Origin of the sequence: Bacillus sp. YC2 (assembly GCF_019891195.1) — a bacterium.
In the GTDB taxonomy this organism is placed as follows: Bacteria; Bacillota; Bacilli; order Bacillales; family Bacillaceae; genus Bacillus.
Genome location: NZ_JAHXDO010000003.1, coordinates 1 through 230686, shown reverse-complemented (window position 1 = coordinate 230686; position 230686 = coordinate 1). Strand labels below are relative to the sequence as shown.

Sequence of the window (230686 nt, the reverse complement as noted above, 5' to 3'; positions counted from 1 at the left end):
AAACGGCAAGATAAGATGAGAGGGCTTCATTCAGCAAATTCTTCAAGTTGCAGGCGGGAGATATGATACAGAGATTTTTTTGGGAATCAAAGCATTCTACGATGTTAAAGTCGTCTTCTGTTTTTCTGACGACCTCTCCAATGTTTATGTCTTCCGGCGCCATTCCTAATCGAATTCCGCCTCCCCGGCCGCGGATGGTTTCCACGTAACCGAGCTGGCCGAGACGATAAATCACTTTCATAAGATGATTTTTGGAAATTGAGTATGTTTCAGCAATTTGTTTTATGTTTGAAAGCTCTTCGGAATGTCTGGAAGCCAAAAAAATCAAAACTCTTAAAGAATAATCGGTGTAATTTGTTAATTTCATAGAATGACCTCGAAATAAGAGATTTTGCTTCTGTTACATTTTATCATATATGAATCTAAAATGAAAAAAAAGGAATTCCGGCTCCCATAAAAAAACGTGCGCCCGTGAGCACACGTTTTTTGGTTAAGACATTGGCGGTTTTTGATGATGATCTGATTGATGTTTTTCAATTTTGCGGTTCAATTTTGCTAAATAACGGGAAGCGAACTCTTTTCCTCCAAGTCCGAATGAAAGTCCGAACGCAAGAGCGAAACCGCCCAGGATGAGAATAAACGCCGAATTCACAATCGTGTCGGCGACCCCGAGCTGATCAAGCGCCATAAAGAAGGAAAGCGTTATAATGGTATATTTCGCAAGCGGCGCCAGAAAATTAAACTCTCTGCCTTTTATAATGCTTGCAAGCAGCCTTTTAACAAGCTGTCCGGCCAAAAGCCCGATCCCGACGATAAATACCGCTGCAAGGACATTAGGCAGGTAAGCGATAATGCCTGTTGCGATGACGACGAGAAATTCCAGATGAACGATTTGCAAAGCCTCCGCGGTAAAGAGAAGGATAATGATAATCTGCGCGATCACCCCGACAGCCTGAGAAAGCGAGAGCTTCGCCGAGTCCGCCGCTTCAAGTCCCATTTTCCCGAGAAGAGAGTTAAAGCCGGCGCGGTGCAAGAGCCCTGTTACGATACTGTTCACCCATTTTCCGATCCAGATGCCGGCGAGGATAAGAACAATGCCGATGATGATATTCGGAAGCATTGTAAAGACCGTATTCAGCATGGCAACGGCCGGTTCAGAAATTCCGGCGACATCGAGCCGGTCAAGCGCTGAAATGACAGCCGGGATTAAAATCAGCACGTATGCGATGGTTCCGATGATTGCTGAAAGGCTTGTATCCTTTAGGTAAATGGCAAGGCCCATTCGCGCGGCAAGTCTTTCAGTTCCGATGCTTGCAAGGAAATTTGTGATGATATCACGGACAAGCCGGGCAACCAGCCAGCCGATTAATACAATCAGGGCCGCGGCAAATAATTTAGGCAAGAAAGACAGTACGTTTTGAATCATGCTTGTAAACGGTTCTGATATCCCGCTGATTTGCAGAGCGGATAAGACACCTGGCAAAAAGACGAGCAATACGAGATAGAAAACGATTCGGGAGGCAGCCATAACCGATTGGCTGACACTTTTTTCTTCTGAAACTATGTTCCATTTTCTGAGCCGGCCGTTGTTGGCAAGCTTCATGCCCGCTTTTTTGACGAAATAGCTGAAAAGCGAAGCAGCCGCCCATCCCAATAAGAGAATCAAACCAGCTTTTAAAACGCTCGGCACAGCCGCCGTTATGGCTGAGAGCATGCTGACAAACGGAGAAGCCACTATTGTCAGGTGCAGAATATTAAAGAACAGAATAAAAACGATAATCAATGCGATAAAATAAATGACCTTGCTGATCACTTTTTCGGATGAATAGCGGGAAGGTTTTTTTTCCGCAAACAGCTTGTCATCGATTTTTGTTTTTTGCAGCCCCTTGTACACGGCTTTTTCAATGATTTTGGCAATGCCCCAGCCGATCAGCAGGACGAGAAGCGCAATGATTAAATTCGGCAATTTACTGAGATACGAAGTAAGCATGTCTGCTGTATTCAATAGAATCTCTCCTTTACTTTATGTGGTATGGTGTGTGTTTTACCCACTCACATATAAAGCAAACGGGGCGGATGTGCCGAAAGAATTTCAGATGGAAACCGGTCTATTATTTCATCTTTTGACAGGCGGGGTCATACATTATAAATAAGTCCAAGTAGGGGGGATTCGGTTGAACGCGGAGGAGAAAAAGGGTTTACAGCGGGCAATTGAGGAAATAACCGAGATTGCAAAGGGATTCGGCCTTGATTTCTACCCGATGAGATATGAAATTTGTCCGGCTGAGATTATTTATACATTCGGTGCGTACGGCATGCCGACGAGATTCAGCCATTGGAGCTTCGGCAAACAATTTCACAAGATGAAGCTTCACTATGATCTCGGTTTGAGTAAAATTTATGAGCTGGTCATTAATTCGGACCCTTGCTACGCTTTTTTGCTGGACAGCAATTCGCTGATCCAAAATAAATTAATTGTCGCCCACGTTCTGGCTCATTGTGATTTTTTCAAAAATAACTGCCGCTTTCAAAATACGAAGCAGGACATGGTCGAAAGCATGGCGGCGACGGCTGAACGGATTAAACATTATGAAAGAATTCACGGGATAAAAGAGGTGGAATCCTTTTTAGACGCCATCCTGGCGATTCAGGAGCATATCGATCCGTCCTTAGTCAGGCCGAAGCTGTTGTGGAGCGTCGATGATGATGAGGATGACGAGGAGGACGCCGTTTCCTCGCCGTACGATGATTTATGGGATATGGATAAGCCGAAGCAAATAAAAAAGAAAAAAGGGAAAAAGGCGTTTCCGCCCCGCCCGGAAAAGGATATTCTGCTTTTTATCGAAAAGCATTCGCGGGAACTTGAACCGTGGCAGCGTGATATTTTAACAATGATGAGAGAAGAAATGCTGTATTTCTGGCCGCAGCTGGAAACGAAAATCATGAACGAGGGCTGGGCCTCATATTGGCATCAGCGGATCATCCGGGAGCTTGAATTGACGTCAGATGAAGCAATCGAATTTGCGAAGCTGAATGCCGGCGTCGTTCAGCCGTCGAAAACGGGAATTAATCCGTATTATTTAGGACTTAAAATTTTTGAAGATATTGAGGAGCGGTATAACAAACCGACAGAAGAAATGAAAAAAGTGGGGGTAAAGCCCGGGTCCGGACGCGAGAAAATGTTTGAAGTCAGGGAAATCGAATCTGATATTTCGTTCATCCGTAATTACTTGACCAAAGACCTCGTGCTACGCGAGGACCTTTATTTATTCCAAAAACAGGGCCGGGACTATAAGATTATCGACAAAGAGTGGAAGGCTGTGCGCGACCAGCTCGTCAATATGCGGGTGAACGGAGGATTTCCGTACTTGACCGTCAATGACGGCGACTACTTGAAAAATAATGAGCTCTATATTAAGCATTGGTACGAAGGAATTGAGCTGGATCTGAAGTATTTGGAGAAGGTGCTGCCGTACCTGTATCAGCTGTGGGGAAGAAGCGTGCACATTGAATCCGTTCTTGAGGAAAAGGAAGTCATGTTCTCTTATGACGGAAAAGGAGTGCACCGCAGATATATGTAAAGAAGAAAGGATGCAGGGAAACCCGCATCCTTTTTTTTATTTGCCGTTTTTTAAGATGTTAAATATGTTTTTCGCCTGATCCGTGTTGTTCAGAAGGCCGGTAAATGCTTCTTTTCCGGGGCCGTATGCGTAAACGGGCACTTCTTCCCCGGTATGGTCGCCGCTTGTCCAGCCGCTGTTGGTTTTCGTATTAAAGAGCTTAATGATCGCTTTGTAGGCGCCTTTATCAGGGTCCTGCTTCGCCGCCGTTTCGATCTGCTTGATTTCATCCTTTGACCATTTCAGCTTGGTATACTTAGTGAGCACGGAAGAGACCGATTTTCCGGCTTTGATTTGATCAGCCATAAATGCCGGTGTCTTTTTCGCAGCCAAAATCGGTTCAACATGCCAATTTTTCTCGCCGTTCGCTCCAACGGTAAATCCGCCTGTCGTGTGGTCTGCCGTTGCGATGACAAGGGTGTGCTTGTCTTTTTTGGCAAACGCGATAGCTGCTTTATATGCTTTTTCGAAATCCTTCATTTCGCTCATCGCTCCGACAACATCATTGTCATGTCCGGCCCAGTCAATCTGGCTGCCTTCCACCATTAAGAAAAATCCTTTTTTGTTCGTGTTCAGCCTGTCGATAGCTGAATTTGTCATATCTTCTAATGAAGGCGTCTCGCTCGTGCGGTCTAAAGCTTTGTCGAGTCCGCCGTCGGCAAACAGGCCGAGAATCTTCTTATTGCGGTCTTTTTTCAGCTCTTGTTTTGAGGTGACATAGCTGAAACCCGCTTTTTTGAAGTCTTTTGTCACATTGCGGTCTTTCCGGATGAAATTTGTTTTTCCGCCGCCGAGCAATACATCCACTTTCGGTTTTCCGTTGATTCGATCATCAATATAACTGCTTGCGATTTCATTCATGTTTTTTCTTGATTTGTTATGGGCTCCGAATGCAGCCGGAGTGGCGTGGGCAATTTCTGACGTTGCCACAAGACCTGTGGATTTGCCCCGCTGTTTCGCTTCCTCAAGGACTGATTTGACGCGCTGTCCTTTTTTATTCATGCCGATGGCAGCGTTGTAGGTTTTCACGCCTGTGGCCATTGCCGTTCCGGCTGCCGCAGAATCGGTGATGTTGGAATCAGGATCGTCAGGATAAGTCATCATCATGCCGGTGAGATTTGGGTCGAATGCCGTCAGCTTCATACCGTCCGCCGGTTTGCCTTTGTTGATGACCGAACGGTAGGCGTTCATATATGGTGCGCCCATCCCGTCGCCGATCATGAAGATGACGTTTCTGATTTCGTTTGTGTCTTTTTGTTTTTTAGCAGCTGCCTGCTCTGAATGCTGAAACCCCGCTCCCGCAATCAGACCCGCTGTCAGCACAGACACGGCTGCCGCCGGCAAAAGCTTTGATTTAACCTGTTTAAATAGACTCATTCTCACTTGTCCTCCTTTAATCATGTTCTGCATGTTTTATGGTAGGGGATGTTTGTAAAGGGCGGCCGTCGATGCTGTAAATTTCAAGTGAAACATTTGTTAGAAATGTAAATCCCGGTGTGCTGTTATTTTTTCATGCAACAGCGGAAACCATTCATCTTTTATGAAAAAATGGCGGGATTTTTTTACAAGGATGAATCTGTTAATGGGAGTTCTTCTTTTTTCCAAAAAAAATAGACCGCAGGAAAAAAACATGACAAAACAGCTCGTATTTCGTCACGTTTGAAATCAAATTGAAATATTTAATACCCTTAAAAACTTTTTTTATAAACGAATTAGTAAGAAATTTGTCACGTGAAGTCAAGTCTATTTCTAGTGGAAATTGACCCTTATAATAGAAAACAGATAAAAACTTGAAAAAAGAGATTATAAAATAGATAGATGAATTTGGGGAGGAAAACATGAAAAAGCAACTTGTTACAGCAACAACAGCAGTGGTTCTGGGGTCTACTTTGTTTGCGGGAGCGGCGTCTGCACAAAGCATTAAGGTAAAAAAAGGCGATACATTATGGGGACTTTCACATCAATACGGAACGTCAATTAATACCATTAAATCAGAAAACAAACTAAAATCGGATATTATTTACATAGGACAAACGTTATCAATTAACGGTAAATCTTCTTCATCCGGCTCAAGTTCAAGCAGCAGTTCATCATCATCTACATATAAAGTAGTGAAAGGCGACAGTCTTTGGAAAATTTCGAATAAATACAGCATGACTGTAAATCAATTAAAAAGCTTAAACGGTTTAAAAACAGACCTTATCCGCATCGGACAGGTTCTTAAAGTAAAAGGGTCAAGCTCCGGTTCGTCAACGGTTTCACCGTCTAAACCATCTAAACCGTCTTCTTCATCAAACGGCAATACGGCTCAAACGAAGCTAAATGTCAACAAGCTGATTTCTGATGCGAAATCATTGATGGGAACGCCGTATGTATGGGGCGGAACAACGCCGTCCGGCTTTGACTGCAGCGGATTTATCTGGTACTTGCTCAACAAACAGACGAGTGTCGGAAGAACAAGCACTGCAGGATACTGGAGCTCAATGAAAAGCGTTTCAAGCCCGTCACCAGGTGACTTCGTCTTCTTTACAACATATCAGGCAGGCCCGTCTCACATGGGTGTCTACATTGGAAACAACAAGTTCATCCATGCCGGTTCTGACGGCGTTGCGACAAGCGATCTCAATAACAGCTATTGGAAGCCTCGCTACTTGGGCGCGAAAAGATTCTAACAGCTATGAAAACCCGTTCATCAGAACGGGTTTTTTTATTAGACGGCGTACGCCCTTATTGGTTTCTCTTAAAAGTGAAAATGCGATAAAAAGTCTAAAAAGGTTTTCTTTTTCTCATTTTCATGCAGGGCGATGGCGTATGCTCCGGCTCTCGGCATCTGGGCAAAGTTACATGGGATTTCAATCATCCTGCCTGCCGCGAGTTCAGCTTTTACTGTTGACAGCGGCAGGAACGAGACGCCCAGCCCTTCTTTGATAAATCGCTTTGTAATGTGCGTCTGCGTAACCTTCATCGTCCTGACAAAGGGGAACTGTATTCTGACCTGGCGGAGCAAATCATCCCAGTAATCGGGGTGGTTATGGGTGAGCAGCAGGTAGTGTCCGAGCAGATCTTTGACATCAGCCTCCTTCCCGGTTTTACGTTTTTGCTCAGGGGGCGCGACAAGCACAACGGGGTCATGATACAGAGAACGGCATGTGAGGGAGGCCGATTGCACCTTTAAACAGCTCAAGCCGATATCGGCTGAGCCTGTCTTGATTTGAGCTGCGATTTCCTCAGATTCGTAAATCGTTACGGTCATTTCGGTTTCTTCATTGGCGGCCGTATAACGCTTCATCACAGACGGTAGAATGGTGTCGGCGATAAGCGGCGACACAGCGAGCGTTAAGGTTTGCGAGTAGCCTTGACGCACCCTGTGCAGCTCTGCCATGCTGTTTTCATAATCCTCAAGCAGCCTCATGGCAAACGGTACATATGCCTTTCCTTCCTCTGTCAATTGTATTTTTCTGCCGCTTCGCTGAAACAGCTTGCAGCTGATTTCTTTCTCTAATAACTTAATGTGAACGGTGACGGTCGGCTGAGATAAAAAAAGCGTTTCCGCCGTTTTTCTGAAATTCTCATATTTCGCCGCGGTCACAAAGGTGTGAAGCCATTTGAAATCCATAAATGCTCTCCTCTGATTAAAAGTTTTAATTAATTCCCTTAAAAATATTCATTATTTTTTAAATATTATATCTACTATAATAACAGAAAGAGGATGAGGGGGAATCACATTGATACATCATGGATTAAAAGGGATTACTTGTGCAGAAACGGCAATCAGCCACATTGACGGAGAAAAGGGGCATTTAATATATCGCGGATTTGAGGCGAAGGATATTGCGCTGCAATCCAGCTTTGAAGAAGCAGCGTATCTCATTTTATATGGAACGCTTCCGGATGCGCGCGAATTACTGGACTTTCAGGAGAAGCTGACGGCAGAACGCACGCTGCCGAAGCGTATCATCGATTTACTGGAAACACTTCCGAACCATATGGACGATATGGCGGTGCTGAGGACTGCCATTTCAGCATTAGGCACAGATTCTTTTGCGTATCCGCCCCGGCCGGAAGAAGCCATCCGGCTGATTGCCGTCACACCGACAATCATCGCTTACAGAAACAGGCGGTTAAAAGGAGAAGAAGCGATAGCGCCGAACTCTCAATACGGACATGTAGAAAATTATTTATACATGCTGACTGGCAAACGGCCGGCAGAAGCACAGAAAAAGGCGCTTGAGACGTATATGATATTGGCGATGGAGCACGGCATGAATGCGTCTACTTTTTCAGCGAGAGTCACCGTCTCCACTGAATCCGACTTGGTATCTGCGGTAACTTCCGCGCTCGGCACGATGAAAGGGCCGCTGCACGGAGGAGCGCCTTCAGGTGTAACGAAAATGCTTGAGGATATCGGAGAAAAAGAGAATGCAGAAGCGTATTTGACAGCCAAGCTGGAGCGGGGGGAGCGTCTCATGGGCTTCGGCCACAGAGTATATAAAACAAAAGACCCGCGTGCGGAAGCGCTGCGCATAAAGGCTGAAGAGGTGGCTGGCAATGACAGATCGCTCGATTTGGCGCTGCATGTGGAACAGGAAGCCGTCCGCTTATTAGAAAAGTATAAGCCGGGCCGCAAACTGTACACCAATGTAGAATTTTACGCGGCTGCGGTGATGAAGGCGATTCGTTTTGACGATGCTTTGTTTACCCCGACGTTTTCGGCGAGCCGCATGGCCGGCTGGTGCGCCCATGTGCTTGAACAGGCCTCAAACAACATGATTTTCAGACCGTCTGCAAAATATACCGGTGCATTTCCCAAAGCGGCCCAGCAGCTGTAATCAGGGGCATATTTGTCTGTTTAACTCCGCACATGGCGTGGTATCGTTCATTAACACCATTTGCAGGAGAGTGAGAAAATGAATCCGATGGACAGACAAAAGGAAGGACAAAAACCGCAGGGACAGGACCGCCAGCCGGGCACTGAGTCGAAAATGGACCCGAAGCCGTTATTGGAGGACCAGGATTATAAAGGTTCCGGAAAATTAAAAGGCAAAGTCGCTCTTATCACAGGAGGAGACAGCGGCATCGGCGCAGCCGCCGCGATCGCTTATGCGAAAGAGGGAGCAAACCTTGCCATCCTGTATCTCGACGAGCATTCCGATGCCGAGAGAACGAAGAAGCGGGCAGAAAAAGAGCAGGCTGAGTGCCTGTTAATTCCGGGAGACGTCGGTGATGAGTCGCATTGCCAAAAGGCAGTCCGGCAAGTCATAGATCATTATGGGAAAATTGATATTTTAGTGAACAACGCGGCTGAACAGCACCCGCAAAACGGAATACTCGATATCACGACAGAGCAGCTGGAGAAGACGTTCCGGACGAACATGTTTTCAATGTTCCATATGACAAAAGCCGTATTGCCGCATTTGCAAAAAGGGAGCGCCATAATTAACACAACCTCTATTACCGCTTATCAAGGAGATACTTCATTGATAGATTATTCCTGTACGAAAGGCGGAATCGTTTCCTTTACGCGTTCTATGGCAATGTCTTTAGCTGATCAGGGAATCAGAGTGAACGCGGTGGCGCCGGGCCCGATCTGGACCGCGCTGATTCCGGCCACGTTTACAAAAGAAAAGGTGGAAAAGCACGGCTTGGACACGCCGATGGGAAGGCCGGGACAGCCTGCAGAACACGCGGGAGCATATGTACTCTTGGCCTCAGACGAATCCTCTTATATGACGGGGCAGACCATCCATGTCAACGGAGGACGGTTTATTTCAACTTGATTATCACTTGTAAGAAACATCCCGCATTCTCTCAGAGTGCGGGATGTTTTATTGTTTGAAAGGTAAGATACATATAATTTGGAAATTGATAATTGTCAGTTCATAATCTCCCTCCGTTTGACAAAAGCCCGTCAACCTTATGATCATGATATAGGGGTTTATTATGGTAATTTGACTGACGATGTATAAAATATAGAATTTTCAAAAAAGTTGTTTTCATTTTTTTATTTTTAGATATAATATGATGTAGGAGAAAGGGATGATGGGCAGCGATATTTTCAGCAAAAAATAAGAATTTAGTCATTATTAGCATTGTTATCTGAATATTCTAACTTATAAGATTTATATAATGGGAGTGAAGAAGATGAAGGGGAGCGTATTTAGAAAGAAAAGCATTCAGGACCTGCTTGCCGCAACGAGCGGGGAGAAGTCGCTGAAAAGGGAATTGGGCGCCTTTGATTTAACGCTGCTCGGAATAGGAGCCATCATCGGGACAGGAATATTTGTTTTAACGGGAACAGGCGCCGTGACGGCGGGGCCCGGGCTGACTGTTTCGTTTGTCGTGGCTGCCCTCGCATGTTTATTTGCGGCTCTGTCGTATGCTGAATTTGCTTCAAGCGTACCGGTTTCGGGTTCCGTTTACACATTTACGTATGCCACATTGGGCGAACTTCTCGCCTTTATTATCGGCTGGGATTTAATTTTGGAATATATGCTTGCCGTCAGTGCGGTTTCAGTCGGCTGGTCCGGTTATTTTCAATCATTTTTAGCGGGCTTCGGCATCCATCTGCCGGCCGCGTTAACCGCAGCCCCTGGGTCTGTTAAGGGTACGGTTACGTTTTTTAATCTTCCCGCCTTTGTCATCGTGCTTGCCATTACATTCCTTCTCTATTTAGGCATTAAGGAATCAAAACGGGTCAATAATATTATGGTTATTCTGAAAATTCTGGTTGTTCTGCTGTTTATTGCCGTGGCAGCTGTGTATGTCAAGCCGCATAACTGGCAGCCGTTTATGCCGATGGGATTTGGCGGAGTTTTCAGCGCAGCAGCGCTCGTCTTTTTCTCCTTCATCGGTTTTGATGCCGTGTCATCTGCTGCTGAGGAAACGAAAAACCCGGCAAAGGACTTGCCTAAAGGTATTATTTTTTCATTATTGGTCTGCACGGTTTTGTATGTGACGGTATCGGCGATTATGACCGGCGTTGTGCCGTTTGCACGATTTGAAGGCGTCGATCACCCTGTATCTCTTGTTCTGCAAATGGCCGGCCAAAACTGGGTGGCGGGCATTATTGATATCGGCGCCGTTTTAGGAATGACAACAGTCATGCTCGTCATGCTGTACGGCCAGACCAGGGTGATGTTCGCTATGTCCCGTGACGGGTTAGTGCCGGGGGCGCTTTCAAAAGTTCACGCTAAGCATAAAACGCCTCACGTGGTCACATGGGTTTTCGGCATCCTGTCCGCCTTACTCGGCTCACTCGTTCCGCTTGACGAACTTGCAAAGCTTGTGAACATCGGAACGCTCGCTGCGTTTGTCCTGATTTCCGTAGCGGTGATCGTGCTGAGAAAGAAACAGCCGGATCTGCCGAGAGCTTTTAAATGTCCGGGAGTTCCGTTTATTCCCGCATTGGCGATTCTGTTCTGCCTGTTTTTGATTCTGAATCTTGGCTGGACCACCATTTTTCGTTTCTTTATTTGGCTGATCATCGGCCTATTGATTTACTTCTTATATTCCAGAAAGCATTCCAAATTAAATGAGAAGCTATAACGGGAAGCGGCCCTTGCCGCTTTTTTTATTTTCAGAACAATAAAACATATCAAAATAGGCTTAAGTTATGGAAGCGAATAAGGGATAATAAAGGGCGGAAGGGAAGTGGAAAGTCGTGTCTGACCAAAAAAAGGTTCAATGGGCCTCAAAAATAGGATTTATTATGGCCGCTGCGGGTTCGGCCATCGGCCTTGGAGCCATTTGGAAGTTCCCTTACGTAGCGGGAACGAATGGAGGAGGCGCTTTTTTTCTCGTGTTTGTCCTCTTTACCGTTCTTCTCGGTTATCCGCTTCTGCTCGGTGAATTTATATTCGGAAGGCGGAGCCAGACAAATGCGATAGATGCCTACAAAAAAGCGGCGCCGAAATCGGTTTGGTATCTCACGGGTTATGTAGGTGTCGCGGCATGTTTTTTAGTCTTATCTTTTTACAGTGTCGTCGGCGGATGGATTTTGCTTTATGCGGTGAAAGCCGTTTCCGGTTCTTTATCTGGACTCACTCAGGAACAGTACGGTTCGATGTTTGGCGCAGTCATTGAAAATCCGCTTCAGACGCTCGCGGCGCAGCTGCTGTTTATGATCATGACGGTAGCTGTCGTCGCAAAAGGCGTCCAAAAAGGGATAGAGCGTGTCAGCGCGGTATTAATGCCGATTTTATTCGTTCTGTTTATTTTGCTTGTGCTGCGTTCGCTCACTCTTGATCATGCCATCGAAGGGGTTAAATTTTTATTGGTTCCCCATTTTGAAGACCTTACGCCGAAATCCATCTTATATGCATTGGGACAGGCGTTTTTTACATTAACACTCGGGGTGTCGGTCATGGTGACGTACAGCTCTTATCTGCCGAAAACACAAAATCTGCCCGGTTCGGCCGGTTCGATCGTTGTCATGAATGTACTCGTCACACTTTTTGCGGGACTGGCGATTTTTCCGGCGGTGTTTTCGTTTGGATTAAAGCCGGATGAAGGACCTACACTGCTGTTTACCGTGCTTCCGGCTGTATTTGATCAGCTGCCCTTCGGCACGCTGTTTTTCATCGGTTTTCTCGCGGTCTTTTTCTTTGCTGCACTGACCTCGGCTTTCTCTATGGTGGAAATTATCGTGGCGACAGTCGGGAAAGGCGATGAAACGAAAAGAAAGAAACTGTCTTGGACAAGCGGTCTGCTCATTTTTTTAGTCGGCATTCCGTCTTGCTTATCGTATGGTGTTCTTGCCGATGTACATGTTTTTGGCAAAACCTTTTTTGATCTGGCGGATTTCACCGTCAGTAATGTGCTTATTCCGCTGGGCGCTTTATTGATTTCAATCTTTATTCCGCTGAAAATACCGAAGCAGGCGCTTTTTGCCGAGATGAAAAGCGGGTCTTCCATCGGTTATGCTTTCTTTCAGCTCTGGTATTTCCTGCTGCGGTATCTCGTGCCGCTGGCTATCATAATCGTATTGTTAAATTTAATCGGAGTTCTTTCATTTTAGAAAAAACAGGCCCTTTCAGGGGGCCTGTTTTTTGATTATCAGCAAAAACGCCCAAGACGGGAAAGTCTTGGGCGCTGCTTTTTAAAAACCAAACTGTAAATTCGTATCCACCGCAACAATTGTATACACACAGACTATAACGAAAAGATTGAGGATGACACCGAGCAGGCCGGGACCCGTCCTGCCTTTTTTAATAAACAGCTCAATGATGCCAAACGGCACGGCCGCCATCGCAAACGGCAGCATCTGATAAGAATAAAAGGTCACATTGCTGATAATTGCCACATTCAGCAGCAGCAGGGACAAGATCGCGGTCCCGACTGATATCCAGCCGAAAACATTATGTTCTTTAAAGATTCTTACCAATTCCATAATTCCACCTCACCGATGTTTGCTGCTTTTACTGCTTTATTTTTCAGCAGACGTTCGATTTCTTTTGTCGGTCCCGTGATAACAGACCCGTATACATTCATTCCGTGCCGGTCTACATAATTGATTCTGTTGTCCAGGTTCATATCTTTACGTTTAGAAATGGCATGCACCCATTTTTTATGACGGGACATATATTCAAGTGCGTTGATAAATTGTTCGCGGTCAGTCTGTCCTTGCGTTTCAAAAGAGGAAAGCATTTTTGAATCTTTCCCGGGAAATCCTAACGGTTCGGCATAAGGACTGTCTTTCAGATTTTTTTCCGTTTCGACCGCATTCCATAAAAACTTCACATCATAGTTTTTAAATCGTGAATAGATTTCAGTTGATGGATAGGCGCGATCGTAAGAAAGATAAACCTCAGCAACGCTTCCTTCAGGCAATTTCTTTAAGGTTTGACCGGCTTTGTCTACCGTCCGCTCCTTTAATCCGGAGGGATGCGCAAAATAATGGTTTGCCTGGCTGGCATCTAAATCATAATAGTTGACGGCAGGCGGCTTGACCGTATCCAAAAACATCTCCACCCGTTCTCCGCCTACTGATTTTGTTTTTGTGCCGATCTGTTTTTGGAGCGGGAATTCTGTATTCATTCCAAACAGCTTTACCTGGCTTTTTAAGCCCGACGTATCAACGAGGACGTTCGGCATTGTGATCGCCACTGTCACTGCCGCGGTTTCCATTAATTGATTTCCGGTGCTTTCTTTTCCTCCGAGCCCGTAGTAGAGGTAGCTTCCCAATGTGCAAAGCGGCAGAATCATCAATGTAGAAATGACGGCGAGAACGGAAATCCGCAAATATGATTTGCGTTTTCCGTATGATAAAATGGCCCGCTGTTTTTCCGGGCTGATGCTGACGTCCCATTGCCGGTCGTCCTGCATTTCGCTTTCAATCAATTCCTGATAGACTTCAAGCTTTTCCAGCTCTTCTTCAAAGGCGGCCATCTCCCGGTCGCTCATTTCCCCATTTTTATATTGGTAAAATCGCTTCTTAAATTCTTCATTCATCATTAACACCTCTATTATAAAGTGCTTTCAGCCGCTGTCTGGCACGAAATAAAACACTTTTAAAATTAGCCTCTGAAATATTCATAATATGGGATGCTTCTTTGTAATTCAGTTCTTTTAAATAATACAGCGTTAAGGCCTCCCGATAATTGTCGGGGAGTTCGGACATATACCCTGTCAGCACTTCCTTGATTTCAATTTGATGAGCCGGGCTTTGAACAGCCGTCTGAAAAAGGCTCCCAATTAAGTCATCGGAAATGGTCACTTCCTTTTTATGTTTTCTGACATAATCTATAAACGCATTTCTCGCCACTTGAAAAAGCCATGGCTTTACTTTGCTGTGGTCATAGGAGTGAATGTGTATGTATGCCCTCATAAAGGTTTCCTGCAGCAAATCCTCAGCGAGATGCTTGTCTTTTGTCATGGAGAGCAGGAACCGGTAAACATCATTCATATACATTTGGTAAATTTCATCGATCGTCACTGCCTTTTCTCCCCTCTATGTTATACACGCATAAGAAAGGTTTAAAGTTGCACGTTCCATGCAAACGGCTTAATTTCATTTTCACCTAATCAAACACCATTTCTATATAGTACCCAAAATCCGTCACAAAAGATAGAGAATGATTAAGGAAAAATAAATTTATTAGTACCAGGTAATAAAAAATATTGTTATAATAGAGTCAGAATACATTTGATCATTACAACAAAGGAAGTGCGTTATGTATAATTTTTGTGCAAATGCCCTTAAAGGCATTCTCTCCCTGCGCGGAGGAATTAAAGTGTACAATAAAGAAAATCTTCCGTCTGATACAGGTTTCGTTATTGCGTGTACACACTCAGGCTGGGTGGATGTGATCACCCTTGGTGTCGGAATATTGCCTCATCAGATTCATTATATGGCAAAAAAAGAGCTGTTTCAGAAAAAGTGGATCGGAACGTTTTTAAAGAAAATTAATGCCTTTCCGGTTGACCGGGAGAATCCTGGGCCAAGCAGCATTAAGACGCCGATTAAGCTCTTAAAAGAAGGAAAGATAGTTGGCATTTTTCCGAGCGGAACGAGAACATCAGAAGACGTTCCGCTGAAAAGAGGGGCCGTGACCATTGCGCAAATGGGGAAAGCGCCGCTCGTTCCGGCAGCTTACAAAGGGCCTTCTGCAGGAAAAGAGCTGTTTAAAAAAGGGAAGATGAAGCTTATCATCGGGGAACCGCTTTTCCAAGAGGACTTCGCCGATCATGCGCCGAAGGAAAGGCTGGCAGCCATGACAGAAGAGCTGAACAGCAGAATAAAAGAGCTTGAGAAAAAACTTGAACAGATGTAACAGAATTAAAAAAGCTTGCCGTTCGCATAGACGGCAAGCTTTTTTTGTGAGGATTACGCCTCTTTTTGTTCGGCGGTTTCTAACAGTTCGTCAAACGCCAGCTTTTTTACTTCGATATAAGCGACATGGTGGCCGTCAATTTCATTAATAATAAATTCACAGCCTTCTTCAATAATGGAATCATGCTGCTGCACGTCGTATTTCTGGGTAAGGAACCAGCCGCCGATTGTATCGACCTCGTCATTTTCTAAATGAATGCCGAGCAAGTCGTTCACTTGGTCAATCAGGACTTTTCCATCAAGCATATAATGGCCGTCCCCGAGTTTGCGGATCTCGTTGATTTCATCGATATCAAATTCGTCCCGGATTTCTCCGACGATTTCTTCGATAATATCTTCAACGGTCACAAGCCCTGCGGTTCCGCCGTATTCGTCTGACAGAATCGCCATATGAACCCGTTCTTTCTGCATTTTTACAAGCAGGTCGTGAATAGGCGCAGATTCAATCACATGGATGATCGGATTTACAAAGGCGGTAATCGGCGAGTCAACTGATACTTCGCCGCTGATGCAGGCGGTCAGCACTTCCTTAATATTGATGACGCCGATAATATTGTCTTTGTCGCCCTCTTCGACAGGGTAGCGCGTATATTTTTCAATCTGAATGATATCCATCATTTCAGAGATTTTGATATCGTGCGGCAGACTGACGATTTCCGTTCTCGGAATCATAATTTCTTTAGCGAGTCTGTCGTCAAATTCAAAGATTTTATTCACATATTTAAATTCAGACTGGTTGATTTCCCCGCTTTTATAGCTTTCTGATAGTATGATGCGCAGCTCTTCTTCCGAATGGGCAAGCTCATTTTCAGAAACCGTCTCCAAACCGAACATCTTTGTCAAAAGACGGGCGGAGTTGTTCAAAAGCCAAATAAACGGGAACATGATGCGGTAAAACCAAATGAGCGGTTTCGAAAACAGCATCGAAACGGCTTCCGCTTTTTGGATGGCGACTGTTTTCGGCGCCAATTCCCCTACGACCACATGTAAAAATGTAATGATGGCGTAGGCCAGAATGAATGAAATAACATGCGATAGTGAGTTTGGTACGTTTAATTTTGTGAAAAGCGGATGAAGCATGCGTTCAATCGTTGATTCGCCTAAGACACCCAGACCAATCGAAGTCAATGTAATGCCGAGCTGGCACGCCGATAAGTACTCATCCAAATGCGTGGTCACTTTTTTTACACCGATTGCGGCTTTATTTCCTTCTGCTATAAGCTGGTCAACCCGTGAGCCTCTGATTCTGATTATCGCAAACTCAGATGCTACGAAAAATGCCGTCAGCGCGATTAAAACCGCGACTAAAATCAAATTCACAATGTCCAATTAGAACCTTCACTCCTTTTGGGAAAATGAAGGTAACACCTCCTGTTAATAAGATAATGGTTTAACTTAACAGCAGCATAAATGATTGAAGCACTGCAAGCTTTTCGGGAGTAAGCCTTTTTTTCAGCTGGGCACGCTCCTCGGGTTCAAGCTTTTCAAACCGATGCAAGATCCCGGAGATGTTTTGATTCATGTCATCAATTTCCGTTGCCAAATTTCCAATATCATCAGTCAAAGCTGAAGAGGGAAACTGGTTCTCCAGTTGATCTTTTATATCAGACAGGGCCAATCGCTGCTTTTTACAAGCGACAATAAACATTAGTCGTTTAAGTGCAAGTGTATCGTAGTAACGATAGTTCGAACAAGACCTGGCCGGCGTTAACAGACCAAGGTTTGTGTAGTAATCCACCGTACGCTTCGTTACTCCGGCAATAGCCGCTAATTCACTGATGCGATAAGTCTCAGCCCCATCTAAATCCCTCCCCAACCATCACGTTATAGTTATGAGAATAGTTTAATATATGAAGAGGAGTTGCACAAGTTTATTGTTTTCCAGTGCTGTTGCTTTAATTGGCAGTGAAGGCTTTAGGAAAAAGCGTTGACTGAATCATGCAAATCTTCCATAATCATTGTAAATAGAGAGCGGTTTGGCAAAGGAAGACGAGCAAACGCGCAGAAGGGACAGATGAAAGTGGCCGGTTTATCAAAAGAAGTTACAGAGAATTTACAGAAAGGATCATGGATTCGCAGGCTGTTTGATGAAGGCGCGCGGCTGAAGAAGGAATACGGCGCTGATAAGGTATTCGATTTTTCAATCGGAAATCCCGTCACCGAGCCGCCTGAGGCATTTAAAAAGGCGCTGCGTGAAACGGCTGAAGCGGGAAGGCACGGATACATACAAAATCAAGGGCTTCCGGAAGCGAGAGAAAAGGTAGCGCGCTTTTTATCAAAACGGTTTGAGGCAGACATTTCTTCCAAGCATGTCGTGATGACAGTCGGAGCCGGCGGGGCGCTGAATGTCGCGCTGAAGAGCATTTTGAATCCGGACGAAGAAGTGATACTGTTAGCGCCTTATTTTGCGGAATATAAAGCGTATGTTGAAAATTACCGCGGAAAACCCGTTATTTGCCCGCTTACTGACACATTTGAGATTGATATTGAAGCAGTAAGGAAAGCGATCACTCCCCAGACGAAGGGGTTGATCTTAAATACGCCGCACAACCCGACGGGGACGGTTTTAACCCAAAACAACATAAATGAATTGGGTTCCTTATTAAAAGAAGCGGAGGAGAAACACGGCAAAAGCATTTATATCCTGTTTGATGAACCGTACAGCCAGCTGATCTACGGGGAAGAGCAGGCGAATCCGTTCCAAGCGTATCACCGCGTCATTTTAGTCAGTTCTTTCAGTAAAGATCTCGGGATCGCGGGGGAGCGGCTTGGGTATATCGGTTTGGACGGCCAAATGCCTGAACGTGATCTTCTGACGGATGCTTTCGTTTATTGCAATCGGACGCTCGGATTTGTGAATGCGCCGGTCATGATGCAGCGCACCGTGGCTGAAATGGATGATCTGACGATAGACGCGGCCCCTTACCGGAAGCGGAGAGACCTTATCGTTGACATCCTGGCAGAAGCAGGTTTCGATTTTGAAATGCCGACGGGAGGCTTCTTCGTTTTTCCTAAATCACCGATTGAAGACGAGGTCGAATTTTGCATGCATGCCGCACAGAAATATAAATTATTAATCGTGCCGGGCAGCGGATTCGGAAGGAGCGGCTACTTCCGGTTATCTTTCAGCGTGTCTCTAGAACAAATCAAAAATTCGCGGGAGATTTTTGCCGCTTTGTATCAAGATTTCGTTTCATAGCTTCCAATATATAAAGATGGGAGAACAGTCTAATGTCTATGAGAAATGATGGGACGTCTGAAATAAAAATCACCGGAATCGGAGTATTAACGGCAGTCGGGCAAGGCAAGGACGCATTCCTTGAGGCTCTAATGGAGGGCCGTCACGCGTTTGATGTCATGAAGCGCCCGGGACGGCAGAAAGGCACTTCGTTTATCGGCGCGGAGCTGAAAGATTTGACGCCCCCTGAAGCGCTCTCCAAACGTTTGTACCGGAAAGCTTCATTGTCCGGAAAGGCCGCGCTTATCGCTTTAGATGAGGCATGGCAGGATGCTGCATTAGACGGAGTTGACCCGAGCCGCACCGGCTTAGTCATCGGCGGCTCCAATGTTCAGCAGCGTGAACTGGTGCAAGCCTTCGAAAAAAACAGCAAGTCGCCGCAATTTGTGAATCCGACGTACGGGCTCTCATTTATGGATAGTGATTTGTCCGGGCTCTGCACAGAGCAATTAGGGATAAAAGGGCCCGCCTTTACGGTAGGCGGCGCGTCTGCGAGCGGTCAGGCGGCCGTCATTCAGGCTGCCCAAGCGATCAATGGCGGCCTGTTTGACCGCTGCATTGTCATCGGGGCGTTAACAGACCTGTCGTATATGGAATGTCAGGCCCTTCGCTCATTAGGGGCTATGGGTTCTGACAAATATGCCGACTGCCCTGAGGCAGCCTGCCGCCCGTTTGACCGGCATACAGACGGTTTTATTTACGGGGAAGCATGCGGGGCGATTGTGCTGGAACGGGCTGTGTCCGCGGACAAGCGGGGCGCGCGCTCATGGGCCGGGCTGAAGGGTTGGGGCATGGCCTCTGACGGCAACCGCAATCCAAACCCTTCTATTGAAGGAGAAATGACTGTGATCCGCCAGGCGTTGGATCGGGCGGGGCTTTCGGCGGCAGAGATTGATTACATAAATCCACACGGCACCGGTTCGGTCATTGGTGATAAGACTGAATGCCGCGCACTTTCGGAGAGCGGTTTGTCACACGCGCGAATAAACGCTACAAAATCGATTACGGGACACGGCCTCAGCGCTGCCGGTACGGTGGAAGTCATTGCCTCACTTCTGCAAATGCGGGAATCCATGCTCCATCCTACACGGAACTTAACGGAGCCGATTGACGATACGTTTCATTGGGTGAAAGACAGGCCGAGCGCACATACCGTACACTGCGCATTAAGCTTAAGCATGGGGTTCGGTGGAATCAATACGGCGCTTTGTTTAGAAAATCATTTCCGAAGCAAGTAACAGCAGCCTTTCTGAAGGCTGTTTTTTACATGATAAATAAATCGAAAAATGAAAAAATAATTCTGGAATGAGTTGTGATACAATAAAATATACAAATTGTAATCATGCTTTGACTTAGGAGGTGGCAGGATGGGGCCCTCTGTATAGTCAATCACCCATTTCGTACCTCGAATTCAGGAAAAAATGATGAAGCCGGGAGGTGACGTCCTTATCCTTTCTAAAGGGATAAGGTGAAATGGACGACATTGACAGTTTGATTTTAATTGCTGTACTCATTGCTTTAACGGCATTTTTCGTCGCGAGTGAGTTTGCGATCGTCAGAGTAAGGAGATCCAGAATTGACCAGCTCATTTCAGAAGGGAACAGACGGGCGGTACTCGCAAAGCGTATCATTACGGACCTTGACGAATACTTATCGGCATCACAGCTTGGCATTACGCTGACATCCATCGGACTCGGCGTGCTGGGAGAACCTGCTTTTGAACGGATGCTTCATCCCTTGTTTGCGGGCATGGGGCTGCCGGATTCGGCTGAGCATGTCATTTCTTTTGCTGCGGCGTATGCATTGATTACGTTCTTACACGTCGTTATCGGCGAGCTTGCGCCTAAAACGGCTGCCATTCAAAAAGCGGAAAAACTGACTTTATGGATTGCCGGACCGCTTCGCTTGTTTTACTTGTTGATGTTTCCGTTTATTTGGGTGCTGAACGGCTCCGCCAGGCTTTTGACCGGGCTGTTCGGGTTAAAGCCGGCATCTGAGCATGAAGGCTCCCATTCAGAGGAAGAGCTGAGAATACTGCTGTCAGAAAGTTTGAAAAACGGAGAGATTAATCCGTCTGAATATACATTTGTGAATAAAATTTTTGAGTTTGATAACCGGATCGCAAAGGAGATCATGATCCCGAGAAAGGAAATGGCCGCTGTTTCAACTGATATGTCTATACCGGAAATGCTGGATATGATGCTGAAGGACAAATATACGCGCTGGCCTGTGACAGATGGGGACAAAGACAGCGTCATCGGTATGGTGAACACGAAGCATCTGTTTTCGGATCTGTTGTTTATGACAGAGGAAGAAAAAGCGGTTTTATCGATAACGCCGTATGTCAGGCCGGTCATTGAAGTGATTGAGACGATTCCCATTCACGACCTGCTGATCAAAATGCAGAGAGAACGGATTCATTTGGCGATTCTGTCTGACGAATACGGGGGAACGTCAGGCCTTGTCACAACCGAAGACATTCTTGAAGAAATCGTCGGTGACATCAGAGATGAATTTGATGAAGATGAACAGCCGCTGATTCAAAAGCTGTCCGAACACCATTACGTATTAGACGGAAAGGTTCGGATTGAGCAGGTGAACCACTTGCTCGGCGCCGCCATTCAGGAAGAAGTCGAAACAATCGGCGGGCTTGTGCTGAAAGAAAACATCGATATCACGGCGGGGGAGTCGATACACATCGGCCGGTACACTGCCCGGGTTTTGGAGATGGACGGCCGGTTTATCAAACAAATTGAATTGAAAGAAAAGACAGGCCGCTTGGGCGGGCTGGAGACAAAAAATCACCCGCTGCCTGTACCTGAGACGGTAATGCTTCAAAACGCAACCTTGAGCGAAAAATAAAGCTCAAGGTTTTTTTATACAGACATGATCATCCAGCCGGCCCAAAACGCCAAAAGGCTTCCGGCTGCCGACACGGCAATGTACAACAGACTCGCCTTTACGCGATTGTTCAGCAGCAGCTGCACGGCCTCAGTGCTGAAAGTGGAAAAGGTGGTAAACGCACCGAAAAAGCCTGTCGCAATGATGATGCTGGCTGAAGGGTTGTGCAATCCGATTCTGATAAACAGCCCGAGACCCAAGGCGCCCAGCAGATTGACTGCTGCCATTCCCATTGGAATCGGAAAGCCGCCGGATTTTGCTGTGACTGCTTTTCCCAGTAAAAAGCGAAAGACAGCCCCTATTCCTCCGGCGAGACACATGCAGAAAATCGTCATGACGTTTTATGCCCCCTTCCTGCTATGCGAAAAGCCAATTGCCGTCCGGCGGCGATGCCGGCGAATGCAAGCGCAAGGCCTGAAACCATTGTGACGGCAAAATAAAGAAAAGCATTCCGCGGAGACGATTGCATTAAAAAGACGGTCTCTTTTGAGAATGTTGACATCGTCGTAAATCCTCCGCAAAAACCGGTTCCTAAAAATGCAGATAAGAGAGGGCGCTTGGCCCGAATGATAAAATAACCTGTTATAAGTCCGAGTAAAAGGCTTCCCGCTGCGTTTTCAATCAAAGTAGCCGCCGGAAAGGCGCCGCTATGGATATGCACACTCATTTCAAAACGGAGCAGCGCCCCCAATGCGCCTCCGATAAAGATTGCGATGTATTGTTTCATATCAGCCACCCTTAGTAATGAAGTCCGGATAATCTGTTACAATGCCGTCAACTGCCATGTCTTGCAGCTTGGCGGCTGTCTTTTGGTTTCTTACCGTCCAGGCAAACACCTTCAGGCCGTTTTTGTGGGCGGTAGAAATCAAGAAACGATTAAGCCGGGTATATTTAATATTGACATAGTTTGCGACTGATTTGTAGGCGTCAAGCTGACTTCTTGAAAACATACCGAAGCTGGGCCGGGTAATAATTGCGGTCGGCACAGACGGGTACATGTCGTGAAAGGTCTGAATCGACTTGATGCTGAATGATTGAACGATATGGTGAATCGAAAAGGAAAACCGGCCTAACAGCTGGCCGACAGCTTTCTCAAGACCGACTTGGGAAGGATGGCCTTTCAATTCAATCAAAAGCCCGATTTTAGGATGATAGCGCTTCAGCACTTCTTCAAGCAAGGGTATCCGTTCACCTTTAAACTCAGGGCTGAACCAGCTTCCGGCGTCAAGGGCCTGCAGCTCCTTCAGCGTAAAATCTTTTACAAAGCCGGAACCGTCCGTCGTCCGGTCCACTTTGTCATCGTGGATAACGACAATATGTCCGTCTTTTGTGAGCTGGACGTCAAGCTCAATTAAATCAGCATTCATATCGGCCGCAATATCAAATGCAGCAAATGTATTTTCGGGCGCGTATCCTGATGCGCCGCGGTGGGCGATGGTATACAAGCTTGTCAGCTCCCCTCAAGGGCATTTCTGTTATTGTATCAAATTTCATATATGCACAGTGATGCAAACTGGTGAATGTGCAAAAAGTATTTTTTTGGAATAAAAACAGTACTTTCTTCTGTTTACAATAGATTGAGATCATTTATAATGGCACAAAGGAGGCGAGATCATGGGAAAAGGGAGATTGAAAGTGGAGGAAAGAATTAAGGCCGAAACCGATGCTGAAATGCAAAAAGCGACTCTCCTGAATCAGACACAAACGAAGAAGAAATAGGTGCCTGCCCCTGTTGTATCTGGCTGAAAATTGAACGATTATGCGAAAACTCCGGCTGTATTTCCCAGCCGGGGTTTTTGCGGTGCATCAGACATTAAAGAAAGATATTCGCCGAATACTTTAGTATAATATAGATTCGATCAGACAAAAGGAGCATTTGCCATGGCTAAACATTTTCAGAGCTTTTTTACTCTTGAACATATCTCACAAATCGGCATCAGCATAGGAATTTTACTGGCTTTTCTCATTCTCAGAAAGCTGTTTGTCAAATATTTCTTTCAACTGATTTATAAATTGGCAAACAAGCCGAAAACAGATATTTTCACACAAATCGCCGTGGCGTTTGACAAGCCCGCCAGGTGGTTTTTTGCGGCGTTGGGACTGTTTTTGGCGATTGAATATTCACCGTTTTTAGACGGACAGATGGACATTGTGAAAAAAATGTACCGTTCCCTTATCGTAGCGCTGCTCGCTTGGGGGCTGTGCAATTTGACATCAGCTTCTTCATTTTTGTTTCATAAAGTCAATAAGCGCTTTGAGCTTGATATGGACGACATTTTGGCGCCGTTTTTATCTAAGGTGCTTCGCTTTGTGATTTTAGCGCTCAGCGTCAGCGTGATTGCGCAGGAATTTAATTATGACGTCAACGGATTCGTGGCCGGACTGGGGCTTGGCGGATTGGCCTTTGCGCTTGCCGCTAAAGATACGATCAGCAATTTCTTCGGCGGCATCATCATTATTACAGAAAAGCCGTTTACGATCGGCGATTGGGTGGAGACCTCTACTGTGACCGGAGGCGTTGAAGATATCACCTTCAGAAGCACGAGATTCCGCACGGCGCAGGGAGCGCTCGTCACCGTTCCCAATTCAACGCTGTCCATGGAGGCCATCACAAACTGGACAAGAATGACAAAGCGTCAGGTTACGTTCTCCATCCGTGTCTCTTATGCGACGCCTATCGAAAATTTAGAACGGTGTATCATCAGGCTCAGAAAGATGCTGATTGAACATGAAGGCGTGCATGACGATACGATCATGGTCAATTTTGATATGTTTGCAGACAGCTATTACAATCTGTTTTTCAACTTCTACACGAAGACCATCGTTTGGGCGGAAAGTTTAGAAGTGCGTCAGGACATTAACAGCAGAATTATTGATATTTTTGCCGAGGAAGGCGTGGAATTCGCTTACCCGGGCCAAACGGTATTTGTAAAGCAGAAAAATCAGAATGACCCGTTTCAGGTAAATCAGCATTCCGGAGAAAAGGAACGGGCATAACAAGGCCCCCGTCCTGAAAGGTAATCTGCCTTTAGGGCGGGGTTTTTTTCATGATATGATAAAAGGAAAAGGCGGTGGCAGAGTGGAAGGGTTTTTGACATTGATCAATCAGGCAGAACGGATCGCGGTGCTGACCGGGGCCGGCATGAGCACGGAATCGGGCATTCCGGATTTTCGGTCGGCGGGCGGTATATGGACGGAAGACACGTCCAGAATGGAAGCAATGAGCCGGGAATACTTTGAACGCCATCCCCGCGAATTTTGGCCTAAATTCAAACAGCTTTTTCAAATGAAAATGAGCGGAAACTATGAACCGAATGCCGGTCACCTTTATTTGGCTGATCTTGAAAAGCGGGGGAAGCAGGTAGACATCTTTACGCAGAATATTGACGGGCTTCATAAGAAAGCGGGAAGCAGCAGTGTATATGAGCTTCACGGTTCGATTCAAACGGCTGTCTGTCCTGATTGCGGATCGCGTTACGGGCTTTCTCATTTACTGAAGGAGGACGTGCCGGAATGTACAGCGAAAAAGGCAGACGGAAAAGTATGCGGCACGGTGTTAAAAACGGATGTCGTTCTGTTCGGGGATCTCGTTCAGCATTTTGAGACCCTCTATGAAAAGCTTGATCAGGCGGATCTCCTGCTCGTTATCGGTACTTCGCTTGAGGTCGCGCCGGCCAGATTCGTGCCTGAGGATGCGAGCCGGATACCAGGATTGAAACAGGTGATCATTAATCTTGAGCCGACATATTGCGACCATTTATTTGACCTGGTGATACATCAGAAAATCGGTGAGTTTGCAAAACACATCAACTCCGCAACGTAGACGGAAAAAAGCCGGATCATCTATACGATCCGGCTTTTCTTATTCATGGACGGGAATCATTTGATCCGTCAGCACATCGAAGGAATAGCCCTTCGCTTTCAACTGTTGGATCAGGCTTGGCAGCGCATGAACCGTGGCCGGCAGATCATGCATTAAAATAACAAGAGGCCTGCTCGTATGGCTGCTTTCTAAATAAGCGAGCTGGTTCAGAACCTCAGGCACATATTGTGCGTTTTTGTACTTCCAATCCTCGCTGTCTATCGTCCAATCCCAGTATACGAATCCGCCTTTTTCGAGATTTTTTATCTGGGCATCTGTCAACGACGGCTTACTCCCGTAAGGCGTGCGGACGAGATCGGTTTTCACCCCTGTGATCGCTTGAAGCGTGGCGCGGCCCTGCTGCATTTCTTTCAGAGGCGATGTCGGGGTTTGGTAAAACAGTTTATTGTCGTGCGTGACGCCGTGCAGACCGAGCGCAATTCCTTCATGCTTCGCTCGCTGAACGGAATGTTTATATTCGTTCATCCGCGGTGCAAGCATAAAAAAAGTGGCTTTTGCGCCATGTGCCTTCAAAACATCCAATAATTTGTCAGTATAAGGAGAAGGCCCGTCATCAAAGGTTAAATACACCGTTTTTTTGCCTGTGTCCCGCTCTCCCTGTAAGTGCTTGATTAACACGCCGGGGGAATCGTTTTTCAGCCGCAGGCTTTGTTTTTCATCACGAAGCTGGCCGTTAGCCGTGACAGTGATCTGTTTATTCTTCGCGGCGGAAGTTGAATAGCCCAATATGACGATTAACAGAAGCAGTCCGCACAAAACTGCTAAACTCGTTAGTTTAAAAGCCAGTGAAAACAGAGAAGGGGAAGCACCTTCTTTTGTATTGCGCATAACAATCTCTCCAGTAGCATAAATTTCTGCATATTGCTGAAACAGCGGAGGCTTAAACAAGTGCCATAAGTTAACAGCATATGTATGTCGAGTCAAGTATACAGGAATAAAACTGGTAAGAACATAGAAAAATTGTCGAAATATAAGATTTTAAGAAAAAAATAAACTCCGCTCCCGGCTTGTTCAGTATGATAGAATAGTTGACAATAACAGCTGAGAATGTGCATCAGATTGATAACGTTTAGGAGGGGTTGTATGAAAGTACTTGTAAACGGCCTGTTAATTGATCGTGAGGAAGCCGCAGTTGATATTGAGGACCGCGGATACCAATTCGGTGACGGCGTGTACGAAGTGATCAGGGTGTATAACGGAGTCTTATTCGGACTGCATGAGCATATCGAGCGTCTTTTCAGAAGTGCTGCTGAAATCGGCATCACCCTGCCGTATAGCGCAGAAGACGCAAAGTGGGATCTGCAAAAACTCATTCAGGAAAACAAACTCACCGACGGCGGCGTTTACATTCAGACAACAAGAGGGAAGGCGCCGAGAAAGCATCAGTATGATAAGGGCTTAGAGCCGCAGACTACGGCGTACACCTTTTCCGTGAAAAAACCGGAAAATGAGCAGAAACAGGGAGCGGCGGCCATAACGGCAGAAGATAAGCGGTGGCTGAGATGTGATATTAAGAGTCTGAATTTACTGTATAATGTCATGGTCAAGCAGAAAGCCTATGAAGCGGGCGCTTATGAAGCAGTGCTCATAAGAGACGGGGCAGTCACAGAAGGAACCTCCTCCAACGTATACGCTGTCATAAACGGCGTCGTCCGCACCCATCCGGCCAATGAGCTGATTTTAAACGGCATCACCCGGATGAAAATTTTGGAGCTGATTAATCAAAACGGGATTCAGGTAAAAGAAACCCCGCTGACTGAAGAGGAACTCAGACAAGCGGATGAGATGTTTATCTCGTCAACAACTGCTGAATTAATTCCGATCGTGACCCTTGACGGGAAACCGGTCGGCAGCGGAGCGCCGGGACCTGTCGCCAGAAAGCTTCAGGAGGCTTTTCAGGCCAGCATTCAGCAGGAAATCGGGATTCGATCGTAAATGGACAAAAAGGCCGGAACACATATCCGGCCTTCTTTTTACTGGTCGATGCAAAGAGAATCTACATGCTGAACGAGCACGCGGGAAATCTTATCCTTCACAAGCCGCTCCGGCTCAAGCATGGCATGCAGCGCCAATCCGTCCGCAATGGCGTATAATTTCTCTGCTTCTGTTTCTTTATCAAGATGTGATTTCAAAAGCTTACTTTCGTCCAGCCAGTCAATCAGCTTGTAAATATAGCTGTATATGCCGTCGTGCTGGGCATTAAACTCCTCTCCCTTATGTCTGGCATAAGCTGTGAAAGCAAACCAGACTTCCATTTCGGCTAATGTTTCCTCATCTGTCGGAATAATTTCAAGCATCAGCTGTACCGCCTTTTCTTTCGGCGGCAGATCTTTCATGGCGACTTTCTGTATTCTGGCGGCTGCTTTTTCTTTTACGAGTGTCATCGCATATCCCAAAAGCTCGTCCTGGGTAGCAAAATAGTGCCTCAGTGCGCCTAATGAAAGGCCCGCTTCCTGGGCAATGTTCCTGACTGTCGCTCCTTCCATTCCCCGTTCTAAAATCATCCGCCATGTTGCTTCGGCTATTTGTTTTCTTCTTTGTTCATGATCAATTTTTTTAGGCATGGTTCTAGTGTATCAAGAAAAAAAACATCATGCAATTTTATAATACAATTGTATTAAATAAAAAAGGGTGTTACAATTCTTTTAGTAAAACAATTGTATGATGACGAGGGGGAAATATGTTTGAATGCTGTTGCTTGGATGATTGTAATTTGTGAGGCTGCTTTTTGGGCGGCTGTCATCAGCGGGTTGGCGGCGCGGTATCTATTCAGGCGTCAAAAGCTCGGAATGTTCTTTTTCGCTCTGATTCCTCTTTTGGATGCGGTGCTGTTTTTTGCAGCCGGAATTGATTTATATAACGGAGCAACCGCCACGATGGCGCATGCAATCGCCGCCATTTATATCGCGGTGTCAGTCGTTTTCGGAAAAAGTATGATTCAATGGGCGGATGAACGGTTTCGTTCTTATGTGTTAAAGGATGGATCAAAGCCTGTAAAGCGGTACGGATTGGACCACGCCAAACACTATGCAAAAGGGTGGGGGAAGCATGTTTTGTCGTTTGCGATTGGCGGCATTCTCTTAGCCGGAACGGTTTTTCTCATTCAAGACCCTTCACGCACCGAAGCGCTCAGCCAATTGTTAAAGGGCTGGTCTGTCGTGTTATGTATTGATTTTTTGATTATGGCCAGTTTTTTCGTCATGCCGAAAAAGAAAGGAAGCCGGGATATATAAAAAAGCTTGCAGGTGTGATGCCTGCAAGCCTTCAGTTATTGTTATTTCCATTCCGCAATCGTTTCAATCGGCAGACGGTAAGAGACATATCCGATCGAAAAAATCATGACAGGCACTCTAAGCCGAATGCTCCTGTGAATGTTTCTTTTTCATAGTCCCGATCGGATCATCACTTTACTATGAGAACCGGAATATCGGATTTCGACGACAGTTTTTCGCTGACGCTCCCAAATAATAGTTTTTTTAATCTGTTTTGATCCCTGCTTCCCATGACAATTAGATCTGCCGATATACGGTCGGCGTGTTCAATAATCGCATCAGCAGGATCTCCTTCTAAAATATCAATATCTCCGTCTATGTGGTTATCATTCAAAAGCATTCTTGCTTCCGCAATGACTTCTTCCGTACGGTCTTCATAAATCATCGGGGCAGGAACAGCTCTTTCCGTATTCAGCGGATCAGGAACGCTTGCAATCCCGCCGCCGATATACGCTGCCCCTGTTCCCGGCCTCGGCGGATCAATAATCGTCTGCGTCTCTTTCGCATTGTGAGAATGGACGACCGTTAATGCTGCGTGTAACGTTTTTGAAAGGTCAATGGCTTTTTGAAGCGCTTTCTTACTATCGTCACTTCCGTCAAAAGCTGCAATCAGCCGATCTGCGTGAAACATTGGCCTCATCCTTTCAGAAAAAAGGTTTTACAGGACATTACCCGGCCTTTAGAGTTGTAAAACCTGTATTGACAAAAAAAGGATTTGTTTATATGATGAAGGGAGAATATAGGAAAAAGGAGGTATGGATCATGTCATTATTTAATGTGTCAACTCAACCACAGCTAAATATCGGCGTGACCGCCATACTGTTCCCGTTTTGTAACCATTAGCTTAAAACAGTGCAGTCGCGCATAATCGGCGGGTCTGTACCTTATGAATGATAATAAGAGGCATGGAGCTGACGCTTCATGTCTTTTTTTATACAAAAAAATAAACGAAAGACAGGTGTGATGGATGTGAAGAAAATAGCAAAAGCAATCAGAAGCAGAGAAAACAATATGGATAAACTTGAAGGCGGCTGATGGCAGAAAGGAGCTGAACGTATTTGTTCACTGTATTAAAAAAGCTGGCATGGTTTTTCAAAGCCTACTGGCTGCGATATACCGTTGCGATTGTATTACTATTGTGTGTTAACGTCATAGAAATGTTCCCGCCTAAACTTCTCGGCAACGCGATAGACGATATGAAGGCGGGCGTGTTTACGAAAAATGGGATGCTGTTTTACATTGGTGTTTTTCTCGGTTTGACGGCTGTTGTCTATTTGATGTCTTATTTTTGGATGTATCAGCTTTTCGGCGGTGCGAACGTGATGGAGAAAATTCTCCGTTCGAAACTGATGGGCAGGCTTTTGCATATGTCTCCTCCGTTTTTTGAGAAATATAGAACGGGAGATTTAATGGCGAGAGGGACGAATGATTTGCAGGCTGTGAGTCTGACGACGGGTTTCGGCATTTTGACCCTGGTCGATTCCACAATGTATATGCTGACGATTTTTTTGACGATGGGATTTCTCATCAGCTGGAAGCTGACGTTTGCTGCTATTATCCCGCTGCCGTTTATGGCGGCTGCCATCAGTTTGTACGGAAAAAAGATTCATGAGCGGTTTACGGAAGCGCAAAATGCCTTCGGTTCATTAAACGACAGGGTGCTTGAGTCGGTTTCTGGCGTTCGGGTCATCCGCGCCTTTGTACAGGAAAAAAATGATGTCAGCCGATTCAGCGATATGACGGCGGACGTGTATGAAAAAAATATGAAAGTGGCATTTATTGATTCGCTGTTTGAGCCGACTGTGAAACTTCTCGTCGGTCTCAGCTATCTCATCGGACTCGGCTACGGCGCCTATCTTGTTTTTCAAAACCGGCTGACACTCGGAGAACTGGTATCGTTTAACGTGTACCTTGGAATGATGATCTGGCCGATGTTTGCGGTCGGGGAATTAATTAATGTGATGCAGCGCGGGAATGCCTCATTAGACCGTGTCAATGAGACGCTTTCTTATGAGCCTGATGTCAGGGAGCCGCTCAAGCCTGCTGCCATAAAAGACCCGGGACGCCTTATTTTTGATAATGTCACCTTTACGTATCCAAGCGGGACGCGTCCCGCTCTATCCGGCGTTTCTTTTTCTGCAGAAAAAGGGCAGACGCTCGGCATCGTCGGAAAAACGGGAAGCGGAAAAACGACAATCATAAAGCAGCTTCTGCGTGAATATCCGCCGGGAGAGGGTAAGCTCACTTTCACAGGCGTTCCGATCCAGCAAATTCCGCTCAGCCGGCTCCGCGGATGGCTCGGCTATGTGCCGCAGGATCACATTTTGTTTTCAAAAACGGTAAAAGAAAACCTGCTGTACGGCCGCCAAGACGCAAACGACGAAGAGATCCGCAGCGCCTTAAAGGAAGCGCATTTCGAAAATGATATCAGCATGCTTTCTCATGGACTGGAGACGCTCGTCGGAGAAAAGGGCGTCGCGCTGTCAGGCGGACAAAAGCAGCGCATCTCCATTGCGAGAGCGCTTTTGACCGACCCGGACATTCTCATATTGGATGATTCGCTTTCCGCTGTTGATGCAAAAACGGAAGCCTCCATCATTGACAATATCAGAGAAAAACGGCGGCACAAAACAACGATTATCACTACACACCGTCTCTCTGCAGTTGAGCATGCAGACCTTATCCTCGTCATGGACGAAGGACGGATATCTGAAAGAGGCACACATCAGGAGCTACTGGCGCAAAATGGCTGGTACCGGGAACAATTCGAGAGGCAGCAGCTGTCCTCTCTTGATGAAGGAGGGAACAGCGCATGAACACCGGAAAAAGACTGTGGAACTATGCGCTTTATTATAAAAAGCTGCTGATTTGGGCTGTGGTTTTGCTGATCATCGCGGTGAGTGCTGAGCTGACCGGCCCGTTTATCGGGAAAAAAATGATCGACGACCACATTCTCGGCGTTGAAAAAACATGGTATAAAGGCTCTTCGGAAGACCCGGACGCAGTTGGGTTTAAAGGTTCCTATTATGTCAGAGAGGACCGGATGAAGCCGGGCGCCGAAAAAACCGGTGAGGCGCATATTTACCAAGTCGGCACGGCTTACTATTTTGTAGACCGTCACGTCAGCTTTGACGGAAACAGGTCGGTGTCTGACGGGAAGCTGACGATGTCAAACGGAAAGGAAAGCAGGTCATATCCCGCTGTCATGTTATCCAAACAGGACATTTTTCAATTTTACCGCCCGGAAATCAAAGGGCTCATGACATTGATCGGTATTTACGTTGGATTGCTTATTTTTTCTGTGTGCTTTCATTACGGCCAGCATTACCTTCTCCAAATGGGCGCCAACCGGATTATACAGCGTATGAGGCAGGATGTGTTTTCTCATATACAAAAGATGCCGATCAGCTACTTCGATAATTTGCCCGCCGGGAAAGTTGTCGCGCGCATTACGAATGACACCGAGGCGGTCAGAGATTTATACGTGACGGTTCTGTCAACGTTTGTGACGAGCGGCGTCTATATGCTGGGTATTTTTACGGCGCTGTTTATGCTCGATGTCAGGCTTGCGGCATTATGTCTTTTGATCGTGCCGATTTTAATGGTCTGGTCTGTCTTTTACCGTAAATATGCATCCGTATTTAATCAGAAAATCCGTTCCATTAACAGTGACATCAATGCGAAAATGAACGAGTCGATTCAGGGGATGCCGATTATCCAGGCGTTCCGCCGTGAAAAGGAAACGTTGAAGGAATTTGAAGAGCTGAATGAAGCCCATTTCCGCTTTAAAAACAAAATGCTGTCATTAAATTCCCTCATGTCTCACAGCCTTGTGAATGTCATGCGCAACATTGCGTTTGTCGGGCTGATCTGGTACTTCGGAAGCGCGAGCCTGAACGCCTCAGGTATAATATCCATCGGGGTTCTGTATGCGTTTGTTGATTATCTGAACCGTTTGTTTCAGCCGGTCACAGGCATCGTCAACCAATTTTCAAAACTCGAATTAGCGCGGGTCTCAGCCGGCAGGGTATTTGAGCTTTTACAAGAGAAGGGAACGGAGACACAAGGAGCCCCGGCGAAAAGAAAGGCAGAGGGGACTGTGGAATTCCGGGATGTCTCATTTGCTTATCAGCAGGGAGATACAGTGCTGAATAATATCAGCTTTACGGCCGAAAAAGGAGAAACGATTGCGCTCGTCGGCCATACTGGCTCCGGCAAAAGCTCCATCCTGAATATTTTGTTCCGTTTTTACGATGCGCAAAAAGGAGATGTGCTGCTGGACGGAAAAAGCATTTACAGTATGTCGAGACAGGAGCTTAGGTCGCATATGGGCATTGTGCTCCAAGATCCGTATCTTTTCTCGGGGACGATCGGCTCCAATGTCAGCCTCAATGATGACAGCATTTCTTTGGAGCAAGCGGAGGAAGCTCTCCGCCAAGTCGGCGCCGGCGGCCTTCTTCAGTCCTTGCCGAAGGGCATCCGCGAGCCCGTCACGGAAAAAGGCGGAACGCTGTCCTCAGGCCAGCGCCAGCTTATTTCTTTTGCAAGGGCGCTCGCTTTTGATCCGGCCATTTTAATATTGGATGAAGCGACGGCGCACATTGATACGGAAACAGAAGCCGTCATTCAAAAGGCATTGAACGTGGTCAAACAAGGTCGCACGACGTTTGTCATTGCTCACAGGCTTTCAACGATCAGAAATGCCGATCAGATTCTGGTTTTGGAAAAAGGGCGCATCATTGAAAAAGGAAGCCACGATGAACTGATGGAGCAAAAGGGGCAGTACTATCAAATGTATGAACTGCAAAAAGGCACGGCGCAATCCGCAGTGTAGGAGGAAGGGCGAATCTCAGGGTTCGCCCTTTTTGTTGGGTTTTAATAGGCAAGTCCTACGCGCTTTCTGAAAAACTGCGGCGATACAAGTTCACGATAAAGAAAATGCGCCGTATCCCCGACTGTTATTTTAACGCCGCCTTCCGGAAGGACATCTTGTTCGAAGCGGTAGGTTCCGGCGGCGTCTCCGTCAGGAAGGTACGTGGGGCAAATGATCGTCCAGTCCAGATCCGAAGCCAGAAGCATCGTATACACGCCAGCATGCTCCTCAGCAGCTCTGGTTGTTTTTCGTTTAGATTCTATTGATTCAAAACGGTATTTATCAGGCTCCAGCCGAGATTGGAGAATGCCGGCGGTTCCGACAGTGAGCAGACGCTGAATTTGATTTTGTTTCATGCTCTTGATGATATTCCGCATAGCTTGTGACAGCGTGTCGTCTCCGTCCGTGCTGAGACAGCTGACGACTGTGTCTGCATTGGAGATGATCTGATTGACATCCTCCGGTTTTCGCGCATTTCCTTTGATGATATGATCTTCAGAAATGGGGAGCTTTGTGTTATCCGACCTGACGAAAGCGAATATCTCGATGTGTTTATGTTTACGCGCTTCTTCGATAAAAGCCTGTCCGACTCTTCCCGTCGCGCCGAATAAAGCAATTTTCATCTAAAAAACCTCCTCGCCGCTCATTATATCATTCAAAGCAGCGCGGAAAAGAAAACCTGCTGATAAATGCAAAATGGTGGGCAACATATTCATTGACCACGGAGACACTTACGAACTGAATCAGCTCCCAATTGACTGAGGCAATGAATGACACATGTTTTCCCTCCTTTTTTCCTAGGGTATGTGAATGAGGAAAAAAGGGTGCACCAGCATAAAAAGAAGGCGCGGTGTACGCGCCTTCTGTGAGCCATTTATTGAGTTATTGTACGCCTTGTCCGCCCATGCTTTGCTGTGCGAAAGATACTAAACGTTTTGTGATTTCTCCTCCGACAGAACCGTTCGCACGAGAAGTTGTTTCTCCGCCAAGGTTTACACCGAATTCAGAAGCAATTTCGTATTTCATTTGGTCGATTGCTTGAGCAGCGCCAGGTACTAATAATTGGTTTGAAGAGTTGTTTTGGTTTGCCATTTGTATGATCTCCTTTATATAAATAGTATGGTTGGGTTTTCTGGAGTTGCACCAGTTTATGGTTTTTGGTTGAAAAACCGCTGCCTGCTCGGCTTCACCCAATGCAGTGGCTGCTTTGTACTACGTATTATGCTGATTCGCGCGGCATCTCATGCGAAAAAAAGGGTGGTAAATAGCGGAAGAAAAAAAGCTCAGCCGTTTGCCGGCTAAGCTATAAGATCAGTCATATATGTGATAAAGCATCAGTTCGTGCAGCTCCTGGATGAGAGCCGGTTCTTCTTTACCCGGGTGAGTATCCCCCCATTCAATTTCTCCGGTCTTATGATAAATACCTTCGTAATGTGTGCCCTGGTAGTAAAACGAAATCCGCCATCCGGGCAGCTTCTCTTTTTTGAATAACGGTTTCCAGCTGAAGTGCGAAATCATGAGGTTCACGCTCCTTTATCGGAAATGTCTATCTCTTGTTTCATTGTAGCCCATATCGTTCAAGCCTGTCCTATTGGAATGTAAAAAAAGCCGTCCATCACCGCCAGAGTTTCTCCGGGGCGGTAATGGACCGTTCTGATAAATAAGACGCATATTCAAAATTTCTCCGTTTTGTCAGATAATCGACCGATTTCAGCTTCGGATGTGAAAAGATGCTGCGGCCCGGGCGGGAATTCGCTTCAAACATCCAGACCTTTCCGTCATGATCGATCCCGAGGTCAAAGCCGATTTCTCCGATAAATCCTTCAATATGTTCATTTAAAACACGGCTGACAGTTAAGGCGGCCTTCGAAAGCTTTCGGATGATGCCGATTCTTTCCTTTGGATCGCCGTATAATTCGCCTAACGTTTTCACTTCTCCTCCATTGGCAAGGTGGGTCGTGATGCTGTTTTTTCCTGAGATCTTTGCCGCGATGGCTGTTACCGTCCATTTCCCTTCGGCATTTTTATTCGTATGAACCCTGAAGTCCACGGGGCGTCCTTTCAGCCGGATCAGATTGATGCCTTGCTGGATTAAAAAAGCGGCGGGATCGTGGTTTTCTTCAAAAGCTTTCATGAAGGAGGACGCATCAGAATAGCGGGTTGCGGAAAAAGATTTTTCGTCATTCGTATGTTTTACGGTATAACCGGAATCTGTCTTTGTAAGCTGATAAATGCCGGCTCCGAGTGCGCCGTCAGCCGGTTTAATGTAGACGGTTTCGTACATGCCGCACAATGTGTCTATCGTTTCAGCATTGGGATGCAGGATGGATTGCGGCAAGAGTGAAGCGGTAAGGCTGTTTTTTTCAAGAAACTGATGAATGTCCCATTTGTTAAAAAATTGCGGATTAAACCACGGAATCTGATAATCATTCATCAGCCGCTGTTTTGTTTGCTGTAAAAGCGGCACCTCCTCGGTTTTCCTGCTCGGCAATCGGTCATACACCACATTCGGAAGAGGAACGGCTGCGCGTTCCCAGCCGTTTTCCTTATAAAGAAGCCCCTGAATGGTGCCCTCCTTCCAGTTCACTTGATGGGCGCCGAAAACAAAACAATAACCGCTCGTTTTCTCATGCAGGGAAAGCAGCTTTGAAAAAAAGAGAGAGCGGTCTTTTAACGGCCGCAAAGGCGATGAGGTGAATCCGGCTGTATATATGCCGATCAGCGGACCGATATGCACCGTCTGTTCGTGAATGAGAAGGTCGGCTCTGCTTTTGTGCGGTATCATCAGCTCTTCAAACAAATCTTCAGAAAGAAGCGCGCTTTTTTCAAGTGATTGCGTAAAGGAGACACGGCACTTAACCACCTTGGTTCCGAATGCGGCAGACAAAAGCCCTTCCCGTTTCATCGAGGAGGGGAGATACAGCGTATTTTTGCTTTTTTTATCTATGCCGACCATGATACCTTTACGATTCACGCGGAAGTACCCCTTTCTGGCTCTCCTGTGAGCGAAGATCGCGTATGCGTTTCAGCGGACTGGTAAAAAGCTCCTCTTTCAGCTCGGGAGATACGCTTAAAACCGCTTTCCGGCCCGGTTTTGAATTGACATCTAACAGCCAGATGCGCCCGTCTTTGGCATAACAAATATCAAGTCCAAGCTCAAACAGCGGCCCGAACCGTTCATCGAGAAAATAAGGGACGGATTGGGTGATAGAAAAAATATCATCTAATAAAACCGTCTGCTGCTTCTTCGGAATATCCTCAAACCACGCATCGAATTTAAGCGGTTCAGATCCTCCTGACAAATTGGATAAAAGCCCGTTCTGGTAACCTCTTCGCACCACTTTTCCTACCGTTTCCCAAGCCTCTGATTCACTTTTACGCATGAAAATCCGAATATCACACGGGTATCGTTCTTTATCTTGGATATTTAAATAAGCCTGAAGCAAATAGCGGTGCTGTAACACTTTTTTGCACCATGATTTAAAGGATACAAGGTTGGAAAAGGTTTTTGTTTGTTTGTTTTTTCCGATATGGTAAGTGGCTGAGATTGATTTTTTGCCTGATTCGAGCAGAATAATGCCTCTGCCGCCCGACCCGAAAGCGGGCTTGAGAATACACGCCTTTTCCTTCGTTAAGTATGATTGAATCTGTTCATAGCGGCTTACTTGAATGGTTTCTGGAATGTATGGGCTGATCAAGTGGTGCTGCTGCAATGCATCTGTTACCGTCCATTTATCTGGAAGCCCCCGGCCGATAAATTCTGTTTTCGGATATTTTTTAAGCCACTCTACAATCGGTTTCGCTTTTTGGGCGCCTGCGGCTTTGCCGTAAAAGCAGCGGTCATAAATATATTCAGGAATATCGATTTCCGATTCATTCCATTTGCCGCTTTTCGGATGATAAACAAGCGCTTTTACGCGTAACGTTTCAGGAGATATATCAAACGGTGTAAAACGGACAAAGCGCACATTATAATCAGGCGCCCTTTCTGCCAGTTCGCAGGCATAATCTGCTTCGTGCTGGCGGGATACGGACATAAAACCAAGTGTTGTCATGTTGTTACTCCCCCTTTATTCAAAAGCCGCTGACTAAAAGGCCCTTCCATACATTGAACATGCCAAGCGCCGCTTAAAAGATGTTCTACTGTAAAGAGTACGATACATTATCTTGCCTTATTCCTGATAAACAAGATCATTTCGGTTTCTTCATTTGCCCGTGCTCACGCAAGCCTCTATAATACGAATAGATATATCCTCAAGAAAAAAGAACATAAGATGAAGATGGAGGCAGATGAAAAGGAATGGGCATAGCAGGAACGTTTATATTTATGATCGTCATCGGAGCCGCGATCGGCGCGGTGACGAATCATTTTGCAATTCAAATGTTATTTCGTCCGTACCGGCCATATTATCTGTTCGGAAAACGGATTCCTTTTACACCGGGGCTGATTCCGAAAAGAAGGGATGAACTGGCGAAGCAGATGGGGCTGATGGTGACGAACCACCTTTTAACACCTGAGGGCATAAAAAAGCGGCTCATGTCAGACACCGTCAAAAAACAAGCGCTGCATTTCGCTGAACAATTCACACAAAAAATGGCCGCTTCCGGCATGACGGTTCACGAGGCCTTGGCCGCGATCGGCATAGAACATCCGCAAGAGGCGGCCGATACGTGGATCGGCCGGTTTACTGACGAGAAGCTTTCTGAACTTTACAGTAAATATGAGCACCGCGCCATTAAAGAATGGCTTCCGGATGATGTGCAGGATAAACTGGAAGAAAAAGTGCCGATGATCGCCGATTATATTTTGAAGCGGAGCAGCGATTATTTTGAAAGTGAAGAGGGAAAAGAAAGGCTCGGCAATATGATTGATGACTTTCTGAAAGCGCGGGGAATGCTCGGCAGCATGGTGCAGATGTTCCTCGGCAACTCAAGCCTTGCGGACCGTGTGCTGCCGGAGCTGTTAAAGTTTTTGCAGAATGATGAAACGAAAAAGCTTTTGTCCGATCTTCTTTCGCAAGAATGGAGCAAGCTCAAATCTTATACACTTTATGAGGCGGACGAAAAATGGAATGCGAAAGATCTGCTGTTCAGCTTGAAAAACCGGGCATTAACCGCATTCTCAACCGCACCGTTTTTTGAGCGTCCGATCGGCACTTTCATTACCCGTTATGAGCAGGATATTACAGGAACGTATGCGCCGAAACTGCTTGAAGCAGCGCTGGGCGGAATAGCGGCTCATTTGGAAGAGGTGCTGAAGCGGCTGCACTTGGAGGAAGTCGTAAAAGAGCAGGTTGACCAGTTTCCGGTTGAGCGCCTTGAGGAAATGGTGCTGTCCATTTCCAAAAAAGAATTTAAGATGATTACGTATTTAGGCGGTCTGCTCGGAGGGATTATCGGAGCGATACAGGCTTTGTTTGTCATCCTTTTTTAACGAAAACATACGCCGATAATGAAAGTCGCTTCGCAGTCTGTTATAGTGGAGTGGTATGTCTGAAAGGAAAGAAAGGAGCGGTTTAATATGGCAGTCAATTTTTATGACGCAGCATATGATCTTGAAAAAGCACTGCGGAACAGCGACGAATACAGCCGTCTGAAAGGGCTTTACGATCAAGTAAATGCTGATGACTCTGCAAAGCGCATGTTTGATAACTTCCGCAACGTGCAGCTGAATCTTCAGCAAAAGCAAATGTCAGGTGAAGAAATTACTCAGGAAGAGGTAGAGCAAGCGCAAAAAACAGTTGCTCTCGTGCAGCAGCATGAAACAATTTCTCAGCTGATGGAAGCAGAACAGCGCATGAGCATGCTGATCGGCGAATTAAACAAAATTATTATGAAACCTCTTGAAGAGCTTTACGGCAACCCGGAAAATTAATATGCCGAACCCCTCCTTTTGAAAAGGAGGGGTTTTTTATTCGGCGGAAAAATCAAGCGGCCTTTTTACCGTCCCGTTGATGATAATGGTGTGTTTTTGAAATATCATTAAGGTTATTCGCTGCGCTCTTTCTCACATATAATGATTCATTGTTTTAACGCAAGTTCCGGCCAGTCCTTTTGAAAAATGAACGCCAGACATTTGTCCCGGTCAAAAGCCGGGTACGCATTTTTTTGATATTCATCAGGTTTTGAATGAAGTCATCGTTATAAATGCCCTGACTTGTCTGTCACCGCTTTTTTCTTTATTGTATGTGAATATACGTTCCGTCCCGGCTTTTATATTACCTTCAGCACAGGGACCCCCTCTGATTTTTTTAGTTAAAAAAACCCTTGTCTTTTCACAATAAAATTGAGATAATAACTCTGAAAGCGCCTACACTTACAGAATATCAAAGGATACGGTCGCCTATACTGTCTGTTTTTATAGGGGTAGCAACAGAGAGTAAGTGAAACGAGCGCATCAACGGTCAAATAAGGGGTTCCTAATATATTTCGAAAATAGAAATACACATTGGGAGAAAGACAGCAAACGATCGTATCCCAAAAAAGACGACCATTCAAAGTCTGCTGAGGCAGGCTTTTTTGCTGCGGAGAAAAGGTTGTTCTAAACAGAGAGACAGGGTCATATCCTAATGACAAGTACAGTCATCAAGGAGGGGGACTTCTCTGTGTCAAAACAAATGCTGGCGTTAAATATAGATGGGGCGCTTCTTCGGTCTAACGGAAAGCTGCACCAGACGACAAAGGATGCCATCGAATACGTGAAGAAAAAAGGGATTTACGTCACGCTGGTGACAAACCGCCATTTTCGATCCGCTCAAAAGATAGCGAAAACGTTAAAGCTTGACGCAATGCTGATTACCCACAGCGGGGCGTATATCGCCGAAAAAATAGATGAACCGTTTTTGGAAAAGAAAATCTCAGAAGACCACACGTTTAATATTGTGCAGGTGCTGGAAAGCTACCAATGCAACATCCGGCTCCTTCATGAGAAATATTCCATCGGAAACAAGAAAAAAGTGAATTCAAACTTACTGGGGAAAACAATGATCCACCCGTCTGACCCGATTTTTTATCCGGTGCAGTTTGTCGAATCATTAAGTGATTTGCTGCTTGATGAACCCGTCTCGGCGCCCGTCATTGAAGTCTATGCCGAAAGCGGCCTGCAAACTGACATAACGGAAACGATTGTGAAAGCCTTCCCGTCCGTTGATGTGATCCGCATTAACGAGGAAAAGCTGAACATCGTGCCTAAAGGCGTGTCAAAGGAAAGCGGACTGGCGATTGTCGCCGCTGAGCTGGGGCTTTCGATGGAAGAGGTTGTCGCCATTGGCCATCAGGATGATGATCTGCCGATGATTGAGCTTGCCGGGCTCGGTGTAGCCATGGGAAATGCTTCCCATGAAGTAAAAAGAAAAGCGGACTGGGTGACAAGGTCAAATGACGAACAGGGCGTTGCCTATATGATCAAGGAATATTTCCGAATGCAGCAGCGAAAAGGATTTCTCGATAAGTTCCACATGAAACGCTTATAATAAAGAGCCGCAGACACGCAATCGCCGGTCTGCGGCTTTTTCGCGCGGATTGATTTTAGCCTGTTCTTTCTGTACACTAAAGAAAGTTTTGAATCTGAAAAATAAGGTGATCACATTGCAAATAAAAATAGACGGTATTACGGATGACAGGCTGCATCGTCCGCTGCAAAACATCGCGAATTTATTTTTTGAAGAGTGTGTTCTCGTATACGGCGAGACTGACGAACCTTGCGATCTCGTCATCTCTCTCAGCATTTCCCGGAGTGCGGACAGTGTTTCGGTATCAGGAGAAATAAAAGGCACAGCCGTCACGGAACACCACACGAAACAAGTTCTCGCCGGATGGAATGAAAAAGAAGTTTTTAAACAATTAAAAAACACGTTATCATACGTGTATTTAAATCTTCTTCAAGCCCATACAGGCATCACGCAAAAATGGGGAATCTTAACCGGAATCAGACCGACAAAGCTCCTTCATAAAAAACTCCAAAGCGGACAGACGAAGGAGCAAGCGCACGCCGAACTGAAAAAGGATTACTTAATTCATGATGAAAAAATCAATTTGATGCAGGAAATCATCGACCGCCAGCTCGCCGCGGTTCCCGATCTGTACCGGGTCAAAGATGAAGTGAGCATTTATATCGGAATTCCGTTTTGTCCGACGAAATGCGCCTACTGCACCTTCCCCGCTTATGCCATCCAAGGACAGGCCGGAAGAGTCGGCTCTTTTTTATGGGGGCTTCACTATGAGATGCAGAAGATCGGAGAATGGCTGAAGCTGCATGACATCAAGGTAACGACAATCTATTTCGGAGGCGGGACGCCGACGAGCATTACGGCCGAAGAAATGGATCTTTTATATGAAGAAATGGTCCGTTCCTTCCCGAATGTTGAAAACATCAGGGAAATCACGGTCGAGGCGGGGCGTCCTGATACGATAACGGAAGAAAAGCTGGCCGTTTTAAATAAGTATAAAATCGACAGAATCAGCATCAATCCGCAGTCGTACGAAAATGAAACACTGAAGGCGATCGGCAGGCATCACACAGTTGAAGAAACAATCGAAAAATATCATCTTTCCCGCAAGCACGGCATGAATAACATTAACATGGATTTAATTATCGGTTTGCCGGGAGAAGGCGCAGCCGAGTTCAGAAACAGCCTTGATGAAACGGAAAAGCTCATGCCTGAATCCCTGACCGTTCATACGCTTTCCTTTAAACGGGCTTCAGAAATGACGAGAAACAAGCATAAGTATAAGGTCGCTGACAGAGAAGAGGTGTCCCGTATGATGGACGACGCCGTCCGCTGGACAAAAGAGCACGGCTACACTCCGTACTACTTGTACCGTCAGAAAAACATACTCGGAAACCTTGAAAATGTCGGATATTCCATACCGGGACAGGAAAGCATTTATAACATTATGATTATGGAAGAAGTACAGACGATTATCGGTATCGGCTGCGGCGCCGCAAGCAAATTCATTCACCCTGAAACGGGGAACATCACGCATTTTGCGAACCCGAAAGATCCGAAATCATACAATGACCGATTCGAGCATTACACAGAAGAAAAAATAAAATATTTAGATGAAATGTTTGTAAAATCTGCTTTATAAACAGGAAGGCGGCACGCGATCAGCGTGCCGCTTTTTTATGTTTAGCCGGTCGTGAGAAAGGGAAAAGCAGATCAGACAGTTAATCGTAAGAGGTGTAAAACATGTATGATGTTATAGGAGTAGGAATCGGGCCGTTTAATTTAGGACTGGCAGCATTACTGGAGGACATTTCTGAAATAGACGCCCTTTTCTTTGATAAAAAGAAGGAATTTGCGTGGCATCCGGGTCTTTTAATTAAAGGAACGGATTTACAGGTGGCGTTTTTAGCGGATCTTGTTACACTGGCCGATCCGAGAAGCCGTTATACGTTCCTGAATTATCTGCATGAAAATGATCGGCTGTATCGTTTTTATACGTTTAATGAATTCGATATACCGAGACGCGAATTTAATGACTATTTAAGCTGGGCGGCTTCAGAAATCGAGTCGTGCCGTTTCGGCTCAGAGGTCGTTGACGTAAAGGACGCGGACGGATATTATCAAGTCAGCGTAAAAAATACTGAAAACGGAACCGTCACGGAGTATAAAGCGAAACATATCGTAATGGGCACGGGCACTGAGCCGCTTGTTCCGGTTGAGCTTGATGACGATGCGCGGCGGGACACGCTGGTAAGCCCGGAATATTTGTTTCGGAAAGATGAGCTCAGCGGCGCTGAATCAATTACAGTAGTCGGCTCGGGCCAAAGCGCGGCGGAGATATTTTCTGATTTATTGAATGATGAAAAGCACCGCAGCTGCCGGCTGCAGTGGGTGACACGGTCCGCCGGATTCCGTGAATTAGAAACCGCCAAGCTCGGCCAGGAAATGTTTACGCCGGATTACGTGGAATATTTCAATCGGCTTCCTTTCAAAGAACGGCTGAACACGCTCCCTGAGCTGAACGGGCTGCGCCACGGCATTGATTCCGACACGCTTGCGTCCATTTATGACGCCCTGTACCACAGGTCGATCAGCGGCGGCTCGCCTGACGTGTACATTCAGCCGATGGCGGAGCTCAAAGAGATTGAAAAACGTGACGGGCGATGCGTACTGAGCTTTCACCAATGGCAAATGAATGAATCCTTCCAAGTTGATTCAGAAAAAGTCATTTTGGCCACCGGCTTTAAGCCGCATATCCCGAAATGGTTTTCAGCTTTCTCTTCTAAAATTGAGTGGGAAGATGAGAAGCGGTTTAAAGTGACGGATGACTCCCGCCTTGTCTTTAAGGACGGCCGGACACATCATTTTTTCACATTAACGAATCTCGATCATTCTCACGGCACAGGCGCTACGAATTTAAAGCTCTCTGTTTACAGAAATCAAAGAATGATCAATACCATTATGGGAAAAGAGCATTTCTCTATTAAGAAAAAGACGGCTTTTCAGCAATTTCTTCCCGCTCAAAAAAACTGACCCCTTGTGAAAAGAGGTCAGTTTTTTTTATGATCCCGGCTGTTTTTTAGCAGCTGTCTTCCACTTGAATACTTTGTTCAATTGAAGGTATATCCGCTTCGATTCCTTTGTGAGCAAAGGGCCGAGAATCGCAAGAATCAAGACGTACAAAGCAGCGAACGGCTTTAGCGAGGCGGACAGTCCCCCGGCGATGCCGAGATTTGCGACGATGATTGAGAATTCACCGCGTGACACGATCGTCAGCCCGATATTGGATGATGCTTTATGGGAAAGCCCTGCCCGGCGGCCGGCAATCATACCGGCGATAAAGTTCCCGGCAATGGTGAGAAGGACGGCGCCTAAAGCAAGCCATACCGCATCCCCGAGTGAAAACGGGTCAATGCTCAGCCCGAAGCTGAAGAAAAACATGGCCCCGAAAAAGTCCCTGAACGGTACAACGAGGTGTTCAATTCTGTCAGAATGATCCGTTTCCGAAAACACAAGCCCGAGTAAGAGCGCGCCGATCGCTTCAGCGACGTGAATCGTCTCGGAAAAACCGGCGATGAAAAAGAGTGCGGCGAAAATCACGATGACAAACACTTCATTTGAACGGATATCAAGCAGCTTATTCAGAACAGGCGGCAGCTTTCTCGCGGCGATAAAAAACAGCAGCATATAGCCGAGGGCGATCACAATCGACAAGAGCGCGCTTCCGACGGAAGTTGCGTCTCCCAGCACAAGCCCGGAAACGACAGACAAGTATACCGCCAGAAAGATATCCTCAAACATAATAATGCCGAGAATCAATTCTGTTTCCGGATTCGCCGTGCGTTTTAAATCAACCAGCACCTTTGCGACAATAGCGCTCGATGAAATCGTGATGACACCGGCCAGCACAAGCACTTCCAAAAAGGAAAAACCGGTAATAAAGCCGTAAATCAGCCCTAAACTGAAATTTATTAATATATAAATTGTTCCGCCGACGGCTATCGACCGTCCGGATTTGACTAATTTTCCGACTGAGAATTCAAGCCCGAGGTAAAAGAGGAGAAACAGAACACCCATCCGTCCGAAAAACTCAATTACCTCTCCGCTTTCTATAAACCTTAAGTCGATGATTCCTGCTTGGGGCGCGTGCGGCCCGACAAGCATTCCTAAAATAATCAGAAAGGGAATGATCGAAAATTTGATTTTATTTGCGATGACACTCGCAATGGCGACAAGCACAAGCGCCGTTCCGACTTCAAATACAAGATGGTCCATATACCGATCACACTCCGTCTCTTGAAAGGAAGTCTTGAGTCAATTTCTTCAGGTGCTTTCTTTCGCCTGAGAGGACGAGTGTGTCGTTCGCTTCAAGGACGGAATCTGCGCCGGGGTTTAAAAACTTTTTCTGGTTGTGCTTAATGATGGCGATTACAGTCACATCATAGTTCTGGCGCACATCCAGTTCACCGAGCGTCCGCCCGACCGATTTAGCTCCTTTTTCGACTTTAAACCATTCGATAATAAGATCGCTGAACGCCATTTCGATCGATTCGAGCGCCTGCGGTTTGTACACCATCCCGCCGATAATAGCGGCAATCTGCCTCGCCTCGGCATCATCAAGGGAAATACTTGCGAGAAGCTCATCAGGATCCTGGTCATCAAATCGGTAAATTTCCCGTCTGCCGTCATCATGTATGATAATCGTCATTTTTTCCTGATTTCTCGTTTCGATTTCAAATTTTTTACCGATGCCGGGCAAATCGTTTTCTTTAATATTCATAAAAAATCCCTCCGGAATGTACTGTTTTTAGACTATAAATTCAGACTGGCACTGATCATCGGTTTGATGCCGGAGGTAATTGGACTGGTATTGTATCGGAATGGCGCATGTCCTTTCCAATGTGGATTCGATGAATTGATCAAGAGGTTTGACTGATAACAGGCCGATCATCCGGGATAACACGCTGTACCCCTTTGACAGGTCTTGCGGTGAAGTTTTCGCGTATGCAGGCGTTTTTGCCGACACCGTTTCCTGCGGGTACACCGAGATTTGGACGTGGCTGTCCGCTTCTGTCACAGTTTGGGAAAGCAAGACCACATCTGAAGAGGGGAACAGCACCATAAATATGCACAGCACGAAGCTGAGTATCACGTATTTCATTATTTCTGTCCCCCCTTTTTTCATGTATGTCAATTTCACTATATAAAAATGTATGATCGGTTTCAAATGATATGCATTTTTCAGTATCTATTGACCTTGAAAAATAAAGGAGATTGGCTTCGTCGGAAGGAATATATAAATTGAACAAAAAATGTAAGCGGATACAAGGGGGAATTGTAATGGAGTATATTCAATATGAAGAAAAGGGAAAGATTGCAGAAATTATACTGAACCGGCCTGACAGCTACAACGCGCTGAATGAACAAATGCTGCGGGAATTGGAAAACGCGTGTATCATGGCCGCTGAAAGTGACGCGCTTATCGTTTTACTGAGAGGGGAAGGCAGAGGCTTTTCCGCCGGCGGCGATATTCAAATGATGACGTCAGCTCATGATGCCGGGCAATATGAACGGCTGATGAAAATGATCGAATCGATTACGCTGACACTCTATGATATGAAAAAAATAGTGATAGCCGCCATTCACGGCGCCGCAGCTGGGCTTGGGCTGAGCTTTGCGCTGTGCGCTGATGTCGTGCTCGCTGAACAAAATGCCCGCCTCGCGATGAATTTTATCGGGATCGGACTTGTTCCTGATGGAGGCGGCCATTATTTATTAATGAGACGCGTCGGAGAAATGGAAGCGAAAAAGCTGATTTGGAGCGGTGAAAAACTGCCGGCCGAGGAGGCGGTGCGCAAGAAGCTGGCGGACGGGCTTTTCAGCGGTGATCCGAAAACGGGGGCGAAGCCTTACATCGACCGTTTGTTAAACGCGCCTTTATCGGCGATGATTGAAACAAAAGCCATTTATAACAGTCTTCATATGAACCGATTAAAAGACGTCCTTTCTCTTGAACGAAAGGCCCAGGAAAATATGAGAAAAACGGATGACCATAAAGAAGGCATCCGCGCGTTTTTAGAAAAACGAACTCCGCAATTTAACCGATAAAAAACAGAAGCCGGAAAGCTTCTGTCATCTGTGGAATAAAATCAGCTTTCCGGCCTCGTTTACTAGTCGATGCGTATGATTCTCCAGCTTTTTTTCCTTTAATAATGCTTCTCCGGCGGCCTTCGCCTTTTGCTCATTTTCAGCTTCAATCCGTTCATTGAGCAGCGTTTCCCCGGACGGATGGAATGCGGTTAATACATATTGCCCCATCTCGTCACCTCCTTTGTATGATCATATTCTGAAAAAAAATTCAAAATCCTCCATTAATTTTTACCCATTAATAGTATATAATGGGTCAGGGAAGGAGTTGGATCAGTGCTTACAATTGATCATGTTACGAAAAAATTCGGCAGCTTCACGGCTGTTGACGATTTGCATTTAGAAATACCTGAAAGAGAAATGTTCGGTCTGCTCGGTGCAAACGGAGCAGGGAAAACGACGACTTTTCGGATGATTTTAGGTCTGTTAAGCATCACTGACGGCGCGATCAGCTGGAAAGGCCGTCCCGTTGACTACTCAATCAGCGAAAAAATCGGCTACCTGCCTGAAGAACGCGGACTGTATCCGAAAATAAAGGTGAAGGACCAGCTTGTCTATCTTGCGAGATTAAAAGGCATGGGAAAAAAAGAAGCCGAAAAAGAACTTGTCACATGGCTTGAGAGGTTCGGCATCACAGAATACGAGAATAAGAAAGTCGAAGAGCTGTCAAAAGGCAATCAGCAAAAAATACAGTTCATTTCTGCCGTGCTTCATAAACCTGAACTGTTAATTCTCGATGAACCTTTCAGCGGACTTGACCCGGTCAATGTGGAGCTTTTAAAAGAAGCCGTTATTTCTATGAAAAACAGCGGTGTTTCCATCGTTTTTTCAAGTCACCGGATGGAGCATGTGGAGGAGCTTTGCGAAAATCTGTGCATTTTGCAGAAGGGGAAGCCGGTCGTTCAAGGGAACCTCAAAGAAATTAAACGATCCTTCGGCAAAAAAAATATCACGATTCATTCAGATGACGATCTCAGCTTTTTAAAAACGCATGAAGGCGTAGTCAAATGGAAGGAAACAAATGACGGGATCAGGCTGCAGATTGAAAACGAACCGGTTTCTCAAGATATTTTCTCAGCTTTGCAAGGGAAGGGATTTATTCGGAAGTTTGAACTGGAAGAGCCGTCACTTCATGATATTTTTATAGAAAAGGTGGGGGCTGTCTATGAATAAATTTTCCATCATGATGTTTCATACATACAAAAACAAAATCACGACAAAGTCATTTATTATCACAACGGCTATTACAGTATTAATGGTTTTATTTGTGACCAATCTGCAATCCATTATTTCCGTATTTCAACCGGGAGATGAAAAGCAGGAAATTGCAGTGATTGACGAAACGGGCGAGCTGTATCCGGTGTTTGCGAAACAGCTTCAAGCGGCGGATACCGATCATGAATTGCAAGTCCTGCACACGAAACAATCAAAGCAAGAGGCAGTGAAGAAGATCAAAGACGGGGCATGGGACGGGCTGTTTATCATCAAGCGAGATCAAAAGGGAACGATATCGGGAGCCTATCAGGCATTGACCATCTCTAATGAATCAGCGTACAAACTGCTCAAACAGGCGTTGACTCAGACAAAAACCGCTGTCGAAACGGCCAAACTCGGCGTCTCAGATGAAGCGGTCAGCAGTCTGTACACGCCTGCTGAAGTCAGCAAAAAGGCGCTGGAAAAAGGTGCGAAGTCTGAGGAAGAGCTCGGCCAGGTGATGGGCCTTGTATACATTATGCTGTTTGTCATCTATTTTGCCGTGATCTTGTACGCAAGCATGATTGCGATGGAGGTAGCGACGGAAAAATCCTCCAGGGTGATGGAAATTCTGATTTCAAGCATGCCGCCGATTCAGCAGATGTTTGCCAAACTGTTCGGCATCGCGCTTGTGGGAATCACCCAATTCGCTATTTTGCTGACAGCGGGTTATCTCTCGCTGACGCTGAATCATCAGAATCAAGCATCATCGCCTGTCAGCCAGTTTCTCAACTTTGCTGACGTTCCGGTCTCAACGGTCATATATGCTGTCATTTTCTTTTTGCTCGGCTATTTTCTTTATGCCACGCTTGCCGCGTTTCTCGGCAGCGTTGTCAGCCGGATAGAAGACGTGCAGCAGACTATTCAGCCGATGACCTTTTTAGTCGTAGCCGGCTTTATGATCGCGATGTTCGGTCTCGGCCGGCCTGATGCGGGTTTTATTACCGTCACATCGTACATTCCGTTTTTTACGCCGATGATTATGTTTTTACGCGTCGGCATGCTCGATATTCCGTTTTGGCAGGTTGCTGTCGGCATCGGTCTGACATTAGTCACCATTCTGATCCTGGCAGTTATCGGCGCAAGAATTTATAAAGGCGGCGTGTTGATCTACGGAAATGCCGGCGGCTTCAAAGCAATCAAACAAGCGCTTCGCATCTCCAAACAATAAGAGAAACAGCCTGGGGCATCCGGGCTGTTTTTTTTATAAGGCAGAACGTGCATTCGTACAAAAACGATGCTAAAATAAGGGTACTTCAACCTACAGAAAGGGGAGGGCGCGATGGCTGATTTGACGTTTATTCACGCCGCCGACCTGCATCTCGACAGCCCATTTTACGGCATCTCGCATCTGCCTGAACCGGTATATGCCCGCATTAAAGAAAGCACCTTTCACAGCGTCACCCGGCTTATAGACGATGCTCTCCGGGAAAAAGCAGATTTCGTGCTGCTTTCGGGGGATTTGTTTGACGAAGCCAACAGAAGCTTAAAAGCCCAGCTTTTTTTAAGAAAACAGTTTACAAGATTACAAGAGGCGGAAATCCAAGTGTTCGTCATTTTCGGAAACCATGACCACTTGGGCGGTGACTGGACACCGATTGAATGGCCCGAAAACGTACATATTTTCACATCAGATATACCTGAGGAAAAATCCTATTTTAAAAACGGAGAGCTTACGGCAAGCATATACGGATGCAGCTATCCGGAAAGAACCGTGACGGTCAATCAGGCCGCACGTTACCGAAAAGCAACCGGCGCACCCTTTCATATCGGCATGCTGCACGGCACGTTATCAGGAGCGGAGGGCCATGATCCGTACAGCCCGTTTACGAAAGAAGATCTCGAAAAAAGCGGCATGGATTACTGGGCGCTCGGACATATTCATAAGCGGCAGGTCCTTTCCTCCCGTCACCCGGCAGCCATCTATCCCGGCAATATTCAAGCCCGCCATTTGAAGGAAACAGGGCCTAAAGGATATTATCTCGTCCGGGTGACAAACGGAGACATTTCCTATGAGTTTAAACAAGCGCACGATATTTTGTGGGAAGAAATTGAGCTTGATATCTCAGGCGCTGAACAGATGACGTCTCTTATGAAAGCAGTGTCATCCGCGTTTGCCGGCTTGCGCGCGGCAGGCCGTCCGGCGTGTGTCAAGCTTGTGCTGTGCGGTGAATCGCCCCGTTTTTGGACAGAGGCGCCAATCGGCATCACAGAAGAGCTTCTTTCCGCCTTACAGGAAGAAGAGGCGGAAGAGGAATGTTTCGTCTGGCCGCTTGCGATTGAGGATCGGACAGATCAAAAAAACAGCGGTCAGCCGATTGACCCGTTTTTTGGAGGGCTGTTTCAAGACATCGAGCAGTGCGGGGACATGAACGAAGTGTTCGAAGCACTGGAGCGCCATCCCGTGTACCGGAGGCAGATGCCTTCCTTTGCAGATGAGGATATACGGGACATTAAGCAGCAGGCACAAACCGTGCTGAAACACCAGATGAAGGAGCTTGGAACATGAACATAACGGCGCTTCATATTTATCAGTACGGAAAGTTTTCCAATCAAACCTTTCAGCTGGCAGCACCTCCTGTACAAGTCATCTACGGACTAAACGAAGCCGGCAAAACGACAATGATGTCCTTTATCAAAAGCGTGCTGTTCGGTTTCCCGAAGTCAAAAAAATATGAACCGAAAAACGGCGGCGTCTACGGCGGCGTTGTGGAACTGAATCATGAAACATACGGTGCGCTGAAAATTGAACGGACAAAAGGCGCGGCTGAAAAAATCAGAGTCTACACGTCCGCAGGCGAGGTAAAGGACGGGGAATGGCTAAAACAGCTTCTTTCAAATACAGACCGGGCGTTATACGAAGCGATATATGCTTTTGATGTATTCGGGCTTCAGGAGATTCATGCCTTCAATCGTGACAAAATCGGCGAGTTTCTGCTGTTTTCCAGCTTATTCGGATCAGAGGCGGTATCAAAGCTTGATAGCAGGCTGGCTAAAGAGCTGGACCGAATTTATAAACCTAACGGGCGGAATCCCCGCTTAAACCAAGAGCTGGAAACATTAAAGCAGCTTGCCGCAAAGCTTAAACAGGCAGAATCAGCGGAAGCAGGTTATCACCGGCTCCTTGAGGAGAAAAACAATGCCGGCGCCCGTTTGCATGATGCAGCAGCAGAGCTGGCGGCGTTATCTGAAGAGATCAGAATGGTAGAAACGGCAATTGCAGTCAAGCCGCTTGAAGATCAAAAAACAGCGCTGGAGAGCGAGCTTGCCTCCTATCCTGAATCACTGAAGCTATTCCCCGGCGACGGGATGCATCAGCTTGAAAAATACGAATCGCATCTCCATCCGAAAGCGGCGCGGCTTGAAGCGCTTCGGGCAAAAGCGGCGGAAATCCGACGGCAGGCCGATCAGCTCGCTCCGGATGAAGACATGTTACAGAATGAGCGGATTTTACAGGAGCTGTCAAGTGAACAGCATATGTACCAATCCCGCGGCGAGCAGCTTGCCGCCATTCAAGCCCGGCTCCGGCAAACATCTGCCCGCGTTGCTTCAGGCTTACAGCAGCTCGGCAAACGGGAGGAAGAGGACATTCTTTCGTTAAACACCGCATACGAGTATGAATGGCAGCTGCAAGAGGCCTCACAAAACGCCGGACAAGCGAGAGACAGGAAATCACAGCTCGATGACATGTTCGAACAAGCACGGCTGGAGCTGGAGGAAGCCGAGCGAAAGCATGATATGACAGCGGCAAATATAGTTGATCCGGCTGTCAGAAAAGAAAAAGAAGCCGCTTTAGAAGCGTATAAGCAAACGGCAGATACAGAAGGGCATGAACTGCAGACTCAGCTTCAGCTGCTGGAAAAACAGCGGGCCAAACAAAAAAAACTGTTTCTCGGTGCGGGCATTCTGGTCATTGCCATTTTCATCATGTTAAAGGAATGGCTTCCCGCTGCCGTATGTCTCGGCGCTCTTTTGCTGTACTTCCTGTTAGGCAAACAAAAATCAGCGCCGCCAGAGAGAAACCAGACCGGCCTTCAAAAGCGGGAGCAGCTGATGTCAAAAGAAGCGGCTGACCTGCTGCAGGAAGAGCTTTGGCGTGACGATCAGCACAGACAGCAGCTGATCGCGGATCGCGCCGTGCTTGAGCAGAAAGAAGCCGCGTACGAAAGAATCATCCGCCAATATGAAGAATGGGAAGCCGAAATGGCGCCGTTCCAACAAAAAGCGGAGCGTTTTATGAAGGAGCTGGGATTTACAGGCGACCCGTCCTGCCTTCTTGACGTATATCATCTAATGAAAGACGTGAAGAACGAAATCCGGCGAAAGCACGAGCTGACCATTGAAGCGGGCAGGCTGCAAAAGCTTCAACGGGCGTTTGAAGAACGCGTCCGCAAGCTAAGCGAATCATTAAGCGGTCAAGAGCTGTCCGTAAAAGAAACATTGCATACTTTACTCGCACAGGGAGAACGGGCGCGCGAGGCTGCGAAACGCAAACAGGCGCTTGAAACGGATCTGCTGCATACAGAAGAGCAAATGCGTGAATTGAACGAAGAAATTCATTACTATGAGGAACAGGTAAAACAGCTTTTTAAGGCGGCGGGCGCAAAAAAACGTGAACAGTTTTGTGCGCTGGCCAAGCTGAATGAAAGCCGCCAAGAAACAGAACGCAAGCTTCATGAGATCAACACGCAATTGTCAGGCATAAGCGGTGCGGAATTAAAACCGCACCTGAGCCGCAATGTACCTGAGCTGGAAAGTATGCTCATTCGGAAACAGGAAGCGAAAGAAAAGCTTGAGGATAAAGCCGGACATCTCCGTGAGCAAATCGCTTTGCTCGCGGTTAAGCAGGAGCAGCTGGAGGCTTCAGGACTTGTATCCGACTTAAAGCAGCAGACGGAAATGCAAAGGGAGCGCGTCAAACACTCGGCTAAGGAGTGGGCTGCGCTGCAAACGATCCGGCATGTGATCAGGCAAAAAATAGAGCGGCATAAAAAAGTCACGCTTCCGCGGCTGTTAGAAACGGCGGGAACGTTATTCGAACCGCTTACCGGCGGCCGCTATGAGAGAATTTATTTCTCCGAGGCGGATGACTCCATTATGGTCATGCGGAAGGACGGAGCCGTCTTTTCTGCCGGAGAGCTGTCACAAGCAACGTGCGAGCAGCTTTATGCGGCCATCCGCTTTGCCCTTGCGGCAGAGCGGGACTCTGCCGTGTCACTTCCGTTTTTACTGGATGACAGTTTCGTCCATTTTGACAGACAGCGTCTGACGCGGCTGTTTGATGCGCTGGAGCATCTGACAGAAGGCGGGCGGCAGGTGCTTTATTTCACCTGCCATGAGCATGTCAGACAGTCGTTTCAAAGCGAAAATGTCATGCAGCTGCTGTCATAAAAGAGTTTATTTTCTAAAAAGAGGTATGTGCTATACTGGTATTATGTAAGATATGGAGGGAGCTTTAATAGAATGGCAAAAGGTATTATGCTGCACGAGGTTGGCGAGCAGGTCGAACAATATTTACTGATTAAATCCTCGACGAAAGGAATTGCGAGCAACGGAAAACCGTTTTTGACGTTAATGCTGCAAGACCAATCGGGGGATATCGAAGCGAAGCTGTGGGATGCCAAGCAAAGCGATGAAGTGACATATGCGCCGCAGACGATTGTGAAAGTGATCGGGGACGTTCATCATTACCGGGGGCGCAACCAGCTCAAGCTGAGAAACATCCGGCCCGCAGGTGAACATGAAAATGTCAGCATTGACGATTTTCTTGAAACAGCGCCGATGCCAAAAGATGAAATGATGGATCTCATCACTCAATATATTTTTGAAATGAAAAATTCGAACATCCAGCGGATTACAAGACATCTGGTGAAAAAATACGCCGCTGAGTTTATGGATTATCCGGCTGCTGCTAAAAATCACCATGAGTTCGTCTCAGGGCTTGCGTATCATGTCGTTTCCATGCTGAAGCTGGCTGAAGCGATTGCCGATTTATATCCGTCGCTTGACCGTGACCTATTGTATGCCGGCGTGATTCTGCATGATCTCGGCAAGGTAAAAGAGCTTTCAGGCCCTGTATCCACAACGTACACGGTGGAAGGGAATTTGCTCGGGCACATTTCAATCATGGTGACAGAGCTTTCAAAAGCTGCTGAAGAGCTTCAAATTGATGCTGAAGAGGTGTTAATCCTGAAGCATTTAATTTTGAGCCATCACGGAAAAGCGGAATGGGGGAGCCCGAAACCGCCGATGGTGAAAGAAGCGGAAATTCTGCATTACATTGACAACCTTGATGCGAAAATGATCATGATGGACAGAGCGCTTGAACGTGTCAAACCGGGCGAATATACAGAGCGCGTCTTTGCGCTTGAAAACCGCTCTTTCTACAAACCGACTTTTCATCAATAAGCAGAAAAAAGGACGGATCCCCGTGATCGGTCCTTTTTTTATATCAGTCTCACATAACTTGTCTTTCTCCCGCATAGCTTAGAGTAAAGACTCTACGTAAAAAGGGAGGAAAACGCCGTGTTATTTTTTCCATGGTGGGTGTACCTTTGCATTATCGGAATTATTTTCAGCGCCTATAAGCTTTTCGCCACAGCGAAAGAGGAGGAAAAGCTCGATCAGTCGTTTATTGAAAAGGAAGGGAGAATCTATATCGAACGGATGGAGCAAGAACGGGAGCGCCGTTTGGCAGCGCCTGAACATGATAACGGCGAAGCTGAAGAAAACTCCAATCATTCGATCGCATAAAAAAAACTGTGCGGCTCGCGAAGAGCCTGCACAGTTTTTTATTTAGAAGAGCTTGAGCTGCTTGTTGTATTAAATGTGTCTTTCAAGTCTTTATCTTCTACTTTTACGTCAGCTTTTTTCATGACTTTCTGAATCGCTGCTTGTACAGCTGTGTTGTCGTTTAATTTCTGATCAAGAACTTCTTGTTTCAGTTCTTTTTTCATGTCGTTATATTTGCCGCGTTCTTCTGTCTTTTTAATGATATGGTAGCCGAACTTCGTTTTTACAGGATCACTGACTTGTCCGACCTTCAGCTTGAATGCCTCGTCACTGAATGCTGAAACCATTGATTTTTTATCAAACCAGCCGAGATCGCCGCCGTTGCTTTTGGAGCTGTCAGTTGAGTATTCTTTCGCAAGCGTTTCAAACTTCTCGCCTTTTTTCAGCTTTTTCTCCACTTCGTCAGCCGTCTTTTTGTCAGCAACAAGGATGTGGCTTGCGCGGATTTTACCTTTTAAGCCGTCATAGTATTCTTTCGTGTCGGCATCTGTCACCGTGATGTTGTCTTTCGCCGCTTTTTGGGCGAGCAGTTCGTACTTCACCTGATCCTTCAGGTAGTCTTCGCCGTACTGTTGTTTCATGGCAGTATACTGGTCGCCGAGCTGTGTTTTATACTCATCCAGCTTGTTATTGATTTCTTTATCTGATACTTTGTATTTTTTTGCTAATACCTTTTCTTGTACGAGCTGTGTCAGGACGCTTGCTCCTGCTGTTTTTTTCATATTCGTGTAGAGCTCGCCTTTCGTTACATTGCCGGCATCCGTCTTGGCAATCACGTCATTGTCACCGCTGCTGCAAGCGCTGAGAGCCAGGACGCTTGTCGCCGTAATAGCTGCTATTGCGATTTTCTTCATTCCTTTAAACACTCCTAATCATTCCAAATTAAATTGCATATGCGTATCATAACATATTGTGGCTTTCTGTAAAAAGATTTTAAATAAAGGGCATTCGTCTAGTCAAACTTTTTCCTGATACATACAAATATATTGATCAAGAAAAGGAGGTAATGAACCATGAGCGGAGGATATTCAAACGGTTTTGCGCTGCTCGTTGTACTGTTCATTTTGCTTATTATCGTAGGTGCAGCGTACATTTATTAAGCGAGTCGGATCGCTTTTTCTAAAAGCGGTCCCTTTTCTATCCCAGGGCGCCTAATCGTTTCAGCAGTTCACTGCATATGATGTAATTGGAAAAATAAAACGTTTTGTAGGAGGTGCTTTTTTAGATGGGTGAAGTATTTGCAGGCGGTTTTGCATTGTTGGTCGTGCTATTCATCTTATTGATCATCATCGGCGCTTCTTGGCTGTACTAGGGCAAAAAAATATGGCTGTCCGCGTTATACGCCGGCAGCCATATTTTTTTGCCCATTTAGACAGTAAAGGAGATCTCGACAAAAGAAGAGATCAATAAAATTAAAATAGATACGTTAATAAAGCGGAATACCTTATCCTGCCGGTCTTCAGGAATCTCTCTGACAAGGCATAATGTATTTGTGAGCCTGTTTATGAAATAAAGGATAAACAAGGCAGCCACGATAAAATAGAATAAAATAATGGGAGATTCCCCCTCTCTCTGAACTGCTCCCATATTACATTACCAAATATTTATTGAAAAAGATAGAATGTAAGCTGAAAAATCAGCGGGACATCAAGACTCCGGCAATTTTTTTACTAAAATATCGAAACCGTCGGATTCCTGATCGATTAAGCATGATTTGGGCGCTTTCATCAAATGCAGCGCAAACAGAAGATCGGGCAGGCAGTAGCCTGCATGGATGCTTGAAATCATATAAAAATAATGGGCGTGGCTCGGAAACGCCAGCCCGGCATAAAATAACACCGGCGTGATCAATAAAAACGGGCTTACCGTTGAAATCAGCATGGTCGTTCTCGGTATCCGTTTCCATGTCGGCATCCGCAAAAAATCCATCTTCATTTCCTTTTTTCTTTTTTTGCAGATCATCGGCAGGACATGTATGACTTTATGTGAAAATAAAGTAACGACAAGCAAAACGCAAAAGAGAGGTACGTAACCGTCATTTAAACTGATATTCGGCCGCAAAAGCCCAAACGCTAAAAAGTTAGATATAAAAAACAGGATCATAAAACCTACAGCAGTTAATAGTAAACGAACCGCACCATAATCTTTGACCAGATTAATGGTTTTCCAGCAATTCATCAGAGTCATCCTTCCGTACAATGATGGAATACAATCTCAAAATAATTTACTCTCTTCGGGAGAAAAAATCAATCCTTTTTTAGAGAAAAAAATAAACCCTGTGAGGGAAGGAGAGAAGAGACCGGTGAAACATGGAAATGTACGGTTAAAGCTTTCTTCTCCATGCATTATCAGCTAAAATAAGATTAAAGATAGAAAGAAGTGAAACGGATGGATTCAATGGATCAGCGTATCGGGCGGTTAGAATATTACATACAATTGCTGGTGAAAACGGTAGATATGGATAAGTACCCTTTTTATGCGATGATGATTGAAAAAGGGCTGACCGAAGAGGAAGGGGAAGAGGTCGGGCGGATATGCCGCGAGTTAGAGGACGAGCTGAGGTCGCAAAAAGCGCAAGGTTTTGTGACATTCGATAAGCTCCTTGCGCTTTTTGCGGGACAGCTGAACGAAAAATTAGATGTCCATGAAACTATTTTTGCTCTGTACGAGCAGGGGCTTTATACTGCGCTGATGGAAGAATTTATTGAGATCATGAAGCATTTTGATTAACTGTTTATCGGTTCCAGTTCTTCTGCTGTTTCATGGACGGCCTGTTCGCCCGCTTTCTTCTTCAGCTTTCCGTCTTCACTTTCAAAATCATTGTTAATATTCGTCAGTGATTTTTCGAATATCTCCATAAAATCATCACCGTAAATGTGGCGGATGACACAAGTTAATTCCTCGACCTCCGGGAACTTCCCGAATAAGTGATAAAGAGGCTGAGAGCCTTTAAAAACTGCGTTTCTCGTCGGGTCAAACTCCTCAAGCAGACTTTCGAATACATTTACACCTTCTTCGGTTAACTGAATGTACGTGTTTCGTTTGTCATTCAGCCGTTTGGAAAACTTCAAATACCCGCGTTCTTCAAGTTTCTTCGAAAAATTAAATGCCGTTGATACGTGCATGACCCCGAATTTTGCGATTTCAGAAATCGATGCTCCCTTAAGCTGATAAGCAATCCATAAAATATGATGCTCATTGATATTAAGGTCATACGGTTTCAGCCAATTCTGCCAATCCTTTTCTATTGATTTCCAAAGGGCTTTTGACAGCTGCGCCATTTTTTGAGTGTAGATCAGTGCTTCTTTTAGATCGTAAGGCGGTTCAACACGATTCAATCCGATCACCTGCTTCTCATTTTCTTTTTCTCTATTATGCCAATAAAATAAAGATTAATAAAGATGAAAATTTAAGAATTTTATAATAAATTCTTGATCCGTTGCTGGCAAAGGCTTTAAGTACAAGAAAAAAGTGCGGGACGCAATGTGTCCGCACTTTTTTTGATTGGATAGGATATTAGTTTTGTAAGGTTTTCTCCAGCTGTCTGATTTTTTCTTCAATATCAGCGATTTCCTTTTGGAGATCCTGCTGGTGCGGCTTGATTTCCTCCTGCCACTTTTTGATGCTCGTCTGCAATTCTCCGCCTACGTCTTTAATGACTTCAGCGCTTTCTTTCGCCGTTTGGACAAGCTGGTCCTTCAGCGCTTTGCCGTCTGTTTTTAACCGTTTAATCGTGTCCTCAATGGAATTGCAATTTTCTTTAATTTTGCCCCGCAGCTCTTTCCCGGATGAAGGAGCCGAAAGTAAAACTGCCGCTCCTCCGATCAATCCGCCTACGAAAAGGCCTGTTAAAAGGGAACGTCCGTCAGCCATTTGAAATCACCCCGTTTTTTTTCTCACAAGCTTTTATCATTTTTGTTCAGAAGAATAAACTTCTATACATAGCTTGCTTTATTTTAGCATATTTTTTAAGGGAAAAGGAGGGAGAAGGTTGTCTGTCTTTATGATTGTTTTATCTTGTATGGCTCTTATTTTTGCGGCGGGCGCCGTTTATTACCTGAAATTGCTCGGCCAAGCCGCTTCTTATCCGCCGAAGCGGGTCGTCCGTCAAAAAGCCATTGTCTGCTCAACAGGAACCGCCCTCACATTGTTCCTTATTTTTTTCACAAAACTTCTGTTATGAAACATGCCGAAACACATTAAAAAACCTCTTCCGGAGCGGAAGAGGTTTAGGTATGCGATTATTTCGCCGTTTCCAGCATATTAGACCGTCTTAAGATTGTTTGCACAATCGGATGCATAATGATCATGGCAATGCCGTTCAGCGCTGCAGCCGGAAGGACGACCGCAAGTACAAGGGCTGTGAATCCGCCGGGCAGACCGACGATGAGCAGGGCCAATCCTAAAAAGATCATTCCTGAAATGAATGTGCCGATCACCGTAATCACCGCAGCCGAAGCTGTTTTAGCGCTCTTTTTGATCAGCAGCACCAGCGCGAGAAACAGAAACGCCGTCACCGGTTTTTCAATGATGTTCGGAAACTGGCCGCCCGGAAATGATGTCGTAAGCGCGGAAATGATTCCCGTCACAATCCCGATCATCAGTACGTTCTGCACCCGGGGGAATAACAGGATTCCCATAAACATCATCACAAGCATCATATCGGGTTTCATCCCGAATAATACAGGCGGCATGACGGAATGAAGCACCGCCCCGATTGCCGCAAACAGGGCCATAATGACTAATTCTTTTGTTTTCATACTATGCTCTCCTCTGCTAAGCTTTCTTGCCATCCAATAATATGCTCGTCATTTATTGCGATGGCCGGAAATATTGATATGCAAACAGTATATCAAAGGAACCGTTTTGATAGAAGAATTTTTATTCGTTTTCCTGCTGGAACTTTCTCATAAACTGATCCAGTTTTTCACAATCAGCCAGGCTGACTGCGTTGTAGATGGACGCTCTGCAGCCGCCGACAGAGCGGTGTCCGGCGAGTCCCGTCATTTTAGCGGCTTTCGCTTCTTCAACGAATTTTTTCGTAAGGCTGTCTTCGCGAAGCGTGAATGTCACGTTCATGTGAGATCGGCTGTCCTTTTCAGCATGGCCGGCATAAAAGCCGCCGCTTTTGTCAATCGCGCTGTAAATGATATCAGCCTTTTGCTGATTCCGTTGTTCAGCCGCTTCAACGCCCCCTTTTTCAGACAGCCATTCAAGGACGAGGCTCAGCATGTAAATCGCAAATGTCGGCGGCGTGTTATACAGCGAGTCTGCTTTTGTATGCGTAGAGTATTTCAGGATCTTAGGAACGTTTTCATTTTCTTTTTCAAGCCAAGCTTTCTTCATAATGACAACTGTGACACCGGACGGCCCGAGATTTTTCTGGGCTCCGCCGTAAATCACGTCAAACTTGGAGACGTCGATCTTTCTGCTCAGAATGTCGCTTGACATATCGGCCACGAGCGGAATCGGCGAATTCGGGAACTCCTTCCATTGCGTCCCGAAAATCGTGTTGTTGGACGTAATGTGCAAGTAGGCGCCGTCATTGATTCCGGTGAGGTCAGCTTCCGGGATATGGTTGTGGTTTAAATCTGCGCTCGTTGCTGTCACCGATGTTTGCCCGAACAGCTTCGCTTCGGCAAGGGCTTTTTCAGACCAAGCGCCTGTCACGATGAAATGAGCCGTTTTATCAGGTGTTAAGAAGTTCATCGGCAGCATTGAAAATTGAAGGCTTGCGCCGCCTTGGAGGAACAAAATGTCATAATCGTCCGGAATGCCCATCAGCTCTTTTAAAAGGCTTTTCGCTTTTTGATGCACCGCCTCATATTCGCTGCTTCGGTGAGACAGCTCCATGACGGACATGCCGCTTTCATTGAAGTTGACAAATTCTTTCTGTGCTTTTTGCAGCACACCTAAAGGAAGGGCTGCCGGTCCTGCGTTGAAATTAGTTGTACGTTCCATGATTTCGATCTCTCCCTGTTTCCGCTTTAGTTAAAAAATAATAAAATAATCCTATCACAATTTTTTGTATTTTTTGATATAAAAAATTAGAATTGTTTAAGTTTTTTATTTTTTCGGACGTAAAAAAACCTCATCATCAAGATGAGGCAAGGCGCTTTCTGACAGAGGACGCGATCGTTTGCAGGTCGTCAGGCGTATAGTCTTCGGTATGTGTCTTCCAGACGGCTCCGAAACCGTCGCCTTTTCCGTAACGCGGAATAATATGAATATGAAAATGGAATACCGATTGGCCGGCTTTTTCACCGTTATTATTAAGAATGTTCAGCCCGATCGGCTCAAATTCATCACGAATGGCGCGCGCGACTTTCGGCACAGCTTCAAAATATTCTTTAGAAAGCTCCGGTGTAAACTCGTACACGTTTTCAATATGTGTTTTCGGAATGACGAGGGTGTGGCCTTTCGTCACCTGGCTGATGTCAAGAAACGCAACGACGTGTTCATTTTCGTATACTTTTGAAGACGGAATGTCACCGGATATGATTTTACAGAAAATACAATCGTCCGCTTTATGCATGGATGGGTTCCTCCCTAAAATGAAATATATGTATAATCTCATCGTACCACAAAACCGCTGAAAACAGAAAACAGGATGAACGGCTGAGCGTTCATCCTGATTGCAGAAGTACAGGCTTTATCGCAGAAAATATATGCCTTTGGTAAGCACCTCATTTGTTTTTAAAATGAAGACTTATGGGTATGCTTATTGATTCCTGGGACAAACACCTCATTTGATTATTTCATCATTTCTGAAGAACATCATCAAAGCAGTGAGTGAAGAAATAGTAAGCATGGGACATGTTGATTTTCATCCAACTGTTCTAAGACGTCTTTAACAAACACCTCATTTTCAGTTGATTAAAGCTGTTTCCTTCTACACACATTATGATGTCCATATAAAGTATAGATATGTGCGCTTTTTTACATTAGAAAAAAGGGAATCGTTTCAAATCAGACTTTATTTTTGGTACTATGAAGAAAAACGAATCAGAAGGGGAGAAATTATGTCTCTGCTATCGGTAAAAGACTTAACCGGCGGTTACACGAGAAACCCGGTTTTAAAAAATGTTTCATTTACCCTGGAGCCGAACCAGATTGTCGGGTTAATCGGATTGAACGGTGCAGGCAAAAGCACGACGATCCGGCATATTATCGGTTTAATGGATCCGCATAAAGGCTCGATCGAGCTGAACGGAAAAACGTTTTCCGAAGATAAAGAAAGCTACCGTTCGCAATTTACATATATCCCTGAAACACCGGTGCTGTATGAAGAGCTGACGCTCAAGGAGCATTTGGAATTAACGGCCATGGCGTACGGCCTTTCAAAAGAAACGCTGGAAAAAAGGCTTCCCCCGCTTCTCAAAGAATTCAGAATGGAAAAAAGGCTGAAGTGGTTTCCGGCGCATTTTTCCAAAGGAATGAAGCAGAAAGTAATGATCATGTGCGCATTTCTCGCCGAGCCGTCGCTTTATATCATTGATGAGCCGTTTCTCGGGCTTGATCCGCTGGCGATTCATGCGTTATTGGAGCGGATGGACGCCGCGAAAAAGGCCGGAGCAAGCGTGCTGATGTCTACACATATTTTGGCAACGGCAGAACGATATTGTGACGCTTTCATCATTCTGCATAACGGCGAGGTGCGGGCGAGCGGAACGCTGCAGGAGCTGAGAGAGCAGTTCGGCATGAAAGACGCCGCACTTGATGATTTGTATGTTGAGCTGACGAAGGAAGACGCCGGCCATGAATAATATGTCTACTATTTGGCAGTCGCGGCTTGAAGAGCATATAAAGGAAACAAGGATGTACATGAAATATATGCTCAATGATCATCTCGTCATTGTACTGATCTTTTTCATTGCCGGCGCCGCGAGCTGGTACAGCAAGTGGGTAAAAGACATTCCTGCCCATTTCCCGTCATTTTGGGTGATGGCCGTGCTGTTTTCATTTGTCTTGACCGGCTCGTACGTACGGACACTATTAAAGGAAGCTGATCTCGTTTTTTTACTGCCCCTTGAACCGAAAATGGGGACTTATTTTAAGCAGTCGTTCAGGTACAGCTATCTGTCGCAACTTTTTCCGCTTATTGCTCTTTCACTTGTATGTATGCCTCTTTATTTCGCTGTCAGCCCCGGCGCGTCGCTAACGGCTTATGCGGCTGTTTTCATTCAAATGCTGGCGGTGAAAGCGTGGAATCAGGCGATGGAGTGGCGGATGACGTTTATGAATGACAGAAGCATGAAACTGATGGATGCAGTCATTCGTTTTATCTGCAATATGCTGCTTCTATACTTCATATTACAATCGTTTTATGGGTACGCGATTGCCGTATATGCCGTAATGGCGGGTCTATATGTGTATTTCACCTCGGCCGCAAAACATAAATCGTTAAAATGGGAAGCTCATATTGAATATGAATTGAGACGGAAACAGCGGTTTTACAGAATAGCCAATCTGTTTACAGATGTGCCTCATCTGAAAAAACAGGCGAAACGCAGAGCATATCTCGACTTTTTGCTCAGGATGATCCCGTTTGAACAGCGAAAAACGTTCTCCTACATGTATGCGCGGGCTTTTCTGCGCTCAAACGATTATTTAGGCATTCAAGTCAGGCTCACGGTGATCTTTATACTGATTATTATGCTCGTTTCTTCCAATCCGTGGATGACGGCTGCTTTGACGGTATTTACTATCTTTATCACCGGCATTCAGCTTCTGCCGCTTTTCGGGCACTTTCATCATCTCTCACTGCAGGAGCTGTATCCCGTAAGGCAAAACATTAAGCTGAAAAGCTTCTTTTCTTTAATGAAGACGGTATTAGCCGTGCAGGCGCTGCTGCTTTCTGCTGCATCAGGCTATGCGGCGGGCATGACCGGAGCGCTGTATGCCGCTGTCGGTTCAGCCGTTCTCATCTATGCGCTTTTGCCTTCATATATGGGCGGAAGGCTGAAAAAATACGGAAAGCTGTGATCAAGCCGGTTTTTGAGACAAACCTCAATGAAAGAAGGAGACGTAAATGACCGACGATCAGCTGCTGCAGGAAGCTTTGCAATGGAAAACGCGATTTTTGCGAAAGGATTCCATGTTTGAGCGGTTTTCTAAAGGGATGCAAGGGAAAATAAACGAGCGAATCCCGGAAAAGATTCATGCCGCGATTACAGAAAGCATTAAGAAAATGACGGAAGCGACGATGGCGGGATCAAATCTGATCAAGGCGAGGCGGGATACAAGCGGTATGTCTCTTCAGGAAAAAGATTCTCTCGCCAGACAAACGATCGCTTCTTATCAAAAGATCGCGGCTGCGGAAGGAATCGGCACGGGAGCCGGCGGCATCTTTTTAGGGATAGCTGATTTTCCGCTGCTGTTGTCCATTAAAATGAAATGTTTATTCGATCTATCTTCCATATATGGTTTCGATGTCGAAAAACGAGATGAAAGACTGTTTTTACTGTTCATTTTTCAGCTTGCTTTCTCCAGCGGCGAACAGCGGAAACGCGTGTTTTCAATTCTTGAAAATTGGGACTCAAAACAGCACGATATGGATTGGAGAGTGTTTCAGCAGGAATACCGGGACTATCTGGACGTCGTGAAATTGTTTCAGCTTTTGCCGGTCGTCGGAGCCGCAGTAGGCGGAGCGGCCAATTATAAGCTTTTGTCTCAGCTTGGCGAGACGGCGAGGCATGTTTTTCATTTAAGAATTGCAGCAGCCGGTACGTAAGGTACCGGCTGCTTTTTTATTATGCACGGGGATAACTCACAGCTGCGGCGGCGAGCACTTTGGCAGCCGTAAGCATCGCTTTTTCATTGAAATCAAATTTCGGGTGGTGGTGGGGATAAATGTGTTCCGCATTCTCAGGCGCGGCGCCTGTAAAAAAGAATGTGCCTTTTACGTTTTGCAGATAATAGGCAAAATCTTCACCAGCCATTTGCGGCTCCCCTTCAGCTACGTTTGTCACGCCTTCTGTTTCACTGGCGGCGGAGGCTGCGTGAGCCGTTTCCTCAGGGTGATTAACGACTGCCGGATAGCCGCGGTTAAAACGGTATTCATAAGAAGCGGAATGCATGGCGCAGATTCCTTTGACGACAGCTTCTATTTCTGTTTCAAGCAGATCGCGGACATCTTCATCAAACGATCGGACGGTGCCGGTTATCTCTGCCTGATCAGCAATTGCGTTGAATGGATTTTCAGCGACGAAAGATCCTGCTGAAATGACGGCCGCCTGCACCGGGTTTACCCGGCGGCTGACAATATGCTGAAGGGCAGTGACAATTTGCGAGCCGATTAAAATGGCGTCCTTCGTATCATGAGGGATCGCGCCGTGGCCGCCTTTTCCGAGCACTTTAATGGTGAATCTGTCAGCTGCGGCCATCACTGCGCCAGAGCGGCATAAAATCGTTCCGACAGGTTCAGTGGCCCATAAATGAGTGCCGAAAATAGCATCGACATTCTCCAGGCAGCCATCCTCAATCATCGGTTTCGCACCGCCCGGAGAAAATTCTTCGGCATGCTGGTGAATCATCACAAATGTCCCTTTCAGCTTATCCCGATTTTGATAAAGGACTTTTCCGACCGCAAGCAGAGCTGCCGTATGGCCGTCGTGGCCGCAGGCATGCATGACGCCGGGAACTTGTGACGCATAGGGCACGTCTTTTTCATCCTGGATAGGCAAAGCGTCAAAATCCGCACGCAGCGCAACAGCCGGTCCGGGTTCGCGGCCCTCGATATAAGCGACAACACCGTTTCCTCCCACATTCGTACGGACGGGGACGCCGAGCCTTTCGTAAAACGAGGCGATAAATGCCGGCGTTTTTTTCTCTTTAAAGGAAAGCTCGGGATTCATGTGAAGGTGCCGCCTCATCTCAACCATTTCCTCATATAACGCGTCAAGCTGTTCATGTAAGCTTTTTTGAAGTGTCGTCAAAAGCGATAGCCCCCTCGTCTGCTTTTCTCATGATTGTATAGAAAAAGTCAGAAGATTTCAATCATTCCGCTACGGCAAAATGATGATGGCGGCGATTGTGGTGACGATCAGACCGACGGTGACGGGGAGAAAGTTTTTCCTCGCCAGCTCAAAAGGGTCTACTTTACAAATCGCCGCAGCGGGGATAAGAGCCCATGGGACCAATGTTCCGCCTCCGACCCAGATCGCCGACAGCTGGCCCAGCGCCGTTAAAACCGCAGGATTGGTATGAAGTGCCGCCGAAAACAGCTTTGCCATCGACCCGGCAAGGGAAATGCCGGAAAACCCTGAGCCGTCAAGCCCTGTTATAGCTCCGACTGCCGTGAGGGCAATCCCGGCAAATTCCCCGGACATCGGGAAGGAGCGGGATAATGCCAAACCGAGATCGTTTACGATTCCCGCCGACGCCTGCGGGAGAGGGGTGTGCAGAATACTCTCAAAGCCAGCATCACCGAGATAAAAGAATGCCGCAATCGGGATCACGGGGCCGAAAACCTTAAAGCCGAATTGAAAACCGCCGATAAAATATCCAGTGATCTTTTCTAAATTTCTTTGTTTATAAACAATGAAATGGACGAAAAGGAGGATGCCGATTGCCGTTCCGCCGACTAATGCGGTGGCGTCATTTCCTTGAAGGCGATACACAAGCATGCAGACAATATCAGCAAGAAAAACAAGGGGAATCAAAAACGCGAAAAAAACCCTGAGTTTTTTCGGCAAATACAGACTTGTATCCTGAGAATCAGAATTGCTGAATGACAGGGAGGGCTGCGCTTTTTTTCGGTCGCGCATGACGATAAAAAAAGCGGTGATTGTCGTTGTCAGCCCCATGATCAAGACGAGCGGAATGCTTGCCCGCATGACATCGCCGACGGGAATTCCGGCGGCATCCGCCGTCAATTTCGGCGCCGCCTGAATAACGTAATCACCTGATAAAGCAAATCCGTGGCCGAACAGATTCATCGCCATCGCAGCGGCGATCGGCGAAAGGCCCGCACGGATCGCTGCAGGAAGCAAAACAGCGCCGATTAAAGCGATTCCGGGAGACGGCCAGAAAAAAAGGGAGATGACAAACATCAGGCAGCCGATCAACCAATATGCGACAGCCGGCCCCTTCATCAGCCGCGCAAATGGAGAAATCATCGCTTCATTAATACCCGTCTTGGTTAAAATGCCGCTCATCGACACAATAAAACAGATGATAAAAATGGTCGGCAGCAATTCCCCGGCGGCATACGTAAAGCTGTGAAATAAACTGCTGACCGAAGCGGAGAAAGAATGCGTCGTCCATAACGCAATCACAAAAATACCGGCCAGAGAGATAAAGGTTGTATCTTTTCTAAGCAGCATAAATACAATAATGGCTGCGATAAATGCTATATAAAGCAGATGAACCGAGAAGGCGCCGATCTCCAATTGAACCACCCCGTTTACAAATTGATTGCTACAGGTTATTCATAGGCGGGCGGATGGTGCAAAGGAGTATGAGGAAAAACAGGACATAAAAAAAGCCGGAAAGTCTCCGGCGGGTTAGTCTATTGCATAATAAGCGGTTACATAAGAAGGGCGTGAAAAAATGGACGTAGTGTCCATACCGGCTGATGTTCCGCGTTTTTTATGGGCTTCTTGATAGGAGCTTGACTCCTGCCAGTCCTGAAAGGCTTTTTCTTTTTCCCACAAGGTAAGGATGACATACGTATCGCCATCAAGCGGTCTTAACACGCGAATGGCTTCAAAGCCGGTTTCATTTTCGACTTTGCCGGCACGGTTTTTAAACCTGTTTTCAAACAGCGGTCTGCCTTCCTGAGTAACGGCGATATTGTTCAGCACCGCATAGCCCGGATGTTTGATTTCTCCGACGCTGTCAACGATTTCATATGAATGAGGCGCCTGAAAAACGGTTTCTCCGTTTGTCTCATGGATTAAAATCGCATTTTCTTCACCCTGCATCAGCACCATCTTCTCATCCGGATGTTTCTTTGCAATCGTCTTTAAAAAATCGGCTGTCCCATATGTAATATAAACTTTCATATCAGCCACCTCCTGCTTGCTAGTATATCAAAAGAGTGGTATAAGTTTCTATTGGCGACTCATTCTGACATAATTCAAAACAATATTTCCCATACTACAGGTTAAGAAAGGCGAGGTGACTCACGCTGAAAAAGAAAAAGAAACTCTTTATACCATTAGTAATTGCAGCTGCAACCGCTTTTCTCGCGTTAATCGGATATATTATCATTATTTTTCTCGGCCATTATGTCATCGACGAAAAAAAACTGATTCTTCATGCTTCATCAAAAATCGTGGACCAAAACGGCGATGAGATTGCGAGCCTTTATACGGAGAACCGTGAACCGGTATTGATTCGGGACGTTCCGATGGATGTCAGAGAAGCGTTTATCGCTGTTGAGGATAAACGGTTTTATGAACATCACGGCATTGATGTGAAGTCTGTCGGACGGGCGGTTTTCCGCGATATTTTAGCTGGCAGCAAGGTGGAAGGCGGGAGCACGATCACCCAGCAGCTGGCGAAAAATATCTTTCTGACAAATGATAAAACCTTTTTGCGAAAGACGAAAGAAGTCATTATCGCGATTAATCTTGAGCGCGATTACAGCAAGGACAAGCTGCTTGAAATGTATCTCAACCAGCTTTATTTCGGACACGGCGTCTACGGCATCCAAGCGGCGTCCCATTATTATTTCAATAAAGAGGTAAAAGATTTAACTGTTGCAGAAGGCGCGGTGCTGGCGGCAATTCCGAAGGGCCCTTCCCTGTATTCGCCGATTCAGCATCCTGACAAAAATAAAGAACGGCGCGACACGATTCTCGCGATGATGAACGATCAAGGCTATATCAGCGCAAAAGAGGCCGTCAGGGCCGAGGGGCAGACGTTGGGGCTGCACATCAAAAAAACATCTGAAACGCCTTGGTTTGACAGCTATATCGATCTCGTCATCAAGGAAGCGGAAAATCGATATTCGATGTCAGGCGAACAGCTGCTGCAAGGCGGTTATATGATTCAAACATCGCTTGATTCCAAGCTGCAAAAAACGGCCTATACGCTCATGAAGGAAAACGGCTATTTTCCGGGGACGGATCAATCAGCCGAAGGAAGCGCCGTCTTTATCGATAATAAGACAGGAGGCGTCAGGGCGGCGATCGGCGGACGGGATTATGTGACGAAGGGATATAACCGTGTGACGGCGCCGCGGCAGCCGGGTTCAACGTTTAAGCCGCTTGTGGTGTACGGACCGGCCATGCAGGAAAACAAATTTAAACCGTATTCCCTCCTTCAAGATAAACTGCAATCATATGACGGATACGAGCCGAAAAATTATGACGGGCAATATGCTGGCGAGGTAACAATGCAAGATGCGATTACATACAGCAAAAATGCGCCCGCTGTCTGGACATTGAAGGAAATCGGCGTGGAAACGGGGAAGTCGTATTTGGAGAAAAACGGGATGAACGTTCCTGACAACGGACTGGCGATCGCACTCGGCGGTCTGTCAAAAGGCGTCACTCCGCTTCAGCTTGCCGGAGCCTATCATACATTTGCGGCAAACGGCATCTATACGGCGCCGCATTTTATTGTGAAAATAACAGATGAAGACGGAGAAACCGCAGCTGAACATAAAGGCGGCAAAACGCGTGTGTTCAGCGGACAGACGGCTTGGAATATGACGAGGATGCTTCAGCAGGTCGTAAAAAAAGGCACCGCTTCACAAGGAAGCTATCAAGGCGATCTGGCGGGAAAAACCGGCACCACCTCATACACAGGCATCTCGGGTGCGACGAAGGACGCCTGGTTTGCGGGATACAGTCCGAGTCTTACGGGAGCTATATGGATGGGGTATGACAAAACGGATACGACCCATTACCTAAAAGGCGGAAGCCAGTATCCGGTCAGACTGTTTAAGGACATCATCACGAGAGCAGGCGAAAGCGGCGGGGCATTTAAAAAACCGGACAATGTAAAAGAGCTGGGCAGCCCGATCAAGCTGAAGCCTGTCGCATCCCTGTCAGCCCGCTATACATTTAAGGCAATGGGGCTGTTTACGGTCGCATTAAAATGGGATGCCCAAGAGGATGAGCGGGTTGTTTACCGAATATATGTGAAGAAAGACGGAAAAGACAAGCTTCTGGATTCCGTAAAAGGCAAAGGCAGCTTTGACATTCCGTATGCGAATCTGTTTTCGGGGGCTTCATACAAAGTGGTTCCTTATAATACACAGACGAAACAAGAAGGGAAGGGGACCGAATACGTTCAGCCGAAGCTCTTTTCTTCTTAAAGGCGAATTCGGCGATTTTTTGAACATTACGCCTCAATTCTATACCATTTTAAAAAAACAAGGTATAGTGTAATGGGCGAAGAACACGAACGTATGGTTGCAGGAGGAAAGGTGGAAATTCAGATGAGTAAACGAGAAGCGTTTAATGATACGTTTTTAAAAGCGGCACGGGGAGAAAAAGCGGGTCACGTCCCGGTTTGGTATATGAGGCAGGCGGGGCGCTCGCAGCCGGAATACCGCAAGCTGAAGGAAAAATACGGCTTAGTCGAAATCACGCATCAGCCTGAGCTGTGCGCTTATGTGACAAGGCTGCCGGTCGAGCAGTACGGAGTGGACGCTGCCATTTTATATAAAGACATTATGACGCCGCTCCCATATATCGGAGTGGACGTTGAAATTAAAAACGGAATCGGCCCGGTGATCGATCAACCGGTGCGTTCCATGGCGGATATTGAAAAGCTCGGCGAACTGAATCCTGAGCAGGATGTTCCTTACGTGCTTGAAACGATTCGACTACTCGTAAACGAACAGCTGAACGTTCCGCTCATCGGATTTTCGGGAGCGCCTTTTACGCTGGCCAGTTATATGATTGAAGGCGGCCCTTCAAAAAATTACAATAAAACGAAAGCGTTTATGCACAGTATGCCCCAAGCGTGGCAGATGCTGATGGATAAGCTCGCGGACATGATCATCGTGTACGCCAAAGCGCAAATCAAAGCGGGCGCCAAAGCCATTCAAATTTTCGATTCATGGGTCGGCGCGCTGAACCGCGAGGATTATCGTTTGTATATCAAGCCGGTGATGGACAGAATTTTCCGGGAGCTTGCCGGAGAAAATGTGCCGCTGATCATGTTCGGCGTAGGCGCCAGCCATCTCGCGCAGGATTGGCATGATCTTCCTCTTGACGTCGTCGGTCTAGATTGGAGACTCAGCATAGAAGAAGCCAGAAAACAAGGCATTACAAAAACGGTTCAGGGCAATCTTGATCCGTCGCTCCTTCTTGCGCCGTGGGAAGTCATCGAAGAAAAAGCGAAAGCGATTCTTGATCAAGGCATGAAAACGGACCGCTTTATTTTTAATTTAGGGCACGGCGTATTCCCTGATGTAAAACCGGAAACGCTGCAAAAGCTGACGGCGTTTGTACATGAATACTCCTCAGCCAAAAAAACGGAACAATCTTCCTGAGCAAATCGTTGGTTATAAGAAGGCTTTACTGTCAAAATCAATGATAGACCATCAAAAGAGGTGTTAACAATATGAGCAGCAAAAAGAAAATGGGGCTTCTTATCATGGCTTACGGAACGCCTTATAAAGAAGAAGACATAGAACGCTATTATACACATATCAGACGCGGCAGAAAGCCGGAACCGCACATGCTTCAAGATTTAAAGGACAGATATGAAGCGATCGGAGGGATTTCTCCGCTTGCGAAAATTACCCAAGAGCAGGCGGAAAAGCTCGAGCAGCGTTTAAATGAAATTCAGGATGACGTGACATTCAAAGCTTATATTGGCCTGAAGCATATTGAACCGTTTATCGAGGATGCGGTGGCGGACATGCACAAGGACGGCATTACAGAAGCCGTCAGCCTTGTGCTTGCTCCTCACTTTTCAACATTCAGCGTCCAGTCGTATAACAAGCGCGCGAAAGAAGAAGCAGATAAGCTCGGCGGCTTGACGATCAAGTCCGTTGAAAGCTGGTACGATGAGCCGAAATTCGTGGACTATTGGGTCAGCCAGGTAAAGAAAACGTACGAAGCAATGCCGAAAGCAGAACGCGATGAAGCTATGCTTATCGTCTCTGCGCACAGTCTCCCTGAAAAAATTAAGGAATACGGCGATCCGTATCCAGACCAGCTGCATGAGTCAGCAAAGCTGATTGCAGAAGGCGCCGGAATTGCCAAGTACGCCGTAGGCTGGCAAAGTGAAGGAAACACCCCTGATCCGTGGCTCGGGCCGGATGTGCAGGATTTGACGCGGGAATTGCATCAAGAGCATCCTTATAAAGCATTTGTATATGTGCCTGCAGGTTTTGTTGCCGATCATTTAGAAGTGCTTTACGATAATGATTATGAATGCAAAGCCGTTACGGATGAAGTCGGCGCAAGCTACTACCGTCCGGCCATGCCGAATGCACAGCCTGAATTTATCGACGCGCTTGCAACGGTCGTTCTGAAGAAGCTGGACAATTAGAATTAAACGGTAAAGAAGGCGATGAAAATGAGTGGCGATAAAAAACATCTGGTCATCATCGGCGGCGGCATCACGGGATTAGCCGCCGCCTTCTACATGGAAAAAGAAATCACGGAAAAAAACCTGCCGCTTGAAGTGACACTTATCGAAGCAAGCCCGAGAGTCGGCGGCAAAATTCAGACGGCTCATAAAGAAGGCTACATTATTGAACGTGGTCCGGATTCTTTTTTAGAAAGAAAAAAAAGCGCTCCGCAGCTCGTAAAGGACTTAGGTATTGATCATCTGCTCGTCAATAATGCGACCGGCCAGTCTTATGTGCTTGTCAATGAGACGCTTCACCCGATGCCCAAGGGCTCGGTGATGGGTATTCCGACAAAAATTGCCCCGTTCATCTCGACAGGTTTATTTTCTGTTCCCGGAAAAGCCCGGGCGGCGCTGGACTTTGTCCTGCCTGCAAGCAAGCAGAAGGAAGATCAGTCTTTAGGAGAATTCTTCCGCCGGCGCGTCGGAGACGAAGTCGTGGAGAATTTAATAGAGCCGCTTCTGTCGGGAATTTACGCCGGCGATATTGACAAGCTGAGCCTCATGTCAACATTTCCGCAATTCTATCAAACGGAGCAAAAGCACCGGAGCCTGATTCTCGGCATGAAAAAAACAAGGCCGCAAGCGTCAGGCCAGCAGCTGACAGCTAAAAAGCAAGGCCAGTTTTTAACGCTAACGACAGGGCTTCAGACCCTTGTTGAAGAGCTGGAGAAGCAGCTCAAGCTGACAAAGATGATCAAAGGAACAAAGGTGACTCATATCGGCCGTGAGGAAAAAGGGTATTCGGTTAAGCTTGATAACGGCGATGTGCTAAAGGCAGAGGGATGCATTGTAACAGCTCCGCATAAAGCCGCAGCCGGAATGCTTTCCGATCTTCCCGCCGTTTCATGTCTCAAAGACATGCATTCTACGTCAGTGGCCAATGTCGCCTTAGGTTTTCCGGCAGAATCCGTTAAGGTGGAGCATGAAGGAACGGGCTTCGTCATCTCCAGAAACAGCGACTTCTCCATTACGGCCTGCACGTGGACGAACAAAAAATGGCCGCACGCAGCGCCTGAGGGCAAAACCCTTCTCAGAGCGTACGTCGGTAAGGCCGGGGATGAATCAATCGTTGATCTTTCAGATAACGAGATCATTAAAATCGTAATGGAAGATTTAAAAAAAGTGATGAACATCACAGGTGAGCCGGAAATGACATGTGTGACCCGCTGGAACGAAAGTATGCCGCAATACCATGTCGGCCACAAAGAGCGCATTAAAGAGTTCAGAGATGCGCTGAAAGCTTCCTATCCGGGCGTATACGCAACCGGCGCTTCTTTTGAAGGCGTAGGGATTCCCGACTGTATCGACCAGGGAAAAGCGGCCGTATACGATTCACTGGCATATTTATTTGAATCCTATCAGCCTCCGTTATCTTAAACGGAGGTTTTTTTGTATGTTCCCATCTTTTGCAGGGAACACCAATAGTGAGAAAAAACATTTGAATCTTTTTCATGACTGTGATAAGTTAGCTTATGTACAAAATGACTAAAACGTTCAAACGGTCAATTTAACGAGGTGGGAAACATGTCCGTCGATCGGAAAAAGCTCATTCTGGAAGCGGCAACGAAGTCTTTTACACAATTCGGATATAAGGCAACGACAATGGATTTGGTGGCAAAGCTTGCAAATGTGGGGAAGGGAACCATCTACACGTTTTTCAAAAACAAAGAAGAACTGTTCGATGATATCTTTACCACTATTTTAAGAGAAATGAAGGAGCACGCAGACGAAGCGATGAAACCGGATCTTTCATTTCACGAAAACGTTCACCGGGCGCTGACGGCCATATTGGAATTCAGAAAAACACATCAGCTGACCATTAAAATTTTTCAAGAAAACGCTGAGATTGGTACAATAGCCGTTCAGGAAGTGATCGCGAAAATGGAGCGCGCCATCCTGGCATATATTAAAGATAAGATAGAAAGAGCCGTCGAAAACGGGAGCATTAAACCGTGTGATCCCGAGCTGACCGCCTTTGTGATGCTCAAACTCTACATCGCGCTTATTTTTGATTGGGAAAAAAACCATCCGCCCCTTGAAAAAGAGACGATTGCCGAATTGCTGGAAATGTACGTTGTTCAAGGATTATCTCAATAGATGATCCTTCACTTTTTAAGTGCCGTGACCGTTTTGTTAAATGAGTCAGTTTGCGGAAGGAGGCAGCAGGGATGAATACGATAAAAAACCAGTGGAAAGAAATTGTAACCAGCAAGAAACTGTTGATCCCCATTATTGCCATTTTATTTGTTCCGCTGATTTATAGCGGAGTGTTTTTAAAGGCGTACTGGGACCCGTACGGCACGGTGGATCAGCTGCCGGTTGTCGTTGTAAACCAGGATAAAGGGTCAAATTATGAAGGGAAACATCTTCAAATCGGCGATGACCTTATAAAAGAGTTAAAGAAAAATAAAAACTTTGATTGGCATTTTTCAAGCGATCTTGATCAATCGTTAAAGGACTTATTAAATGCTAAATATTATTTATTGGTCGAGATTCCCGAAGATTTTTCAAAAAACGCCAGCACCGTCATGGATAAAAATCCGAAGAAATTGGATTTGAAATATCATACGAATGCCGGTTCAAACTATGTCGGGGCAACAATCGGCGAAAAGGCGATCGACAAGCTGAAAGCCTCTGTTTCAAAAGAGGTGACAGAGCAATACGCCAAAGTGATTTTTGATAACTTTAAAGATATTGCCAAAGGTCTCGGCGATGCCAGCAGCGGCGCCAAAAAAATTGACGACGGCACGAAAAATGCGAAGAACGGCAGCGCCAAGCTGAAGGAAAATTTAGCGAAGCTGACTGAAAGCACCGCAACCATCAGTGATAAAACAGAACAGCTGGCTGCCGGAGCGGCGAAAGTGACAAGCGGAATTCAAACGCTTGACAGTTCTATCACAAAACTGCAAAGCGCAAGCGCCGAAATTCAAGATAAATCAGGGCAGATTGCTTCAGGCGGAGGCCAAGTGGCCAGCGGGCTGAAAACGAGTCTTGATGGACACAAGCAGCTGCAGCAGAAGCTTCCTGACTTAACGAACGGATTAAGCGTGTTAAACAGCAAGGCGCAAGAGGTGTCTCAAAAAGCAGCGGCATTTGAAGATGCCCTCAATTCTGTCAATCTTTCAGAAATGGAAAAAGCAGTCCAGAATCTAGAGCAGACAGAAAAAGAAATGCAGCAGTTTAAAAAGCAGCTTTCTGATTTGAAAAACAGCCTCGGCGCACGTGATGAGGCCGTGAAAAAGGTGATTCAGAACAGCGATTTCTTAACGGATGAACAAAAAACGAAACTCGTTCAGCTTCTGAATGAAAAGCTGCCTAAAGCTGACCTTCCTGATTTAGACCGGATCGTCAATCAGCTTCCGTCCGCTGACGATATTCAGCTTCCGGATATGTCAGCCATCAAGAGTGCTTTGGATGACGTAAAAGCGAAGGCGGAACAGCTAAAAGCGCTGCCGCAGTCTACGTCCAAACTGTATAACGGCGCAGCGGCGGTACAAAGCGCGATTGACCAGCTTACCGCAGGAACAGATAAATTGTACAACGGAGCTCAAACCGTTTTTGAAAGCCAAAACAAACTGACGGCAGGTATCGGCGAATATAACAGCAAATTCGCCCAGCTCAAATCAGGTTCAGGAGAGTTAGTGTCAGGGAGCGGCCAAGTATCCGGCGGCTTATCGAAGCTGTTAGACGCGCAAAACAAAATTCATGACGGATCATCCAAAATTGAACAAGGCCAAGAGTCTCTAGGCACCGGCTTAGGCAAGCTTTTGGACGGCACCGGTGAATTATCCAGCCAGCTTAAGGACGCTGCGGATCAAACCGGAGATGTTAAGGCAAATGACAAAAACTACAGCATGATCGCCGATCCGGTGAAAACGGACGACAATGCGATCCATTCTGTGCCTAACTACGGAACGGGGCTGACGCCTTATATTTTGTCTATGGGCTTGTATGTCGGCGGATTGATGCTGACGGTTGTATTCCCGCTGAAAGAAGCCTCAGGCCGTCCGAGAAACGGGTTTGAATGGTTCCTCAGCAAATTCAGCGTCATTCTGCTCGTCGGGCTTATTCAATCCGTTATCGTGGCGACGGTTCTCTTAAAAGGAATCGGACTTGATGTGGAAAGCACTTGGAGATTTTATCTCTTCACGATGATTACAAGCATTGCGTTCTTGTCCATGATTCAGCTTTTAGCGACAACGATGGGGAATCCGGGCCGCTTTATCGCTGTCATTATCCTGGTGCTCCAGCTTGGGGCAAGCGGCGGAACCTTCCCGCTTGAGCTGCTGCCGGGATTCTATCAAGTCATTCACGGCGCATTGCCGATGACTTACAGCATCAACGGCTTCCGGGCCGTCATCTCAAACGGCGATTACAGCTACATGTGGCAGCAGGCATTTATTCTGCTTGGCATCGCTGTTGTGATGATTCTGCTCACCATTGTGTACTTTATCGTGCAAAGCAGAAAAGAAGACGTGACGGAAGAACAGACAGCATAAGAAAAAGAGGCTTGAGCAAAACGCTCAAGCCTCTTTTTTATGTCCGGCCCTCAGTGCCGCCCAAAAGGCATTAAAACCCCCATCTCACCAACAGTCCGGTATATGTCAAGCCTCCGCCGTACCCGAATAATACCAATGTCTCACCTTCAGACAGTTTTCCTGCTTTTACGGCTTCATCCAGTGCAAGAATAATAGAAACAGAGGAAGTGTTTCCGTAATATTCGACGCTTGTCAGCATTCGGTCAGCCGGAAAGGGGATTTTTTCACATATGGATTCGATCATCCGCATGTTGGCGCTGTGCGGAACAAACCAATCCACATCTCCTTTTGAAAAACCGGCTTTTTCTAAGAGGGCGTGAAATTCTTCGGGCACGGTCCTCACCGCCCATTTATACACTTCACGTCCGTTTTGAACCATATGTCCGCCGTCTTTGAGCGGCTCGCCGTTCAAATCATTGCGCAGCCCCGCGCGATACAGGACATCCGCGCCGCTTCCTGCCGTTCCTTGTACGGCCGCCAAAAATCCCGGTGAGGACTCGTCCCGTTCAACAAGCAGGGCCCCGGCTCCATCTCCGAAAAGGACACAGGTTGTCCGGTCGGTATAATCCGCTACTTTGGATAATGTTTCACCGGCAATGACGATGATTTTTTGATGCGATCCGGCTGTAATTAATCCGTCAGCGAGCTGAAGCCCGTAAGTGAGTCCCGCACATGTTGCGTTAATATCGAGCGCCCCTGTGTGCGGCCAGCCGAAGTAAGCCTGTACGCGGGCTGCGGTGCTCGGAAACGCGTAGTCTGCCGTCGTTGTAGCGACAAGGATCATATCGACATCATCAAGAGTTCCGCTGTACCTTCCGGCAAGGTTTTTCACCGCTTCAATACATAAATCAGAGGTGAATTCATGCTCGCCGGCAATGCGCCTTTCTTTCATACCGGTGCGCTGAATGATCCATTCATCAGACGTATCCACGATACGTTCCAGATCTGCGTTTGTTAACCGGCGTTCCGGGACATATGTACCGATAGCTGTAATTCTTGATTTTGACATTACATCACTCCTTTACATCAGATTATAACATCAGGTATTAATACTTGATACTAATAAATAATAAAAAACCAAGCAGTCATAAATCCCTGCTTGGAGAACATGAGAAATTTATTTATAGAATATTTTGATGTGTGAATCTACCAATCTCGGCGGTGGTGACAGCAGCATGGTTGATGCTTTTTCTCTTTTTTCTTTTTTTTCTTTTTGCAATGATCTTCTTTTCTTTTTTTGCAGCAGCAGAAGAAGTCATCAAACCAGTCATTATCGAACCAATCGTCAAACCAGTCATCATCAAACCATTTCCGCTTATGTGATTTGCGGCAGCACATACATATCCCTCCTTTTCTCATGTTCTCTTCATCGTATGAAAAAAGAGGAGGAAAAGATTGGACGGGTTATGGATGAAAAGAGTATATTTTAAGAAGAATAAAAATAGATAGGAGGAATGACCTGTGGCAGCTGTACAAAAAACGATGGAACTGATTAAAGAGCTGGTATCAATTCCGAGTCCGACGGGCAATACATATGAGGTCATAGCATATGTAGAAAACCTTTTAAAGGGATGGGGCGTTCCGTCTTACAGAAACCGTAAAGGGGGTCTCTTTGTAACAATTCCCGGCCGGGATAGCAGCCGGCACAGATTGCTGACGGCGCATGTGGACACGCTCGGCGCAATGGTAAAGGAAATAAAAGCAGACGGCAGGCTGACAATAGATTTGATCGGCGGATTCCGCTACAACTCCATTGAAGGAGAATATTGTGAAATCGAAACGGCTTCAGGCAAAACATATACGGGGACCATTTTAATGCACCAGACATCCGTGCATGTCTATAAAGATGCGGGCAAGGCTGAACGGAATCAGGCCAATATGGAAGTCCGCCTTGATGAGCCTGTAAAGACGAAGCAAGAGACAGCGGATCTCGGCATCAGAGTCGGCGACTTTATCTCGTTTGACCCGCGCGTGCAGATTACGCCAAGCGGTTTTATCAAGTCCCGCCACCTTGATGATAAAGCCAGTGTGGCGCTGCTGCTTGAATTAATTCACCGTATCACAGCAGAAAAAATCGAGCTTCCGTATACGACGCATTTTCTGATTTCAAATAATGAAGAGATCGGATATGGAGGGAATTCCAACATTCCGCCTGAAACCGTTGAATATTTGGCGGTGGATATGGGGGCGATCGGAGACGGGCAGTCAACGGATGAATATACCGTTTCGATCTGCGTGAAGGATGCGAGCGGGCCGTACCATTATCAGCTCAGAAAACATCTGACTGAGCTGGCAGAACGGCACGGCATCGACTATCAGCTTGATATTTATCCGTATTACGGTTCTGACGCGTCAGCGGCCATCCGTTCGGGGCATGACATCGTTCACGGTCTGATCGGCCCGGGAATCGACGCTTCGCACGCCTATGAACGCACGCACGAATCATCGCTTCACAATACGGCGCAGCTGTTGTACCGCTACGTTCGGTCGCCGATGGTATGAAAAAAAGCCTGCCCGGATTTACTCCGTGCAGGCTTTTCGTTAACTGGAAATGGTCGTATTTTGTTCTGTTTTGGCAAGGCTCATGATTTCGGCGCCTTTAGCGGCGTCATATTGGCCTTCCCATTTTGACATCACAACAGATGCAAGCGCGTTTCCGGTCAGATTGACGACCGTACGGGCCATATCCATAATCCGGTCAACACCGGCGATGAATGCAAGGCCTTCTGCAGGAATGTTGAATGCGCCTAGTGTCGCAAGCAGGACGACGAAAGAAGTCCCTGGCACGGCAGCCATTCCTTTGGAAGTGACCATCAAGACAAGCACAAGGGTAATCTGCTGCCAAATGGACAAGTCAATGTGGTATACCTGAGCGAGGAATAATGCGGCGATAGATTGGTACAGCACAGATCCGTCTAAGTTAAAGGTATATCCGATCGGCACAACAAAGGAAACAATACCTTTCGGACATCCGATTTTCTCCATCTTCTCCATAACACGGGGAAGTACGGTTTCGGAGCTTGACGTAGTGAACGCCAATAAAATTTCATCCTTCATATAGGCGAGGAATTTGAAAATGTTTATACCGGCAAGCTTTCCGACGATTCCGAATACAACAATGAGAAAGAAAGCAAGGGCTACATACACTAAGCCGACCAGTTTACCGAGTGAAAGCAGGGAACCGAGGCCGAATTTGGAAACGGTAACACCAATCAATGCAAAAACACCAAACGGCGCGACTTTCATGACCAGGTTCACAACATGGAACATGGCATGCGAAACACCTTCAAAGAAGGCTAATACAGGCTTTCCTTTTTCTCCGATTGCCGAGATACCGAGTGCAAACAGCACGGTAAAGCAGATGATGGCAAGCAGATCTCCTTCGGCCAATGATTGGAAGAAGTTTGTTGGTACAATATGCAGAATTGTATCCGCGATGGATTTACTATTTTGTTCTTTTTCTGTTTCAACATATTGACTGATATCTGTTTTTTGAGCTTCATGTATATTAACGCCTGTTCCCGGATGAAAGAGATTGGCCAGGGCCAGTCCAAGAATGATGGCGAAAGTGGTAATGATCTCAAAATACAAAATCGTTTTGAAGCCTAATTTTCCGACCTGTTTTCCGCTTCCTGCGCCGGCAACGCCGATGATTAAGCTGGAGACGACGATTGGAATCACTATCATTTTGATTAAGCGTAAAAACAAATCGCCGACAGGCTGTAAATAAGTTGGAACAGCGGGATTGCCATACCAGATGACACCGACTACAACCCCTAGTATGAGTCCGACGAAAATTTGCGTCGCTAGTCCAAAGCGTAATTTTTTCATAGATTACCTCCCGAAGAAAAAAGTGCAATAAGTATCTAAAAAGATAGCTATTAGAACAAATTATAATAGAAAAGAAAACATTTCGTCTATAGTTAAATATAGTTTGAATATAATGAATAATGGAAATAATTCAGATGATTGCTAATAATGGTGAATGACGCCCTATTCAGAAAGTATGATAGCTGTGACAAAAAAAGGCACCGCACATGTTGGGAATGTGCGGTGCCTTTTTGTCACATATCCTTTATTTTCAAGCAGTCGTCACACACATTGCCGTAGCATTCATGCTGTTCAGCTATTTCTTTTCCGCATTCCGCGCACTTTTTACCGGGTAGATTTCTAAAAAATTCAGTTATTTTATCCAACATACCCATCCCTCTTTCGTTTTATTGTCTCTATATTGTATTATAACAGTTTTGGAAAATCAACGGCTGTTTTGACACAATGTTTAAAACATGCAATTTGAACGAAAAATAGGTATATTGGAGGAAAGGATCTATTCACAATAAACATTCGGAGGATAATATGAAAGTTACAGTTATTGGTTGTTACGGCGGCTTTCCGGCCGAAAATGAAGCAACGTCAGGTTATCTGTTTCAATCCGGCGGTTATTCTCTGCTTGTCGATTGCGGCAGCGCAGTATTATCAAAGCTGTTCGCCTATGTTCCGGCAGAAGAGCTTGACGCCGTCATTTTGTCACATTATCACCATGATCATATCGCTGATATCGGGCCGCTTCAGTTCGCGAAGCAAGTCGGCTCCTTTCTCGGAAAGGGAACGCAGGCGCTTCCTATTTACGGGCATGATGCTGATATAGAACAGTTTCAGCGTCTTACATATAAAACACATACAAAAGGAATTGCCTATCAGCCTGACCAGCCGCTTTCTGCCGGGCCGTTCACCATTACATTTTTAAAGACCGTTCACCCGGCCGCCTGTTATGCCATGCGGATTACTGACGGCTCCCATACCGTTGTGTACACGGCTGATTCAAGCTATCAGGACGCCTTCATCCCATTTGCTGAAAATGCTGACCTTTTAATTTGTGAGTGCAATTTTTATGCCCATCAAGACGGCACAAGCGCGGGTCATATGAACAGCATTGAAGCCGGACGCATCGCTGAAGAGGCCGGCGCTGGCGAGCTGATTCTCACGCATTTGCCGCACTTTGGCGAACATCACAAGCTGCGGGAAGAAGCAAAAACCGTGTTCGGCGGCGAAGTGAAAATCGCTTTTTCGGGGCTGAAGTGGGAGAAATAAAGGAGGAGCACCATGTTATTTATTGATAATCAAAACCATTATGACCCGAGGATCAACCTCGCGATAGAAGAATATTGCGTGAAATATCTCGACCCTGAACAGACGTACCTGCTGTTTTACGTCAATCAGCCGTCGATTATTATCGGAAAAAACCAAAATACGATAGAAGAAATTAATACGAAATACGTTGAGGATAACGGCATTGTCGTCGTCCGCCGGCTGTCCGGGGGCGGTGCGGTCTACCACGATCTCGGAAATCTCAATTTCAGCTTTATTACAAAGGATGACGGAGACAGCTTCCATAATTTTAAAAAATTCACCGAACCTGTTATTCAAGCACTGCGTCAGCTCGGGGTGGAAGCGGAATTAAGCGGAAGAAACGATATCATGGCAAACGGCAGAAAAATTTCAGGAAACGCCCAATTTTCGACGAAAGGACGGATTTTCAGCCATGGCACTTTGATGCTGGATTCCTCAATTGATCATGTTGTGTCAGCCCTGAAAGTGAAAAAAGACAAAATCGAATCAAAGGGCATCAAATCAATCAGAAGCCGTGTCGCCAATATCAGTGAATTTCTTGACGACAAAATGACCGCAAATGAATTCAAAAACCATTTGCTTCGCCATATATTCAACACGAATGATCTTGACGAGGTGCCTGAATATAAATTGACAGAGGAAGACTGGAAGGTCATCAGAAAGATTTCCGAGGAGCGCTATCAAAGCTGGGACTGGAACTTCGGCAGATCTCCCGCTTTTAACCTCCAGCATTCCAAGCGTTATCCGGTCGGTTCGATTGATCTCCGTCTGGAAGTGAAAAAAGGAATGATCCAGGACTGCAAAATTTTCGGCGATTTCTTCGGCGCAAAAGACGTAAGTGAGGTCGAACAAGCCTTGACCGGAAAGCAATATGACAGGACCGCCATTCGGGAAGCGTTAGCCGGGATCGATCTGAAACAGTATTTCGGCAATATTGATAAAGAAGATTTTCTTGAGCTGATTTATTAGAGCATTTGCCAAACACTTCATTTGAAAAGGCGTTCGCTTGTATGAAATGATAGGCACACAATGAAAATAGGGAGGGATTATGATGAAAGTATTTCTCATCGGTGCGAACGGACAGATCGGACAAAGACTGGTCGGGCTGGTTCAAAAAGACGGCAGACATACCGTCCGGGCAATGGTCAGAAATCAAGAGCAGAAAGAAGCGCTTCAAGCTGCCGGAACGGAGGCCGTCACTGCGAATTTAGAAGGAAGCACGGAGGATATCGCAAAAGCCGCACAGGGGTGTGACGCCGTTGTTTTTGCCGCGGGATCAGGAGGCAGCACGGGATATGATAAAACACTTTTAATTGATCTTGACGGAGCGGCAAAAGCCATAGAAGCGGCAAAGTCCGCCGGAATTGATCGGTTCGTAATGGTCAGCGCTCTTCAGGCCCATAACCGCGAGAATTGGAATGAATCTTTGAAGCCGTATTACGCTGCGAAGCATTATGCGGACAAAATCCTTGAAGCAAGCGGCCTGACGTATACGATTATCCGTCCCGGCGGGCTTTTGAATGATCCGGGCACGGGCATGGTTGCAGCAGCTGCCGATTTAGAAAGAGGGTCTATTTCAAGAGAAGATGTCGCACAAACAGTTCTTGCTTCTTTAGATGAAACGAATACACATGGCAAAGCGTTTGATCTGACGGCAGGCGGCACGCCGATAAGAGAAGCGCTGAAACAAGTGTAGTTTTCGGTTTTCCGGCACTCGGGGCTTTTTGCCCTTGAGTGTTTTTCTATATTTTTCTATAATGAAAGTGAACGTTTATTCCGCATTAATGAATGACTATTCATTCATTACATTTTTAAAGGGGTGGGAAAATGAATCTGGTTTCCAAATTGGAAGAAACGGCAGCACAGAAACCGGAAAAACCAGCTTGTCTGTTTCAAGATGAGTACATGACGTACGAGGAGCTGGCAGGTAAGATTGAAAAATTCGCAAACGGATTGGAGGACAGAGGACTGAAAAAAGGGGATCATCTTGCGCTGCTGCTCGGAAACACGCCTGATTTTGTCATTGCGTTTTTCGGCGCTTTAAAAGCGGGAGTTGTAGTTGTCCCGATCAACCCAACGTATACACCGACAGAAATCGGCTATATGCTGAACAACGGCGATGTCAAAGCGATAGCCGCTGTGGATCAATTGATTCCTGTATTTGAACGCCTGCACGGCTCGTTACCGCTTTTGGAGCATATGATCATAAGTCAAACGACAGAGAACGCTCCGGTGACAGAAGACCCTCAATTGCGCACAAAAATGATAACGTTTACACAAATGCTCCATCCTATGGAACGAGAAAGAAGCTATCCGACATTGTCCCAAGATGATACTGCCGTGATCTTATACACCTCGGGGACGACAGGTAAACCGAAAGGCGCTATGCTTACCCATCAAAATCTTTTTTCCAATGCAAATGATGTCGCCGGCTATTTAGGAATGAATGAGAAAGATAAAATCGTCGCGACATTGCCGATGTTTCACGTATTTTGTTTAACCGTTTGTATGAATGCACCCCTGATGAGCGGGGCGTGCGTGTTAATTGAGCCGCAATTCAGCCCGGCGTCTGTTTTTAAACTCATCAAGCGCCGGCAGGCAACGATTTTTGCGGGCGTTCCGACGATGTATAACTACTTATATCAGTACGAGCACGGCACGGCAGAGGATTTTGCTTCTGTGAGACTGTGCATTTCAGGCGGTGCGTCTATGCCGGTCGCTCTTTTGCAAGCTTTTGAACAAACCTTTAAAGTGAGCATTTTAGAGGGATACGGGCTTTCAGAAGCCTCTCCCGTCACTTGTTTTAATCCGTTCGACAGGGGCAGAAAACCAGGCTCGATCGGGACGAATATTTTACATGTGGAAAATAAAGTCGTCGATCCGCTCGGCCGCGAACTGCCGGATCACCAAGTGGGTGAATTGATCGTAAAGGGGCCTAATGTGATGAAGGGCTACTACAAAATGCCCGAGGAAACGAAGCATGCGTTAAAGGACGGATGGCTTTACACAGGTGATTTGGCGAAACGCGACGAGGATGGTTATTTTTATATTGTCGACCGAAAAAAAGATATGATCATTGTCGGCGGGTACAATGTTTATCCCCGTGAAGTGGAGGAAGTGCTTTACAGCCATGAAGAGGTGAAGGAAGCCGTTGTGATCGGCGCTCCGGACGCCAAAACGGGGGAGGCGGTGCATGCCTATATCGTGCCGGCGCACAGTTCGCTGACAGAGCAGGACATTTTTGATTACTGTGAAAAGCATCTCGCGAAATATAAACGCCCTGCGGCAGTTGTTTTTCTTGAAGAGATTCCTAAAAATGCGACCGGAAAGCTGCTGAGGCGTGCTGTTCGGGACATGCTTCCGAAATGAACCACGAAAAAGCGAAGCCAGAGGCTTCGCTTTTCAGGTGTATGCCGTCAGCTCTTCGATTCTTCTTTTATGATGCTTTGCAACAGCTTCGTATCATGGCGGTTCAGCCTGTAATACGTATCTTTATGCTTGTACATCATATGCTGTTCGCCGTCGAGCCACATGCTGAATGAATCAAAACGATCTTCATGGTATTTAATGGTTGCATCGTAATCAGGCGATACACTTTTGGCTTGTTTTACTTGTTTTCCTTGATTCAAGATGTCGAGCATATCCTTTACATTCTGTCTGTTTTTAATGTTCGTTTTTTCTTTTCCGTGCGCAGACAAAATAATAAGATCTGCGTTGCTTGAAGGGAACACATCGCCGGTACGGCTGTATACATAGAAAAAAGTAATGACCAATAGGGCGATCACTGCGATAGATGCGATTATTTTTTTCATATTCATCACTCCAGCCATTAGTCTTTCCCGCTTCCTGATGTTCCATTCTTCTCTGTTATGAAAAGATTAACATCGCCAGAGGGCTTGGTTCTAATTATTTGCATTTATGCTTACAATAGAAGTAAGTATTGAGGGTAAGGAGGGAGACTTCCATGCGCAAATGGATAGCGGCAGCGGGTCTTGCCTATGTGCTGTACGGTCTTTTTTTCTATTGGTATTTCTTTATGACAGGGGACTCTGCTGTTCCGGAGGCTGTAAAGGGAACGGAAGCGGATCCGGCGTCGTTTATGAGCCCGGGCAAATTGGCAGCCGCTGAGAACTTTTCAAACGTGAAGGATTTTTTATTTTTTATCGGAGTTCCTTTTGATTGGTTTTTATTTTTTCTGCTTCTTATTACAGGACTTGCAAAAAAAATAAAGCAATGGCTGGAAAAAGCCGTGCGTTTTCGGGTGCTGCAAATCGTAAGCTTTGTGTTTGTGCTTTCTCTTATTATCACGGCGGCTTCGCTTCCGTTAGAGTGGATCGGTTACCGTGTTTCGCTTGCTTACCATATTTCCACGCAAACAACCGCAAGCTGGGTGAGGGATCACGTCATTGATTTTTGGATCAATTTTCCGCTGGTTGCGCTGTGTGTGCTTGTGTTTTACTGGCTGATCACGAAGCATACAAAAAGATGGTGGTTTTACGCATGGTGTCTGACCGTGCCGTTTACCCTGTTTTTGTTTTTCTTGCAGCCGGTTGTCATTGATCCTTTGTATAATGACTTTTACCCGCTTAAGGACAAGGAGCTGGAAAGCAAAATTTTATCGCTTGCCGATAAGGCGGATATTCCGGCAAATCACGTTTACGAGGTGAATATGTCGGAGAAAACAAACGCGCTTAACGCGTATGTGACGGGTATTGGCACTAATAAGCGGATTGTTCTGTGGGATACGACCCTTCATAAATTGAAGGATCAGGAGATTCTGTTTATCATGGGGCATGAGATGGGGCACTATGTCATGAAGCATGTATACATCGGGCTTGCCGGTTACTTGCTGCTGTCATTGGCTGGTTTATATATCATTGACAAGCTTTTTAAATGGCTGTCTTTGTCCTTCGGCCGAATGTTTCACATCAAAGGTACGGGGGATTTGGCCGCTCTTCCGCTTTTACTGCTGATTATTTCAGTTCTCAGCTTTGCATCCGATCCTTTGACAAATGCCGTTTCCCGTTATCAGGAAAACGCCGCTGATCGTTACGGGATTGAGCTGACCGGTGACAGGGAAGCCGCCGTGCAGACGTTTCAGGATTTGGCCGTTAACGGACTGAGCCGCGTCAATCCGCCGCTTCTTGTTAAAGTATTCAAAGGCAGTCATCCGTCTATTATGGAACGGATTGAACATGCGGAGGAAGAAAAGTAATAAAAAAACCGGCGGGAGTCTTTCCCCGCCGGTTTTTTGTGTTTTATTGCGCAGCAGCTTGTACGTTGATCAGCCCTTTTCCGTAGTAGAAAGAGTCGCCAAGGTTTGTTGTTGTGCTTTCTAAACTGTTGCGGACTTGAGTGTTTGTCCAGTTCGGATGTTTAGAAAGAATCAAAGCGGCCGCTCCGGCAACGTGCGGAGATGCCATTGACGTACCGTTGTACTCGCCGTAGCTGTTGCCAGGAAGCGTGCTTTGGATATTTACGCCCGGTGCCATAACATCAAGCTCAGGTCCTACGCTTGAGAAAGATGCTCTTTGATTGCTGCTGTTAACAGCGCCTACTGCAATAACAGAAGGATATTTACCAGGGTAGCCCACAGTGCTTGAGCTGCCTGAAGTGCCTGAGTTTCCGGCTGCCGCAACGACAACAACGCCGGAAGCAACGGCTTTATCAACTGCCGCTTTTAAAGCTGCAGAACCAGAAGGTCCGCCGAGGCTCATGTTAATGACGTTCATTTTGTTTGCGATTGCCCACTCAATTCCGTTAATGATCCAGCTGTACTGTCCGGATCCGTCGGCGCCGAGAACTTTTACGGCGTAGAGAGATGCGCTTGGCGCAACGCCTAATACACCGATTGAGTTATTAAGAGCCGCCACCGTACCGGCAACGTGAGTTCCGTGAGAGTTGTTGTCTTGGAAAGGATTTGTTTCAGAAGGAACCATGCTCGCTCCGCCTGCAACCTTTAAGTCAGGATGAGAAGAATCGATACCGCTGTCGATAACCGCTACTTTTACATTTGAACCAGTGTAGCCTTGAGAGTGAAGAGCAGGGGCTTTAATTTGAGATACGCCGTAAGGAACGGACTGCGCGTAGGCTTTTGCTACGTGATCTTCTTCAACGTAAGCTACGCTCGGGTCTTTTTTCAGTTCTTTTACCGCTTTTTCATCTAATGTAGCTGAAGCTGCGTCTACATACTTGAATTGCTTTTGCACTTTGCCGCCTTTTTCAGAAATGACATCTTTTTTCTTTGCGGCGCTCATCGTGCTCATTGTCTGCTTAAATCCGACAATATATTTCTTTTCTCCTCCTGTTTTTCCTGCTGCCTGAACAGAAGATACGCTGCCAAACGCCATCGTAAAGATTAACGTTAAAGCAAACAACAAACTGATCCACAATTTTTTCCCTCTCACTCTTTATCCTCTCCCTTTTATAATTTACAGAATAATCAATAGACGCAGACTATTCTGTGGATTAATTGTATATTATGGAATAATATTTTAGTAGACCCAATTTTTTTGAGGAACATTTTTTCCTATTTGGGTATATCATCTCTCTTTATTTCAATAGGAACACGAAATATTTAAATTTTAATGGAAAAAACCGAGAGATGGACATGTGTAAATATGCATAGGCACATTCGTCATGCTGTTTGCTAGGAAAAATGATTCGCTTCCTTTTTGGGGGGCGATTTCTAAAACGGGAGAAATGTCATCTTTTGTTGAATAAGCCTAGCAGATAGAGAGGAAGGCGAGGCTCGGCAATAATCATAATGGAAAAGGCTGTAAAAGGTTTGCGAAGAGAAAATGTGAAACCATTTTATAAAAATAATGATAATGATTATCATTATTTTTATAGAGAGAATGGTATAATATGCGGAAAAAAGAATGAAGCGGGAGAGGCTGCGTATGAAAACAACAGTCAGTGTTCTAATGATTTCTATGTTCATCTTGCTGCTGTCTGCATGCTCGCTTGACGAACAAGATCATCAAGTCACGGTCAAGCATGATTTGGGGACCGCACATATGGCCGCACATCCAAAACGGGCAGTTGTACTGGAGATCGGCTTTATTGACGCGCTGCTTGACCTCGGCATAAAACCGGTCGGAGCGGCAGATGACAATAAACCGAAGCAGCTGATCAATCAAAACGTGCTGAAAAGAATGGACGGTTATACGTCCGTCGGCACCCGGTCACAGCCGAGTCTGGAAAAAATCGCCGCCTTAAAACCTGACTTAATCATTGCCGATATGAACCGGCACAAGGGAATGTACGATCAGCTGAAGCAAATTGCCCCGACAATTGCTTTGAAAAACGCCGATGCGGATTATCAGGATACGGTCGATGCCTCGCTTACGATTGCAAAAGCGGTCGGAAAAGAGGGCATCATGGAGAAAAAATTGTCGGTCCAAGAGGAAAAGCTGAGCGAAGTGAAAAGAAAACTGGACGCTGAAGGCCAATCCATTTTATTAATCGAAAACACAAATGACAGCATGACGGCGAAGGAGGACCAATTCTTCACGTCCCGGCTGATGACGCTCGCCGGTTATACGTATGCGATCGGCACAAGCAGCAAATCAAGCGGCGGAGCATCTGCCAATATAAAGCTGACGCCGGAGAAGCTTTTACAAATCAACCCCGATTACATCGTGCTTATTGGCGGAAAGCCAAATAAAGCGTTTGAAAAAAAATCGTTGTGGAAGCAGCTGTCCGCCGTTAAAAACGGGCACGTTTTTAACGCCGGCAGAAAGGATTGGTCGCTTCGCCGAAGTGTTGACGGAGCGGACGCCATTTTAGACGATCTCGAAAAAAATATGGTTCCGTCCAAATGAACAAAGCCCAAAACGGGAAGTTTTGGGCTTTTCGTTATTGCGCCGACAAATGGCTGCTTACATTGTAATCTTTGACGTGCCACTTATTTTCGATCCACTGGATATTGCTCAGGCACGCATTGACAAGCTTTGCGTTCTGTATGTCGATGTCTCCGCCTGAAATGGCTGACAAAAGGGCGTGGATGGCTGCGCCGTGGGCGACAATCAACACTTTTTTGTCGGGGAATTGCCGCTGCACCTTCACTAAACCGGCCATCATCCTGTCTGTCAGTTCCTCGTCGGTTTCCATGTTCGGGTAATTTTTATCGGGATAGCGTTTTGACCGTTCCGGTAAAGACATTCCCTCCGCATCACCATAGCTTCGTTCTTTGAAGTCTTCCATTTCGACAATCGGGAGGTTCAAAAAGCTGTTAATGATGTCGGCTGTTTTTCTGGCTCTTTTCATCGGGCTCGATACAATGACATCCCATGAAAAATCTTTCAAGTACTCTCCGGTTTCTTTTGCTTGGCGCTCTCCCGTCGCATTCAACGGAATATCCGTTTTGCCTTGCAGCTTTTTCTGGGCGTTCCAATCGGTCTCTCCATGTCTAACTAAACAAACGGCTGTCATAATGTCTCCCTTCCGATCTTTGTTTTTAATAGATATCATCTATTATACTGCCGTTATGTCAGCACTTCAAAGAGAATCGCCAGACCGATGCCGCCTCCGCTGCCGATCGCTGCTGCGGCATAGCGGGCGTCCGGCCTTCTCCCGGCTTCATAAAAAAGCCTGGTGACAAGCGCTGCTCCCGAAGCTCCGTACGGATGTCCGATTGACAGAGCGCCGCCCCGGACGTTTATTTTGGAATAAGGCACCTTGAGCTCCTGTGATGAAACGCATATTTTCACGGCAAACGCCTCGTTTATTTCATACATATCAATATCATCCGGTGACAGGCAGTGCTCGTTCAGCAGCTTTTTTATCGCGTAAACTGGTGCCGCTGAAGGGAAGTTCGGATGTACGCCGCTTACAGCGCTCCCGGCAAAGCGCAATCTCGGCTTTAAGCCGAGTGCCCGCGCCTTTTGTTCTTCCATAATGCAAAGTGCCGCGGCGCCGTCAGAAATCCCGCAGCTGTTGGCGGCGGTTACGGTGCCGCCGGGCTGAAACACGGGTTTGGCGCGGGAAATAAGAGTCTCCATGTTCCGTTTTTTTATCATGTTTTCGTCGACGGTGAATCCGTTATAGGGCAGGATCTCCTGATGGTACAAGCCGTCTTCCTGCGCTTTCAAACTTCGTTTATAGCTGAGGAGGGCATACGCATCCTGCATCTCTCTTGTCACCGAATAGGCTTCTGCCGTGTATTCGGCGGCTATCCCCATATCGGGGTCGCCGATATGCTCAGGAGAAAAACGCGCACGTGAAGAAAAAGGGGAGCGGCTGCTGCTTTCCGCTCCTCCCGCGATATACATGCTTCCCGCGCCAGCTTTCACAAAATTGCAGGCGATTCTCACCGCTTCGAGCCCTGAACCGCATTGTCTGTCAACGGTCGTCCCGGAAACGCTTAAAGGGAGCCCGGCTTTTAATGCTGACAGGCGGGCAAGATTCCCTCCGCGCCCCGTCGCGTTTCCGAAAAGGACTTCATCAATGTGAGCGGGTGCTGCTTGGCTGAGATGCCGGATCAGCGGCGCCGCTAAATCTTCAGGAAGACTGTCTTTCAGCAGACCGTTTTCCTGTGCGAAAATCGTTCGTTTTGCATCTGTGATTACAGCTTCCATTCCATCATATCCTTTGCCCATTGTGTAACGGCGGCACGGGCGATTTTACCGCCCGCCGTTTCCGGTATGTCTTCTGTAAACAGCCATCTTTTAGGAACTTTATATGCGGCCAGCTTTTCTCTGCATTGCTTTTTCAGTTCCTTTATACCGGCGTTTCCGTCAATCACCGCCACGGCGATTTCGCCCCAATAATCATCAGGCACGCCCGCGACAGCTGCCTTCCGCACTCCGGGGCAGGTATTCAGCACCCGTTCAATTTCTTCCGGAAATACATTCAGTCCGCCGTATACGATCATGCCGTTTTCTCTTCCTGCCACATAAAGAAACCCTTCCTCGTCGACATACCCCATGTCATCAACCGTCATCCATCCTGAATCATCAGGCTTGCGGCCGTTTATGTATCCTGAAAATTGCATGGGGCTGTTCACAAAAATCTTACCGGTTTCACCCGGCCGGCAGCACTCTCCGTCCGGCCGGCGGATTTCGATCCGGACATTTTGAAACGGACGGCCCGCGGCCTCAGGCTTTCGGACGCTGTCTTCAGGTGAAAGCAGCGCCACAAAACTCAGCTCTGACGTTCCGTAAAAATCATATAACAAAAGGCGCGGATAGCGGGCTGTCAGGGCTTGTTTAGCCGAAGCCGGCCAGTCTGCGCCCGAAGAAATCAGTTTGAGCGTTTTGTCGGGAAACGCCTCTATCAACAGCAAGGCGTCTGTCATCGTCGGCACGGTATAAAGAACGTCAGCTTGTGCCAGCCTGTCTTTTATCTCGGCCGGATTGAATTTTTTTTGAAGCATGACGGTTCCGCCGAGAAACAACGTACTGACTGCGCCGTACAAAAAGTGTGACGAACGAAGGGTACCCGGTATCAGCACTTGATCATGCGGGGAAATGTGAAAATCACGTTTCGTGCAAGAAAAGCTCTCCAGCCATGAACGGTGAGAGCGGGTGAAGGCCTTCGGTTTTCCTGCAGACCCGGAAGTAAAGCCCATATAAAAGACCTGTTCTCCGCTGACGGGAGGCACATAGGAAGCGGGTCCGTCATCAATCAAAGACTTACACTCTTCCCACAGCATAACAGGTGTCATGATGCCGGCCAGCCTGCCGTATAACGATGAGGATGTAATGACCAAATCCGGACTGCTTATGTACAGATGATCCTCGCACTCAGCGGCTGTCCAGCGCGGGTCAAACGGAATCGCCGTGCAGCCGGCATGCGCAGCTCCGGCAAACAGTTGTAAAAACGGAATCCCGTTCGGTAATAAAATCGCTATTTTTTCCGGTTTATATTCCAGGCTGCGGAGCCAGTTCGCCGTCTGATTCACAAGTCTGTTCCACTTTTGATATGTGAGCTCTTCTGTTTCTGTCTGAATCGCGATGTGTTCCGGCGCGCACCCGGCAATTGCTGAATAGGCGGATGTAATAAGCATATTCAGCTTCCTTTCGTGTAAAGCAGCTGCGACACTTGCAGCGTTTTTCTGATTCTGACGGCTGCAAACGAGGCCGCGGCGGCTTTCAGTAAATCTCCGGGCACATACACAAGACTGAGCTTGGCGGCTGTCCATATATCAATGTGCATCAATGCCGCCTGAAAGGGAACGCCGATCACATACAAAAGCAGCACGCCGAATAAAAACTGCCTGATAAACAAATTGGGAACGGAAACAGTGCGAAGCCTTTGAATGCTGATGCTGAGCAGCAAAGCCGCAAGCGAATATGATAAGAGATACCCTGCACTCGGTCCGAAAAATACACCGAATCCGCCTCTTCCGCCGGAGAGCAGGGGCGCTCCGAAGGCCACGAGCAGCAAAAACAGCAATTGGCTTAAAAAAGCGGCTTTCGGTTTTAATATGCTTCCCGATAAGAGCACGCCGACCGTCTGGAGTGTGATCGGAACGGGCGTAAAGGATAAGAAAAGAGGCGGGATCAATCCCAATACTCCCATAATGGCTGTAAACACAGCGATATGCATCATTTCTGTTAATTTCATCATTCTTTCCTCCAGCTATATAAAATATGTTTATACAATAAAGCGAGCTTGTTTATATGTCAACTTTATTTTATTATGAGTTAACATTAAAAAGACCAGCCTTGATAAAAAAGGCTGGTCTGTCTTTTTCTATTCTTCTGTAAGGATGACAAGTGAATCAACGGACGCTGCGACGTGGGATACAGCGCGGCTGACTTCTTGAAGGCCGCCGAGGAACGCCTGCAAATCAACGTCGATTTTGCCCGTCTGGTCTTTGCTTGTTTTCATGCTTTGGACAATATCGTCAAAGAGATGATTGATTTGTGTCATCTTTTCTTTCGTTTCGCTCACAAGCCCGTTCACATTTGTAAGATGTTTTGACACGATGTTAATTTGTGTATTGGTATTGTTCACAAGCTCAGATACGGTGGACACGGTTTTTTTCGTATCCTCCGACAGCTTCCGCACCTCTGTCGCGACAACGGCGAACCCTTTGCCGTGCTCACCGGCTCTGGCGGATTCGATGGAAGCATTTAAAGACAGAAGATTGGTTTGTTCAGCGATGCCTGTAACGATGCCGAAGATTTTTTCGATTTGCTGGGCGATGCCGTTCAGCTTATCCATTTCTTCTTCAATCTGCACGAGGCTTGAGTCGATTTTATTCATTTGTTTTTGCTGGTTTTCAAGCTCTTTTTTACCGCCGATTGATTTTTCCTCTACATGGACGGAAGTGACGGTGCCGGCTTTGGAGGCCTCGGATATGCCCTCGGATTTATCGACCAGCTCCTGAACGGCGCGGCTCGTTTCTGAAAACAAGTCAGCCAGCGAGCCTGACGTTTCCTGAATTTTTTGATGGAGGAGCGCTTTCTTTTCCTCTTGTTCGTCGCGCAAGCGGTTATATTCGGCCTGAAAGGCTTCAAGGACAAGCTGCTGTTCGAGATTCAGTATTTTCGTTGTCGCTTTTATGGCTTTTAGTAGCTCGTGCAAATCAGGAATCGATGCTTCATAAATGTTCATCATAGACAGAAGCAAATCCTGAAATGCCCCCATATACCACTTAGGCTCAAGGCCGATCCGCAAGTGGATGGAAGCGATCCGCTGCCTTTTTTCAATAAATTCATCATCAATGTTTCCGGCAAACATTTCATGGATGTGGCGTCTTAATGTTTGTTTCAGGCGGTCGACTGAGCTGTTGTCGTTAATAATCGTCATTAACGATTTCTCATGGTCTAAATTTTGATAGAACGAATCGACGATATGTGAAATATGCTCCTTAATTAACGGCTGAAGCTCTTCAAGCACATGCAGTTCTTCGTCACTCAGCCTGACCATTTTAAGCTGCTTTTTTACGTCTGCATATTGATTTGAAAGCCGGATGCGGTTTTTTGCTTCAGCACCCGCTTCTGAAAAATAAGCTGTTTCTTTTTTTCTGTCTTTTTTAAATAACAATGTAAGGTCCCCCAGATATCCTCTTTTTCTTTTTATCGGTTTGGAAGGAACTTGAATGAAGGAATCTTATTAAAATATTTTATATACAGAAAAAAATAAAACCATTCGGTACAGAATGGTTTTATCAATCTGGGCTGATCTTTTTCAACGGCTTTACAGCAGGGCCTTCGGCAACTTTGCCGTCAGGTGTGAATCGGGAGCCGTGGCAGGGGCAGTCCCATGTGCGTTCGCCGTCATTCCATTCAACTTCACAGCCTAAATGAGTGCACGTCGTGTCGACAAGGTGCAGGCAGCCTTGTTTATCTTTATAGGCTCCGGCCCGTTTGCCGTTTACCGTCACGATTTTTCCTTCTCCGGGTGCAAGTTCATCCGGTGAATCGTCAGGCTTTTCAAGCTTGCCCGCTATGAGGTGTTTGGCCACGTCTGTATTATAAGAAAACAGTTTCTTCAGCCCCGGATCAGGATGGAAGCGGGACGGCGTGAACAAAGAAGAAAACGGATTTTTTTTGTTTTCAATATGGTCAGCCAAAAGACTTGCCGCAAGCGCGGAGCTTGTCATGCCCCATTTTTTAAACCCGGTCGCGGTTAAAATATGTTCTTCATTACCTGAAATCGGCCCGATAAACGGAATTTTGTCGATAGTGACAAGGTCTTGGGCAGACCAATGATACGGGATGCTCTCAACTCCGATTGTGTCTTCTGCAAATTGCTTCAGCGCTTCATAGTGCTCGGACGGCGGTTTTCCCTGGCCTGTTTTATGGCTTTCGCCGCCGACGAGCACCAGCTTTTCACCGTTCACCGCCGTATAGCGCAGTGATCTGGCCGGCTTATCGATGCTGAGAAACATGCCCTCCGGGTACGGATGTTTCGGTTTTACCGCCAAGACGTATGATCTGCTGGCATACATTCTTGCAGCATACAGCCCGCCTCCGTCATAAAAGGGGAAGTGGGAAGAGCAGACTATATATTTGCACTTGATTCCGTGTCTGTTTTTCGTGACGACTTCCGGCTGCGGTTCTTTTTTAATATCTATCGCGGCCGTCTGTTCAAAAATCTGCGCACCGTTTTTGACCATCTCCTGAACGAGAGCCGAGACATATAAAAGCGGGTGAAATTGCGCCTGATTCTTCATCGCAAGGCCAAGTTTGCAATCGACGGGGACGGGAAGCTCTTTGACCAGCTCATGTTCAATGCCGAGCTTTGTGTATGCCTCCTGCTCGCTGCGGATTTTTTTGACGCCTGATTCCGTATTTGTATAAAGGCAGGCGTCTTGCGCGGTCAGCTCGCATGCAATGGAGTTGTCCTTTATGAGCTGTTTCATATAGTCCATTGCGTGAAGATGTGCCTCAAAATATAATCTCGCGCTGGTGAGGCCGAGCTGCTGAATGAGATCTGCGTAAATGAAATCATGCTGGGCGGTGATTTTGGCGGTGGTGCCCGCCGTTGTCCCGTTCAAAATCTGATCGGCTTCAATGACAGCGACACGGAAACCTCTTTTGGTCAGCTCATATGCCGTCGTAAGGCCCGTAATCCCTCCGCCGATGATCGCCACATCACACTCTGTATCTTCAGTTAAGGCCGGGAAGGAAGGAATGTCAGCCGACTTTCTCCAATAAGAAGCCGGTTCCTCGTTTGAAAAAGTAGTCAAGTCGGATTACCTCCTCTGTTGTATATTCTTAATTTTTCCATTATGCGTCTATTCATACATGAAACGACCGTATAAGATGCTCAAATTACTCATAATATAGTAATTAATGTAAAGGAGTGATCAGATTGGCGAATCAAAAAAAGAAAACTTTACCGCCGCAGCATCAAAACCGGCAGCCCGGATTTGAATATGTAATGGACCCCCGCCCGGTTTTTGATAAGCCGAAAGCAGCGAAAAAACTTGAAGGAAAAACGGCGATTATTACGGGAGGCGACAGCGGGATCGGGCGCGCCGTTTCCGTCTTATTTGCAAAAGAAGGCGCAAATGTGGTGATCGTATATTTTGATGAGCATCAGGATGCGGAAGAGACGAAGCAATATGTTGAAAAAGAAGGGGCAAAGTGCCTGCTCATAGCAGGCGATGTCGGAGATGAAGCCTTTTGCAATGATGTCATTCGTCAGGCAAGCCAAGCCTTTCCTTCCATTGACATCTTAGTCAACAATGCGGGAGAGCAGCACGTGCAGCCGGGCATTGAGAAAATCACAAGCCACCAGCTCATCAGAACGTTCCAAACGAATATTTTTTCAATGTTTTACTTAACAAAGGCCGTGCTGCCGCATCTGAAAAAAGGAAGTTCGATCATTAATACGGCTTCCATTACCGCTTATAAGGGCCATAAAACCTTAATTGACTATTCAGCAACAAAAGGGGCCATCGTTACATTTACGAGGTCACTTTCCCAATCATTGGTCAAACAGGGCATCCGTGTTAACGCGGTTGCTCCCGGCCCTATTTGGACGCCGCTTATTCCGGCGAGCTTTTCTGAGAAGGAAGTGGAAGTATTCGGTTCAGATGTACCGATGGAGCGCCCAGGCCAGCCGGTTGAATTAGCACCGAGTTATTTATACTTAGCAAGCGACGATTCGACATACGTCACAGGGCAGACCATTCACGTGAACGGCGGCACCATTGTGAACGGATAATCTAAAAAAGCCAATCCATATGGATTGGCTTATTCACTCTGTTTGAGTGCTGCATATTCTTTAGAAAGCGTAAGGAACGCTTCTTTATCTTTATCATCAAGCGCTTTATTGATTTGATCTGTCAGCATGGTGAGCCGACGCTTAAACAAGGATTCATCGAGCACCATTTGAATGTAAATATCGGCCATTGTCACATCGAATTCATTTGTTTTTTGCGTGTTGCGGGACTTCATGAGCTCAGTGTACGATTTTTTCTCTTTCATAAAGAATCCCCCCAATGCCTTTTTTATAGTATATGGATATCGATCGGAAAAATCAATTAATTTTTATAATTTTTAGACAACTAATACTTGAAAATATATCGACATATCCTGCAAAATGCCGAAAAAACGAAAAAATGCGAGGAATAATTGATGTGAAACTGACGAAAAAATGATATTTAAGTAGTAATTTATGACTAAAATATATCATTAAAAGATGATTTTGAGCTATTTTCAAAAAAAACCTGTCGTTTTCCGATTACAGATGATAGATTATTAGTATAAATTTTGAAAAAAAGGATTGGAGGCTGCACATCATGTGCCAGAAAACACACGCACCCTTAGAAAGCTATGAAGTAAACCGCTCAACAATCGCCGTCTTGCCGGAGGAAGTAGACGGAAGAATGGGCTCGAAAATCATTGAAAAAGACTGCGTTCTGTATGTCAGCATGAAGCCGATTCACATCATTGACAGAAGCTGCCGCTATTTCGGTTCCAGCTATGCGGGAAGAAAAGCGGGAACGTATGAAGCGATAAAAATTTCTCACAAACCGCCGATTATGGTGGACCCTTCAAATCACATCTTTTTATTCCCTACCCTTTCTTCAACAAGGCCCCAATGCGGCTGGATCTCCCACGTGCACGTCAAGGAATTCAAACCCACGGAATTTGACGACACGTCGGTCACTTTCTCAAATGGCAAAACGATGGAGCTTGAAGTGTCTTTTCATTCTTTCGAGAACCAAGTATACAGAACCGCCTATCTCAGAACCACCTTCCAAGACAGAATGGGCAGCCACATCCCAAAACGGCAGGAGTTCATGCTGTACCCGAAGGAAGAGAGGACGCGGATGATCTATGATTTTATTTTGCGGGAGCTGGGGGAGAGGTATTAGAGAAAGACGTGATGTAAAGGGACGGGCCCTTTCCTTTTGGGGAGGGCTTTTTTCTATCAGACATTTAGAGAAAGCAAGAATAAAACAGCAGCATATCAAAAGCGCCTCAACCGGCTTATATGTTAAAACGAAGTGGCGGGCTTACGAGGAGGTTCCGATATGGATCAAAATCGATTAAATCAATACAGTGAAGATATCATGCTGATCAATCTTCCGGAAGCATTTGATTTTAAAGCAAATCTTGGCTATTTCATGCGTGAAAAAAACGAGTGTATGTTTGAAATTGAAGAAGAAACGATCACACGGGTCATTGCCGTGGGAGACATTCGGTCGTTAGCGCACATCAGCGTAAATGATCAGCACCAGTTAGCCGTTCATTTTCTGGGCGGAACGGGACCGGAAGAAGAGCGGCAGCGTGATCTCATTGAGGCGTATATTAAAGAGTGGTTTGATCTCGAGAGCGATCTCACCCCTTTTTACGAAATGGCAAAAAACGATCCGCTGCTGAAGAAGCCGATTGAGGATTTCTATGGGCTGCGTAATGTGGGCATTCCTGATTTGTTTGAGGCTATGTGCTGGGGCGTCATCGGCCAGCAAATTAACTTAACATATGCATACACATTAAAAAGAAGATTTGTTGAAAAATTTGGTGAAGCAATAGAGTGGAATTCAAAAAAATACTGGATGTTTCCGACATTCGACAAGATCGCCAGACTCATGCCAGAAGACCTTGCCGATATGAAAATGACGGTAAAGAAAAGTGAATATATCATCGGCATCGCCCGGTTAATGGCCGAGGGGAAGTTATCTAAAGATAGATTACTGAATATGAAAGATTTCAAGCGCGCAGAAAAAAGTTTGATAAAGATCCGCGGCATTGGCCCATGGACGGCCAACTATGTATTAATGCGCTGTCTGCGTTTTCCGAATGCCTTTCCGATTGACGATGTCGGATTAATCAATTCGATTAAAACGCTGGCAGGGATGGACAGAAAACCTACAAAAGAAGAAATAACGGAGTATGCTTCTCAGTGGAGGAATTGGGAATCCTACGCGACATTTTATTTGTGGCGGGTGCTTTATTGAGTGACTGAAAAACCCTTTCTTTGAAGGGTTTTTTCAGCTGTTATCCTGTTGAATCGAACGGCCCGGATAGAATTTCTTTTGTTCATCTAGTTGGTTTTCTTTTGCGGTTATATGCAGAGGTTTGATTTTACATACGACGGTTTTGCTTCCTAAGGAAGAGCGATATTTTTCTACGTGTGTTTTTGAGAGAGGTGCCTGATAATAGTTCGGAACATATTTATCAAGCATCGCCTGCATAGCGGCTGCTGCTTCATCCAAATCAGTGACCATTTCAACAGTTCCCCCCGCAACAACACTCATATAAGCAGTATCTGTTTTCGCCGGAATGGGGCTGACCATCGTTCCGTAATGTTCGCTAACGGTAAAGCATGCTCTCGGATTTGAATGAATGATGTCGATTTTCCTCCCTTCAGACGCCCCGTGAAAATAGAAGCAGTTTTCCTTCCATATAAAATTTAAGGGGATCACATAAGGCGTTTCCTGATCAGCCAATCCGAGAAATCCGGTCTGGGCGTTTTTTAAAAAATCATGAATACGATCCTGATCCGTACATTCTTTTTGCGATGCCCGTACATATTGTTTCATTTTCGTCTCTCCTCATTATTAGGTTATAATGATTGTATAAAAACACTGTCCGATTCTAAAGAGACAATTTTGATAAAATGGATGGGGTCAGTTGGAGGTCATATGTTAGAGTTTACGCCTTTATTAATAAAGGAAAATAGTATTCCTATTTATGTGCAATTGTATCAATATATCAGACAAAAAATAGAAGAGGGCGACATTCCGGAAGGAGCGCTTCTGCCCTCCATCCGTTATTTATCGGGGCATTTACATATCAGTAAAAATACGGTCGAAAACGCGTATCAGCAATTGGCGGCAGAAGGATATGCGGAAAGTAAACCGAGAAGCGGGCTGGTTGTCATGCCCTTAGAGCAGCCTGTTGTCCTGCCTTCTTCCCGTAATATCAGGCAGAAACCGAAAGCAGCTGAGGATGAGAAAGAAAACATCATTTATGATTTCCGATACGGTGACATTGATGTGAAGTCATTTCCCATGCAGACGTGGAAGCGGTGTTTAAATCAAGCGCTGACCGATGAACCGGAACAGTTATTACTGTCCAATCATGGAAAAGGAGATATCGGCCTCAGAACAGAATTATCCGACCATTTATTTCAGGCGAGAGGGGTTCTGAGTTCGCCGGAGCAAATCATAATCTGTTCCGGCACACAGCAGGCTCTCAGTCTTATGATTCAATTGCTCTCTTTTGAAGATCGTTCCGTCGCCATGGAGAACCCGGGTTACGCGGGGGCTAGGTCTGTTTTTATCAATCATGGCTTGACCGTAAAGCCGATTCGCCTTGAACAGGATGGAATAGATATCGAACAGCTTAAGAGAATGAAAGCAAGAGCCGTCTATATTACGCCTTCTCATCAATTTCCGTACGGCATGGTGCTTCCGATTCAGAAGCGGTTATCGCTATTGGAATGGGCAAATCAGCATGACAGCTATATTATCGAGGATGACTATGACAGTGAATTTCGGTATCAAGGCCGTCCGATCCCTTCGTTAAAGGCTTTAGACGCAAAAGACAATGTCATTTACTTAGGGACCTTCTCCAAATCATTTTTGCCTGCCGCGCGGTTAAGCTATATTGTCCTGCCGCAAAAGCTGCTTGATGTGTACGATCATACATTCATCAATTACAGTCAATCCGCATCACCTATCATTCAAAAAGCATTATATTTATTTATGAAAGAAGGCTATTTTAAAAGCCACATTCGTAAAATGAGAAAAATTTATCAGAAAAAGCATCAAACATTGATTCAGGCATTACAAAAACAGATGGGCCGGCACATTGAAATCATCGGACAAAAAGCGGGGCTGCATTTGTTGGTAAACGTGAAGGACAGGTCTGCGCAGGAACTGGTGGATAAAGCACAAGCAGCCGGTGTCAGAGTGTATGACACATCACCATATTGGATAAACCCTAAGGAGCCTGAATCATCGATGGTCATCCTCGGCTTCGGCGGACTTTCAGAGGAAGAAATCGAAGAAGGAATCTGTCAGCTTCGGAAAGCATGGTTCCCGTTTGATACTACGTAAAAAAACAACCCTGATGAGGGTTGTTTTTCATTCGCTTGATTAAAAGTAATCTGAGAAATAAGGGGTTTGTGTTTCTAACAGGTCTTCAATTAATTCCAATGTGTCAAGGCTGCATTCCAGCCGGCCTATCCGGTGAAGATATTCAGGTTTCCGATAAGCAAATAATAATGCTGTCATCGTTTGTATATCCGCTTTCGCTGTTTCAGGATCACCGCCGCGCCTTAAAACTCCTTTTCCTTCAGGGGAGATCTCGACGGTAAAGACACCTTGATTCCATTCAAGCAGCGGATCGTCTAATGTAAACGACCATGACCGTTTCTCTTTCTGCGGTTTGAAAGGATACTGATTGATAAACTGTTCAATATCGACAATACGTGCCATAAAGTAAGGAGAAATCGTTTCCTTAATTTCAGCATCTTCCAACAAAAAGGCAATCGGTTCATTAGAAAAATTGTTACCCACCACTTTTGTGACCATAGAGAAGTGTGCAGATATAAAGTTCCACAAACCTCTTCGCGCCTCTTCATTCACATAAACCATTTCTTTAATATGAAAAATTTCATCCGCGATCCAATAAAGCACATACCCGTTCGCTTGTCTGGATTGGTCATAATAAACCGCAGCTGTGAGGTCATCTAAATCCCAACGCCAGTATTCATCCCAGGCTAAATCATTCCTGATCATTGCGGCATGGTTTTGGTGCGCGAAGCGGCTGTAGACTTCCTTGATCACATCATGATCCGGATTGACGCGTTCAACTTCTCCTAAAACGGTTCTCATTTTCGGAAGCTGAAAATCTTTCACTTCAAAGGTCATTTTATCGCTTATGATTTCCCAGCCTTTTCGTCTGTAGTAAGGAATTGAGTAAGGGAAGAGGTAGGAAACGGATTGTCCGCGCTTCCGCATATCGACTAAAGATTTATAAAGCAGTTTAGCCATTAATCCCATATTGGCGTATTCGGGATAAGTTCCGACTCCCGTCACGCCGCCCATTTCATACGTTTTATTAAAGATTCGCACTTGAAAAGGGTATACGGCCGCTTGTGAAACCAGTTTATCTTTATCAAACCATCCTAATACGTGTGCTTGTTCCAAAACAGGAAGTTTCGCAGACACAATTTCGGGTTCCTGCCAGCCCACTTCATGCAAATTACTGTTCGTTACTTGGAAAACATAACGCAACAGCTGGTTAAACTGTTTTAAATGTGTCGTTTCAACTTTCTTCAATTCAAGCCTTTTTTCTCTGCTCATTATGTTCGCTCCTACATCAATAGATCATCAGGGCAGTACACCGCCCAATAATGACTGAACGTCAATCATTTTTTGGGTGTATAATCGTATTTTAACAATATTTCTCTTATTTCATGCAAGTATTCAACGATGGGGCATAAGAACATGAAACCGATTTACATAAAGTGTACATGAAAATTTCCTGCATTGCCAATGATTCAGTGTGAAGCAATCATAATGAAACGCACGGCCATATAAAGCCGTGCGTTCAAACTGTTTATTTGACGACAGACATATTGACACTGTTTCCGGAAACTGTCACTTTGGCAAAGTCTTGTGTATCGATGACAGGTGTGACGGTTTTGTTGTCGACGGTAATGTTTGTAAATGATGTCGAGAAATTTGATTTGATAGCAGGGCGCTGATCTTCCGATGTCACCGCAACGGTTGCGAGCGCTTTCCATTTTGAGACGGCGCCGACGTTTGTTTGATTGATTTCTGAGATGATGCGGCCGCTGTATCCGTCATTGTTCGTGCCCCAGTATGTTGCACGGGTATTACCGTTAAGGTTTTTGTAGATTGTCAGTTGTACGGTGCTGCCGGGGCGGAAGCCTTTCGTATAAGTGAATTGGCTTTCTCCTTCAAGGTACCGGACCTCGCCCTGTCCTTTTGAACCGACTTTCATAATCGGTTTCCATACGTTATATTTCTCACTGTATTGAAGCCCGATATCGGCTTCTGTGCCTCCGGTAAAGCCGGAATAAATATAGGCTGTCCCATTTGACACCTGAATGGATGCCGGCAGCTGAATTTTCGTGACAAGAACTGACCCGGTGCTGTTCAGGTAGGCCCTTCCGCCGATTCCTTTACTGAGCTGAGTCGCCGCTTCCGCCGTTTTTGGGCTGATAAGCCCCGGAATATCTGCCGAACATGTGCCAAAAAGAACGGTTGTAGTGAGTACGCCCGCAAGCAGCCCTTTTTTGATCATCATTTTCTCCTCCTGCAATCATAGTTAGATAGCGCTATCATCATACATTATAAAAATATTCTGAAAAAAATTCCATATAAAAGGTGCCTAAGGAAATTGATTTGAATCTTTTTACCTATTTATCTTGTAAATGGTTATTATTTGAATTATGATATGTTCAGTAATACAACATTTTACATAACGGGGGATGACAGAGATGAAAAAAACGGCAGCCGTGCTTTTGTCTGCAGGTCTGGTGTTCAGCTGTTCTTACGGGGCGGGGCAGAAGGCAGAGGCGAAAACAAAGGTTAAAACGTATCAAAACTGCAAAGCGCTGAACAAGGTGTATAAAGGCGGAGTGGCCCGTACGTCTAAAGTGAAAAACAAGGGCGGAAAAACAAAGTACAAGCCGTACGTCTCAAAAACGCTTTACGATGCCAACCGAAAGCTTGATCGGGATAAAGATTATATCGCGTGTGAGAAATAAAAAAACAAGGCCCTTTATAAGAAGGGTCTTGTTTTTTTGAGATTACTCAACGGTCACCGCTGTTCCGTATCCGATTAATTCAGATGTGTTTTGCCCGGCGGTCAGTTCAAACCGCAGACCGACGATGGCATTGGCCCCGAGCTGCTCCGCCTCTCTGATTAAACGTTCCTTTACGGCCTTTTTTGAGTCCTCCAGCATCTCCGTATAGCTTTTTAATTCTCCGCCGACGACAGATTTTAAGCCTGCGAGCAGGTCTTTTCCGATATGGCGGGATTGGACGATGCTGCTTGTCACCAATCCTTTTACTTCTGTAATCTGTTTTGCGGCAATGGTTTCAGTCGTTGTCATAATCATACAGGGTTCCCCTTTCATGTCTCGTCATACCGCTATCTTACCATCTATGCGGCCCTTTCGGCTGTGTTGATTTGTTTTTTTCTGACAGCGGCGCTGACCGCAAACATAACTGCCGTATTCAAAACCAATGCAATAATGCCTGTATTCATATCTTTGACGGTCTGGGGGAGGAATGGGAAAAGCGTTCCGATGGTTGATTCGGTCAGCGTGATGAACGCAACCGTCCCGGCCCCTGCCAATATGCCGGCAAAAGCGCCTTGGCTCGTAACAAACCGCTGCTTTGGCAGGCTGAATACAAGCGCCGGGAAGAGCTGTGTGACAAGGCTGTATCCCATTAGAAGCAAGGTGACGATGGTGTTTCCGCCTTTCAGCGTAAAATAAACGGAAATCAGCGCAATCACGGGAACGGCGTATTTTGCCAATTGTGATACCGTTTTGTCGGATGTTTCGGGCGCAATGACTTTGTAAACATTTTTAGCGAACAGCGTGCTTGAGGCCATTAAAATCATCGAACCGGGTACAAGGGCCGTCAGGATTCCCGCCGCTCCGATCAATCCGACAAACCAAGGATCGAAGGTTTTCAGCGAAAGTTTTAATAAGGCGAGATCCGTATCTGCCCCTTTTAATCCGGGCACTTGGAGAATCGCCGCAAATCCGACAAAGATGACAAACAGCAGGACAAGCTGGTATAGAGGCATCATGATCGCGTTTTTGCGGAAAACCCGCGGATGCTCTGCTGCATATGAGGCTGCGAAGGTATGGGGCCACATGTAAAAGCCGAGGGCTGTCAGCAGGACGGTCGAGCTGAACCATGAAACGCTCTGGCCGGTTTCAGGAAGGGTGAGAAAACCCGGTTTTGCGGCTTCGATTTCTCTGAACATCTCTGAAAAGCCGCCATAGTAATGAATCGGCAAATAAATTCCTAAATATAACACGACGCCTAAAATCATGATATCTTTGACGACTGAGATCCAGGCAGATCCGTGAATACCTGAAATCATGACATACAGCGTGATGGATGCTGCTCCGATCCAGATTGCGGCGGTCGGCGAAATCAGCCCGTAGGATGTGGCTGAAACAATTAATCCGAGCCCTTTCAGCTGCAGGACGAGGTAGGGAATGAGGGCTATGATGCCCACGATTGACACAAGAATACCGAGGAGCGGACTTTTATATTTTGAAATGAAGAAATCAGATTGTGACATCAGTTTATGTTTTTTGGCATAGGTCCAGACTGCCGGCAAAAGCCAATACGACAAAATGTAAGCGAGGCAGCCGTAAGCGATGATATAAAAGGCGGGGCCTCCTTTTCCGTAAGCCCATCCGCTTCCGCCGAGAAACGTGAAGGTCGTGTAAATTTCTCCCGCCATTAATAAAAAGACAAACAGCGTGCCGAAGCCGCGGCCGCCGACCGTCCATTGTTCAAGGTCCATATCCTTGCCTTTTCGGGCGCGGATTCCAAGATATACACAAAATAAGAGCACGGCGGCCATCACGAAAAATGCTGCGCTCATTCCGTCTCACCCGCCTTGTTTTCCTTGTCCAGTTTGTAAACAGCCGCCATCAGCACAGAAGTCAGCACCGCCCATATGACAACATACGCGAGGATGAAAGGCATGCCGAAAAGATAAGGGGTCACCCGATTGGCAAATGGGATGCCGGCAAGAATTCCGAAAAAGGGCAGGGCAGCAAGAAAATGAATCAGTTTCATAACATTCCTCCTTTTAATAGAAAACAGCGTGTCCCGAATTATAAATAAAATCGTGTCGAATGTATAGTGTGAATAGTCTGAAATTTATCGAAGGGAAAGTAAAAGCAGTCCGTACTGCTTTTCAAGTTTTAGCGGCAAACAGATAAAACTCCACCAAGGCGGTTACCTGTTCCCGTATTCTCGGGTTGAAATAGCGACGTTTCTCTTCATAGCCGTTTACGGTGCAGACATAAAGAGTAAATGCTTCATCTCTTTCGGCCTCATGCATTTTAATTTTACGCTTTCTTAACTCTTTTCGAACATCAATCAAATCCTTTTGTGCTAATTTTAAAGAGCAGCTGATAAGCTGTTTATAGGGTTGTTTTAATTTGAACGGGCACGAGTCAAGCGTTTCAAGATCCCGGTTCAGGATGGTGACAGCCATGGGTAAAAACAGCCCCCGTTCGATGAGATCGCTGGTGCCGTTCTGAATGTTAGGCATAAAATACTCCTTCTTTCTTAAATGGGAACGTTTGTTCTCGTTTTTTATTCTATACTCGTTTACGCCATGTTTCAAGTCAGAAAATCTCGTAAACATTTTCGTTTTTTGGAGATAATGTGTAGAATAAGGGTAGACAAACTCGCGTCCGCCGCTTCGGTCAGAAAAGGGCTTTCGGTTTCATCCGCAGACATCAATCAGTAAGAAAGATGATGCTTTGGGTGGAGCGCCATGGATTCGGCCCGCTGTTTATTTTACTGTGCTTTCCCTTCACGCCTTCAGCCGCGGTGCATGTCGTTGCCGGCCTGTCACGGGTGGGTGCGCTGCAGTTTATCTCCGCCGCTGCCATGGGGAAATTGGTCATGATCTTTATGATCAGCTTTATCGGATATGATCTTCACGCGCTCATCACACAGCCCGTCCGGATGGTGATTGCGATCGCGGTGATCGCAGGGCTGTGGTATGCCGGAAAGCGTATCGAGCGGCGTTTACACACAAGAATCAGTCAGCATGAGAAAGACGGAGGGAGACAAGAATCTTGAAAAAACGGTTTTGGTTTATAGTCGGCGTGCTTATCGTTGTTTTGGCCATACAATTAAAAAATGCCATTTTTATTGATTATAAAGTCGAAGGAATCAGTATGAATCCGACCTTTAAACAAGGAAATGAGCTGATGGTCAACAAGTTTTCCCATCGTTACAAAACAATCCGCCGCTTCGATATTGTTTTGTTTAAAGGCCCGCATCACAAAGTGCTGATCAAACGTGTCATCGGTCTGCCCGGCGAGTCGATTGCATACAGGGACGATCAGCTGTATGTAAACGGAAAACGTGTGGCAGAGCCGTTTTTGAAACCATTGAAGTCATCGCTGTCTTCCGGGAGCCATGTGACCGGTGATTATACATTGAAGGAGACGACAGGTCAGAAAAAGATACCGAAGGGACAATATTTTGTCGTCGGTGACAACCGCATATACAGCCTCGACAGCCGCCATTTCGGCCCGATTAAGGATAAAAATATTGTCGGGGTCATTAATGAATCAGACGCCAAATGAAGGGCGTCTTTTTTCGGAAATGATTGCCAACGTGCAGAAAAAAGATTATAATCAAAATTGTTACGTGTGCAACAAAATTATACGCGTTTTATTTTTAAGATTTTTGTTACGTGAGTAACAAAATAGGAAGAGGAGCTGATAGTATGAATACACAGGCTGTCATTATCGGGGGAGGGCCGGTCGGGCTTATGCTTGCGTCAGAACTCACGCTTGCCGGGGTGAAAACGACTGTCATTGAACGTTTGAAGAAAACAGTGCCCTATTCAAAAGCGCTTGCCCTGCACCCGCGTACGCTGGAGCTTTTTGCGATGAGAGGCATATTGGAGCGCTTTTTGGATAAAGGAACGAAACAGTCTGCCGGTCATTTTTCTATGCTGGATGCCCGCCTGGACTTTTCTGTGCTGGATTCAAAGCAAAACTATTCATTGATGCTGCCTCAGGCAGATACAGAGCGGCTTTTGGAGGAGTATGCGATAGGCTTAGGCGCTGACATCATCCGCGGGGCTGAAGCGCTGGCTGTTACACAAACTGATGGCGGGGTGCAGACGGTATTCCGAGATGAAAACGGTATCCGCACGCTTCACAGCTTGTATGCCGTCGGCGCGGATGGAGCGGGGAGCATCGTCCGGAAACAGGCGGGCATTGCTTTTCCGGGCACCGATGCCACCATATTAGGAACTCTCGGCGATGCCGTGTTGAAGAATCCGCCTGAGTCAGCATTTTTTTCAGTGTGCGGCCAACAGGGGGCAGCTGTCATTGTTCCTCTGCCGGACGGTCTTTACCGTGTCATTATCGTCTCCCCGCACCTGCCGCAAAAACGGAAAGATGAACCGGTCACCGAAAATGAGCTGAAGGAAGACCTCCGCCGGATATGCGGAACGGATTTCGGTCTGAGTAATACTGTGTGGATGTCACGGTTTGGAAATGCGCAGCGGCAGGCCGAGCCGTACCGCTCCGGCCGGATTTTGGTGGCGGGGGATGCGGCGCACATTCATTTTCCCGCCGGCGGGCAAGGACTGAATGCAGGGCTTCAGGACGCGGTCAACCTGGGGTGGAAGCTGGCCGCGCAAATCAAAGGTGAAGCGCCGCCGCAGCTTTTGGACAGTTATCATGAGGAAAGGCACAGCGCGGGGAAAGATATTTTGCGCAATACGGAAGTGCAGACGAGACTGATCGATTTCACCGACTCAGGGCTAGCATTAAGGGACACGGTGTCAGCTTTATTGGCTTTTCCGGAATCCAATCGATATTTGGCAGGGAAAATATCTGCTCTTGATGTGCATTACGAACCGGATTCTGATATGCCGCCGCATGTCCTGAACGGAAAACGGCTGCCGGATATGGAACTTATTCTTCACGACGGCCGATCGGCCCGGCTGTATGATTTTCTTCGGAAGGGCGCATTTGTGCTGCTGTCATTAAGAGAAAGCATACCTGCCGATATTGATACGGGGAGAGTGATGGCTGTCCGGGCTTCTCTTTCTGAAACGCGCGGCGATTGGCATGACGTTCACACGGTGTTGATCCGGCCGGACGGCCATGTGGCTTGGGCAGCCGGCGGCTCAGACCGCCATGCGGAAGAAACCGTTATGGCGGGGATGGGGCGCTGGGGATTAAACTGATCACATTTCATGCGCCGATTCGATTGTTTCTTTCGTAACAAAACGATATAGTAAAAGAAACAATGAATACGGAAGGGTGACCCGCAGTTGGATCCAAGCCAGCTAGAACATGCAAAACACATGATTCTTGAACGATTAACAAATATCTTTCACGAGCAGGAGAGGTGTCAGGAGGACATCAGAATGTCTTTGGCCGGCCGGATGGACGAACTCCGTGAGGAAAACGGCAAAAAACTTCAGCTGACCCTGACGGAAATTCATATATTGTCTTGTATCGGAGATCATGAACCGATCAATGTCACTTCGATAGCGGAAAAAATGAAGACAACAAAACCGACTGTTTCCAGAAGCTGCGCAAAGTTTTTACAAGCCGGCTTTCTGCGCAGAACCCGGCTGAGCGACAATAAAAAGGAAGTCTATTTCCGCCTGACCCCTGCCGGGAAAGAGCTGCACGGCCTGCATCACGAATATCACGAAATCATTAAAGAGCGCCTGATGAAGCTTTTGGATCGCTATACAGATGAAGAGCTGTTATTTGCTGGACGGCTGTTCCGCGATCTTTCGGAAAACTGGCGGTTTGTCAATGCCGGGGGAAAGCTGTTTTCCGACTAAAAAAACACGCATCATATGTGCGTGTTTTTTGCTTGGCCCATTCCGTTACCAGATCAGGTTCTTCTTTCTATCCGGCCGCTGCTTCCGGCAGAACGGCCCTCTCGGGAAAGATGATGCAGCAGCCTGTAAAAGGGCGGAAGCATGGCGATGACAAGAATAACCCGGATGACCTGAACCGCGACGACGAAGGTCGAGTCCTCATGCAGAGTGATGGAGGTTGCCGCCATCTCGGCGATGCCGCCGGGGGCGAAGGCGAGAACGGATGTAATCATCGGAATGCCCGTCAGCTTAGAAACGATCACCGCGCTCAGAATCATGGCCGCGATTAATCCGACTGAGGAAATGAATCCGACGGTAAGCACCCTTGTGACACCTGTAAACATGCTTTTATACATTTTTGAGCCGATCGTGGCGCCGAGAAAAATCTGCGACAGCTGATTCGCTTCCGGCGGCCACCAGGCCAAAATGTCTTCTCCGGCCCAACCGGATACGCCGATTTGCGCAGCCGCAACGCCTATCATGCTGCCGAGCAGCCACGGAGCCGGAAATTTCAGCAGTTTGGCTCCTTTACTTGCCAGCCACGCGGCCAAAATAAACCCGGCCGTTAACAGGACGGGAATAAGTCCTGCATTTACGGCTCCCGATGTCATTGCTCCTGCGGCTTCCTGAGTGCCGCCGCTTTGTTTCGTAAATAAGAAAATGACCAGAAACGGAATTGTCATGACGACCAAGAGGACGCGGATCAGCTGGATAAGGCTTACGATGGCTGTGTTGGCGCCGACTTCCTGAGCGATGCCGGGCATGGCGGACAGACCGCCGGGGGCCGTGCCTACAAAGCTTGTCATCATGTCCGTCCGGCTGAAGCGCCAGAGCGCATATCCGGAAAACAGGGCCATGACAATGGAGAAAATCAGCATGATTCCCACCGGCAGCCAATGCTCCCGTAAGACGGAAAGTACGGACAAGTTCAATTTCTGGCCAAGCTCGATTCCGAGAATCATTTGTCCTAACGCGAGCCATCTGCGGTGAATGCCTCTTCTGTCGGACGCCATGAACAGCCAGCGCGGCCGCACGATGGAAAGGATGCAGCCCGCCATAAGCGTTCCGAGCATCCATGCGATAGACATACCTGTAAACGAAAGAAGAAACCCCCCTGCCGCACTTATGAGGATAAACCAGATATCCGTAAGGAGATGTTTGTCTTTCTTCACTAAAAAAACCTTCTTCCTAAAACGTTCCTATTTAATTGTTAAGCTCGTTAACTTACTATAACTATAGTATAAATTTTAAGATAAATAAATTATTAATTATTACTCGTCAGCCATTCGTTTTTCTTATCGTAAACAAAAAAAGCTCCCTGATCAGGAGCTTTTTCTGCTAGGCGCCATTTTGCGGCAGGCCTCAGCACATATAAAGCATGCTTTTGCGCATGCCTGGCAGTGGTCATGATCGTGCATCCGGCACTCTTTTGCGCACGCTTCGCACATTTCGGCGCAGAGCGCACAAATGTCGGCTGCAAACGGGCTTTCTGCTTCTATTGCTCTTACGGCAAACGCGCACATGTCCGCGCATTCTCTGTCAAGCCGGATGCACTCGCTTAATTCATGATGGTTCTGTTCTGACAGACACTGATTAAAACATCTGTTGCAAGCCTCCATACAGCTGATGCATGCCTCAAGACAGGCTTGCGAATTTTGCAATTGTACCATTTGGATAACCTCCCCGAATGTGTCAGGATGGTTATCCTTTTCCCGGCGAATTTGAAGTCAAACCCGCCGGGTGGTGGTGGTGGCAGGGGAGGTGTATCATATCATATAAAAACCAGACGGCATGACGCTGTTCGTCTTGAGCCGTGCGAGCAAATAATTGCTTCGCCTCAAGGTTTGAGGATCTGTCGGCTGCGTGCAGATAAAAATCAGCCGTTCTTTGTTCGTCGAAGAAAGCCGCTTTCAGCCCGTCTTTATATGAACGCGGACAATGCTCTGTTTGTTTGGGCGTCAAGTGTTTACCGGTAATCGATGCATACAGTGAAGAAAAGGCGTGAAGATGGCGCACTTCTTCCTCTCTGATGTGTTCGATTTGTTTTCTGATTTCTGCGGTCGGCGCTTTCTCGGCCAGAATCGAATAGCAAATAACGGCGCTGTATTCTCCGTTAATTGATTTTACAAGGTCTTTTATGAGAACAGAGTCGTCTCTGTATACGGCTGTGCAAGGAAAGTAATTGTCGTACATGGGCTCACCCCCGTTTTTTATACAGTATACGATCACGTGCCGTGACATGTGCGGATATCATCGCTTATTCTTGATCGAGGGGTGATGCAATATGGTCATCGTACGTATCGATGAACAGGCGGCCATTGCTTCCCCGGACAGCGTATACGACGTCGCTCACCTTAAGCTGCCTCTTGTTCAGCTCTTCTCTCAGCCATGTTTCCGACACGTGGTTTTCTTTCAGGTTCTTGGTGACCAGTTTTCCGTCCATGACAAGCTCTACCGCAAAGTTTTTTTCCTGTTTGGCGGAAATGCCGAGATCTTGTCTTGTGACGGCCGCATATTCCGGTTTTTTTTCAACAGACATGCCTCCGTTCGTTTCGATTATGGCGGTTTGGACTTGAGAAACGTCAAATATATCTTTTTCACGCAGCTGCTGGTTTAGGTAGTCGATGGTATAACGCATTGTTTTCATGTTGTTTTCGAGTATTTTGCCGTTTTGAATAACAATGGTCGGTTTTCCTGCGAAGAAGCCTCTGACGGTTCTGTTTTTCATAGAAAAATATGCGACGCCGTAAATGATCATCACAAAGATGGTATAAGCAATGACAGTATAATGAATCGGCAGCTTTGTATTAAACGATAAATTTGCCGTAATGGCGCCGAGCGAGATGGCTGCAATGAAATCAAAAAGTGTCATTTGTGAAATGGTTTGTTTTCCGAGTAAACGGGCGCCGATAAAAAGAATACTGAAGGAAAGGGCGGTTCGTATAATGACTTCGGGATATTCTGACATATGTATAATCCTTTTTCTTTTTATGTTGGACAAACATCGGCTTTTTTAAAACAAGCATCCCGTTTTTACCAGCAGATCAGATTGGTCATTTTCGTCAACTTTCGATAAAATGTAGAGAGATAAAAAGAGAGGGGTCTTCTAATTTGGGTGTTGAGTTTTTAGTAGGCAGATCCGGGAGTGGGAAAACGAGGCTGATTATCGACAGCATTCAAGATGAACTGCGCCGGGAGCCGTTCGGGAAGCCGATCATTTTTCTAGTCCCGGATCAAATGACGTTTTTAATGGAATATGAGCTTGCTAAAACGCCTGATATCGGCGGTATGATACGCGCTCAAGTTTTCAGCTTTTCACGTTTGGCATGGCGTGTGCTTCAGCGTACCGGGGGAATGAACCGCCCGTTTGTGACGACGACGGGCGTGCAAATGCTTTTGAGAAAGCTGATTGAAGAATATAAGCACGATTTCAAAGTGTATCAAAAGGCAAGTGATAAAAGCGGGTTCACTGAGCAGGTGGAACGGATGCTGACTGAGTTTAAACGCTACTGTCTTGAGCCTGCCGATATCCGCCGAATGGCAGAGAGCGGAACGTCGTCTGAATATCGCGGAGAGCGGATGCTGGCTGAAAAGCTGCATGACTTAGGGATCTTATATCAGCAGATGGAAAGAAGTCTTGACGGCCAATATTTGCATTCAGAGGATTATTTGACGCTGCTCGCTCAGCAGATCCCTTTAGCGGATGATCTAAAAGGCGCCCGTGTTTATGTGGACGGCTTTTACCAATTTACGCCGCAGGAATTCAGAGTGCTGGAACAGCTGATCACGCAGGCTGATCATGTGACATTTTCATTGACGGCGGACAAGCCTTCTGCAGAACGCGTGCCTGATGAGCTGGATTTGTTCAGAATGACGGGCAGCACATATTATAAGCTTTACCAGACGGCAAAGGAACTGAACGCTGATATTTCCTGCAAAGAACTGCATGGCACAAAAAGGCATAAGCATGCGCCTGAGCTTGCCCACGCCGAAGCGCAATATGACGTGCGTCCGGCTCGTCCGTTTGTAAACGGGCAGGAGGCTTTTACCGTCATGCAAGCGCAAAACAGAAGAGCGGAGCTGGAGGGTATTGCCCGGGAAATTCATTCGCTTGTCAGGGACAGAGGGTATCGGTACAGAGATATGGCCATTCTCATCCGTCAGCCGGAAGATTATAAAGATATGCTGAAAGAAGTGTTCGAAGATTACGAGCTTCCTTATTTTATTGACGGAAAAGCTTCTATGCAGCATCACCCGCTCATTGAGTTTATCCGCTCCAGCTTGGATGTGGTGAAGGGAAATTGGAGATACGAAGCGGTGTTTCGCTGCGCGAAAACCGAACTGCTATTCCCTCTCGATCAGCCGGAGCAGAAGATGAGAGAGCAAGTCGACCAGCTAGAAAACTATTGTATCGCCTATGGAATAAAGGGCGAGCGCTGGACGAACGGAGAGCGTTTTACCTACAGGCGCTTCGTATCGCTGGATGAGGAGTTTGCGCAAACGGATCAAGAAATTGAGACCGAGAATATGCTGAACGAAACGAAGGAATGGATTGCCGCGCCGCTTTTTCAGCTCCAAAAACGGCTGAAAAAAGCAAAAACGGTACAAAGCATGGCGGAAGCTCTGTATCTCTATTTGGAGGAAACCGATGTTCCGTTAAAACTCGACCGCAAACGGCAGCGGGCGGAAGAGGCCGGAAACATCATTGAAGCGCAGCAGCACAGTCAGGCATGGGATGCCGTCATTCAGCTTCTCGAGGAGTTTGCCGGCATGATGGGTGAAGATGAAATGTCTTTGGCGCTGTTTCAGCAAATGCTTGAGACGGGAGCGGAATCGCTCAATTTTTCTTTGATTCCCCCTGCGCTCGACCAAGTGTTTGTAGGCAATATGGATTTGTCAAGAATTTACGGTGCGTCCTGCACTTTTGTCATCGGAGCGAACGACGGCGTCCTTCCCGCGCGGCCGGATGAAAGCGGAGTTTTGTCTGATGACGACCGGGAGTGGCTGAAAACGATCGGTGTGGAGCTGTCTTCCGCGGGCCGCGAGCGTATCCTTGATGAGCACTTTCTGATCTATATGGCGCTTTCAAGCCCTTCTGACCGTCTTTACGTGTCATACCCGATTGCGGACGCGGAAGGAAAGACGCTCCTGCCGTCAATCGTGGTGAACAGGCTCGGCGATCTTTTCCCGGAACATCAGGAAAAGCTGTTAGCGGGTGATCCCGAGCAGGTGAGTGAAGAGGAGCAGCTTCATTACCTTGTCAATAAAAAGGTGGCGCGAACATATACAGCAAGCCAGCTCAGATTATGGTCAAGAGAGTATGAGATCAGTGACGTATGGTGGAGCGCATACAATGTGCTGATAAACGGGCCTGACAACCGGAGCGCAAAAAAGCTGTTCTCCAGCCTGTTTTTCCGCAATGACGCCAAACGGCTTGAACGGCCCGTTTCGCGCCAGCTTTACGGAGAGCATATTAAAGGAAGCGTATCACGGATGGAAGCATTTAACGCCTGCCAGTTTTCCCATTTTGCATCCCACGGGCTGCAATTAAAGGAGCGGCAGTTTTTCAAGCTGGAAGCGCCGGATATTGGACAGCTGTTTCATTCCAGCCTGAAGCTGATTTCAGACCGTCTGCGCGAACAACATCTGGATTGGCGCGACTTAACGAAGGATCAGTGCCGGAATTTCTCCTATGACGCGGTAGAACGGCTTGCGCCGAAGCTGCAAAAAGAGATTTTGCTCAGTTCAAACAGGCATTTTTATGTGAAAGAAAAACTGCAGAAAATCGTCACACGCGTTTCAGGCATATTAAGTGAACATGCGAAGGCGAGCGGCTTCGTGCCGATCGGGCTTGAGCTCGGTTTTGGAGGGAACGGCCCGCTGCCTCCGCTCACCTTCACTTTGAAAAACGGATGTACGATGGAACTTGTCGGACGGATTGACCGCGTCGATAAAGCGGAAAGCTCAAAAGGCCTTCTGCTGAGAATCGTTGATTATAAATCGAGCGACAAAGGCCTTGATTTGGCGGAAGTGTATTACGGGCTCGCTCTGCAAATGCTCACCTATCTTGATTTGTCGATCACACATTCGGCCGATTGGCTCGGTATGAAGGCGATGCCGGCCGGAGTGCTGTATTTTCATATCCATGATCCGATGATTCAAGCGAATCTGCCGCTCGGACTTGATGAAATCGAGCAAGAAATATTTAAGAAATTTAAAATGAAAGGCCTTTTGCTCGGTGATCAGGAGGCGATCCGCCTGATGGACACGACATTGGAGGAAGGGCGATCGAATATTGTCAATGCCGGTTTGAAAAAGGACGGTTCTTTAAGATCTGATTCCGCGGCAGTCGGGGAACGGGATTTTCATCTGCTGACAGAACATGTGAGGCGGACATTTCAGCAGGCGGGCGAGGCGATTACAGACGGACTTGTGTCCATCACCCCGTATAAGCTGAAGGATAAGACCCCTTGTACTTTCTGCGCGTTTAAATCCGTGTGCCAGTTTGATGAATCACTGGAGGAAAACGAATACCGCAGCCTGAAAGCGGAAAAAGACGGCACCATACTCGATTGGCTGAAAAAGGAGGCGGATGATGATGCACATTCCTAAACCGCAAGACAGCATATGGACGATGGACCAATGGAACGCCATCGTTTCTTCCGGCCGCGATATCCTTGTTGCAGCCGCCGCCGGATCAGGCAAAACCGCTGTGCTTGTAGAACGGATGATCAGAAAAATAACGGCTGAAGATGATCCGATTGATGTAGACCGCCTTCTTGTGGTGACATTTACAAACGCATCCGCGGCGGAGATGAAGCACCGGATCGCCGAAGCATTGGACAAAGAGCTGGCCAAGCGGCCCGGATCTCTGCATATCAGACGGCAGCTGTCCCTTTTAAATAAGGCCAGTATCTCGACGCTGCATTCCTTCTGTCTGCAGGTACTGAGAAAATATTACTATATGATCGATCTTGACCCCGGTTTTCGGATGGCTGACCAGACTGAAGGCGAACTGCTCGGAGACGAAGTGCTTGATGAACTGTTTGAGGACGAATATGCAAAGGGAGACCAGGCATTTTTTGATCTTGTCGACAGATATACGACAGACCGCCATGATTTGGACCTTCAAGCTCTCGTCAAGCGGGTGTACGAATATTCCCGTTCGCACCCTGACCCGGAAGCATGGCTGAAAAGCTTTGTTCATCTGTACGATGTGACTGAAGGAAGCCGGATTGAAGAGCTGCCGTTTTATGCGTATGTGAGCGAGGATGCCGCAATGGCGCTGGACGGGGCAAAGCAAAAGCTCGAGCGGGCGCTTGAGCTTACAAAAGCGCCCGGCGGACCCGCGCCGCGCGCTGACAATTTTCTCGATGATCTGGCGCAGATAGAGGAGCTGATCAGCTCCCGGCATGACTTTACGGAGCTGTATAAACGGGTTCCCGCTGTTACATTTAAGCGCGCAAAGGCAGTCAAAGGAGACGAATTTGACAAGGCGCTTTTAGAGGAAGCGACTGATTTGCGAAACAGCGCAAAAAAGCTGATTGAAAAATTAAAAACCGACTATTTTACTAGAAGCCCAGAGGAGCATATAAAGAGTTTACAAGACATGAAACCGGTTATTGAAACTCTCGTTCAGCTCGTGATTTCATACGGAAAACGATTCGAAGCGGCAAAACAAGAGAAATCGATCATTGATTTTTCGGATTTGGAACATTATTGCCTGGCCATTTTATCTGATGTGAATGAAAAAGGGGAACGGGTGGCAAGTGAAGCCGCCGCATATTACCAAGAGCAGTTTCATGAAGTGCTTGTTGATGAATATCAAGATACCAATCTTGTGCAGGAATCGATTTTGCAGCTTGTCAAAAGCGGGCCTGAAGAGTCGGGAAACCTGTTTATGGTAGGGGATGTGAAGCAATCAATCTACCGTTTCAGACTGGCTGAGCCGCTCCTGTTCCTCGGAAAATATAAACGGTTTACGGAGCATGGGGAAGGCGCGGGACTGAAAATTGATCTTAACCAAAATTTCCGGAGCAGATCCGATATTTTGGACAGCACCAATTTCTTGTTTAAGCAGCTGATGGGCGGCAAAATCGGCGAGGTGGATTACGATGAGCAGGCGGAACTGAAGCTTGGGGCATCGTATCCGCAGAATGAAGAGACAAAAACAGAGCTGCTGCTGATTGACAGCGCTGATGATTCAGAAAGTGCCGAGGGCGCCGAAGATTTTGAAACGGTGCAGCTTGAAGCGAAAGCAATGGCGAAGGAGATTCGCCGGCTCGTCTCATCACCGTTTAAGGTATATGACGGAAAAACAAAAACACACCGAAACATCCAATACCGGGATATTGTCATCTTGCTGCGTTCCATGCCGTGGGCCCCGCAAATCATGGAGGAGCTGAAAAACCAAGGCATTCCGGTTTACGCCAATTTGACGACAGGTTATTTTGAAGCCGTTGAGGTGGCGTCTGCGCTTTCTGTCTTAAAGGTGATTGATAATCCGTATCAGGATATTCCGCTCGCTTCCGTGCTGCGCTCGCCTATCGTCGGCTGTGATGAAAACGAGCTTGCGCTGATTCGTCTGGAACATAAAAAAGCACCGTATTATGAAGCGATGAAGGCATATTTGGCAAGCGGAGACCGACACGATGAGCTGTATCAAAAACTGAGAAAATTTGCTTCCGACCTGCAAAAATGGCGGTCATTTTCTACAAATCACTCAGTGTCCGAGCTTATTTGGGAAGTGTACCGCGACACAGGATACTTTGATTATGTCGGCGGCATGCCGGGCGGAAAGCAGCGCCAGGCCAATTTACGTGTCTTGTATGACCGGGCGCGTTCTTATGAAGCGACGGCATTCCGCGGTTTATTCCGCTTTCTGCGCTTTATTGAACGTATGCAGGAGCGCGGGGATGATCTGGGGACGGCGCGCTCGCTCAGCGAGCAGGAGGATGTCGTTCGGCTGATGACGATCCACAGCAGCAAAGGGCTTGAATTCCCTGTCGTCTTCGCTGCGGGACTCGGCAGAAACTTTAATATGATGGATCTCAACAAATCATACTTGCTTGATAAAGAGCTTGGCTTCGGTACGAAATATATTCACCCGGAGCTGAGGATCAGCTATCCGACGCTTCCGCTGATTGCGATGAAGAAAAAAATGCGCAGAGAGCTGTTATCAGAAGAGCTGCGCGTTCTGTATGTGGCGCTGACGAGAGCGAAGGAAAAGCTGTTTCTCGTCGGTTCCTGCAAAAATCGTGAAAAACAGCTGGCAAAATGGCAAGGCCAAGCTGCTCAAACGGACTGGCTTCTTCCTGAATTTGACCGTTATCAGGCGGCATCCTATTTGGACTTTATCGGCCCGGCGCTCATTCGCCACCGTGATATGGAGTCGTTTAGAGCGCCGGGGCTTGCGGCTTCGGGGGACATTGCGCAAGATTCGTCACGTTTTCTCATTCGCATGCTTCAGAAAAGTGAATTGCTTGATGATGATATCGAAGAACGTGCGGAAGAAAAAAGCGCGCGTCTGGAAGCGATCAAACAAGGGGAGCCTGTCTCAGGTTCGTTTTCATTTGCTGAACAGGCGCACTGCTTACTTGAATGGGAGTACCCGTATCAAAAGCTGACAGCCATCCGGACGAAGCAGTCTGTTTCTGAATTGAAGCGAAAGCAAGAATACGAGGATGAATACAGCGGCCGCTCCCTTATAAAACCGTCCGGAGACAGTTTGTTATACAGGCGCCCGGGCTTTATGATGAAAAAAGGGCTGACCGCCGCCGAAAAAGGAACGGCGATGCATACGGTGATGCAGCACATTCCGATGACGCATGTGCCGACTGCTGAAGAAGCGGAGCGTACGGTCCGATCGCTTTATGAAAAGGAATTACTGACAGAAGAGCAGCGCGCCGCGATTGAAATAGAAGAAATCGTTCATTTCTTCCATACCGATGTCGGGGCAGATCTTCTCCGGGCGAAACGAATTGACCGCGAAGTGCCGTTCAGTATGGCGCTCCCGGCAAATGAGGTTTATTCCGATGCTGAAACAGCGGGAGAACCGCTCTTGGTGCAGGGAATTATTGATTGTCTGTACGAAACGGCTGACGGCCTGTATTTGCTTGACTATAAAACAGACCGGATTGAAGGAAAGTTCCGCAGCGGATTTGAAGGCGCCGCTCCGATTCTTAAACAAAGATATGAAACACAAATCGAACTTTATACAAAAGCGGTTGAACAAATTACAAAAACAAAAGTGAAAGGGCGTGCGCTCTATTTCTTCGATGGAGGCCGCGTGCTCACGCTGTAATAAGATCCGAAGCTCCTTATAGGAGCGGATCTTTTTTTCTATTTAAAAAGTGAGGTGATACATTTGCGAATTTTACATACGGCCGACTGGCACCTCGGAAAAACGCTTGAAGGCAGAAGCCGTCTGAACGAGCAGGCCGAGGTATTGGAAGAACTGAATGCAATTGTAAAGGAAGAAAACATTGATGCGGTCATTATGGCGGGAGATGTATTTGACACGGTAAATCCGCCCGCGCTCGCCGAGCAATTGTATTACGAAAGCCTTTCCGCCCTTTCTGACGGCGGAAAACGCCCGGTTGTCGTCATTGCCGGGAATCACGACAATCCTGACAGACTGGCGGCCGCTTCCCCATTAACAAATGAGCGGGGTATTCATTTAATCGGCTATCCGCGGACGGAACCTGTCCACATTGAAGTCCCTTCGGCCGGCGAGCTGTTAGCCGTTGCTGCGCTCGCGTATCCGTCAGAAGCGAGATTAAACGAAGTGCTGTCTGATACGTTTGAGGAAAAGCTTCTCCGCGACCATTACGACGTGAAAATCAGACAGGCATTTTCGCACATGTGCGGATTGTGCCGGGAGGATGCCGTTAAAATCGCGGCAAGCCACATTTATGTCGCAGGCGGAAACCAAACCGATTCCGAGCGGCCGATTGAAGTCGGGGGCGCCTACACGGTTGCAGCGGAAAGCCTTCCTCATAATGCGGCATATGTGGCACTCGGCCATCTGCACCGTCCGCAAACGATCAAACGGGCCAAAACGGCTGCCCGCTATTCCGGATCTCCGCTGGCGTACAGCTTTTCAGAAGCCGGCTACGCCAAATCGGTGACGGTGGTAGAAGCCCGTCCCGGCGGTGAAGCGAAGTGGGAAGAGATTTTTTTATCCGCCGGGAAACCGCTTGTCAAGTGGAAGGCGGACGGGCTGAGCGATGTCCACGGCTGGCTGGATGAAGGGCGTGACCGGAACGCCTGGATCGATCTTGATATCCATCTGACTGATCAGCTTTCTCTTGAGGAGATTCACCGGCTGAGAAAGGCGCATCCGGGCTTTATCCATATCAGGCCGATTTTTGCGGAGAAGAAGGCGGACAGAGACCGGATTGAAGTGAAGCAGATGTCAATTGAGGATCGATTTAAGAAATTTTATGAAAAACAAACGGGCGGCGCCGTGCCTGATGATGAGATGGTCAAGCTGTTTTTAGAGCTTGCGTCGGCAGATGATGAGGAGGATGAGAAATGAAGCCGATCCTGTTAACGATAAAAGGGCTCCACAGCTTCAGAGAGGAGCAGACCATTGATTTTGCCGGACTGTCAGGCGCCGGGGTTTTCGGGATTTTCGGGCCGACGGGCAGCGGAAAATCCTCCATCCTTGACGCGATGACACTTGCGTTATACGGAAAGGTGGAGCGTGCCGCGAATAATACGCACGGCATCCTGAACCATGCGGAAGATCAGCTCGCCGTCTCCTTTACATTCGCGCTGCAAGCCAACCATCAGGTTTCCTACAAGGTGGAGCGCGTGTTTAAGAGAACGGATGAAACAAAGGTCAAAACAGCTCTCTGCCGTTTGATTGAAATAAAAGAAGAACAAACCGTGCTTGCCGATAAAGCAAATGAAGTGAATAAAAAAGTGGAGGAGCTTCTTGGGCTTACAATTGACGACTTTACAAGAGCCGTCGTTCTGCCTCAAGGGAAGTTTGCTGAATTCCTATCTCTAAAAGGGACAGAACGCAGGCACATGCTTCAGCGTCTCTTTAATCTGGAGCAGTATGGGGACAGGCTTGTCAAAAAATTGCGGCGGCGCGCGCAGGAAGCGGCCGCGAAAAAAAATGAAATGCTTGCGGAGCAGTCAGGCCTGGGCGATGCCGGAGAGGAAGCGCTGCAGCAGGCCGAGCAGCGATTTCAGGAGGCAAAGGAGCGCCTTGAAGCCGCGGAAAAGAAACGCGCACAAGCAAAAGAGCGCCATCTGGACCATCAGGAGATTTGGAACCTGCAAACAGAAAAAAAAGAATATGAACGGCAGCAAAGCGGACTTGATGAAAAACGGCCGCGCATCACTGCCTTAACAAACCGGCTTGCAGAAGCGGAAACTGCTGCGGCGTTAGAGCCGTACGCCGATCGTTACAGTGAAGCCATCCGTCAAAACGAACGGGCTATACGGGAGCACGAACTGGCCAAACAGCAATTAGCGGCAGAAACCGCTTTATTTGACCAAAAAAATGAAGCCTATGAAAAATGGCGGGCCTATAAAGCTGAACAGGAGCCGAAGCTGCTTAAGGAGCAGGAGCTTTACGCAAGGCTTTTAGAAACTGAGCAAAAGCTGACGGAGGCCAAAAAAGAAGCCGCAAAAACAAAAGCGGAGCGCGGTAAAAAAGAGGAAGAATATGAAGCGGCCTCAAAACAGCTGACCGCAGTTAAAGACCGTCTGACACGCGGGCAAGAACGGCAAAATGAGCTGAAAGAGAAGCTGAAAACAGTCCAGGTGACCGCAGATGAACGGAAACAATGCCAAACCGCGGCACAGATTGCGCTCGGCATTCAACAGACAAAAGAACAAATCACAAAAGAAAAGGCGAACCTTGAAAGGCAGACGAAAAGCTTAGAAAAACTGAATGACGAAAACAAGGCGCTCGCCGGTAAAGCAAAAACAGAAGAGGAAGACATCATCCGCGCCTATCAGACGGTTCAAGCCGTTTATCATATGGTATGTGAAACGGAAAAGTCAATGAAGACCGCATCCGAGCGGGCAAACGAGACGCAAACGGAACTCCGCATCCGGCGTGAGGAAGCGAGAACGGCTGCATTAACAAAAGAATTATCGGAAAAACTAATTGAAGGAAAACCTTGTCCCGTGTGCGGCTCAACTCATCATGACCGAACACAGTCCGCTCATGAAACCTACACGCTTGATACGGACTCAGAAGGACATTTACAGAGAATTGAGGCGCTGCTGGCTGAAGCGGCGTCCCTTTCTCAGGAAGTGCTGACGGCTAAGGTTACATTGGAAGAGCAGTCAGGGCGCTTCATCGAAGAATGTCCGTTTTTACAAACCGCCCAAGTGCCGGAGCTTGAAGCGGCTCCTTCCATTCACGGCCGCCCGCTCGATGAAGCGTTCAGCGCCGTCCGTTTAGAATGGAAACAAATGAAGCAGGATATGCTGTCTGTAAAAACAAAAGTCACAAGGCTGATCAGTGCATATCAAAACACCGTTAAACAGGCGGAACAGCTGAACGAACGGATTCGCTATGAAGAAAAAGAAGCGGAGCGCCTCCGAGAGTCGTTAGAGGAGCTTCAATCGTTGTCAGAAAGCCGGCTGAAGCAGTATAACGAAGCATGCGGGGATATGCCGCTGAACCGGATTGACAAGTGGCAGGCATCCATCGAAGAGAAGGATCAACAAGCCGAGGAATGCGAAAAGCGAATTGAACGCAGCATTGCATTTCTGAAAGAGCATGAAGAGGAAAAAGAACGGCTGCAGGAAAAATGTCATCAGCTTGAACGGGAGCGGCTGGAGCTTCACTATGCGTCAGAACGCATTCAACACGTAATCGACGGATATGAAAACGAGCTCGGACCGTCAGCTGAAGGAAAACCGATCACTATAAAGCTCGAAGCGGTGCAAAGCGAATTACAGCTGTTAAAAACGAAAGAGCAAACCCTTTTTGACGAACTGAAGCAAGCCCAGCAGTCTCTAAATGAAGCAAAAGGACGGGCAGCCGGCAGTGATATTTCGGTAAGGGATGCAAAAGCAGCACTTGAGAAAGCGGAAGAGGACTGGCGGGAACGCTCGAAAGACACCGTCTTTACAGAAGCAGCCGATGTCAAAAGAAGCCTGCTTCCAAAAGAGCAGTCAGAGCAGATAAAAAGAGAAATTGATGAATTTCAAGACCGTACAAAACAGCTCATTGCAAATATCCGCCGTGTCAGTGATAAATTAGCCGAACGGCAAGTGACTGAAGAAGAATGGGCGGAGACCGTTTCGCTGCTGCAGCAGGCGGAAGCGGAATTCGGTGCCGCGATGGAGGAAAAAGGGGCGCAGGCGAAAGCCTTTACGGTCATGAAAGAACAGCATAAACGCTTTACGGAAATCGAAGCTGAGCTGAAAAGCTGGCAGACTCATATTGACAGGCTTGATAAGCTTCAGTCCGTATGTAAAGGAAATACATTTGTCGAATTTTTAGCCGAAGAACAGCTGGAAAGCGTAGCACGTGATGCCTCTGCCCGGCTCGGAGCGCTGACACGGCAGCGCTATGCCATATTGGTCGATTCCGAAGGCGGATTCGTTATGCGCGACGATGCAAACGGGGGCGTCAAACGGCCCGTATCAAGCCTTTCAGGAGGGGAGACGTTCCTTACCTCGCTGTCGCTTGCGCTTGCATTGTCCGCTCAAATTCAGCTGCGGGGACAATATCCGCTGCAATTCTTTTTCTTAGACGAAGGTTTCGGCACCCTTGACCAGGGACTCTTGGACACCGTTGTCACCGCGCTTGAAAAGCTCCAATCAGACAATCTATCTGTCGGGGTGATCAGCCACGTGCAGGAGCTGAGGGCGCGGCTGCCAAAAAAACTCATCGTTCATCCGGCCGAGCCGAGCGGAAAAGGCACCCGTGTCACATTAGAGTTGATGTAGAAAGGGAGAAGGATGTTGGCGAAACCTGCCGGGGACACATGTGAATGATGCGGCCGCCATCATGTGCGGCTGACGGAGCACCGCCTGACACCTAAGGAAGAAGGCGGGACATTTCTTTCGACTGCGATGCTCTGCATCCCCTGCCATAAACAGATTCACGCGCTGTACACGAATCAGAAGCCGGCGTCAGGCTTTCCGGGATTGAAGAGCTGCGGCGCGATCCAAAACTCGCCCGATTTGTGAAACGGGTCAGAAAACAGCCGCCGGAAAAACTTGTGAAAACTAAAAATCAAATGAACGGAAAAAACATTGAAGACCAAAAAGCAGCCCTCTCCACAAAGAGCGGCTGCTTTTTATCCATTTCCAACCATATCCTGATCGCTGACATCGGGGTCTATATAGTTTGTCGCATTGACAATGTTGTTTAATAACAGGAAATCTCCGGTATTGCCTGCTCCCGAACCGAGCGCAGATTTAGAAGAGCTTTTTGGAGAAAGGTAAAAGGAATCACCAAAGTTTACGACTCCGCCCGATATGGAATTGATAGCTATAGGTCCGGTAATTGCTGGCATAAACGACACCCTTTATAGAAGTCTCACCGTCATTATATGTCATCTTTGGGATGATTGTGAGTTTGGCGAGCCAATCTGCCTAATATGCTTAAGTCTTGATTCCCCGAGCACAATTGTCGCTGAGCCGGTCTGAAACACAGAAGAGGACGATAGTCCCTGAACTTTGACGCTCCTGACCTGAATAGAGGGCATTTCGTGGCAGAAAGCGCTTTGGACGCCTGTTTCCGGAAGCGGCATCACGACCGGCTGCTGAAAGACTTGGTATTCTTTTTTGTGAAAAGAGCCCTCATCGTCTCTGTATGTGGCAATTGGACGCTGCACGGCGAGTACTTTCGTTTTCATATCAATTTCATTTGTGTCACCGGCTTGAAAAACACTTGCAATCCCGATTGAATTGACCTTTGCGGCCCTGAGGCGGGAAATTCGCTTTAACATTATTCAGGTGACAGCGGGACTACAGGCCCGATAATGAGAGATTCCGGCGGCGTGTCAAAAATCGAAGACAAATAGACTGAATCTGTATCACCGATCAATAATAGGGAGGAACTAGATACCCCGGTAGAATGGATGTCGCCGACTTCGATATGCCGGTTAATAACCGTAAAAATCATAATGGATCATCACCTTTCATCTCATCAGGTATGTGTTTAATAAAATGCTCGACGGCTCTGACGATATCCCGCTTGACGTGTTCAGCGATTTGCTCGGCATATTGCGCGGGCTGCATGTTTTCTTCTTTTTTTACATGCGACATGTAATATTGAATCCGGCTGTCCATCTGTTTTCTGATATCTTCTATAATGTGATATTTGTTTGTTTCGTCAAGCCTGCTTTCGTGCTGCTGTTCGAGCTGTTCTAACAGAAGGGGGATTTCTTCATTCAAATACATATCGACATTCTGGCGGATTTGCTGCATTTGCTGGCCCGCCTGTTCCTGCTGCATCATTCCGACCTGCGGAGCTGTCTGGCTGACCTCGAAATTTTGCACGGCGTCCGGATCAGTCGGATTCAATCCTATATTCAGCGTACCTTCGAGCCGTTCAATCTTTAGCTGGTCGAATTTATACTCCAGCCGCTCGATTGTTGTGGAGGGCCGCTGTTTCATCGTGGACATTTCATTTTGAAACTCTTTCAGCTGCCTTTCAAGCTCCTGAATTTGCAGTGCCTGCTGCTGGACGAAGGAATTTAAATTCTGCAGGTAGGATGAAACGGATTGGTCATACATTACATTCACCTCGCATGTGTTTTCCTTCTGAAATTACCGGCTTGAAGACCGAAGCGGCACAAATGCCGGCGAACCCGTACCCTCTGAAACGGTTACAGACTGCCCCGCACTGACGGCCGGCGCTGGTTCAGCATAACGTCCCGTATTATACAGGTTAGAAAGCGATTTAATAGAACCGGCGCTTCCAATTTGCAGAATGGAGGAGTTACTGACAGATTCAACACGCATATAATTGATTTGGATCGTTTGATTGACGTAAAAATTCATATTTGGACCTCCTTTATGCATTTCCTGCCATTGGCTGATCGATTACATCATTATCGTACACATTCGTTGTGTTTCTGTAATTCGTCAGTGTGAGATTGTCTCCGGTATTGAAGCTGCCCGCTCCGGCAAAAGTCTTAACCTCGCTTTTGGGAGAAATGGTGATGCAGTCGCCTATATGCACGACTCCGCTCGTGGCGACGACATTAATTTTAAACGCTCCGACAATTGCGGGCATACGAGCACATCCTTTTCGTGAAGGTTTTTGGAAAATTGCACACCAGGAGCATACTTGGGCTGCCTGCCTAGAATAGCTTATGACAAACGCACATTTTTGTGAGCGGAAAAAATCGGCGGGCACAAAAAACACCGGCGGCACACTGCCCCGGTGTGAAACAGCGCTTCACTTCGTTGCGCCGGACTTGTGCATTCACGATTAAACATGCTGCACAATTGTATGTGTTTGCTGTCTTTTAGAAACATATATCGTGTGTAAGAGAAACCATCTCTTTATCCATTATTCATGCAGCTTGTAAATAGACCGGGCTCTTTTGAGGAACCCGGATTGCGGGATCATGATGTCTGATGGTGCCGGGGCTTTGATCTGTGTATTTGTTTTCATAGGGCTGGCTCTTTCAAGGTTTTTTTGCTTGCAGGTGAATCAATTTGTCTGAACCGCGGGCCCCCGGGGTCTTTGGTTTGTTCACATCGGATGAGCCCAGACCGGCATCCGTTTAAGAGGATGTCCAGCTCTTGGCTGCACCGGATAGTCTCTGTCGCATTGATTCCGAATTTTTGTGCTGTTTCGAATAAGGTCAATCTCATTTCTTCAATTTTTCTGTTCATCGTGTGATCTCCAATTCTCGATTATTTTGGAAAACATAGGATGCCAATAGTATAACCCATTTTGTCCGCGAAGGTTTTATTTCGTCAATATGACTAAAAAAGTGACAATATTTGATACTCTTTTACTGTGATGAAAAAAGGATTTCCGGCCTCGGAGAAAGAATCAATAGAGGAACGGCAGATTTAAAAATGATGGGGGATTAACATGAAATTTGCGACAGGGGCACTGAACAACCGAAAGTTTGTCGGTCTGATCATTGATGATGACAAAATCTTAGATTTGCAAAAGGCTGAAAAAAGACTGTTTGAACTTGAGACGATTCCGGGTTCGCTGATGGAATGTATTGAAAAAGGAGATAAGTTTGCCGCGCACGCCCGGCAGCTTGCGGAATGGGCGAAAAAACCAAATGATGAGTCCGGGTCATTTATGTATCCGCTGTCTGACGTGAAGCTCTGTGCGCCTATCCCCAGACCTTCAAAGAATGTGATCTGCATTGGGAAAAATTATCGGGATCACGCCATTGAAATGGGAAGTGAAGCGGATATTCCAGAGCACCCCATGGTATTTACCAAGTCGCCGACAACCGTTATCGGACATGGCGATACAGTCAAAAGCCACGCCGGGGTAACGGAGCAGCTTGATTATGAGGGAGAGCTCGCGGTCGTCATTTCAAAAAACGGATCGCACATTTCCAAAGAAGAAGCGCACGATTATATATTCGGATACACCATTGTGAACGATATTACAGCGCGCGATCTGCAAAAAAAACATAAACAGTTTTTTATCGGCAAAAGCCTTGATACGACGTGTCCGATGGGACCGGTCATTGTACATAAGTCCGCGGTCAGCGATCCGCAAAGCCTGAAGGTCGAGACGCGGGTGAATGGGGAACTGCGCCAATCCGGTTCGGCAGGCGACATGATTTTTCCGATCGCGGAATTGATTGAGGCGCTTTCAAAAGGAATGACGCTTGAAGCCGGAGATATTATAGCGACGGGAACACCGTCGGGCGTCGGCAAAGGTTTTCAGCCGCCGAAATTTCTGAAACCGGGCGATCGCATTGACATTACGATTGAGCCGATCGGCACACTGTCGAATCAAATCGGATAATTGTGTGTCTTTCTGCGATTGATAATGCTTCCTTGCGGCTTGTTGTGGTACCATAAGTGAGGCAGATTGATCTGATAGGGGGAATTGAAAATTATGACACATTGGCATATTACATCATGGGTCATTGCGCTTATTCTGGTGTTTGTCAGCTACGGGCTGTACGGTTCCGGAAAAGCGAAGGGCGCTAAAATCACGCATATGATTCTGCGCTTATTCTATATTATTATTATTCTGACCGGCGCTGAGCTGTTTGTCCGTAATGCTAACTGGAACGGAGAATACGCCGGAAAAATGCTGCTCGGCATCATTACCATCTGCCTGATGGAAATGCTTCTGATCCGCAAGAAGAAAGGCAAATCGACTGCGGGCATGTGGATCGGTTTTATCATCGTTCTCGTCCTGACGGTTTTACTCGGCCTGCATTTGCCGATCGGCTTTCACTTATTTTAATCGATGATGTTGATGACCCGGATGTGAATTCCGGGTTTTTTATTTGCGCCTTCTTTTATCCGCAACAGTAACACGATTGAGTGCCGAAATGAGATGAAAGCGTAGTAATGGCGATGGGGTGTTCTCATCAATTTCCGAGTATTTTAACATCACCTTAAATCTTCCTTTACTGGGTATCTGTTTCTTTGGAATTGTGCTACTCTTCAAGAGAATCAAAAAGAATAGGGGGATTCCGAGATGAGACGAAAGAGATTCATATCGTTTGGGGCGGCCATTTTGACAGCGGCCCTTGTGCTGAGCCTCGCCGCTCCGTTTTCAGAAGTGTCTGCCGCAGAGCCGATCGAGCAAGCACAAGCCTTGGAAAACGGAAAGGCACAGTCCGGAGTGATTGATGAGCCGGAACAATCAGTTTGGTATAAAATAACGCCGAGTAAAGATGAAGTATCAAAAGATTCACATATGGCGTTAACCGTAAGCAGTCAATCCTTCTTAAATGTATCCGTCTACTCCAGCAAAGAGAAAGCCCTCAGCGACGACACGTTTGACATGTACCGTTCTTACACAGACCAAGAGAAAAGCGAAATCAACGTTCCGCATGCCTGGCAAGGCCCTTACTACATAAAAGTAGAGTACTTAGGGGAAGATTCTGAGGAAGAGGGCAGCATTCAAAACGAAAGCGCAGAAAAAGCAGCCTACACCATCAGCTATAAAGGCACAACGCTTCAGCCGGCAGATCTTGAACAAGAGGAATCCTGCCCTGTAGAAATGAGCGTCAGCCAGAAAAAAGCGGGAACCGGTATGTTAAAAGATCTGAGAACGATTCGTGATCAAGAGCTGAATCAAACAGCTTCAGGAAAAGAGCTGTCTAAGCTCTATTACAAAGCCGCCCCGTTTATCGCAGCAAAACTCGTTTTCAACAAAAAAGCTAGAACCGAAATCTATCAGGATCTTGTGACATTGAAGCCGCTGTTCAGCGACACGGCTGAAAACGGAAGCAATTCCTCATACACGGTGACTGACAAAGACCAAAAGGCGATTGAACGGTTATATGCCGCCGCATTGCAATCGGCACCTTCTTATTTAAAAAAAGAAATGAAACAGCAAGCAAATAAGCTTCATATCCACAGCTTAAAAGGCAAAACAGCCGGAGCGTTTTTAACAGAAAACAAGCTGGCTCCGGAAAGCAAAGTTCAGATGCAGAAAGTGATTTTTAAATTGAAAAATAATAAAAGCCTTGCCGCAGTCACTAAAGAAGCAGCGGGCTTCAAGGCAAGCGCGCAATCTAAAAAAGATATATCCCAAATCAAGCAGGCGAAGAAACTGTTTGACAACCTTTATTCCTTTGAAATGCCGAAAGATCAAAAACAAAACGGCACATACTCTATCAGCGCCAAACGGGTGAAGGACACGGCATCTTCACTGTCAAAACTGCCGGCTGTTGAATTTGCCGAACCTGTGCGTGAATACAAAAGCCAGTCGGCCGACATTCAGTATCCTTACCAATGGTCACTGAAAAACGGCGGCTCGGACGGGGGTATAAAAGGAGCGGATGTGAAATTTGACCAGGCGTCATCGCTGCTGTCAAAACGCAAGCTCAATGACACGCTCATCGCTGTCGTGGATACAGGAGTAGACAGCACACTTGCTGATCTGAAGGGAAAGGTAAGGACCGATTTAGGGCACGATTTTGTAAACAGAACAAACAGCGCGCTTGATGATCAAGGGCACGGCACACATGTTGCCGGGATTATTGCCGCGAAAAGCGATAACAGCTACTCTATGGCAGGGCTGAATGCTAAAGCCGGCATTATTCCCGTAAAAGTGCTGGATTCAACAGGTTCGGGAGATACAGAGCAAATCGCCCTTGGCATTAAATATGCGGCCGACAAGGGAGCGAAAGTCATTAACCTGAGTCTCGGCGGAGCATACAGCCGTGTGCTTGAATTTGCCCTGAAATATGCGGCATCAAAAAATGTCGTCATTGCCGCGGCAAGCGGAAATGAAGGCCAGAATGAGCTGTCCTATCCGGCTTCATCAAAATATGTCATCTCAGTCGGCGCAAGCAATCGGATGGATATGACGGCCGATTTCTCAAACTATGGAAAAGGGCTCGATTTGACAGCGCCCGGGTCTGATATTCCGAGTCTCGTGCCGAACGGAAATGTAACGTATATGAGCGGCACGTCAATGGCCGCGCCGCATGTGTCGGCTGCCGCAGGCTTGCTGCTGTCCCAAAATCCGAAGCTCAAGCCGAATGAAGTGGAAGCCAAATTAAAGCAGACCGCAGACGATATTTCGTTTAAAAGCGAGGACGGCCAAGAAGAAGAGCTGTATGATGACAATGGCGACCCGATTCCGATTCCTGTCATTCCGGGAGTTGACTGGCATTCCGGCCACGGCCGCCTGAATATCATGAAGGCAGTCAGCGCCGTTGATTTAGGCCTTGAAATCAACAAGCTTGAAAGCACACAGACAGCTGTCAGAGGAAAAGCGAAAGAGGGCACGGCCATTGAAGTCATGAACGGCAAGAAAAAACTCGGCAGCGCTAAAGCAGGTAAAGACGGCAAATTTAAAGTGAATATCCCGATGCAGAAAAAAGACACCGTTTTACAAGTGAAAGCTGCTAAAGATGACGCAAAAACATCTGTCACCATTGTCACAGCCAAAGGAACCCCATCCGCCACGCCAAAGGTCAGCAAAGTGACATCAAAAGATACGGCGGTTAAAGGAAAAGCAAACAGCCAAGCGAAAATCACCGTCAAAAATAAAGCGAAAAAAGTAATCGCGACGCAGAAAGCGGATCAAAAAGGCGCGTTTTCCGTCAAAATCAAAAAACAAAAAGCAGGCACCGTGCTTTATGTGACGGCTGCCGACACGGATAAACAAGAAAGCAAAGCAGTCAAAGTAACTGTCGGAAAATAAAAACAGGCGGCGCCTTTAAAGGGCGCCGCCTGTTTTACTTACGCTGTCCCGCCGTGTTTTGCTGTTGAATACATGATGGAGCGCCGCCCGTCCGACGCCGTCCATTCAAACCGATCGTTTTTCCCTGAGCTGCCGCGGTGATGCTGTAAGGCGCACTGGGCGTCATCTGCCGAAAAGTGGTAGAACGATACGCCTTCACCGGAGAACATCGCTTGGTTGTAGGAAAAAACACAATCATATACAGACAGGCCGAACCCGTGCAAATGCTTCAGAAACAAGAGAAACGTTTCATCATCAAGTGAGTCCAGCAAGTCCAAAAGCGGCCGTTTCACCGTCTTTTCATAACGGATCGTTTCCCCGCCCGAAAGGACAACCGTACCCCAGGAACCCACCTCGGCTGTATTGCCTTGAATCCGGGCCGGCTGCCATTTGCCGTCAAGTTTCATAAATACGGCAGCGTTTCCGAGGCTTTCAGCAAGCAGAATGTCTCCATCCCCGTTCTCAACAAGGCAGATGCCGTCCTCTATCATCAGCGTCCCGCGCTCCCATTTGTTCTTTTCTGAAAAAAGCTGTTTTCGTTTCATTTTTGCGCCGGTCTCCTTTGTTTTTTCTTCTCTTCCGTTCTTTCCATTTCAAGCTTGTCTCATACAACTCTTACTGGGACAAATCAACTATCTGTGTTTCTCTGCATAAACTGGGTAAAGTGCTGATAGAAACGAATTTGAAACCGACAGAAACGGGATTGGAGCTGATATCACATGTGTGGAATTACGGGTTGGGTCGATTTTAAAAAGCAGCTCGTCCAAGAGAAACATATTATGAACAAAATGACAGACACTCTTTCAAAACGAGGGCCTGATGATTCAAACGTTTGGGGAGAGCCCCATGTTTTATTCGGACATAAAAGACTTTCAGTCGTTGATATTGAAGGCGGGCGCCAGCCGATGGCCTGCACGCATCAAGGAGAAACGTACACGATCATTTATAATGGCGAGCTGTATAACACAGAAGATTTGCGGAAAGAGCTGCAGGCGCGTGGGCACCGGTTTGAACGGACATCTGATACAGAGGTGCTGCTGCATAGCTATATTGAGTGGCAGGAGGAGTGCGTTCACCGCTTGAACGGTATTTTCGCCTTCGCGGTTTGGGATGAAAAGCGGGAGCGGTTGTTTGCGGCAAGAGACCGGCTCGGCGTAAAACCGTTTTTTTATAAAGAACATGGGTCTTCTTTTCTGTTTGGCTCAGAGTTGAAAGCCATCCTCGCACATCCTGATGTGAAAGCCCGCACAGACAGTATCGGACTTGCCGAAGTGTTTGGCCTCGGTCCGTCCAGATCACCCGGCAGCGGCGTATTCAAAGGGATTAACGAGGTCCGCCCCGCCCACGCGCTCACCTTTTCAAAAGACGGTTTGTCCATATGGCGTTATTGGAATGTAAAAAGCGAACCGCATACAGACAGTTTTCATGATACGGCTGCTCACGTTCGGTACTTATTTCAAGATGCGGTCACGCGCCAGCTCGTTTCCGACGTGCCGGTTTGCACATTTTTATCAGGCGGGCTTGATTCAAGCGCCATCACCGCCATTGCCGCAGAACATTTTGAAAAAGAAGGAAGAGATCCGCTTCATACTTATTCGATCGATTACGAGGAGAACGACAGATTTTTTAAAGCGAGTGCTTTTCAGCCGAATGACGACGGCCCGTGGATCGATAAAATGATAGGCGCATTCGGCACACAGCACCATAAGTGCGTCATCACGCAAGATCAATTGGTAGAACATCTGGAGGAATCCGTTCTCGTCAGAGATCTTCCGGGCATGGCCGATGTTGATTCCTCGTTGCTGTGGTTTTGCCGCGAAATTAAAAAGGACTTCGTCGTCAGCCTTTCAGGAGAATGTGCCGATGAAATTTTCGGGGGATACCCGTGGTTTCACCATGCGGCAGCAGAAGAAGGGTTTCCTTGGATGAGGTCTACTGAGGAGAGGATCACCCTCTTAGATGAAAAATGGCAAAAACGGCTGCACTTAAGAGAGTACGTGAATGCAAGATATGAAGAAACAATCGCGGAAACACCGCTGCTAGACGGCGAGACGGGCGCCGATAAAGCGAGAAGACAGCTGTTTTACTTAAATATGCTGTGGTTTATGACAAATCTGCTTGACCGCAAAGACCGCATGAGCATGGGCGCCAGCCTTGAGGTGCGTGTGCCGTTTGCCGATCACAGGCTGGTGGAATACGTATGGAATATCCCGTGGGAAATGAAAATGCATGACAACCGGGAGAAAGGTATTTTACGAAAAGCGCTCGAAGGCCTGCTGCCGGACGATATTTTGTACCGCAAAAAAAGCCCGTATCCGAAAACCCATCACCCGAAATATACAAAAGGCGTCACAGAATGGCTGAAAACGATTTTACAAGAAAAAGATTCCGTGCTCCACACGCTGCTGGACAGAAAAAAATTAGAAATGCTGCTGGAAACAGAGGGGTCATCTTTTCAGGTTCCATGGTTCGGACAGCTGATGAAAGGCCCGCAGCTGATCGCCCACCTCGCCCAAATTCATACATGGTTTGAGGCGTACCGCATCGACATAGAAGAATAGCCGTGCCGCGACCGGTTTCCTTTAACGGATATCGGTCTTTTCATTGTGAAACATATGATAAACTAAACAGATAGAGGAGTGAGTGACATGACCGAATATGAAACGTGCGGACAAATCATTAAAAAGCATCTTCCCTTATGTGACAAAGCTTTTTCGTCTCTTCCGCTGAAAAACAGGCGGGCGGCATGGGCTGTGCTGGCTTTGTTTCATCAAGCCGAACAGCTCGATGACCTTCATGAGCTTGTCCTTTTTGAACAGGAAGCGGATGCCTTTCTCAACGGGACAAGCCCCGGCGGCTTTTTGTGGAAGGCGCTAGGCGATGCCCGCCGGCAATTTACATTAGAGGAAGAGCCGTTCTGTGAATTCATCGCAGGCCAAAGGCAAGATAGAGAGAAAGGAACATATGACGAGCTTGATGAGCTGCTCATGTACGTCTATCAGACGGGCGGCGCCATCGGTTTACTCATCCTGCCGATATGCGCGCGCAGAAATCAAGACAAGCTCCGCAACGCCGCCGTATCACTGGGAGTGGCCATTCAGCTGACACGCCTCCTCAGGGATATCGAAACGGATAAACGTCAAAAAAAGCGCTTGCCGCGGCAGGTGATGCAGCAGTTCGGCTATACGGAAGAAGAACTCAACAGCCGGACGGTCAACAAGGCTTTTATCAATGTGTGGGAGTATATCGCTTTTGAAGCGGAGGCGTATTATGAGGAAGCCGCAGAAGCGATGCCGCTGTTTCCGTTATATTCGCAATCAGCCATTTATGAATTGGCTTCACGTTATCAAACGCAATTGAAAGAGATCAGAGACCGGCTTTCTCAAGCATAAAAAACGCCCGGCTTCATTGCGAAGCTTCGGGCGTTTATGCGATTCCTTTTTGAATCCAAATCCGTGACCGCCATCTTCTGTACATTAAAATGCCTCTGACCCATTCATCCGCGATAAATGAAATCCACACGCCCATCAGCCCGAATCCGAAATAGATGCCGAACAGATATGCGAGAGGGAGGCCGATGCCCCACATGGAAATCATCGCCATATAAACGGGGAATTTCGCATCTCCGGCTGCCCGCAGCGAGTTGATGATGATGACATTAAATGAACGGCCGGGTTCAAGAATAATCGTCATGGCAATCAGCATGCTCGCCGTGGCGATAATGTCCGGGCTGTTTGTGAAGAGTCCGATCAGATCCTTTGAAAACAGCGTCATGACAAGGGATGTCAGCGCGGCAATGCCGAGCGCCCAATACAGGCTTTTCATACAGCGGTGATATGCGTCATCAAATTGTTTGGCGCCGATATACCTGCCGATTAAAATTTGTGTGCCTTGGCTGATCGCTGTCCCGAATAAAAGGATAAACATGGTGATGTTTTGCGTGTACACCTTTGTCGTCAGCGCCTGTGCACCCATGATGGCGATAAAATAAGTCACAACCATTTGCGAAATGTTGTAAGACAGCTGTTCGCCGGCAGACGGAATGCCGATTTTCAACAGCTTGCGCAAGTGCTCTTTATGGACGTGAAATACTTTCTTAAACGTTAAGCTGAGGCCGATGCGTTTTTTGACGATCATTATCATCGCAATTAATCCGATGACCCGCGCGATGGACGTAGACATCGCAACTCCTGCGACACCGAGAACCGGCAAGCCGAACGGTCCGAAAATGACAAGAAAGTTACCGGCGATATTTAATATATTCATTCCGATCGTGACAAACATCGTATCCTTCGTATAGCCGTAGCTTTTTAAGATGGCGCTGAACGTCATAATCAGCGCCTGGATAAATGAAAGGCCGCCGACCACCTGTAAAAAGACTTTAGCATCAGGCATCAGTCCATTTGAAAGGCCCATCACACGAAGCATCGGGACGGCCGCGAAAAAAACGGCGGCGCTGATCGCGAGGCTGATGACAAAGTTTGCCCCGATGGAAACGTATGCCACTTCCTGTGCTTCTTTTTTCTGCTTGGAGCCTAAAAATTGCGAAATAACAATTGTTGTGCCGGTTGCAATGAAGCTGAACATCACGATAATTAAATTTAAGATCTGATTGCTGACGCCCACAGCCGCCACACTGTTGTCGGAGTATTGGCTAAGCATAAGAGTGTCGGCGTTCCCCATAAACATATATAATGAAACCTCAATAAATATCGGCCAAGTAAGCGCAAATAATGAGAGTTTGTGATCAGCAGATTGTTTGAAGGCAGTTCGTTTTAAAATCGCTTGTTTCATTGTTTTACCCCTTTCATAACAAAATCAACGTTTTAAAGTGTACCGCCATTTTCTTATAATAAAAAGGGAGAGAAACGAAACTTCTTGCAAAAATCCGACTTAAAAAGGAGGGCCTTTAAAAAATGGCTTTTCTCGAGTTTACTGTCCCTCCATTCCCGGCGTTTATCGCCGCGGGAGAAGGAGTTTTCAAAAAAGGCGAAACACATGTGAGGCGGATTTTCTCCGTATTTGATCTGTTATATGTGACCAAGGGCGTCCTGTACATCACAGAAGACGGAAACTCTTTTTCAGTTGAAGCGGGGGAGTATATTCTGCTTTCTCCGGGTCTGGAGCATTATGGCACGAAAGGCAGCGAGGAGACGACCTGCTACTCGTGGCTTCATTTTGAGGGAGCGGCATATGACGTTACGGAAAAAGCCGGGAACAACTGGGCTGAACTGCGGCACAAAAAGGGCAGCTTTGAAGAGCCGGCCCGCTACCGTCTGGCATTGCCGCAAAAAGGAAAGGTGCGGCGCCCGCAGTTTATGGCGGGACAATTCGGCGTCCTCATTGATGACAGCGCCGAAAATTCCGATTTGCCGCTGAGAAAGCAGATTCTGTTTGAGGAACTGCTGCTTCATTTGCAAAAAGAAGCCTTTCAAATTCCGTCAGCGAAGGAAAGGGTCGCATGGGAGGCCGCACGCTACTTACAGGAGCATTTTCAAGAGAAAACGACCATCAAAGCGCTCTCCTCGGCGCTCCATTACAATCAAGACTATGTGACCCGCTGTATGCAGCAGGTGCTCGGTGTCACGCCCGGCCAATATACGAACAAAGTAAGAATGACGGAGGCGAAGCGCCTGTTATCCACAACCAATGACAAAATGGGGGTGATTGCCGACGCCATCGGCATGGAAGACCCAACGTATTTTTCTAAACTGTTTAAGCAGATCGAGGGCGTAACTCCGTTGGAATACCGCAAATTCGTAAGCCGCAAGATAGACTGAGCTTGGCGTATATGAGGAAATCAGAAAACAGATGAGGGATTTGTTGTATGAAAATCACAATCTATGATGTGGCGGATAAAGCGGGCGTCTCCATTACCACCGTCTCGCGGGTCATAAACAATACGGGGAGAATCAGTGACAAAACACGACAAAAGGTGCTCAGCGTGATGGAGGAGATGGATTACCTGCCGAACGTCCACGCTTCTGCTTTAACCGGCAAACGGACAAATATTATCGGCCTGATCACCCCGGATATTTCAAACCCGTTTTTTGGAGAATTGGCGAAAAGCATTGAAGACAGCGCGAGTCTGCTCGGATTTCATATTATGATTTGCAGCACTGATTATCATCCGGAAAAGGAAACAAAGTATTTTTCAATGCTGAAACAAAAAAAGGCGGACGGAATTATTATTGCGACAGGAATTGAACATGCCGACAGCATCAAGGCGCTGGACGATATCGTAAAATCCGGCATCCCGCTGGCGATGATTTCTCAGGACAGACCGCTCGTTCCGATGGACGTCGTCATTATTGACGACTTTCTCGGCGGCTATTCGGCAGCCAAGCATCTGCTTTCTTTGGGCCATAAGAAAATTGCCTGTATCACAGGCGACGGTTCGACGACAAGTGAAAAAGACAGGATGAAAGGCTTTCAGGAGGCAATGCGGGAAGCAGGAACGCATCTCGATGAATCGCTTATCATTCCAACGAGATACTCGCTTGAAAGCGGAAAAAAAGCTGCGGGTGCATTATTTGACCGAGACCTTCCGACGGCCGTGTTTGCGTTTAATGACGTCTTATCGTGTGCGGTGATTCAGGCTGCGCGTCTGCGGGGTATTCGGGTGCCGGAAGATTTATCCATCATCGGCTTTGATAATACCATTCTCGCTGAAATGGTCGATCCTCCGCTCACCACGATGGCCCAGCCCATTCATGAGATGGGGCGCCGCGTCGTTCAGCTGCTTATTGATGAAATTCAAGGAAAGAAAAAAACAAAAAGCAAAATCATCTTATCACCGGAACTCGTCGTCAGACAGTCCACCGCTCCGGCAAAAACGCGCCCGTAAGCTAAAGGGGCTCGTTTTTTTATCAAAAAGGGATTGTCAAAGGAGTGATAAGCATTGTAGAATGAAATCATCTTTTGAGAAAGCGCTTGCGCAAAATACTCCGAATAAGAAAAAGACCAAAAAGCATACACGAAAAATAAAGCGCTTTCAAATCGATATTACTTAAAAGAGAAACCGTTTGCTCCGTTTAATCATCTTCGGCGCAGGGTTCTCATAAAAAGGAGTGTTTTACATGACAAATCAAGTCAAGTGTGCGGTTTTGGGATTGGGAAGATTGGGATATTTTCATGCGCAGCATTTAATCAGCGAAGTGCAGGGCGCGCAGCTCACTGCGGTCTGTGACCCGATGAAGGGAAGAGCTGAAGAAGCTGCAAAGGAACTCGGGATCAGCAAATGGTCGGAAAATCCGTACGAATTGCTGGAAGATGACAGCATTGACGCGGTGATCATTGTCACTCCGACAAGCACACACGCAGAAATGATTATAAAAGCCGCTGAAAACGGCAAGCACATCTTCGTTGAAAAACCGCTGACCCTCAGCCTTGCTGAATCTAAAGAAGTCATGAAAAAGATAGAAGAAACAGGAGTCATCTGCCAGGTCGGCTTTATGAGGCGGTTTGATCCGGCGTACGCTGACGCGAAAAGACGAATCGATGCCGGGGAAATCGGCAAGCCTATTTATTATAAGGGCTTTACTAGAGATTACGGCTCACCGCCGGCGGAATTTATTAAGCATAGCGGCGGCCTTTTCATTGACTGCTCGATTCATGATTACGATATGGCCAGGTATCTCATGAATGCTGAAGTGACGTCTGTCAGCGGACACGGCCGGATTTTAAAGCATCCGTTCATGGAGGAGTGCGGAGATGTCGACCAGGCATTGACGTATCTTGAATTTGACTCGGGCGCTGCCGGAGATGTGGAGGCAAGCAGAAATTCCCCGTACGGCCATGACATCCGCGCAGAAATTATCGGCACAACGGGAACTATATTAGTGGGAACGCTGCGGAACCGGCATGTCACCGTTTTGACGGAGGCTGGCAGCAGCTATGACATTATTCCTGACTTTCAAACCCGCTTTAAAGACGCCTACCGTCTGGAGCTTGAGCATTTTACGGCATGTGTGCAAAAAGGGGAAACACCGATTGTCACAGAAGTCGATGCCGCAATTAATTTAGAAATCGGCATTGCCGCGACTGATTCCTTTAGAACAGGAAAGCCTGTGAAGCTTACGGCAGGCATCCGCTATGCCGGAATATAATTGTATCCGCTTCTCCGATGCGCAATCATATCTTTATGACTTCAAAAACAGTTAAAAGCAAGGGGCAGCTCAGCCCTTGCTTTTTTTGTATAAAAAATAAATATAGTCAGTCGGTACGCCTTTATGTCCCATTTGGTGAAGCATAGCGCTTATATTGCCGCGATGGTATGTGCCGTGGTTTACAACATGCCGGATGATATCGGCGTATGTCGTATGAAGTGTTCCGTAGTGCGGGTGAGAAATGGAGATCGAACTTTCCGTATCCTCCAGCCCCGTTAAAAATTTGCCGTATTCTTCATAAAGCGCCGTCATCTTATGTTCAATCGCATCGTGATCTCCGTGCAGCTCCTTAAATTGAGAGAGACTTGGAATGATGTGCTCGTACGTTTCACCATAAAGCGTTTTAAGCCAGAAATAGTCAGCCTGGCACATATGCAGCAGCACAGCATTGACGGACGGAAAAACACTTTCTGTTTCCTGATTCAGGCTTACAGCAGGCACGTTTTTCAGATGCTGAAATATTTGCTGATTGGCCCATACGTGATAGTCATAGAGCTTTTGAATTTGAGACATTCACATTCCCCCTTTTCCTTTCTGTAATTCAACGCTTATGGGGAAATCCCTTTTTAATGCATTCGCAGGCATACTTGGAGAAGGGTATTAAACTGCGGTCATTGTCCTGTAATAGGCATTAGACAATGGCCCCGAGCGCTCTCGCAAAAGTAATGGCGTGGGCGGGGGCTATGCGGCATCCTTTCAGCTTATCTAGCGAGACGTGCATATCCTCAAAGGTGCATGTGCTGATATCCATGTTGAAGAGAGAAGTGCCGATGAAGTTTGCGCCGTCCAAATGACATGCATCAAACTGTGTATGCTCAAGAGCGGCATCATTGCATTCACTTTCAGAAAGAGTGCATTGTTCAAAGCGTACATGTTTCATATTTGAATAGCTGAATGAACTGTAATTGGCATGGCAGTCTTCAAACCGCACATTACGCAAGGTGCAGTCGGCCAGATTCACTCCGAGCAATTTTGAGTTTTGAAAGACCGTTCTATGGATGATGCTCCCGCTGAAATCGGTGTTTGACAAATCGCATTTTTCAAACCGCACATCCGTACATTCCATATGTCTGAATGAGACGTCCGTAAAGATCATATTTCTGAAAATCACCTGCTCGGCACACAAGTGCTGCAGGTCATCTCCGCTGATTGAACCATTTTCAATCACCGCCTCCTTTATATGATCCTCCTTAAGCGCTTCACTAAAAGAAAGAAGCGGTAATTGCTCCGGAATTTTCGGTTTTTGTATCGTATTCATCGACTTACTCCCTTTACTAAAATAATAGCTGAAATCAGCGATTGAAACATATAGTGAATCGAAACGGTTTTTCTTATGATAATCAGAAAACATATACAGCACCGCCTGCAAAGCGTGCCTTACATCTTCGCCGATTTTCGAGTGTTTCGCTTATTGAAAGAGCGTAATGGAAAAGCGGAGCGGCGTCAACCGCAAGGGACTGAAAAAACGGATAGGGGGAATGACAGATGGGATGCTACGTTCAAACCGAAGAAAATGTGAGTTTATTTGTCGAGGATATCGGGCAGGGACAGCCGATTGTTTTTCTGCATGGCTGGCCGCTCTGCCACAACATGTTTGAATATCAGATGAATGAACTGCCGAAAAAAGGGTTCCGCTGCATCGGCATTGATTTCCGGGGCTACGGCCAATCTGACAAGCCGTTTGAAGGCTATGATTATGACACGATGGCTGATGATGTGAAGGCCGTCATCTACACGCTGGAGCTGAAGGATGCGGTGCTCGCCGGGTTTTCGATGGGCGGTGCCATCGCCATCCGTTACATGACAAGACACGGAGGGGCGGATATTAAAAAGCTGATTTTAATGTCGGCGGCAGCCCCGGCATTTACAAAACGGCCTGATTATCCGTACGGCTTTCGAAAAAAAGACGTTGATGATTTGATTGCCGATTTTAAAAAAGACCGGCCGAAAGCGCTCGCGGATTTCAGCCGTATTTTCTTTGCGAAAAGCAAAACGCCGGAGTTCAGGGAATGGTTCCAGAATCTCGGTTTAAGCGCCTCATCCTACGGCACCCTTCATTCCGCCGCCGCTTTGCGGGATGAGGATTTACGCAAGGAGCTGATGGATATTACAGTGCCGACACTGATTATGCACGGCGTGAAGGATAAGGTCTGTTCCGTTCATTTTGCGAAGGAGCTGAAGCGGCGGATTCAAAGTGCGAGCTTCATTCCTTTTGAAGAAAGCGGGCACGGTATCTTCTATGAAGAAAAAGACCGTCTCAATGAAGAAATCACCCGGTTTGCCAAAGAATAACGCGTTAAAAGCCCTGATAAGAAATATTCTCTTATCAGGGCTTTCGCTTGCTCGGCCGGAAAGTCAGGCAAGTTTTTTATACATGATCAGATGCGGCCCGATGCCCGGAATGTCAAAGGTTTCGCCGATGCTTTTCCAGCCGAGCTTTTCATAATACCCTTTCACATGATATCTGGCATTGCACCAGACAAGCGCCGCACCCATATCTGTCAGTGTCCGTTCTGCGTATGCAATTAATGTGCTTCCAGCTTTTTGTGTGCGGTATTCCGGGAGAGTCGCCATTCCGCGCAGCTGATAGGCGGGTGTTTCCTTTAATGTTTTTTGTTCTTGCGGATAGAAAGAGGCGATGCTGATCAGCGTCCCTTCGAAAAACGCCCCCAGATGAAAAGCGCCTGCCACGTTGTCCTGATCATATTTGCAATCCTCAATGGTCTGGTGAGGGCGCAGTATTTTATGTCTGATATTGTACGTATCTTCTGCGGTAATGAATTTTACTTCAAGCATGGCCATTCTCCTTTATCTGTCTCTTTTTCTTAATCGTACCATGAAAAGGCCGCCTGTCACATCAGGCGGCCTCATTTTTACCCGTATCAATTTAAATAGACATTTGTCCGCTTTTCATCCTTTTGCTTAATATAAGTGGCAAGCTCGGACGTCAAATCAGAACGGAGAAAAGGGGTGATTAAATAGATTCCGTTAAACAGCTCGCACGCCGTGTCAAGGAGGGACTTGGCAATGGCAAGGCCTTCGGTTTTCTGCTTCTGTTTATCCTCTCCGGCAAGCGCCATTTTTTCGCGGATGCCGTCTGACAGCTTAATACCGGGGATTTCATGATGGATGAACTCCGCGTTGCGGCTGCTTGTTAACGGCATTATCCCGATATATACCGGTGTTTGAAGATGCTTCGTTTCCTTATGAATGTCAATGAGCTGCTGCTCTGAGTAGACGGGCTGGGAAACGAAATAATCGGCGCCGCACTCGATCTTTTTCTCCAGCCTTTTGACTGCCTTGTCAAGATGGCGGACATTCGGATTAAACGCGCCTGCCACGGAAAAACTGGTTTTTTTACCGAGCGGTTTTCCCGATAAGGAGATGCCTTCGTTGAACTGTTTAATCAGTCTGATCAAGTCAAAAGACGTTAAATCATAAACAGAGGTGGCCCCCGGAAAGTCGCCGATTTTTGAGGGGTCGCCCGTGATGGCTAAAATATCGGTCAGTCCGAGGGTATCAAGCCCCATTAAATGCGACTGAAGACCGATGATATTCCGGTCTCTGCATGTGATATGGACGAGAGAACGAATATCAAGCCGCTCCTTTAATAAAGACCCGCAGGCGGCATTGCTGATCCGGGGCGTCGCGAGTGAATTGTCGGCGAGCGTCAGCGCCTCAATTCCGGTTTCCTTTAATTCAGCTGCCGCTTGCAGAAATTTGTCAAAATTCAATTTCTTTGGCGGGTCAAGCTCCACAATAATCGAACGTTTTTTCGCGGCTATTTCATTTAATCCCGGTTCGGCCCGTTCATCCCGGACAGTGATTACCTCTTCTTCCCGTCTGATTTTCACCTCTTTTTCCGTGACGGGAAGAAGCCCGCGGACCGCTTCCGCCATTGCCCGGATATGGTTTGGCGTCGTACCGCAGCAGCCGCCGATAATCCGCGCGCCCTGCTTGCGGAATTCAACGGCGCTCTCACGGAAATAAGTGTTGTCTGTTTCATAAACAAGCCGGCCTTCTTCAAGAGACGGAAGACTGCTGTTCGGGTAGACGGATAAATAAGCGTCGCGGAAAATCGGCACTTCGGTGAGCGCTTCAATCATGTGATACGGGCCGAGACGGCAGTTAATGCCCGTTATATCAGCGCCGATGTCAGCAATCGACCTGAGCGCTTCCCCAAGCGGCGTGCCGTCCTGAAGCACACCTTGCTCGTGCATCGATACATTGAGCATGATCGGGAGTTCCGTTTCCTTTCTCGCGATCTTTAATACTTCACGCGCCTCCTCTAAATCATAATAGGTTTCTAACAGAAGGCCGTCCGGCTCTTCGTGCAGTAAGAGATACAGCTGCTCCCGAAAGCTGCGTTTGATTTCTTCAAGGCTGTAGGCGTTTTTGTTAAAGGTGCGGATGCCGCCCATCGTTCCCAGCACATAGGCGCCGTCTGAGGAGGCACGCGCGATTTTGACCGCCTCCTGGTTAATTTTTTTCGTCTCATCTTCCAGTCCGTATCTTGACAGCTTAATGTAATTCGCCCCGTACGTGTTCGTTTGAATAATGTCTGCGCCTGCCTCCACGTAAGCCTTATGTATCCGTTTGATTTCCTCAGGCTTTGACACATTCAGCTCCTCAAAGCACCTGTCAATGCCATAGGAATAAAGCAGAGTTCCCATCGCTCCGTCGCCGATTAAAATCCGATGCTGCAAATCTTCTAATAGTCCCATTATTTGCCTCCCTTATTCACATTCAGCAAGGAAAAAAGAGAAATAAAAAAAGTCTTCTTAAGAAGAAGACTTTTTGATCATTTGTCTCTCTTCTTATCTTCCAAGCTGTTTTGTAAGCTTGCTGGATTTAGCACCTTGGTCATGGTTTTAATAAACCATTACACCGGTTGCTGAAGCGTCGTCGGGCCAGTCCCTCGGCTTCTCTTGATAAGAACGTTCATTTAATTGTCATGGGTTTCCAAATGTTAACTCCGAAAATCCCTTTCTCCAAATTTACCGAAAATAGAGACAATAATCAATAGGAATCACACAATTTATCTAAAATTAATAAATTGAACATCAATCGGCAGGTCTGCCCCGCGGACAGCTGATATAATCTGCTGCAAATCATCTTTGTTTTTTCCGGTCACGCGCACTTGGTCATCCTGTATTTGTGATTTTACCTTCAAGCCGGAGTTTTTGATCACGGCATTGATTTTTTTCGCGTTGTCTTTATCAATGCCCTGCACAAGCTTCGCGCGCTGGCGCACCGTGCCCCCTGAGGCATTTTCGATTTTGCCGTATTCGATGTTTTTCGTCGGAACCTCGCGTTTAATCAGCTTGCCGCTAAGCACGTCTTTAAGCTGGTTTAATTTAAATTCGTCATCAGAAATCAGCACAAGTTCTTCTTTTTCTAATGTCACGTCACTTTTAGACCCTTTAAAGTCATAGCGGGTGCCGATTTCCTTCAGCGTCATTTGAATCGCGTTTTGCACCTCGGGAAATTCAACTTTGGATACAATATCAAAAGAACTTTCTTTTGCCATATGAAAACCTCCTATAACATTTCACTTATGTGTTGATTATAGTAGAATAAGGAGAAATGTCCAACAGCATAAAGCATGAATTTGTGTTTGTTGGAAAAAATGAGAAAAACAACAGCCTATATGGGCGAAGGCAGGAAGGACGATAACATGAGACCAGGGCAGCAGCTCACGTTGAGTATAGATCACCAAACCGATTTCGGGTATTTTTTAACGGACGGCGAGGATACGGTTCTTTTACATAACAGCGAAATCACAGAGGACATTGAAGATAAAGACGAAGTGGAGGTGTTTATTTACGTCGACCCACAGGAAAGGCTCGCCGCGACGATGAAAAAGCCGCTTATCAGCTTTTATGACTACGGATGGGTGGAAGTGACGGATAAGGTGGAGGATATGGGCGTATTCGTCGACGTCGGCCTCTCAAAAGACGCGCTCGTAGCGACAGAGCATCTTCCTCCGTATGAATCCGTCTGGCCGCAAAAAGGCGACAGGCTGTATTGCATGCTGAAGGTGACAAACCGAGGACGCATGTTTGCCAAACCGGCGCCGGAGGACATCATCAGCGAATTATTTTCGGATGCAGACGAAGAGATGATGAATAAAGAACTGACAGGCACAGTGTACAGGCTGATCGCTTCCGGCTCGTTCATTATTACTGATGAAGGAATCCGCGGGTTTATTCATCCTTCTGAAAGAAAGGAAGAACCGAGACTCGGCAGCCGTGTGACGGGACGTGTCATTCAGGTGAAGGAAGACGGTTCAGTCAATATGTCGCTTCTCCCGAGAAAGCAGGACGCTCTTTCCGTTGACGCGGAAGAGATTCTGACATATTTAAGATCGAGAAACGGCGCCATGCCTTACGGAGACAAAAGCCATCCTGACGATATCCGCGAGCGGTTCAATTTAAGCAAAGCCGCCTTTAAACGGGCGCTCGGCCATCTGATGAAAAACGGCAAAGTTTATCAGGAGGACGGCTGGACGTACGAAAAACAATAAATTTTCTGCAAAAACACCGGTGGATACCACCGGTGTTTTTTATTTCCTCTAAAACCACAATATCCCTGATTATCTTTCTCCTCATGTTTGTTTTCGATAAAAATAAATATTTTATTGAAATAAAATATCCTGACATGCAGACCGATATATAGAAAAAACCGTAAAGGAGATTTTCAATGAAAAAACTCGTGATATTTGCGGCTGTTCTGCTGATCGCACTCGGAGCAGCCGGATGTGCAAACAGCCAAACAGACGAAACGGCCGGGCGCACGACGAAAAAAATCGGCATGATGCTGACGGACAATGGGCTTGGCGACCAGTCCTTTAATGATTCCGGTTTTCAAGGCTTAATGAAAGCAAGAGACGAGCTCGGCATCACATTTGACTACAGAGAAATAAAGGATACCGGTACATATGAAAAAGGACTGACCCAGCTTGTAAAAGAAGGAAATGATCTTGTTGTGGGGCTTGGCTACAGCATGCAGCCAGATTTAGAGAAGGTCGCCAAAAAATATCCGAACCAGCAGTTTGTGCTGATTGATTCAGTGTCCGAATTGAAAAATGTCACCTCCGTTACCTTTAAAGAGGATGAGGGAAGCTATTTAGCCGGAGCGCTGGCGGCCATGACAACAAAAAACGGCACGATCGGTTTTATCGGCGGCTCAGATGCCGACGTCATTAAACGGTTTAAAAAAGGTTATTTGGAAGGAGCGAAATCAATCAAACCAAATATCCATGTCCTGTCTGAAATCAGCGGATCATTTGATAATGACAAGCTTGGGCAGCAGATCGCCAAACGAATGATTGATCAAAAGGCCGATGTTCTGTTTGCGGCGGCCGGTTTTACGGGTGTAGGGGCGCTGAAGGAAGCTGAAGCCGAAAAGAAATACGCGATAGGTGCGGACAGCGACCAGTATTACACTGCTGAACACGCCGTTATCTCCTCTTTAGTGAAAAACGTCGACCATGTGATTTATGAGCTGGCCAAAGATTTAAAAGACGGAAAGCGAATCAAAAGCGGCCAAATCGTTTACGGATTAAAAGAAAATGGCATGGATTTAGCCCAGATCAGAATCGTGAAGAATTCAGATAAGCTGACAAAAAAAATCGCTGATATGAAAAGCAAGCTGATCGAAAAGGGAGGGGAATGAACGTGACATTACGGACCAGACTTCTCGTTAATGCGGCCGTGACAATGATATGCTTTGCCGCAGTCATCGGTTTTACGATTATAAACATGATGAAGATTCAAGCTTCAAATGAAGATGAGGTTGAAGCGCTGTTAAGCGTCCAAGCGGCAAAGGCAGAACTCAATACTTTGAAAGAAAGCATCACAAGCTATTCCTACACGCTCGCCGATGCTCAGAAAGAGAGCGTCCGCACCTATATGAAAAACAGCTCCAGCCGGCTGAACGCGCTTCAAAAATCAATGACTGACCCGGCGGGAAAAGCCGCCTATGACAAGCTCGCCAAAAAATATGAAACATGGCAGACGGAGGCGATTGCGGCCCTTAATACAAAGAGTCCGGCCGAAGCGACAAGGACAGCCGCCCGTATTAACGGCCTGCTGAATGACATTTACATGCTCAATCTCGAAAGCCGCAGCCGTTATGTACAGATGCAGAAACAAACGGCCGATCAAATTCAATTTATCGTATACAGCGCAGCGGCGTTAACGATCGTGCTCCTTACCGTCACCGTGCTGTCATCCATCAGGCTGACGAAGAAAATTGCCGGGCCGATCCGCCGGATGGCCGAAAACGCCCGGCAGATCGCAGGCGGAAATCTGGCCGTTGAAAAACTGGATTACAAAGGCAAAGACGAGCTGAAAGAGCTGAATGATTCATTCGGAATCATGACAGAACAGCTCCGCACCTTAATCAAGGCGATCGGAGAGGTCGGCCGCGAAGTGGAAACATTTGCAGAAGGCCTGACGAAAGAAAACCAGACACTCACGGAAATGGCCGAGCAGGTGTCCGTATCAACGGAAGAAATGGCAAAAGGCTCACAAACCATTTCAGAAGACTTGCAGCATGCGGTATTATTTATTGAAAAAATGGATGAGCACGCAAAAGCGAACGCTGAGCGCTCAAAACAGACGACGGCAAGCAGTGAGGACACCATTTCAGCGGTGGCTGCAGGCCGAAGCGCTTTAGCAGAAACAAAACAAGCGATTGACAAAAGCAATGAAACGTCAAAAGAAATCTCGAAAGCTGCAAAATTGTTCATAGAACACGCGGCGGGCATCAATATGATGGCACAAACCGTTTCCGAAATTGCGGGCCAGACGAATTTGCTTTCATTAAACGCCGCGATCGAGGCGGCAAGAGCCGGAGTAGCGGGGAAAGGGTTTGCCGTCGTAGCGGAGGAAATACGAAAGCTGGCAGACGGCTCAACAAAAGCGACCGTGCAGATTTTCGATATGGTGAAGCAAATTGAAGCCGGCATCATTTCTATAACAGACGCCGTCAGCACCGGCGCCGCTTTAGCTGACAGGCAGCAGGCGCTGATGGATAAAACATCCGGCTCCTTTGCGCACATCGAACAGAAAGCCGCACACATTAAGGCGGAGCTTTCTCACTTAGACGGGCAGATCCGCGAATCGAAACAGCTTGGTGAGCAAGTGCTGCAGCATGCCGAAAGCATCAGCGCCGTCGTGCAGGAAACAGCTGCCGGAAGCGAAGAGATTTCAGCTTCAGCCCTCGAGCAGCTGTCATCCTTTACAAACATGACAGAAAGCGTCAATGCCTTGCGCAGCCTGACAGAACGGTTAAATGATCAGGTCCGCCGTTTTACATTGTAACGGAATTCCGCTCAATCCCTGATTTTTTGCTGCCTGACATGATTAACTTCTGAGTGAAACACAGATACTGAATATCATGTGTTTACATTCAATCTTTTTCGTGAAAGGTGAAAAAAGAAGGGAGGAATAGGGATGAATGAACAAATCCCGCATGAAAAGGGTCTTGATAACAGTCTGGCTTTATTGCGCGATGGATATGTATTTGTGAAAAACAGAGCGGAGAAATACCGCTCGGATGTGTTTCGCGCCCGTTTATTGGGGAAGACATTCATTTGCATGAGCGGAGCGGAAGCCGCAAAGCTTTTTTATGACACAGAACGATTTCAGCGGCAGCATGCCCTTCCCAAGCGGGTGCAGAAAACGTTATTCGGCACAGGGGCAATTCAGGCAATGGACGGCGAACGGCATAAGCACCGGAAGCTTCTTTTTATGTCGCTGATGACGCCGCCCCGGCAAAAACAGCTTGCAGAAGCTGCGGCAAAACAGTGGAAAGCATCTGCGGAAAAATGGAAGGATAGCGACCAAATTGTCCTTTTTGATGAAGCGAAGCAAGTGCTGTGCCGGGCTGCCTGTGATTGGGCCGGCGTCCCGCTGAAAGACTCAGAAGTGAAGGAGCGGGCGGAGGATTTCAGCGCCATGGTAGACGCATTCGGCGCTGTCGGTCCGCGTCATTGGAAAGGCAGAAGGGCGAGGCCGAAAACGGAGAAATGGATAGCAGAGGTCATTGAGGATGTGCGGTCCGGCAAGCTGCAAACGCCGGAGGGCTCGGCCCTGTATGAAATGGCTTTTCATACAGAGCCGGACGGGAGCAGACTTGATTCTCACATGGCTGCCGTCGAGCTTATTAATGTTCTGCGCCCGATTGCCGCCATTTCTTACTTCATTACGTTTTCCGCCCTGGCATTGCATGAACACCCTGAATATCGGAATAAGCTCAAGTCGGGAGATGATCAGGATGCCGAAAGATTTGTACATGAAGTGCGGAGGTATTACCCGTTCGCCCCGTTTTTAGGAGCGGTCGTGAAAAAGGATTTCATGTGGAAGAACTGTGAGTTTAAAAAGGGCGCATCCGTCATGCTTGACCTATATGGGACAAACCATGATCCCCGGCTTTGGGAGAATCCGAATGAATTTCGTCCGGAACGCTTTCAAGGGCGGGAGGAAAATGAGTTTGATTTCATTCCTCAGGGCGGAGGCGATCCGGCTCACGGCCACCGCTGTCCGGGTGAGGGAATGACCGTGGAAGTGATGAAGGCTTCCCTTGCGTTTCTCGCTAATGAAATAGAGTACAATGTTCCGCCTCAAGATTTGAGCTTCAGTCTGTCCAGAATGCCGGCACTGCCAGAGAGCGGATTTGTGATAAGCCATGTAAGACGAAAATAGAACACAAAACAGCCCTCTTCCTGAAAAAAGAGGGCTGTTTTTGTGATCACAGATGATCGGGTTTTTTTGAATCTTGTTTTTTGCCTGCCTGGCGGTTTTTTTCGGCAAGCCGGTTCTTTTTCTGATTAAGGGCGTTATTGTCAAGCGGTTTTTTATCATCGTCTTTCATTCGGCAAAGCCTCCCTTCCTTTCCTCTTAGGATGCCCGGCCGCATTTGAAATTATGGCTTTAAGAAAAAAATCGCAAGCGTTCCCGGCCCGGAATGAGCGCCGATGGCTGACCCGATTGAATGAAGAATAACCTCTTTCGGCTGAAACGCTTCTTCGATCTGCTGTTTCATGCTGAGAGCGGTATCTTCATTATCGGCATAGCTGATTCCCACGGTTTGGCTCTCCCAATCTCCGCCTTCCTCTTTCATCATCTCAATAATCCGCTTAAACAGTTTCTTCTGCCCCCGCATTTTTTCGAGCGGAACAAGCTTGCCGTCTTCCACATGCAGAATCGGTTTAATATTCAGCAGCCCGCCGACAAAAGCGGACGTTTTGGAAATTCTGCCGCCCCTCGCAAGGTAGGCTACATCATCCACTGTAAAAATGTGCTTCATATGTGCGCAAAAGTTCTTTACAGACGTTTCGATTTCTTGTATTGTATTCCCGTTAACACAGAGTGTTTGAGCGTGCATAACCGCAAGGCCGCATCCTAATGAAGCGCACTGGGAATCGACGATCCGCAAGTCAAAATCGGGGAATTCCTCTTTTACTTCATTGGCGACCATCACAGCCGTCTGATAGGTGCCGGAAAGGCCTGAAGAAAAGGCGAGATAAAGCGCCGGCTCTCCCAGTTTTGCGTATTGCAAAAACACATTTTTAATAGTTTCCGGTGATGCCTGGGACGTTTTCGGAATTTTTCCATCATGCATTGCTTTAAATATATCATCCGCCTGAATGGTGACCGCGTCTTCATATTCTTTGCCGTCAAGTGACACATTAAGCGGAATAAACCCAATCTGGTTCGCCTCAAAATAAGAATTCGGCAAATCAGAGGCGCTGTCAGCAATAAGGTGAACTGTCATCATAATTCCCTTCTTTCCGGTATTCCTCAAAATATGAGAGATATGCCAACTATATCATATAAATTTGGCAAAATTGTGTTCAAATATTTGTTTTAAGGGAAAAGCTAATAATGAAAATGAGCGGAGGAGCAAGCTATGGTACTTGAACAATCAAAAAAATTAGCAATCGTCGTCATCGGCGCGTTTCTGAACGCGGCCGGGCTGAATTTATTTCTCATTCCGGCGAATGTGTATGCGAGCGGCTTTACCGGAGTCGCACAGCTGTTATCAAGCGTCGTTGACCAATACGCCCCCTTTTATATTTCGACAGGAGTGCTCTTGTTCCTCTTAAATATTCCGGTCGGCGTTTTAGGGTGGCTGAAGGTCGGAAAGTCATTCACGATTTACAGCGTGTTAAGCGTCGCGCTGACCACCGTCTTTATGGGGATTCTGCCCGAAAAAAGCCTGTCGCATGATATCCTTTTGAATGCGGTATTCGGAGGGGTGATATCTGCTGTAGGGATCGGGATTACGCTGAAATACGGCGCATCAACGGGCGGTCTCGATATTGTCGCGATGGTGCTTGCGAAATGGAAGGATAAACCGGTCGGCACGTATTTCTTCATCTTAAACGGGATTATCATTTTGACGGCAGGATTATTGCAAGGATGGGAGAAAGCATTATATACCCTTGTCACACTGTATGTCACAACAAGGGTGATTGACGCCATCCATACCCGCCACATGAAGCTGACCGCCATGATCGTCACGAAAAAAGCCGAAGAAATCAAAGAAGCGATTTACGGAAAAATGGTCCGCGGCATTACGACAGTGCCGGCAAAGGGCGCTTACACAAACGAACAGAAAGAAATGATGATCATCGTCATCACACGGTATGAACTGTACGACTTAGAGAAGATCGTAAAAGAAGTCGATCCGAAAGCCTTCACGAACATCGTCCAAACGACTGGGATTTTTGGTTTCTTCAGAAAAGACTGATAGGAGCGGATAGAATGAAATGGCTGTTTGGCCTGTTTTTCCCGGTCATCTTATTGATCGGGTGCAGCAGTCAATCCGGGCAGAAGGAGCCCTCTGAGGAGGTATCAGGAGAGATGAATGAACAGCAAGTTGAATTGGCCGTTAATCCTGTGCAGACTGATCACCAAATTGAGTTTCAAATGTCCTTAAAAAACAAAGGCGCAAATCCGATTGACTTTACATTCAGCTCAGGACAGAAGTTCGAATTGACCGTACATGATCGGCAGAACAAAGAGCTGTACCGTTATTCAAAAGACAGAATGTTTACTCAGGCGTTCCAGACCGTCACATTAATGCCGAATGAAACGTATGACTTTTCAGATGTATGGAAAAACGTACCCGGTCCGGGGACATATACGGTGACGGTGACATTTTTAGGAAAGTCCGATCAGATCGGAAAAAGACTGAAAACGGTAAAAACATTTGAAGTGAAATAAAAGAAAAGCGGCGGCTTGGTTGAAAACCAGCGCCGTTTTTTTGTTTAAAAGAAAAACCTGCGGAATCCCGCAGGTTATTGCAATTTCTCCAGCTGATCCTGAAATTGGTGCAGCTGCTGACGTTCTGCATCTGTCGAATTGGCGTACGCGGAAGATACGGCATTTTTAGCCCGTAAGACGGCTTTTTGCCGGTCGCCGTCTTCGGAACCGTTCGCAATCATGACAGCCTGCTGGACAAATGACTTTGCCTGAGAAAACAATTCGTTTCTCATTAATAATCGACCTGTCTTTCCGCTGTTTCTTTTGCGCCGTCATGCTGCGCATCCGCTAATGTAGACCGATATGGAAATCTTGCGTCATGTAGGCTGACAGAGTCCTTGCCTTGCTGAATAAACCGTTTTGATTTGTTTCGTTTACCCATTGCAATTTCCCCCTTCCATACTTTGACGAGATGAGTCGTCTCTTTTAGTATGGACGGGCTGCGGCGGGTTATAAGTGGGAAAAAATTAATATCGCTTCCTATAGTGAAAAATAGTCCTTCAAAAACCGGGCGATGCCGTCCGCTTCGTTTGTATCCGTGATGCGATCCGCCGCCTGTTTTGCTTCATCCGTTCCGTTTCCCATTGCCACGCCGCATCCGGCAAATCGGAGCATTTCCAGATCGTTATCTTCATCGCCGAATGCAATGATCCGCTCTCTCGGAACTTGATAATAGTCGCTGATTTTCTTCAGCCCGACTGCTTTGTTCATGCCGTGCTTAATAATTTCAATCACATGCCACGGAGCGGCCCATCTTCTGTGGTCAATCACTTCGGCGTGGACATCGGATAGATGTGCCCGTATGTCCGCAACATCCTCTTCCTTTGCGTGGATTAACACGGACGTCACATCCTCTTTTACAGTTTCGCGCAAATCACCGAACGTGACACGCGCCATGTTCATATGAAAGGCCTCGATTAAATGCTCATCATGGTAATGGAAATAAACGTCATCAATGACTTCTGCAAGCACGTTATGTATCTGATAAGTATCGGTGAGATCAGCGAGCTGCTTAACCACGTCAACAGATAAAGACGTGTGGTAGCGGCCCCATGAATCGTCTTTCGGATGATGGACAAATGCCCCGTTAAAATTGACAATCGGCGTTGTAAGCTCCAGCTCTTCGTAATACATCGAACTGGAACGGAACGGGCGCCCCGTTGAGATGCAAATATGGTGACCGGCCTCTTTGAGCAATCGGATCGTCCGGGCTGTTTCATGGGATATGGTTTTATCATCTTTTAGCAAGGTTCCGTCTAGGTCTAAGGCAATGATATAAGGTTTTGTCTCCATACATAACTCCTTCAATCATATATTTTGCTGCTTTTCTCTTATGTACAGTGTAGCTTTTTACCATCTTTATTGTCTACATGTTACACTTATGATTATGGTTATTCTAAGGAGGGAGTCATCGTGATTCAAATTGATCATCAAACCGTATCAGACATTCCGTTTTTACATATTGTAAAAGAAGAAAACCGAGACCGTGCCGTCCCTCTCGTTTTCTTTATTCACGGATTTACAAGCGCCAAGGAGCATAATCTTCATTTTGCCTACCTGCTTGCTGAAAAAGGGTTCAGGGCAGTGCTGCCGGAAGCCCTTTACCACGGGGAACGCGCTGAACAATTATCGGCAGAAGAGCTTTCTGTTCATTTTTGGGATATCGTCTTAAATGAAATCGGCGAGCTACGTGTGCTGAAGGAGGACTTTGAAGCGCGGGGTCTTATCGAGGAGGGGCGAATCGGGCTTGCGGGTACGTCGATGGGCGGCATTACGACACTAGGCGCCATGGCTGCGTATGATTGGGTCAAAGTCGGCGTCAGTCTGATGGGAAGCCCGAATTACACGGCGTTTTTTCAGCAGCAGATTGACCATGTACAACAGCAGGGAATGGACATTAACGTCAGCCAGGAGAAAGTCGATAAACTGTTTGAGCGCCTGAAAACGTTTGATCTCAGCCTGCAGCCTGAAAAATTACGCAATCGTCCGCTGTTATTTTGGCACGGGGTCAAAGACAAAGTCGTTCCGTATGCGCCGACCCGCGGCTTTTATGAAACAATCAAACCGCATTATAGCGAACGGCCTGAGCTTCTTCAATTTATTAAAGACGAGCGGGCGGATCATAAAGTGCCCAGACATGCCGTATTAGAAACCGTCGCATGGTTTCATAAGCATTTATAGAGCACAAAGGTGTTAAGATAAGCAGGTTTTGCGTTATACTGAGGAAAAAGGAGTGATGGAAACGTGGAGGAAGCATTAAAAGAAAACATCATGGGCGCCTTGGAGCAGGTCGTTGACCCTGAGCTCGGCGTCGATATCGTCAATCTCGGCCTTGTATATGACGTTGATATGGATGATGACGGCCTGACGCACGTCACAATGACATTGACATCAATGGGATGTCCGCTCGCCCCGATTATCGTCGATGAGGTGAAAAAAGCCCTCGCCGATATTCCGGACGTAAAAGAGACGGAAGTTCACATCGTGTGGAACCCGCCATGGACAAGGGATAAAATGTCACGTTACGCGAAAATTGCATTAGGCATTCAATAATAAGAAAGGCAGCCTGTTTCGGGCTGCCTTTTTTTCCAATATAGAAGGAGTGAGAGCCGTTGATGTATCTGTTAGCCGTTATTTGCCCGCCGCTTGCCGTACTGTTTTCCGGCCGGCCGATTCAAGCCGTATTAAACCTGATTCTGACCGCTTTCTTTTGGCTGCCGGGCGCCATTCATGCCTGCTTTGTCGTCGCGGACCGGCGCGCTGAAAAAAGAGCGAGGCGCTAAAAAAACCCGATTGCTCCATCATTCGGGTTTTTTTGCGGTTTCGGGATAAAAAGGAAAAAAGAGGGCGCGGGCGTGTTATAATAGACCGGCTGCATTCAGGGGGGACGCCATGAAGAAAAAAACACTTCTATTCACCCTATGTGCCGTCTGTATTTATACGGTGCTGTTCGCCTTTTCTGTTTACCACAAAGATAAAGAGCGGCAAAACGGAACCATGACGGATGTGAGCCGGCTGATGCCCGTAAAAATTAAGCAGACGGTCAAGGGAAAAGAAAAAGAGACGCTGATCGAAACGATAAACGAAGCAAAGCGCAAGCATCTGAAAATTTCAATCGCCGGCGCCCAGCATTCAATGGGCGGTCAGACCTATTATGAGGATGGCATTGTTCTCGATATGACGGGCTATAACAAAATACTCGGACTCGATCAGAAGAAAAAAATCATCACAGTGCAGGCGGGAGCGACATGGAATGATATTCAGCGCTATGTCAATCCGTACGGACTTGCGGTAAAGGTCATGCAATCACAAAATATCTTTACGGTCGGCGGTTCACTGAGCGCCAATGCCCACGGACGGGATATCCGGTACGGCTCGCTGATTGATACGGTCAAATCCTTTCATCTTTTGCAGGCAGACGGCAAAGTGATTACTGTTACACCGAAAGATGAGCTGTTTTCTGCCGTCATCGGAGGCTACGGGCTGTTCGGCGTCATTCTTGATGCCGATATTGAACTGACTGACGATGAGCTCTATCAAATGCAGACGAAGCGTATGAACGCTGATACATACAGTCAATATTTTATCAAAAACGTTCAGCACAACCCTGCGGTCCGCATGCATCTTGCCCGGATTGCAACCGGAGAAAAAGGCTTTTTGCACGATATGTATGTGACCAATTACACACTGGCCGAAAACCAGCAGGAATTAAACCAGTACGATGAACTGAAAGAAGACGAACATCCGTCGCTGACGAAGTTTGCGCTCGGTCTGTCCCGCCGGTATGACTGGGGGAGAAACTGGCTCTGGTCGGCACAGCAATCCTATTTTCTCAGTCAAAACGGCACGAAAATCACAAGAAACAACGTGATGCGGTCAGAGTCCAAATTTTTAGAATATGAAAACGGAGACAATACCGACGTGCTTCAAGAATACTTCGTGCCCGTCCGCGAATTTGCACCGTACATCGATGATTTGCGGCAGACATTGTCACATGAAGACCTGAATCTTGTGAACATTACGATCCGCTACGTGCAAAAGAATGAAAAAGCCGATCTGTCATACGCGAAGGATGACATGTTTTCGCTCGTCCTTTTAATTAATGAAGGATTTTCAAAAGCGGATCAGGCGGATACGGCGCGCATCATCAGAAAAATGACGGATACGGCATTGCAGCATCACGGCAGCTATTATCTTCCGTATATGCTGTATCAAACGAAAGAACAAATGCAGCGGGCCTATCCGAAAAGCGATACGTTCTTTCAGAAAAAACGGAAGTATGATCCGGACGATCTGTTTATGAATTACTTTTACCAGAGGTACAAAACATGAAACGCGATAATTTAAAATGGCTGATTCTTTCTCAAAGCAGCGTCTTTTTTGCCAGCAGCTTGATCTTTCCTTTCTACATTTTATTTATTAAAAACATCGGCTCCAGCTACACGCAATTCGGTCTGTCGTACGGCTTGTTCGGCTTAAGCGGGGCGCTGATCCATCCGCTGCTCGGCCGCCTGTCGGCAAAAGTGGAATCCCGGTACTTTCTCATGGCCAATTCATGGGGCATGGCGGTGCTTCTGCTTACGTTCCCGCACATTACCGACGTGTATCAAGTTTACATTGTTCAGGTTTTGCTGGGGCTGTTCGGAGCGATGCAAAAACACGGCGAAAAGATTTTGATCGCCGATTATACCGACAGCGGAGAACGAGGCAGAAAAATCGGCAGCTATCATTTCTGGACTGCCGTTTTTTCCGCGGCGGCCATCATCCTTGGCGGCTTTCTCGCTGATTTTTTTACGGTGCATATCATTTTTTACGCCAGCTCGATATTGTTTTTTATAAGCGGACTGATGATGAAAACAGGCTGATAGATTCAGTCTGTTTTTTTATTTTCTGCTGCTGTAATCGAGGCAGCGGCACCCTTTTCTGAAAATCCCTGCTGAGAGGGATTTTTTTATCCGGAAATATACTTGGAAAATGGATGAAAAAATATTAAATATACAATTGAATTAATTTTTATTCATGTTATAATGTTAAATAATTTCACAAAAACCAAGAAGGTGAACTCGTTGAAAATAGGAATAATAGGCGCAACTGGTTACGGAGGCGCCGAGCTTGTCAGGATTCTAAATCATCACCCTTATGCAGAAGAATGTATATTATATTCATCGAGCGGAGAAGGGAATGGATATACTGATTCATATCCGCATTTAAGGAATCTGACAAAACAATCACTCCAGCCCATTCATATAGAAACGATCCGAAAAGAAATAGATGTCATGTTCATGGCAGCGCCTCCCGGTGTTTCCGGCGAGTGGTCGCCGCAGCTTGCGGCAGCGGGAATCCCTGTCATTGACCTCTCAGGCGATTTAAGGATTCAAAACCCCGCCGTGTATGAAAAGTGGTATAAGCGGAAGGCCGCGCCGAAAGAAACGATCCAAAATGCGGTGTACGGCTTAGCCGAGCTTCAAAAAGAAGAGATTCAAACGGCAAAGCTGATCGCCAATCCGGGATGTTTTCCGACGGCCGTGCTGCTCGGACTCGCCCCGCTGGCGCAGAAAAAGCTTTTGCATGATTCATTTGTCATTATCGATGCGAAAACCGGAGTGTCCGGAGCCGGCCGAAAAGCGTCCATGGCCGCACATTATTCTGAGATGAATGATAATTTCAAGATTTATAAAGTCAATGAACACCAGCATACACCTGAAATTGAGCAGCAATTAACGGCATGGCAGCCGAGTTTGAAACCCGTTACTTTCTCAGCGCATCTGGCGCCGATGACAAGAGGAATTATGGCGACGATCTATACGGAAGTAACGTCAGACATGTCTTCCGCACAACTAAGAGAGCTGTATTCGGAATTTTACCAAGATTCATATTTTGTGAGAATCAGGCCGGAGGGTGAATACCCGGCGACAAAAGAAGTGTACGGCAGCAATTTTTGCGATATCGGTGTCACCATTGATGAAAGAACAAACCGGGTCACCATCGTTTCTGTCATAGATAACCTGATGAAAGGCGCCGCAGGCCAGGCGGTCCAAAATTTAAATATTATGAATGGCTGGAAGGAAGAAACAGGGCTTACGATGACGCCAGTCTATCCATAAAACAGGAGAGGAATTCTGAATATGATTCAACTGAGTCAGGAAATAACGAAAGTCAAAGGCGGCGTATCCTCGCCAAAAGGATTTGAAGCAAAAGGCGTTCACTGCGGATTGCGTTATTCAAAAAAAGACCTCGGCGCGATTATCAGCGAGACGCCGGCAGCAAGCGCCGCAGTTTATACGCAGAGCCATTTTCAGGCCGCTCCGCTTAAAGTGACGCAAGACAGCCTCAAAAAAGGAGCGGTGCTGCAGGCGGTTATCGTGAACAGCGCGATTGCCAACGCCTGCACCGGAGATCAAGGCTTACAAGACGCCTATCAAATGCGGGAAAGCTTCGCCGGGCTGCTCGGCATTGAACCGGAGCTTGTTGCCGTTTCATCGACGGGCGTCATCGGTGAGCTTTTAGACATGAAGAAAATCCAGACCGGCATTGAGCTTCTGAACGCAGCGCCTGCGGTGTCCGGCGCTTTTGAAGAAGCGATTTTGACGACGGATACGGTCATTAAACAGACGTGTTACGAGCTGATGATCGGGGGTCAAAAAATAACGATAGGCGGAGCTGCAAAAGGCTCGGGAATGATCCATCCCAACATGGCCACCATGCTCGGCTTTGTCACGACAGACGCGGCTGTGGAAGAACAGGCTCTGCAAAAAGCGCTGCGGGAGGTCACAGACGTTTCCTTTAATCAAATCACCGTTGACGGAGAAACATCGACGAATGACATGGTGCTTGTGATGGCAAACGGCTGTGCCGGAAATGAATGCTTAACGGAGCAGCATCCGGACTGGCCGGCTTTTAAAAAGGGCTTAAAGCTTGCCTGCGAAGACCTTGCCAAAGAGATTGCCAGAGACGGCGAGGGGGCGACAAAATTAATTGAAGCCCAAGTCGAGGGAGCGAAAAACAATCTGGAAGCAAACGTCATTGCCAAAAAAATCGTCGGCTCAAGCCTTGTTAAAACCGCCGTTTACGGCACCGACGCCAACTGGGGCCGCATTATCGGCGCAATCGGACACAGTGCAGCCAGCGTAACGGCCGAACGAGTGGAAGTATTTCTCGGAGGGCAGTGCCTGTTCAGAAACAACGAGCCTCAGCCGTTTTCAGAAACCGATGCGAAGGAATATTTAACCGGCGGCGAGATTGTGATCGCGGTCCGGCTGCATGAAGGCGACGGACGCGGCCGGGCATGGGGCTGTGATTTAACCTATGATTATATCAAAATCAATGCGAGCTATCGCACGTAATAAAGGGGAGCGGCATGAAGAAAACCATTGTTTTTAAATGCGGGGGAAGTGTCATTCGCGAGTTATCCGCCGCTTTTTTTCAAAATGTAAAAGAACTCATGCAAGCGGGCTGGAACATTGCCATCGTTCATGGAGGCGGCCCGGAAATAACAAATATGCTGAAGAGATTAAATATTGAAACAGAATTCGTCGGAGGCCAGAGGAAAACCACCAAACCGGTATTAGAAGTCGCAGAAATGGTGCTGTCAGGAACGGTCAATAAATTTTTTGTGGCGGAGCTTGCCAGAAACGGATTAAAAGCTGCGGGTATATCGGGAAAGGACGGCGGTCTTCTGAAGGCGTCCTACCTGGACCAGGACAAATACGGCGAAGTGGGCGAGATCACTAACACCGACCCGTCGATGATTCAAGCTTTAATGAAAGACGGCATCATCCCCGTCATCGCCCCGCTTTCTATGACGAATGAGTTTGAAACGCTGAACGTAAACGCAGATGTGGCGGCTTCAGCCGTAGCTGCGGCATTGAACGCCGATAAGCTCATGTTTGTCACCGATGTCGAAGGGATTAAAAACGGCCAAAACCGGCTCGATGTCCTGACGCCGCAAGAGGTTCAGTCACTCATTAATGAAGGAGTGATTTCAGGAGGCATGATTCCGAAGGTGAAATCGGCTTTATCAGCTTTGAACGAAGATGTGCCGGAAGTCATGATCGTAAATGGAAAAGGAGCGTTTTTTACAGACCGCACCTTCCAAGGGACAAAAATCGTCAAGGAAAAGGAGATTATGTCATGAGCAGCTTATTTCAAACCTACAGCCGCTGGCCTATCGATATTAAAAAAGCGAAAGGAACGATCGCGGAGGATCAAAACGGAAAAACGTATCTCGACTTTATCCAAGGTATCGCCGTTTCCAATCTCGGGCATTGCCATGAGGCAGTGACAGAAGCAGTCAAAGAACAGCTCGGCAGCGTCTGGCATGTTTCCAACCTATTTGATAATTCTCTTCAGGAAAAAGCCGCGGCGAAGCTTGCTGAGCACAGCGCGGGCGATCTTGTTTTCTTTTGCAACAGCGGGGCGGAAGCTAATGAAGGAGCAATTAAACTCGCACGAAAAGCAACGGGAAAAACAAAAATCGTCACATTCAATCAATCCTTCCACGGGCGTACTTATGCGGGAATGGCCGCTACAGGCCAAGACAAAATCAAAGCCGGCTTCGGCCCGATGCTCGAAGGCTTTCATTCTCTTCCGTTTAATGATCCGTCTGCATTCAGCACGCTGGAGGAGGAAGAGGATATTGCCGCCGTCATGCTTGAAATGGTGCAGGGAGAAGGCGGAGTCCATCCCGCAGACCCGGAATTCATCGCCGCTGTACAGATATTTTGCAATGAGAAAAAAGCGCTGCTCATCATAGACGAAATTCAAACCGGAATCGGCCGGACGGGCAAAGCATTCGGCTATGAGCATTTCAGCCTCAGCCCGGATATTATCACGGTTGCCAAAGGCTTAGGAAACGGCTTTCCGGTTGGAGCCGTCATCGGTAAAAAAAAGCTGGGAGAAGCCTTTACGCCGGGCTCTCACGGCACGACTTTCGGCGGAAACAAGCTTGCAATGGCAGCGGTGAATGCGACGCTCCAAACCGTTTTTCAGCCGGACTTTCTCCAAGAGGCGGCGGACAAAGGCCGTTTTCTTCAAGCACAGCTGAAAAGTGAGCTGACAGGTCCTTTTGTAAAACAGATTCGCGGAAAAGGATTATTAGTCGGAATTGAATGCGCCGGTCCTGTTTCCGGCATTATCGGAGATCTGCAGGAGCGCGGCCTTTTGGTGCTTCCGGCCGGCCCGAATGTCATCAGGCTTCTTCCTCCGCTTACGGTATCTAAAGAAGACATCACAACAGCCGTCAGCAAACTGAAAGAAGCGATCGAAGCGCATTCCGCGGTCAATCAATAATTTTTTTTAGTTATGATGGTATAAAAATTCATTTATTTAATTAATTATTCATCAAGAGGTGAGCTTTAGATGAAAGGGTATTTAGTATTGGAAGATGGAACTTCATTCAGCGGTGAACTTGACAAAGAAGCGAGCTGCACAGGCGAAGCCGTTTTTTTTACCGGGATGACGGGCTATCAGGAAGTGCTGACGGATCCGTCATATAAAGGGCAGATTATCGTCTTTACGTATCCGCTGATCGGAAATTACGGAATGAATGAGAAAGACCTTGAAAGCAAAATCCCCCAAGTGAAGGCCGCTGTCGTTTATGAAGCATGTGAACACTTTTCTCATCATGAAGCGGTATCAAGTGTAAGGGAGTATTTAAATAAGTGGAACATCCCGCTTCTGACTCAGGTTGATACGAGAGCCGTCGTTAAAAAAATCCGTTCCGGCGGCACGATGAACGCAGCCATTTCGACATCTGGAGCACTGCCTGCCTTGCCGCAGGAAGAAAATCCGGCACAAAAGGCGGCAGCAAAAGACATCACCGTCATGGGAGACGGGCAACAGCATATCGCGCTGATTGATTTCGGCTTTAAAAAATCTATCGCCTCATCACTCATGAAACGGGGCTGCAAGGTGACGGTCATTCCGTATCAGCAAATGAATGCTGTTTATGATATCAATCCTGACGGAATCGTACTTTCAAACGGGCCCGGAGATCCGAAGGCGATTGCGCCGCACATGAAACTGATTTTATCCATTATCAGTGATTTTCCGACGCTTGGCATTTGTCTCGGCCATCAGCTTATTGCCCTTGCTTTCGGAGGGAATACGTATAAGCTGCCGTTCGGACACAGGGGAGCCAACCACCCCGTCATTGACCGTAAAACGAAACGGGTGTTTATGACAAGCCAAAACCACAGTTATGTCGTAGACGAAGCATCAATTGACGAAAACGAGCTGTCCATCAGGTTTCATCATGTCAATGACACGTCAGTCGAAGGGCTCAGTCACAAACGCCTTCCTGTTTTAAGCGTTCAGTTCCACCCTGAAGCCCACCCCGGACCGGCTGAAAGTGAGTGGATATTTGATGAATATATAGAGAAAGTGATAACAGCAAGGAGAGAAATCGCTCATGCCTAAAGATACGACAATTTCCAGCATATTAGTCATCGGTTCTGGCCCGATTATCATCGGCCAGGCGGCAGAATTTGACTATTCAGGCACGCAGGGCTGCATGGCCCTGAAAGAAGAAGGATACCGCGTAATTCTGGTAAACAACAATCCCGCAACGATTATGACGGATGAGGCCTTTGCCGATGAAATATATTTTGAACCGCTCACAACCGCCAGTCTTGAGGTCATTATCGAAAAAGAAAAGCCAGACGGGCTGCTTGCTAATTTAGGAGGCCAAACCGCGTTAAATTTAGCCGTTAAGCTTGAAGAAGCAGGGGTGCTGAAAAAGCATCATGTGAAGCTTTTGGGCACATCGGTGGAAACCATTCAAAAAGGTGAGGACCGGGAACAGTTCCGCTCCTTGATGAACGAGCTTCACCAGCCCGTTCCGGACAGTGAAATCGTCGACAATGAAGAAGACGCTCTCCGTTTCGCAAAATCCATCGGATTCCCCGTCATCCTGAGGCCGGCTTACACATTAGGCGGAAAGGGCGGCGGAATCGCCCGGACGAAAGAGGCGTTTCAGAAGCTTATCAAGCAGGCGCTTTTAGCCAGCCCCATTCACCAATGCCTGATCGAAAAAAGCATCGCGGGCTTTAAGGAAATTGAATACGAGGTGATGCGCGACAGAAATCACACATGCATTACCGTCTGCAATATGGAAAACATTGATCCGGTCGGCGTGCATACTGGAGATTCCATCGTTGTCGCTCCGTCTCAAACCTTAACGGATCAAGAATATCAAATGCTGCGGTCGGCAAGTTTAGCGATTATTTCGGCGCTTGATGTGGTCGGAGGCTGCAACATTCAATTTGCGCTTGATCCTTTCAGCAAACAGTATTACGTGATCGAAGTGAATCCGCGGGTCAGCCGGTCATCCGCACTTGCTTCAAAAGCAACAGGCTATCCAATTGCCAAAATGGCGGCAAAGCTGGCCGTCGGCTATACGCTTGACGAACTGAAAAACCCGCTGACTGGCTCCACATACGCAAGCTTCGAACCGGCGCTTGATTATGTCATCGTGAAATTCCCGCGATGGCCGTTTGACAAATTTAAAAATGCTGACCGCACGCTCGGAACGAAAATGAAGGCAACAGGCGAGGTCATGGCTATTGAAAGGAATCTTGAGGCAGCCATTCAAAAAGCGGCGGCCTCGCTTGAATTAAAAACTATCGGCACCCGCCTGCCTGAGCTCGGCGGCTATACGCTGAAACGGCTGTGGGAATTAGCCGAGGTGCCGGATGACCGCCGATTTTTCGTCGTGATGGAGCTGTTGAGCCGCCGTGTGACTGTAGAAGACATCCATGCAAAAACAAAAATCGATCCGTTTTTTCTTCATGTGTTCCGTCATATCATCACATTGGAAAACAAGCTGATGGAAGAAGGGGAAAACCTGACGGCACCGCTTTTGAAACAAGCGAAGGTAAAGGGATTCACAGACGGGATGATCGCATCTCTCACAGGAAAAACGGAAGAAGCCGTCCGCGCTTTCAGAAAAGAAACAGGCATCAAGCCATCGTTTAAAATCGTGGACACGTGTGCAGCTGAATTTGACGCCAAAACGAACTATTTTTATTCCACGTATCTCGGAGAAAGTGACGGAGATATCAGCCGCAAAGAGAAAAAACGCGCGCTCATTATAGGATCAGGCCCGATCCGTATCGGGCAAGGCGTAGAATTTGATTACAGCGCCGTTCATGGTGTCTTAACCCTGCAAAAGCTCGGGTTTGAAACGATCATGATCAATAACAACCCGGAAACGGTGAGCACGGATTACGAAATTGCCGATCGGCTCTATTTCGAACCGCTGACGGCAGAACATATTTTAAATGTAGCGGAACATGAAAAAATCGATTTTGCCATCGTCCAGTTCGGGGGGCAAACCGCTATCAATGCCGCTGAATCGCTGGAAAAAGCGGGCATTCCGCTGCTCGGGACGTCATTTGAGACACTTGATGCGCTGGAGGACCGGGACCGCTTTTATAAGCTGCTGGATGAACTCGGCCTGAAGCATGCAAAAGGGGAAACGGCTTATTCTAAGGAAGAAGCCGTCCGAAAAGCAAGAGGCATCGGGTATCCGGTGCTGATCCGCCCTTCCTACGTCATTGGCGGTATGGGTATGATCATCATCGAATCAGAAACGGCTCTCTCCGCTCTTCTTGAAGAGGAAACAGGCATGCCGTACCCGATTCTTATCGATCAATATATTGAAGGAAAAGAAGTGGAGATCGATCTGATTTCTGACGGAAAAGAGGTCTTCATTCCGACGTATACTGAGCATATTGAACGTGCCGGCGTCCATTCGGGCGACAGCTTTGCGATCCTTCCGGGGCCGTCTGTCACTGCGGAACTTGAACAAGGCATGAAGAAAGCCGCAGAAAAAATAGCGGAAAAACTATCATTCAAAGGGATCATGAATATTCAATTTGTCATCGATAAAGGGGAGATTCTCGTTCTCGAAGTAAATCCGAGAGCAAGCCGCACGGTTCCCGTTATCTCTAAAGTGATGGGAGTGCCGATGATCCCGCTCGCCACCCGGCTGTTAGCGGGCGCATCCTTACAAGACGTGAACCCGGTCATTCAAAATCAGTACGGAACAGCAGTCAAATTCCCGGTGTTCTCATCCCACGCCATCCAAGATGTAGACGTAAAGCTCGGACCTGAAATGAAGTCGACTGGAGAAGGCATGTGTGTCGCATTTGACGCCGAAAGCGCCTTGAAAAAAATCTACGCGCATGTGTGGGAGAAAAAAGGAAGTATCTATTTAGAAGGCGGAGATGAAGAAACGGCACAACTGGCCGAAGCCGCGGGCTTTACAGTGTGCGAAAGCTCTTTTTCAGCCTGGGCAGACCGAAAGGATAAAGCGGTCCATATCAATTTCAATGACTCTGAAGAAGCCCGCAGTCAGCGGCTTGAAGCCATGACGCACGGCGTGACGGTCTTTACCGAACCGGAAACCGTAAAAGCGTTTTTAGCGAGCGGCTCTGGCAAGCCTGAGCCTGTTTCACTCAGAGATCTCTATCAAAAGGAAGTGGCGTCATGCACACAGTAAATGCTGAACATGCTTTAACCAATTTGTACGGAAAAGATTTTCTGACGTTAAAGGACCTCAGCGCGTCCGCCATCAATGCGCTTCTTGCGGAAGCCTCATCATTAAAACAAAATCCGATCCAGCCGATTTTCCAAGGGAAAACACTGGCGATGATTTTTGAAAAATCATCGACGCGGACGCGTGTGTCCTTTGAAGCGGGGATGGCGCAGCTTGGAGGGACAGCGCTGTTTCTGTCAAGCGGCGACTTGCAGCTGGGGCGCGGCGAGACGGTCGCGGATACGGCGAAGGTGCTGTCCGGATTTGTTGATGCCATCATGATCCGCACCTTTGAGCATGAAAAAGTGGAGGATCTTGCCGAGCACGCTGACATTCCCGTCATTAACGGGCTGACCGACCGGTACCATCCTTGCCAGGCGCTCGCGGACTTGTTAACGATTCAAGAAATAAAGGGGAAGCTGAAGGGCGTAAAAGTCGCTTATATCGGAGACGGAAACAATGTGGCGCATTCCCTTATGATCGGCTGCGCCAAAATGGGCTGTGATATTGCGATAGCATCACCGAAAGGCTATGAAGTTGAGGAAGAGGCGGTAAAGGCGGCGAAAGAGGCCGCGGCGCTGTCCGGGACAAAAATGACCCTTACCGAAAACCCTCAAGAAGCGGTGCAATGCGCTGATGTAATTTATTCCGATGTCTTCACAAGCATGGGGCAGGAAGAAGAGTCGCAGCAGCGGCTTACGGTTTTTGCGCCGTATCAAGTAAACGCGTCACTCGTCACCCTCGCAAAGCCGGACTATACATTTTTGCACTGCCTGCCCGCCCACCGAGAGGAAGAGGTAACGTCTGACATTATCGACGGCCCGCACTCTGCTGTGTTTCAACAGGCGGAAAACCGGCTCCACGCACAGAAGGCGCTGCTGAAAGCCCTTCTTTGCAAACAGCAATAACGAAGAAAGCCGCCGAATCGGCGGCTTTTTTATTGAACATATTATCCCGCATACAAGCGCATACTACATTAAAAAGAAAAAGGAGGAAATGACGTGGGACAGCAGCATCAATTCCGGCCCGGACAAAAAGCGCCGAATAACGGTGTGTACGTTGAAATCGGCGAGACGGGGAGTATGGTTAAAAATCCGCAAAAAATCAAGCTGACCGCAGGAGACATGTTTCCTGAAACCTCAAATCACAACAGGCTGTGGACGTACCAGAGAAAGCCGTGAACGAAAAAAACCTGCTGTCAGCAGGTTTTTTCATTTTATCAATTAATGCTGTCCGGCATCCTGTTTTACAGGCATGATTTCCGCAAGAACAAAGACAAGCACCGCAATGATGACGGCAATAACGGAAGATTGCTTAAAGCTGTATGCCGCACTGTTCATGGAAGCGACCAGATAACAGGCCATATGTGATAAAAGGAACGTCCAAATAAAAGCAATAATAAACCGCACGTTTCCACCTCGTCCTTCATTTTATTCTACGTTGTATCATACCATACATAAAGCCCGGGCGAAAGGCAATTTTCGCATCAAAATGAAGGTCTCCGGCATCGCCATTCACTCTGCTTTCTGCCTATTTAATGATAAAATAGAGTATCGGTATTTGGTATAATAGCCAAAACATAGGAGTAAATAGGGGTATACCTTATCCGTTTCATTTCTATTACATAAGATAGCGAGAGATTAGGAGTGAAAGGAGGCGGGAAGGTTGGGGATAACGGAAAGGTTTTTCCAATTGGGGTCTGAGCCGAACGTCATCCACCTTCCGTATCAGCCGAACGGCTTCGGCGTCTTTATCCTTGGTGACAGAACACACTATGTCAGCGGGGACTCCAGCTTTTGGCTCGAGCATTACGGAAGAAATCAGCTGTTAAACATGCTGAGGGAAAAAGGCTATACCATCTTCAACAGCAATTTGTACGGCCGGCACTGGGGAGCGGAAAAAGCGGTCGCCTACGCCAAGCAGCTGATCCACTATGTACTGAAACAAGAAATCCTCAATCCGAAAATTCATCTGTTGGCAGACGGCATGGGCGCCCTCTGCGCCGATCAATTGCTGCGTTTTTCCCCGGAACATATCCGTTCAGCCGCAATGCTGAATCCTTGTCTTGATCTTCAAGCTCATTTTGAATCTGAAAAAGAAAATAAATTTTTCTATAAACAATTTCTGAGGGAAGCTGCCGCAAGCTTCGGCATATCTGAAAAAGAAGCAAGCTCACGCCGCTATCAAACCATTTCAGGCTTCTCCACCCGCGTTCCGGTACATATTTGGCAAAGAATGACCGGAGCGCCGTATCCACCCCCCTTGCATGCGAACGCATATAAAGAAGCGTTGGAAAGGGCCGGAAGCAAAGCGGATATTACCTATCATTTATTTGAGCATCCCGCACGGATGTATGGCGCCATCTGTCAGTTTTTCCGCAGGCATGAAAAAGAACTGTAGTGAATAGAATACAACAGCCATCTCTTTTCAGAGGGCTGTTTGGCTTGTGCGCCAATGAAAAACCGGAAAGGCGGCAGATGAGATGAAGCAAGCGCTGATAATTGGAGCAGATGAATTTCTCGGCCTTTCATTATGCGAGCAGTTGATGGATGAAGGAACATACGTTGATGTCATTCTGGCTCAACCGGAAGATAAAACCCGGCAGCTGTATTTGGAAGAAAGATTAATGTGGCTCGGAAGAAACGAGCATTTTCAGAAAATAGATGAAATCGGCGAAAAGACATACGATCAGATCTGCATTCAATACGGAAGCGGATTTCTTCCTGAAGATAGGACGGAACCTCTGTATTGGATCATATACAGCGAGGATCTCGAAGCATGGGAAAAGAGCTGCCAGAGGGAAGCGGCCCGGGCCATCATCCTTCCGCCTTTGTACGGTCCGTGGAGGGAGCCGGAAGAAGACAGCGAAAACCGCTTTTTTTTAGATGACGCAGCCGCTCAGCTGAAAAACAAGCTGGAATCAGACAGCATAAAAGATGAAGATTCGGTTTTGACGCTGAAAATAGAAGAAAAAACGGAAAAATACGAAGCGGAAGAAAAAATTCAAGAGTGGAAAAGACAATTTTCATCAATATTCGACAAATTTTAAGAAAAACCTTCCATGTTATGTGCATTACCGCTACAATAAACGTATATCAAATATACATGTTATGGGTTTGAAAAGGGGTTGAACATGGCTTGATTACCAGGCTTGTCATGATCTTTTCTGTCCTCCTTTTAATGAGCGGATGCGCACAAACTCCGTTTAAAGGAAAAATTGAGAAGGTCGGAATGCTTTTTCCCGATACCATCAATGATCTGGTATGGGGCACAAAAGGTTACAAAGGTTTATTAGCGATACAATCTGAATTTAACGTAGACGTTTATTATAAAGAAAATATAAGATCTGACGAAGATATTTTAAAAGCGATAGAGGACTTTCATAAAAGAGGTGTCAATCTTTTATACGGACACGGAAAAGAATATGAGGAAATCTTTAATATGATCAGCAAGGACTATCCTGACATGGAATTCGTCATCTCCAACGGAACGGCTAAAGGCGACAATGTCACAAGCGTCCATCTCATGGGAGAAGCAATGGGCTTTTTCGGCGGAATGACCGCTGCCCACATGTCCAAAACCAATCAGGTCGGCGTTATAGCTTCATTTTTATGGCAGCCCGAAGTAGACGGCTTTATCAAAGGGGCAAAATATGAAAACCCCGACATCATCGTCAATACTGAATTTACAGACCACTGGGATAATGACAATGAAGCGCTGCACCTTTACGGGAAATTAAAGGATGAGGGCACGGATGTTGTGTATCCGGCCGGAGACGGGTATAATGTTCCTGTCATTCAGCAAATAAAAAAAGACGGACTGTACGCCATCGGCTATGTCGCTGATCAAGCTGATTTAGGCAAAAACACGGTGCTGACAAGCACGGTGCAAAATGTAGATAAAGCCTACACACTGATCGCAGAACAGTATAATAAAGGTGTCTTAAAGAGCGGAGACCATAGCTTCGATTTCAGAGACGGAGTCGTCGAAATGGGAACCTTCAGCCCTCTGGTGGACAAAGCTTTTCAGCAAAAGATAGCCGATCTTGTAAAAACGTATAATCAAACAAATGAACTGCCGTCAAATGAATAAGAGGTGGATACACATGCAGCATGAAAAATCGCTTGAATTTATGCAGATCGCAATGAAATATTTGCCGGAAGCGAAGGCGGAGCTTGAGAAATCAGGCATTGATCTGTCTATGGAAATGATCCAGCCGTTTATGAACCTGTTTACTTCAGTCATGGCGGAAGCTTATGAGCTTGGCAAATCCGATGCCGGGGAGCCGAATAAATAAAGAGAGCCACTTTTAATGGAAGTGGCTTTTCACATGATTTTTTTCTTTAAGGCGGACACCATCGGCGCGAGGTCTTTAAAGACTGGCTTTAATTGATCGAGGGAGTTCATAATGGCGCCGAGCTGATTCATCACATGATTGTAATCGATTGTCTCTTCGGGATCAGCTTCAGGCTCTTCTTTCTCTTCCTTTTGCTCCTCCCGATCTTCCCGGTCTTCACGGTCCTCAATATTGCCGAACATCATTTTCGTGAAAATGTCCATACTTAAGGCCTCCTTTCGTCTTTGAGGTATTCTATGAGAGAGAAGCGCGTCTAGTTTAGACGAATATATTGCCAACAGAAAAAAAATAGGGTAGAATTAGCACCTGATACTAATAATTGATCTTAATAATTAATTTTTAAATTCACTATATAAAGGAGTCTTCCGTATGAAAGCTGGAATACTTGGAGTCGGCCGCTACATTCCGGAAAAAGTGCTGACAAATCATGATCTTGAACAAATGGTAGAAACATCGGACGAATGGATTCGGACGAGAACAGGTATAGAAGAAAGAAGAATCGCTGCTGAAGACATGTATTCATCAGGCATGGCTGCTGAGGCTGCACAAAAGGCGCTTGACCAGGCGGGCGTATCGGCTGAGGATCTTGATATGATTCTCGTCGCAACCGTTACCCCTGACCAGTCATTCCCGACCGTTTCTTGTATGATTCAAGAAAAGCTGGGTGCCAAAAAAGCATGCGCAATGGACATCAGCGCCGCATGCGCAGGTTTTATGTATGGTATTGTGACTGCTAAACAATTTATTGAATCACAAACATACAAACATGTTCTTGTGGTCGGTGTGGAAAAACTCTCAAGCATTACAGACTGGGAAGACCGCAACACGGCCGTTCTGTTTGGGGACGGAGCGGGCGCGGCGGTCATCGGGCCTGTCAGCGACGACAGAGGCATTCTGTCATTTGAGCTTGGAGCAGACGGAACAGGCGGCCAGCACTTGTACTTAGATGAAAAAGGACATACAATCATGCATGGAAGAGAAGTATTCAAATTCGCCGTCCGCCAAATGGGTGAATCAAGTGTAAATGTCATTGAAAAAGCCGGCCTCTCCAAGGAGGACGTAGACTTTTTAATTCCCCATCAGGCAAATATCCGCATTATGGAAGCGGCGCGGGAACGTTTGGAGCTTCCGGTTGAAAAGATGTCTAAAACTGTCCATAAATACGGAAACACTTCTGCTGCATCTATTCCGATTTCATTAGTAGAGGAACTAGAAGCCGGAAAAATCAAAGACGGTGATGTCATCGTCATGGTTGGATTCGGCGGAGGATTAACATGGGGCGCCATCGCATTGCGCTGGGGACGATAGAAAAAAAGTGAGGTGCACACAAGATGAGTAAAAAAAGAGTAGTCGTTACAGGACTCGGAGCCCTGTCTCCGCTTGGCAACGACGCCGAAACAAGCTGGAAAAATGCAATCGGCGGCGTGTCCGGAATCGGTCCGATCACACGTGTGGAATCGGATGAATATCCGGCGAAAGTAGCCGCTGAACTGAAAGATTTCAACATTGAAAACTTTATGGATAAAAAAGAAGCGAGAAAAATGGACCGCTTCACACAATATGCAGTTGTGGCCGCGAAAATGGCGGTTGAAGATGCAGGTCTGAACATTACAGAAGACATTGCGCCAAGAGTCGGCGTTTGGGTGGGGTCCGGCATCGGCGGCCTTGAAACGCTTGAATCGCAATTTGAAATCTTCTTAACAAAAGGGCCGAGAAGGGTCAGCCCGTTTTTTGTTCCAATGATGATTCCGGATATGGCGACAGGCCAAATCTCGATCGCACTCGGAGCGAAAGGAGTCAACTCCTGTACGGTGACGGCATGCGCGACGGGAACGAACTCTATCGGAGACGCGTTTAAAGTCATCCAGCGCGGCGATGCTGATGCGATGATTACCGGCGGTACGGAAGCGCCGCTGACAAGAATGTCATTTGCGGGCTTCAGCGCCAACAAAGCGCTTTCTACAAATCCTGATCCGAAAACGGCAAGCCGCCCGTTTGATAAAAATCGTGACGGGTTTGTCATGGGGGAAGGCGCGGGAATCATTGTGCTTGAAGAGTTAGAGCATGCGCTTGCCCGCGGCGCGAAAATTTACGGAGAAATTGTCGGTTACGGTTCAACGGGTGATGCTTATCACATTACCGCGCCTGCCCAAGACGGTGAAGGCGGAGCCAGAGCAATGCAGGAAGCGATCAAGGATGCCGGCATCAAGCCGGAAGATATTGATTACATCAACGCTCATGGGACAAGCACGTACTACAATGATAAATACGAAACAATGGCTATTAAAACCGTTTTCGGCGATCATGCGTACAAGCTTGCAGTCAGCTCGACAAAATCAATGACGGGCCACCTGTTAGGAGCTGCCGGCGGTATCGAAGCGATTTTCTCCGTTATGGCGATTAAAGACGGAATCATTCCGCCGACGATCAATATTGAAACGCCTGATGAAGAATGTGATTTAGATTACGTACCGGATAAAGCGCGTCAGCAGGATGTAAACGTCGTCCTCAGCAACTCGCTCGGATTCGGCGGACATAATGCCACTTTGATCTTCAAAAAATATCAATAACACAGTCATTGGCCGGCTGCCCAAAAGGGTGGCCGGTTTTTTTTGCCTGCATATGATAAAAAGAGGAGGCGAACCAGCATGAGTGTCAAACAAACATACAAATGGATAAAAAATGCGGCATCTATAGATGAGTTAGCCGTACACATTTTACCGCTTTTTTCAGGAGCAAAACAGAAAGATTGGAAGCCGATACTCGGAACTCTCCAAAACCACGGGATGTTTCGCAACATGAAAGACGGATCATTTACAATCAATCAGCTGAAAGAAAAAGGATGTTTCAGCCATGTTCAAAAGGAAGAGAAGAATCTAAAGGAAAAGTGGAACGGGCCTGACGTGCCGATTATTGTTCTGCCTGTCGATGAACGAAATCGGAGACTTCGTTTGGAGTTCGGGTCAAAATCCGGCCTTGCCTTCCGGGATAAAATGTTCCTCTTCTTATCGTCAGATAGTTCTAATTCGGCTGTCTCCGCCATTATGACGCATGAATATAATCATGTCTGCCGGTTAGAACATGTGACAAAGGATGAAAATGATATCACATTACTTGATACAATCATGATGGAGGGACTGGCAGAATATGCTGTTTATGAGCGCTTCGGCTCAAGCCTTACGGCGGAGTGGACGTCCTACTATACGCCTGAGCAGCTGCAGTTTCTGTTTGAAAAAAGAATCAAGCCAAATCTCCGGTTAACAAGAGACAGCAGACAGTTTTCCCAGCTGTTATTCGGCAAAGGATACGTTCCCTCAATGCTTGGCTATGCCGTCGGATTCAATATAGTAAAAAAATATTTAACAGATAATAACAAAACAGTGGAGGAAGCGCTGTCCATCCCCTCGAAAACCTTTCTGGAAGCAACGCTTTAAAAGATTAAAAGAATGGAAATTATTTAAGGATATTACATTTATCCTAAAAAATTCTTGCTTTTGTAATAATGATGTAATAATATACAACTATAAAATTTTTCGACTATTCTATATTTTGTGATAGCGAAACGAATGTTTTCCTCTGATGCAGCGGAATGAGAAAGGGGAGTATCATGAGCACACTATTAGAAGTGAATAATTTAAAGACCTATTTTTTCAGAAAAAAGCAGCCGATTCCCGCAGTTGACGGTGTTGATTTTCACATTAACAAAGGTGAAACCGTCGCGCTTGTAGGAGAATCCGGCTCGGGCAAAAGCATCACCTCGCTTTCTATTATGGGACTTGTCCAAAGCTCGGGCGGGAAAATAATGGACGGCTCGATTAAGCTTGAAGGCAAGGACTTGGCCTCCTTTAACGAAAACGAATATTGCAAAATCCGCGGAAATGACGTCTCTATGATTTTTCAGGAACCCATGACTTCCCTCAATCCGGTGCTGACCATCGGTGAACAAATTACAGAAGTGCTTGAATACCATAAAAAAATGAGCAAAAAAGAAGCCTTGAAAAAGGCAGTGGAACTTCTGAAATTGGTCGGATTCTCCAGAGCCGAACAAATGTTAAAAGAATATCCGCACCGCTTATCAGGAGGAATGAGGCAGAGGGTCATGATCGCCATCGCGCTCAGCTGCAATCCGAAGCTCCTGATTGCCGATGAGCCGACGACGGCGCTTGATGTGACGATACAAGCCCAGGTGCTGGAGCTGATGAAAGACCTCTGCAAAAAATTCGATACTTCCATTTTGCTCATCACCCATGATTTAGGCGTCGTTTCAGAAGCGGCTGACAGGGTGATCGTCATGTACTGCGGACAAGTCGTAGAAAGCGCAACCGTCGATGAATTATTTTTAGAACCGCTTCATCCGTACACGGAAGGACTGTTAACCTCCATTCCGGTGATAGACGGAGAGATTGATACATTGAATGCGATCAAAGGAAGCGTGCCGACACCGGACAATTTGCCGGAAGGCTGCCGTTTTGCTCCAAGATGTTCAAAAGCGATGGATAAATGCCGGACGGGGCAGCCTTCGCTCATGACACATCAAAACGGCCGTTCTGTAAGATGTTTCTTATATGAGGAAGAGGGTGCCGATTCAAAATGACAGCTGCCAACCAAGAAACCATTTTAGAGCTGAAAGACGTAAAAAAATATTTTCCGATCCGCTCCGGTTTTTTTCAAAGAAAAGTCGGGGACGTAAAAGCTGTAGACGGTGTGTCCTTTTCACTGAAGCGCGGTGAAACGCTCGGGATCGTCGGAGAATCAGGCTGCGGCAAGTCAACTGCAGGCAGAACGATGATCCGCTTATACAAACCCACAGCCGGCCAGATTCTTTTTAAAGGCCGGGATATTTCCAACTTGTCTGAAGAAAAGCTCAGAAAAAGCGTCCGCAAAAATATTCAGATGGTATTCCAAGATCCCTTCGCATCACTCAATCCGAGAAAAACATTGCGTTCCATAATTAAAGAACCGTTTCATACTCACCATATGTACAGCCTTCGCGAACGAAACGAAAAAGTAGAAGAGCTGCTTGCGAAAGTCGGGCTTCATCCGAGCTTTGCGGGCCGCTATCCGCACGAGTTTTCCGGAGGCCAGCGCCAGCGGATCGGCATCGCAAGGGCGCTTACATTAAATCCGGAGCTGATCATTGCGGATGAGCCCGTTTCCGCTCTTGATGTCTCCATCCAAGCCCAAGTCATCAATTTAATGGAAGAACTGCAGGAAGAATTTAATCTGACATATCTCTTTATCTCTCACGATTTAAGTGTTGTCCGCCATATCAGCGACAGAGTCGGCGTCATGTATCTCGGAAAAATGATGGAGCTGACCGATAAGCACGAGCTTTACGACAACCCGCTTCACCCTTATACGCAAGCGCTTCTTTCTTCAGTGCCGGTCACGAGAAAAAAAGGAGCCGTCAAGCGGGACCGAATCATCCTGAAAGGAGAATTGCCAAGCCCGGCCAACCCGCCGAAAGGCTGTGTGTTCCACACAAGATGCCCGATGGCCAAACCGATTTGCAAAGAACAAATACCGGCATTCCAAGAAGCCGCTCCCGCTCATTTCGTCGCCTGCCATTTGTATGCCTGAAGTGACAAGCTTTGAGAGGGGGTATGCCGGATTACATAACGAACTTGCCGCATATATATCACAAAGGGGGAATTGATATGAAATTACGTAAATCTGCACTGATGATGCTAAGTGTTTTTATGGCGCTCGCCATCTTCCTGTCAGCCTGCTCCGGCTCAAAATCCACAAGCTCCGAATCCAAACCGGCAGGCAAACCGCAAAAAGGCGGAGATTTGGTTGTCGGGTCCATCGGGGAGCCTACACTCTTTAACTCGCTGTATTCCACAGATGATGCAAGTACTGAAGTTGAGAATATGCTTTACAGCTATTTAACGAAAACGGATGAAAAACTGAACGTGAAATTGTCGCTTGCTGAAAGCATTAAAGAATTAGACGGCGGGCTTGCGTACGATGTGAAGATTAAAAAAGGCGTTAAGTTTCACGACGGGAAAGAACTGACCGCAGATGACGTTGTATTTACGTACAGTGTCCCGTTAAGCAAAGATTACAAGGGAGAACGCGGATCAACTTATGAAATGCTGAAATCCGTAGAGAAAAAAGGCGATTACGAAGTATTGTTCAAGCTGAAATATAAAGACGGTAATTTCTATAACAATGCTTTAGACAGCACAGCCATTCTGCCGAAGCATATTCTCGGTAATGTTCCGGTTGCGGATTTGGAAGAAAACGAATTTAATAGAAAAAAACCAATCGGATCAGGCCCGTTCAAATTTAAAGAATGGAAACAGGGGCAATATATTAAACTCGAAGCGAATGATGATTATTTTGAAGGAAGACCATATTTAGATACGGTGACCTACAAAATTATCCCGGATGCAAATGCCGCGGTAGCTCAGCTCCAAGCTGGCGATATTAATTTCTTTAATGTGCCGGCCACTGACTATAAAACCGCTGAAAAATTTAATAACCTCAAAGTAGTCACTGATCTGGCATTAAGTTATGTATACATCGGCTGGAATGAGAAGAATGAATTATTTAAGGACAAAAAGGTCCGCCAGGCGCTCACAACCGCTCTTGACCGTGAGTCAATCGTCAACCAAGTATTAGATGGAGACGGCAAGGTAGCCTACATTCCGGAAAGTCCTTTATCTTGGAACTATCCTAAAGATATTGAAGTACCGAAATTCACGTATAACGAGAAAAAAGCAAAACAAATGCTTGCAGAAGCCGGATGGAAAGATACGAACGGTGACGGCATTTTAGATAAAGACGGAAAGAAATTCTCGTTTACGCTGAAAACGAACCAAGGAAACAAAGTCCGGGAAGACATCGCTGTAGTCGTTCAAGAACAGCTGAAGAAAATCGGTATTGAAGTGAAGACTCAGATTGTAGAATGGAGCGCCCTTGTTGAACAGATGAATCCTCCGAATTGGGATTTTGACGCGATGGTCATGGGCTGGAGTTTATCTACTTTCCCAGACCAATATGACATCTTCCACTCAAATCAGATTAAAAAGGGCTTAAACTATGTGTGGTATAAGAATGCTGAAGCGGATAAACTCATGAAGGATGCAAAATCGATCAGCGACAGAAAGCAGTATTCAAAAGAATACGAGCAAATCTATCAAAAAATCGCGGAAGATCAGCCGTATACGTTCTTGTATTACCCTAACAACCACATGGCAATGCCGGCAAACCTTGAGGGATACAAATACCATCCGAAACGTGATTTGTATAATATTCAAAAGTGGTGGCTTGCAAAATAATTTTCCCTTAGAGGGGAGGGAGAGCGTTTCCTCCCTCTTCTGTTTTTAATAAGGATAGTAAAGGGGACAAGAATATGGCTACATATATTATCAGAAGAACATTGATGTCCATTCCGATTTTATTGGGGATAACCATTTTATCTTTTATTATCATGAAAGCTGCGCCGGGAGATCCGATGACGTTAATGATGGACCCGAAAATCAGCCAGGCCGACAGAGAACAATTTATTGAAAAATACGGGTTAAATGATCCTCAGTATGTTCAATATTTAAAGTGGCTCGGCAATATGGTTCAGGGGGATTTCGGAACGTCAATTGTCAGAAAAGGAACACCTGTCTCAGAACTGATTATGGCCCGAATGCCCAATACGCTCATACTGATGCTCGTTTCAACGATTTTAGCTCTTATCATCTCTATCCCGTTTGGCGTCTTGTCCGCAAAACGACCCTATTCAAAACTAGACTATGGCATTACATTTACCTCATTTATAGGATTGGCCATTCCAAACTTTTGGTTTGGATTAATTTTAATCATGGTTCTATCTGTAAACCTCGGCTGGTTTCCTACCGGAGGTGTCGAGACGCTGAACACGGACTTCAATATTTTTGACCGTATCCATCATTTAATTTTGCCTGCATTTGTATTAGCGACGGCCGATATGGCCGGTCTGACAAGATACACGAGATCAAATATGCTGGACGTATTAAATCAGGATTATATCCGTACGGCAAGAGCGAAGGGGTTTAAAGAAAATCGTGTGTTATTTAAGCACGGCCTGAGGAATGCGTTATTGCCTGTTATTACAATCTTTGGACTGATGATCCCCTCATTTATCGGCGGATCTGTTGTCGTAGAACAAATATTCACATGGCCGGGGTTAGGAAAGCTGTTTGTCGATTCAGCGTTCCAGCGTGATTATCCGGTTATTATGGCGATGACCGTCATTTCAGCCGTCCTTGTGGTGATCGGCAACCTTGTCGCTGACATTTTATATGCAGTGGTTGATCCGAGAATTGAATATTAAAAGGGGGGAACGATGATGGCCGAATTAAACACACCTCCAGCACCGGAGGTCGGGCTGAAAGAAAATATTGCCGAAAAGCCGGAAACCATGACAAAGATCTTTTGGGAAAAGTTTTCGAAAAATAAACTGGCGGTTGCGGGTGCTATTATTCTGTTTGTAATTATTATGTCAGCGATTTTGGCGCCGGTGATTGCTCCTTATTCGCAAGAGCAGCAAAGTTTGCTTGATAAATTTAAAGCACCGGGGCTTGAGCATTTGATGGGAACGGATAAGTTTGGGCGTGACATTTTCAGCAGGATATTATATGGCGCGCGGATCTCTTTATTAGTCGGTTTTGCGTCTGTGGTCGGCTCCATTTTTATCGGAACCATCTTAGGCGCGTTAGCAGGCTATTTTAAAGGCATTGTGGATGCTGTTATTATGCGTTTAGTTGATATAGTGCTTTCAATACCTGATATTTTCTTATTGATTACGCTTGTTACCATATTTAGGCCGGGTGTGGACAAATTGATTTTAATCTTTTGTCTGACGGGGTGGACAACCACTGCGCGTTTGGTCAGGGGAGAATTTTTATCATTACGTTCAAGAGAATATGTCCTGGCTGCCAAAACAATCGGGACAAAAACGCATAAAATCATTTTTTCTCATATCCTTCCCAACGCGCTGGGACCGATCATTGTATCAGCAACTTTAAAAGTCGGCTCGGTTATTCTGGCTGAATCCGCGCTGAGCTATCTCGGTTTCGGAATACAGCCGCCCATTGCAAGCTGGGGAAATATGCTTCAAGATGCGCAAAACTTTACGATTATGATACAGGCATGGTGGTATCCATTGTTCCCTGGACTGTTCATTCTTCTTACCGTATTATGCTTCAACTTTGTCGGTGACGGGCTGCGCGATGCGCTCGATCCTAAGAATGTGAAATGATCTCCCGATTCACAACGGGAGATTTTTTTATTCTTTTGATCCTTGTATCATGTTTTGCAATGAAGGCTTCCGAGCACGCTGACCATTGAAGGAAAGGTGAAAAAGGCGAGTCTCTCAGGCTGAAGCGGAATTCTCATATCTAAATGGAATAATTTATCTTCCCCTTGCCTATACTGTGGACAACAGTTTTTATAAAGTGAGGGGTCGAATATGTTATTTCTTCATGATGTGTGGGTGAATTGGTTTGAAGGGGAAGAAAACGGCTACAATGTATGCCATTTTCACGAATGGCGGAAGGAAGACACGGTTGAGCTTTTGGATCAGACGCCATTGCTCAGGGTGCCGTCGGTGTTATTTCATTACATAGAAAACGATTTATCGGAGCTTCCGAAAGAGCTGCTTGATGAAGTTCACCAAAAATCATACGTGCGAAAAAACCATGAGCGGTCGAAGCTTGAATATTGTTTTGTCGTAACAGACGGAATCGGCATCATTGCCGTGGATACGATCGGGTATACCATTCCGGTCAGAAAGAGCCGCCTGATTCCGAGACAGGAGCAGCTTGTCTATGAAATGGTAAAGGATGTAGAACCCGAAACCTATCAATTTGAGCCGAAGCAATTGGAGTCTTCAAAGGAATATCACATTTTATCATTGGCGCCGGAGCACGTCAGAGGACTGACGAGAAAAGAGCGGCAGATCAAGCAGCTGATGTTTATGGCGCTTGATCAGCTGAAAGGGCTGAAAAACCGAGCGGAAATTGTGTATTGGTATACTGAGTGGAATCCGCATATGTATGAGCAGATCAAACGAATGAGCTTTGAGGAGATTTGGGACATGCTTTATAATGAAACGATTGAAGGCTGGTCAGACAAGCATCTCGCTTTCTGTGAAAACTTGATAAAAGGGCAGCCGTTTTTCGAGAAGCTTTGGGAGATGGAACAGGAATCAAAAGTGAATTAAAGAAAAAGAGGCAGGGATACCCCGCCTCTTTTTTATCGTCTTTTCCGTCCGAGCCCCATGGCGTTTTCCATCTTTTTCACCATTTTGCCGGCCGCCTTGTTGGCGCGCTCTGCACCTTCATCGAGAATCCGGTCCAATTCGTCACTTTCAATTAATTCGCGGTAGCGCTCTTGAATCGGCGTTAACGCATTGACCACCACTTCAGCTAAATCGCTCTTGAATTCGCCGTAGCCTTTGCCTTCATATTTAGCCTCTAATTCTTCGATCGATGCGCCTCCCAAAATCGAGTAGATGGTAAGCAGATTAGAGACACCCGGTTTGTTTTCTTTATCGTATTTTACAATTCCTTCAGAATCGGTTACGGCGCTCTTGATTTTCTTTTCGAGCAGCTTCGGCTCATCAAGCAGCGTGATAAATGCCTTTTGGTTCGAGTCTGACTTGCTCATTTTCTTCAGCGGGTCAGCCAGCGACATGATGCGCGCGCCCGCTTTAGGGATTTTGACCTCGGGGATCGTGAAAATATCATTGTATTTTTTGTTGAAACGTTCCGCCAGATTGCGGGTCAGCTCAAGGTGCTGTTTCTGGTCTTCTCCGACAGGGACAAGGTCAGTTCCGTACAGCAAAATATCTCCGGCCATAAGCGGCGGATATGTTAGCAGTCCGGAAACAACGGCTTCCTTGCCTTTAGACTTGTCCTTAAACTGCGTCATCCGCTCAAGTTCACCGATATATGCGACACATTGAAGCATCCAACCCGCTTGGGCGTGAGCGGGAACCTCTGATTGGATAAACAGTGTCGCTTTCTCGGGGTCAAGCCCGACCGCTACGTACAGCGCTGCAAGATTGCGGATGTTTTTCCGCAGCTCAAGCCGATCTTGAGGCACCGTAATCGCGTGCTGATCAACGATACAAAAGTAGCCGTTGTAATCATGCTGCAAATCGACAAATTGCTTCATTGCTCCGATGTAGTTTCCGAGCGTTACTGACCCGCTCGGCTGAATGCCTGAAAAAATTGTTTTCTTCATAATCCATACCTCGTTTCTAAAACATAATAAAAAAAGCCCATTCTTCCCGTAGAAAAAGGGACGAATGAACCGTGGTGCCACCCTGATTATTCCATAACAATGGAATCGCTCGAGACGTTGGTAACGGAGACTGCTCCGGCTGAGCCTACTTACGTTCGGTCAGCTGCTCAGAAGTCCATTCCACATTGCCCATTACCTGCTCACAGCACCGCAGGCTCTCTTCAAATGGGTTGAAATGTGTACTACTCTTCATCATAGCGAATCACAACAATTATGTTTGATTGATCCATTATAAATCAATTATAGACAAATGTCATCAGAAGAATACAAGATTTTTTCCAGTTCACTCACGGTTCGAAAAATCACGAAATTGTCTGGAAATGCCCAAATGATAACACATATCAACATTTCGTATAACGAATATTATATGTAAAAAGCAATATGAACTGGAAATTCTTTGTGGAAAATTTAGTTTAGTTATGCTTTAAACTATAGAAGGGTGTCACGTTTTTGGCAGAAAAACTGACCAAATTTAAATATTTTAAATTGAGAAAATAGTATTGCAATAAATTATTCATTTCATTATAATGAACTTGTTCACTCTATTGTTACAGCTTCTTTACATAAAATAATCAGAAAAGACGGAACACAATTAAAGTTTAGAAAAATATTAAGTTATTTTGTCTGATATTTCTGAGTATTTAGTAGTAAAGGCTGAAAAATTAATTAGGGGGTTAGTGCATGAAAAAGCGTTGGTCTATTGTGGGTTTAATGCTTATCTTCTCGCTCGTGTTAAGTGCATGCGGCGGATTCAGCGGCGGATCAGGCGGCGGTGGGAAGAATGACACCAAAGGGCAGACATCACTTCACATCAATATTAAAACAGAACCATTCTCTTTACATCCCGGTTTAGCTAACGATTCCGTTTCCGGCGGTGTCATCCGTCAGACCTTTGAAGGATTGACACGCGTCAACTCCAAAGGTGAGCCTGAAGAAGGAATGGCATCTAAGATCGAAACAAGCAAAGACGGAAAGACCTATACATTTACGATTCGTGACGGTGCAAAATGGTCAAACGGCGATCCCGTTACTGCGCAGGATTTTGAATATGCTTGGAAATGGGCGCTTGACCCGAACAACGAGTCACAATACGCATATCAGCTCTACTATATTAAAGGCGCTGAAGCTGCCAACACAGGAAAAGGTAAAATTGATGACGTAGGCGTAAAAGCCGTTAATGACAAAACATTAAAGGTTGAACTGAACAACCCGACACCTTACTTCCTGCAATTAACATCATTCTATACGTACATGCCGATTAACAAGAAAATTGCAGAAAAACATAAAAACTGGAATACGAACGCAGGCGAAAATTATGTGTCAAACGGCCCGTTCAAAATGACGGCTTGGAAACACAGCGGTTCTATCGACCTTGTAAAGAACGACGAATATTGGGATAAAGACTCTGTAAAACTGAAGAAAATCAACATGGTGATGATTAACAATAACAACACGGAACTTAAAAAATTCCAAGCAGGGGAACTTGATTGGGCGGGAATGCCGCTTGGACAGCTTCCGACAGAATCCCTGCCGACTTTGAAGAAAGACGGATCATTGAATGTTAAGCCTATTGCCGGCGTGTATTGGTACAAATTTAATACAGAAGCCAAACCGCTGAACAATGTCAACATTCGGAAAGCTCTTACTTATGCCCTCGACCGGGCGTCTATCGTGAAAAACGTGACTCAAGGCGAACAAATCCCGGCAATGGCAGCCGTGCCTCCGTCAATGAAGGGCTTCAAAGATAATACTAAAGGATATTTCAAAGACAATGATGTCAAAACAGCAAAAGAATTTCTTGATAAAGGCTTGAAGGAATTAGGCGTTAAGAAAGCATCTGACCTTCCGGCAATCAAATTATCTTTCAATACGGATGAGGCGCACGCTAAAATCGCGCAGGCCGTGCAGGAAATGTGGAAAAAGAACTTAGGTGTTAATGTTGAACTTGATAACTCCGAATGGAATGTTTACATCGACAAACTGCACAGCCAGGATTATCAAATCGGCCGTATGGGCTGGCTCGGCGATTTCAATGATCCGATCAACTTCCTTGAATTGTTCCGCGATAAAGAAGGCGGAAACAACGATACCGGTTGGGAAGACCCTGAGTTTAAAAAATTATTGAATCAATCTCAGCTTGAAACTGACCCGGATAAACGTATCGAAGAGCTGAAAAAAGCAGAGAAGATTTTCCTTGATGCAATGCCGGTCGCGCCAGTTTATTTCTATACAGATACATGGGTGCAGGATAAAAACCTTAAAAATGTCATTGTAACCGGAACAGGCGACGTCTACTTTAGAAATGCTTCTTTTGAATAGAAAGCGGCTCTAAAAACAAAAGACCCAAGGTATATGGGGAGGATGTCCCCATATACCTTTCTTACTGATTAAGTATAAAATTGTAAAAAACATGGAGGTGTTCACCTTGCTAAAATATATCGGTAAACGATTCATTTACATGATCATCACATTGTTTGTGATTGTCACCGCCACATTTTTCTTAATGCAGGCTGCACCGGGCGGACCGTTTTCAGGCGAAAGAAAGCTGCCGCCTGAAATTGAGGCAAACTTAAACGAGCACTACGGCCTGGACAAGCCTCTCGTTGTCCAATATGTCAGCTACTTAAAGTCTGTCGCGATGTGGGATTTCGGGCCTTCATTTAAATATAAAGGGCAAAGCGTAAATGATTTAATCAATTCAGGTTTCCCCGTTTCATTTACTCTCGGAGCAGAAGCTATTCTCCTCGCTTTAGCGTTTGGTGTTTTGTTTGGGGTGATTGCTGCCCTGTATCATAATAAATGGCAGGATTATACCGTTGCGATTTTAACGATCTTTGGAATATCAGTTCCGAGCTTTATATTGGCGACGATATTACAGTATATCTTCTCTATTAAATTGGAACTCTTCCCGGTCGCAGGGTGGGAATCCTGGGCATACACCTTTTTGCCCTCTATTGCGCTTGCTTCTATGCCGATGGCGTTTATTGCCAGGCTCTCCCGTTCAAGCATGATTGAAGTGTTAAACAGCGATTACATACGGACCGCAAAAGCAAAAGGGCTGTCACGTCCGTCCGTCACGGTGCGCCATGCGCTGCGAAACGCGTTATTGCCTGTTGTGACATATATGGGACCGATGGCGGCGTCCATTTTAACGGGAAGCTTTATCATAGAATCCATTTTCGGAATTCCCGGTTTAGGCGCGCATTTTGTCAACAGCATTACCAACCGTGATTATACGGTCATTATGGGAGTTACCGTGTTCTTCAGCGTTATCCTGCTTTTATGCGTATTAATTGTAGACGTGCTGTACGGATTGATTGATCCGAGAATCAAGCTTTCTAAAGCAAAGAAAGGAGCCTAGACCATGCAGAACATTCCTAAAAATATGTTTGAACCAGCTTCAGCTAATGCCAGTGATGCCGAAAAAATAAGTAAAAAAAGCCTTTCCCTGTGGAAAGACGCCATGCTTCGCTTTCGCAGCAACAAGCTTGCGATGGTCGGGCTTGTACTGATCGTTCTTATTATCCTTATGGCTATTTTTGCCCCTGTTTTTTCAAGATATGATTATGCAACTACGAATCTTTTAAATGCGGATAAAGCACCGTCTAAGGATCATTGGTTCGGTACAGATGACCTGGGAAGGGACATCTTCGTACGGACGTGGGTAGGTGCGCGGATTTCCATCTTTATCGGTGTAGCCGCTGCCGTGCTTGATTTATTAATCGGCGTCATCTGGGGCAGTATTTCCGGATTCCGCGGCGGCCGCACTGATGAAGTGATGATGCGTATCGCGGACATTCTTTGGGCAGTTCCTTCATTATTAATGGTTATCTTGCTGATGGTTGTTCTGCCGAAGGGCTTACTGACGATTATCGTTGCCATGACGATAACGGGCTGGATTAATATGGCGAGGATCGTTCGCGGTCAAGTGCTCCAATTGAAGAATCAGGAATATGTGCTTGCTTCCCAAACACTGGGTGCGAAAACGGGACGTCTTCTGTTTAAGCATATTGTTCCGAATGCCATGGGTTCTATCTTAGTCACGATGACACTGACGGTTCCGACCGCGATTTTCACAGAAGCATTTTTAAGTTATTTAGGGCTAGGCGTACCGGCGCCGCTTGCGAGCTGGGGAACGATGGCCTCAGACGGATTGCCTGCATTAACCTATTACCCTTGGCGTTTATTCTTCCCTGCCGGCTTTATCTGCCTTGCGATGTTTGGCTTTAATGTTGTCGGCGACGGATTAAGAGACGCGCTGGATCCTAAGTTACGCAAATAAGGAGTGATATGAGTGACACGCTTGCTAGAGGTAAAAGACTTAGCCATTTCATTTAAAACATACGGCGGAGAGGTACAGGCAATCCGCGGCGTGAATTTCCATTTGAATAAGGGAGAAACGCTCGCGATCGTGGGGGAATCCGGTTCCGGAAAAAGTGTGACGTCCCAAGCGATTATGAAGCTGATTCCAATGCCGCCCGGCTATTTTAAAAGAGGGCAGATTCTCTTTGACGGACGCGATATTGTACAGATGTCAGAAAAAGAGATGCAGTCCATCAGAGGAAAAGACATCGGGATGATTTTCCAAGATCCGATGACGTCTCTGAACCCCACAATGAAGGTCGGGAAACAAATTACGGAAGTGCTTTTTAAACACGAAAACATTTCAAAAGAAGCGGCACGCAAACGCGCGATTGAACTGCTTGATCTGGTGGGAATTCCGATGCCGGAAAAACGGGTCGGCCAATTCCCGCATGAATTCTCCGGCGGAATGAGGCAGAGGGTCGTCATCGCGATGGCGCTTGCGGCAAATCCGAAGCTGTTAATTGCTGATGAGCCGACAACCGCACTTGATGTAACGATTCAGGCTCAGATTCTTGAGCTGATGAAGGAATTGCAGAAAAAAATCGACACTTCCATTATTTTTATCACCCATGATCTGGGCGTTGTCGCTAACGTTGCCGACCGGGTCGCTGTCATGTACGCGGGCCAAGTCGTTGAGTCCGGCACGGTGGACGAAATCTTCTATGATCCGCGTCACCCGTATACGTGGGGGCTTTTAGCATCTATGCCGAGTCTTGAAAGCACTGACCAGGAAAAACTGACGGCCATCCCGGGAACACCGCCGGATCTGACGAATCCTCCAAAAGGAGATGCGTTTGCGCTTCGCAGCTCTTATGCGATGAAAATTGACTTTGAAGAGGAGCCGCCGATGTATAAAGTGTCTGACACGCATTTTGTGAAATCTTGGCTTCTGCATCCGGACGCGCCTAAGGCAGAGCCGCCTGAAGCGGTTAAGGCAAAAATGCGCAAATTGCCGAATACGTACCAGCAGCCGGTTTTAATGAAGGAAGGTGAAAAAAATGACTGAAAAGCTTCTCGAAATTAAACATTTAAAACAGCATTTTTTCACGCCGAAAGGAACCGTAAAAGCGGTAGATGACCTGTCATTTGATATTTATAAAGGCGAAACGCTCGGCCTCGTCGGGGAATCAGGCTGCGGAAAGTCGACGACAGGCCGGAGCATTATCCGTCTGTATGAAGCAACTGACGGCGAGGTGCTGTTTAACGGAGAAAATGTCCACGGCAAAAAATCCCGCAAAAAGCTGCTGGAGTTTAACCGGAGAATGCAGATGATTTTCCAAGATCCGTATGCATCTTTAAATCCGAGAATGACAGTTGCCGACATTATTGCAGAGGGGATTGATATCCACCGTCTCGCGAAAACGAAAAAGGAGCGCATGCAGCGGGTCCATGAACTGCTTGAAACGGTCGGTTTAAATAAGGAGCACGCCAACCGCTATCCGCATGAATTCTCTGGAGGGCAGCGTCAGCGGATCGGAATTGCCAGAGCGCTGGCGGTTGATCCGGAATTTATCATTGCGGACGAACCGATTTCCGCCCTTGACGTATCAATTCAGGCGCAGGTCGTCAATTTAATGAAGGAATTGCAAAAGGAAAAGGGGCTCACTTACCTGTTTATCGCCCATGATTTATCCATGGTCAAATACATCAGCGACCGTATCGGCGTCATGTATTTCGGAAAGCTGGTTGAGCTTGCGCCGGCGGATGAGCTTTACGAGAATCCGCTGCACCCGTATACAAAATCCCTGCTGTCCGCCATTCCGCTTCCTGACCCTGATTACGAAAGAAATCGGGTCCGGAAAAAATACGATCCGTCAATCCATCAGCTGAAAGACGGGGAAAAGATGGAGCTTCGCGAAGTCACACCGGGACATTTTGTCATGTGCACAGAAGCAGAATTTAAAACGTTTCGATAAAATGATTATCCTTCAAGACTTCAGTCTTGAAGGATTTTTTTATGGACTGTCCATGACCATGCATTTTTCCGGTTCATTGCCATACGATTTATTTAATGTGTTTAAGAAAAGAAATGAAACATTATTTAAAGCCGCGGCCGGACAAAAGTTGATATTGGCAGCCTTGCACATTAAAGCTTATCAAGCCTGCGCCCCGTTTCCTATAATGGAAAAAAGGAGGAGTTTAGCATGCGAATGATGACATACGCCATCGTCACAGGACTGTTTCTCAGTTTGATGGCTTATCCGGCGAAGGCCGCTGTAAAAGAAGAGCAGCCGGAATTGAAAGTAGCTCTTACAAAAAAAGAACTGCCGGAAGGGATGACAAGGTTCGCTTATCCCTCAGGGCTGCACTTTTCACATCCCGATAAGGTGCGGGGCATTTACGTAACCGGGCATTCTGCGGGCGGAAGCAAGTTTGATGAATTGACGGATTTTGTAGACAAAACAGAACTGAATACAATGGTCATTGATGTGAAAGACGATAACGGAAACCTTACGTTCCAGCCGGATAAGCAGTCTCCCTATTACAAGATCAGCAAACCGTACATCAAAGACCCAAAAACGATGATGAAAAAACTGGAGGAAAAACACATCTATCCGATCGCGCGGATTGTCGTTTTTAAAGACAGCGCGCTTGCGAAAGAAAAACCGGAGTGGTCCTTTAAAGAAAAAGACGGAAGCGTCTGGAAGAACGGACGAGGGGAATCATTTGTGAATCCGTTTATGAAAGAAGTATGGGATTACAATGTAAACATTGCAAAAGAAGCTGCAAAAATGGGCTTTAAAGAGATTCAGTTCGATTATGTCCGTTTCCCGGAAGGGTTTGAAAAACGCGATGATGAGCTGACATACGGCCATGGAGACTATGGAAAATCAGCTGACAGCAACGTGCAGAAACGTGTTCATGCCGTTACCGATTTTGTCAGTTATGCCAAGAAAAAATTAAAGCCGCACGGTGTTGATATGTCGGCGGATATTTTCGGCTATTCAGCGACATTGCCCGAAGCGCCGGGAATCGGACAGAATTTCAGCAAAATTTCTGAGCATGTCGATGTCATTTCATCCATGATTTATCCGAGCCATTGGACGAGCTATTTCGGCATTGATAAGCCCGACCTTGAACCGTACAAAGTCGTCAGGGAATATGCAAAGGTGGAGAACAAAAAACTTTCCAAACTGAAAAATCCGCCATCGTCACGCCCGTGGCTTCAGGACTTCACAGCCTCATACCTTGGAAGCGGCAACTACCAAGAGTACGGCAAAAGCCAGGTGGAAGACCAGATTAAAGCTTTACACGATGAAGGCATCGACGAATTTTTATTGTGGGATGCGGCCAATCATTATACGAAACATGTAGATTACACACCTTTTTAAAAAAAATGAAACCATGTCACAAAGTCAACCGTCTAAATAGATGTAAGATTGTTTAAACAATCGGAAATGGGGTATATCTAAAAGTGTGAAGACAACGAACCCATAAGGAGCAAATGAATGAACTGGTATGAAAAGCTGAGTGAATATTTTCCGATTGAAGAAATGAAATCAAAAGCGCATATGGAAGCTCTGTTAAAGGAGCAAAGCGATGTTTATCATAAAGAAGAGGGCCAACACTACGTGCTGATGTTTGCGGAATTTGACTCTTTTATCTTTATTGATTATCTGTTTGTGTCAAAGAAAGCCAGAGGGCAGGGTCTCGGACGCAAGCTGATCGGTAAGCTGAAAAAGAAAAACAAGCCGATTCTGCTTGAGGTGGAGCCTGTCGACGAGGATGACACGGACACACAGAAGCGTTTGCGTTTTTACCAAAGAGAGCATTTCAAGCATGCACAGTCAATCGGGTATCGGCGCCGGTCATTGGCTACGAATGAAGTGAATAAAATGGAGATTCTGTACTGGTCACCGAAAACAGAATCTGAAGAAGAAATGTTTGAAGCGATGAAACAGACATATGAAACCATTCACACTTATAAAGATGAAAAATGGTACGGAGAATCATACGAAAATACGGATGAAGTTCTCAAAGTCATTGATGAGAAAAAACAAAAAAACATTTTCGATAAGTTAAACTAATTGAGAATGTAAATAATCCCGCAAGCTGTAAATTTGCCGGATTGACACATTTTTTTCTCAGGAGACTGTTCATACTTACTTTTTTATAGTATAATACCTATAAAGATTCCTTTTTTAAAGTCATTTCAATTTGAGAATACAAACATGTTCATCCTACTAATTAGAGGAGTGAAGATTAATGGTTACATTATACACATCACCTAGCTGTACGTCATGCAGAAAAGCAAGAGCTTGGCTGGAAGAGCACGAGATTCCGTTTGAAGAGAGAAACATTTTCTCCGAGCCTTTATCAATTGATGAAATTAAGCAAATTCTGCGTATGACTGAAGACGGTACGGATGAAATTATCTCTACCCGTTCTAAAGTATTCCAGAAACTGAACGTAAACGTTGAATCAATGCCGCTTCAAGACCTGTACACTTTAATCAATGAGCATCCTGGATTGCTTCGCCGCCCGATCATCATTGATGAAAAACGTCTGCAAGTCGGCTATAATGAAGATGAAATCAGACGGTTCCTGCCAAGAAAAGTGCGTTCTTTCCAATTAAGAGAAGCACAGCGTCTGGCTAACTGATATAAGATCATAAAGCCCAAATCCTTCGCGGTTTGGGCTTTTTTATTACTTTTCAGTCTGTTCATAAATCATACTGGCGAGGATGACAAACACGACAGTCAAAATCGGCAGCATCATTTGAACCGTACCATGTTCTGCCATGAAAAAAGACAGCTGACTGTCTCTCGCGATCATTTCACCGCCCGTAAAAGCGAGCAGGCCGCTTCCGGCATAGATTAATAGCGGCACTTTGTCCATTGCAGCATGAACGAGCTTGCTGCCCCAGATGATAATCGGCACCGAGACGAACAGCCCGATGACAACAAGCGACAGCTCGCCGTGAGAAGCGCCCGCTACGGCAATCACATTGTCAAGCGACATAAAGAGGTCGGCCAGTACGATAGTGCGGATGGCTCTCCAAAGTGAGGAACTGCTTTTCACACGCTGTGCATCCTTCTTCTCAATAAGAAGCTGATAGCCGAGATACAATAAGAACACGCCGCCCACGCATTGTAAAAAAGGAATGTTCAGCAAATAGACGGCTGCGCTCGTCAGCCCTATTCTCATGGCAACGGCAATAAACGTTCCGAAAATAATCGCTTTCTGCCTTTGCTTATGCGGCAGGTTCCGGCATGCCATCGCAATGACGACAGCATTATCCCCGCCGAGGATTAAATCAATTCCGATAATGACAAGTAGAGACAGCAGGTAATCGTGCGGCATGAAACCACCTCGCTTTTTGTTCCGGTTGCTTGTACAGCTAATATATGAAGCAGGATGACAATTATGATGGGAACCGGGGGAAAGCCTGTTTTTCCGTGAGAAAATGCTTTTTTATTTCTTTTATAACTGATTTATCATAAAATAGAAATATAAAGAATTCGCGCTGTTTCCTATAAGGTTAAGATGTGGACGGAATGGGTAAAGTGTAGTAAAGTACTATTCATCGGGAGCTTAGATGTCCCTTCAACATCTTATAAAGAAGGGAAGGTTGGCAAATGGAAATAGAAAGAATTAACGAGCACACTGTAAAATTTTATATGTCATATGGTGATATTGAAGATCGCGGTTTTGACAGAGAAGAAATCTGGTACAATCGCGAACGCAGTGAAGAACTGTTCTGGGAAGTCATGGATGAAGTTCATGAGGAAGAGGAATTCGCTGTCGAGGGTCCGCTTTGGATTCAGGTTCAGGCATTGGACAAAGGACTGGAAATTATCGTGACAAAAGCCCAGCTTTCCAAAGATGGACAAAAACTCGAACTGCCGATCCCTGAAGATAAAAAACAAGAGCCGGCAGATGAAAATCTCGACGCCTTACTTGATGATTTCCAAAAAGAAGAGCAGGCTGACAGCCAGGAAGACAAGGAACAGAAGCTTCAGTTTACTTTGCGATTCGATGATTTTGAGGATATCATTTCGCTTTCTAAATTAAATCTTAACGGAATAAAAACGACACTTTACTCGTTTGAGAACCGATATTATTTATATGCAGACTTTAATGAGCAAACTGATGAAGAGGTTGAAAATCAGCTAAGCATCCTGTTAGAGTACGCGCATGAATCATCAGTCAGCATTCACCGCCTTGAAGAATACGGCAAATTGGTGATACCTGAGCATGCGTTATATACAATAAAAAAACACTTTGCATCATAACAAACCGATTTCTCTCAGCAGAAATCGGTTTTTTTTGTGCAGAAAAGGATTCTGAACGATCGAAAACGAAAAATCCGCCTTTTGCTGCAAACAGGATTATACCTTCTTTTTGCTGAATAACAGAAAGACGCAGAAAGGAGAAGATGGTAAATGTTCAGTGCCGTGACTGCCGAGGGCCAGCTGGTTCAGCTGGCTGGCAGCTATTCTAATCAAAAAGCAGCGGAGTTAAGACAAATCCGCTGGTACTGCCCTGTATGCGGGGGAGAGCTTGATGTGAAAGTGGGACCGCAAAAACTGCCGCACTTTGCCCATAAAAAAAGCAGGCTGTGTCCGGGAGAGCCGGAACCGGAAAGTGAATACCACCTGGAAGGAAAACGGCAGCTTTTTCTCTGGCTGAAAGCACAAGGACTTACCGCCAATTTGGAGCCGTATGTCAAATCAGCGGGACAGCGGCCGGATCTTACCGCTGAAAGCGGAGAAGACAGGCTGGCGTTTGAATTTCAATGTGCACATCTATCTGCGGAAACTTTGCACAGCCGTACAGAAGGCTTGAAAAAAGCCGGGTTCAGTCCGTTTTGGATCATCGGAGCAAAACGTTTAAAACGGCTGTCCGCACATTTTTTTCAACTCTCTGCTTTTCATTGGCAGTTTTTCGAAGTCAATTCATTTTCCGCTATTTTATTTTATTGCCCCGAGGTCCGCTCCTTTTACAAGCTGCATGCGATCATTCCGTTTTACACAGGCTATTCATATGCCGAAATGAAAATCATTCCTCTCCATAAAGCAAATCTGGCGGACATTTGTCTGCCGGAAAGCTCCCGAAATGTTAAGCTTTCCGCTTGGAAGCGGGCCGTTTCCGGTTTCCGCCGAAAAAACAGCCGGTTCTTATCAAAAGAAGCCCGTCTCATTCAGCGCCTTTTTTATGAAAGGCATCAAACCGCATTTTCTTTATTGCCGTCTGAGGTGTTTGTTCCAGTATCGGCCGGCTTTTTGTTTCAAAGCCCTGTTTTTGTATGGCAGGGGCACCTGTATTTGCGGTTTATGGAGCTTTCGGAAAAAGGAGCGCCGATCCGCTTAGCGGACATGGTCCGCTTCTGCCGCAGGAAAATCATTGATCGGGATATCAATCTGCGGTACGAATACAATAAAGAATTCATCATCCTGGCGATAAAACAATATGCCGATTTTTTATGTTTGCAGGATTTTTTAAGAGAAACTGAGAATGAAGTATATATGCTCACATCTCAAAAAAAGCACCCTCGAACAGCTGAGGAGCTGTATCGGCGGGACCGGCTGTTTTTTGGGGAATGAGAATGCGGCATTTAGCTCACCCTAACGTCAAGGTGGTGGCTGAATGTGAAGCGCACAAAAGCGTTTGGTTTTCGCTTTTTCACTGTATTTTTGGCATGCTCGCTCTTATGTGCCGCATATGATTTGACAAAAGGCAGTGAAAAAACGGAAGATAATCACAACACAAGTTTTTGGAGAAACAATCGTTTTTTCAATTGGCTTGAAGTAAAGAAAACGAGGGGGATCACCATGACTGAGGAAAAAAAAGCAAAACAGCTGCCTGACAGAAGCGAAGTAAAGGCAGAGGATACATGGAGACTAGAGGATATTTTTCCTAGTGATGAGGCCTGGAATAAAGAGTTTCAAGAGGTTAAAAAATTAATTCCGAATTTATCTTCCTTTAAAGGCACACTGGCTCATTCCGCCGATAATTTATACGCCGCTCTTACCGCTCAAGACGAGGTGACGAGCCGTTTAGGGAAACTGTATTCTTACGCGCATATGCGCTCAGACCAAGATACGGGCAATTCTTTCTATCAAGGGCTGAACGACAAAGCAGCAAGCCTGTATTCACAAGCTGCCAGCGCAGCTGCATATATAGAACCGGAAATTCTCTCCATTCAGGAGGACAAGCTGCAGCAGTTTATTTTAGAAAAAGAAGAGCTGAAGCTGTATTCCCATGCGATTGAAGAGATTACGAAACAGCGTCCGCACGTGTTAAGTGAAAAAGAAGAGGCGCTGCTAGCGGAAGCTTCAGAAGCGCTGTCGTCTCCTTCCAATACGTTCAGTGTTTTGAATAATGCTGACATTACGTTTCCGTCTATTAAAGATGAAAACGGAAAAGAAACGCAAATCACACACGGCAACTTTATTAATTTCTTAGAAAGCGGCAATCGGGCGGTTCGCAAAAACGCGTTTGAAGCTGTGTATAAAACATACGGGCAATTTAAAAACACGATGGCGACTACCCTTAGCGGCACTGTGAAAAAAGATAACTTCTACGCGCGTGTGAAAAAGTATAAATCAGCCCGGGAAGCCGCTTTGTCTGCTAACAGCATTCCAGAGGAAGTATATGATAATCTGGTGAAAACCATCAATAAGCATCTGCCGCTTTTACACCGCTACATCGACCTGAGAAAAAAGGTGCTTGAACTTGATGAAGTCCATATTTATGACTTGTACACACCGCTTGTAAAAGATGCGGGAATGAAGGTGACGTACGAGGAAGCAAAAGAGTACATGCTGAAAGGGCTTGCCCCGTTAGGCGAAGAATACGCGTCTATATTGAAAGAAGGCCTTGAAAATCGCTGGGTCGATGTGTACGAAAACAAAGGAAAACGAAGCGGCGCTTATTCGTCCGGTACATACGGCACGAACCCGTACATTTTGATGAACTGGCATGACAATGTCAACAACCTGTTTACGCTCGTTCACGAATTCGGGCATTCGGTGCACAGCTACTATACGAGAAAATATCAGCCGTACCCGTACGGTAACTACAGCATTTTCGTCGCTGAAGTAGCTTCTACGACAAATGAAGCGCTTCTCGGAGAATATATGCTGAACAGCTTAAAGGATGAAAAACAGCGACTGTACCTGCTCAACCACATGCTTGAAGGCTTCAGAGGCACGGTCTTCAGACAGACGATGTTTGCCGAATTCGAGCATTTGATTCATACGAAGGCGCAAGAAGGCGAGCCGTTAACGCCTGAATTGTTAAACACGCTTTATTATGATCTGAACAAAAAGTATTTTGGGGACAACATGGTCATTGATAAGGAAATCGGCTTGGAATGGTCAAGAATTCCTCATTTCTATTACAATTATTATGTATACCAATATGCGACAGGCTACAGTGCGGCGCAAGCGCTGAGCAGCCAGATCTTAAAAGAAGGCAAGCCTGCGGTTGAGCGTTATACGGAATTCCTAAAAGCCGGAAGCTCAGAATATCCGATTGATATACTGAAAAAAGCAGGAGTCGACATGACATCGCCAGAACCGATTGAAGCGGCCTGCAAAATGTTTGAAGAGAAACTGAATGAAATGGAAGAATTGCTTTCAAAAGTGAACCATTCCTGAATCAAGAAAGCCTGTGCAAAAAGTGCACAGGCTTTCTTAAAAACCTTTAAACGTTTTCCGGTGATTCAGCCGGTACAAAGTGAACAATATGGACAAAAACAGCAGGGGAGAGGTAATGTAAAGCGGCAGCATATGCATCATGGCTAATAAATTTAAAAAGAAGAAAAATATAATCATACCGATGGTTATCACGGTGCGGAGCATCCTTTTCCCTCCTCGTCCTTATTGATACATTCTATGAAAACAAGCGGTCAGTTATGTTTTGTGACAAAAATATGAACATTGATCGTATGGCTTGTCAAAGCTCGACATGATTTGATATGATAAGGATGTGAAATTGATCACAAACAAACATTACCCCTTTGTTTGACCGTGAAAAATTTCTCCCATCCCCTTTGTTGTCGTTAAGACATATGAAACCGCGCTTATCCCGGCGCGGTTTCTTTATTTGCAAAAAAAAAAGCCGGCTCCGTAAGGAATCAGCTTTTTTGCTATTTATCACAGCAGGTGACATCTTCCTGGCTGCCGGCTAATGACTTCCAAAACAGTCCGTGCTTTGCTTCAACTCTGGCGACCTTTTTGGCAAACGCCAGTTTTTTCATTTCTTTTTCAACTTCTTCAATACTTAAATCATAAACAAGTGCAATTTCCTTAGATGCGACAAACCTGAAATATTCAATAAAACACTCCAAGGGAGGCGTTTCAGAAGGTTTCGGTTTATCGCCAAGCATTTCAAATAAAATCTCTTCGTATACGTCATAAGAATAGTTGCCGGGCACTTTCAGCCCTTCATCTTCATGCTGAGTATTAAAAAACGTCAAGGTCGGGTTGACGGTGACATCCATTTCCGCCGCAATTTTCATATCGCATTGAAGCGCTTTTACCGCGCTTTGCGAATGGAGGTCCCGTTTGAACTCTTCTAAATCCAATTTCGTTTTTTTAGCTATATCCAAAAGCACGTCTTCATCGGTAATGTTTTGTTTAGACACAAACAGGCTTTCCTGCATATTGCGAAGGAACAGGATTCCCGCTTTTCTTCCCTGCAGCTCGGCCGCCTTTAAAGCAAGTGCGGCAAGGTAAGGCGATGAAAGGGGCTGATCCTGCTCGAGCCAAAGGTTTCCGTCACAGGACATTCCCGACCGGTTCGCGATTTTTTCCCATGCTTCGGCAAGAAGGTGTTTTTTCCGCTTTTGTTTATTCAGGGATGTAATGCTGGCGGAAACAATGATCCGCAGCGTGAAAAAACGTCCGTATCTGATTTTTAATTTTTTTATGGCGGGCTCCAGCGACCAGCATTCAGGACATAGAGGGTCGACAAACATGTAAATTTCCAAAGGTTTTTTAGGATGTCCGTGGCAATGGGCGAAGTATTGCTCATGTTGATAGTTTGTCAATATGATCGATCCTCCGCTTCTGCCTGATTTACCATATGTCTGGCCGTTAATTCCAGACGCCCGAACAGAAATTCACGAATGTCGCCCTCAAGCCCGACATGATCCATCGCGCCACTCATACAGCTGAGCCACGCATCAGCCCTCTCGTTTGTGATCGGAAAGGGGAGATGCCTTGCTCTGAGCATGGGGTGGCCGTGCTCTTCAGTATAAAGGGGAGGTCCGCCTAAATACTGGGTTAAGAATTGCTTTTGTTTTCTGGCCGTTTCTGTCAAATCGCTTGGAAATATTGGCTTCAGCAAGGGATGAGACGAGACACGCTCATAAAAAGTATCAACAAGTTGCGATAGAAGTTCCTCTCCAATCGCTTCATATGGTGCGTTAAACGATTGTCCCATGTTGACTACTCCTTTAATATGGCTAATAGGAATCATAATTCCCATTGCAAAATTATATTTCAGTTTTACTATCTTCATTTACTGTATATTTTAGCAATAACATTTTATTTCTACAAACAAAGTGCCTTTCTGTCAGGCGTTTGTATTACATATCATATCACATAGCATTCATTCATGTGTAAGATTTCACTCCGCAAAAAAACCAGAGGGCACTCGGGCCTCTCTGGTTTACGCGTAATACTGTCCGGTAATGTTCTTGACATATTGCTGTGTTTCCTTAAACGGAGGAATGCCCCCGTATTGATCAACGTTGCCGGGTCCTGCGTTGTAGGCGGCCAAAGCCAAGGAAACATCCCCGTCATACTTTGTGAGCATCTGCTTTAAGTATTTTGTGCCGCCGTCAGCATTTTGGACGGGATCGAGCGGGTTTGACACGCCGAGTGATTCTGCCGTAGACGGCATCAGCTGCATCAGCCCCATTGCTCCGGCGCCGCTGACGGCTTTCGGATTAAAGCCTGATTCCTGTTTAATGACGGCGCGGATCAGTTTTTCATCCACCCCGTATTTTTCAGCCGCTTTTTTAATAGCGCTGTCCACTGAAAAGCTCCCGGTGCTGCTGTCTGATGTCTGTGCTGCCTTTATGCTGGCAGCAGCTGTCTGGCTGCTCTGGACGGGACTGCCTGCTGTGAATTCAGATATCCTCGGTGAATAGGTGCTGCCCGCTGCCCGCACGCCGTTTAAAAGTGAGGAGGAGGACTGCTGTCCGCTGACCGTGTTTGTATACTGGCTGAGCAGGGAGCTGAAGCTTGAAAGCGGGCTTTCTGACGATTGTCCGCCTGCTGTGCCGCTTGTATTTGACATTGATTGCAGCGCCATCGACTGAAGCTGGAGGAGGGCCGCCCAATTCGTTATATTCACTGTGTCATTCCACCTTCTGTTTGTTTCTGTTCATAAAAACGCATAATTTTATTTTTAGTGATACGCTGAGGAATGCTGAATTGCTGAAGCAATTGTTCAAAAGCCCGTTTTCCTTCACCCCAGTCAGCTGCCTCAAATTCCAATTCAAAGTCTTCTTTATTTAAATATCGGCTGTGATCTAAAACTATTAAGCCTTTTTCTGTTTCTTTTTCCGCGCGTTTTGTCGTTAAAGTTCCGAAATAACAAATAAGGTCCGGATTGATGCCGAGGCCGGTCAGCTGCTCTTTTACAGGTCCCTCAGGAATCGTGAAGCCGTCCAGATCAGGTTCTGCAAGCTTCTGGTGTGTTTCCAAAAGTCCGACTGCCGCAGGCTCTTTTAACGTCAGAACGTAAGCGCCGTTTTTTTCGCGGATGCGGAGCGCCGATTTTTTTTGTTTCAGGGAAAAATCTTTTGTATCGAAATAATGATTCACCTGGTGCTTAAAATCGTTTTCCATCATGTGAAATGCGTCAGCCAGCATAAGAAATTCTGATTTTGTCAGGAGATTTTTGAATTCAATTTCTATTTCTTGGGTCATGTTTGTCTTCCTTTCAGGCAGAAAAATTGTATGATTCCCATTATCTCTTTAGAGGTTACGTTTATCAATATCGACCTTGATATGATAAAATAAATCCTGTACTTTGTTAAAAAAGGAGAACATTATGCAAAAGAGAATTGAAATCCAAAACGCATCATTATCAGAAGAGGGGCTCCGCCTCGAGTGCGGGGAAGACGTAAGCGGAGCAGGACGCAAAGCCTCAGGTCAAATGCTTGTTGATTCCGACCACTTTGCTTTTGTATACATACTTGAATCAGCGGACTCTTTTGAATATGTCATTATAAAAGAAAACGTATGGCCTTCCCTGAAAGAGGCCCGTGATCAAAGAAAGCCTGCAATACTTATGGCAGGGGATGAAACGGTTGAACTTTCAGGCCTGCATGAAGAGCTCGACTATCTTCTCGAAAATATTAAAGATAATGCAAATTACGGAGAAATGGAAGAAAAAGTGAAACGCGTATTTCTTTAGAAACAGGTTCGGAATTGGGGGATGTACGATGGATGACAAACAATGGGAGCAATTTTTAGCGCCGTACCGCCAGGCTGTGGATGAATTAAAAGTGAAGCTGAAAGGTGTCAGAACCCTTTATGAGTATGAAGATGACCATTCGCCGATTGAGTTTGTGACAGGCCGTGTGAAGCCGGTGGCAAGCATACTGGAAAAGGCGAGACGGAAAAGCATACCGCTGCATCAGATCGAAACGATGCAGGATATAGCAGGGCTCCGCATCATGTGCCAATTTGTCGATGATATCCAAAGTGTTAAGGATATGCTGTTTGCCAGAAAAGATTTTACTGTCGTTGACCAGCGCGATTACATCGCTGAACATAAAGAAAGCGGATACCGGTCTTATCACCTTGTCGTTTTATATCCTTTACAAACGACGTCCGGCGAAAAGCATATTCTCGTGGAAATACAGGTCCGGACGCTTGCCATGAACTTTTGGGCGACCATTGAACATTCACTGAATTACAAATACAGCGGTAACATTCCTGAAAAAGTAAAGCTGAGGCTGCAGCGTGCATCAGAAGCCGCATCCCGCCTGGATGAAGAAATGTCAGAAATACGCGGCGAAATTCAGGAAGCCCAAGCCGTGTTTTCACGTAAGAAAAAAGCGGGCGGCCATCAATAGGAAAGGGGGAGTTGTGGCATGAAATTTGCCGTATCTTCAAAAGGAGACGAGGTTTCAGATACACTCAAAAGCAAGATACAGACGTATTTACTCGATTTTGACATGACATTGGATGAAAAAGAGCCGGAAATCGTCATCTCTGTCGGCGGTGACGGAACACTCCTTTACGCATTTCACAGATACAGCGACCGTTTGGACAAAACAGCCTTTGTCGGGGTTCACACAGGCCATTTAGGCTTCTACGCCGATTGGGTTCCCCAAGAAATTGAAAAGCTTGTGCTGGCCATCGCCAAAACCCCGTATCATACTGTGGAATATCCTCTCCTAGAGGTGATCGTTACTTATCATGAGAACGAGCGTGAAGAACGATATTTGGCATTAAATGAATGCACGATCAAAAGTATAGAAGGCAGTCTTGTTGCTGACGTTGAAATTAAGGGGCAGCTGTTTGAAACGTTCAGGGGTGACGGGTTATGCCTGTCCACACCGTCGGGAAGCACAGCCTACAACAAAGCATTAGGCGGCGCGATCATTCATCCTTCCATCAGAGCGATTCAGCTTGCGGAGATGGCTTCAATTAATAACCGCGTCTTTCGGACTGTCGGCTCGCCGCTGCTTCTTCCAGATCATCATAACTGTGTCATCAAACCGAGAAATGACGTCGATTTTCAAGTGACGATAGATCATTTAACCTTGCTGCATAAGGACGTCAAGTCGATTCTATGCCGAGTGGCTGAAGAAAAAGTCAGATTTGCAAGATTCCGGCCTTTCCCGTTTTGGAAAAGAGTGCAGGATTCCTTTATCGGAAAAGGTGAATAGAAAGAGGAAACGGATTGGAAAACTTTTTTATCCAAAAGACCATTACAGCCGCAGAAGCCGGTATGACGGTAAAAGAATATACAGCGCAGCTTGGCATTTCAAAGCGGCTTCTGGCTGAAATTAAATTCGGCGGGGGAGATCTTCTGATTAACGGTGAACATGTGACCGTCCGCGCGGCTTTAGCTGACGGAGATGTGTTAAAGGTGGAGTTTCCAAAGGAACAAGTGAGTGAAACCCTGCTGCCTGAGCCTGTACCGCTTGATATTCTTTATGAAGATGAACATGTGCTTGTTGTCAATAAGCAGCCATATGTTTCCTCCATTCCTTCAAGGGAGCACCCGTCACAAAGCATCGCAAACGGAATCATTCACCATTACCGGCAAAACGGCGTACAGTCAACGGTTCATCTTGTCACCCGCCTTGACCGGGATACCTCGGGCGCCATGCTGATCGCGAAGCATCGTCTCGCCCATTCTCTTTTGTCGGCGGAACAGAAAAAAGGCAGCGTTAAAAGGCGCTATCTCGCTGTTGTACACGGCAGAATGATTCAGAAAGAAGGAACGGTTGACGCTCCCATCGGCAGAAAGCCGGACAGCATTATTGAACGGATGGTTACCCCGCAAGGCCAAGCAGCGATTACCCATTTTCACGCGGAAAAAGCGGGAGACACATGCACTTTGGCCGCTTTACAGCTGGAAACGGGCAGAACACATCAAATTCGGGTGCATATGAGCTATCTCGGCCATCCGTTAGTCGGCGATACGCTGTACGGCGGGGAAACTGAGGGAATGCCCCGGCAGGCCCTTCACAGTGAGCGGCTTTCATTTTTTCACCCAATGACAAGTGAACCGCTCGTGTTCCATGCCCCGATTCCGGATGACATGAAATCATTGATCGAACAGATATAAAGCTCGAAACTTTCGCTGTTTCGGGCTTTTTTGCGTGCTATTGGCCGGCATCTTCGCGAAACCGTGTAGCGTCATACGGCATCGAGCTTTTCACAGAAACTGTTTCATGCTCGGGAAAACGAAAGCCAGTCAGCTCATTTCCGAAGACGCAGCCTGTATCAATATTAATGGTACGATTGACGATCCGCGGTCTTTTTACAGGGGTATGGCCGTATACAACCCACGCCTTGCCGTGATAAGCGGCGGCCCAGTCTCTTCTGACAGGCCGGCCGTCGGGATGCGTTTCTCCTGTTATGTCGCCGTAGAGGACAAACTCCTTCACCCTCCGCGAGTGTTTGCCGATATCGTCAGCTTTTATGCCGGCATGGGCGACAACAAGCTCGCCGTTATGTAAAATGTCGTAAAGCGGCGCTTTTTCGTATAACCGGATAAATTGCCCTGAGACCTCCATTCTTTCAGCAGGCGAAAGCTCTTTAAGTTCTGCAGCAGTCGTTTCCAGTCCGTGCATAACTTTTACGGGATTCCCTTTTAAATAACGGTACAGCTTATTACAATGATTTCCCGGGACATAACGGACTGCCCCTTTTTCATATGCTTCTGCCACAAAACGCATCACTTCAACGGATTTTGGGCCTCTGTCTGTTAAATCTCCTGCAAATACAAGCGTTCTCTCTTCAGAATGGACGGGCGTGCCGCCTTTCATCTCATACCCCAGCTTTTGAATTAACGCGATCATTTCATCATAACACCCGTGTATATCGCTGATGACATCATAAGCCATGCGTATTAGCCTCCCTTTTTAGCTGATTTATTTATTATGGGGCAAATTCCTGTGCCTAATCATGCTGTTTTGGAGCAAATTAAAATAGAATTGAACAAATAAAGCCTTATTACTTTTTTTTTGCGTTCAGCCTTGTTAAAATCGCGTTATGTTTTTTTTGAATAAAGAAGGTTTTGTCCGTTTATACGGGCTTTAATAACCCTTGTTCTAAGGAGGTATTTACAAATGGAACACACATCAGTTGCATCTTTAGTCGTTGTCCTGATCGTCGCATTTTTGACGCCGCTCCTTTTACATCGGTTTAAGCTCAGCATTCCGGTCGTTGTCGCGGAAATCATCATGGGGCTTATCATCGGAAAAAGCGGCTTTAATCTTGTCGTTCAGGGGGATACGTGGCTGGAGACGCTGTCTGTTCTCGGCTTTATCTTTTTAATGTTTTTAAGCGGTTTGGAGATTGACTTTTCTTCGTTTGAAAAAGGGAAGAAAAAACAATTTCTCCAAAACGGCAGGGAAGCTCCCAACACATTTGCCGCAGCACTGATGATTTTTATCGGCATTTTTATCTTATCATTACTGCTGTCGTACGGCTTTGTCTTAGCCGGTTTTATCAAAAATGCCTTTTTAATGACGCTTATCATTTCGACGATATCGCTCGGAGTGGTCGTGCCGACTTTAAAGGAAGAGCGGATTATGAACTCAAATATCGGACAGATCATCCTGCTTGTCGCCGTTATTGCCGATTTGGCGACGATGATTCTTCTCGCCGTTTTTGCTTCTGTTTACGGAGAGGACAGCGGTAATATGTGGCTTCTCATGATTTTGTTTGCCGCGGGGGTCGTGCTGTACTTTTTCGGCCGTATCTTTAAGCACCGCTCGTTCGTTCAATCGATGTCAAAAGGAACGGTTCAGATTGGCACGAGAGCCATTTTCACGCTGATTATCGTGCTTGTTGCCCTATCAGAATCGCTCGGTGCAGAAAATATTCTCGGCGCGTTTTTAGCCGGCGTGCTTGTGTCGCTTCTGTCGCCGAATAAAGAAATGGTTGAACAGCTTGATTCGTTCGGTTACGGGTTTTTAATCCCGATCTTTTTTGTCATGGTCGGCGTGAAATTGGACATTTGGACGCTGTTCCAAGATCCGAAAACATTGATTATGATTCCGCTGCTTTTAATTGCGCTGTTTATCAGCAAGATCATTCCGGTGCTTTATTTGAAAAGGTGGTATGACAAGAGGACCGTGTTTGCCTCGGGTTTTCTGCTGACATCCACTCTGTCGCTTGTCATTGCGGCAGCTACGATCGGGCAGAGGCTGCATATCATCAGCGCCAATATGTCAGGGGCACTGACCTTGGTTGCCGTGATTGCCAGCATTATAACGCCGATCGGCTTTAAAAAATTATACAAACGGCAAGACACGCCGAAGGAAAAAAAACGCATTACATTTATCGGCGCCAACCAAATGACGCTCCCGGTCACGCTTGAACTTCCCGATGAGGAATATGAAGTGCGGATCGTCCATGTGTATCAGGAAAATGCCGAGGAAAAGCTTTCAGAATCCGTCTTTACGGTGGAAACGATCGCTGACTACAAACACAGCACGCTGGAGTCGCACGGCATCTTTAAGACCGATATTCTCGTGGTGGCGACGGGTAATGAAGATCTCAATGCGGAAATCGCATTATTTGCAAAAGAAAAAGGGACCGAGCGGGTCATCGCAAGCGTCGGGTCCGTTGAGCATGAAGCGAAGCTGAAGGAAGAGGGCATCAGCATCTTTTCAATCCTTCTGTCTACAAAAACGCTTTTGCGCGCATTAATTGAAGCTCCCGGCGTGATGAACCTGCTGACGAACCAAGAGTCTTCGCTTTATCAGATCAACATGGAAAATACCGCGTATAACGGCATTATTCTGCGTGAATTTCCGCTGATGGGCGATGTCATTTTCGTACGGGTTTTCAGAGGTGTGGACAGCATCGTTCCGCACGGAGACACACGGCTGAAAACAGGAGACCGCCTTATTGTCACAGGCTCGCGCAACTACGTGTCGGAGCTGAAAAAAACGCTTGAAGCTTGACCAAATTTTGATTCATGTTAAGATAGAAGGGCATAACAAGTAAATAATTAATCGTATGACCACTAGGGGTGTCCTTCATAAGGGCTGAGATAAAAGTGAGACTTTTAGACCCTCATAACTTGAACAGGTTCAGACCTGCGTAGGGAAGTGGAGCGGTATTTTTTTGGGTGTCTTTTATCCATGTAAATTCCAAACCACTTTTCCGATGCGGGAAAGTGGTTTTTTTATTTCTATCAAGGGGGAAAACATGATGAAATTTTCAGAGGAATGCAAGCGGGCCGCTGCTGAATGGTGGGACGGGAGCTTTGTTCATCCTTTTGTAACGGGAATCGGTGACGGAAGCCTGCCGATAGACCGCTTTACATATTATGTGCTGCAAGATTCCTATTATTTGACGCATTTTGCCAAGGTTCAGGCTTTCGGAGCGGCTTATGCCGAAGACTTGTTTACAACGGGCAGAATGGCAGGCCACGCGCAAGGCACATATGAAGCGGAAATGGCGCTGCACCGCGAATTTACGGAACTTTTAGGGATTACAGAAAAAGAGCGTGCGGAATTTAAACCGTCACCGACTGCTTACTCTTATACGTCCCACATGTACAGATCGGTGCTGAGCGGTCATTTTGCGGAAATATTAGCAGCTCTTTTGCCTTGCTATTGGCTTTATTATGAAGTCGGCGAACGGCTGAAGGAATGTAAACCGGGCCACCCGATTTATGAGAAATGGATCGGAACATACGGCGGCGACTGGTTTAGACAGCAGGTTGAGGAACAGGTCAGCCGTTTTGACGAGCTGGCTGAAAAAAGCACAGAGGAAATCCGCGCAAAGATGAAAGAGAATTTCGTCATTTCAAGTTATTATGAATATCAATTTTGGGGAATGGCCTATCAAAAAGAAGGCTGGTCCAAAAAGGCTCAGGAAGAGGTGGAGTCCTTTGGAGCTGCACGCGGTAACTGATAACCGAAAGCCCGTTGCACAGCTGGCGCAAGATATTATCTCGATTCATCGTCATGTGAGCTTTATTCATATCAGAGAGCGGGACAAATCAGCCGGTGATATCATGCATCTGCTGTCGCTTTTACAAAAAGGCGGCGTGGATAAGGAAAAACTGATCATCAATGACCGCACGGATATAGCGCTTTTTGCCAATATTCACCGAGTTCAGCTTCCGGCGCACAGCTTTTCCGTAAAGCAGGTAAGAGCGAGATTTCCGCATCTTCATATCGGCCGTTCCGTTCACTCGCTGAAAGAAGCCGTCCAAGCTGAAAAAGAGGATGCCGATTATGTGTTATTCGGCCATGTATTTGAAACCGATTGTAAAAAAGGACTTGAAGCAAGAGGCATAAATCTACTTTCAGACATGAAACGAAAGCTTTCCATTCCGGTGATCGCCATTGGCGGTATGACACTCGAGACAATCTGTCAGGCAAAACAGGCGGGGCCGGACGGAATTGCCGTCATGTCGGGAATTTTCTCAGCAGAGAATCCTGCGAAAGCGGCAGAACGTTATTCTCGCGAGGTAAGGGAGGACGGTTATGAAGAAGCACTATGATACAGCGGTTATCGGCGGCGGAATCATCGGAACGGCCATTGCTTATGAGCTGTCGAAGAATAAACAGAAAACCGTCTTGTTCGAAAGCGGGACAATCGGCAAAAGGACGACAAGCGCAGCGGCTGGAATGCTGGGCGCACATGCCGAATGCGAAAGTCGTGACGTGTTTTTTGATTTTGCCATGCACAGTCAGCGCCTGTATGAAACTGCCGAAAAAGAGCTGCAAGAAGCAGCGGGCATTGACATCAGGCGCCATAATGGCGGGATGCTGAAGCTGGCGTATTCAAAAGAAGATGTCACCCGTTTGCGGCAGATGGATGATTTACCTTCCGTCACATGGCTTTCTGCAAAAGAAGCGCTCGAAAAAGAGCCGTTTGCGTCAAAAGACATTCTCGGCGCAAGCCTGATAAAAGACGACGTCCATGTCGAGCCGTATTATGTCTGTAAAGCGTATGCCAAAGGCGCGAGGCGCTATGGAGCAGAATGTTATGAACATACACATGTTATTGAAATCAAACGGGATAAAGAAGCGTTCTGCATAAAAACATCGGCCGGAGCCGTATATGCTGATCAAGTCGCAGTCGCAAGCGGTGTATGGAGCGGACAGTTTTTTGCCCAGCTCGGCTTAGGACAGCCCTTTTTCCCTGTAAAAGGAGAATGTCTCTCTGTTTGGAACGATGAGATCCCGCTTACAAGAACGCTGTACCATGACCACTGTTATGTGGTTCCGAGAAAAAGCGGCCGGCTTGTGATCGGCGCAACCATGAAACCGGGCGACTGGAGTGATACACCGGACATCGGCGGGCTTGAAGCAGTCATCAAAAAAGCAAAATCAATGCTGCCTGCAATTGAACATATGAAGATAGATCAGTTTTGGGCGGGGCTCCGACCGGGAACAAAAGACGGAAAGCCGTTTATCGGCCGGCATCCGGAGGACAACGGCTTACTATTTGCTGCCGGCCATTTTCGAAACGGCATTCTTTTAGCCCCGGCAACGGCTGAAATGGTTCGGAATCTGGTCTTGAATCAAGAGGTCAAAACAGAGTGGCAAGAGGCGTTTCGAATTGATCGCAAGGAGGCGGTTCAGGTATGATCCTTCAGCTGAACGGAAAACAAATTGAATGGGATAAGGAAAAAGGCACGATTCAGGATTTGCTGGAATCCTATCAGCTTGATCAAAAAATTGTAGTTGTGGAGAGAAATAAAGAAATCATCGAAAAAAAGAATTATCGGAATGTGGGCTTGTGTGACCGCGATGTCATAGAGATTGTCCATTTCGTAGGAGGCGGATGAGTCATGTTAACAATAGGCGGAAAACAATTTAATTCAAGACTTCTGTTAGGAACGGGAAAATATCCGAGTTTCGACATCCAAAAAGAAGCGGTCGCCGTATCAGAATCGGATATTTTAACCTTTGCGGTGCGGCGAATGAACATATTTGAACCGTCTCAGCCGAATTTTCTTGAACAGCTTGATTTGTCCAAATACACGCTTCTTCCGAATACAGCCGGAGCCTCGACGGCTGAAGAAGCCGTCAGAATCGCAAAGCTTGCCAAAGCATCCGGGCTTTGCGACATGATAAAAGTAGAGGTGATCGGCTGCAGCCGGTCTCTTTTGCCGGACCCGGTCGAAACGTTAAAAGCCTCCGAACAGCTGCTTAAAGAGGGGTTTATCGTTCTTCCGTATACGTCTGATGATGTCGTGCTCGCAAGACGTCTTGAAGAGCTTGGCGTTCATGCCATTATGCCAGGCGCTTCGCCGATCGGCTCGGGCCAAGGTATTCTGAATCCTCTGAATCTGTCATTTATCATTGAGCAGGCAAAGGTGCCTGTCATTGTGGATGCCGGCGTCGGATCTTCAAAAGATGCAGCCTATGCGATGGAACTGGGAGCTGACGGTGTTTTATTAAATACAGCTGTGTCAGGCGCGGATGATCCGGTCAAAATGGCACAGGCGATGAAGCTTGCCGTTGAAGCGGGGCGCCTTTCTTATGAGGCGGGCAGGATTCCGGTGAAAGATTACGGCACGGCGAGCAGTCCGCGAGACGGTCTTCCTGTATGACGGACAGATATTCCAGACAGGAGCTGTTTCAGCCGATCGGTCCCGGCGGCCAGCAAAAGCTGAAGGCGTCTCATGCCGTCATTATCGGCGCCGGCGCGCTCGGGACGGCCGGTGCGGAGATGCTTGTCAGAGCAGGTGTTGGGAAAGTAACGATAGCTGACAGAGATTATGTTGAATGGAGCAATCTTCAGCGCCAGCAGCTCTATACTGAGGACGACGTCAGACGGGAAATGCCGAAGGCCGCAGCGGCTGAAAAACGGCTCCGTTCCATTAACAGCGATGTGGATGTGAAAGGCTTAGTCATGGATGTCACCGCAGAAAATGCGCCCCCGCTAATCAGTGATGCTTCAATCGTTGTCGACGCTACGGACAACTTTGAAACAAGGCTTATTGTCAATGACGCGGCTGTGCAGAAGGGAATTCCCTTTTTGTACGGTGCCTGTGTCGGCAGCTATGGGATTTCATTTACCGTTATTCCTGGGGTCACTCCATGCCTTCACTGTCTGCTTGAGACGCTGCCGTTAGGCGGTTTGACTTGCGATACGGCGGGAATCATCAGCCCTGCGGTATTACAGGTTGCCGTTTATCAGGCTGCCGATGCGCTGAAGCTATTGACAGGCGAACCTATTGAGCATGTACTCCGTTCTTTTGATTTGTGGAAAAATGAACGGTCAGAAGTGAATATTGCTAAGCTTAAAGCGGCCGAATGCCCAAGCTGCGGCACGAATAAATTTCCGTTTTTATCTTTTGAAAACCAAACAAAAGCCGCTGTACTGTGCGGCCGAAACACCGTACAGATCAGGACGGAGATGGCAGAACAGATTGAACTTACATCACTTGCCGGACAGCTCAGACAGGCGGGGCTTGAAGTATCGGCTAATCCGTATTTAATTTCCTGCCGCTCGGACAGTTTAAAGATGGTTCTGTTTCGTGACGGACGGGCTTTAATTCACGGCACGAGCGATATCAGCAGGGCGAAATCCTTTTATCATAAATGGATCGGATGACGCGAAAGGAGAGAAAACAGCATGAGCATTTGTAAAGCATTAACGATTGCCGGTTCTGATTCAGGCGGAGGCGCTGGTATTCAGGCGGATCTCAAAACGTTTCAGGAACTCGGCGTCTTCGGAATGTCAGCCATTACAGCGGTAACTGCGCAGAATACACTGGGTGTTCACGGCATCTACCCGCTCACGGCAGAAGCCCTCGGCAGCCAGATAGACGCGGTGGCGGAAGACTTGCGGCCGGACGCGTTAAAGACGGGGATGCTGTGGAGCGCTGAGATGATTACGGTGATTGCAGAAAAAATTGATCAGTTCGAGCTGGATCATGTAGTCGTAGACCCCGTTATGATTGCGAAAGGGGGCGCTTCCTTGCTGCGAGAAGAATCACAGGCTGCATTAAAGGAGCTGTTAATTCCGCGCAGCTATGTGATTACGCCGAATGTTCCTGAAGCCGAGGTGTTAACGGGAATGGAAATCCGTACGTTTGAGGATCGAAAAAAAGCGGCGGAACATCTATGTAAGCTTGGAGCAAAAAATGTCATTATAAAAGGCGGGCACCAGCCTGAACAGGGTAAAATCGTTGATTTATTATTTGACGGCTCGTCTTTTACCCAAATCGGCCACTCGTATATTGATACAAAACATACACACGGAACAGGCTGCACGTTTGCGGCAGCGCTGACAGCGGAGACGGCAAAAGGAGCAGAGATTCAAACGGCATTCGAGATTGCCGCCAATTTTGTCCGTGAAGCTGTGGAAAACACGCTCGGCATCGGTGCGGGACACGGCCCGACCAATCATTTTGCCTTTAAAAGAAACAGTTTGCAGACGAGATAAAAAAGGGACCGCTCATGGCTGCGGTCTCTTTCCTGTACTTTTATTCTGGACAAGGTTATGATATGATTGAAATTAAGATCAGGTACTAACACTATGTCTTTAAACTATTACAGGAGGCTTTATACATATGAATTTTTCTCTTGAAGGCCGCAACATCGTTGTGATGGGGGTTGCCAATAAACGCAGTATCGCTTGGGGAATCGCACGTTCGCTGCATGAAGCGGGAGCACGCCTCATTTTCACTTATGCCGGAGAGCGCTTGGAAAAATCAGTCCATGAGCTTGCAGCTACTTTAGAAAGAAATGATTCAGTCATTCTTCCGTGTGATGTGACTAACGATGCTGAGATTGAGACTTGCTTTGCAAGCATTAAAGAACAGGTCGGCGTCATCCACGGCATTGCGCATTGCATCGCGTTTGCAAACAAAGAAGAGCTTGTCGGCGAATACTTAAATACGAACCGTGAAGGTTTCTTGCTGGCGCATAACATCAGCTCTTATTCTCTGACAGCCGTCGCAAAAGCGGCCCGTCCGATGATGACAGAAGGCGGAAGCATCGTAACATTGACTTACCTCGGCGGTGAGCGCGTCGTTTCAAACTATAACGTTATGGGTGTTGCGAAAGCGTCTCTTGATGCGAGTGTAAAATATTTAGCTGCTGATTTAGGAAAAGAAAATATCCGTGTAAACAGCATTTCTGCCGGTCCGATCCGCACGCTGTCTGCAAAAGGCATCAGCGACTTTAACTCTATCCTGAAAGACATCGAGGAGCGCGCACCGCTTCGCCGTACAACAACGCCTGAGGAAGTTGGCGATACAGCCGCTTTCTTGTTCAGTGATTTATCAAGAGGCATCACGGGCGAAAATCTTCATGTTGATTCAGGTTTCCATATTACCGCACGTTAATTGACAAGCAGTCCCTCAGGGATTGCTTTTTTATTTCTTCTGATTTTTATCCTTCTGTCATATAGATAAAACATGACTGAATCGGAGGGATGAAGATGTCAAATAAAAACCGAAACGCGGATAAAAAACCGCTCATGTATATCGTTCAGCCGGATTATGTGGAAATGCAATCTTCCATGCAGGACATATTAATCAAAAAAAGGAAAACACCTGAGCCGCCGCAGGAAGAGCTTGTAAAACCGGAGCCTCCGGAGCACGCGGAAAAACAGGCGGATCAGCCTGCCGCCGCCTCGCCGGCCGAAGAAAAGGAGCATGACAAACAAACATTGCCGCCGCAGTCCCAGTCAGAGGAAGCAGCCTTGCATGAAGAACAGACTCAGGAGCAGGACGTTTCAGAGCCTGCGAAAGCCGAAAAGGAACCGGAAGCGGTTCACAATGCCGAGCCGGAAGAGAAAGTGCCGCCCAAACGTGTGAAAAAGCCGATGAGCAGAATGTCCATTATTGAAAAAATCGATTTCTTAACGAAGCTTCCCCACAATATGCCGCGTGCGCTCTGTCTGATTGAAGCGAATGGGAAAACCTACAGAGGCGTGATCGTCGGTAGAAAAAATGATGCGATTTACCTGCGGACAACAAGCAACGGAGCGCCGACAGAACTCGCAATAGAAGATATCACCTCGCTGCACCCGCTCGGATTTTAAGCATACAAAAAGCTGCCTGAACATCATTCGGCAGCTTATTTTTATGCTGTTTTTTCGCTTAGTAGTGTGTGCGGTTCAACAGTCTCGGATTCAAGCAATTGATCGCGCAGAAGCAATGAAGATCAACCTCCACACAATAGTTCGTTTTTTCTAATCGAAACACATCGCAGACAGAATCTTTTTCCGTAAAATCAAGAATGTGTTTATGCTCGTCAAACGCAATGAGCAGGCTTAACGTGGCGCAGCCGTCGCAGACTCTTTCAACTCTGAAGAAAACGGTATTGAAGCAAGGACCGTTTTCCAGCTCGCCGACATTTCCGTACGCGGTAAACGGTTTAGATTTAGAAGTGAAAAGCACAAACGGCACTGTATCGCCTAATGTATAAGCATGAGATAAAAGGTTAGAATAACAGCCTGCTGGGCAATCTTCTTCCACCGCATTTTGAAGGTCTTCAATATTTTCTACTGCTTCACGCACGCAGTTTGTTGTTTTCTGGCTCATGATATCCCTCCTGCCTTAACGTTTTAAATGAAACCGGCAACGAAATCGGAGAGTCAGCCGCCCGAAATCGGGCGGGCTGAATGATTGCATCTGTAATAGAAGGTTGGAAGGGGATTCTCCTTAGAAAAGATGCGAATCATTGACTATCCGTGATGCTTTTTCTCTTTGTGCGGCGCAGTTCGGTTAACAAGCTCCGGTGAAAGGCATTGAATGGCACAGAAGCAGCCTAAATCAACTTCAATGCAAAATTCTGTTTTTTCTAAACCGAAGAAATCAGGATCACAAGGATGGCAGACGCTGAGGGTGTCGCCATGCACATCTACTGGACGCAATACAGACAGCGTCGCACAGCAATCGCAAAGTCTTTCTACACGGAAGAAAATGGACTCAAAGCATTGGCTATCATCCGCAAATCCTCCGACGTTCCCGAATGTGGAGAACAATCCGCCTTTTTTATCAAATAAGAGAAACGGAATGGTATCTTTACCTGCAATCGTCGGGCTCAAAAGATTCGTATAGCAGCCGGTCGGGCACTGTTCTTCAACGGCCTCCTGCTCTGCTAAAATCTTTTCGACTGCATCGCATACACAGTTTTCATCTCGGCCATGGTGTTTTCCGCAGCTCATGGATTTCAGCTCCTTCTTTTAGGGTATTTGACTTTAGTCTTTAACAACATATGTACGTGAGACCCACTTGGTGTGGGTGAACGTCTATAAATCATCATATGCGGGGAAAATAAGAAAAAGCAGAGCGTTTTTTAGCTCTGCTTTTAGATTTAGAGGACAAGAGTGATGACTAAGATGGCAACCAGTGTATTTGTCGCTGTTGAGATCAATGTTGCGATATCGGCATCAACGGTTGTGACATTAACGCCGCGGGAGTTTTCGATGAGAAGTTTTTGGCGGTTGATTTGTTTGTTAGCTGTAAGCTGCAGTAAGTCTTGTGCGACTAGTTCAGCGATGACACCGTCAGCGATTGAAGTGAGAGTAGCCGTTACGACTGCCGCATTTAATGCTGTTACAACTGATGTGACTGCCTGAACGTCTGTGGATGTAACGTTGATGTCGCAAGAGTCCCGAATGATAATAGCCTCATCAGACACTTGTTTGTTGATATTTGCCTGAGCCAGGTCCTGATCGATGAAGGCATTATCGTTGTCGAAAAAACCGTTGCCGTTACAGCAAACATTACATCTTCTTTCTTCTCTTTCTTCTTTTTCTTCTCGCGGATGTTCGCTTTCAGGATCAAGTGCAACCCAAGAATATGGTCTGCTTTCCATATCTATTCCTCCTTTTCTTTTACTATTATTAAATGAGCCGGCCCCTTACTTTGACTCAGGCATATATCCTGATAAAAATCACCATTTTTTAGTTATTGACCGGGATTTTGGCGTCTTTGCCGGAGCTGTTCGATTAATTGTTCTCTGCGGGTTTTCGGATTTGGCTGCTGTTCCTGCGCTTTTTCCTGCTCTTTTTTCTGTTTCTGGCTTTCAAGGAAAGCTTCTGATTTCGCCTGCATGTCTTTGACTAATGCGATCAGCATTTCTTTTTCTTCATCAGGTATTTCTCGTAATTTATCCTTTGTCACGCCGTGTTTTTTGAAGACATTGCTGACAAGCACTTTTAAAAGCGGATCCACCTCTGGAAGATTTGCGAGTTCTTCTTTGAATTTTTCGTTATCTGACATTTGTTCTCACCTCAACTTTAAAATTTGTGAAAAGAAAGGGTTAAAGGATGCCTAGTTCAGTAAAAAGTATATTTAATAATTGAAGCAAAATTTGTACAAAGGCCATGATATCGTCTGCTGTCAGTGTGATTTTGACATTGCGGCTGTTAATGACTTGAATGACGGTCCTTTTTTTTATTTGGCAATCATCCAGGATCAGCAGTTCGGTTACCATTTGGTCGGCTGTATCTTCATTTGCGACCATGAGCTGTGTCGCGAGGATAATCGCCGCAGTAACTGAAGCTTGTATAGAAAGAGCGGCCGTTATATGTGTTGTATCCACTGTGATATTTTCGCAATCAATCACTTCGATCTCCTGTTCGAATTCGTTGGATAATTGTTCGAATATTTGCGGTTGCAGTGTTTCAACTTTTTCTTCAAACGACATAACCTTCACTCCTTTCTAATCCATACTTTATATAATGCAAATGAAACGCCGGGCGGAATAAGAAAAACAACTAAACCACACCCATTTTTTTACCGGATAAGATGCGATTCATGAGGATCAGGGTTTTCGCATATATGTAAAAGAGGTCATGTTTTGAAAAGGAGTGAATCAGTGGTTATCAATTGGCTTTCATTTTTTCTGCTTTCGTTCGCCGTTTTTCGGTTGGCAAGGCTTTTTGTTTTTGATACCATTATGGCGCCGCTCAGGAGCCTTTTTCATGAAGAAAAAACGGAGACTGCTTCTGACGGCTCAACAGAAACCTATATCGTTATCAAAGGAAAGGGTCTCAGGGCATTTATCGGTGAACTGCTCAGCTGCTACTGGTGTACGGGCGTATGGTGCGCCGCCTTTTTGATCATCGCGCAAATTGTGATTCCTCAAGCGGCGCAATGGCTGATTTTACTTTTGGCAATTGCCGGCGCAGCGGGAATTATTGAGGCGGCGGTTTCCCGTCTGCTTCCGGAATAAGGCGGTTCCACCAGCAACTTATCGCCGCTTTCGGCATAAACTAGCATATATGACATAAGGAAAGGAAGGATCATCATGAGTCAATCAAGCAAACCTTCCCAAAATTCTCCATACAAAACTTCTGAGCATCAGCCTTACGGAAAAAAAATTAAAAAGAAAGGCTGCGGATGCGGCCAAAAGAAAAAACCGAGACCTATGTAAAAAAACCGGAGATTCCGGTTTTTTTGTTTTTTCAGAACCCCCGTCTCTTTACCGCATAGACAATAGGAGGGGGGATCAATATGAACATTATTGAAATGTTTATAAACAGAAAATATCATCCGCATAATCAAAAACAAAGACTGCATGACAGTAATACCCTTTCTATTGAAAAGCAGCTGTCAGAATTTGATGAGGCGGGATTGCGCTTTGAAGAATGGATAGAAGTATTTGCATCCGAAACGGAAGCAAAGCTGAAGAAAAATGAGCATCTCCAATAAAATTCATGAAATCCGCACTGGCCCTATGCATTTATCCAAGCCAAACGAGTCAGCTCACATAGTGTATAGAGAGTAAAGGAGGTGCTTATATATGGGATTCGGATATGGCGGATTCGGCGGCTGCGGTGGTTATGGCGGCGGCTGCGGTTACGGCGGTTACGGCGGCGGCTATGTCGGAGGCGGATACGGCTCAACATTTGTTCTTGTAGTCGTATTGTTTATCCTTCTGATCATTGTCGGTGCGTCCTTTCTTTAATTAAGCATTAAGCAAGACCCAGGAAAAGCGCGGGGACATCAAGCCCCGTGCTTGCCTGATGCTTACGGGGTATGGAGCTGGGGAGTCCGGATTTTTTTCTTGTGTCCTCTGAGCACATGATCCGCCCTTTGTTCATACAATATCGTATTACTCCACAAAAGGAGGCAAAACATGGATAATCAATTTTTCAAAAATATTGAGAAGAAAACAGGCGTCAACATGAAGGATGTCATGAATCTCGCCGGAAGTTTGCAAAATGCCGATTTCAAAGATGAAAATACGGTGAGAGGCGTCATTCAGAAGGTGTCGCAGCTGGCAAACAAACGAGTTCCGAAAGAATTAGAAGACAAAATCGTTCAATCTATTACAAGCGGAAAAGAGAAGCTCGATTTTGGCACCATTTCTAAAATGCTGAACAATAAATAGGGTCAGCCGGCCTTGCTGTCTTTGCTGCGGTAGGCCTTTTTATTTGAAAAAAACCCGGCAGATTTCTGCCGGGCTGTTTATATTTTGAGTGCAGTCCGTCTGTTTGACTGAAGAAGAGGCTCAAGAAATCTTGAACTGCGGGCTGTTTTTCCCCGCCTGTTTGCCGGCCTTGATACATAAAGATGCTGCATGGCTCTTGTCATGGCCACGTACAGAAGCCTTCTCTCTTCTTCGAGCGGAGCGCCGTCTCCCTTTCTCGCTGTTTCGAGCGCAAAATCATGGGGGATCGAGCCGTCCGCCGCGCCTAAAATATAGACCGTATTGAATTCGAGCCCTTTAGAGCGGTGAATCGTCATCAGTTCGACGCCGTTTTCGTCCGTTTTTACATTTTCGGCGGCGCGCATATGATCGACATGGGCAAGAAAATCGGGAATGGTCTTAAACTTTTTGGCGGCAACCTTGACATCCCGAAGGTCATCAGAGCCTTTTTCAAGCTTGTTTCCTTCATTTCCCCGTTTTTTTATATACTCGGAAAAGCCCATTTTGCTTTCTGCAAAGGTAATGGCTTCAACAGGTTTCATCGTGCGGATGCTTGCGAAAAATGGCACGATTTGTTTTATTTTATTGAGCTGGAAAGGCTTCAGATCGGGAAGTTTTGTCAGCGCTTTTATCATGGTGCAGTCTTCTGTTATGGACAGAGCCTTTACTGTTTGTAAGGCAGACTGCTTCAAGAACAGGGCCGGCAGCAAATCCTTCACTGCATCCGGATCATCCTCATTTTGGCTCGCGTATAAGTAGGCGAGAATCTGCCGGACGATTCTTCGGCTGTAAAAGGTTTGCACGCCGCGGTCCGCATGATATGGAATGGATGATTGATGCAGCCTTTCGTATATGGCCCGTCCGGCGCTGTTCGTCCGGTAAAGAACGGCAAAATCATCAGGGCTGGCTCCGTTTTGGATTTTCTCTTTTATATCAGAAACGATCATTGTCGCCTCTTCTTCTTCATCGTAAGGATAAAAAATGACTGGCTCATGCAGGCCATCCCGGACGGCGGAAAGTGTTTTCGCATACCGTTTTTTATTTTTCTTTACGACAGTGTGAGCACTTGAGACAATCGGGTGCGTCGAGCGATAATTCGCTGTTAAGTATATCGTCTTTGCGGCGGGATAGTCTTTCTGAAAATCAAGAATAAATGACGGGCTGCTGCCGCGGAACGCATAGATGGATTGATCGTCATCCCCGACACAGCACAAGTTATCCTCGGGACTTGCGATCATTTGCATGATTTTATACTGCACCGGATTGATATCCTGAAACTCGTCAATCAAAATATGAGAAAATCTCGATTGATATTGCGCGAGTATATCAGGACGGCTTTGAAACAGCTCGTAACAGCCTTGAGCCATATCATCAAAGTCAAATTGATTTTTCTCTTGCTTCTGCCGCTCGTAACGCTCATAAAGTCTGTATACTTTTTTCTCCCATTCGTCCTCCAATGGAACTCGCTCATGAGACAGATACGTATTTTTCCAGCATCCGATAAGCTGCAGGGCTTGGTCAACAGGAAACTCTTTTTCATCCAAATCTTCTTCATAGAGCGCTTTTTTTAAATATTGCTCTTTCTGCCACTCCATTTTTAAGAGCTGGCTGCCATTCCATTTGGAAGAATCAAAGTGATATAGAATTTTATAAAAGAAGCTGTGGAATGTTCCGGTTACGAGACGGGCGACTTTGGCGGCGGAAAGTCCGTATTCATTGGACATCCGTTCCTTCATTTCAGCGACTGCTTTCGTCGTGAAGGTCACCAGCAGCATGTTTTCTGGTGAAATGCCAAGATGTTCAATCATATGGGCAGCGCGGGCGGTCAAAACCCTTGTTTTTCCGCTCCCGGCGCCTGCGAGCACAAGCAGCGGCCCGCCAGTTTCGGTGACAGCCTCCAGCTGTTCCCGGTTTAAGCCGATATCAGGAAACAAAGAAGTATCAGGTATTTCCGTTTTTACAGTAAATGGCGCGGCGGCCGTTATTTTTTGCGGTCTTTTCCATTCGGAGAGAACCGGCTTTCTGTCCGCTGAAATGGCTTTTCCTTTCGGCAGGCGGAACATGCCGGTTTCCTTATAATCTTCTTTTTCTGCCTCCGCCTGAGGGGCCATTTCCTCACAGGCTTTTTCACAGGCTGTGAAATCACCCTTTTGGCGATGGTAAAATTCCGGCGCTTCTAAAATCGTAAGCCGCATCATTACAGGTTTGTCACAATGTGCGCAAAATAAATGGCCTTTTTGCGCTTCTTCAAAAAGGAATTGGTAATGTTCTCTAGAATATGTATGTAAATGTATCGTTCGATGGTTCAGTCGGGCGCATTTCAAAAAGGGGTCCTCCCATTAAAAGGTGTTCATCCATTTGATAGACAAAGAATATCATATCAAAAGAACCGCGTTTCAAAAAGTAAGATTAAGGGAAATGAAGAGCAAAGGGGAGGGGTACATATGATTTATGCGGGACCGATCCAAAACCAGCAATATGCTCAGTACGCAAACCGGACAGCAGGATATAAACCAGACTACGCAGGCATTACAAAAGCGGCTGCTCTCGTCAATGACAGGGACTACAGAGAAGTGGAACGCCGCCGGGAAAACGCGGCAGCCGCTGAAAAGAAAGTAAACGAGGAAAAACGTAAGCGCTCTCTTCGTCACGTGATGGGAAGAGCGGGAAAAGGCCGATATATTAATCAATACGCTTAAAGCCCCGGATAAGAGCCGGGGTTTTATCGTTCAATGAAAAATTGCTCTTTTTCTTTCAAATATTAAGATTTAAAATAATGGAAGAAAGGTTCAAATAAGAAAGGAATGATCGTGTTGAAAAGATTCAGGTTTTTAGTGGTTGGGTTACTCGTGTTAAGCTTCTTTACAATCGGAGCGAGACCGACACACGCAGCAGAAAACTCCGTAAAAGATGTAACTCTCACACAGCTGGCGCCGCATGTATGGATGCATACAAGCACCGGGATAGTAGATGGAAGTCCTGTTCCGGCAAACGGTGTAGTCCTTGAAACGTCGAAAGGGTTAGTCATGATTGACACCCCTTGGGATGACAGCCTTACAGATCAATTGCTTCAGCGGTTAAAACAGCAATTTCCGGACAAACAGGTCACCGATGCGATTGTGACGCACGCCCATGACGATCGTATAGGGGGACTGAACACTCTTTACAAAAATAGAGTAAAGGTACACAGCACGAAGCTGACGGCCGACTTAGCAGAACAAAGGGGATTTGACCGGCCGCTCGGAGATTTAAAGAAGGTAACGAAGATGCGGTTTGGCGGTATTGATGTAGAAACGTATTATCCTGGAAAAGGACATACAAAAGATAATATCACCGTCTGGCTGCCGCAAGAGAAACTCTTATTTGGAGGATGTTTAATAAAGGCATTAGAGACACAGGAAATCGTACCGACCCCGGACTTCTATCCGGATCACTGGCCGCATGCGGTAGAAAACGTAATAAAAAGATATAACGATATAAACATTGTGGTTCCAGGCCATGGGAATCCGGGGGATGACCGTTTATTAACTCATACGCTGAGTTTGCTGGAAAATCAAAAATGATGAAGAAAAGCCGACACTTTATTACGTTAAGTGCCGGCTCATTTTTTATCTTTTATAGATTTTAAGAAAAGCTAAGATAGCAATAAGCAACGTTAATACTGCATATCCAACTGTCCACCAAAAATGTTCAGTAAATGCAGAATAATCGCCAATGATAACATCCTGTGCTAATTCAATTGCGTGAACAAAGGGTAAAGCATTGGCGATTTTTTTAAATGATTCACCGAGAAGATTTAAATCCATCCAGGCTCCGCCTAAAAATTGCACTAACGTGATATATATTGTCCCGATCCCTGAAATCTGTTTATCTGTAAAGATTGCCCCTAAGCATAACCCAAAGAATATGGACATGATGGCTATCGGCAATAATACAGCGATACTTATCAATAGATTTAACCATTCAACGGATAAACCTGCAGCCATCGCCGCTAAATAACAAATGACGATTTGTAAAATGGCTAATGGTATCATCGGCAGGGCATAACCAACAACATAATCGGTTATTTTCAATGGGGAAGCAAACAAACGGGTCAGAAGTGCAGTCTGTTTATCCTTTGCAATTAGTAATGCAGTGAACATCGTGAGAAAAGCAAAACTAAAGACAATCAGTCCGGGTGCCAAATGATTGACTTTAAAGGTATCAAGCGGCGCGTTTTTCTCAATGGTTGTAAAAACAAGTAATAAAATAACGGGTAATGCGATTCCCAGTATAATGGACAGGGGATCACGAAATATTTCCTTTCGATTGCGTATCGCAAAATTAAGCATAAATTCCGGCCTCCCCATCACAAATGGCTAAAAAGGCCTCTTCAAATGTTGCTGTATGTGTTTGCTGCTTCAGCTCCTCCGCCGTGCCAAGCGCTTTTAATGACCCTTTTTCTAAAATGCAAATACGGTCTGCCAGTGCTTCGGCTTCTTCCAAATAGTGTGTTGTTAAAATAATCGTCATGTTTCCTTTCAGCTTCTCAAGATTCTTCCATAATTCACGGCGCGAACGAACATCCAGCCCTAATGTCGGCTCATCTAAGAAATAGATTTGCGGATTCGTAATCATTCCCATCGCAATGCTTAACCGGCGCTGCATTCCGCCAGATAATGTTTTCGTCTTTGCTTTTTCCTTCTCCTTTAAATGGAACAATTCCAGCATGTCAGATGCCTTTATTTTCGCTTCTTTTTTTGACATCCCATAAATTCCTGCAATAAACTCCAAGTTTTCACGCACCGTTAAATTCGGGGCTATAGCAGTTTCCTGAGGCGACAAATTCATTTTAGGTTTCACTTTGTCCAGATCAGTCAAAATACTATGCCCGAGCACGAATGCATCTCCGCCATCAGGCGAAAGGAGTCCGCAGAGCATACTGATTAGTGTTGTTTTCCCGGCACCATTTTCACCTAACAAAGCAAAAAATTCTCCATTCTTAACTGAAAATTCAAGATGATCGACAGCCGTTACACCTTTATAATTTTTCGTTAATTTCTTCAGCTGAATGGCGGGCATTTACTCTTCCCCGCCTTCTTCATCTATGTTTTTTGCATTTAAAATATCATTAGCGAATTCGAAAAAGAGTTCTTGTTTTACAAGAGCAATACCCTGCTGGTCATCACCTAACATGAGCAGCGAGTCTCCTGGCTGAATATGAAAAACTTCTCTTGCTTCTTTTGGAATTACAATTTGCCCTTTCGTTCCAACTTTGACAGTTCCAAAGATATGCTTTCCTTTTGGGGCTACCATTTCATGTCCAGTAAGAATTGTATATTTTGTATGATTTGTATTACTGAACATACCAAACATACTCTTTTTTTGACACAAATTTCAAGCGTGAAACAAAAATTTTCCCAGGTATACAAAAACACTCCTGCCTCATCATCCGAGACAGGAGTGTTTTTTATTTTTTATTATCTTTTGCCATTTCCAAATGAGGAATGCCAGCGTCGAGAAATTCTTCCCCGGACGTGACACGGTATCCTTGTTTTTCGTAAAACGGCACCGCCCGGGTCTGTGCATTTAAGATAAAAGCAGAAGCGCCGCGCGCGGCTGCGGCTTTTTCAAGCGCCTGCATAATGATTGCGCCGACACCGAGAGAGCGGTGGCTCTTCATTACGCAGATGCGTTCTAATTTGGCATAGCTGTCTTTCAAGCGCCACCTGCCGGCTCCGACGGGCTGGCTTCCATCGTAAATGACGATATGTTCTGATTCGTCTTCTAAATGATCGATTTCTTCTTCTTCCGGTACTTGCTGTTCTTTAACAAAGACCTCTTTTCTGATGAAAAAAGCGTCGTTTATTTGTTTTTCAGTATGAGCGATGATGGCTTCCAAAACAGTTATTCTCCTCCGCCTAATAAAAATGTTTCATATACTGTCCATGAGCCGTTATCCAATTGATAGAGCAGATGGAAACGGTCAATGATTTCCTCGTGGGAAAGCTCCAGCATTTTCAGCTGGCCCAATACGTCAGAATGTTCATCTGACGAAAGCTTCTGGCCGACTGTCACATGCGGAACAAAGCTGTATTCCGGCTTGCCGGTTAATGCCCCTGAGTAGCATTTCTCACTCAGCGCTTTTAATTCATCCGTTGGCTCCGCTTTCATGTAGATGACATTATTGACGGGAGAAAACGAGCTGTATTTGGTGATTTTTAAAACGAGCGGATGTGACTCCTTTGCAATCTGTCTCAGCTGTGATACGACTTGCTCAATTTCCTGTTCAGCGGATTCAAACGGTTCTCTCAGCGTCAGATGCGGCGGAATCAGCGCGTAGCTCGGGTCATAGCGTTTCCGGTACGAATTTGCGAGATCCTGCAAGTTTTTTGATGGAAATAAAACGATACCGTATTTCATGAAAGTTCCCTCCTTGAATGAATGTAAAAGTGATTACAGCATTTTTTTCAGCGCCGGTGTGATGAGCGGCTGCCAGTAAGTCCATTTATGATCCCCGTCAAAGGTTTCATAATGGTATTCAGACTGTTTCGTTTCCAGCAGCCGTTTGAGCTCTTCGTTCGGCGCAGTAAAATCAACAATCTTGCCGTCCGTTGTATGGACGTCTGTTTCTTTTACTCCGATTTGGTGGTAAACGGAGATCTGCTTTATATCCTCCGACTCTCTGACGGCATCAATTACATGCTTGTCGACATACGGAGACTGCATGATGACGTTTCCAAACATGTTCGGATAATCAATCGCCGTCAAAAGCGAAACGGTTGCCCCGAGAGAATCCCCGATCATTGTGCGGCCGAAGCCGACTTGATAAGTTGGGTACTCTTCGTCGATAAAAGGGACAAGTTCATTTGCGATAAACCGTTTATAGGAGGCAAACTTGGAGCCTTCAGGATGGTACGTGTTTCTTCGCTCCTGAACATTTTTATAGGGAACACCGATAATGATGCAGCGGTCAATCTCCCCTTTGGACATGAGCTCTTCCGCCTGCCGGCCGATTCTCCCCAATCTGAAGTAATCATGGCCGTCTTGAGCGATGATCGTATGGTATTTGTACAGTGGGGAGTAAGTATGCGGCAGGTAGACCAAAACGGTCATTTCCTCTTCAAGCTCATGTGAAAAAAGTTTTTTCTCATGGATTACTCCGGTTTTCGGTGCCACATTGCATTCCTCCAGGGCGTCTCTAGTCTTGATTGTGTTTTTTTCCTATTGTACCATGAATTATTAGAAATTTCTTTCTTCAGATGTACTTCTTGCGAGAGTTTGGAATGAATAAAAAGTTGTTGAAATTCATTTAACAGTGAGTTAATATAGAACAATCAGAAAATACAAAACAATATTCTTATCACGAGAGGTGGAGGGACTGGCCCTTTGAAACCTCAGCAACCGGTTTGCTTTGCCGTCAGAAGGCAAAGTGCCAAGGTGCTAAATCCAGCAAGCGATTCACATGCTTGGAAGATAAGAGGAAGAGAAAAGCTCCTTCTTCTTATGAAGAAGGAGCTTTTTTATTTTGAAAAAAGGATGGTGCTTACTTATGACGCAGCATGTTGAAACAAAATTAGCCCAAATTGGAAATAGAAGTGAAGAAGCAACGGGAACTGTCAGTCCGCCGATTTATCTGTCCACCGCTTTCCGCCACAGAGGTATAGGAGAGTCTACCGGCTTTGATTATGTACGCACAAAAAACCCGACACGCCAGCTCGTGGAAGACGCCATTGCCAATTTAGAAAACGGGGCGAGAGGTTTTGCCTTCAGCTCGGGAATGGCAGCCATTCAAACCATCATGGCTTTATTCAAAAGCGGGGATGAACTGATCGTTTCTTCAGATTTATACGGAGGCACATACCGTTTGTTTGAAAATGAGTGGAGGAAGTACGGTGTAAGCTTCATTTATGATGATTTCAGCGATGAAGACTGTTTACGCTCAAAACTGACGGACAACACGAAAGCGGTATTTGTTGAAACGCCGACAAACCCGCTCATGCAGGAGACAGATATCGAAAAAATCGCCCAGATTACGAAAGAGGCGGGCTTGCTGCTGATCGTAGATAATACTTTTTATACCCCCGTTCTTCAGCGCCCGATCGAACTTGGCGCCGACATCGTCATTCACAGCGCCACAAAATATTTAGGGGGGCACAATGACTTGCTTGCTGGTCTTGTTGTCGTTAAGGATGAGGAGCTTGGCGAGATCATGTTTAATCATCAAAATGCCATCGGCGCCGTCCTCCCGCCGTTTGATTCGTGGCTTTTAATGAGAGGGATGAAAACACTCGGTCTCAGAATGCGCTGTCATGAAGAAAACGCCCGTGAGCTTGCGGTATTTTTAGAACAGGAAGAAGAAATCGCCGACGTGTTATATCCCGGAAAAGGCGGAATGCTGTCTTTCAGGCTGCAAAAAGAGGAATGGGTCAATCCGTTTTTAAAGGCGCTGAAAACGATCTGTTTCGCAGAAAGTCTCGGCGGGGTGGAAAGCTTTATTACATACCCCGCGACGCAGACGCACATGGACATTCCGGAAGACATCCGTATCGCAAACGGCGTCTGCAATCGCCTGCTGCGCTTTTCAGTCGGGATTGAACACGCAGAGGATTTAAAGCAGGACTTGAAGCAGGCGCTACGCCAAGTGAAAGAGGGGGCTGTGTCATATGAGTAATCAAAATTGGACGCTTGAAACCCAACTCGTGCACAATTCATTTAAAACAGACGGGGCCACGGGAGCCGTCAGCGTGCCGATCCAGCACGCCTCTACATTCCATCAGTCTTCATTTGAAGAATTCGGGGCATATGATTACAGCCGCTCCGGCACACCGACCAGAACGGCCCTTGAAGAGACAATTGCGAATCTTGAAGGCGGAACGAGAGGTTTTGCTTTCAGCTCGGGAATGGCTGCGATTTCTACGGCATTTTTACTTTTGTCCCAAGGCGACCACGTTCTCGTCACAGAGGATGTATACGGCGGAACCTTCCGCATGGTGACTGAGGTATTGTCCCGTTTCGGGATCGAGCACACCTTTGTCGATATGACGGACACGGAAGCGGTCGCCCGCGGCATCAGGCCGAATACAAAAGCCATCTATATGGAAACTCCTTCAAACCCGACGCTCGGCATCACGGATATCGAGGCAGTCGTCAAACTGGCCAAAGATCACGGCTGTCTGACATACCTGGATAACACGTTCATGACCCCGGCTTTACAACGCCCGCTTGATCTTGGCGTAGATATCGTGCTTCACAGCGCAACGAAATTTTTAAGCGGGCACAGCGACGTATTGTCAGGCCTCGCCGCTGTAAAAGATGAAGAGCTCGGCAATCAGCTTTATAAGCTGCAAAACTCGTTTGGCGCGGTGCTCGGCGTACAGGACTGCTGGCTTGTGCTGAGAGGCTTGAAAACATTGCAGGTCAGATTGGAAAAAGCGAGCCGGACCGCTGAGCGGCTGGCTGCATATTTTCACCGGCACCCTGCTGTCAAAAACGTTTACTATCCAGGGCTGGCCAGCCACCCGGGGGCTGAAACACATAAACGCCAAGCAAGCGGATCAGGCGCCGTTCTATCCTTTGAGCTGGAAAGCAAGGAAGCCGTCAAAAAGCTGGTGGAGAACGTATCGCTCCCGGTATTCGCCGTCAGCCTGGGCGCCGTCGAATCCATCCTCTCATACCCGGCGACAATGTCGCATGCCGCCATGCCGAAAACAGAAAGAGAAAAACGCGGCATCACAGACGGCCTGCTGCGCCTGAGCGTCGGAGTCGAAAACGCCGAAGACTTAGAGCGCGACTTCGAACAGGCGCTGAAACAAATTGCCCCCGCCGGTGTGCGGTAATCAGAGCGCTGCGCTTTGCGCGCAGCGCCTTTTTTATTTTTTATAAAAAAGTGTTGACGAATGGGGAAGCAGGTTATATAATTATAAATGTCAGAGAGACAACAACATACCCAGTAACACATACATATCATGATTCCGTAGCTCAGCTGGGAGAGCGCTACCTTGACAGGGTAGAGGTCGCTGGTTCGAGCCCAGTCGGAATCATAGCCGAAACCCTTGCTACGCAAGGGTTTTTTACTTTTCCTTTAATAAAGCCTGTTTATCAAATTCGCGAGTTGTTGGCGAACTTGGACCATTTTGCGGTGGGGGTTGTGTAATAATAGGGCTTACCTTTCTCGCTATGGAAAATATATTGGTGTTCGCGTACTGAACGAAGCGCCAGTTCTTCAATGGTGCTGACCGTGCCGAATGGCACGATTGTAAAATATCAGCTTGGCTCAACTGTCAACGGATGGGGCTATGTTGAGTACACCAATTCAAAAGGCCAAACATTCCACGGATATGTGAACGTCTCCTACATTAAGAGTGATAATGAGCTGAAAAGCGGCGGCAAGAAGAAAGTAACATCGTCAAAGCCTAAAACAACTCAAAAATCAAAATTCAGCCTGCCTACGGGTATTTTTAAAGTGGCAAGCCCGTTGACCCGAGGGGAGACCGTTAAACAGATTCAGACGGCGCTGGCGGCTCTTTATTACTACCTCGATAAGAGAGCAAAGAACTTCGGAATCGATAGCTATTATGGGCGGAAAACAGCTGATGCAGTAAGACGGTTTCAGCTGATGAACGGACTAACTTCTGATGGCATTTACGGAGAGAAAACGAAAGCAAAACTTGAAGCAAAATTGAAGTAATAAAAGAAGCCCTTCTTATAAGAGGGCTCTTTTTCTAACTATGTTGTTTTAGGTGTTTTTTAATTTGTTCAGTGACTTGCTTAAGCCATTCTAATGGAGTTATATCATCTTCAGGAAAGTATATACCATCCGCTGCTTCCTCTATAAATTCATTTTTGTCTTCTTCTGAATAATCACTATTTACAAACTCAGTTAGTGCTATTAAATCTCTTTCTTTTAGTTTTTGTGATGCTTCATTTAAATATTCATCAAGTGCATTTTCCGGAGACTCTATATCTTGGTGGAAATGTCCACCGAGAAATCTAAATACAGGATCAGAAACTTTAATTTCAATCATTATATATCACCTCGTTGGGTAGCCTGTTAGTATAAAGCTACCATCTTGATTTTTCTTTAATACTATTCTAGCATTAGTCATATCTTTAACTTCATTTGAACCTTTACGAACTCCTCTACCTATAACTTCTGTTCCTCTATAAGGTAACGGTAATGGATCATTAACATCACTTTTTAACCACTCTTCAATTTCCTTTTTATGTTTAGTTAAAGTTTCATTAGCGATTCTTTCTGCAGTTGGCCTATCAGTGAAACTAGAAGAGGCACGTATCTTCTTGTTTATCTGTAGCCTCTGTAATAACTCTTCATCAGTCTTACCAACATGTCTTTCTATAAGGTGTCCGCCTTTTGCTTCGTGAGCAGCTAATCCACCGCCAGGTGCGAGAGGGGTACTATCACCTTGTTTGACATTACCTATGGCCGTGTTGTTAGAAGTTTCAGATTTTCTGAGAACACTCTCTTTTTTATCTTCAATAATACTTTTCAACAAAGGAGTATTCTTCACATTGTGAGTATTTTCAATATCCTGTGCTATTCCGGCAAGCGCGGGTTCGTACTTGTTTTTCGAAAAGGAATTGATATAGTCTTTTCCTTTTTCAATCCCGGTTTTTACATGTTTTGCAGTCGTTTTTTCTCCGGCTTCCAAGACTTTATCCACTTTGGCGGCACCTGTTTTCGCAAGCTTGCTTGTTACTTTTACAGCTGAGCCGGACCCTTTTAGCCCAACAAGGCTGCCGATGGCGTAGGTGATATAATGTGATCTTGAATACGCATCCCCGTTAACCATTTTATCATTCCATGAATCCGACAGGTTTGTCCATATGATTTTTGCGTAGGAGGGCGTGTTCATTACGGCTGAAATGGTTTTGGCTGCCTTTTGTTCATCGGAGAGATGGTAAAAATCCCATGCGCCGACAGCTAAATCTTTGACGCCCGTTATTGTGTCTTTCCCGACATCATAAAGTCCGACGCCTATTCCTTTGACAATATCCCAAGCAGTTTCTCCGACTTCTTCGAGTTGTTTTGCTTGTTCAAGCTGAATGACATATTGCACCTGGGCAGGTTCAAGGTTTTCATATCCGATTTTCTTGGCGATTTCCAAATACTCATCCGGATCGGTCACACCATCGGCCAGCTTTTTCTTCAAATCTTTGATTTCCCGCTCTTTCGCTTCTTCCTTCTTAATCGTCAAATAAGCCTCTGAGTGCCTCGCAATCTCGCCTTTTTTCTTATGGATATCACTTTCCCGGTACGCCTTGGCGTTGTAGTTGATCGGGGTGGCGCTTTTTCCTTTGTCTGTTGCG

The 230686-nt window shown here is 46.5% G+C and carries 238 protein-coding genes, 1 tRNA gene, 5 pseudogenes, 3 riboswitches and 1 other annotated feature (1 of these 248 cut by a window edge); of the genes and pseudogenes, 140 read left to right on the top strand and 104 right to left on the bottom strand.

The window, feature by feature from the left end; all coding sequences use genetic code 11:
- Positions 1–367, bottom strand: partial view of a nitric oxide-sensing transcriptional repressor NsrR gene (gene nsrR / locus KY305_RS07860; protein ID WP_223062063.1) — the 5' portion only. 68 nt of this gene lie to the left of the window's left edge; the window shows 367 of its 435 coding nt (coding positions 1–367); it begins with the start codon at positions 365–367; its stop codon lies beyond the left edge, outside the window.
- Between the two features lie 123 nt (positions 368–490).
- Positions 491–2005, bottom strand: coding sequence for a mechanosensitive ion channel (locus KY305_RS07855; RefSeq protein WP_223062062.1), 1515 nt, complete (start codon positions 2003–2005; stop codon positions 491–493).
- Between the two features lie 169 nt (positions 2006–2174).
- Here KY305_RS07855 and KY305_RS07850 point away from each other — a divergent pair, with 169 nt between their 5' ends.
- Positions 2175–3581, top strand: coding sequence for a SpoVR family protein (locus KY305_RS07850; RefSeq protein WP_223062061.1), 1407 nt, complete (start codon positions 2175–2177; stop codon positions 3579–3581).
- A 36-nt stretch (positions 3582–3617) separates the two neighbouring features.
- Here KY305_RS07850 and KY305_RS07845 read toward each other — a convergent pair whose 3' ends face one another.
- Complete coding sequence (locus tag KY305_RS07845) at positions 3618–4997, bottom strand: alkaline phosphatase PhoA (RefSeq protein WP_223062060.1); 1380 nt, start codon at positions 4995–4997, stop codon at positions 3618–3620.
- A gap of 461 nt (positions 4998–5458) precedes the next feature.
- Here KY305_RS07845 and KY305_RS07840 point away from each other — a divergent pair, with 461 nt between their 5' ends.
- Positions 5459–6292 carry a C40 family peptidase gene (locus tag KY305_RS07840; RefSeq protein WP_223062059.1) on the top strand — a complete coding sequence of 278 codons (834 nt, stop codon included), beginning with the start codon at positions 5459–5461 and terminating at the stop codon, positions 6290–6292.
- Positions 6293–6360: 68 nt separating this feature from the next.
- Here the strand turns inward: KY305_RS07840 and KY305_RS07835 are convergent, their stop codons facing one another.
- On the bottom strand, positions 6361–7236 hold the full coding sequence (locus tag KY305_RS07835) for a transcriptional regulator CitR (RefSeq protein ID WP_223062058.1): 876 nt from the start codon (positions 7234–7236) through the stop codon (positions 6361–6363).
- A gap of 109 nt (positions 7237–7345) precedes the next feature.
- On the opposite strand from KY305_RS07835, the gene KY305_RS07830 reads away from it, so the two are divergent.
- The 4 genes from KY305_RS07830 (at position 7346) to KY305_RS07815 (ending at position 12636) form a co-directional block, all read left to right on the top strand.
- Complete coding sequence (locus tag KY305_RS07830) at positions 7346–8449, top strand: citrate synthase/methylcitrate synthase (protein WP_223062057.1); 1104 nt, start codon at positions 7346–7348, stop codon at positions 8447–8449.
- A 78-nt stretch (positions 8450–8527) separates the two neighbouring features.
- A complete protein-coding gene (locus KY305_RS07825; RefSeq protein WP_223062056.1) occupies positions 8528–9397 on the top strand; it encodes an SDR family oxidoreductase in 870 nt (289 codons plus the stop codon).
- A 364-nt stretch (positions 9398–9761) separates the two neighbouring features.
- Positions 9762–11165 carry a branched-chain amino acid transporter BcaP gene (bcaP, locus tag KY305_RS07820; protein WP_223062055.1) on the top strand — a complete coding sequence of 468 codons (1404 nt, stop codon included), beginning with the start codon at positions 9762–9764 and terminating at the stop codon, positions 11163–11165.
- Positions 11166–11280: 115 nt separating this feature from the next.
- Entirely contained in the window at positions 11281–12636 is a 1356-nt protein-coding gene (locus tag KY305_RS07815; protein ID WP_223062054.1) for a sodium-dependent transporter, read from the top strand.
- Between the two features lie 81 nt (positions 12637–12717).
- Here the strand turns inward: KY305_RS07815 and KY305_RS07810 are convergent, their stop codons facing one another.
- Genes KY305_RS07810 through sigM form a run of 3 tightly spaced genes read right to left on the bottom strand, consistent with a single transcriptional unit; the run spans position 12718 to position 14553 of the window.
- Entirely contained in the window at positions 12718–13008 is a 291-nt protein-coding gene (locus tag KY305_RS07810) for an anti-sigma-M factor (RefSeq protein WP_003155315.1), read from the bottom strand.
- A complete protein-coding gene (locus KY305_RS07805) occupies positions 12996–14069 on the bottom strand; it encodes an anti-sigma factor (protein WP_223062136.1) in 1074 nt (357 codons plus the stop codon). The genes KY305_RS07810 and KY305_RS07805 overlap by 13 nt, the downstream gene beginning before the upstream one ends.
- On the bottom strand, positions 14062–14553 hold the full coding sequence (sigM, locus tag KY305_RS07800) for an RNA polymerase sigma factor SigM (protein ID WP_003155312.1): 492 nt from the start codon (positions 14551–14553) through the stop codon (positions 14062–14064). Before sigM ends, KY305_RS07805 begins: the two co-directional genes overlap by 8 nt.
- A 238-nt stretch (positions 14554–14791) precedes the next feature.
- Between sigM and KY305_RS07795 the strand changes: the two genes are divergently transcribed.
- Positions 14792–15391 carry a lysophospholipid acyltransferase family protein gene (locus tag KY305_RS07795; protein ID WP_223062053.1) on the top strand — a complete coding sequence of 200 codons (600 nt, stop codon included), beginning with the start codon at positions 14792–14794 and terminating at the stop codon, positions 15389–15391.
- A gap of 53 nt (positions 15392–15444) precedes the next feature.
- Here the strand turns inward: KY305_RS07795 and KY305_RS07790 are convergent, their stop codons facing one another.
- Positions 15445–16779: a hemolysin family protein gene (locus KY305_RS07790; RefSeq protein WP_214800680.1), complete on the bottom strand. Its 1335-nt coding sequence runs from the start codon at positions 16777–16779 to the stop codon at positions 15445–15447.
- A 61-nt stretch (positions 16780–16840) separates the two neighbouring features.
- Positions 16841–17266: a Cu(I)-responsive transcriptional regulator gene (gene cueR / locus KY305_RS07785; protein WP_223062052.1), complete on the bottom strand. Its 426-nt coding sequence runs from the start codon at positions 17264–17266 to the stop codon at positions 16841–16843.
- A 198-nt stretch (positions 17267–17464) separates the two neighbouring features.
- Here cueR and KY305_RS07780 point away from each other — a divergent pair, with 198 nt between their 5' ends.
- From KY305_RS07780 to KY305_RS07770, 3 genes are all read left to right on the top strand, one after another.
- Positions 17465–18649, top strand: a complete 1185-nt coding sequence (locus tag KY305_RS07780) for a pyridoxal phosphate-dependent aminotransferase (protein ID WP_223062051.1) — start codon at positions 17465–17467, stop codon at positions 18647–18649.
- Positions 18650–18681: 32 nt separating this feature from the next.
- A complete protein-coding gene (locus KY305_RS07775; RefSeq protein WP_223062050.1) occupies positions 18682–19926 on the top strand; it encodes a beta-ketoacyl synthase N-terminal-like domain-containing protein in 1245 nt (414 codons plus the stop codon).
- A 235-nt stretch (positions 19927–20161) separates the two neighbouring features.
- Positions 20162–21550: a hemolysin family protein gene (locus tag KY305_RS07770; RefSeq protein WP_223062049.1), complete on the top strand. Its 1389-nt coding sequence runs from the start codon at positions 20162–20164 to the stop codon at positions 21548–21550.
- A 14-nt stretch (positions 21551–21564) separates the two neighbouring features.
- Here KY305_RS07770 and crcB read toward each other — a convergent pair whose 3' ends face one another.
- The 3 genes from crcB to KY305_RS07755 are packed head-to-tail and all read right to left on the bottom strand — an operon-like array spanning position 21565 to position 23034.
- The gene (crcB, locus tag KY305_RS07765) at positions 21565–21924 is read right to left on the bottom strand and encodes a fluoride efflux transporter CrcB (RefSeq protein ID WP_223062048.1); all 360 of its coding nucleotides are present in this window, start codon (positions 21922–21924) and stop codon (positions 21565–21567) included.
- Complete coding sequence (locus KY305_RS07760; protein WP_223062047.1) at positions 21921–22316, bottom strand: fluoride efflux transporter FluC; 396 nt, start codon at positions 22314–22316, stop codon at positions 21921–21923. Before KY305_RS07760 ends, crcB begins: the two co-directional genes overlap by 4 nt.
- Before the next feature lies 1 nt (position 22317).
- On the bottom strand, positions 22318–23034 hold the full coding sequence (locus tag KY305_RS07755; protein ID WP_214800687.1) for a glycerophosphodiester phosphodiesterase: 717 nt from the start codon (positions 23032–23034) through the stop codon (positions 22318–22320).
- 169 nt (positions 23035–23203) lie between these two features.
- Between KY305_RS07755 and KY305_RS07750 the strand changes: the two genes are divergently transcribed.
- The 3 genes from KY305_RS07750 to KY305_RS07740 all read left to right on the top strand — a co-directional run bounded on the left by KY305_RS07750 (position 23204) and on the right by KY305_RS07740 (position 25412).
- Entirely contained in the window at positions 23204–23308 is a 105-nt protein-coding gene (locus KY305_RS07750; protein WP_214800688.1) for a YhdX family protein, read from the top strand.
- A gap of 162 nt (positions 23309–23470) precedes the next feature.
- Positions 23471–24586, top strand: a complete 1116-nt coding sequence (locus KY305_RS07745; RefSeq protein ID WP_223062046.1) for a mechanosensitive ion channel family protein — start codon at positions 23471–23473, stop codon at positions 24584–24586.
- Between the two features lie 55 nt (positions 24587–24641).
- The gene (locus tag KY305_RS07740; protein WP_262417635.1) at positions 24642–25412 is read left to right on the top strand and encodes an NAD-dependent protein deacylase; all 771 of its coding nucleotides are present in this window, start codon (positions 24642–24644) and stop codon (positions 25410–25412) included.
- Positions 25413–25451: 39 nt separating this feature from the next.
- Here KY305_RS07740 and KY305_RS07735 read toward each other — a convergent pair whose 3' ends face one another.
- On the bottom strand, positions 25452–26300 hold the full coding sequence (locus tag KY305_RS07735; protein WP_223062044.1) for a polysaccharide deacetylase family protein: 849 nt from the start codon (positions 26298–26300) through the stop codon (positions 25452–25454).
- Between the two features lie 255 nt (positions 26301–26555).
- On the opposite strand from KY305_RS07735, the gene dat reads away from it, so the two are divergent.
- Positions 26556–27407, top strand: a complete 852-nt coding sequence (gene dat / locus KY305_RS07730) for a D-amino-acid transaminase (protein WP_223062043.1) — start codon at positions 26556–26558, stop codon at positions 27405–27407.
- A 38-nt stretch (positions 27408–27445) separates the two neighbouring features.
- Here the strand turns inward: dat and KY305_RS07725 are convergent, their stop codons facing one another.
- Complete coding sequence (locus tag KY305_RS07725) at positions 27446–28036, bottom strand: TetR/AcrR family transcriptional regulator (protein ID WP_223062042.1); 591 nt, start codon at positions 28034–28036, stop codon at positions 27446–27448.
- 120 nt (positions 28037–28156) lie between these two features.
- On the opposite strand from KY305_RS07725, the gene KY305_RS07720 reads away from it, so the two are divergent.
- Entirely contained in the window at positions 28157–28705 is a 549-nt protein-coding gene (locus KY305_RS07720) for a hypothetical protein (protein WP_223062041.1), read from the top strand.
- 169 nt (positions 28706–28874) lie between these two features.
- Here KY305_RS07720 and KY305_RS07715 read toward each other — a convergent pair whose 3' ends face one another.
- On the bottom strand, positions 28875–29375 hold the full coding sequence (locus tag KY305_RS07715; protein WP_223062040.1) for a universal stress protein: 501 nt from the start codon (positions 29373–29375) through the stop codon (positions 28875–28877).
- 427 nt (positions 29376–29802) lie between these two features.
- Between KY305_RS07715 and bmrC the strand changes: the two genes are divergently transcribed.
- Both bmrC and bmrD read left to right on the top strand, forming a co-directional pair.
- Positions 29803–31560: a multidrug ABC transporter ATP-binding protein BmrC gene (gene bmrC / locus KY305_RS07710; RefSeq protein WP_223062039.1), complete on the top strand. Its 1758-nt coding sequence runs from the start codon at positions 29803–29805 to the stop codon at positions 31558–31560.
- On the top strand, positions 31557–33578 hold the full coding sequence (gene bmrD / locus KY305_RS07705; protein WP_223062038.1) for a multidrug resistance ABC transporter ATP-binding protein/permease BmrD: 2022 nt from the start codon (positions 31557–31559) through the stop codon (positions 33576–33578). The genes bmrC and bmrD overlap by 4 nt, the downstream gene beginning before the upstream one ends.
- Before the next feature lie 41 nt (positions 33579–33619).
- Here bmrD and KY305_RS07700 read toward each other — a convergent pair whose 3' ends face one another.
- From KY305_RS07700 to KY305_RS07680, 6 genes are all read right to left on the bottom strand, one after another.
- Complete coding sequence (locus tag KY305_RS07700; protein WP_223062037.1) at positions 33620–34240, bottom strand: NAD(P)-dependent oxidoreductase; 621 nt, start codon at positions 34238–34240, stop codon at positions 33620–33622.
- A 28-nt stretch (positions 34241–34268) separates the two neighbouring features.
- Positions 34269–34394: a hypothetical protein gene (locus KY305_RS19940; protein ID WP_316252438.1), complete on the bottom strand. Its 126-nt coding sequence runs from the start codon at positions 34392–34394 to the stop codon at positions 34269–34271.
- Between the two features lie 105 nt (positions 34395–34499).
- Positions 34500–34709, bottom strand: coding sequence for an alpha/beta-type small acid-soluble spore protein (locus KY305_RS07695; protein ID WP_214800699.1), 210 nt, complete (start codon positions 34707–34709; stop codon positions 34500–34502).
- A gap of 219 nt (positions 34710–34928) precedes the next feature.
- Positions 34929–35144, bottom strand: a complete 216-nt coding sequence (locus tag KY305_RS07690; RefSeq protein ID WP_223062036.1) for a YheE family protein — start codon at positions 35142–35144, stop codon at positions 34929–34931.
- 88 nt (positions 35145–35232) lie between these two features.
- Complete coding sequence (locus KY305_RS07685; protein WP_223062035.1) at positions 35233–36591, bottom strand: YheC/YheD family endospore coat-associated protein; 1359 nt, start codon at positions 36589–36591, stop codon at positions 35233–35235.
- Complete coding sequence (locus tag KY305_RS07680; RefSeq protein WP_223062034.1) at positions 36581–37672, bottom strand: YheC/YheD family endospore coat-associated protein; 1092 nt, start codon at positions 37670–37672, stop codon at positions 36581–36583. The genes KY305_RS07685 and KY305_RS07680 overlap by 11 nt, the downstream gene beginning before the upstream one ends.
- Positions 37673–37917: 245 nt before the next feature.
- Between KY305_RS07680 and KY305_RS07675 the strand changes: the two genes are divergently transcribed.
- The 5 genes from KY305_RS07675 (at position 37918) to KY305_RS07655 (ending at position 44098) form a co-directional block, all read left to right on the top strand.
- Positions 37918–39051 carry a DUF445 domain-containing protein gene (locus KY305_RS07675; protein WP_223062033.1) on the top strand — a complete coding sequence of 378 codons (1134 nt, stop codon included), beginning with the start codon at positions 37918–37920 and terminating at the stop codon, positions 39049–39051.
- Between the two features lie 87 nt (positions 39052–39138).
- Entirely contained in the window at positions 39139–39492 is a 354-nt protein-coding gene (locus tag KY305_RS07670; RefSeq protein ID WP_214800703.1) for a YlbF/YmcA family competence regulator, read from the top strand.
- Positions 39493–40222: 730 nt separating this feature from the next.
- Positions 40223–41089 (top strand): Cof-type HAD-IIB family hydrolase, encoded by an 867-nt coding sequence (locus KY305_RS07665; protein WP_223062032.1) that lies wholly within the window; start codon positions 40223–40225, stop codon positions 41087–41089.
- 115 nt (positions 41090–41204) lie between these two features.
- Positions 41205–42707 (top strand): coproporphyrinogen III oxidase, encoded by a 1503-nt coding sequence (locus KY305_RS07660; RefSeq protein ID WP_223062031.1) that lies wholly within the window; start codon positions 41205–41207, stop codon positions 42705–42707.
- 101 nt (positions 42708–42808) lie between these two features.
- On the top strand, positions 42809–44098 hold the full coding sequence (locus KY305_RS07655) for a lysine N(6)-hydroxylase/L-ornithine N(5)-oxygenase family protein (RefSeq protein WP_223062030.1): 1290 nt from the start codon (positions 42809–42811) through the stop codon (positions 44096–44098).
- A 27-nt stretch (positions 44099–44125) separates the two neighbouring features.
- Here KY305_RS07655 and KY305_RS07650 read toward each other — a convergent pair whose 3' ends face one another.
- The 3 genes from KY305_RS07650 to KY305_RS07640 are packed head-to-tail and all read right to left on the bottom strand — an operon-like array spanning position 44126 to position 46226.
- Positions 44126–45340 carry a cation:proton antiporter gene (locus tag KY305_RS07650; protein ID WP_223062029.1) on the bottom strand — a complete coding sequence of 405 codons (1215 nt, stop codon included), beginning with the start codon at positions 45338–45340 and terminating at the stop codon, positions 44126–44128.
- A 7-nt stretch (positions 45341–45347) separates the two neighbouring features.
- Positions 45348–45845, bottom strand: coding sequence for a cation:proton antiporter regulatory subunit (locus tag KY305_RS07645; RefSeq protein WP_223062028.1), 498 nt, complete (start codon positions 45843–45845; stop codon positions 45348–45350).
- 27 nt (positions 45846–45872) lie between these two features.
- Positions 45873–46226, bottom strand: coding sequence for a hypothetical protein (locus KY305_RS07640; protein WP_223062027.1), 354 nt, complete (start codon positions 46224–46226; stop codon positions 45873–45875).
- Positions 46227–46405: 179 nt separating this feature from the next.
- On the opposite strand from KY305_RS07640, the gene KY305_RS07635 reads away from it, so the two are divergent.
- The gene (locus tag KY305_RS07635) at positions 46406–47173 is read left to right on the top strand and encodes an enoyl-CoA hydratase (RefSeq protein WP_223062026.1); all 768 of its coding nucleotides are present in this window, start codon (positions 46406–46408) and stop codon (positions 47171–47173) included.
- A 24-nt stretch (positions 47174–47197) separates the two neighbouring features.
- On the opposite strand, the gene KY305_RS07630 is transcribed toward KY305_RS07635, so the two are convergent.
- On the bottom strand, positions 47198–47383 hold the full coding sequence (locus tag KY305_RS07630) for a YhzD family protein (RefSeq protein ID WP_223062025.1): 186 nt from the start codon (positions 47381–47383) through the stop codon (positions 47198–47200).
- 105 nt (positions 47384–47488) lie between these two features.
- On the opposite strand from KY305_RS07630, the gene KY305_RS07625 reads away from it, so the two are divergent.
- The 6 genes from KY305_RS07625 (at position 47489) to KY305_RS07600 (ending at position 55219) form a co-directional block, all read left to right on the top strand.
- Positions 47489–48385, top strand: coding sequence for an ABC transporter ATP-binding protein (locus KY305_RS07625; RefSeq protein WP_223062024.1), 897 nt, complete (start codon positions 47489–47491; stop codon positions 48383–48385).
- On the top strand, positions 48378–49637 hold the full coding sequence (locus tag KY305_RS07620) for an ABC transporter permease (protein WP_223062023.1): 1260 nt from the start codon (positions 48378–48380) through the stop codon (positions 49635–49637). The genes KY305_RS07625 and KY305_RS07620 overlap by 8 nt, the downstream gene beginning before the upstream one ends.
- 111 nt (positions 49638–49748) lie before the next feature.
- The gene (locus KY305_RS07615) at positions 49749–50975 is read left to right on the top strand and encodes a metallophosphoesterase family protein (RefSeq protein WP_223062022.1); all 1227 of its coding nucleotides are present in this window, start codon (positions 49749–49751) and stop codon (positions 50973–50975) included.
- Positions 50972–53857, top strand: a complete 2886-nt coding sequence (locus KY305_RS07610; protein WP_223062021.1) for an ATP-binding protein — start codon at positions 50972–50974, stop codon at positions 53855–53857. Before KY305_RS07615 ends, KY305_RS07610 begins: the two co-directional genes overlap by 4 nt.
- A gap of 72 nt (positions 53858–53929) precedes the next feature.
- Entirely contained in the window at positions 53930–54874 is a 945-nt protein-coding gene (yhaM, locus tag KY305_RS07605) for a 3'-5' exoribonuclease YhaM (protein WP_223062020.1), read from the top strand.
- 117 nt (positions 54875–54991) lie between these two features.
- Entirely contained in the window at positions 54992–55219 is a 228-nt protein-coding gene (locus tag KY305_RS07600) for a sporulation YhaL family protein (protein ID WP_214800719.1), read from the top strand.
- A gap of 38 nt (positions 55220–55257) precedes the next feature.
- Here KY305_RS07600 and KY305_RS07595 read toward each other — a convergent pair whose 3' ends face one another.
- Positions 55258–56112: a peptidylprolyl isomerase gene (locus KY305_RS07595; RefSeq protein WP_223062019.1), complete on the bottom strand. Its 855-nt coding sequence runs from the start codon at positions 56110–56112 to the stop codon at positions 55258–55260.
- A 159-nt stretch (positions 56113–56271) separates the two neighbouring features.
- On the opposite strand from KY305_RS07595, the gene yhzE1 reads away from it, so the two are divergent.
- Together yhzE1 and yhzE2 are read left to right on the top strand one after the other, a co-directional pair.
- Complete coding sequence (yhzE1, locus tag KY305_RS07590) at positions 56272–56358, top strand: sporulation protein YhzE1 (RefSeq protein ID WP_003327753.1); 87 nt, start codon at positions 56272–56274, stop codon at positions 56356–56358.
- A gap of 125 nt (positions 56359–56483) precedes the next feature.
- Positions 56484–56570: a sporulation protein YhzE2 gene (yhzE2, locus tag KY305_RS07585; protein ID WP_003155248.1), complete on the top strand. Its 87-nt coding sequence runs from the start codon at positions 56484–56486 to the stop codon at positions 56568–56570.
- A gap of 56 nt (positions 56571–56626) precedes the next feature.
- On the opposite strand, the gene KY305_RS07580 is transcribed toward yhzE2, so the two are convergent.
- Together KY305_RS07580 and KY305_RS07575 are read right to left on the bottom strand one after the other, a co-directional pair.
- On the bottom strand, positions 56627–56845 hold the full coding sequence (locus tag KY305_RS07580; protein ID WP_003155245.1) for a hypothetical protein: 219 nt from the start codon (positions 56843–56845) through the stop codon (positions 56627–56629).
- 60 nt (positions 56846–56905) lie between these two features.
- Positions 56906–57436, bottom strand: a complete 531-nt coding sequence (locus tag KY305_RS07575; protein WP_223062018.1) for a DUF3267 domain-containing protein — start codon at positions 57434–57436, stop codon at positions 56906–56908.
- Between the two features lie 210 nt (positions 57437–57646).
- Between KY305_RS07575 and KY305_RS07570 the strand changes: the two genes are divergently transcribed.
- A complete protein-coding gene (locus KY305_RS07570; protein WP_061521442.1) occupies positions 57647–57988 on the top strand; it encodes a YhaI family protein in 342 nt (113 codons plus the stop codon).
- Here the strand turns inward: KY305_RS07570 and KY305_RS07565 are convergent.
- Together KY305_RS07565 and KY305_RS07560 are read right to left on the bottom strand one after the other, a co-directional pair.
- Entirely contained in the window at positions 57985–58596 is a 612-nt protein-coding gene (locus KY305_RS07565; RefSeq protein WP_223062017.1) for an HTH-type transcriptional regulator Hpr, read from the bottom strand. The genes KY305_RS07570 and KY305_RS07565 overlap by 4 nt on opposite strands.
- A gap of 178 nt (positions 58597–58774) precedes the next feature.
- Positions 58775–59131 carry a YtxH domain-containing protein gene (locus KY305_RS07560; RefSeq protein WP_223062016.1) on the bottom strand — a complete coding sequence of 119 codons (357 nt, stop codon included), beginning with the start codon at positions 59129–59131 and terminating at the stop codon, positions 58775–58777.
- Between the two features lie 118 nt (positions 59132–59249).
- On the opposite strand from KY305_RS07560, the gene yhzF reads away from it, so the two are divergent.
- The gene (yhzF, locus tag KY305_RS07555) at positions 59250–59441 is read left to right on the top strand and encodes a membrane protein YhzF (RefSeq protein ID WP_223062015.1); all 192 of its coding nucleotides are present in this window, start codon (positions 59250–59252) and stop codon (positions 59439–59441) included.
- A gap of 58 nt (positions 59442–59499) precedes the next feature.
- On the opposite strand, the gene KY305_RS07550 is transcribed toward yhzF, so the two are convergent.
- From KY305_RS07550 to KY305_RS07540, 3 genes are all read right to left on the bottom strand, one after another.
- Positions 59500–60018: a tryptophan transporter gene (locus KY305_RS07550; protein ID WP_223062014.1), complete on the bottom strand. Its 519-nt coding sequence runs from the start codon at positions 60016–60018 to the stop codon at positions 59500–59502.
- Positions 60019–60139: 121 nt separating this feature from the next.
- Positions 60140–61219: a 3-phosphoserine/phosphohydroxythreonine transaminase gene (gene serC, locus KY305_RS07545; RefSeq protein WP_223062013.1), complete on the bottom strand. Its 1080-nt coding sequence runs from the start codon at positions 61217–61219 to the stop codon at positions 60140–60142.
- Positions 61220–61355: 136 nt separating this feature from the next.
- The gene (locus KY305_RS07540) at positions 61356–61793 is read right to left on the bottom strand and encodes an HIT family protein (RefSeq protein WP_223062012.1); all 438 of its coding nucleotides are present in this window, start codon (positions 61791–61793) and stop codon (positions 61356–61358) included.
- Between the two features lie 487 nt (positions 61794–62280).
- Here KY305_RS07540 and ecsA point away from each other — a divergent pair, with 487 nt between their 5' ends.
- From ecsA to KY305_RS07525, 3 genes are read left to right on the top strand one after another with little or no spacing between them, the layout of a single operon-like run.
- On the top strand, positions 62281–63024 hold the full coding sequence (gene ecsA / locus KY305_RS07535; protein WP_223062011.1) for an ABC transporter ATP-binding protein EcsA: 744 nt from the start codon (positions 62281–62283) through the stop codon (positions 63022–63024).
- Positions 63017–64243, top strand: coding sequence for an ABC transporter permease (locus tag KY305_RS07530; RefSeq protein WP_223062010.1), 1227 nt, complete (start codon positions 63017–63019; stop codon positions 64241–64243). Before ecsA ends, KY305_RS07530 begins: the two co-directional genes overlap by 8 nt.
- Before the next feature lie 46 nt (positions 64244–64289).
- Positions 64290–64991: an EcsC family protein gene (locus tag KY305_RS07525; protein WP_223062009.1), complete on the top strand. Its 702-nt coding sequence runs from the start codon at positions 64290–64292 to the stop codon at positions 64989–64991.
- A 19-nt stretch (positions 64992–65010) separates the two neighbouring features.
- On the opposite strand, the gene KY305_RS07520 is transcribed toward KY305_RS07525, so the two are convergent.
- The 3 genes from KY305_RS07520 to hmoB form a co-directional block, all read right to left on the bottom strand.
- Complete coding sequence (locus KY305_RS07520; protein WP_223062135.1) at positions 65011–66141, bottom strand: M20 family metallopeptidase; 1131 nt, start codon at positions 66139–66141, stop codon at positions 65011–65013.
- Between the two features lie 123 nt (positions 66142–66264).
- Entirely contained in the window at positions 66265–67650 is a 1386-nt protein-coding gene (locus tag KY305_RS07515; RefSeq protein WP_223062008.1) for a hypothetical protein, read from the bottom strand.
- A gap of 114 nt (positions 67651–67764) precedes the next feature.
- Positions 67765–68265, bottom strand: a complete 501-nt coding sequence (gene hmoB, locus KY305_RS07510) for a heme-degrading oxygenase HmoB (protein WP_223062007.1) — start codon at positions 68263–68265, stop codon at positions 67765–67767.
- A gap of 125 nt (positions 68266–68390) precedes the next feature.
- Here hmoB and KY305_RS07505 point away from each other — a divergent pair, with 125 nt between their 5' ends.
- The 6 genes from KY305_RS07505 (at position 68391) to KY305_RS07480 (ending at position 77304) form a co-directional block, all read left to right on the top strand.
- On the top strand, positions 68391–70529 hold the full coding sequence (locus KY305_RS07505) for a transglycosylase domain-containing protein (RefSeq protein WP_223062134.1): 2139 nt from the start codon (positions 68391–68393) through the stop codon (positions 70527–70529).
- 123 nt (positions 70530–70652) lie between these two features.
- Positions 70653–71714 (top strand): uroporphyrinogen decarboxylase, encoded by a 1062-nt coding sequence (hemE, locus tag KY305_RS07500; RefSeq protein WP_223062006.1) that lies wholly within the window; start codon positions 70653–70655, stop codon positions 71712–71714.
- Positions 71715–71785: 71 nt separating this feature from the next.
- The gene (hemH, locus tag KY305_RS07495; protein ID WP_223062005.1) at positions 71786–72721 is read left to right on the top strand and encodes a ferrochelatase; all 936 of its coding nucleotides are present in this window, start codon (positions 71786–71788) and stop codon (positions 72719–72721) included.
- Between the two features lie 27 nt (positions 72722–72748).
- Positions 72749–74182 carry a protoporphyrinogen oxidase gene (gene hemY / locus KY305_RS07490; protein WP_223062004.1) on the top strand — a complete coding sequence of 478 codons (1434 nt, stop codon included), beginning with the start codon at positions 72749–72751 and terminating at the stop codon, positions 74180–74182.
- A gap of 147 nt (positions 74183–74329) precedes the next feature.
- Positions 74330–74902, top strand: a complete 573-nt coding sequence (locus KY305_RS07485; protein ID WP_214800756.1) for a TetR/AcrR family transcriptional regulator — start codon at positions 74330–74332, stop codon at positions 74900–74902.
- A gap of 71 nt (positions 74903–74973) precedes the next feature.
- The gene (locus tag KY305_RS07480; RefSeq protein WP_223062003.1) at positions 74974–77304 is read left to right on the top strand and encodes a YhgE/Pip domain-containing protein; all 2331 of its coding nucleotides are present in this window, start codon (positions 74974–74976) and stop codon (positions 77302–77304) included.
- Between the two features lie 70 nt (positions 77305–77374).
- Here KY305_RS07480 and KY305_RS07475 read toward each other — a convergent pair whose 3' ends face one another.
- Positions 77375–78352, bottom strand: a complete 978-nt coding sequence (locus tag KY305_RS07475; protein ID WP_223062002.1) for a ketoacyl-ACP synthase III — start codon at positions 78350–78352, stop codon at positions 77375–77377.
- A 112-nt stretch (positions 78353–78464) separates the two neighbouring features.
- Positions 78465–78644 (bottom strand): hypothetical protein, encoded by a 180-nt coding sequence (locus KY305_RS07470; RefSeq protein ID WP_223062001.1) that lies wholly within the window; start codon positions 78642–78644, stop codon positions 78465–78467.
- Positions 78645–78804: 160 nt separating this feature from the next.
- On the opposite strand from KY305_RS07470, the gene KY305_RS07465 reads away from it, so the two are divergent.
- Entirely contained in the window at positions 78805–79845 is a 1041-nt protein-coding gene (locus KY305_RS07465) for a M42 family metallopeptidase (RefSeq protein ID WP_223062000.1), read from the top strand.
- Between the two features lie 39 nt (positions 79846–79884).
- Here KY305_RS07465 and KY305_RS07460 read toward each other — a convergent pair whose 3' ends face one another.
- A complete protein-coding gene (locus KY305_RS07460; protein WP_223061999.1) occupies positions 79885–81174 on the bottom strand; it encodes a glutamate/proton symporter GltT in 1290 nt (429 codons plus the stop codon).
- A gap of 233 nt (positions 81175–81407) precedes the next feature.
- The gene (gene yhfH, locus KY305_RS07455) at positions 81408–81542 is read right to left on the bottom strand and encodes a protein YhfH (protein ID WP_016938325.1); all 135 of its coding nucleotides are present in this window, start codon (positions 81540–81542) and stop codon (positions 81408–81410) included.
- A gap of 157 nt (positions 81543–81699) precedes the next feature.
- Between yhfH and KY305_RS07450 the strand changes: the two genes are divergently transcribed.
- The 4 genes from KY305_RS07450 (at position 81700) to KY305_RS07435 (ending at position 85842) form a co-directional block, all read left to right on the top strand.
- On the top strand, positions 81700–82434 hold the full coding sequence (locus KY305_RS07450) for an MBL fold metallo-hydrolase (protein ID WP_223061998.1): 735 nt from the start codon (positions 81700–81702) through the stop codon (positions 82432–82434).
- A gap of 12 nt (positions 82435–82446) precedes the next feature.
- Entirely contained in the window at positions 82447–83442 is a 996-nt protein-coding gene (lplA, locus tag KY305_RS07445; protein WP_223061997.1) for a lipoate--protein ligase, read from the top strand.
- A gap of 82 nt (positions 83443–83524) precedes the next feature.
- Entirely contained in the window at positions 83525–84169 is a 645-nt protein-coding gene (locus KY305_RS07440; protein WP_223062133.1) for an SDR family oxidoreductase, read from the top strand.
- Positions 84170–84300: 131 nt separating this feature from the next.
- On the top strand, positions 84301–85842 hold the full coding sequence (locus KY305_RS07435) for a fatty acid--CoA ligase family protein (RefSeq protein ID WP_223061996.1): 1542 nt from the start codon (positions 84301–84303) through the stop codon (positions 85840–85842).
- Between the two features lie 47 nt (positions 85843–85889).
- Here KY305_RS07435 and KY305_RS07430 read toward each other — a convergent pair whose 3' ends face one another.
- Positions 85890–86285, bottom strand: a complete 396-nt coding sequence (locus KY305_RS07430) for a YhfM domain-containing protein (RefSeq protein WP_223061995.1) — start codon at positions 86283–86285, stop codon at positions 85890–85892.
- Positions 86286–86437: 152 nt separating this feature from the next.
- Here KY305_RS07430 and KY305_RS07425 point away from each other — a divergent pair, with 152 nt between their 5' ends.
- Positions 86438–87688 carry a M48 family metallopeptidase gene (locus tag KY305_RS07425; RefSeq protein WP_223061994.1) on the top strand — a complete coding sequence of 417 codons (1251 nt, stop codon included), beginning with the start codon at positions 86438–86440 and terminating at the stop codon, positions 87686–87688.
- 43 nt (positions 87689–87731) lie between these two features.
- Here KY305_RS07425 and KY305_RS07420 read toward each other — a convergent pair whose 3' ends face one another.
- Positions 87732–88880 (bottom strand): S8 family peptidase, encoded by a 1149-nt coding sequence (locus KY305_RS07420; RefSeq protein ID WP_223061993.1) that lies wholly within the window; start codon positions 88878–88880, stop codon positions 87732–87734.
- A 495-nt stretch (positions 88881–89375) separates the two neighbouring features.
- On the opposite strand from KY305_RS07420, the gene KY305_RS07415 reads away from it, so the two are divergent.
- On the top strand, positions 89376–90299 hold the full coding sequence (locus tag KY305_RS07415; RefSeq protein WP_223061992.1) for an ABC transporter substrate-binding protein: 924 nt from the start codon (positions 89376–89378) through the stop codon (positions 90297–90299).
- A gap of 34 nt (positions 90300–90333) precedes the next feature.
- On the opposite strand, the gene KY305_RS07410 is transcribed toward KY305_RS07415, so the two are convergent.
- The 7 genes and pseudogenes from KY305_RS07410 to KY305_RS07385 form a co-directional block, all read right to left on the bottom strand.
- A complete protein-coding gene (locus KY305_RS07410; RefSeq protein ID WP_223062132.1) occupies positions 90334–90909 on the bottom strand; it encodes a histidine phosphatase family protein in 576 nt (191 codons plus the stop codon).
- Between the two features lie 53 nt (positions 90910–90962).
- Positions 90963–92054 (bottom strand): acetyl-CoA C-acyltransferase, encoded by a 1092-nt coding sequence (locus tag KY305_RS07405; protein ID WP_223061991.1) that lies wholly within the window; start codon positions 92052–92054, stop codon positions 90963–90965.
- Positions 92042–93484, bottom strand: coding sequence for an acyl-CoA synthetase (locus KY305_RS07400; protein ID WP_223061990.1), 1443 nt, complete (start codon positions 93482–93484; stop codon positions 92042–92044). The genes KY305_RS07405 and KY305_RS07400 overlap by 13 nt, the downstream gene beginning before the upstream one ends.
- A 2-nt stretch (positions 93485–93486) precedes the next feature.
- Entirely contained in the window at positions 93487–94044 is a 558-nt protein-coding gene (locus KY305_RS07395) for a biotin transporter BioY (protein ID WP_223062131.1), read from the bottom strand.
- Between the two features lie 129 nt (positions 94045–94173).
- Positions 94174–94971 carry a methyl-accepting chemotaxis protein gene (locus KY305_RS20330; RefSeq protein WP_396021515.1) on the bottom strand — a complete coding sequence of 266 codons (798 nt, stop codon included), beginning with the start codon at positions 94969–94971 and terminating at the stop codon, positions 94174–94176.
- Between the two features lie 6 nt (positions 94972–94977).
- Positions 94978–95355: pseudogene (locus KY305_RS20325) on the bottom strand (protoglobin domain-containing protein); the annotation flags it as partial.
- 241 nt (positions 95356–95596) lie between these two features.
- Positions 95597–97120, bottom strand: a complete 1524-nt coding sequence (locus KY305_RS07385; RefSeq protein ID WP_223061988.1) for an FAD-dependent oxidoreductase — start codon at positions 97118–97120, stop codon at positions 95597–95599.
- A gap of 125 nt (positions 97121–97245) precedes the next feature.
- On the opposite strand from KY305_RS07385, the gene KY305_RS07380 reads away from it, so the two are divergent.
- The gene (locus tag KY305_RS07380) at positions 97246–98103 is read left to right on the top strand and encodes an SDR family oxidoreductase (RefSeq protein ID WP_214800793.1); all 858 of its coding nucleotides are present in this window, start codon (positions 97246–97248) and stop codon (positions 98101–98103) included.
- A gap of 29 nt (positions 98104–98132) precedes the next feature.
- Here KY305_RS07380 and KY305_RS07375 read toward each other — a convergent pair whose 3' ends face one another.
- Complete coding sequence (locus KY305_RS07375) at positions 98133–98366, bottom strand: IDEAL domain-containing protein (protein WP_223061987.1); 234 nt, start codon at positions 98364–98366, stop codon at positions 98133–98135.
- 314 nt (positions 98367–98680) lie between these two features.
- On the opposite strand from KY305_RS07375, the gene KY305_RS07370 reads away from it, so the two are divergent.
- Together KY305_RS07370 and KY305_RS07365 are read left to right on the top strand one after the other, a co-directional pair.
- A complete protein-coding gene (locus tag KY305_RS07370) occupies positions 98681–99259 on the top strand; it encodes a competence protein ComK (RefSeq protein ID WP_223061986.1) in 579 nt (192 codons plus the stop codon).
- A 159-nt stretch (positions 99260–99418) separates the two neighbouring features.
- Complete coding sequence (locus tag KY305_RS07365) at positions 99419–100345, top strand: DNA-3-methyladenine glycosylase family protein (protein ID WP_223061985.1); 927 nt, start codon at positions 99419–99421, stop codon at positions 100343–100345.
- Between the two features lie 33 nt (positions 100346–100378).
- Here KY305_RS07365 and KY305_RS07360 read toward each other — a convergent pair whose 3' ends face one another.
- Complete coding sequence (locus tag KY305_RS07360; protein WP_223061984.1) at positions 100379–100930, bottom strand: pyridoxamine 5'-phosphate oxidase family protein; 552 nt, start codon at positions 100928–100930, stop codon at positions 100379–100381.
- A gap of 102 nt (positions 100931–101032) precedes the next feature.
- On the opposite strand from KY305_RS07360, the gene pdxR reads away from it, so the two are divergent.
- Complete coding sequence (gene pdxR, locus KY305_RS07355) at positions 101033–102451, top strand: MocR-like pyridoxine biosynthesis transcription factor PdxR (RefSeq protein WP_223061983.1); 1419 nt, start codon at positions 101033–101035, stop codon at positions 102449–102451.
- Positions 102452–102490: 39 nt separating this feature from the next.
- Here the strand turns inward: pdxR and KY305_RS07350 are convergent, their stop codons facing one another.
- Positions 102491–103702, bottom strand: coding sequence for a GNAT family N-acetyltransferase (locus KY305_RS07350; RefSeq protein ID WP_223061982.1), 1212 nt, complete (start codon positions 103700–103702; stop codon positions 102491–102493).
- A 256-nt stretch (positions 103703–103958) separates the two neighbouring features.
- The gene (locus KY305_RS07345) at positions 103959–104669 is read right to left on the bottom strand and encodes a YrpD family protein (RefSeq protein WP_223062130.1); all 711 of its coding nucleotides are present in this window, start codon (positions 104667–104669) and stop codon (positions 103959–103961) included.
- Positions 104670–104865: 196 nt separating this feature from the next.
- Between KY305_RS07345 and KY305_RS07340 the strand changes: the two genes are divergently transcribed.
- Positions 104866–105135, top strand: a complete 270-nt coding sequence (locus tag KY305_RS07340; RefSeq protein WP_214800808.1) for an excalibur calcium-binding domain-containing protein — start codon at positions 104866–104868, stop codon at positions 105133–105135.
- 42 nt (positions 105136–105177) lie between these two features.
- Here the strand turns inward: KY305_RS07340 and KY305_RS07335 are convergent, their stop codons facing one another.
- From KY305_RS07335 to KY305_RS07320, 4 genes are all read right to left on the bottom strand, one after another.
- Positions 105178–105489 (bottom strand): YbjQ family protein, encoded by a 312-nt coding sequence (locus KY305_RS07335; RefSeq protein ID WP_214800810.1) that lies wholly within the window; start codon positions 105487–105489, stop codon positions 105178–105180.
- Between the two features lie 44 nt (positions 105490–105533).
- Complete coding sequence (locus tag KY305_RS07330; RefSeq protein ID WP_223061981.1) at positions 105534–107003, bottom strand: sodium:solute symporter family protein; 1470 nt, start codon at positions 107001–107003, stop codon at positions 105534–105536.
- Positions 107000–107200, bottom strand: coding sequence for a DUF3311 domain-containing protein (locus KY305_RS07325; RefSeq protein WP_214800814.1), 201 nt, complete (start codon positions 107198–107200; stop codon positions 107000–107002). Before KY305_RS07325 ends, KY305_RS07330 begins: the two co-directional genes overlap by 4 nt.
- Before the next feature lie 121 nt (positions 107201–107321).
- Entirely contained in the window at positions 107322–107681 is a 360-nt protein-coding gene (locus tag KY305_RS07320) for a YhjD family protein (RefSeq protein ID WP_223061980.1), read from the bottom strand.
- A 143-nt stretch (positions 107682–107824) separates the two neighbouring features.
- On the opposite strand from KY305_RS07320, the pseudogene KY305_RS07315 reads away from it, so the two are divergent.
- The 4 genes and pseudogenes from KY305_RS07315 to KY305_RS07300 form a co-directional block, all read left to right on the top strand.
- Positions 107825–108220: pseudogene (locus KY305_RS07315) on the top strand (TVP38/TMEM64 family protein); the annotation flags it as partial.
- Positions 108217–108732: a signal peptidase I gene (gene lepB, locus KY305_RS07310; RefSeq protein WP_223061979.1), complete on the top strand. Its 516-nt coding sequence runs from the start codon at positions 108217–108219 to the stop codon at positions 108730–108732. The pseudogene KY305_RS07315 and the gene lepB, both read left to right, overlap by 4 nt.
- Before the next feature lie 143 nt (positions 108733–108875).
- Complete coding sequence (locus tag KY305_RS07305; RefSeq protein WP_223061978.1) at positions 108876–110354, top strand: monooxygenase; 1479 nt, start codon at positions 108876–108878, stop codon at positions 110352–110354.
- Between the two features lie 120 nt (positions 110355–110474).
- Positions 110475–110966: a MarR family transcriptional regulator gene (locus KY305_RS07300; protein ID WP_396021514.1), complete on the top strand. Its 492-nt coding sequence runs from the start codon at positions 110475–110477 to the stop codon at positions 110964–110966.
- 53 nt (positions 110967–111019) lie between these two features.
- On the opposite strand, the gene KY305_RS07295 is transcribed toward KY305_RS07300, so the two are convergent.
- The 4 genes from KY305_RS07295 to KY305_RS07280 form a co-directional block, all read right to left on the bottom strand.
- Entirely contained in the window at positions 111020–112177 is a 1158-nt protein-coding gene (locus KY305_RS07295) for an AbrB family transcriptional regulator (protein ID WP_223061976.1), read from the bottom strand.
- 150 nt (positions 112178–112327) lie between these two features.
- On the bottom strand, positions 112328–112675 hold the full coding sequence (locus KY305_RS07290) for a four-helix bundle copper-binding protein (RefSeq protein WP_223061975.1): 348 nt from the start codon (positions 112673–112675) through the stop codon (positions 112328–112330).
- A 31-nt stretch (positions 112676–112706) separates the two neighbouring features.
- The gene (locus KY305_RS07285) at positions 112707–113198 is read right to left on the bottom strand and encodes a ferritin family protein (protein ID WP_223061974.1); all 492 of its coding nucleotides are present in this window, start codon (positions 113196–113198) and stop codon (positions 112707–112709) included.
- 64 nt (positions 113199–113262) lie between these two features.
- Positions 113263–113973 (bottom strand): DUF421 domain-containing protein, encoded by a 711-nt coding sequence (locus KY305_RS07280; protein WP_223061973.1) that lies wholly within the window; start codon positions 113971–113973, stop codon positions 113263–113265.
- A gap of 143 nt (positions 113974–114116) precedes the next feature.
- Between KY305_RS07280 and addB the strand changes: the two genes are divergently transcribed.
- The 5 genes and pseudogenes from addB to KY305_RS07255 all read left to right on the top strand — a co-directional run bounded on the left by addB (position 114117) and on the right by KY305_RS07255 (position 126246).
- Positions 114117–117617 (top strand): helicase-exonuclease AddAB subunit AddB, encoded by a 3501-nt coding sequence (gene addB / locus KY305_RS07275; protein WP_223061972.1) that lies wholly within the window; start codon positions 114117–114119, stop codon positions 117615–117617.
- The gene (gene addA / locus KY305_RS07270) at positions 117604–121308 is read left to right on the top strand and encodes a helicase-exonuclease AddAB subunit AddA (protein ID WP_223062129.1); all 3705 of its coding nucleotides are present in this window, start codon (positions 117604–117606) and stop codon (positions 121306–121308) included. The genes addB and addA overlap by 14 nt, the downstream gene beginning before the upstream one ends.
- A gap of 63 nt (positions 121309–121371) precedes the next feature.
- Positions 121372–122544 carry an exonuclease subunit SbcD gene (gene sbcD / locus KY305_RS07265; protein WP_223061971.1) on the top strand — a complete coding sequence of 391 codons (1173 nt, stop codon included), beginning with the start codon at positions 121372–121374 and terminating at the stop codon, positions 122542–122544.
- Positions 122541–125933, top strand: a complete 3393-nt coding sequence (sbcC, locus tag KY305_RS07260; RefSeq protein WP_223061970.1) for an exonuclease subunit SbcC — start codon at positions 122541–122543, stop codon at positions 125931–125933. The genes sbcD and sbcC overlap by 4 nt, the downstream gene beginning before the upstream one ends.
- A gap of 63 nt (positions 125934–125996) precedes the next feature.
- A pseudogene (locus KY305_RS07255) lies at positions 125997–126246 on the top strand (HNH endonuclease).
- A gap of 40 nt (positions 126247–126286) precedes the next feature.
- On the opposite strand, the gene KY305_RS07250 reads toward KY305_RS07255, so the two are convergent.
- The 7 genes and pseudogenes from KY305_RS07250 to KY305_RS07220 form a co-directional block, all read right to left on the bottom strand.
- Entirely contained in the window at positions 126287–126505 is a 219-nt protein-coding gene (locus tag KY305_RS07250; RefSeq protein WP_214800841.1) for a spore germination protein, read from the bottom strand.
- A gap of 39 nt (positions 126506–126544) precedes the next feature.
- The gene (locus tag KY305_RS07245) at positions 126545–126940 is read right to left on the bottom strand and encodes a spore germination protein GerPE (RefSeq protein WP_223061969.1); all 396 of its coding nucleotides are present in this window, start codon (positions 126938–126940) and stop codon (positions 126545–126547) included.
- Complete coding sequence (locus KY305_RS07240; protein ID WP_223061968.1) at positions 126940–127116, bottom strand: spore gernimation protein GerPD; 177 nt, start codon at positions 127114–127116, stop codon at positions 126940–126942. The genes KY305_RS07245 and KY305_RS07240 overlap by 1 nt, the downstream gene beginning before the upstream one ends.
- Positions 127113–127730: a spore germination protein GerPC gene (gerPC, locus tag KY305_RS07235; protein WP_223061967.1), complete on the bottom strand. Its 618-nt coding sequence runs from the start codon at positions 127728–127730 to the stop codon at positions 127113–127115. Before gerPC ends, KY305_RS07240 begins: the two co-directional genes overlap by 4 nt.
- Positions 127731–127763: 33 nt before the next feature.
- Positions 127764–127997 carry a spore germination protein GerPB gene (locus KY305_RS07230; protein ID WP_223061966.1) on the bottom strand — a complete coding sequence of 78 codons (234 nt, stop codon included), beginning with the start codon at positions 127995–127997 and terminating at the stop codon, positions 127764–127766.
- Between the two features lie 13 nt (positions 127998–128010).
- Positions 128011–128232 carry a spore germination protein gene (locus KY305_RS07225; RefSeq protein ID WP_223061965.1) on the bottom strand — a complete coding sequence of 74 codons (222 nt, stop codon included), beginning with the start codon at positions 128230–128232 and terminating at the stop codon, positions 128011–128013.
- Positions 128233–128726: 494 nt separating this feature from the next.
- Positions 128727–128840, bottom strand: a pseudogene (locus KY305_RS07220) (aspartyl-phosphate phosphatase Spo0E family protein); the annotation flags it as partial.
- A 205-nt stretch (positions 128841–129045) separates the two neighbouring features.
- Here KY305_RS07220 and KY305_RS07215 point away from each other — a divergent pair.
- From KY305_RS07215 to KY305_RS07205, 3 genes are all read left to right on the top strand, one after another.
- Positions 129046–129951: a fumarylacetoacetate hydrolase family protein gene (locus tag KY305_RS07215; RefSeq protein WP_223061964.1), complete on the top strand. Its 906-nt coding sequence runs from the start codon at positions 129046–129048 to the stop codon at positions 129949–129951.
- A gap of 93 nt (positions 129952–130044) precedes the next feature.
- The gene (locus KY305_RS07210; RefSeq protein WP_223061963.1) at positions 130045–130401 is read left to right on the top strand and encodes a YisL family protein; all 357 of its coding nucleotides are present in this window, start codon (positions 130045–130047) and stop codon (positions 130399–130401) included.
- Positions 130402–130638: 237 nt separating this feature from the next.
- A complete protein-coding gene (locus tag KY305_RS07205; protein WP_223061962.1) occupies positions 130639–133323 on the top strand; it encodes a peptidase S8 in 2685 nt (894 codons plus the stop codon).
- Between the two features lie 38 nt (positions 133324–133361).
- On the opposite strand, the gene KY305_RS07200 is transcribed toward KY305_RS07205, so the two are convergent.
- Positions 133362–133907, bottom strand: a complete 546-nt coding sequence (locus KY305_RS07200; protein ID WP_223061961.1) for a DUF2777 family protein — start codon at positions 133905–133907, stop codon at positions 133362–133364.
- 174 nt (positions 133908–134081) lie between these two features.
- Here KY305_RS07200 and asnB point away from each other — a divergent pair, with 174 nt between their 5' ends.
- Positions 134082–135923: an asparagine synthase (glutamine-hydrolyzing) gene (asnB, locus tag KY305_RS07195; protein ID WP_223061960.1), complete on the top strand. Its 1842-nt coding sequence runs from the start codon at positions 134082–134084 to the stop codon at positions 135921–135923.
- Positions 135924–136010: 87 nt separating this feature from the next.
- Positions 136011–136754: a squalene/phytoene synthase family protein gene (locus tag KY305_RS07190; protein WP_223061959.1), complete on the top strand. Its 744-nt coding sequence runs from the start codon at positions 136011–136013 to the stop codon at positions 136752–136754.
- 34 nt (positions 136755–136788) lie between these two features.
- On the opposite strand, the gene KY305_RS07185 is transcribed toward KY305_RS07190, so the two are convergent.
- Positions 136789–138156, bottom strand: coding sequence for an MATE family efflux transporter (locus tag KY305_RS07185; protein WP_223061958.1), 1368 nt, complete (start codon positions 138154–138156; stop codon positions 136789–136791).
- A gap of 122 nt (positions 138157–138278) precedes the next feature.
- Here KY305_RS07185 and KY305_RS07180 point away from each other — a divergent pair, with 122 nt between their 5' ends.
- The 3 genes from KY305_RS07180 (at position 138279) to iolX (ending at position 141470) form a co-directional block, all read left to right on the top strand.
- On the top strand, positions 138279–139142 hold the full coding sequence (locus tag KY305_RS07180) for an AraC family transcriptional regulator (RefSeq protein WP_223061957.1): 864 nt from the start codon (positions 138279–138281) through the stop codon (positions 139140–139142).
- A 47-nt stretch (positions 139143–139189) separates the two neighbouring features.
- Positions 139190–140209: a LacI family DNA-binding transcriptional regulator gene (locus KY305_RS07175; protein WP_223061956.1), complete on the top strand. Its 1020-nt coding sequence runs from the start codon at positions 139190–139192 to the stop codon at positions 140207–140209.
- A gap of 232 nt (positions 140210–140441) precedes the next feature.
- Positions 140442–141470 (top strand): scyllo-inositol 2-dehydrogenase, encoded by a 1029-nt coding sequence (iolX, locus tag KY305_RS07170; RefSeq protein ID WP_223061955.1) that lies wholly within the window; start codon positions 140442–140444, stop codon positions 141468–141470.
- Between the two features lie 69 nt (positions 141471–141539).
- On the opposite strand, the gene KY305_RS07165 is transcribed toward iolX, so the two are convergent.
- Positions 141540–142043, bottom strand: a complete 504-nt coding sequence (locus KY305_RS07165) for a DinB family protein (RefSeq protein ID WP_223061954.1) — start codon at positions 142041–142043, stop codon at positions 141540–141542.
- A 118-nt stretch (positions 142044–142161) separates the two neighbouring features.
- On the bottom strand, positions 142162–142788 hold the full coding sequence (locus KY305_RS07160) for a pentapeptide repeat-containing protein (RefSeq protein ID WP_223061953.1): 627 nt from the start codon (positions 142786–142788) through the stop codon (positions 142162–142164).
- 227 nt (positions 142789–143015) lie between these two features.
- On the opposite strand from KY305_RS07160, the gene KY305_RS07155 reads away from it, so the two are divergent.
- Positions 143016–143822 (top strand): alpha/beta fold hydrolase, encoded by an 807-nt coding sequence (locus tag KY305_RS07155; RefSeq protein ID WP_223061952.1) that lies wholly within the window; start codon positions 143016–143018, stop codon positions 143820–143822.
- 63 nt (positions 143823–143885) lie between these two features.
- Here the strand turns inward: KY305_RS07155 and KY305_RS07150 are convergent, their stop codons facing one another.
- The 3 genes from KY305_RS07150 to KY305_RS07140 all read right to left on the bottom strand — a co-directional run bounded on the left by KY305_RS07150 (position 143886) and on the right by KY305_RS07140 (position 147060).
- Entirely contained in the window at positions 143886–144326 is a 441-nt protein-coding gene (locus KY305_RS07150; protein WP_223061951.1) for a GNAT family N-acetyltransferase, read from the bottom strand.
- Positions 144327–144412: 86 nt separating this feature from the next.
- On the bottom strand, positions 144413–146254 hold the full coding sequence (locus KY305_RS07145) for a bifunctional homocysteine S-methyltransferase/methylenetetrahydrofolate reductase (protein ID WP_223061950.1): 1842 nt from the start codon (positions 146252–146254) through the stop codon (positions 144413–144415).
- Positions 146255–146344: 90 nt separating this feature from the next.
- Positions 146345–146468: riboswitch (SAM riboswitch) on the bottom strand.
- Positions 146469–146568: 100 nt separating this feature from the next.
- Positions 146569–147060 (bottom strand): YajQ family cyclic di-GMP-binding protein, encoded by a 492-nt coding sequence (locus KY305_RS07140; protein ID WP_061521780.1) that lies wholly within the window; start codon positions 147058–147060, stop codon positions 146569–146571.
- Positions 147061–147159: 99 nt separating this feature from the next.
- Here KY305_RS07140 and KY305_RS07135 point away from each other — a divergent pair, with 99 nt between their 5' ends.
- From KY305_RS07135 to cypC, 4 genes are all read left to right on the top strand, one after another.
- The gene (locus KY305_RS07135) at positions 147160–148056 is read left to right on the top strand and encodes a CvfB family protein (RefSeq protein WP_223062128.1); all 897 of its coding nucleotides are present in this window, start codon (positions 147160–147162) and stop codon (positions 148054–148056) included.
- Positions 148057–148232: 176 nt separating this feature from the next.
- Positions 148233–149207 carry a BMP family lipoprotein gene (locus KY305_RS07130; RefSeq protein WP_223061949.1) on the top strand — a complete coding sequence of 325 codons (975 nt, stop codon included), beginning with the start codon at positions 148233–148235 and terminating at the stop codon, positions 149205–149207.
- A 2-nt stretch (positions 149208–149209) separates the two neighbouring features.
- A complete protein-coding gene (locus KY305_RS07125) occupies positions 149210–150859 on the top strand; it encodes a methyl-accepting chemotaxis protein (protein ID WP_223061948.1) in 1650 nt (549 codons plus the stop codon).
- A 132-nt stretch (positions 150860–150991) separates the two neighbouring features.
- Positions 150992–152242: a CYP152 family fatty-acid peroxygenase CypC gene (gene cypC / locus KY305_RS07120; protein WP_223061947.1), complete on the top strand. Its 1251-nt coding sequence runs from the start codon at positions 150992–150994 to the stop codon at positions 152240–152242.
- Between the two features lie 46 nt (positions 152243–152288).
- Here cypC and KY305_RS07115 read toward each other — a convergent pair whose 3' ends face one another.
- Both KY305_RS07115 and KY305_RS07110 read right to left on the bottom strand, forming a co-directional pair.
- Positions 152289–152411: a DUF3941 domain-containing protein gene (locus tag KY305_RS07115; protein WP_214800895.1), complete on the bottom strand. Its 123-nt coding sequence runs from the start codon at positions 152409–152411 to the stop codon at positions 152289–152291.
- 51 nt (positions 152412–152462) lie between these two features.
- Positions 152463–153314 carry a DegV family protein gene (locus tag KY305_RS07110; protein WP_223062127.1) on the bottom strand — a complete coding sequence of 284 codons (852 nt, stop codon included), beginning with the start codon at positions 153312–153314 and terminating at the stop codon, positions 152463–152465.
- Between the two features lie 135 nt (positions 153315–153449).
- Between KY305_RS07110 and KY305_RS07105 the strand changes: the two genes are divergently transcribed.
- Both KY305_RS07105 and KY305_RS07100 read left to right on the top strand, forming a co-directional pair.
- Positions 153450–154292, top strand: a complete 843-nt coding sequence (locus tag KY305_RS07105) for a YitT family protein (protein ID WP_223061946.1) — start codon at positions 153450–153452, stop codon at positions 154290–154292.
- Between the two features lie 14 nt (positions 154293–154306).
- Entirely contained in the window at positions 154307–154768 is a 462-nt protein-coding gene (locus KY305_RS07100) for a BsuPI-related putative proteinase inhibitor (RefSeq protein WP_223061945.1), read from the top strand.
- 74 nt (positions 154769–154842) lie between these two features.
- On the opposite strand, the gene KY305_RS07095 is transcribed toward KY305_RS07100, so the two are convergent.
- The 3 genes from KY305_RS07095 to KY305_RS07085 all read right to left on the bottom strand — a co-directional run bounded on the left by KY305_RS07095 (position 154843) and on the right by KY305_RS07085 (position 156100).
- Positions 154843–155040, bottom strand: coding sequence for a DUF3813 domain-containing protein (locus KY305_RS07095; protein WP_223061944.1), 198 nt, complete (start codon positions 155038–155040; stop codon positions 154843–154845).
- Positions 155040–155189 carry a hypothetical protein gene (locus KY305_RS07090; RefSeq protein WP_214800902.1) on the bottom strand — a complete coding sequence of 50 codons (150 nt, stop codon included), beginning with the start codon at positions 155187–155189 and terminating at the stop codon, positions 155040–155042. Before KY305_RS07090 ends, KY305_RS07095 begins: the two co-directional genes overlap by 1 nt.
- A 98-nt stretch (positions 155190–155287) precedes the next feature.
- On the bottom strand, positions 155288–156100 hold the full coding sequence (locus tag KY305_RS07085) for a Cof-type HAD-IIB family hydrolase (protein ID WP_223061943.1): 813 nt from the start codon (positions 156098–156100) through the stop codon (positions 155288–155290).
- Between the two features lie 120 nt (positions 156101–156220).
- Between KY305_RS07085 and KY305_RS07080 the strand changes: the two genes are divergently transcribed.
- The 13 genes from KY305_RS07080 to KY305_RS07020 all read left to right on the top strand — a co-directional run bounded on the left by KY305_RS07080 (position 156221) and on the right by KY305_RS07020 (position 169525).
- Positions 156221–156988, top strand: coding sequence for a prolyl oligopeptidase family serine peptidase (locus KY305_RS07080; RefSeq protein WP_223061942.1), 768 nt, complete (start codon positions 156221–156223; stop codon positions 156986–156988).
- Positions 156989–157051: 63 nt separating this feature from the next.
- On the top strand, positions 157052–157360 hold the full coding sequence (locus KY305_RS07075) for a metal-sulfur cluster assembly factor (protein WP_003155088.1): 309 nt from the start codon (positions 157052–157054) through the stop codon (positions 157358–157360).
- A gap of 59 nt (positions 157361–157419) precedes the next feature.
- Entirely contained in the window at positions 157420–157590 is a 171-nt protein-coding gene (locus KY305_RS07070) for a YqaE/Pmp3 family membrane protein (RefSeq protein ID WP_214800911.1), read from the top strand.
- A 109-nt stretch (positions 157591–157699) separates the two neighbouring features.
- Positions 157700–159139, top strand: a complete 1440-nt coding sequence (locus tag KY305_RS07065; RefSeq protein ID WP_223061941.1) for an FAD-binding oxidoreductase — start codon at positions 157700–157702, stop codon at positions 159137–159139.
- Complete coding sequence (locus KY305_RS07060; RefSeq protein WP_223061940.1) at positions 159136–159672, top strand: MFS transporter; 537 nt, start codon at positions 159136–159138, stop codon at positions 159670–159672. Before KY305_RS07065 ends, KY305_RS07060 begins: the two co-directional genes overlap by 4 nt.
- Before the next feature lie 201 nt (positions 159673–159873).
- Positions 159874–160911 carry an N-acetyl-gamma-glutamyl-phosphate reductase gene (gene argC, locus KY305_RS07055; RefSeq protein WP_223061939.1) on the top strand — a complete coding sequence of 346 codons (1038 nt, stop codon included), beginning with the start codon at positions 159874–159876 and terminating at the stop codon, positions 160909–160911.
- A gap of 21 nt (positions 160912–160932) precedes the next feature.
- The gene (gene argJ, locus KY305_RS07050; RefSeq protein ID WP_223061938.1) at positions 160933–162150 is read left to right on the top strand and encodes a bifunctional ornithine acetyltransferase/N-acetylglutamate synthase; all 1218 of its coding nucleotides are present in this window, start codon (positions 160933–160935) and stop codon (positions 162148–162150) included.
- Between the two features lie 14 nt (positions 162151–162164).
- Positions 162165–162941, top strand: coding sequence for an acetylglutamate kinase (gene argB / locus KY305_RS07045; protein ID WP_223061937.1), 777 nt, complete (start codon positions 162165–162167; stop codon positions 162939–162941).
- Complete coding sequence (locus KY305_RS07040; protein ID WP_223061936.1) at positions 162938–164095, top strand: acetylornithine transaminase; 1158 nt, start codon at positions 162938–162940, stop codon at positions 164093–164095. Before argB ends, KY305_RS07040 begins: the two co-directional genes overlap by 4 nt.
- Before the next feature lie 69 nt (positions 164096–164164).
- Entirely contained in the window at positions 164165–165223 is a 1059-nt protein-coding gene (locus KY305_RS07035; protein WP_223061935.1) for a carbamoyl phosphate synthase small subunit, read from the top strand.
- Positions 165216–168308 carry a carbamoyl-phosphate synthase (glutamine-hydrolyzing) large subunit gene (locus KY305_RS07030; RefSeq protein WP_223061934.1) on the top strand — a complete coding sequence of 1031 codons (3093 nt, stop codon included), beginning with the start codon at positions 165216–165218 and terminating at the stop codon, positions 168306–168308. The genes KY305_RS07035 and KY305_RS07030 overlap by 8 nt, the downstream gene beginning before the upstream one ends.
- Positions 168296–169252 carry an ornithine carbamoyltransferase gene (gene argF / locus KY305_RS07025; protein WP_223061933.1) on the top strand — a complete coding sequence of 319 codons (957 nt, stop codon included), beginning with the start codon at positions 168296–168298 and terminating at the stop codon, positions 169250–169252. Before KY305_RS07030 ends, argF begins: the two co-directional genes overlap by 13 nt.
- Positions 169253–169345: 93 nt before the next feature.
- Positions 169346–169525, top strand: a complete 180-nt coding sequence (locus tag KY305_RS07020) for a YjzC family protein (protein ID WP_061521800.1) — start codon at positions 169346–169348, stop codon at positions 169523–169525.
- 42 nt (positions 169526–169567) lie between these two features.
- Here KY305_RS07020 and KY305_RS07015 read toward each other — a convergent pair whose 3' ends face one another.
- Positions 169568–169753, bottom strand: coding sequence for a YjzD family protein (locus KY305_RS07015; RefSeq protein WP_223061932.1), 186 nt, complete (start codon positions 169751–169753; stop codon positions 169568–169570).
- Between the two features lie 256 nt (positions 169754–170009).
- Here KY305_RS07015 and KY305_RS07010 point away from each other — a divergent pair, with 256 nt between their 5' ends.
- The 4 genes from KY305_RS07010 to KY305_RS06995 all read left to right on the top strand — a co-directional run bounded on the left by KY305_RS07010 (position 170010) and on the right by KY305_RS06995 (position 172641).
- On the top strand, positions 170010–170744 hold the full coding sequence (locus KY305_RS07010; RefSeq protein ID WP_223061931.1) for a hypothetical protein: 735 nt from the start codon (positions 170010–170012) through the stop codon (positions 170742–170744).
- 82 nt (positions 170745–170826) lie between these two features.
- Positions 170827–171393: a hypothetical protein gene (locus KY305_RS07005; protein ID WP_223061930.1), complete on the top strand. Its 567-nt coding sequence runs from the start codon at positions 170827–170829 to the stop codon at positions 171391–171393.
- Positions 171394–171482: 89 nt separating this feature from the next.
- Positions 171483–172436, top strand: coding sequence for a BMP family ABC transporter substrate-binding protein (locus KY305_RS07000; protein WP_223061929.1), 954 nt, complete (start codon positions 171483–171485; stop codon positions 172434–172436).
- A gap of 13 nt (positions 172437–172449) precedes the next feature.
- The gene (locus tag KY305_RS06995) at positions 172450–172641 is read left to right on the top strand and encodes a ComZ family protein (RefSeq protein WP_214800937.1); all 192 of its coding nucleotides are present in this window, start codon (positions 172450–172452) and stop codon (positions 172639–172641) included.
- 29 nt (positions 172642–172670) lie between these two features.
- On the opposite strand, the gene KY305_RS06990 is transcribed toward KY305_RS06995, so the two are convergent.
- Positions 172671–172904, bottom strand: coding sequence for a hypothetical protein (locus KY305_RS06990; protein WP_223061928.1), 234 nt, complete (start codon positions 172902–172904; stop codon positions 172671–172673).
- 166 nt (positions 172905–173070) lie between these two features.
- Here KY305_RS06990 and KY305_RS06985 point away from each other — a divergent pair, with 166 nt between their 5' ends.
- The 9 genes from KY305_RS06985 (at position 173071) to KY305_RS06945 (ending at position 182902) form a co-directional block, all read left to right on the top strand.
- Positions 173071–174009 (top strand): beta-ketoacyl-ACP synthase III, encoded by a 939-nt coding sequence (locus tag KY305_RS06985; RefSeq protein ID WP_223061927.1) that lies wholly within the window; start codon positions 173071–173073, stop codon positions 174007–174009.
- A 23-nt stretch (positions 174010–174032) separates the two neighbouring features.
- Complete coding sequence (fabF, locus tag KY305_RS06980) at positions 174033–175271, top strand: beta-ketoacyl-ACP synthase II (RefSeq protein WP_223061926.1); 1239 nt, start codon at positions 174033–174035, stop codon at positions 175269–175271.
- Positions 175272–175349: 78 nt separating this feature from the next.
- Positions 175350–176135 carry a DUF2268 domain-containing putative Zn-dependent protease gene (locus KY305_RS06975; protein ID WP_223061925.1) on the top strand — a complete coding sequence of 262 codons (786 nt, stop codon included), beginning with the start codon at positions 175350–175352 and terminating at the stop codon, positions 176133–176135.
- Between the two features lie 173 nt (positions 176136–176308).
- The gene (locus tag KY305_RS06970; RefSeq protein ID WP_223061924.1) at positions 176309–177295 is read left to right on the top strand and encodes an ABC transporter ATP-binding protein; all 987 of its coding nucleotides are present in this window, start codon (positions 176309–176311) and stop codon (positions 177293–177295) included.
- On the top strand, positions 177292–178281 hold the full coding sequence (locus KY305_RS06965) for an ABC transporter ATP-binding protein (protein WP_223061923.1): 990 nt from the start codon (positions 177292–177294) through the stop codon (positions 178279–178281). Before KY305_RS06970 ends, KY305_RS06965 begins: the two co-directional genes overlap by 4 nt.
- A 77-nt stretch (positions 178282–178358) precedes the next feature.
- Positions 178359–179987 carry a peptide-binding protein gene (locus tag KY305_RS06960; protein WP_223061922.1) on the top strand — a complete coding sequence of 543 codons (1629 nt, stop codon included), beginning with the start codon at positions 178359–178361 and terminating at the stop codon, positions 179985–179987.
- Positions 179988–180061: 74 nt separating this feature from the next.
- Positions 180062–181012: an ABC transporter permease gene (appB, locus tag KY305_RS06955; protein ID WP_214800950.1), complete on the top strand. Its 951-nt coding sequence runs from the start codon at positions 180062–180064 to the stop codon at positions 181010–181012.
- Positions 181013–181027: 15 nt separating this feature from the next.
- Positions 181028–181939 carry an oligopeptide ABC transporter permease gene (gene opp4C, locus KY305_RS06950; RefSeq protein ID WP_223062126.1) on the top strand — a complete coding sequence of 304 codons (912 nt, stop codon included), beginning with the start codon at positions 181028–181030 and terminating at the stop codon, positions 181937–181939.
- Between the two features lie 210 nt (positions 181940–182149).
- Positions 182150–182902, top strand: coding sequence for a YjbA family protein (locus KY305_RS06945; protein WP_223061921.1), 753 nt, complete (start codon positions 182150–182152; stop codon positions 182900–182902).
- A 32-nt stretch (positions 182903–182934) separates the two neighbouring features.
- On the opposite strand, the gene trpS is transcribed toward KY305_RS06945, so the two are convergent.
- Positions 182935–183927, bottom strand: a complete 993-nt coding sequence (gene trpS, locus KY305_RS06940) for a tryptophan--tRNA ligase (RefSeq protein ID WP_223061920.1) — start codon at positions 183925–183927, stop codon at positions 182935–182937.
- A gap of 53 nt (positions 183928–183980) precedes the next feature.
- Positions 183981–184192, bottom strand: a binding site (T-box leader).
- Between the two features lie 476 nt (positions 184193–184668).
- On the opposite strand from trpS, the gene KY305_RS06935 reads away from it, so the two are divergent.
- From KY305_RS06935 to spx, 8 genes are all read left to right on the top strand, one after another.
- The gene (locus KY305_RS06935) at positions 184669–186306 is read left to right on the top strand and encodes a peptide ABC transporter substrate-binding protein (RefSeq protein WP_223061919.1); all 1638 of its coding nucleotides are present in this window, start codon (positions 184669–184671) and stop codon (positions 186304–186306) included.
- Between the two features lie 106 nt (positions 186307–186412).
- Positions 186413–187348, top strand: coding sequence for an ABC transporter permease (locus KY305_RS06930; protein WP_223061918.1), 936 nt, complete (start codon positions 186413–186415; stop codon positions 187346–187348).
- A gap of 3 nt (positions 187349–187351) precedes the next feature.
- Positions 187352–188269, top strand: coding sequence for an ABC transporter permease (oppC, locus tag KY305_RS06925; protein WP_214800965.1), 918 nt, complete (start codon positions 187352–187354; stop codon positions 188267–188269).
- 12 nt (positions 188270–188281) lie between these two features.
- Positions 188282–189358, top strand: a complete 1077-nt coding sequence (locus tag KY305_RS06920; RefSeq protein WP_223061917.1) for an ABC transporter ATP-binding protein — start codon at positions 188282–188284, stop codon at positions 189356–189358.
- On the top strand, positions 189351–190268 hold the full coding sequence (gene oppF, locus KY305_RS06915; RefSeq protein ID WP_223061916.1) for an oligopeptide ABC transporter ATP-binding protein OppF: 918 nt from the start codon (positions 189351–189353) through the stop codon (positions 190266–190268). Before KY305_RS06920 ends, oppF begins: the two co-directional genes overlap by 8 nt.
- Before the next feature lie 228 nt (positions 190269–190496).
- Entirely contained in the window at positions 190497–191684 is a 1188-nt protein-coding gene (locus tag KY305_RS06910; protein ID WP_223061915.1) for a putative glycoside hydrolase, read from the top strand.
- A gap of 117 nt (positions 191685–191801) precedes the next feature.
- Entirely contained in the window at positions 191802–192380 is a 579-nt protein-coding gene (locus KY305_RS06905; protein ID WP_214800977.1) for a GNAT family N-acetyltransferase, read from the top strand.
- Between the two features lie 178 nt (positions 192381–192558).
- A complete protein-coding gene (gene spx / locus KY305_RS06900; protein ID WP_003327578.1) occupies positions 192559–192954 on the top strand; it encodes a transcriptional regulator Spx in 396 nt (131 codons plus the stop codon).
- 45 nt (positions 192955–192999) lie between these two features.
- On the opposite strand, the gene KY305_RS06895 is transcribed toward spx, so the two are convergent.
- On the bottom strand, positions 193000–193656 hold the full coding sequence (locus KY305_RS06895) for a TerC family protein (protein WP_223061914.1): 657 nt from the start codon (positions 193654–193656) through the stop codon (positions 193000–193002).
- Between the two features lie 183 nt (positions 193657–193839).
- Here KY305_RS06895 and KY305_RS06890 point away from each other — a divergent pair, with 183 nt between their 5' ends.
- The 4 genes from KY305_RS06890 to pepF all read left to right on the top strand — a co-directional run bounded on the left by KY305_RS06890 (position 193840) and on the right by pepF (position 197957).
- Complete coding sequence (locus KY305_RS06890) at positions 193840–193941, top strand: hypothetical protein (RefSeq protein WP_156476323.1); 102 nt, start codon at positions 193840–193842, stop codon at positions 193939–193941.
- Positions 193932–194588 carry an adaptor protein MecA gene (mecA, locus tag KY305_RS06885; protein ID WP_214800983.1) on the top strand — a complete coding sequence of 219 codons (657 nt, stop codon included), beginning with the start codon at positions 193932–193934 and terminating at the stop codon, positions 194586–194588. Before KY305_RS06890 ends, mecA begins: the two co-directional genes overlap by 10 nt.
- 150 nt (positions 194589–194738) lie before the next feature.
- Positions 194739–195899, top strand: coding sequence for a competence protein CoiA family protein (locus KY305_RS06880; RefSeq protein WP_223061913.1), 1161 nt, complete (start codon positions 194739–194741; stop codon positions 195897–195899).
- A 228-nt stretch (positions 195900–196127) separates the two neighbouring features.
- A complete protein-coding gene (gene pepF, locus KY305_RS06875) occupies positions 196128–197957 on the top strand; it encodes an oligoendopeptidase F (protein ID WP_223062125.1) in 1830 nt (609 codons plus the stop codon).
- A 36-nt stretch (positions 197958–197993) separates the two neighbouring features.
- On the opposite strand, the gene KY305_RS06870 is transcribed toward pepF, so the two are convergent.
- From KY305_RS06870 to KY305_RS06850, 5 genes are all read right to left on the bottom strand, one after another.
- Complete coding sequence (locus tag KY305_RS06870; RefSeq protein WP_223061912.1) at positions 197994–198161, bottom strand: hypothetical protein; 168 nt, start codon at positions 198159–198161, stop codon at positions 197994–197996.
- Positions 198162–198448: 287 nt separating this feature from the next.
- The gene (spxH, locus tag KY305_RS06865) at positions 198449–199351 is read right to left on the bottom strand and encodes a protease adaptor protein SpxH (protein ID WP_223061911.1); all 903 of its coding nucleotides are present in this window, start codon (positions 199349–199351) and stop codon (positions 198449–198451) included.
- Positions 199348–199746: a globin domain-containing protein gene (locus KY305_RS06860; RefSeq protein WP_061521828.1), complete on the bottom strand. Its 399-nt coding sequence runs from the start codon at positions 199744–199746 to the stop codon at positions 199348–199350. Before KY305_RS06860 ends, spxH begins: the two co-directional genes overlap by 4 nt.
- Before the next feature lie 228 nt (positions 199747–199974).
- On the bottom strand, positions 199975–200664 hold the full coding sequence (locus KY305_RS06855; protein ID WP_316252437.1) for a lytic transglycosylase domain-containing protein: 690 nt from the start codon (positions 200662–200664) through the stop codon (positions 199975–199977).
- A complete protein-coding gene (locus KY305_RS06850) occupies positions 200661–201242 on the bottom strand; it encodes a CYTH domain-containing protein (protein ID WP_223061910.1) in 582 nt (193 codons plus the stop codon). The genes KY305_RS06855 and KY305_RS06850 overlap by 4 nt, the downstream gene beginning before the upstream one ends.
- A gap of 124 nt (positions 201243–201366) precedes the next feature.
- Here KY305_RS06850 and KY305_RS06845 point away from each other — a divergent pair, with 124 nt between their 5' ends.
- Genes KY305_RS06845 through KY305_RS06830 form a run of 4 tightly spaced genes read left to right on the top strand, consistent with a single transcriptional unit; the run spans position 201367 to position 204123 of the window.
- Positions 201367–201732 (top strand): UPF0738 family protein, encoded by a 366-nt coding sequence (locus tag KY305_RS06845; protein ID WP_223061909.1) that lies wholly within the window; start codon positions 201367–201369, stop codon positions 201730–201732.
- Between the two features lie 28 nt (positions 201733–201760).
- A complete protein-coding gene (gene yjbM / locus KY305_RS06840; RefSeq protein WP_223061908.1) occupies positions 201761–202396 on the top strand; it encodes a GTP diphosphokinase in 636 nt (211 codons plus the stop codon).
- Positions 202397–202414: 18 nt separating this feature from the next.
- Positions 202415–203215: an NAD kinase gene (locus tag KY305_RS06835; protein ID WP_061521833.1), complete on the top strand. Its 801-nt coding sequence runs from the start codon at positions 202415–202417 to the stop codon at positions 203213–203215.
- A gap of 14 nt (positions 203216–203229) precedes the next feature.
- Positions 203230–204123, top strand: a complete 894-nt coding sequence (locus KY305_RS06830) for an RluA family pseudouridine synthase (RefSeq protein ID WP_223061907.1) — start codon at positions 203230–203232, stop codon at positions 204121–204123.
- A 37-nt stretch (positions 204124–204160) separates the two neighbouring features.
- Here KY305_RS06830 and prpE read toward each other — a convergent pair whose 3' ends face one another.
- Positions 204161–204904, bottom strand: coding sequence for a bis(5'-nucleosyl)-tetraphosphatase PrpE (gene prpE / locus KY305_RS06825; RefSeq protein ID WP_223061906.1), 744 nt, complete (start codon positions 204902–204904; stop codon positions 204161–204163).
- A 225-nt stretch (positions 204905–205129) separates the two neighbouring features.
- Between prpE and KY305_RS06820 the strand changes: the two genes are divergently transcribed.
- The 10 genes from KY305_RS06820 to KY305_RS06775 all read left to right on the top strand — a co-directional run bounded on the left by KY305_RS06820 (position 205130) and on the right by KY305_RS06775 (position 214034).
- Positions 205130–206974 (top strand): monovalent cation:proton antiporter family protein, encoded by a 1845-nt coding sequence (locus KY305_RS06820; RefSeq protein ID WP_223061905.1) that lies wholly within the window; start codon positions 205130–205132, stop codon positions 206972–206974.
- Positions 206975–207028: 54 nt separating this feature from the next.
- Positions 207029–207137: riboswitch (TPP riboswitch) on the top strand.
- Between the two features lie 87 nt (positions 207138–207224).
- Positions 207225–207932, top strand: a complete 708-nt coding sequence (gene tenA, locus KY305_RS06815; RefSeq protein ID WP_223062123.1) for a thiaminase II — start codon at positions 207225–207227, stop codon at positions 207930–207932.
- On the top strand, positions 207910–208527 hold the full coding sequence (gene tenI, locus KY305_RS06810; RefSeq protein WP_223061904.1) for a thiazole tautomerase TenI: 618 nt from the start codon (positions 207910–207912) through the stop codon (positions 208525–208527). Before tenA ends, tenI begins: the two co-directional genes overlap by 23 nt.
- Positions 208511–209620, top strand: coding sequence for a glycine oxidase ThiO (gene thiO, locus KY305_RS06805; RefSeq protein WP_223061903.1), 1110 nt, complete (start codon positions 208511–208513; stop codon positions 209618–209620). The genes tenI and thiO overlap by 17 nt, the downstream gene beginning before the upstream one ends.
- Positions 209620–209820 carry a sulfur carrier protein ThiS gene (gene thiS / locus KY305_RS06800; protein WP_214801336.1) on the top strand — a complete coding sequence of 67 codons (201 nt, stop codon included), beginning with the start codon at positions 209620–209622 and terminating at the stop codon, positions 209818–209820. The genes thiO and thiS overlap by 1 nt, the downstream gene beginning before the upstream one ends.
- Before the next feature lie 3 nt (positions 209821–209823).
- Positions 209824–210588, top strand: a complete 765-nt coding sequence (gene thiG / locus KY305_RS06795) for a thiazole synthase (protein WP_214801020.1) — start codon at positions 209824–209826, stop codon at positions 210586–210588.
- Complete coding sequence (gene thiF, locus KY305_RS06790; protein WP_223061902.1) at positions 210585–211595, top strand: thiazole biosynthesis adenylyltransferase ThiF; 1011 nt, start codon at positions 210585–210587, stop codon at positions 211593–211595. The genes thiG and thiF overlap by 4 nt, the downstream gene beginning before the upstream one ends.
- 21 nt (positions 211596–211616) lie before the next feature.
- Entirely contained in the window at positions 211617–212429 is an 813-nt protein-coding gene (gene thiD, locus KY305_RS06785; RefSeq protein ID WP_223061901.1) for a bifunctional hydroxymethylpyrimidine kinase/phosphomethylpyrimidine kinase, read from the top strand.
- 127 nt (positions 212430–212556) lie between these two features.
- A complete protein-coding gene (gene fabI / locus KY305_RS06780) occupies positions 212557–213333 on the top strand; it encodes an enoyl-ACP reductase FabI (RefSeq protein ID WP_214801029.1) in 777 nt (258 codons plus the stop codon).
- Positions 213334–213428: 95 nt separating this feature from the next.
- Complete coding sequence (locus tag KY305_RS06775) at positions 213429–214034, top strand: CotO family spore coat protein (protein ID WP_316252436.1); 606 nt, start codon at positions 213429–213431, stop codon at positions 214032–214034.
- Positions 214035–214092: 58 nt separating this feature from the next.
- Here KY305_RS06775 and cotZ read toward each other — a convergent pair whose 3' ends face one another.
- The 5 genes from cotZ to KY305_RS06750 all read right to left on the bottom strand — a co-directional run bounded on the left by cotZ (position 214093) and on the right by KY305_RS06750 (position 216649).
- Positions 214093–214536 (bottom strand): spore coat protein CotZ, encoded by a 444-nt coding sequence (gene cotZ / locus KY305_RS06770; protein WP_223061899.1) that lies wholly within the window; start codon positions 214534–214536, stop codon positions 214093–214095.
- Between the two features lie 143 nt (positions 214537–214679).
- A complete protein-coding gene (gene cotY, locus KY305_RS06765) occupies positions 214680–215162 on the bottom strand; it encodes a spore coat protein CotY (protein ID WP_223061898.1) in 483 nt (160 codons plus the stop codon).
- A 149-nt stretch (positions 215163–215311) separates the two neighbouring features.
- Positions 215312–215815 carry a spore coat protein CotX gene (gene cotX, locus KY305_RS06760; RefSeq protein ID WP_223061897.1) on the bottom strand — a complete coding sequence of 168 codons (504 nt, stop codon included), beginning with the start codon at positions 215813–215815 and terminating at the stop codon, positions 215312–215314.
- A 92-nt stretch (positions 215816–215907) separates the two neighbouring features.
- Positions 215908–216222: a spore coat protein gene (locus KY305_RS06755; RefSeq protein ID WP_223061896.1), complete on the bottom strand. Its 315-nt coding sequence runs from the start codon at positions 216220–216222 to the stop codon at positions 215908–215910.
- 40 nt (positions 216223–216262) lie between these two features.
- Positions 216263–216649, bottom strand: a complete 387-nt coding sequence (locus KY305_RS06750; protein ID WP_223061895.1) for a spore coat protein — start codon at positions 216647–216649, stop codon at positions 216263–216265.
- 171 nt (positions 216650–216820) lie between these two features.
- On the opposite strand from KY305_RS06750, the gene KY305_RS06745 reads away from it, so the two are divergent.
- The 4 genes from KY305_RS06745 to spoVIF all read left to right on the top strand — a co-directional run bounded on the left by KY305_RS06745 (position 216821) and on the right by spoVIF (position 218338).
- A complete protein-coding gene (locus KY305_RS06745; RefSeq protein ID WP_223061894.1) occupies positions 216821–217177 on the top strand; it encodes a DUF1360 domain-containing protein in 357 nt (118 codons plus the stop codon).
- Between the two features lie 281 nt (positions 217178–217458).
- Positions 217459–217656, top strand: a complete 198-nt coding sequence (locus KY305_RS06740) for a hypothetical protein (RefSeq protein WP_223061893.1) — start codon at positions 217459–217461, stop codon at positions 217654–217656.
- Between the two features lie 91 nt (positions 217657–217747).
- The gene (locus KY305_RS06735) at positions 217748–217912 is read left to right on the top strand and encodes a YjcZ family sporulation protein (protein ID WP_223061892.1); all 165 of its coding nucleotides are present in this window, start codon (positions 217748–217750) and stop codon (positions 217910–217912) included.
- Between the two features lie 171 nt (positions 217913–218083).
- Positions 218084–218338, top strand: a complete 255-nt coding sequence (gene spoVIF, locus KY305_RS06730) for a sporulation-specific transcription regulator SpoVIF (protein ID WP_214801060.1) — start codon at positions 218084–218086, stop codon at positions 218336–218338.
- A 77-nt stretch (positions 218339–218415) separates the two neighbouring features.
- On the opposite strand, the gene KY305_RS06725 is transcribed toward spoVIF, so the two are convergent.
- Complete coding sequence (locus tag KY305_RS06725; RefSeq protein WP_223061891.1) at positions 218416–220701, bottom strand: ATP-dependent helicase; 2286 nt, start codon at positions 220699–220701, stop codon at positions 218416–218418.
- 120 nt (positions 220702–220821) lie between these two features.
- On the opposite strand from KY305_RS06725, the gene KY305_RS06720 reads away from it, so the two are divergent.
- Both KY305_RS06720 and bla read left to right on the top strand, forming a co-directional pair.
- On the top strand, positions 220822–221076 hold the full coding sequence (locus tag KY305_RS06720) for a hypothetical protein (protein WP_223061890.1): 255 nt from the start codon (positions 220822–220824) through the stop codon (positions 221074–221076).
- A 105-nt stretch (positions 221077–221181) separates the two neighbouring features.
- Positions 221182–221940, top strand: a complete 759-nt coding sequence (bla, locus tag KY305_RS06715) for a subclass B1 metallo-beta-lactamase (protein WP_396021511.1) — start codon at positions 221182–221184, stop codon at positions 221938–221940.
- Positions 221941–221985: 45 nt separating this feature from the next.
- Here bla and KY305_RS06710 read toward each other — a convergent pair whose 3' ends face one another.
- From KY305_RS06710 to KY305_RS06685, 6 genes are all read right to left on the bottom strand, one after another.
- Positions 221986–222708: an ABC transporter permease gene (locus KY305_RS06710; protein WP_223061888.1), complete on the bottom strand. Its 723-nt coding sequence runs from the start codon at positions 222706–222708 to the stop codon at positions 221986–221988.
- Positions 222701–223438: an ABC transporter ATP-binding protein gene (locus KY305_RS06705; protein ID WP_223061887.1), complete on the bottom strand. Its 738-nt coding sequence runs from the start codon at positions 223436–223438 to the stop codon at positions 222701–222703. Before KY305_RS06705 ends, KY305_RS06710 begins: the two co-directional genes overlap by 8 nt.
- Positions 223439–223672 carry an AbrB/MazE/SpoVT family DNA-binding domain-containing protein gene (locus KY305_RS06700; protein WP_223062122.1) on the bottom strand — a complete coding sequence of 78 codons (234 nt, stop codon included), beginning with the start codon at positions 223670–223672 and terminating at the stop codon, positions 223439–223441. It lies immediately after the preceding gene.
- 154 nt (positions 223673–223826) lie between these two features.
- Positions 223827–224258 carry a GNAT family N-acetyltransferase gene (locus KY305_RS06695; RefSeq protein WP_223061886.1) on the bottom strand — a complete coding sequence of 144 codons (432 nt, stop codon included), beginning with the start codon at positions 224256–224258 and terminating at the stop codon, positions 223827–223829.
- 5 nt (positions 224259–224263) lie between these two features.
- Positions 224264–224779 carry a YjcG family protein gene (locus KY305_RS06690; protein WP_223061885.1) on the bottom strand — a complete coding sequence of 172 codons (516 nt, stop codon included), beginning with the start codon at positions 224777–224779 and terminating at the stop codon, positions 224264–224266.
- A 33-nt stretch (positions 224780–224812) separates the two neighbouring features.
- Positions 224813–225535 carry an esterase family protein gene (locus tag KY305_RS06685; protein ID WP_223061884.1) on the bottom strand — a complete coding sequence of 241 codons (723 nt, stop codon included), beginning with the start codon at positions 225533–225535 and terminating at the stop codon, positions 224813–224815.
- A 178-nt stretch (positions 225536–225713) separates the two neighbouring features.
- Positions 225714–225839, top strand: a riboswitch (SAM riboswitch).
- Between the two features lie 69 nt (positions 225840–225908).
- On the opposite strand from KY305_RS06685, the gene KY305_RS06680 reads away from it, so the two are divergent.
- From KY305_RS06680 to KY305_RS20240, 4 genes and pseudogenes are all read left to right on the top strand, one after another.
- Complete coding sequence (locus KY305_RS06680) at positions 225909–227030, top strand: methionine biosynthesis PLP-dependent protein (RefSeq protein ID WP_223062121.1); 1122 nt, start codon at positions 225909–225911, stop codon at positions 227028–227030.
- Complete coding sequence (gene metC, locus KY305_RS06675) at positions 227023–228195, top strand: cystathionine beta-lyase (protein WP_223061883.1); 1173 nt, start codon at positions 227023–227025, stop codon at positions 228193–228195. The genes KY305_RS06680 and metC overlap by 8 nt, the downstream gene beginning before the upstream one ends.
- Positions 228196–228326: 131 nt before the next feature.
- A tRNA-Val gene (locus KY305_RS06670) sits at positions 228327–228399 on the top strand.
- Positions 228400–228557: 158 nt separating this feature from the next.
- Positions 228558–229046: pseudogene (locus tag KY305_RS20240) on the top strand (peptidoglycan-binding protein); the annotation flags it as partial.
- A 34-nt stretch (positions 229047–229080) separates the two neighbouring features.
- Here KY305_RS20240 and KY305_RS06660 read toward each other — a convergent pair.
- Positions 229081–229383, bottom strand: coding sequence for a contact-dependent growth inhibition system immunity protein (locus KY305_RS06660; RefSeq protein WP_061862081.1), 303 nt, complete (start codon positions 229381–229383; stop codon positions 229081–229083).
- 6 nt (positions 229384–229389) lie between these two features.
- On the bottom strand, positions 229390–230686 hold a 1297-nt coding region (locus KY305_RS06655), incomplete at its 5' end, for an RNase A-like domain-containing protein (protein WP_223061882.1).

What these genes read in the sequence shown, in the direction of transcription:
- yhzE1 (WP_003327753.1), top strand. Translation starts at nt 56,272, where the DNA reads ATGAGCGGAGGATATTCAAACGGTTTTGCGCTGCTCGTTGTACTGTTC.
- KY305_RS07485 (WP_214800756.1), top strand. Translation starts at nt 74,330, where the DNA reads ATGTCCGTCGATCGGAAAAAGCTCATTCTGGAAGCGGCAACGAAGTCT.
- KY305_RS07460 (WP_223061999.1), bottom strand. Translation starts at nt 81,174, where the DNA reads ATGAAAAAATTACGCTTTGGACTAGCGACGCAAATTTTCGTCGGACTC.
- KY305_RS07290 (WP_223061975.1), bottom strand. Translation starts at nt 112,675, where the DNA reads ATGGTACAATTGCAAAATTCGCAAGCCTGTCTTGAGGCATGCATCAGC.
- KY305_RS06995 (WP_214800937.1), top strand. Translation starts at nt 172,450, where the DNA reads ATGCAGCATGAAAAATCGCTTGAATTTATGCAGATCGCAATGAAATAT.
- KY305_RS06960 (WP_223061922.1), top strand. Translation starts at nt 178,359, where the DNA reads ATGAAATTACGTAAATCTGCACTGATGATGCTAAGTGTTTTTATGGCG.
- KY305_RS07595 (WP_223062019.1), bottom strand. Translation starts at nt 56,112, where the DNA reads ATGAAGAAAATCGCAATAGCAGCTATTACGGCGACAAGCGTCCTGGCT.
- KY305_RS07560 (WP_223062016.1), bottom strand. Translation starts at nt 59,131, where the DNA reads ATGGCTGACGGACGTTCCCTTTTAACAGGCCTTTTCGTAGGCGGATTG.
- KY305_RS07305 (WP_223061978.1), top strand. Translation starts at nt 108,876, where the DNA reads ATGAATACACAGGCTGTCATTATCGGGGGAGGGCCGGTCGGGCTTATG.
- KY305_RS07405 (WP_223061991.1), bottom strand. Translation starts at nt 92,054, where the DNA reads ATGGAAGCTGTAATCACAGATGCAAAACGAACGATTTTCGCACAGGAA.
- prpE (WP_223061906.1), bottom strand. Translation starts at nt 204,904, where the DNA reads ATGGCTTATGATGTCATCAGCGATATACACGGGTGTTATGATGAAATG.
- KY305_RS06860 (WP_061521828.1), bottom strand. Translation starts at nt 199,746, where the DNA reads ATGGGACAATCGTTTAACGCACCATATGAAGCGATTGGAGAGGAACTT.
- KY305_RS06740 (WP_223061893.1), top strand. Translation starts at nt 217,459, where the DNA reads ATGAACATTATTGAAATGTTTATAAACAGAAAATATCATCCGCATAAT.
- KY305_RS06880 (WP_223061913.1), top strand. Translation starts at nt 194,739, where the DNA reads ATGTTCAGTGCCGTGACTGCCGAGGGCCAGCTGGTTCAGCTGGCTGGC.
- argB (WP_223061937.1), top strand. Translation starts at nt 162,165, where the DNA reads ATGAAGAAAACCATTGTTTTTAAATGCGGGGGAAGTGTCATTCGCGAG.
- KY305_RS07335 (WP_214800810.1), bottom strand. Translation starts at nt 105,489, where the DNA reads ATGATTATGACAACGACTGAAACCATTGCCGCAAAACAGATTACAGAA.
- KY305_RS07150 (WP_223061951.1), bottom strand. Translation starts at nt 144,326, where the DNA reads ATGCTTGAAGTAAAATTCATTACCGCAGAAGATACGTACAATATCAGA.
- KY305_RS06910 (WP_223061915.1), top strand. Translation starts at nt 190,497, where the DNA reads ATGCGAATGATGACATACGCCATCGTCACAGGACTGTTTCTCAGTTTG.
- KY305_RS07580 (WP_003155245.1), bottom strand. Translation starts at nt 56,845, where the DNA reads ATGGGAGCAGTTCAGAGAGAGGGGGAATCTCCCATTATTTTATTCTAT.
- KY305_RS07330 (WP_223061981.1), bottom strand. Translation starts at nt 107,003, where the DNA reads ATGAGCGCAGCATTTTTCGTGATGGCCGCCGTGCTCTTATTTTGTGTA.
- thiG (WP_214801020.1), top strand. Translation starts at nt 209,824, where the DNA reads ATGTTAACAATAGGCGGAAAACAATTTAATTCAAGACTTCTGTTAGGA.
- yhfH (WP_016938325.1), bottom strand. Translation starts at nt 81,542, where the DNA reads ATGTTGGATAAAATAACTGAATTTTTTAGAAATCTACCCGGTAAAAAG.
- KY305_RS07630 (WP_223062025.1), bottom strand. Translation starts at nt 47,383, where the DNA reads ATGGGGCAATATGTATTAACCGCATTCCATCCGTCCGGGGAAACGCTG.
- KY305_RS07795 (WP_223062053.1), top strand. Translation starts at nt 14,792, where the DNA reads ATGTATAATTTTTGTGCAAATGCCCTTAAAGGCATTCTCTCCCTGCGC.
- KY305_RS07145 (WP_223061950.1), bottom strand. Translation starts at nt 146,254, where the DNA reads ATGGGACTATTAGAAGATTTGCAGCATCGGATTTTAATCGGCGACGGA.
- cypC (WP_223061947.1), top strand. Translation starts at nt 150,992, where the DNA reads ATGAATGAACAAATCCCGCATGAAAAGGGTCTTGATAACAGTCTGGCT.
- ecsA (WP_223062011.1), top strand. Translation starts at nt 62,281, where the DNA reads ATGTCTCTGCTATCGGTAAAAGACTTAACCGGCGGTTACACGAGAAAC.
- KY305_RS06905 (WP_214800977.1), top strand. Translation starts at nt 191,802, where the DNA reads ATGAACTGGTATGAAAAGCTGAGTGAATATTTTCCGATTGAAGAAATG.
- KY305_RS06890 (WP_156476323.1), top strand. Translation starts at nt 193,840, where the DNA reads ATGTGGACGGAATGGGTAAAGTGTAGTAAAGTACTATTCATCGGGAGC.
- mecA (WP_214800983.1), top strand. Translation starts at nt 193,932, where the DNA reads ATGGAAATAGAAAGAATTAACGAGCACACTGTAAAATTTTATATGTCA.
- KY305_RS06690 (WP_223061885.1), bottom strand. Translation starts at nt 224,779, where the DNA reads ATGAAATACGGTATCGTTTTATTTCCATCAAAAAACTTGCAGGATCTC.
- KY305_RS07100 (WP_223061945.1), top strand. Translation starts at nt 154,307, where the DNA reads ATGAAATGGCTGTTTGGCCTGTTTTTCCCGGTCATCTTATTGATCGGG.
- KY305_RS07370 (WP_223061986.1), top strand. Translation starts at nt 98,681, where the DNA reads ATGTGCCAGAAAACACACGCACCCTTAGAAAGCTATGAAGTAAACCGC.
- appB (WP_214800950.1), top strand. Translation starts at nt 180,062, where the DNA reads ATGGCTACATATATTATCAGAAGAACATTGATGTCCATTCCGATTTTA.
- KY305_RS07550 (WP_223062014.1), bottom strand. Translation starts at nt 60,018, where the DNA reads ATGAAAACAAAAGAATTAGTCATTATGGCCCTGTTTGCGGCAATCGGG.
- KY305_RS07210 (WP_223061963.1), top strand. Translation starts at nt 130,045, where the DNA reads ATGACACATTGGCATATTACATCATGGGTCATTGCGCTTATTCTGGTG.
- KY305_RS07640 (WP_223062027.1), bottom strand. Translation starts at nt 46,226, where the DNA reads ATGAAATACGTGATACTCAGCTTCGTGCTGTGCATATTTATGGTGCTG.
- yhaM (WP_223062020.1), top strand. Translation starts at nt 53,930, where the DNA reads ATGGCAAAAGGTATTATGCTGCACGAGGTTGGCGAGCAGGTCGAACAA.
- KY305_RS07575 (WP_223062018.1), bottom strand. Translation starts at nt 57,436, where the DNA reads ATGAATTGCTGGAAAACCATTAATCTGGTCAAAGATTATGGTGCGGTT.
- KY305_RS06970 (WP_223061924.1), top strand. Translation starts at nt 176,309, where the DNA reads ATGAGCACACTATTAGAAGTGAATAATTTAAAGACCTATTTTTTCAGA.
- addA (WP_223062129.1), top strand. Translation starts at nt 117,604, where the DNA reads ATGCACATTCCTAAACCGCAAGACAGCATATGGACGATGGACCAATGG.
- KY305_RS07610 (WP_223062021.1), top strand. Translation starts at nt 50,972, where the DNA reads ATGAACATAACGGCGCTTCATATTTATCAGTACGGAAAGTTTTCCAAT.
- KY305_RS07280 (WP_223061973.1), bottom strand. Translation starts at nt 113,973, where the DNA reads ATGTCAGAATATCCCGAAGTCATTATACGAACCGCCCTTTCCTTCAGT.
- KY305_RS07450 (WP_223061998.1), top strand. Translation starts at nt 81,700, where the DNA reads ATGAAAGTTACAGTTATTGGTTGTTACGGCGGCTTTCCGGCCGAAAAT.
- KY305_RS07165 (WP_223061954.1), bottom strand. Translation starts at nt 142,043, where the DNA reads ATGTCTCAAATTCAAAAGCTCTATGACTATCACGTATGGGCCAATCAG.
- sbcC (WP_223061970.1), top strand. Translation starts at nt 122,541, where the DNA reads ATGAAGCCGATCCTGTTAACGATAAAAGGGCTCCACAGCTTCAGAGAG.
- KY305_RS07525 (WP_223062009.1), top strand. Translation starts at nt 64,290, where the DNA reads ATGACCGACGATCAGCTGCTGCAGGAAGCTTTGCAATGGAAAACGCGA.
- KY305_RS07425 (WP_223061994.1), top strand. Translation starts at nt 86,438, where the DNA reads ATGCGCAAATGGATAGCGGCAGCGGGTCTTGCCTATGTGCTGTACGGT.
- KY305_RS07185 (WP_223061958.1), bottom strand. Translation starts at nt 138,156, where the DNA reads ATGAAACAAGCGATTTTAAAACGAACTGCCTTCAAACAATCTGCTGAT.
- argF (WP_223061933.1), top strand. Translation starts at nt 168,296, where the DNA reads ATGCACACAGTAAATGCTGAACATGCTTTAACCAATTTGTACGGAAAA.
- KY305_RS06720 (WP_223061890.1), top strand. Translation starts at nt 220,822, where the DNA reads ATGATTTATGCGGGACCGATCCAAAACCAGCAATATGCTCAGTACGCA.
- KY305_RS07030 (WP_223061934.1), top strand. Translation starts at nt 165,216, where the DNA reads ATGCCTAAAGATACGACAATTTCCAGCATATTAGTCATCGGTTCTGGC.
- KY305_RS06835 (WP_061521833.1), top strand. Translation starts at nt 202,415, where the DNA reads ATGAAATTTGCCGTATCTTCAAAAGGAGACGAGGTTTCAGATACACTC.
- fabF (WP_223061926.1), top strand. Translation starts at nt 174,033, where the DNA reads ATGAGTAAAAAAAGAGTAGTCGTTACAGGACTCGGAGCCCTGTCTCCG.
- KY305_RS07805 (WP_223062136.1), bottom strand. Translation starts at nt 14,069, where the DNA reads ATGAATGAAGAATTTAAGAAGCGATTTTACCAATATAAAAATGGGGAA.
- KY305_RS07475 (WP_223062002.1), bottom strand. Translation starts at nt 78,352, where the DNA reads ATGTCAAAATCAAGAATTACAGCTATCGGTACATATGTCCCGGAACGC.
- KY305_RS07395 (WP_223062131.1), bottom strand. Translation starts at nt 94,044, where the DNA reads ATGAAATTAACAGAAATGATGCATATCGCTGTGTTTACAGCCATTATG.
- KY305_RS07325 (WP_214800814.1), bottom strand. Translation starts at nt 107,200, where the DNA reads ATGAAACTGATTCATTTTCTTGCTGCCCTGCCCTTTTTCGGAATTCTT.
- oppC (WP_214800965.1), top strand. Translation starts at nt 187,352, where the DNA reads ATGCAGAACATTCCTAAAAATATGTTTGAACCAGCTTCAGCTAATGCC.
- KY305_RS07835 (WP_223062058.1), bottom strand. Translation starts at nt 7,236, where the DNA reads ATGGATTTCAAATGGCTTCACACCTTTGTGACCGCGGCGAAATATGAG.
- KY305_RS07540 (WP_223062012.1), bottom strand. Translation starts at nt 61,793, where the DNA reads ATGCATAAAGCGGACGATTGTATTTTCTGTAAAATCATATCCGGTGAC.
- KY305_RS06975 (WP_223061925.1), top strand. Translation starts at nt 175,350, where the DNA reads ATGAGTGTCAAACAAACATACAAATGGATAAAAAATGCGGCATCTATA.
- KY305_RS06735 (WP_223061892.1), top strand. Translation starts at nt 217,748, where the DNA reads ATGGGATTCGGATATGGCGGATTCGGCGGCTGCGGTGGTTATGGCGGC.
- KY305_RS06680 (WP_223062121.1), top strand. Translation starts at nt 225,909, where the DNA reads ATGACGCAGCATGTTGAAACAAAATTAGCCCAAATTGGAAATAGAAGT.
- bcaP (WP_223062055.1), top strand. Translation starts at nt 9,762, where the DNA reads ATGAAGGGGAGCGTATTTAGAAAGAAAAGCATTCAGGACCTGCTTGCC.
- trpS (WP_223061920.1), bottom strand. Translation starts at nt 183,927, where the DNA reads ATGAAGAAAACAATTTTTTCAGGCATTCAGCCGAGCGGGTCAGTAACG.
- hemY (WP_223062004.1), top strand. Translation starts at nt 72,749, where the DNA reads ATGAGTGGCGATAAAAAACATCTGGTCATCATCGGCGGCGGCATCACG.
- KY305_RS07715 (WP_223062040.1), bottom strand. Translation starts at nt 29,375, where the DNA reads ATGTTTCACGCAGATCGGCTGATTGCAGCTTTTGACGGAAGTGACGAT.
- KY305_RS06755 (WP_223061896.1), bottom strand. Translation starts at nt 216,222, where the DNA reads ATGTCAGATAACGAAAAATTCAAAGAAGAACTCGCAAATCTTCCAGAG.
- KY305_RS07065 (WP_223061941.1), top strand. Translation starts at nt 157,700, where the DNA reads ATGAAGAAAAAAACACTTCTATTCACCCTATGTGCCGTCTGTATTTAT.
- hmoB (WP_223062007.1), bottom strand. Translation starts at nt 68,265, where the DNA reads ATGAAAGTTTATATTACATATGGGACAGCCGATTTTTTAAAGACGATT.
- KY305_RS07190 (WP_223061959.1), top strand. Translation starts at nt 136,011, where the DNA reads ATGACCGAATATGAAACGTGCGGACAAATCATTAAAAAGCATCTTCCC.
- KY305_RS07430 (WP_223061995.1), bottom strand. Translation starts at nt 86,285, where the DNA reads ATGAAAAAAATAATCGCATCTATCGCAGTGATCGCCCTATTGGTCATT.
- spoVIF (WP_214801060.1), top strand. Translation starts at nt 218,084, where the DNA reads ATGGATAATCAATTTTTCAAAAATATTGAGAAGAAAACAGGCGTCAAC.
- KY305_RS07085 (WP_223061943.1), bottom strand. Translation starts at nt 156,100, where the DNA reads ATGGAGACAAAACCTTATATCATTGCCTTAGACCTAGACGGAACCTTG.
- KY305_RS07750 (WP_214800688.1), top strand. Translation starts at nt 23,204, where the DNA reads ATGGGAAAAGGGAGATTGAAAGTGGAGGAAAGAATTAAGGCCGAAACC.
- KY305_RS06935 (WP_223061919.1), top strand. Translation starts at nt 184,669, where the DNA reads ATGAAAAAGCGTTGGTCTATTGTGGGTTTAATGCTTATCTTCTCGCTC.
- fabI (WP_214801029.1), top strand. Translation starts at nt 212,557, where the DNA reads ATGAATTTTTCTCTTGAAGGCCGCAACATCGTTGTGATGGGGGTTGCC.
- KY305_RS06705 (WP_223061887.1), bottom strand. Translation starts at nt 223,438, where the DNA reads ATGCCCGCCATTCAGCTGAAGAAATTAACGAAAAATTATAAAGGTGTA.
- KY305_RS07005 (WP_223061930.1), top strand. Translation starts at nt 170,827, where the DNA reads ATGAAGCAAGCGCTGATAATTGGAGCAGATGAATTTCTCGGCCTTTCA.
- KY305_RS06990 (WP_223061928.1), bottom strand. Translation starts at nt 172,904, where the DNA reads ATGGACATTTTCACGAAAATGATGTTCGGCAATATTGAGGACCGTGAA.
- hemH (WP_223062005.1), top strand. Translation starts at nt 71,786, where the DNA reads ATGAGCAGCAAAAAGAAAATGGGGCTTCTTATCATGGCTTACGGAACG.
- lplA (WP_223061997.1), top strand. Translation starts at nt 82,447, where the DNA reads ATGTTATTTATTGATAATCAAAACCATTATGACCCGAGGATCAACCTC.
- KY305_RS06710 (WP_223061888.1), bottom strand. Translation starts at nt 222,708, where the DNA reads ATGCTTAATTTTGCGATACGCAATCGAAAGGAAATATTTCGTGATCCC.
- KY305_RS06660 (WP_061862081.1), bottom strand. Translation starts at nt 229,383, where the DNA reads ATGATTGAAATTAAAGTTTCTGATCCTGTATTTAGATTTCTCGGTGGA.
- cotY (WP_223061898.1), bottom strand. Translation starts at nt 215,162, where the DNA reads ATGAGCTGCGGAAAACACCATGGCCGAGATGAAAACTGTGTATGCGAT.
- KY305_RS07520 (WP_223062135.1), bottom strand. Translation starts at nt 66,141, where the DNA reads ATGGTTGAGATGAGGCGGCACCTTCACATGAATCCCGAGCTTTCCTTT.
- KY305_RS07655 (WP_223062030.1), top strand. Translation starts at nt 42,809, where the DNA reads ATGTATGATGTTATAGGAGTAGGAATCGGGCCGTTTAATTTAGGACTG.
- thiO (WP_223061903.1), top strand. Translation starts at nt 208,511, where the DNA reads ATGAAGAAGCACTATGATACAGCGGTTATCGGCGGCGGAATCATCGGA.
- thiF (WP_223061902.1), top strand. Translation starts at nt 210,585, where the DNA reads ATGACGGACAGATATTCCAGACAGGAGCTGTTTCAGCCGATCGGTCCC.
- oppF (WP_223061916.1), top strand. Translation starts at nt 189,351, where the DNA reads ATGACTGAAAAGCTTCTCGAAATTAAACATTTAAAACAGCATTTTTTC.
- KY305_RS07250 (WP_214800841.1), bottom strand. Translation starts at nt 126,505, where the DNA reads ATGCCAGCAATTACCGGACCTATAGCTATCAATTCCATATCGGGCGGA.
- KY305_RS07735 (WP_223062044.1), bottom strand. Translation starts at nt 26,300, where the DNA reads ATGCGCAATACAAAAGAAGGTGCTTCCCCTTCTCTGTTTTCACTGGCT.
- KY305_RS06700 (WP_223062122.1), bottom strand. Translation starts at nt 223,672, where the DNA reads ATGGTAGCCCCAAAAGGAAAGCATATCTTTGGAACTGTCAAAGTTGGA.
- KY305_RS07105 (WP_223061946.1), top strand. Translation starts at nt 153,450, where the DNA reads ATGGTACTTGAACAATCAAAAAAATTAGCAATCGTCGTCATCGGCGCG.
- KY305_RS07375 (WP_223061987.1), bottom strand. Translation starts at nt 98,366, where the DNA reads ATGAAAGAGAAAAAATCGTACACTGAGCTCATGAAGTCCCGCAACACG.
- KY305_RS07760 (WP_223062047.1), bottom strand. Translation starts at nt 22,316, where the DNA reads ATGAAACAATACATCGCAATCTTTATCGGAGGCGCATTGGGGGCGCTG.
- KY305_RS07825 (WP_223062056.1), top strand. Translation starts at nt 8,528, where the DNA reads ATGAATCCGATGGACAGACAAAAGGAAGGACAAAAACCGCAGGGACAG.
- KY305_RS07090 (WP_214800902.1), bottom strand. Translation starts at nt 155,189, where the DNA reads ATGGGTAAACGAAACAAATCAAAACGGTTTATTCAGCAAGGCAAGGAC.
- KY305_RS07480 (WP_223062003.1), top strand. Translation starts at nt 74,974, where the DNA reads ATGAATACGATAAAAAACCAGTGGAAAGAAATTGTAACCAGCAAGAAA.
- KY305_RS07670 (WP_214800703.1), top strand. Translation starts at nt 39,139, where the DNA reads ATGGCAGTCAATTTTTATGACGCAGCATATGATCTTGAAAAAGCACTG.
- KY305_RS07225 (WP_223061965.1), bottom strand. Translation starts at nt 128,232, where the DNA reads ATGCCCGCAATTGTCGGAGCGTTTAAAATTAATGTCGTCGCCACGAGC.
- KY305_RS07745 (WP_223062046.1), top strand. Translation starts at nt 23,471, where the DNA reads ATGGCTAAACATTTTCAGAGCTTTTTTACTCTTGAACATATCTCACAA.
- yjbM (WP_223061908.1), top strand. Translation starts at nt 201,761, where the DNA reads ATGGATGACAAACAATGGGAGCAATTTTTAGCGCCGTACCGCCAGGCT.
- KY305_RS06985 (WP_223061927.1), top strand. Translation starts at nt 173,071, where the DNA reads ATGAAAGCTGGAATACTTGGAGTCGGCCGCTACATTCCGGAAAAAGTG.
- yhzE2 (WP_003155248.1), top strand. Translation starts at nt 56,484, where the DNA reads ATGGGTGAAGTATTTGCAGGCGGTTTTGCATTGTTGGTCGTGCTATTC.
- KY305_RS06750 (WP_223061895.1), bottom strand. Translation starts at nt 216,649, where the DNA reads ATGTCGTTTGAAGAAAAAGTTGAAACACTGCAACCGCAAATATTCGAA.
- KY305_RS07650 (WP_223062029.1), bottom strand. Translation starts at nt 45,340, where the DNA reads ATGGACCATCTTGTATTTGAAGTCGGAACGGCGCTTGTGCTTGTCGCC.
- asnB (WP_223061960.1), top strand. Translation starts at nt 134,082, where the DNA reads ATGTGTGGAATTACGGGTTGGGTCGATTTTAAAAAGCAGCTCGTCCAA.
- KY305_RS07740 (WP_262417635.1), top strand. Translation starts at nt 24,642, where the DNA reads ATGATAAAAGGAAAAGGCGGTGGCAGAGTGGAAGGGTTTTTGACATTG.
- KY305_RS06965 (WP_223061923.1), top strand. Translation starts at nt 177,292, where the DNA reads ATGACAGCTGCCAACCAAGAAACCATTTTAGAGCTGAAAGACGTAAAA.
- KY305_RS07680 (WP_223062034.1), bottom strand. Translation starts at nt 37,672, where the DNA reads ATGACAACACTTGGTTTTATGTCCGTATCCCGCCAGCACGAAGCAGAT.
- KY305_RS07780 (WP_223062051.1), top strand. Translation starts at nt 17,465, where the DNA reads ATGAAAGTGGCCGGTTTATCAAAAGAAGTTACAGAGAATTTACAGAAA.
- bla (WP_396021511.1), top strand. Translation starts at nt 221,182, where the DNA reads ATGATCGTGTTGAAAAGATTCAGGTTTTTAGTGGTTGGGTTACTCGTG.
- KY305_RS07155 (WP_223061952.1), top strand. Translation starts at nt 143,016, where the DNA reads ATGGGATGCTACGTTCAAACCGAAGAAAATGTGAGTTTATTTGTCGAG.
- KY305_RS07035 (WP_223061935.1), top strand. Translation starts at nt 164,165, where the DNA reads ATGAAAGGGTATTTAGTATTGGAAGATGGAACTTCATTCAGCGGTGAA.
- KY305_RS07845 (WP_223062060.1), bottom strand. Translation starts at nt 4,997, where the DNA reads ATGAGTCTATTTAAACAGGTTAAATCAAAGCTTTTGCCGGCGGCAGCC.
- KY305_RS07140 (WP_061521780.1), bottom strand. Translation starts at nt 147,060, where the DNA reads ATGGCAAAAGAAAGTTCTTTTGATATTGTATCCAAAGTTGAATTTCCC.
- KY305_RS07340 (WP_214800808.1), top strand. Translation starts at nt 104,866, where the DNA reads ATGAAAAAAACGGCAGCCGTGCTTTTGTCTGCAGGTCTGGTGTTCAGC.
- KY305_RS07240 (WP_223061968.1), bottom strand. Translation starts at nt 127,116, where the DNA reads ATGATTTTTACGGTTATTAACCGGCATATCGAAGTCGGCGACATCCAT.
- hemE (WP_223062006.1), top strand. Translation starts at nt 70,653, where the DNA reads ATGAGTAAACGAGAAGCGTTTAATGATACGTTTTTAAAAGCGGCACGG.
- KY305_RS07615 (WP_223062022.1), top strand. Translation starts at nt 49,749, where the DNA reads ATGGCTGATTTGACGTTTATTCACGCCGCCGACCTGCATCTCGACAGC.
- crcB (WP_223062048.1), bottom strand. Translation starts at nt 21,924, where the DNA reads ATGACGATTTTCTGCATGTGTCTCGCCGGAGGAATAGGGGCTGTCTTT.
- KY305_RS07810 (WP_003155315.1), bottom strand. Translation starts at nt 13,008, where the DNA reads ATGGAATTGGTAAGAATCTTTAAAGAACATAATGTTTTCGGCTGGATA.
- KY305_RS07060 (WP_223061940.1), top strand. Translation starts at nt 159,136, where the DNA reads ATGAAACGCGATAATTTAAAATGGCTGATTCTTTCTCAAAGCAGCGTC.
- KY305_RS07645 (WP_223062028.1), bottom strand. Translation starts at nt 45,845, where the DNA reads ATGAATATTAAAGAAAACGATTTGCCCGGCATCGGTAAAAAATTTGAA.
- metC (WP_223061883.1), top strand. Translation starts at nt 227,023, where the DNA reads ATGAGTAATCAAAATTGGACGCTTGAAACCCAACTCGTGCACAATTCA.
- KY305_RS06845 (WP_223061909.1), top strand. Translation starts at nt 201,367, where the DNA reads ATGCAAAAGAGAATTGAAATCCAAAACGCATCATTATCAGAAGAGGGG.
- tenA (WP_223062123.1), top strand. Translation starts at nt 207,225, where the DNA reads ATGAAATTTTCAGAGGAATGCAAGCGGGCCGCTGCTGAATGGTGGGAC.
- KY305_RS07245 (WP_223061969.1), bottom strand. Translation starts at nt 126,940, where the DNA reads ATGTTAAAGCGAATTTCCCGCCTCAGGGCCGCAAAGGTCAATTCAATC.
- KY305_RS07415 (WP_223061992.1), top strand. Translation starts at nt 89,376, where the DNA reads ATGAAAACAACAGTCAGTGTTCTAATGATTTCTATGTTCATCTTGCTG.
- KY305_RS07470 (WP_223062001.1), bottom strand. Translation starts at nt 78,644, where the DNA reads ATGATGACTGGTTTGACGATTGGTTCGATAATGACTGGTTTGATGACT.
- argJ (WP_223061938.1), top strand. Translation starts at nt 160,933, where the DNA reads ATGATTCAACTGAGTCAGGAAATAACGAAAGTCAAAGGCGGCGTATCC.
- KY305_RS07635 (WP_223062026.1), top strand. Translation starts at nt 46,406, where the DNA reads ATGGAGTATATTCAATATGAAGAAAAGGGAAAGATTGCAGAAATTATA.
- KY305_RS07840 (WP_223062059.1), top strand. Translation starts at nt 5,459, where the DNA reads ATGAAAAAGCAACTTGTTACAGCAACAACAGCAGTGGTTCTGGGGTCT.
- KY305_RS07160 (WP_223061953.1), bottom strand. Translation starts at nt 142,788, where the DNA reads ATGAATACGATACAAAAACCGAAAATTCCGGAGCAATTACCGCTTCTT.
- KY305_RS06870 (WP_223061912.1), bottom strand. Translation starts at nt 198,161, where the DNA reads ATGCTCCGCACCGTGATAACCATCGGTATGATTATATTTTTCTTCTTT.
- KY305_RS06775 (WP_316252436.1), top strand. Translation starts at nt 213,429, where the DNA reads ATGTCAAATAAAAACCGAAACGCGGATAAAAAACCGCTCATGTATATC.
- KY305_RS07345 (WP_223062130.1), bottom strand. Translation starts at nt 104,669, where the DNA reads ATGATCAAAAAAGGGCTGCTTGCGGGCGTACTCACTACAACCGTTCTT.
- KY305_RS07440 (WP_223062133.1), top strand. Translation starts at nt 83,525, where the DNA reads ATGAAAGTATTTCTCATCGGTGCGAACGGACAGATCGGACAAAGACTG.
- KY305_RS07570 (WP_061521442.1), top strand. Translation starts at nt 57,647, where the DNA reads ATGGATTCAATGGATCAGCGTATCGGGCGGTTAGAATATTACATACAA.
- opp4C (WP_223062126.1), top strand. Translation starts at nt 181,028, where the DNA reads ATGGCCGAATTAAACACACCTCCAGCACCGGAGGTCGGGCTGAAAGAA.
- KY305_RS07770 (WP_223062049.1), top strand. Translation starts at nt 20,162, where the DNA reads ATGGACGACATTGACAGTTTGATTTTAATTGCTGTACTCATTGCTTTA.
- cotX (WP_223061897.1), bottom strand. Translation starts at nt 215,815, where the DNA reads ATGGAAAGCAGACCATATTCTTGGGTTGCACTTGATCCTGAAAGCGAA.
- KY305_RS07130 (WP_223061949.1), top strand. Translation starts at nt 148,233, where the DNA reads ATGAAAAAACTCGTGATATTTGCGGCTGTTCTGCTGATCGCACTCGGA.
- KY305_RS06945 (WP_223061921.1), top strand. Translation starts at nt 182,150, where the DNA reads ATGTTATTTCTTCATGATGTGTGGGTGAATTGGTTTGAAGGGGAAGAA.
- KY305_RS06850 (WP_223061910.1), bottom strand. Translation starts at nt 201,242, where the DNA reads ATGACCCAAGAAATAGAAATTGAATTCAAAAATCTCCTGACAAAATCA.
- gerPC (WP_223061967.1), bottom strand. Translation starts at nt 127,730, where the DNA reads ATGTATGACCAATCCGTTTCATCCTACCTGCAGAATTTAAATTCCTTC.
- KY305_RS07180 (WP_223061957.1), top strand. Translation starts at nt 138,279, where the DNA reads ATGGCTTTTCTCGAGTTTACTGTCCCTCCATTCCCGGCGTTTATCGCC.
- KY305_RS07110 (WP_223062127.1), bottom strand. Translation starts at nt 153,314, where the DNA reads ATGACAGTTCACCTTATTGCTGACAGCGCCTCTGATTTGCCGAATTCT.
- KY305_RS07115 (WP_214800895.1), bottom strand. Translation starts at nt 152,411, where the DNA reads ATGAAAGACGATGATAAAAAACCGCTTGACAATAACGCCCTTAATCAG.
- KY305_RS07365 (WP_223061985.1), top strand. Translation starts at nt 99,419, where the DNA reads ATGGATCAAAATCGATTAAATCAATACAGTGAAGATATCATGCTGATC.
- KY305_RS07700 (WP_223062037.1), bottom strand. Translation starts at nt 34,240, where the DNA reads ATGAAAATTGCTTTATTCGGCGCGACGGGAAGAGTCGGACAGGCTTTT.
- serC (WP_223062013.1), bottom strand. Translation starts at nt 61,219, where the DNA reads ATGGAACGTACAACTAATTTCAACGCAGGACCGGCAGCCCTTCCTTTA.
- KY305_RS07175 (WP_223061956.1), top strand. Translation starts at nt 139,190, where the DNA reads ATGAAAATCACAATCTATGATGTGGCGGATAAAGCGGGCGTCTCCATT.
- KY305_RS07725 (WP_223062042.1), bottom strand. Translation starts at nt 28,036, where the DNA reads ATGCCTAAAAAAATTGATCATGAACAAAGAAGAAAACAAATAGCCGAA.
- bmrD (WP_223062038.1), top strand. Translation starts at nt 31,557, where the DNA reads ATGAACACCGGAAAAAGACTGTGGAACTATGCGCTTTATTATAAAAAG.
- KY305_RS07410 (WP_223062132.1), bottom strand. Translation starts at nt 90,909, where the DNA reads ATGACAGCCGTTTGTTTAGTTAGACATGGAGAGACCGATTGGAACGCC.
- KY305_RS07620 (WP_223062023.1), top strand. Translation starts at nt 48,378, where the DNA reads ATGAATAAATTTTCCATCATGATGTTTCATACATACAAAAACAAAATC.
- KY305_RS07320 (WP_223061980.1), bottom strand. Translation starts at nt 107,681, where the DNA reads ATGCCTAACATTCAGAACGGCACCAGCGATCTCATCGAACGGGGGCTG.
- KY305_RS07695 (WP_214800699.1), bottom strand. Translation starts at nt 34,709, where the DNA reads ATGGCAAACCAAAACAACTCTTCAAACCAATTATTAGTACCTGGCGCT.
- KY305_RS07360 (WP_223061984.1), bottom strand. Translation starts at nt 100,930, where the DNA reads ATGAAACAATATGTACGGGCATCGCAAAAAGAATGTACGGATCAGGAT.
- pepF (WP_223062125.1), top strand. Translation starts at nt 196,128, where the DNA reads ATGACTGAGGAAAAAAAAGCAAAACAGCTGCCTGACAGAAGCGAAGTA.
- cotZ (WP_223061899.1), bottom strand. Translation starts at nt 214,536, where the DNA reads ATGAGCCAGAAAACAACAAACTGCGTGCGTGAAGCAGTAGAAAATATT.
- KY305_RS06895 (WP_223061914.1), bottom strand. Translation starts at nt 193,656, where the DNA reads ATGCCGCACGATTACCTGCTGTCTCTACTTGTCATTATCGGAATTGAT.
- KY305_RS07775 (WP_223062050.1), top strand. Translation starts at nt 18,682, where the DNA reads ATGTCTATGAGAAATGATGGGACGTCTGAAATAAAAATCACCGGAATC.
- KY305_RS07285 (WP_223061974.1), bottom strand. Translation starts at nt 113,198, where the DNA reads ATGTACGACAATTACTTTCCTTGCACAGCCGTATACAGAGACGACTCT.
- KY305_RS07435 (WP_223061996.1), top strand. Translation starts at nt 84,301, where the DNA reads ATGAATCTGGTTTCCAAATTGGAAGAAACGGCAGCACAGAAACCGGAA.
- iolX (WP_223061955.1), top strand. Translation starts at nt 140,442, where the DNA reads ATGACAAATCAAGTCAAGTGTGCGGTTTTGGGATTGGGAAGATTGGGA.
- KY305_RS07230 (WP_223061966.1), bottom strand. Translation starts at nt 127,997, where the DNA reads ATGAATTTTTACGTCAATCAAACGATCCAAATCAATTATATGCGTGTT.
- KY305_RS07095 (WP_223061944.1), bottom strand. Translation starts at nt 155,040, where the DNA reads ATGAGAAACGAATTGTTTTCTCAGGCAAAGTCATTTGTCCAGCAGGCT.
- KY305_RS07300 (WP_396021514.1), top strand. Translation starts at nt 110,475, where the DNA reads ATGATTCTTGAACGATTAACAAATATCTTTCACGAGCAGGAGAGGTGT.
- KY305_RS07675 (WP_223062033.1), top strand. Translation starts at nt 37,918, where the DNA reads ATGGGCATAGCAGGAACGTTTATATTTATGATCGTCATCGGAGCCGCG.
- KY305_RS07350 (WP_223061982.1), bottom strand. Translation starts at nt 103,702, where the DNA reads ATGAGCAGAGAAAAAAGGCTTGAATTGAAGAAAGTTGAAACGACACAT.
- KY305_RS07530 (WP_223062010.1), top strand. Translation starts at nt 63,017, where the DNA reads ATGAATAATATGTCTACTATTTGGCAGTCGCGGCTTGAAGAGCATATA.
- KY305_RS07205 (WP_223061962.1), top strand. Translation starts at nt 130,639, where the DNA reads ATGAGACGAAAGAGATTCATATCGTTTGGGGCGGCCATTTTGACAGCG.
- KY305_RS07215 (WP_223061964.1), top strand. Translation starts at nt 129,046, where the DNA reads ATGAAATTTGCGACAGGGGCACTGAACAACCGAAAGTTTGTCGGTCTG.
- KY305_RS07135 (WP_223062128.1), top strand. Translation starts at nt 147,160, where the DNA reads ATGAGAAAAACAACAGCCTATATGGGCGAAGGCAGGAAGGACGATAAC.
- pdxR (WP_223061983.1), top strand. Translation starts at nt 101,033, where the DNA reads ATGTTAGAGTTTACGCCTTTATTAATAAAGGAAAATAGTATTCCTATT.
- dat (WP_223062043.1), top strand. Translation starts at nt 26,556, where the DNA reads ATGAAAGTACTTGTAAACGGCCTGTTAATTGATCGTGAGGAAGCCGCA.
- thiD (WP_223061901.1), top strand. Translation starts at nt 211,617, where the DNA reads ATGAGCATTTGTAAAGCATTAACGATTGCCGGTTCTGATTCAGGCGGA.
- KY305_RS07200 (WP_223061961.1), bottom strand. Translation starts at nt 133,907, where the DNA reads ATGAAACGAAAACAGCTTTTTTCAGAAAAGAACAAATGGGAGCGCGGG.
- KY305_RS07040 (WP_223061936.1), top strand. Translation starts at nt 162,938, where the DNA reads ATGAGCAGCTTATTTCAAACCTACAGCCGCTGGCCTATCGATATTAAA.
- spx (WP_003327578.1), top strand. Translation starts at nt 192,559, where the DNA reads ATGGTTACATTATACACATCACCTAGCTGTACGTCATGCAGAAAAGCA.
- KY305_RS06820 (WP_223061905.1), top strand. Translation starts at nt 205,130, where the DNA reads ATGGAACACACATCAGTTGCATCTTTAGTCGTTGTCCTGATCGTCGCA.
- KY305_RS07400 (WP_223061990.1), bottom strand. Translation starts at nt 93,484, where the DNA reads ATGCTTATTACATCCGCCTATTCAGCAATTGCCGGGTGCGCGCCGGAA.